Genomic DNA, 226,160 nt, shown 5'->3' on the forward strand with positions numbered 1-226,160 from the left:
GCCCAGGGCGTGGCCCGCAAGCCCGATGGCAAGGTCGTCTTCATCGACGGCGCTCTCACCTTCGAGATCGTCAGCGCCAACACCCACCGCAAGAAGAACAACTGGGAGCAGGCCAGCCTCACGGCCATCCACCGCGAATCGCCCCAGCGCGTACGCCCGGGCTGTCCGCACTTCGGCCTGCACGGCGGCGCCTGTGGCGGCTGCAAGATGCAGCATCTGCATGTGGGCGCGCAGGTCGCCGCCAAACAGCGCGTGCTGGAAGACAACCTCTGGCACCTGGGCAAGGTCAAGCCCGAGACGGTGATGCGCCCCATCGAAGGGCCGGCCTGGGGCTACCGCTACCGTGCCCGCCTGGCCGTGCGCCACGTCATCAAGAAGGGCACGGTGCTGGTGGGGTTCCACGAGCGCAAGAGTCGCTACATCGCCGACATGGGCGTGTGCCCCGTGCTGCCGCCGCATGTGAGCGCCATGCTCATGCCGCTGCGGGCCCTGATCGCGTCCATGGACGCGCGCGACACCTGCCCGCAGATCGAGCTGGCCTGCGGTGACGACGTCACGGCCCTGGTGCTGCGCCACCTGGAGCCGCTGTCGGACGGTGACCTTGCCAAGCTGCGCGCCTTTGCCGCGGAGCACGGCGTGCAATGGTGGCTGCAGGCCAAGGGGCCGGACACCGTGCGGCTTCTGGACGAAGGCGGCCCGCAGCTGTCTTACGCGCTGCCCGATTTCGGCATCGTCATGCCCTTCAAGCCGACCGACTTCACGCAGGTCAACCCGCACATCAACCGGGTACTGGTCAGCAAGGCGCTGCGCCTGCTGGGCGCCGGCAAGGACGAGCGCGTGATCGACTGGTTCTGCGGCCTGGGCAACTTCACGCTGCCCATCGCCACCCAGGCCCGCGAGGTGCTGGGCATCGAGGGCAGCGAGGCGCTGGTGGCCCGTTCACGTGAAAACTATGTGTCCAATCAGGCTCTGGCGCCCGCTGGTCAATCGCTTGCAGCTACATCTTTCGTAGCGCGCAACCTGTTCGAGATGACGCCCGAGATGCTGGTCGCCGACGGCGTGGCCGACAAGTGGCTGGTCGACCCGCCGCGCGAGGGCGCCTTCGCCCTGGCCAAGGCCCTCGCCGATATCCACCAGGCCCGCATCGGCGCCGAGGACGCGCCGCCCCTGCCGGCCGCAGCCGAGGGCTGGACGCCGCCCCAGCGTATCGTCTACGTCAGCTGCAACCCCGCCACGCTGGCGCGCGACGCCGGGCTGCTGGTGCACCAGGCCGGCTACCGCTGCGTGGCGGCGGGCGTGGTCAACATGTTCCCGCACACGGCGCACGTGGAAAGCATGGCGGTGTTCGAACGCGCCTGATCGGTTGACGCTCCTGCGCACCGCGCAAGCAAAAGCCACGCTCCAGGAGCGTGGCTTTTTTCATGGAGAGGGTCGTAGAGGAAAAAGGGCCTCGGGAGTTGCCCGAAAGCCATATAGGGATGAAATATGCCCCTGGCCCTTATTTAAAAAGCGCAGGCAGCTATCAATAAGTGAGCGTGTGCGCTGGGTGGCCGTCAGCTGCGGTTGCGGTCGGCGCCGGGCTCGCGGGTTTCGGTCTCGATCTCGTCGGAGCGGCGGGGGGCGGCCGGCTTCTCGACCTTGCCCAGGACGGACGGCGTGCCCTCGATCTTGTTCTCGCGCATGTACTGATCCATCTCCTTCCAGCCGGCGAAGACCTGGGCCTTGTTGGCCTTGGGGTTCAGCGTGAAGCAGTCCTCCAGCCCGCGCAGCGCGTGCCGGCAGGCGCCGCCCACGGCCTTGGCCTCGGCTTCGCGCTGGGTGACGCGCGGGTCGGGCCCGAGGCCGGGGATCTCGCAGCCGGCGAGCAGCAGCACGGCCAGCGAGGCCGCGGTCCAGCGCGAGGAGGGGAGGTGGAGAGAGGCGGGCATGTCTCCTGATTATCGGCACGCCCTGCCGGGGGTTGAGGAGCAAGTGCGGCCCCGGGCGCAAAAAAAGGCCTCCGGAGAGGCCTTTCGAAGAGCGGGTGGCTGCCGCGCGTCAGTCGCGCTCGCCGCCCATGATGCCCAGCAGCGCCAGCAGGCTCTGGAACACGTTGAAGATGTCCAGGTACAGGGCCAGCGTGGCACTGATGTAGTTGGTTTCGCCGCCGTCCAGGATCTGCTTCAGGTCGTACAGCATGTAGGCGCTGAAGATGCCGATGGCAGCCACCGAGATGGCCATCATGCCGGCGGACGAGCCCACGAACACGTTGATGATGGCGCCCACCATGAGCACCATCGCGCCCACGAACAGCCACTTGCCCATGCCCGACAGGTCACGCTTGATGACGCTGGCCAGGCTGGCCATCACGAAGAACACGCCTGCCGTGCCGGCGAAGGCCGTCATGATCAGGTCGGCGCCGTTCTTGAAGCCCAGCACCATGCCGATCAGGCGCGACAGCATCAGGCCCATGAAGAACGTGAAGGCCAGCAGCACCGGCACGCCGGCGGCGGAGTTCTTGGTCTTCTCGATCGCGAACATGAAACCGAACGCGCCGCCCAGGAATACGATCAGGCCCACGCCACCGCGCAGCGACTGCGTGATGCCCGTGGAAACGCCGATCCAGGCACCCAGCACCGTGGGCAGCAGGCTCAGCGCCAGAAGCCAGTAGGTGTTGCGCAGCACCTTGTGGCGTTGCTCCTGCGAAATGCCGTAGCCCGCGGAGCCATAGTTGGTGACTTCGGTGTTCATCTTGTATCTCTCCTTGGTTCGCCTGCACAGCGCAGACGATCAAATTCTAGGTGGTGGCCCCAAGGCCCCGTTGCAATACCCTCCCGCACTCCCGTACTTTTAGGATGCAATCTTTTGACCCGGCCGCCGGCCCACCGCCGGGTGGTTGCCAGTATGCTCGAAGCGCGCTTCCGCCGGGGCTCTGCGCCCCGTCCCGTCCGCCGGGGCATCACCCCCTTCTTTTCCTCTTCCCATCCGTTTCCACACCATGAAGACCAAGCCCGTAATCGAACTGTCCGACGTCAAGAAGATCGCCGCCGCCGCCGAAGCCGAAGCGCTGCAGAACCAGTGGGCGGTGACCATCGCCATCGTGGACGACGGCGGGCACCTGCTGTGGCTGCAGCGCCTGGACGGCGCGGCCGCCACGTCGGCCGGCATCGCCCCGGCCAAGGCCCACACGGCTGCGCTGGCCCGCCGCGAGAGCAAGGCCTTCGAGGACATCATCAACAACGGCCGCACGGCCTTCCTGACCGCCCCCGGCATCGAAGGCCTGCTCGAAGGCGGCGTGCCGATCATGAAGGACGGCCAATGCCTGGGCGCCGTGGGCGTCAGCGGCGTGAAGTCCACCGAAGACGCGCAGATCGCCCGCGCCGGCATCGCTGCTCTCGGTCTCTGATCTGCAGGCTCGCCAGCAGCCGCTGGCGGAGCCGCGCCCCGTTCTCGGTGATGGGGGGCGCAATAAAAAAACCGGCCTCGAGGGCCGGTTTTTTATGGGTGTTGTGACAGCGTGGAAAAAGCGCCTGGCTACGCGAGCATGCCCGTTGGCTGGCCAATACGACCCGTGTGGCTGGACGGAGCCAGCCAGGAGTCGCCCCACGATGAAACTCATTTGGTCAGGATCAGCTTTCCGAGCTTGGTCGCCTGCAGGCGGTAGACCGAGCCGTTGTGGAAGATGGATACGGTCTTCTGCCCCTGCAGCAACGACTTGCTGTCCACGGTGGCGGCAGGCGAGCCGTCCCGACCCTGGAGGCCTGCGGCTTGGCCGTCGAACGACGAGGCGCCCAGGAACGATGCGGAAGGGTTGGCGGTCAGTGTGGCTTGCATGAGAACTCTCCGTGCTTTGCGATTTGATTAATGATAACCATTCGCAATTGATCGTCAAGGAGGCGCTGGTCTTTTTTTGTAAGAACGATCTCACTGCGGATCGGTCACGAACCCGATCTTGCGCACGCCGGCGCGCTGCGCGGCCGACATGGCCTGTGCCACGCGCTCGTAGCGCACTTCCTTGTCGCCGCGGATGTGCAGATCCGGCTGCGGGTCCTTGACAGCTTCGGCCTTCAGGCGCGGTTCCAGTTCCTCGTCGGTGATGGTGGTCTCGTTCCAGTGGTACTTGCCATCGGCGGTGACCGACAGGCGGATGGTTTCCGGCTTGATGTCCTCGCGTTGGTTCGAAGCCTTGGGCAGGTCCACGGGCACGGCATGCTTCATCACGGGCACGGTGATGATGAAGATGATGAGCAGCACCAGCATGACGTCCACCAGGGGCGTCATGTTGATCTCGTTCATCACCTCATCGGCGTCGTCTTGCGTTCCGAATGCCATGGCGCATCAACCCTTCTTGATCGGCAGACCCTTGCTCTCGCCGGGCGCGCTCACGCGGGCACCGGTCACGAAATAGGCATGCAGGTCGTGCGCAAAGCTGTTGAGGTTGTTCAGAATGGACTTGTTGCCGCGCACCAGCGCGTTGTAGCCCAGCACGGCGGGGATGGCCACGGCCAGGCCCAGGGCCGTCATGATCAGCGCCTCGCCGATGGGGCCGGCCACCTTGTCGATGGTCGACTGGCCCGACGTGCCGATGGCCACCAGGGCGTGGTAGATGCCCCACACGGTGCCGAACAGGCCGATGAACGGGGCCGTCGAGCCTACCGAGGCCAGGATGGCCAGGCCGGATTGCAGGCGGGCCGTGAACTCGTCGATGGAGTTGCGCAGGCTGCGGGTCACCCAGTCGCTCACATCCAGGCTGTCGTGCAGGTGGGCCTTGGTGTTGCGGTGGTGGGCCGTGGCTTCCCGGCCTTCCAGTGCCAGATGGCGGAAGGGGTTCTGCGGATCCTGGCCGAGCTTGTTCATGCCGGCGGCGAAGTCTTCGCTGTGCCAGAAGTCACGCGCCGCACGGGCGTGCTTCTTGAACTTCACGATGTCCAGGGCCTTGATGAGGATGACGATCCACGACGCCAGCGACATGCCGAGCAGCAGCACGGCCACGGCCCGGGTCACAAAGTCGCCTTGAATCCAGACGTTGGCGATGCCGAAATGCGATTCCATGAAAACTCCTGAAAATTATTCGAGAACAAAATTGACGGGGACCAGGTTCCACATGGTCTCGGGGACACCGTTGCGCTTGCCGGGCACGAAGCGCCAGCGCATCACGGCGTCCTGCGCCTGGCGGTCCAGCCGTTCGAAGCCGCTGGACTTGTTGATTTCCACCTTCTGAGGCAGGCCGTCCGTGCCGATCAACACGCGCAGCACGACCTTGCCCTGCTCACCCAACCGCTTGCTGATGGCGGGGTACGTAGGCTTGGGGTTGTTCAGATAGGCGGCATCGCTCGAGGGCAATTCGATCTTGGGCGGCGCTGGCGGTGCCGGGGGGGCAGGCGCGGGCGCCGGGGGGGCTGCCGGGGCCTCGATGGGCGGCGCTGGCGGCTGGGGTTCTACGATGCCCGTCGGGGCATTCGGCGCAGGCGCGGGCGAGGGGACGGCCACCGGCATCGGCGCAGGGCGGGGCGCTGCCTTGGGGGGCGCGGGCTTCGGCGGCGGCGGGGGAGCCGGCTTGGGCGGGGGAGGGGCCGGCGGCGCGGGTGGCGCGATGAATTCGCTGAGCACCTCCGCCGGCACGATGACTTCGGCCGCACGGCGCAGCAGGCCCGACTGCAGCGCCCACAGCGCCGCCACATGCAGTACCACCACGGAGCCCGCGATCACGGCGTTGCGGCTCAAGCCCCCGGAGGAGCCATATCGATCAAACTGGGACATAAAAGTGATAGCTGCCGGCGCTGTATCCACAAGCGCCAGAGGCCAAAAAGAGCAATATTACTTACGGAGGATCCACCAGACGGATCCCACGACGAGGATCAGGCTGCCAGCGAGCGTTGAGAGCAATTCCATGCTTTGCTTTCCTGAATGGAGTTGGCAAGCTGGATCGTCTGCGTGGCGGCTTCCTTGTGCAGGGCCGCGACAGGGTGGGACGAACTGCACTGGGCCACGACGTCGCGTGCGCAGCTTTCGCAGCGCCCGCATTGGGTGGCCACGCCCAATTCGAACTGGATCTCGTCAAAGCTCATCCCCGCATGCGCGTGGCGTGCGATCTCGCGATCAGAAATCCGGCGGCATACACAGACGATCATGGGAGCGGGCAGTGGTGGCTGGCTGGTGAATGATATAGGAATTATAAATGCGAATTCATCGCATTATCAATCGTTCCATATCTCTGTGTAAGCAGGCGTTGATCGTGGTCAGCCGGAATCGGGGTAGCGGGGGGCATCAGCCCAAAAAAAAGCCGGCACACTGTGCCGGCTTTTGGGGGCCCGGAGGGCGCTCTATTACTTGACGTGCTTGCCGATCAGGCCAGCCATCTCGAACATCGAGACCTGGGGCTTGCCGAACACTTCCTTTAGCTTGGCGTCGGCATTGATCATGCGCTTGTTGGATGCGTCCTGCAGGTTGTTGGCCTTGATGTAGACCCACAGCTTGCTGATGATTTCAGTGCGTGGCAGAGGCGTGGAGCCGACCACGGCAGCCAGAGCGGGGCTGGGGGTCAGTGCCTTCATGAAGGCAGCGTTGGGCGTGCGCTTCTTTGCGGGTGCTGCTGCCTTGGCGTCAGCGGCCGGGGCCTTCTTTGCAGTTGCCATGTTGGGTTTTCCTTGTTGGGGAGTGAAATACGTCACCAGCGAAAACCTGCTTCTCCACTGGCTCCGGCGATGCTACTGGGAAAAAAACGCGTTTCCAAGGGAGAAAGGGGTTTTTTTGCCTCGATTTGTTGCGGCAGTGCCCCGCCCTTCTGCAGGGTGGACGGGGCTTTTGTGCTATCGAAGTCGTACCGCCCCGGCCGCGCCGGGCGCGGAAAACCAGGACGCAGACGCCAACGCCCGCCTCAGCGGCGGCCCCGCGCGAGCAGGATCAGCAACACGGCCGCCAGGATGACCGCGCACGCAAGCCATTCCCCGCGGGTGACCGATTCGCCCGCCAGGGCGCTGCCCAGCAGCAGCGCGATCAGCGGATTCACGAAGGCATAGCTGGAAGCCAGCGGTGCGCTGGCATGCGCCAGCAGGGACATATAGGCACTGAAAGCGACCAACGACCCCAGTACCACCAGATACAGCCAGGCTGCGATGGCGGCGGGCTGCGGCGGCCACTGCGGGCGCTCGCCAAGCGCGAAGGACACCACCATGAGCAGCGTGCCACCGCACAGCATCTCACTGGCGAAGCCGCTGGCGCCGGGCGCCAGCGCAAAGCGGGTGGTCGACAGCACCGATCCCAGGGACCAGGCCGCCGTTGCCGCAAGGATGCAGGCGACGCTTGCGGGCGATGCGGCGAAGCTGGCGCCGCGCATCAACAGCAGCACCCCGCCCAAGCCGAGCGCCATGCCGATCAACTCCCCCCGGGAAGGCCTGCGGCCCCACAGCAGGCCCCAGCCGCAGATCATCATCGGTACCACGGCAATGCAGGCCGCGATGAGTCCGGAACTGATGTGGATGCTAGCCGTGGCGGTCAGTCCCATCCCGACTCCGAGCATCAGGCCGCCGATCAGCAGCGCGTGCAGCCACTGCCGGCCGCTGGGCCAGGGCGGTAGCGTCCCTCGGCTGCCTGAAGCGCGACATCTGCGCCAGGCGACCCAGCCCATCAGCAGGCCACCCGCCACCAGGAAGCGGGTGCCCATCTGGAAGAAGGGCGGAAAGCTCGTCAGAGCGACGCGGATGGCCAGATAGGTGGAGCCCCAGACCACGTAACAGGCAAGCAGTGCCGCCCAGAGCATGGGAGCGAGGCGCGGAGCGCGCGCCGACAGCAAAAAGGAAGAGGAAGGCATGGGGCAGGATCCTATCGGCGGGCACCCCTTTGTTCCATGGCACAACCAAGGTAATGGGCCGGTTGTACCGTGGTTTTGATGGTCAAATAAGTTGATGGCAGAAATCTATGAAATGGATTCCCACGATGGCTGTATCTTGGCCGAACTGCAGGCAGATGGGCGTCTATCCATGGCAGAGCTGGGCCGTCGCGTGCACCTGAGCCAACCCGCGGTGACCGAGCGCGTGCGCAAGCTCGAAGCCGCCGGGGTGATCCAGGGCTATGGCGCGCGCGTGGATTACGCCCGGCTGGGCTACGGTATCCGGGCCATCATTCGGGTGGGGCGGGCCGAATACGCCCGGTTGGTGCACTTGATAGAGAACACGCCAGAGGTGGTCAATGCCTACAACGTGACCGGCGATGACAGCTGGGTGCTGGAGATCGTCGTGATCGACGTGAGCCACCTGGATGCGGTGGTGACGGGCTTCTGCCTGTTGGCGCAGACGTCGACCTGCATCGTGCTGAACGTCCCGCGCGAACACGCGGTGGTCCTGCCCGCCCGGCGTGACAGCATCCGTCCTCCTATCCGCAAGGTCACCGGCCGGTGAGCCAAGACCCGTCCGGCCGCGAAGGCTGGGCGATGCGGAAGTCAGCCTGGCCGCGCCGTCTTCCGCCCTACCCGCAGTGCGGCACGTGAAGGAAACGTGGCCAGCACGACGCTGGCCAGGGCGATGGCGAACGCCAGCAGCTGCATGGCCGTGAACCGCTCGCCCAGCACCAGCACTCCGACGAGTGCGGCACTCACCGGCAGTAGCACCGTGAACACGCCTCCTTGGGCCGCGGGGACGGCCTTTAGGCCGGTCATCCAAAGCCAGACAGTCCACATGCACGCTGCCAGCGCGTAGAACACCAGCAGCGCCCAGGTGCCGGGCGAGACGGCGGAGAAGTCGAAACTCCAGGCGAAGTACAGGCCCAGCGGCGTCGCGATGGCGAAGCCCCACAGATTGATCAGCGAGGTGATGCGCTTGGGGCCCAGCGTACCGGTGAGCTTCTTGCCGATGACGGAGTAGGCTGCCTCGCAAAGGGAGGCGGCCAGCAGCAGAAGGTGGCCCAGCCATTGCAGGTTCCCAGCGGCCGCAGTCTGTGTGCCGGCTGTGTGCGCCGCACTGCCAGTGTTCGACAGCGAAAACAGCGCGATGCCGATCGCGGCACAGCCCACGGCGACCCAGGTGCGGGGCGCCACGCGCTCGTGCAGGAACAGCCAGCTCATGACCGCCACGGCGGCGGGGATGGCCGCCATGATCACGCCGGCCGATGTAGCGCTGGTCAGGCTCACCCCATAGATCATGCAGACCGTGAACAGGAAGTTGCCCAGGAAGGAGTGCAGGAACAGCAGGGCCTGCGTGCGTGGAGTCAGAGGGGGCTCGTCGACCGGCTTGCGGAGCCAGTGCAGCATGGCGATTCCGCCGATGCCGAAGCGCAGCCACGCCAGAAGGAACACGGGGAAAGCCGCCGCCAGCGGCTTGGAGAGTGCGACGTAGCTGCCGACCAGCGACATGCTCAGAGCGAGGCACACATAGGCAACGGGGCGGCTGGGCGGGTTCACTAGACTGTGGGTGCTTGCAATGGAGCGTACATCATGCCCGAGGATTTCTCCGACAACGACCGCCGGGCAACGCCAGCGCGCTACGTTTTTGTATACGGCACGTTGCGGCGTGGCTGCAGCAACGACATCACCCGGCTGTCGCCACCCCCGCGGTGGGTGGGTGAGGCGGAATTGCCGGGCGTGCTTTACACCCTCGGCGCCTACCCTGGAATGCGGCTAGAGGGGCACGCAGCAGGTGACCGCCCCGTGCGGGGAGAGGTCTACGCCATCGACCCTGCGCTGGAGCATGTATTGGATGGAATCGAGGGACTGGTTCCCGGCGCCGCACCCCAGGATGACGATGAGTACTCTAAAAGAGAGGTGCGTGTGCGCGTTGCCGGGCAGATGCTGTCCTGTTTGATGTACGAGGTTCATCCGCGTTGTGCTTTACCGGCTGCGCGGCTGGATCACGGCAACTGGCGCGAATGCAAGTGAATCAATTTTGCTTTGTGAAAATTGAATTTCATATTGCGGATTTTTTGATTGATGCAATGCGAGAAAATTTCTTAGGATGAGATAAAAGATTTCTTTATGTGGCAATCGATGCGTAATGTATTGATTTTATTGGGTTAATTTTTATTCTTGTATAAGACATAAGAGGTTGCGCGGGTCTTATAGAAGACCTAAAGTTGATTCCAAGGACAAGGCATTGTCCCTTCCTTCTCAACTAGCCCATGGAGTTCCACATGCCCGAATCGCTCAATGCCCAGCTCAGCCGTGACCAACAGATTGCCGCCTTGGAGAACGACTGGGCCCACAACCCCCGCTGGAAGGGGCTCAAGCGCGGCTACTCCGCTGCCGACGTGGTGCGCCTGAGGGGCAGCCTGCAGCCGGAATACACGCTGGCCCGCCGTGGTGCGGAGAAGCTCTGGGACAAGATCAATGGCGGTGCCAAGAAAGGCTACGTGAATGCCTTTGGCGCCATCTCCGCTGGCCAAGCCATGCAGCAGGCCAAGGCTGGCTTGGAAGCGGTGTATCTGTCGGGTTGGCAGGTCGCAGCCGACGGCAATTCGTCCGAGACCATGTACCCCGACCAGTCGCTGTACGCCTATGACTCGGTGCCGACCATGGTTCGCCGCATCAACAACACCTTCAAGCGTGCCGACGAGATCCAGTGGGGCCGTGGCATCAATCCTGGCGACAAGGAATTCATCGACTATTTCCTGCCCATCGTCGCCGATGCGGAGGCCGGCTTCGGCGGCGTGCTGAATGCCTTCGAACTGATGAAGAACATGATCGCCGCGGGCGCTGCCGGCGTGCACTTCGAAGACCAACTGGCTGCCGTGAAGAAGTGCGGCCACATGGGCGGCAAGGTGCTGGTTCCCACCCATGAGGCTGTCGAGAAGCTGATCGCAGCCCGTTTTGCGGCGGACACCATGGGCGTGCCTACCATCATCCTGGCGCGTACCGACGCAGAGGCCGCCAACCTCATCACGTCCGACCACGATGCGAATGACAAGCCGTTCCTGACCGGCGAGCGGACCCAGGAAGGCTTCTACCGCGTGAAGAACGGCCTGGAGCAGGCCATCAGCCGCGGCGTTGCCTATGCGCCGTATGCCGATCTTGTGTGGTGCGAAACCGGTACGCCCGACCTGGGCTTTGCCCGCGAGTTCGCCGAGGCCGTGCATGCCGCATCCCCCGGCAAGTTGTTGTCGTACAACTGCTCGCCTTCCTTCAACTGGAAGAAGAACCTGGACGACAAGACCATCGCCCGCTTCCAGGATGAGCTGTCCGCACTGGGCTACAAGTACCAGTTCATCACGTTGGCGGGCATCCATATCAACTGGTACAACACCTTCCAGTTCGCCCATGCATACGCTCGCGGCGAAGGCATGAAGCACTACGTGGAGCAGGTGCAGCAGCCCGAGTTCGAGGCGCGCGAGAAGGGCTACACCTTCGTGTCGCACCAGCAGGAAGTGGGCGCAGGTTACTTCGACGACGTGACCACGGTGATCCAGGGCGGTTCCTCCAGCGTGAAGGCGCTGACGGGCTCCACCGAGGAAGAGCAGTTCCACTGATCCGCTTGCAGGGTTGATGCGCTGAAGCCCGGGCCGAGTGCCCGGGCTTTTTTATGGCCGTGCGCGAAAGCCGAGTGCGACAGTCCGGTGCGGTAAAATGCCTCCATCACTCACAAACAAGGGCGAGAAAGGCAATGCTGGTTATGACACCGCGAACTACGACGGAGATTTCCACCGGCCGCTGAGGCTGGATGTTCGCGCCTGCACGACACTTGCACCTTCCTTCCAAAAGCGCGGACCTCGTTCCGCGCTTTTTGCTTTTCGGGCATCGGGCGCATCGTTTACCGATTGATTGACGAACAGGATTTTTCGAATGATTCAGATCACGCTTCCGGACAACTCCCGCCGCGAATATCCAGGCCCTGTATCCGTGGCCGACGTGGCGCGCTCCATCGGTCCGGGGCTGGCCAAGATGACCGTGGCCGGCAAGGTCGACGGCAAGCTCGTGGATGCCAGCGACCTCATTGACCACGATGCCCGCCTGCAGATCATCACACCGCGCGATGCCGAGGGCGTGGAGATCATTCGCCACTCGTGCGCCCACTTGGTAGGCCATGCCGTGAAGCAGTTGTACCCCGGTGCCAAGATGGTCATCGGCCCGGTGATCGAAGAAGGCTTCTATTACGACATCGCGTTCGAACGCCCGTTCACGCCCGAGGACATCGCCGCTATCGAGCAGCGCATGAAGGAGCTGATCGCACAGGACTACGACGTCATCAAGAAGATGACGCCGCGCGCGGAGGTCATCGACGTGTTCAAGGCGCGTGGCGAAGAGTACAAGCTGCGCCTGATCGATGACATGCCGGACGAAACCGCCATGGGCCTGTACTACCACCAGGAATACGTCGACATGTGCCGGGGCCCGCACGTGCCGAACACCCGTTTCCTGAAGGCGTTCAAGCTCACGCGCGTGTCGGGAGCCTACTGGCGAGGCGATGCCAAGAACGAGCAGTTGCAGCGTGTGTACGGCACGGCCTGGGCCGACAAGAAGGATCTGGATGCGTATATCCAGCGCATTGAAGAAGCGGAAAAGCGCGACCACCGCAAGCTGGGCCGCGAGCTCGACCTGTTCCACATCGACGAGCACTCGCCCGGCACGGTGTTCTGGCACCCCAAGGGCTGGACGATCTGGCAAGGCGTGGAGCAGTACATGCGCCAGGTCTACCGCGACAACGGCTATCAGGAAGTGAAGGGTCCGCAGATCCTCGACAAGCACCTGTGGGAGAAGACGGGCCACTGGGACAAGTACCGCGAGAACATGTTCACGACGGAGAGCGAGAAGCACGACTACGCGCTCAAGCCCATGAACTGCCCTGGCCACATCCTGATCTTCAACCAGGGCGTGAAGAGCTACCGCGACCTGCCGCTGCGCTTCGGCGAGTTCGGCCAGTGCCACCGCAACGAGCCCACGGGTGGGCTGCACGGCATCATGCGCGTGCGCGCCTTCACGCAGGACGATGGCCACATCTTCTGCACCGAAGACCAGATCCAGCAGGAGTGCATCAACTTCACGACGCTGCTGCAGAAGGTCTACAAGGATTTCGGCTTCACCGACATCATCTACAAGGTGGCCACGCGGCCTGAAAAGCGCATCGGTTCCGAAGAAAGCTGGGACAAGGCCGAGAACGCGCTGATCGAAAGTCTGAAGGCCTCGGGCTGCGAATACCAGATCGCCGTGGGCGATGGCGCTTTCTACGGTCCCAAGCTGGAGTACACCTTGCGCGACGCGATCGGCCGTCACTGGCAGTGCGGCACGATCCAGGTCGATCCGTCGATGCCGGAGCGCCTGGGCGCAGAGTACGTGGGCGAAGACGGCGCGCGCCACCGTCCCATCGTGCTGCACCGCGCGATCGTGGGCAGCCTAGAGCGATTCATCGGTATCCTGATCGAGCAGCACGCCGGCGCGCTGCCGACATGGCTCGCGCCAGTGCAGGTGGCGGTGCTCAATATCACGGGCGCGCAGGACGACTACTGTCGCGAAATTGCTGCAAAGCTCCAAAAAGCGCTGCCGAATCAAGACCTTAGGGTGGTGACCGATCTGCGCAACGAAAAGATTACGTATAAAATACGCGAGCATTCGTTGCAAAAGCTGCCTTACATCCTCGTCGCAGGCGAGAAAGAAAAGGCTGCTGGTGCCGTCGCAGTGCGCGCCCGGGGCAATCGAGACCTCGGTGTGATGTCCTTCGAAGCGTTCGTCGCGCTCATCGCCCAGGACATCGCTTCTAAAGCTTGAACCGTGTCGGAAACTGCTTTAGCCCGCGTGGATTGTGCGGAGTCTGCTACTTTGTTTGTAGCTTTTTGTTGAAGGAATAGAGCCATCGCTACTGAATTTCGTGATCGTCGCCAGCGCGAGGAGCGCAAGCACCGCCTGAACCGTGAAATCATGGCCCCCGAGGTTCGCCTCTCCGGCCCTGACAACGAGCCTTTGGGCGTCGTAAGCCTCATGGAAGCCCTCCGCATGGCGGGCGAGCTGGATGTGGACCTGGTGGAGATTGCCGCCACGGCCAACCCTCCCGTGTGCCGCCTGATGGACTATGGCAAGTTCAAGTACCAGGAACAGAAGCGCGCGGCCGAGGCCAAGGCCAAGCAGACGGTCATCGAGATCAAGGAGGTCAAGTTCCGTCCCGGTACGGACGATGGCGACTACAACATCAAGATGCGCAATATCCGCCGCTTCCTGGCGGACGGTGACAAGTGCAAGATCACGCTGCGTTTCCGCGGCCGTGAAATCACTCACCAGCAGCTGGGCCTGGACCTGCTGAACCGCATTCGTGACGAGTTGGGTGACAGCATCCTGATCGAGCAGTTCCCCAAGCTGGAAGGGCGCCAGATGATCATGATGATCGCGCCCAGCCGCAAGAAGCCGGCGCCGGCCAAGCCGGCCGATGGCGGTGCTGCAGCCCCGGCTGCGGCTCCCGCCGGGCAGGCCAGCTGAGGCAAGAGGGTTTCAAGAGATGTGGGTTGCGCCGGCCTTCGGGCGGGCGTAACGCAACAGGTGGTGCTTTGCACTGCCGTACAGCCGGCGCGAGCTGGCTGAAAAAAGTGGCTCGGGGCCAACAAGTTTGCAGATCGGTCTGCAAACGCCTCACGAGCACAACGAAAAGGAGCATTCACATGCCCAAAATGAAGACCAAGAGCAGCGCGAAGAAACGTTTCCGCGTTCGTCCCGGTGGCACCGTCAAGCGCGGTCAAGCCTTCAAGCGTCACATCTTGACGAAGAAGACCACCAAGAACAAGCGCCATCTGCGTGGTGCGGTTGCTGTGCACGAGACCAACATGGGCTCGATCGCACAAATGCTGCCCGGCATGGGCGTTTAATTAACGACGAACAAGGAGTACTCACATGCCTCGCGTCAAACGTGGTGTAACGGCCCGTGCCCGTCACAAGAAAGTTCTGGCCCTCTCCAAGGGTTTCCGTGGTCGCCGCGGTAATGTCTTCCGCATCGCCAAACAGGCGGTAATGAAGGCTGGGCAATATGCCTACCGTGATCGCCGCACCAAGAAGCGCGTGTTCCGCCAACTGTGGATCGCCCGTATCAACGCCGCTGCACGTGAACTGGGCCTGACCTACAGCCAGTTCGCCAACGGCCTGAAGAAGGCTTCCATCGAGATCGACCGCAAGATGCTGGCCGACCTCGCGGTGCACGACAAGGCTGCTTTCGGCAGCATCGTGGAACAAGTCAAGGCCAAGCTGGCTGCTTGAGTTCACGGTCGGCGGCTATGAGTTTCATAGCTGCCAGCGCTTAAACAACAAGGGCTAGGGCTTGAAAAGGCGCTAGCCCTTGTTTATTTTCAAGAGTCGATATGAACGAGTTGGATGCTCTGGTCCAGAGCGCGCAGCAGCTGTTTGCGCAGACCGCCACCCCCGCTGATCTGGAAAACGCCAAGGCACAGTTCCTGGGCAAGTCGGGGCGCCTCACCGAGCTCATGAAGGGCATGGCGCAGCTGTCGGTGGAAGAGAAGAAGTCGCGCGGCGCTGCCATCAACGTGGCCAAGCAGGCGATCGAGGCGGCCCTCACGGCGCGCCGCCAGGCGCTGGCCGATGCCGAACTGCAGCTCCAGCTCAAGGCCGAGGCGCTCGACGTGACGCTGCCGGGCCGCCAGCGCGGGCAGGGCGGCCTGCATCCGGTGTCGCTGACACTGGAGCGCATCGAGTCCATCTTCGGCTCCATGGGTTTCGACGTGGCCGAGGGCCCCGAGATCGAGACCGACTGGTTCAACTTCACCGCGCTGAACACGCCGGAAGACCATCCCGCGCGCTCGATGCACGACACCTTCTATGTGGAAGGCGGCACGCCCGAGGCGCCCAACCTGCTGCGCACGCACACCAGCCCGATGCAGGTGCGCCATGCCGTGCAGCACGTCAAGAAATACCGCCATCTGCTGGACGCCGGCCAGTCCATGCCCGAGATCCGCGTGATCGCGCCCGGCCGCACCTACCGCGTGGACAGCGATGCCACCCATTCGCCGATGTTCCACCAGTGCGAAGGCCTGTGGATCGGTGAGAACGTGAGCTTCAAGGACCTGAAGGTCGTCTTCACCGACTTTTGCCGTACCTTCTTCGAAAGCGATGACCTGGTGCTGCGCTTCCGTCCGAGCTTCTTCCCGTTCACCGAGCCCAGCGCCGAAGTGGACATCCAGTTCCAGGCGGGCCCGCTGGCCGGCCGCTGGCTGGAAGTGGCCGGCTCCGGCCAGGTGCACCCGAACGTGGTGCGCAACATGGGCTTGGACCCCGAGAAGTACATCGGCTTCGCCTTCGGCATGGGGCCCGACCGCCTGACCATGCTGCGCTACGGCGTGAACGACCTGCGCCTGTTCTTCGACGGCGATATCCGCTTCCTGTCGCAGTTCCAGTAATCCCATAAAAAGTGAGCTGCCGGCGCTTGTCCAATAAGGAATTCAAAGTGTTTTCATATGGAAAACCAGCAATGACAAGCGCAGGTAGCTATCTTTTTTTTGTTTCTCCGTTCCGTCGGCCGGCGCCCGTGTCCGCACCGAAGAACGCCACCAAGACTGAGTGACCATGCAATTTCCTGAATCCTGGCTGCGCGAGTTCTGCAATCCGCCGCTCTCCACCGCCGAGCTGGCCGAAACGCTGACCATGGCCGGCCTCGAGGTCGAAGAACTGGAAGCCGTGGCCCCGCCGTTCACCAAGATCGTCGTCGGCGAGATCAAGGAAGCCGTTCAGCACCCGAATGCCGACCGCCTGCGCGTGTGCCAGGTCGATGCGGGGCAGGGCGCCTTGCTCAACATCGTCTGCGGCGCGCCAAACGCCCGCGTGGGCATCAAGGTGCCGTGCGCGCTGGTCGGTGCCGAGCTGCCGCCGGGCGAGGATGGCAAGCCTTTCCTGATCAAGGTCGGCAAGCTGCGCGGCGTGGAAAGCCAGGGCATGCTGTGCTCCGCGCGCGAGCTGAAGCTGTCCGAGGAAAACGCCGGCCTGCTGGAGCTGCCCCTGGATGCGCCCGTGGGCCAGGACATCCGCCAGTACCTGAACCTGGACGACACGCTGTTCACGCTCAAGCTCACGCCCAACCTGGCGCACTGCCTGAGCGTCTACGGCGTGGCGCGCGAAGTGGCGGCGCTGACCGGTGCGCCGCTGAAGGCGCCCAGCTTTCCCGCCGTGCCCGTGGTCCATGCGGACGTGCTGCCCGTGAAGGTGCTGGACAGCGACCTGTGCGGCCGCTTCTCCGGCCGCATCGTGCGCAACGTGAACACGCTGGCCAAGACCCCGCAGTGGATGGTCGACCGCCTGGCGCGCTGCGGGCAGCGCAGCGTGTCGCCGCTGGTGGACATCTCCAACTACGTGATGTTCGAGCTGGGCCGTCCGTCGCACATCTTCGATCTGGACAAGATCCACGGCGGGCTGGAAGTGCGCTGGGCGCGCGAGGGCGAGACGCTCAAGCTGCTCAGCGGCAGCACCGTCACGCTCGATGCCAAGGTGGGCGTGATCGCCGACGGGCAGGCCGTGGAATCGCTGGCCGGCATCATGGGCGGCGACGCCACGGCCGTGTCCGACGACACGCGCCACATCTACATCGAGGCCGCCTTCTGGTGGCCCAAGGCCGTGGCCGGCCGTTCGCGCCGCTACAACTTCTCCACCGACGCCGGCCACCGCTTCGAGCGCGGCGTGGACCCGCAACTGACCGTGGAGCACATTGAGCGCATCACGCAGCTGGTGCTGAACATCTGCGGCACGCCCGAGACGGTCTGCGGCCCCATAGACGACCAGCAGCCGGCGATGCCGGCGCCGGCACCCGTCACGCTGCGCGTCGCCCGTGCGGCCAAGGTCATCGGCATGCCGCTGACGCAGGCGCAGTGCACCGATGCGCTGGTGCGCCTGGGCCTGCCCGTCACGCAGGGCGAGGGCAGCGTCACCGTGGTGCCGCCGTCCTATCGTTTCGACCTGACCATCGAAGAGGACCTGATCGAGGAAGTCGCGCGCATGGTGGGCTACAACCAGCTGCCCACCACCAAGCCGCTGGCGCCGATCAGCCCGAAGCTGCGCGCCGAGAACCGCCGCAGCCCGTTCGCCGTGCGCCGTGCGCTGGCGGGCCTGGGCTATCAGGAGACCATCAACTTCAGCTTCGTCGAAGAGAGCTGGGAGCGCGAGCTGGCCGGCAACACTGACCCGATTCGCCTGCTGAATCCCATCGCCAGCCAGTTGAGCGTCATGCGCTCGTCGCTGATCGGTTCGCTGCTGCAGGTGGTGAAGTTCAACCTCGACCGCAAGGCGCCGCGCGTGCGCGTGTTCGAGCTGGGCCGCGTCTTCCTGCGCGACGCCGCCGTGCAGAACACGGACACCACCGTGCAGGGCTTCCATCAGCCGATGCGCGTGGCGGGCATCGCCTGCGGCAGTGCTGACGCGCTGCAGTGGGGCTGTAAGGACGCGGGCGTCGATTTCTTCGACGTCAAGGGCGATGTGGAGGCGCTGCTGGCGCCGCGCCGCGCCACGTTCGAGCCGGCTGCACACCCTGCGATGCATCCGGGCCGCTGCGCGCGGGTTCTGGTGGACGGCGCGCCGGTCGGCTTCGTCGGCGAACTGCATCCGCAGTGGCGCCAGGGCTGGGACCTGCCGCAGGTGCCGGTGCTCTTCGAGCTGGAGTTGGACGCCGTGCTGCAGCGCGATGTGCCGAACTTCCGCGCCGTGGGCAAGCAGCAAGCGGTAGAGCGCGACGTCGCCATCGTGGTGGCCGAGCGGGTGACGCATGCAGAGGTGCAGGCGGCCATTGCCGCCGCGGTGCCGGCCACGACTCTACGCTCCGCCGTGTTGTTCGATGTGTACCGTCCCAAGCCCGCGAAGGGCGGCGAGGCGGCTCCGACGGTCGGCCTGGCTGCGGGCGAGAAAAGCCTGGCGGTGCGCCTGACGTTGGCCCGCGACGATGCCCCACTCGCCGAGGGCGAAATCGACGCCGCCATGCAGGCCGTGGTGCAACAATTGGGCGAGCGCCTGGGCGCACGCCTGCGTTGAAGGGATGGCAATGTTGAACGAGGAACGCGAAATGGTGGAATTTGCGGTCGAAAGCCTGGAGACGCCTGCACTGACCAAGGCGCAGCTGGCCGATCTGCTGTTCGACCAGATCGGCCTGAACAAGCGCGAGTCCAAGGACATGATCGACGCGTTCTTCGACCTCATCTCGCAGAGCCTGGTCGAGGGCAAGGATGTGAAACTGTCGGGCTTCGGCAATTTCCAGATCCGCACCAAGGCGCCGCGGCCCGGGCGCAATCCGCGCACGGGCGAGGCGATTCCGATCGAGGCGCGCCGCGTCGTCACCTTCCACGCGAGCAGCAAGCTCAAGGAACAGATCCAGGGCGAGCCCAAGGCCTGATGTGCCTGCGCCTGCCCGCGTGCTCGCCTCGGGAGTACGTCCTGATGGCACGAGCCGGCCGGCTGCGTTAGGCTAGAAGGCTTCTTCGCCCCCACCCGCGTCCCAATGAACTCCCCGTTGCCCGCCATTCCAGCCAAGCGCTACTTCACCATCGGTGAGGTGGCGGAGCTGTGCGGCGTGAAGCCGCACGTCCTGCGCTACTGGGAGCAGGAGTTCACCCAGCTGCGGCCCATGAAAAGGCGCGGCAACCGGCGCTACTACCAGCACCACGAAGTGCTCATGATCCGGCGCATCCGCGACCTGCTGTACGACCAGGGGTTCACGATCAGCGGTGCGCGCAACCGCCTGCAGGAGCTCGCACACGCGGGCAAGGGACATGGCCTGGCCCTGGACGCCGAGTTGGAGGAAGAAGAGGGCGGCGATGGCCACATGCCTGCGACCGGCGATGAGGCGCTGCGTGTGATGGCGACCCCCGCAATGCTGGACGCGCAGGGCGTTCGCCGTGAATTGATCGAAATTCGCGAACTTCTTTCTTTGGGCTGATTTTTCGCTATATACTCTAAGTCTTGTCGGCGTGTAGCGCAGCCTGGTAGCGCACTTGCATGGGGTGCAAGGGGTCGCGAGTTCGAATCCCGCCACGCCGACCATCGATGTGAAAACCCAGCTTCTTCGGAGGCTGGGTTTTTTACTTTCCGGCCTGCTCTGGGCTCCGGGTTTACACGGACGACGGCAAGCAGGCATGGCTGTGTCCGGCTATAATCGGGGGCTTTCCCGCAAACAGTCGCCCGGCCGCACCCAAAGCAATCCCTCACAAGCAGCAGTCCTCAGGAAGTCGAGCCTTCCCGCGGGCTACCGGGCGACCCGTAACCATTCGGAGAACCCAGTGCTCTTGTCTCTACAGGGATCCTTCCCGCCCGCCATCCTGGCGCTCGCAGACGGCACGGTCTTTATCGGCAACTCGATCGGTGCCACCGGCACCACCGTCGGCGAAGTGGTGTTCAACACCGCCATCACCGGCTACCAGGAAATCCTCACCGACCCCAGCTACTGCCAGCAGATCGTCACCCTGACGTATCCGCACATCGGCAACTACGGGATCAACGCCGAGGACATCGAGGCCGACAAGGTCCACGCCGCCGGCCTCATCATCAAAGACCTGCCCCTGCTGGCCAGCAACTTCCGCAGCAGCGAGACGCTGTCGCAGTACCTCGTGCGCGAAAGCACGGTGGCCATCGCCAACATCGACACCCGCAAGCTGACGCGCCTGCTGCGCGACAAGGGTGCGCAGAACGGCGCCATCGTGGGTCTGGCCGCAGGCGAGCAGGTCACGCAGGCACGCGTCGATGAAGCCCTGGCGGCGGCCAAGGCTGCGCCGAGCATGAAGGGCCTGGACCTCGCCAAGGTCGTGAGCACGCCGACCTCCTACGTCTGGGACCAGACCGAGTGGAAGCTGGGCGAAGGCTACGGCCGGCAGACCGCGCCGCGCTTCCATGTGGTGGCGTACGACTACGGCGTGAAGAAGAACATCCTGCGCATGCTGGCCGAGCGTGGCTGCAAGCTCACCGTGGTGCCCGCGCAGACGCCGGCCGCCGAGGTGCTGGCCATGAACCCTGACGGGGTGTTCCTGTCCAACGGCCCCGGAGACCCGGCGCCCTGCGACTACGCGATCGAGGCCACGCGCCAGATCATCGACGCCGGCGTGCCCACCTTTGGTATCTGCCTGGGCCACCAGATCATGGCCCTGGCTAGCGGCGCCCAAACCTTCAAGATGGACAACAGCCACCACGGCGCCAACCATCCCGTGAAGGACCTGGACAACGGCCGCGTCAGCATCACCAGCCAAAACCACGGCTTTGCCGTGGAGGCCGAGACGCTGCCCGCCACGCTGCGCCCCACGCACACCAGCCTGTTCGACGGCACGCTGCAGGGCCTGGAGCGCACCGACCAGCCGGCCTTCTGCTTCCAGGGCCACCCGGAAGCCTCGCCCGGCCCGCATGACATCGCCTACCTGTTTGACCGCTTCACCGCGCTGATGGAGAAGAAGTAATGCCAAAGCGCACCGACCTCAAATCGATCCTCATCATCGGCGCTGGCCCGATCATCATCGGCCAGGCCTGCGAGTTCGACTACTCTGGCGTGCAGGCCTGCAAGGCCCTGCGCGAAGAGGGCTACAAGGTCATCCTGATCAACAGCAACCCTGCCACGATCATGACCGACCCGGCCACGGCCGACGTCACCTACATCGAGCCCATCACCTGGCAGACGGTCGAGAAGATCATCGCCAAGGAACGCCCCGACGCGATCCTGCCCACCATGGGCGGCCAGACCGCGCTGAACTGCGCGCTGGATCTGTGGCGCAACGGCGTGCTGCACAAGTACAAGGTGGAGCTGATCGGCGCGACGCCCGAAGCCATCGACAAGGCCGAAGACCGCCTGAAGTTCAAGGATGCGATGACCCGCATCGGCCTGGGCTCGGCGCGCTCCGGCATCGCCCACAGCATGGACGAAGCCTGGGCTGTGCAGAAGTCGGTCGGCTTCCCCACCGTCATCCGCCCGAGCTTCACGCTGGGCGGCACGGGCGGCGGCATCGCCTACAACCCCGAAGAGTTCGAGACCATCTGCAAGCGCGGCCTGGAAGCCTCGCCCACCAACGAGCTGCTGATCGAAGAATCGCTGCTCGGTTGGAAGGAGTACGAGATGGAAGTGGTCCGCGACAAGGCGGATAACTGCATCATCATCTGCTCCATCGAGAACCTGGACCCGATGGGCGTGCACACCGGCGACTCGATCACCGTGGCCCCGGCCCAGACGCTGACGGACAAGGAATACCAGGTCCTGCGCAATGCGTCGCTCGCCGTGCTGCGCGAGATCGGCGTGGACACGGGCGGCTCCAACGTGCAGTTCTCCATCAACCCGAAGGACGGCCGCATGGTCGTCATCGAGATGAACCCGCGCGTGTCGCGCTCGTCCGCTCTGGCCTCCAAGGCCACGGGCTTCCCGATCGCCAAGGTCGCGGCCAAGCTGGCCGTGGGCTACACGCTGGATGAACTCAAGAACGAGATCACCGGCGGTGCCACGCCGGCATCGTTCGAGCCGTCGATCGACTATGTGGTCACCAAGATCCCGCGTTTCGCGTTCGAGAAGTTCCCCACGGCCGACAGCCGCCTGACCACGCAGATGAAGTCGGTGGGCGAAGTCATGGCCATGGGCCGTACCTTCCAGGAGTCGTTCCAGAAAGCCCTGCGCGGCCTGGAAGTCGGCGTGGACGGCATGAACGAGAAGACCCAGGACCGCGAACTGCTTGAAAAGGAACTGGGCGAGCCCGGCCCCGAGCGCATCTGGTACGTGGGCGATGCCTTCGCCATGGGCCTGTCGGTGGACGAAGTCTTCGACCTGACCAAGATCGACAAGTGGTTCCTGGTACAGATCGAGCAGATCGTGAAGATCGAGCTCGAGATCGACAAGCTGGTCGCCGAGAAGGGCGAGGGCGCGCTGGCCGCCCTGGATGCGGGCACGCTGCTGACGCTCAAGCAAAAGGGTTTCTCCGACCGCCGCCTGGCGAAGCTGCTCAAGACCACCGAGAAGGCCGTGCGCGAAGCGCGCCGCGCGCTCAACGTGCGCCCCGTGTACAAGCGCGTGGACACCTGCGCGGCCGAGTTCGCCACCAACACGGCCTACCTGTATTCCACGTATGAAGCGGCGCCCTACGGCGGTGCTGCGGAGTGCGAGGCAGCGCCCACCGGCAACAAGAAGATCATGGTGCTGGGCGGTGGCCCGAACCGCATCGGCCAGGGCATCGAGTTCGACTACTGCTGCGTGCATGCCGCACTCGCCATGCGCGAGGACGGCTATGAAACCATCATGGTCAACTGCAACCCCGAGACCGTGTCCACCGACTACGACACCTCCGACCGCCTGTACTTCGAGCCCGTCACGCTCGAAGACGTGCTGGAGATCGTGGCCAAGGAAAAGCCGGTCGGCGTGATCGTGCAGTACGGCGGCCAGACGCCTTTGAAGCTCGCGCTGGGCCTCGAAGCCGAAGGCGTGCCGATCATCGGGACCACGCCCGACATGATCGATGCCGCCGAAGACCGCGAGCGCTTCCAGAAGCTGCTGGGCGACCTCGGCCTGCGCCAGCCGCCCAACGCCACGGCCCGTACCGAAGCCGAGGCGCTGGAAAAGGCCGCGGCCCTGGGCTACCCCCTGGTGGTGCGCCCGAGCTACGTGCTGGGCGGCCGCGCGATGGAAATCGTGCACGAGCAGCGCGACCTCGAGCGCTACATGCGCGAGGCCGTGAAGGTGAGCAACGACTCGCCCGTGCTGCTGGACCGCTTCCTGTCCAACGCCATCGAGTGCGACGTGGACTGCGTGCGCGACTCCGCCGGCGTGACCTTCATCGGCGGTGTGATGGAACACATCGAACAGGCCGGCGTGCACAGCGGCGACTCCGCCTGCTCGCTGCCGCCGTACTACCTGTCGCAGCCCACCATCGACGAGATCAAGCGCCAGACCGCCGCCATGGCGGCCGGCCTGAACGTGGTCGGCCTGATGAACGTGCAGTTCGCCATCCAGGAAGTGGACGGCAGGGACGTGATCTACGTGCTGGAAGTCAACCCCCGCGCCTCGCGCACGGTGCCTTTCGTCTCCAAGGCCACGGGCATCCAGCTGGCCAAGGTGGCGGCACGCTGCATGGCCGGCCAGACGCTGGCGTCGCAAGGCATCACCAAGGAGGTCACGCCGCCGTACTTCAGCGTGAAGGAAGCCGTGTTCCCGTTCGTCAAGTTCCCTGGTGTGGACACGATTCTCGGCCCCGAGATGAAGTCCACCGGCGAGGTGATGGGCGTGGGCAAGACCTTCGGCGAGGCCTTCGTGAAGAGCCAGCTCGGCGCGGGCACCAAGCTGCCGACGTCGGGCAAGGTGTTCCTCACCGTGAAGAATGCCGACAAGCCGCGTGCCGTCGACATCGCCCGCCAGCTCGTCGCCCTGGGCTTCGAACTGGTGGCGACCAAGGGGACGGCAGCGGCGATTGCCGAGGCCGGCGTGCCCGTGGGCGTGGTGAACAAGGTGACCGAGGGCCGCCCGCACATCGTGGACATGATCAAGAACAACGAGATCGTCATGGTGATCAACACCGTGGAAGAGCGTCGCAACGCGATCGCCGATTCGCGTGCGATCCGCACCAGCTCGCTGCTGGCCCGCGTGACCACGTTCACGACCATCTTCGGCGCAGAAGCGGCCGTGGAAGGCATGAAGCACCTCGACAACCTCGACGTGTACTCGGTGCAGGAACTGCACGCCCAACTGGCCGCGGCCTGAAGCTCCGGGCGGGGCCGGCTGTCCGAGTCGGGCAGCGGGTCTTCGCCGCAGAGCGCCGTGGCAAACGCGGCATAATCAGAACCGAATGAGACCGCCGCGCGGCAACGCGCGGCGGTTTGCTTTTGGGGCGTCGCCAAGGCTGTTTGCTTCAGGCAGGCCGGCGCGCAAAGGGAGGCCGCACCGCGGGTGCGGCACTGAATTGAACGTGGAGACTGATCAATGGCCACCATTCCGATTACCAAGCGCGGTGCTGAAAAGCTCAAGGAAGAGCTGCACCGCCTCAAGACCGTGGAGCGTCCCGCCGTGATCAATGCGATCGCGGAAGCGCGCGCGCAGGGCGATCTCAGCGAAAACGCCGAGTACGAGGCTGCCAAGGACCGCCAGGGCTTCATCGAAGGCCGCATCCAGGAAGTCGAAGGCAAGCTGTCGGCGGCGCAGGTCATCGACCCGGCGACGCTGGACGCGGGCGGCCGCGTGGTGTTCGGCGCCACCGTCGAGCTGGAAGACGAGGACAGCGGCGACACGGTCAAGTACCAGATCGTCGGCGAGGACGAGGCCGACCTCAAGCTCGGCCTGGTGAATGTATCGAGCCCCATCGCGCGCGCCCTGATCGGCAAGGAAGAGGGCGATACCGCCGAGGTGCAGGCGCCCGGCGGCGTGCGCCGCTACGAAGTGGTGGCCGTCAGCTACCTCTGAGCTGGTTCATGGACGCCCTGCGAGACCGCCTTCCCGCCCTGGCGGCTGCGCTGTGGTGGGGCAGCCTGTCGGCGATCGGCTTCGTGGCCGTGCCGCTGCTGTTCCGGCACCTGGCATCGCCAGCGGCGGCAGGGCAGATGGCGGCGCAGTTGTTCGAGGCGCAGACTTACATTTCGATAGCATGCTGCGCTTGCCTGTTCTTGCTTTCAAAGCGAAAACATAGCGAAAAGGAAGAACCATGGGCGCAAGCTGCTATGGTTTTCTTGATCGGCGGCCTGTTGGCGGCGCTGCTGCTGCAGTACGGCGCGGCGCCCCGCATCGTGGCGCGGCAGAACCTGGCGCTCTGGCACGGTGTCGGCAGCGTTCTGTATGCGGCGCAGTGGCTGTGCGCGCTGGCCGTGCTGTGGCGCACGGTGCGGCAATGACGCCTGGCTTGCGGCGGCACAGCGGCCTGCCATCGGCGGTGCGGCACAAGGTGCTCCCCGGCCCGATGTGACCCGACGCGCGCGTCTCAATGCGCGACGCACATCAAAAAAGCCCCGGCATGCCGGGGCTTTTTTCTTTCCATTACTCGTGCCAGTGGTCGGCCACCCAGGTGGCCGGTTCGATGTGGCGGAAGCGCCGGTTGCGGCGTCCGGCCAGGGCATCGGGCGGATTGCACTCGCCGTGGAAGATCACGACGCGAGCGCCTGGCGGCACCACGGGCGGCTTCCAGTAGTTGGTGGGCCAGGGCGGAATGCTGTGGTACTTGAAGCTCGGGCACCAATCGTCCGGCCAGTAGCCCAGCTTGCCCTGGCGGTGCAGAAAGTCCGAGAGGTAGGCCTGCTCGTTGCGGAAGCGGCCGCGGATCTCTTCGAAGTGCGTACGGAAATATTCCAGGACGTCTGGATGGGCGCCCAGCTCGAAGCGGTAGACCGATGAGTTGCCGGTGATGCGCCACGGCCGCTTGTAGTCGTGGATGATGAGGAACTCGCCCGGCCGGGTGAAGAAGTCGTCCAGGCTGCCGGTCACCACCACGTCCACGTCCAGGAACAGGGCCGTGCCGCGCAGCCCGTGCAGATCCGCGCTGAAGGTGGCCAGCTTGGTCCAGCCGCGTTCCGGAATGCCTGCGGGCAGGTCCAGGGGCGGAATGGGGAGGCAGCTCACTTCCTGGCGGATGCCTGTGGCGTCATCGGTCAGGCAGACGAAATGGAAATCGCCGCTCAGATGGCGGGCGCACCATGGCGTACAGCCGGTTGACGTATTCCGGGCCGTACTTCGTGCCCCACTTCATGCAGATCACATGGCGCGCGGGCGCGCTGGCGGTCGCCATCAGTCGGCCTGGCGCTTCTTGACGGACTTCTGCTTGGGCTTGGCGCGCTTGATCTGGCCGCCGGCGGTAAGCCGCTGGTTGCCCAGCACGCGCAGCTGCTTGACCTCGGGCCGCTGGCCGCCGCGCTTGCTGAATTTCAGGATCTTCACATCGCGCGGGCCGGGCATGCGGTCCTCATCCACGGCCTTGACCTTGGCCGGCTGGGGGCGCCACAGCACAAGCAGCTTGCCGATGTGCTGGATGGGGGCCGCGTTGAGCTGGTCTGCGAGCTGCTGGTACATCTGCTCGCGCGCGGCGCGGTCGTCGCCGAACACCCGCACCTTGATGAGGCCGTGCGCGTTGAGGGCGGCATCGATCTCCTTCTGCACGGCAGGGGTGAGACCGTCGCCGCCAATCAGGACGACGGGGTCCAGGTGGTGGGCATTGGCGCGGTGTTCCCGGCGCTCTGCGGGAGTCAATTGAATTTGGGGCATGGGCCGTATTATCTCAAGTGCCGGGGCCTGCCCGCTGGCGTGCCGTGGCGGCCTAAACACTGGGACAATCGGGCCCACATGAAAAGCAGCACTCAAAGCACCGCCCCCAAGGAAAAGAAGGGCAAGAAGGTCAACAAGGCGTGGCTGCACGAACACGTCAACGATCCGTACGTGAAGCAGGCGCAGAAGGATGGCTTCCGGGCCCGGGCGGCCTACAAGCTCAAGGAGATCGACGAGCAGCTCGGCCTGATCCGGCCCGGCCACATCGTGGTCGACCTGGGGTCCGCCCCGGGCGCGTGGAGCCAGTACGTGCGGCGCCGGCTGTCGCCCGACGGGGCGGCGGCGGGTGCACTCAACGGCACCATCATTTCACTGGACATCCTGCCGATGGAGCCCATAGAAGGCGTGGTATTCATCCAGGGAGACTTCCGAGAAGACAGCGTGCTCGCCCAGCTGCAGGAGACGGTGCAGGGCCGTCCGGTCGATGTGGTGGTCTCCGACATGGCTCCCAACCTGTCGGGCATCGCCTCGGCGGACGCCGCCCGCATCGCCCATTTGATCGAACTGGCCGTAGACTTTGCCCGCAACCACCTCAAGCCCGAAGGCGCTCTGGTGGTCAAGCTCTTCCATGGCAGCGGCTACGCGGAACTGGTGCAACTGTTCAAAGACACCTTCCGAGTGGTCAAGACCGTCAAGCCCAAAGCCTCGCGCGACAAATCAGCCGAGACCTTTCTGGTGGGCCTGGGGCTGAAATAAAGCCGTCATTTCCTGTCAGCCGGCGCCGCGTTCCTGCCGTTGACCATGGCCCTTGCTGGGGTAAATGGCAGCGTCGGCAGGGTTGAAACGCCTAAAATGTGCCTCAACTGCGGCAGAACGTCTCCATGACGCGTTCGTGGCCGTTGTCTCTTTCTGTTTCTGGAGTTCCGCTTGAACAATCAGTGGTTTTCAAAAATCGCCGTGTGGCTGGTCATCGCCATGGTGCTGTTTACGGTGTTCAAACAATTTGACACCCGAGCAGGCGCTGGCGCTGGCGCCGTGGGCTATTCGGAATTCTTGGAAGAAGTGCGCAGCAACCGCATCAAGAGCGCGACCATCCAGGAAGGGCAGGGCGGCACCGAGATCGTCGCGGTCACCAACGATGACCGCAAAATCCGCACGACCGCTACCTACCTGGACCGCGGCCTGGTGGGCGACCTGATCAACAACAACGTCAAGTTCGACGTCAAGCCGCGTGAAGAAGGCTCGCTGCTGATGACGCTGCTCGTCAGCTGGGGCCCGATGCTTCTGCTCATCGGGGTGTGGGTGTACTTCATGCGCCAGATGCAGGGTGGCGGCAAGGGCGGCGCCTTCAGCTTCGGCAAGAGCAAGGCGCGCCTGCTCGACGAGAACAGCAACAACGTCACCTTCGCGGATGTCGCAGGCTGTGACGAAGCCAAGGAAGAGGTCAAGGAAGTCGTGGACTTCCTGAAGGACCCGCAGAAATTCCAGAAGCTGGGTGGCCGCATCCCGCGTGGTCTGCTGCTGGTCGGCCCTCCGGGTACCGGTAAGACGCTTCTGGCGAAGTCCATCGCCGGCGAAGCCAAGGTGCCGTTCTTCAGCATCTCCGGCTCCGACTTCGTGGAAATGTTCGTTGGCGTGGGCGCATCCCGCGTCCGCGACATGTTCGAGAACGCCAAGAAGAACGCTCCCTGCATCATCTTCATCGATGAAATCGACGCCGTGGGCCGCCAGCGTGGCGCTGGCCTGGGCGGTGGCAACGACGAGCGCGAGCAGACCCTCAACCAGATGCTGGTGGAGATGGACGGCTTCGAGACCAATCTCGGCGTGATCGTGGTGGCTGCCACCAATCGGCCCGACATCCTGGACGCGGCCCTGCTGCGCCCCGGCCGTTTCGACCGCCAGGTCTACGTGACGCTGCCCGACATCCGTGGCCGCGAACAGATCCTGACGGTGCACATGCGCAAGATCCCGGTGGGCCAGGACGTGAACCCCAGCGTCATCGCCCGCGGCACGCCCGGCATGTCCGGTGCTGACCTGGCCAACCTGTGCAACGAGGCTGCCCTGATGGCTGCGCGCCGCAATGCGCGCACGGTCGAAATGCAGGACTTCGAGAAGGCCAAGGACAAGATCATCATGGGCCCCGAGCGCAAGAGCATGGTCATGCCCGAGGAAGAGCGCCGCAACACCGCGTACCACGAAGCCGGCCACGCCCTCATCGGCAAGCTGCTGCCCAAGTGCGATCCGGTGCACAAGGTCACCATCATCCCGCGTGGCCGTGCGCTGGGCGTGACGATGAGCCTGCCTGAGAAGGACCGGTACAGCTACGACCGCGAGTACATGCTGAACCAGATCAGCATGCTGTTCGGTGGCCGTATCGCCGAGGAAGTGTTCATGAACCAGATGACCACGGGTGCGTCGAACGACTTCGAGCGTGCGACCAACCTGGCGCGCGACATGGTAATGAAGTACGGCATGAGCGAGGCCCTGGGCCCCATGGTTTACGCCGAGAACGAAGGCGAAGTGTTCCTGGGCCGCTCGGTCACCAAGACCACCAACATGAGCGAGCAGACGATGCAGAAGGTGGACGACGAAGTGCGCCGCATCATCGACGAGCAGTACTCGCTGGCTCGCCGCCTTATCGAGGAAAACCAGGACAAGATGCACGCCATGGCGAAGGCCATGCTGGACTGGGAAACCATCGATGCCGAGCAACTGGACGACATCATGGCCGGCAAGCCGCCCCGTCCGCCCAAGGACTGGACGCCGCGCACACCTTCGTCGGGTGGTGACAATTCGGGCGGCGGCACGCCGGCGGTCGCGACGGATCCGGCCCCCACGGCCGCCTGAGGCGGTTTGATCCGCCACAAAAACGGAGCCCTGCGGCTCCGTTTTTTCATTGGGGCCGACGGCGCGGGCTTCTCCACGAAGGGGCCGGATGCCCATGGCCCTTGCTCCCATCCTTTTGTTTATCCGTTCACGCGCTGAAACCATGTTGTGGCAGACCTCCCGTTTCCAGATCGATCTCAGCCGCCCTGTGGTCATGGGCATCGTCAACGCCACGCCGGACTCGTTTTCCGATGGCGGAAGGCACGCCGATCCGGCAGCGGCGTTGGCGCACTGCGAGCGCCTGGTCGCCGAGGGGGCGGGGATTCTGGATATCGGCGGCGAGTCCACCCGCCCCGGTAGCCCGGCGGTCGGTCTGGAAGAGGAATTGGCGCGTGTCCTGCCGGTCGTGAAAGAAGCCGTCCGGCTCGGCGTTCCAGTGTCCGTGGATACCTATAAACCTGAGGTGATGCAGGCGGCGCTGGATGCCGGGGCGGACATCATCAACGACGTGTGGGCGCTGCGGCAGCCGGGCGCAGCCGACGTGGTGGCCGCCCATGCGCGCTGCGGGATCTGCCTGATGCACATGCACCGCGATCCACAGACCATGCAGACTGCGCCCATGGAGGGCGATGTGGTCGCTGAAGTGCTCACGTTCCTGAGGCGCGAGGCTGCGGGCCTGGAGGCGCGCGGCGTGCGTGCGGACCGGATCGTGCTGGATGCGGGCATCGGCTTCGGCAAGACGGTGGAGCAGAACTTCGCGCTGCTCGCACGCCAGGACGAACTGATGGCAGCGGGCGACCACGCTTGGCTGGCCGGATGGTCCCGCAAGTCGTCACTGGGTGCCGTGACCGGCCTGCCGGTGGATCAGCGCCTCGGCGCGAGCGTGGCAGCCGCCGTGCTGGCCGTTGAGCGCGGCGCGCGCATCGTGCGTGTGCACGACGTGCGGGACACCGTGGCGGCGCTGCAGGTCTGGGGCGCCGCGCAGTAGGCCCGTCCCGAGGCACAATCACCCTCAACATAACGATAGAGAGAGGACATAACGACATGGCACGCAAGTACTTTGGCACCGACGGAATCCGCGGCACCGTCGGGCAACCGCCCATCACCCCGGACTTCGTCCTGCGCTTGGCCCATGCCGTCGGTCGCGTGCTGCGCGAGAAGGAGCCCCGCCCCACGGTGCTGATCGGCAAAGACACGCGGATCTCGGGCTACATGCTCGAGAGTGCCCTGGAATCCGGGTTCAACTCCGCCGGCGTCGACGTCGTGCTGCTCGGCCCGCTGCCCACGCCTGGCGTGGCCTACCTGACGCGGGCGCAGCGGGCCAGCCTCGGCGTGGTCATCAGTGCCAGCCACAACGCCTATCCCGACAACGGGATCAAGTTCTTCAGTGCCAACGGCACCAAGCTGTCCGACGAATGGGAGCTGGCGGTCGAGGCCGCGCTCGACCAGCCGCCCGTGTGGGCGGACTCGGCCTCGCTGGGCAAGACGCGGCGCCTGGACGATGCTGCGGGCCGCTACATCGAGTTCTGCAAGAGCACCTTCGGCCAGGACCTGTCTCTGCGCGGCCTGCGCATCGTGGTGGATGCCGCGCACGGGGCGGCGTACCACATCGCGCCCAAGGTATTCCATGAACTGGGGGCCGAGGTGCTGGCCATCGGGTGCTCGCCCGACGGGCTCAACATCAACCACGAGGTGGGCGCCACGCACCCCGACGCGCTGGTGCGCGCCGTACGCGCCAACCATGCGCACTACGGTGTGGCACTGGACGGCGATGCGGACCGCCTGCAGATGGTGGATGCGGCCGGCCGCCTCTACAACGGCGACGAACTGCTGTATCTGCTGGCGGCCGACCGTCTGGCCCGGGGCGACATCGTCCCCGGCGTCGTGGGCACGCTCATGACCAACATGGCGGTGGAGCTGGCTCTGCAGGAGCGTGGCGTGCAGTTCGTGCGGGCCAAGGTGGGCGACCGCTATGTGCTGGAAGAACTGGCGCGCCATGGCTGGCTGCTGGGCGGCGAGGGTTCCGGCCACCTGCTGGCATTGGACCGCCACACCACCGGCGACGGCCTCATCAGCGCGCTGCAGGTGCTGCAGGCCTGCGTGCGCAGTGGCCGCACGCTGCCCGCCATGCTGGAGCCGATCCGCCTGTTTCCGCAGGTGCTGCTCAATGTGCGCCTGGCGCCGGGGCAGGACTGGAAGACCAACGCCGCGCTGGCGCAGGCCACGCAGGCCGTGGAGGCTGAACTGGCAGGCAGCGGCCGGGTCCTCATCCGTGCGAGCGGGACGGAGCCGCTGCTGCGCGTGATGGTGGAGGCGCGGGATGCCGACCAGGCCAACCGCTGCGCACAGCGCCTGGCCGACGCGGCAAAGGCAGGATGAGCGCCATGGTGGAAATACGTGTTGTCGACTACGCGAATCCGCGCGAGGCGCAGGCCCTGGCGGATCTGCTGGATGCCTACGCCCGCGACCCGGCAGGCGGTGGCGAGCCGCTGTCTCCAGACGTCAAGGCCGGCTTGGCGCAGGCCCTGGCGGGGCGTCAGGGCGCGTTCAGCGTGATCGCCTGGGTGCCGGCCGCGGAGGACGGCGGCGAGGCGCAGGCCGTAGGCCTCGTCAACTGCCTGGAAGGATTCTCGACCTTCGCCTGCCGTACGCTGATCAATGTGCACGATGTGGCGGTGCTGCCGGCATGGCGGGGCCGCCGCATCACGCAGCAGATGTTCGCGGCCGTGGAGCGCATCGCGCGTGAACGCGGTGCCTGCAAGCTCACGCTGGAGGTGCTGCAGGGCAATGCGCCGGCGGTGCGGGCTTACGAACGCGAGGGTTTCGCCGGCTACACCCTGGACCCGGCGATGGGGCAGGCCCAGCTGATGCAGAAATGGCTGGACTGATGGTACCCGCGCTGCAGGGCGATGTGCGAGTACGGATGTCGGAAAGCCGACCCGCCCGCTGCCTGACGCAGGCTATCTCTTCTTTTGCTATTAATTGAATAGCTGAAAGCCCAGGCGGGGAAAGCGTTTCTGCCTTTTTTGGTGTCTATGGACCGACCGCGTGCGCCAGCGATGCGCCAGCGGGCCGACGGGGCATATCACATCAGCGCAGTGCCTCCGGCGCACTGCTTCGCCGCAGCAGGAGCTCGATCTGGTCGGCCGATTGCGGCGGGCTGAAGTGGTAGCCCTGGGCTTCGCCGCAGCCTTGCTCGCGCAGGAACTGCAGCTGCGCTGCGGTCTCCACGCCTTCTGCGGTGGTCTGCAGCCCCAGCGCCTGGGCCATGCGGATGATGGCGCTGACGATGGCGCGGTCGTTGCTGTCGTGTTCCAGGTCCCGCACGAAGGACTGGTCGATCTTCAGCTTGTACAGGTGGAAGTGCTTGAGCTGGCTCAGTGACGAGTAGCCCGTGCCGAAGTCGTCCATCGACAGATGCACGCCCAGCGCCCGCAGCTGCTGCATGGTGGACATCGCCGCCCGCGGATCGGCCACGGCCACCCCTTCGGTAAGCTCCAGTTCCAGCGCGTCGGGCGGCAGCTGGGCCTCGGCCAGCAGGCGGTTGACCAGTTCCGGCAGCTGCGGCTGGTGGAACTGGATGGCCGACAGGTTCACAGCCACCTTCACATGCTGCAGGCCTTGCGCGCGCCAGGCCTGCAGCTGTGCCAGCGCCGTGCGCAGCACCCATTCGCCGATCTGCAGGATCTGCCCGCTGTCCTCGGCGATGGGAATGAATTCGGCCGGGGAGATGGTGCCCAGCTCGGGATGGTTCCAGCGCAGCAGGGCTTCCACGCTGCGAACGGCGCCCGTGGCGATCGTGACCTGCGGCTGGTAGTGCAGGTACAGCTGGTTGCGCTCCAGCGCGCGGCGCAGCGCATTTTCGAGCTGCAGCGCGCGCACGGACTGGGCTTGCATCTCGGGCGTGAAGAAGCGGAACGTATTGCGGCCATCGCGCTTTGCGCGGTACATGGCCGTGTCGGCCGACTGGGTCAGCGTTTCGAAGTCGACGCCATCCTGCGGAAAGAGCGCGATGCCCATCGAGGGCGCCATCGTCAGCTCGTGGTGGCCTATCTGGTGGGCACCCGCGCGGCTTCCTGCAGCTTGCCTGCCACGCGCGCAGCGCCGTGGGCGTTGGCTCCGGGCAGCAGCAGCACGAATTCGTCCCCACCCAGGCGCGACACGGTGTCACGCTCGCGCACGATGGCGCGCAGCCGCTGGGCGATCTGCACCAGCAGCTCATCGCCCACCCGGTGGCCCAGGGAGTCGTTCACATGCTTGAAGTGGTCCAGGTCGACGAACATCACGGCCAGCGGTGTATCGCTCTCCTGCGCCAGGCGGATGGCCTGCTGGCTGCGCTCGGCCAGCAGGCTGCGGTTGGGCAGGCCCGTCAGTGCGTCGTAGTGGGCCAGCCAGTAGATGCGTTCCTGGTCGTGCTTGCGGTCGTTGATCTCGCGGTGCAGGCTGTCCACGGTTTCCCGCAACTCGCGCGTGCGGTCGCGCACCTGCTGCTCAAGCTCCCCATGCACTTTCGCCAGCAGTGCCTGGGCGTGGCGCTGCGCGCTCACGTCCATGGCGATCCAGATCGATCCACCGTGGGCATTGGCCGCATCGATGGCCTTGCTGCGGATCTCGCAGACGATGGGTTGGCCCTGCTTGTTGCGCAGCGTGAGCTCGCCCTCGAAGACGCGGCCCTGCGCCAGCGGCGCATAGCAGCGGCGGCCGGCTTCCTCCCAGTCAGCATCGGTCATGTACCACTGCCGTGCGGGCATGCCGACCAGCTCGCCCGGCCCATAGCCCAGCATCTGCTCGAAGTGCCGGTTGCACCGGGTGAGGTGGCGCTCCTTCATGAACACGATGCCCACCATGGCGTGATCGAAGAGCACCTGCTTCTCATGCAGGGCGCGGTTGAGCTGGGCCTGGGCGTGCTTCTGCTCCTCGATGTCGTCGACGATCCAGATGGAGCCTTCGGAAGTGTCGGCCGGGTTGATCAGGCGGCCGGTGAGGTGCCCCCAGAACAGGCGCCCGTTGCAGCGCCGCATCTGCCGTTCTTCCCGGTACGTCTGTCCCTGTGACAGCACGGGGAACGCCGCCCGGCCCAGCGCACGGTAGTCCTCGCGGTCCGGGGTAGAGGCTGGCGCTGCTGCGGCCGACCGCATCCTCGGGGGAGCGGTAGCCGAAGATCTCCGCATAGCGCTGGTTGCAGCGCACCACCACCCGGTGGCGGATGAAGACGATGCCGACGCCTGCGCTGTCGAGCAGCGTCTGCTGTTCCCGCAGGATGCGCTCCAGGGTGTTCCCGGAGGATGTCTCGGGCTGCGGCAGCTCGAGCACACCGTTCAAAGGTGACATGGGTGGGGGTAGGGCAGGCCCGGGGCGAGGAATGCGGAGTGGGCCTATGTGTACCAAATTGTAGCAGTGGGTGTGGCTTGGCGCTGGTGGCGCCGCAGGTATCCAAGGCCATTCCCCTCATCGGGAGGGACCGATGGCCGAGAGGGCCCGGGCACGCAGCGAATGGCGCGTCATCGTCCGGTCATGGCACGGACATGGGCCGGTCATGGTGCACGCGCACAGTCACTGCAGCGGGAGCACCGCAAGCCGCCACATCCGGTGGCACGTTGCGGCCCGCGTAGTCCGCAGTCCTTTGCAAGGAGAGCCTGAATGAACGATCTGCCCAGCCCGACCATGCCGTTGAGCCCATCCCATCTGCCCAGGGGGTCACTTCACCGCCCTGGCAGCGCGGGTGGTGTGGAAGTCTCTGCGCAGGCGCGCGGCGGGGTGGACGTCGCGTGGGCGCGGCACCAGGACGAAATCCGCGAGGCACAGCGACTGAGGTACTCGGTCTTTGCCGCCGAGATGGGCGCCCGGCTGAACACGCCGGTGGCCGGCCACGACGTGGACCTGTTCGATGACTATTGTGAGCATCTGCTGGTCCGCGACTCAGACACCCGACAGGTCATTGGCACCTACCGGGTCCTGACGCCGGCCCAGGCCCGCCGCGTGGGCAGCACCTACAGCGACACCGAGTTCGATCTCACCCGCCTGCGCAGCCTGCGCGAGCGCATGGTGGAACTGGGCCGCAGCTGCGTTCACCCGGACCACCGCCATGGTGGCGTGATCCTGGCCCTGTGGGGCGCCCTGGCCGACTTCATGGTCCGCAACCAGTTGGACACCATGATCGGCTGCGCCAGCATCCCCATGCTGCACAACGGCATGGTCAGCGGCGATGCGGCGGCCAGCATCTGGCAGCAGCTGCGCCAGACCCATCTGGCACCGATCGACTACCACGTCCGTCCGCGGCTGCCGCTGCCCGTGGAGCAGCTCGACGGCTCCCTGCCCATCGAGCCGCCCGCCCTCATCAAGGGCTATCTGCGCCTGGGCGCCAAAGTGCTGGGCGCGCCGGCGTGGGACCCGGACTTCAATACCGCCGACCTGCCCATGCTGATGCGCCTGCACGATCTGCCGCTGCGCTACCGCAAGCACTTTCTGGGCAATTGAACGCGCCACGCGCCATCTGAAAGCAAAACGCTGTCCCGCGCGTGGTGGGCGAACCGTCCGGGCCGGCTTCACCTCCTGTGACGGAAACAAGTCGGTGTCATCAAGGTGTCATGTTGGGTGTCAATACTGAAACCGTCTCCGCTACCGCTACCGCTCCTGCGCCTCCCATGCCCGCGTTTTCCGCTGCCGAACCGGTCCCGCCGCTCCTGCTCGCCACCGACCCGCCGGAGCAGGGCCGTGGCCTGCTACATGCAGCCGCAGTAGCCCCGACCGTGCCCTTCCTGGACCGGGACCACAGCATCCTGGCGTTCAACGAGCGCGTGTTCGACTGGGCGGCGCGCACCGATGTGCCGCTGCTGGAGCGGCTGCGCTATCTGTGCATCGTCTCGTCCAACCTGGACGAGTTCTTCGAGGTGCGGGCCGCCGCGCACCTGACGGCTGCTCAGAGCGGTGATACCAAGGGCGTCTACAGCGTGGCCTCGTTCGAGGCGCTGGCCGCCAAGGCGCACGCGCTGGTGGCGCGGCAGTACGCGCTCTACAACGAATCGCTGGTGCCGGCCTTCGCGCAGCACGGCATCCGCATCGTCTCGCACGGCGAGCGCAACGGCGCGCAGCGCCGCTGGGTGCGCGACTACTTCCTGCGCGAGGTGCGCCCGCTGCTCATCCCGGTGGGGCTCGATCCGGCGCACCCGTTTCCGCAGGTGGCCAACAAGTCGCTCAACTTCATCGTGCGCCTGCGGGGCGACGGCGCCTTCGGCCGCGAGAACGAGATCGCCATCGTGAAGGTGCCGCGCATCCTGCCGCGCGTGTTGCGGCTGCCGGCGCAGGTGGCGCCCACGGGGGCGCAGTTCGTCAGCCTGTCGAGCATCGTGCGCGCCCACCTGGCCGACCTGTTCCCGGGGCGCGAGGTGTCCGAGTTCTCGCAGTTCCGCGTCACGCGCCATTCCGATCTGGCCGTGGACGAGGAAGACGTGCGCAACCTGCGCACCGCCCTGCGCCAGGGCCTGCAGCACCGCCATTACGGCCAGGCCGTGCGGCTGGAGGTGTCGGCGGGGTGCTCGCGCTTCCTGTCGGATTTTCTGCAGTCGCAGTTCGGCCTGCCGGCCGCCGCGCTGTACCGTGTGCATGGCCCCGTCAACCTGGTGCGGCTGTCGCAGCTGGTCGACCTGGTCAACGACCCGGCGCTGATGTTCCCGCCCCACCGGCCGGCCTGGCCGCTGCAGATGCCTGCCGGCGGTGGATCGATCCTGGCGCAGATGCGCCACCGCGACGTGCTGATCCACCAGCCGTTCGAGAGCTTCGACGGCGTGCTGGCTTTCCTGCGCGAGGCGGTGAACGACCCGCAGGTGCTGGTCATCAAGCAGACCATCTACCGCACCGGTTCCGACTCCGAGATGATGGAACTGCTGCGCGAGGCCGTGCGCCGCGGCAAGGAAGTCATGGCCGTGGTGGAACTCAAGGCCCGCTTCGACGAAGAGGCCAACATCAACTGGGCCGAAGCGCTGGAGTCCATCGGCGCGCAGGTCGTCTACGGCGTGGTGGGGCTCAAGACCCACGCCAAGATGCTGCTGGTGACGCGGCGCGAAGGCCGCACGCTGCGCCGCTATGGCCACCTGTCCACCGGCAACTACAACCCGCGCACGGCGCGCCTGTACACCGACCTGAGCTACCTCACCGCGGACGAGCGCGTCATGGCCGACATGGACGCGGTCTTCGACCACCTGGCCAGCCAGAACCAGCTGCCGCGGCTCAAGCGCCTGATCCTGGCACCCTTCCAATTGCAGCAGGCCATGATCGAGCGCATCGACGCGGTGGGCCTGGCCGCCGAGCGCGGCGAGGACGCGCGCATCGTCGCCAAGATGAACGCGCTGACCGACGAGGCCCTGATGCATGCGCTGGTGCGCGCCGGGCAGCGTGGCGCCCGCATCGACCTCATCGTGCGCGGCGCCTGCATGCTCCGCGCGCAGGTGCCGGGCGTGACGGACAACATCCGCGTGCGCTCGGTGATCGGGCGCTTTCTGGAGCACACGCGGGTCTTCTACTTTCGCAGCGGCGCGGCCGAAGACCTGTACCTGTCGAGCGCCGACTGGATGAACCGCAACATGCTGCGCCGCGTGGAGCTGGCCTGGCCGGTCACCGATCCCAAGCTGCGCCAGCGCATCATCGACGAATGCCTGGTCGCCTACCTGCACGACGATCGCGACGCCTGGACGTTGCAGCCCGATGGCCGCTACCAGCGCGCGCCGCGGCCCCTGGACGGCCTGGGCGCGCAGCAGGCGCTGTCGGCACGGTATGCGCCGGCGCCTCCATCGGGTTCTGCGCCTGCGGGCCGCAGCGGTCACCCCGTTGCCGGAGGCGCACACCAGGGCGGGCCGGCATGATGGACCTCATTTTGTGGCGCCACGCCGAAGCCGAAGACCCTGCCGACGGGGCCGAGGACCTGGAGCGCGCCCTGACCGGGCGGGGCGAGAAGCAGGCGGCGCGCATGGCCGCCTGGCTGGACCGGCAACTGCCCGACGGCCTGCGCGTGCTGGCCAGCCCGGCACGCCGCACCGAGCAGACCGCCCAGGCCCTGGGCCGCAAGTACAAGCTGCGCGCCGAGCTGCTGCCCGGCGGCACGCCGGCCGATCTGCTGGAACTGGCGCAGTGGCCCAAGGCGCGCGGCGCGGTCTTGGTGGTGGGCCACCAGCCCCTGCTCGGGCAGACCGTGGCCCAGCTGATGGGCCTGCAGGCGCCGGACTGCGCTATCCGCAAGGGGGCCGTGTGGTGGCTGCGCCAGCGCCAGCGGCAGGACGTCAGCGAGACCGTGCTGCTGACGGTGCAGTCGCCGGAACTGCTCTAGCCACTATCAAAACCAGAGCGCCTGGCGCTTGATGGGCAAGCGATCCAATGCTATAGGGCTTGGAAATCATTGCTCAGCAAGCGCAGGCAGCTCTCTTTTTTGATTACTTGCGCGGCGCCTTCGCGGACTTGGCGGCCTTGGCGGGCTGCGCCGCCTTGGCCGTCTTGGCGGCGGCAGCCGGTGCCGCGCTGGCGACGTCCGCCTTCGGGCGCCCCGTCTTGATGGACGGTACGGCTTGCAGCGCCTTCGCCAGGGCGCCATCGTCCAGGCTGGCCAGCAGCTTCAGGCCGGCGCGCAGCAGCTCGCTCTTCTTGGCCGTCTGGCCGATCTGGCCGGTGCGCTGCTTGAGCACCTCGATGGCTGCGTACTCGTCCTTCGGAATCGTGAAGCTGTCACGCACCAGCTTCGGCTTCTTGGCCTTGGCTTCCTTGGGGGCGGGCGCTGCAGCGGGGGCGGCGGCTTTGGCAGGCTTCGCAGCGGCGGCAACACCGGCCGGGGCGGGCTTGGCCGGGGTGGCTGCCTTGGCGGACACAGGCGATTTGCCCGATGCCTTGGCCGGTGCTTTGGTGGGCGCGGTGCGGACGGCAGGCTTTGAGGTTACGGCAGCGGCCGTCTTGGCCGGGGCCGCCGGAGCGGGCGCGGCGGCCGGGGCGGGTGCCGCAGCAGCCAACGGGGCGGTGGCGGGAGCGGCGGAGGAGGGCGTGGGCGAGTTGCGGGTAGCGGACATGGCGTGGTTGGAAGTAAACGGTATAAACAGTTTATACCGTTTGACTTCGCGCGTCACGGCAGCTCGGCCGCGAACTCCCAGGGCGTCTTCTGCCAGGCCACGCTCTCTTCGCGCAGCAGATGCGCCGACTGGGGGTAGCTGGCTGCCCAGCCGGGCCGCGTGCTGATGGTGCAGCGCTGGCCCTGCAGGCGCAGCTGCAGGCCTTCCACGTCCGGCGCGCGGCGCGCGTGGCACAGCGCCACGGCCACGCGAAAGCACATCAGCTGCAGGGCGAAGGTCGGGTCGTCCAGGCCGGCCTCGAGCTTGCGCACCTTGCCGCGGTGGCCCAGCACCAGTTGGCTCAGGCGGTGCAGTTCGGGCAGGGCGAAGCCGGCGGCGTCGGTGTGGTCGAGGATGTAGGCGCCGTGGCGGTGGTAATCGCTGTGGGATATGCGGCAGCCCACCTCGTGCAGGCGGGCCGCCCAGTCCAGCTTGCGCGACGCGCGTTCGCTGCCGGCCGGCGCGGCCTGCTCAAACAGCGCGCAGGCCAGGCGGGCGACGCGCTCGGCATGCTCCGTATCCACCGCAAAGCGCTGCATCAGGCCGCGCACTGTGGCTGAACGCAGATCGGTGCCGGGCCGCTCGCGGTCCAGCAGGTCGTACAGAGCGCCCTGGCGCAGGGCGCCCTGGGCGACCTGCATGCGGTCGATCTCCAGCAGGTCGAAGACGGCGCGCAGCACGCTCACGCCGCCGCCGATCACGGGGCGGCGGTCTTCCTTGAGGCCCTCCATGCGCACGCGGTCGGCACTGCGGGCGCGCAGCAGCATCTCGTGCAGCGCATCCAGGCCCTCGCGCGTGATCACGCCCGGCGGGCCGCCCAGCGCCTCCAGGATGTCGCCCACGGCGCCCGCGGTGCCGGAGGAGCCGTAGGCCACGTCCCAGGCGTCGCGGCGGTAGGTGCCCAGAGCTTCATCGAGCACCGCCTTGGCGGCGATCTCTGCGGCCTGGAAGGCCTGGGGCGTGAACAGCCCTTCGGCGAAATAGCGGCTCGACCAGGCCACGCTGCCCACGCGGAACGAGGCGACGGCGTGCGGCGTGAACTGCTGGCCGAGGATGATCTCGGTGGAGCGGCCGCCGATGTCCACCACCAGGCGGCGCTCGTCGGATTGCGGCAGCAGGTGGGCCACCCCTTGGTAGATCAGGCGGGCCTCTTCGGGGCCGGAGACGATGTCGATCGGATAGCCCAGGATCTCGCTGCCGCGCTGGGTGAACTCGTCGCGGTTGCGCGCCTCGCGCAGGGTCTGGGTAGCGACGGCACGCACGTGGCCGCGCGGAAAGCCGGCCAGCCGCTCCGCGAAGCGCGCCAGGCAGTCCCAGCCGCGCTGCATGGCGGCGGCGCTGAGGTTGCGGTTCTCGTCCAGGCCGGCGCCCTGGCGGACGGTTTCCTTCAGGTATTCGACGCGTTGGATGTGGCCGTGCTCGAAGCGGCCGATTTCCAGGCGGAAGCTGTTGGATCCCAGATCCACAGCCGCGAGCAGTGTTCCATCTTGCATTGTTGTGCGCGGTCGGGCGCGCTGGTTTTCTGGCGGGGCAGCATAGCATCTGCGCCGCGCTGCCGGCCGTGCGATGACGGCCTTAGAGCCTGTTGACGATCTCACAGGGGACCGCGTTGGAGCGCAATCGGAATGAGTGGATGCCTCGGATGCGCCGCATGGGCTTGTGCCCATGCAAGCAGCCGGGGCGTCAAGGCGTCTTTCCTGTGGCCCGATTTCGCTCCAACCCTTCGGGCCGCGGTCTTTGCGGGCGGTCTGCGGCGTTGCGACGCTGGTGGATAGCGGGGGCTATCCACTGCGCACCGCGCCTTGCATCCCCTCCCGCAAAGGCCGCTGCGCGACCCCTGGAAGATCGTGAACAGGCTCTTAGCCCACGATGCGGCCATGGGCGCTCAGCATGGTCTGCGTGACGGGCGGAGTGACCAGCCGGCCGTCCTGGTAGCCCACGCTGAACCCGCCCACCTGCACGGTGGGGCGCTGGCGCAGGGCCGCCAGCACGCTGGCGCGGGTGAGTGGGCCGCTTACGCCCGCCAGCACCTCGGCGGTGTAGCGCGCGGCGATGAAGCCGGCCAGGCCCAGCGGCGAGGGGGGCTCGTCATACAGCCGGGCCAGCGCATCGCGGTAGGCGCGCACCACCGGCAACCCGGCCGTGACCGCCGGCACGGCCTGGGTGGCGATCACCGAGACGCCGCGTGGCACGCCGCCCAGCTGCGCCAGCACCTGCAGGTTCACATCCGCCAGTGCGATGACGTAGCACTGCCCGCCGGCGGGCAGCTGCAGCTGCCGCACGAAGCCGTGCAGCTCGGGGGTGCCGCCGATGAACAGCAGCAGCGCGTCCGGCGGCGGGCGCCCTGCGGTCTGGCCCGGGGCAGAGCTGGGCTGCGCGATGGTTCGCACCTGCAGCCGGAGCGCCGCGGCCGCCTGCGCCACGGAGGGCTGGAGCTGCTGCGCCAGCCGGCTGTCTGCGAACAGCACGGACAGGCGCTGCACGCCGATGTTCGCCAGCGACTTCAGTGCATGCGCGATCTGCGCCTGGTAGTCCGGAAACACGCGGAACACGGTGTCGGTGCAGTCCGCGTACTGGCGCAGCAGCCAGGGCGCGATCTGGGCCAGCGGCGCGCCTGTGGACGGCAGGGCGGCAATGGCCGCGGCCGCATCGTCGGCCACGCAGCCCGACAGTGCCAGGCAGGCGCTGTCCGCCCCGGCCGCTTGGACGGCCGTGCGCAGGGTGGCTGGGCTGCCGTCGGTTTCGAACACCAGGTGCTGCACCGGGCGGCCCTTGATGCCGCCGCGGGCGTTCACCTCCTGCCACGCGGCGCGCGAGCCGGTGAGGAAATCGCGTCCCACGTCCTGGTGGGCGGCCGACATGTCCGCGATCTGGGCCACGGCCAGCGTGCGCGGGGCATCGCCCTGGGCCCCGGCCGGCAAAGCCGCCCCGGCGCCGAGCGCGCCGGCGCACCCCAACCATTGCCTGCGGCTGAGGCCGCGGACGGCCGGAGGGTGAGGGCGGCTGTCTGCCATCGGATGGGTCTTGGGGCGGTGGTAAGCGGCTTCTGCAGCAGTGGCTTACTTCTTAGGCGGCATCAGCACGCGGTCGATCACGTGCATTACGCCGTTGCTGGCGCGCAGGTCGGCCTGCTCCACCATGGCGTCTTCCACCGTCACGAAGGTGCCGGCGCGGGACACGGCCACATTGGCGCCCTGCAAGGTCTTCAGATTGCCGGCCTTCAGGTCGGCGGCGGCCAGGGCGCCGGGCACGATGTGGTAGCTCAGCACGGCCTTGAGCTGCGCCTTGTCGGCCTTGAGAGCGGCCAGGGTCTTGGCGGGCACCGCCTGGAAGGCCGCGTCCGAGGGGGCGAATACGGTGTAAGGGGCGGCGCCCTCCAACGTGCCGGCCAGGCCGGCTTCCGCGACCAGTTGCTGGAAGGTGCTCAGACCCTTGGTATCAGCGACCGTGCCGCTCAGGGTGCGGGAGGTCGGCGCGCTGGCGCAGGCGCCCAGCAGGGCGGCCGTGGCCAGGATGAGGACGGATTGAAGGGCATTGCGGCGGAACATGGACGAATCTCCCGAGGGGTTGTGATGGGCCGATCCCCGGCGGGCCGCGGATCGGTGGCGGGAATCTACGCAGCCTCTGCGACAGCCCTGTGACACTTTTGTGGCGCTGCACCGCGGGCGGCGCCTGTGACATGCCGGGATGACTGTCACGACGATGTCATAAACGCCACCTAGAGTCGCCCTCATTGATTTTTCCCAACCAAGAGGTCTCTTCATGAAACTGTCTGCGATTCGTGTCCTGGTGTCTGGTGTCGTCGCTGCGGGTGCCTTCTCCAGCGCCTGGGCGCAACAGGAAGCCACCGGCGCCGGCGCCAGCTTCCCGGCTCCCCTGTACTCCAAGTGGGCTGCCGACTACAACAAGGCCACGGGCGTGAAGATCAACTACCAGTCCGTGGGCTCCGGCGCCGGCCTGCGCCAGATCGAAGCCAAGACGGTGGACTTCGGCGCTTCCGACGCCCCCCTGAAGGACGACGAGCTGACCAAGAAGGGCCTGGTGCAGTTCCCCACCGTCATCGGCGGCATCGTGCCCGTGGTCAACATCAAGGGCATCGCTCCCGGTCAGATGAAGCTCAACGGCCAGGTGCTGGGCGACATCTACCTGGGCAAGATCACCAAGTGGAACGACGACGCCATCAAGGCGCTGAACCCTGGCGTGAACCTGCCCGACGCTGCCATCGCCCCGGTGCGCCGCGCCGACGGTTCGGGCACCACGTTCGGCTTCACCAACTACCTGAGCAAGGTGAATGCCGAGTGGAAGTCCAAGGTCGGCGAAGGCACGGCCGTGAACTGGCCCACCGGCGCGGGCGGCAAGGGCAACGAGGGCGTGGCCGCCTTCGTGGGCCGTCTGCCCAACTCCATCGGCTATGTCGAGTACGCCTACGTCAAGCAGAACAAGCTGACCTACACCCAGCTGCAAAACAGCGCCGGCAGCTTCGTGTCGCCTGACGATGGCACCTTCAAGGCGGCTGCCGCCGGCGCCGACTGGGCCAAGAGCTTCTACCAGATCCTGACCAACCAGCCCGGCAAGGATGCCTGGCCCATCACCTCGGCCACCTTCATCCTGATGCAGAAGTCGCAGGACAAGCCGGCGCAGGCCGCCACCGCCCTGAAGTTCTTCGAATGGGCCTACAAGTCGGGTGACAAGACCGCTGCCGATCTGGACTACGTGCCCATGCCCGACAGCGTCAAGAACGTGATCCTGAAGTCGTGGGACGACATCAGGGACACTTCGGGCAAGGCGATTGCCCTGAAGTAAAAACCGGGGGCGGCCCGCGCAGGCGGGCTGCCCCTTTCGCTCAACCATCGAAGGCCCACCGACGTGTCCTCAACGTTGCCCGTCCGCCCCGCGCCGTCCCTGGACGCCGCGCCGGGCATTCCCCGTACCACCCCTCCGCCACGCTCTCCCATGATTTCCGGTGTCATCGCTGACCGCATCTTCGGCTGGCTGGCGCGTGGCGCCGCGCTGCTGACGCTGGCGCTGCTGCTGGGCATCCTGGCCTCGCTGGTGGTCGGCGCCTGGCCTTCGATCACACAGTACGGCCTGGGCTTCCTGACGAGCAGCGTCTGGGACCCCGTCCAGAACGAGTACGGCGGCCTGGTGATGATCTACGGCACGCTGGCCACCTCCATCATCGCGCTGCTGATCGCCGTGCCGGTCAGTTTCGGCATCGCCCTGTTCCTGACCGAACTGTCGCCCGCGTGGCTCAAGCGCCCCCTGGGCACGGCCATCGAACTGCTGGCCGCCGTGCCTTCCATCGTGTACGGCATGTGGGGCCTGATGGTGTTCGGCCCCATCCTCGCCACCTACGTCCAGCAGCCGCTGCAGTCGCTCTTCGCGGGCGTGCCGGTGCTGGGCGCCTTCGTGTCCGGCCCGCCGGTCGGCATCGGCATTCTGGCGGCCGGCATCATCCTGGCCATCATGATCATTCCGTTCATCGCTGCGGTGATGCGCGATGTGTTCGAGGTCACGCCGGCCCTGCTCAAGGAGTCGGCCTACGGCCTGGGCTCCACCACCTGGGAGGTGGTCTGGAAGGTCGTGCTGCCCTACACCAAGACCGGCGTGCTCGGCGGTGTCATGCTCGGCCTGGGCCGTGCGCTGGGCGAGACCATGGCCGTCACCTTCGTCATCGGCAACATGAACCAGCTCAGCTCGCTGTCGATCTTCGACGCGGCCAACAGCATCACCTCGGCACTGGCCAACGAGTTCGCCGAAGCCGGCGAGGGCCTGCACCAGGCCTCGCTGATCTACCTGGGCCTGGTCCTGTTCTTCATCACCTTCGTGGTCCTGGCGCTGTCCAAGGTCCTGTTGTCGCGCCTCAAGAAGGGCGAGGGAGCCCGCGCATGAGCAGCACGTCGCAAAAACTCATCTCCGCGGCCGAACTGGCTCAGGTGCGCCAGGCGCGCTACGCGGGTCGCAAGCGGGTGAACCAGATCGCACTCACGCTGTCGCTGGCCGCCATGGCCTTCGGCGTGTTCTGGCTGATCTGGATCCTGTGGGAAACCGTCCGCCTGGGCGTGGGCGGACTGAGCCTGGCCCTGTTCACGGAGATGACACCGCCGCCCAACGAGGCGGGCGGCATCTCCAATGCTATCTACGGCTCCTTCGTGATGGTGCTGCTGGCCACTTTCGTCGGCACGCCCGTCGGCATCATGGCCGGCGTCTACCTGGCGGAATACGACCCCCGTGGCTGGCTGGCTTCCACCACCCGCTTCGTCAACGACATCCTGCTGTCGGCGCCCAGCATCGTCATCGGCCTGTTCGTGTACGCGGTGGTGGTGGCGCGCTTCAAGAGCTTCTCGGCCTACGCCGGCGTGCTGGCCCTGGCGCTGATCGTGATTCCGGTGGTGATCCGCACCACCGAGAACATGCTCACGCTGGTGCCCGCCAGCCTGCGCGAAGCGGCCTATGCCCTGGGCACGCCCAAGTGGAAGGTCATCACCCTGGTCACGCTGCGCGCTGCCCGCGCCGGTGTCATCACCGGGGTGCTGCTGGCCGTGGCCCGCATCGCCGGCGAGACCGCGCCGCTGCTGTTCACCGCGCTGAACAACCAGTTCTGGAACTCCGACCTGTCCAAGCCCATGGCCAGCCTGCCGGTCACGATCTTCAAGTTCGCCATGAGCCCGTATGAGAACTGGCAGCAGCTGGCCTGGGCCGGCGTGTTCCTCATCACCGTGGCGGTGCTCGGCCTCAACATCCTGGCCCGCGTGCTGACGCGCCAGAAGTAAGCTTTTCTCCAGGGAAACCACATGCCCCTTCACAAGACGACCTCGCCCGCCGCGTCCAAGATCACGGTGCGCGACCTGAACTTCTACTATGGCAAGTTCCACGCCCTCAAGGGCATCAACCTCGACATTCCCGAGAAGAAGGTCACCGCCTTCATCGGTCCGTCGGGCTGCGGCAAGTCGACGCTGCTGCGCACCTTCAACCGCATGTTCGAGCTGTACCCCGAGCAGCGCGCCGAAGGCCAGATCGTGCTGGACGGCGAGAACCTGCTGACCAGCAAGCAGGACGTGGCGCTCATCCGCGCCAAGGTCGGCATGGTGTTCCAGAAGCCCACGCCGTTCCCCATGTCCATCTACGACAACATCGCCTTCGGCGTGAAGCTGTTCGAGAGCCTGAGCGCGACCGACATGGACGACCGGGTGGAATGGGCCCTGCGCAAGGCCGCGCTGTGGAACGAGGTGAAGGACAAGCTCAACCAGAGCGGTTCCGGCCTCTCCGGCGGGCAGCAGCAACGGCTGTGCATCGCCCGCGGCATCGCCATCAAGCCCGAGGTGCTGCTGCTGGACGAGCCCTGCTCGGCGCTGGACCCGATCTCCACCGCCAAGGTGGAAGAGCTGATCGCCGAGCTGAAGAACGACTACACGGTGGTCATCGTCACCCACAACATGCAGCAGGCTGCGCGTTGCAGCGACTACACCGCCTACATGTACCTGGGCGATCTGGTCGAGTTCGGCGAGACCGAGCAGATGTTCTTCAAGCCGCAGCGCAAGGAAACCGAAGACTACATCACCGGCCGTTTCGGCTGACAGGAGACGCGGCAATGCCAGAAAAACACCTTTCCTCCCAGTTCGACAGCGAACTCAACAGCATCTCGGCCCGCGTGATGGAACTCGGCGGCCTCGTCGAGTCGCAGATCCGCCAGGCCATCTACGCGCTGTCGCAGTTCAGCGTCGAAGCGGCTGCCCAGGTCGAGGCCATCGAGCTGCGCGTGAACGCGATGGAAGTGGAGATCGACCACGAGCTGTCGTCCATCATCGCCCGGCGTCAGCCCACGGCACGCGACCTGCGCCTGCTCATCGCTTTCAGCAAGGCCACGGCCAACCTCGAGCGCATGGGCGACGAGGCTACCAAGATGGCGCGCATGGTCAAGTCCATCATCGAGAGCGGTTCGGCGCGCTCGCTGCCCACCAACGACCTGCGGGTGGCGGCCGATCTGGCCTCCGGCCTGCTGCGCAAGGCGCTGGACGCCTTCGCCCGGCTGGACACCAAGGGCGCTGTGTCCATCCTCAAGGAGGACGACCTGATCGACAAGGAGTTCGACGGTTTCGTGCGCAAGCTCATCACCTACATGATGGAAGACCCGCGTACCATCTCCTCCAGCCTGGACCTGCTCTTCCTGGCCAAGGCCATCGAGCGGATCGGCGACCATTCCAAGAACGTAGCCGAACTGATCATCTATCTCGTCAAGGGCAAGGATGTGCGGCATACGACGCTCGACGAGATCGAATCGGCCGTGCTCTGAAAGGCGGTGGACTGAATGAAGAAGCTACCCCGTGTGCTGATCGTCGAGGACGAGTCGGCGATTGCCGAACTCATCGCCGTCAATCTGCGCCACAACGGTTTCCAGCCGATCTGGTCCGAGGACGGCGAGTCGGCCCAGCGCGAGCTGGATGCCGTGCTGCCCGACGTGATCCTGCTCGACTGGATGCTGCCCGGCCAGAGCGGCCTGCAGCTGGCGCGCAAATGGCGTGCCGACAGCCGCACCAAGCCTATTCCCATCCTCATGCTCACCGCCCGCGGCGATGAGCCCGACAAGGTGGCGGGCCTGGACGCGGGCGCCGATGACTACATCACCAAGCCGTTCTCCACGCAGGAGCTGCTGGCGCGCATCCGCGCCGTGCTGCGCCGCCGCGCGCCCGAGCAGGTGAGCGACAGCGTCACCATCGGCGACCTGGTGCTGGATGCCGCCACGTACCGCGTGACCTTCCAGGGCCAGCAGCTCAAGGTCGGCCCGACCGAGTTCAAGCTGCTGCACTTTCTGATGAAGCATTCCGAGCGCGTGCACAGCCGCGCGCAGTTGCTGGACAAGGTGTGGGGCGACCACGTCTTCATCGAAGAGCGCACGGTGGACGTGCATGTGAAACGCCTGCGCGAAGCACTGGGCGTGGCCGGCGCCATGGTGGAAACCGTGCGCGGCGCGGGCTACCGGCTCACGGCGCAGCCGCAGGCGCTGATGCGCGCTTGAGCCGGCGCACAACCCCCTGAGCGGCTGCGCCGCTTCCCCCTTCTCTCGGCTTCGCCGGGAAGGGGGACGACGCCGGTGGCCGGGCAAAGCCCGTTCCACGGCGTCTGCTGGTCTGGCCTGCTCCGCGGCCTTTTGATGGGTGACGGGGTGCCTGTTCTGACTGCGGCGCCCCGGCGCAAAATGGGGGCTCGATCTTGGGATGACCACCCGCAAGATTGACGCTCCGTCTACCGTCTACCGTCTACCGTCTACCGTCTACCGTCTACCGTCTACCGTCTACCGTCTACCGATGACTCTTGCTGCAAGGCGTCAGGCCTTACTCCTCACATCACTGCATCCATGTTCTGGCGATTCGTTTTCTTTCTGGCCTGCCAACTGACGGGCGGTGTGCTGGGGTGGTGGCAGGGCGGGGCCTGGGGCGCCGCCATCGGTGCGGCGGTGGGCGCGTGGGTCTGTTTCGTGTGGGACCTGTGGCGCGGCGGCCGGGTGCTGGCGTGGCTGCGCCATGGGGAGCTGCAGCGCGCGCCGTCGCTACGCGGCATGTGGGGCGAGGCGGCCGACCGGGCGCGGCGTCTGCTGCGCCAGCGGGAGCTGGATCTGCAGCGCAGCGAACGCCGCCTGCAGGAGATCCTGGAGGCACTGCAGGCGTCGCCCAACGGCGTCGTGCTGCTGGACGGCGATGGCCGCATCGAGTGGTGCAACCAGGTGGCGGCCAGCCATTTCGGCATCGACACCGGGCGCGACCAGATGCAGTCCATCGGCAACCTGGTGCGCGACCCGGACTTCAGCGCCTACTACGCCGGCGGCGATTTCTCGCACGACGTGGTGCTCCAGGGGCGCGAGAGCAAGCTGTCGCGGCCCGTGCGCATTTCCGTGCACCTGCACCCGTATGGCGACGGCCGCAAGCTGCTGCTGTCGCGCGACGTGACGGCGCTGGAGCAGGCGGACGCCATGCGGCGCGATTTCGTGGCCAACGTCTCGCACGAAATCCGCACGCCGCTGACGGTGCTGGTCGGCTTCGTCGAGACGCTGCAGACGCTGCCCCTCACCAAGGACGAGCAGGACCGCTACCTGGGCATGATGTCGCAGCAGGCGGCGCGCATGCAGAACGTGGTGCAGGACCTGCTCACGCTGTCCCGGCTGGAGGGCAGCCCGCCGCCCGGCATGAACGAGTGGGTGCCGGTCGAGGCCTTGCTGCGCCGCTGCGAGGAAGAGGCGCGCGGCCTGTCGGCGATGCTGGTGCAGGACCCGGGGCGGCAGCACGACATCGCCTTCCCGCCGCCCGAGGCCCTGCGCGCGGCCGGCCAGGTGGCCGGGGTGGTGCCCGAACTGCAGAGCGTGCTGTCCAACCTGGTCAACAACGCCGTGCGCTACACGCCGCCCGGCGGCCGCATCACGGTGGAATGGCTGCCTCTGGAGGACGGCGGCGCGCGCTTTTCCGTGCGCGATACCGGGCCGGGCATCGAGGCGGTGCACATCCCGCGCCTGACGGAGCGCTTCTACCGCGTCGACCGCAGCCGCTCGCGCGAGACGGGCGGCACCGGGCTGGGCCTGGCGATCGTCAAGCACGCGGTGCAGCGCCACGGAGCCACGTTGCACATCACCAGCACGGTGGGCCGGGGCTCCGTCTTCTCGGTCATCTTTCCCGCACAGCGTGTGCAGCGGCCGGCAGCGATCCCGGCGCCCGCAGCGGTGGCCACCGCCGCCTGAAGCCGCCGAGCCACCGCTGGCGATGCGGCGGCGTGCGGTGCCGACCGGCCATCGCGGTGCTTTGGATTTGGAGTGTTTTAGGCCTCTAGCGCTTGCTGGATAAGCGCAATCAGCTATAGTATTGGTAGCTAATGTGTCGGCCCGGCGGCAGGCACAGGCCGGCGGCGCAACACCCGCAGCAGCATCCCGCTGAATGCCGCCGCCGTCACGGCCAGGGCGATTGCGCTGGCGGCCCAGAACGCGGCAGGCGAGCCGGTCGGCCCCCAGCCGGCCAGCCCGCGGTAGGCCAGCAGATAGCCGCCCGCCAGGCCGCCGCCCCACAGCAGCACGCAGTACACGACCAGCGGCGCCAGGGTGATGCCGTAGCTGCGCAGCACGAAGATGCACAGCGTCTGCAATGCGTCCGCCACGTGGTAGCCGGCCACCCACAGCAGCAGCGCCGCAGTCAGTGCCACTACCTCTGCGCTGCTCGAATACAGCCCCGCCAGCGGCGCGCGTCCCAGCAGCAGGAGCAGCGCCAGCGCCAGACCCAGCCCTGCCGCCAGGCGCAGGCCCATCCATGCCACGGCGCGCGCCTGGGCCTCGTCGCCCGCGCCGCGCCAGTAGCTCACGCGCGCGCTGGTCGCGATGGCCAGCGACAGCGGCACCATGTAGAGCACGGCCGTGAGGTTGGAGGCGATCTGGTGCGCAGCCGAGGCCAGCGTGCCCTGGCGGGCGATGAACAGCGCCATCAGCGTGAACGATGTCACCTCCACCAGAATCGACAGTGCGGCGGGCACGCCCAGCCGGGCGAAGCGCCCGATCTGCGCCGGATCGGGCCGCTCCAGGGGCCGCCACAGGTCCAGCGGCCGGTACATGGTTTGCGTGCGCAGCATGCCGATCGCCAGGGCCAGCAGGCTGGCATTCACGGCCAGGGTCGCCCAGGCGCAGCCCACCACACCCTGCGGCGCCAGTCCGGCGCCGCCGAAGGTGAACCAGATCGACAGCGGCACCTTGATGGCCAGCGAGCCCACCTGCAGCCAGGTCACCAGCTGCGGCCGGCCCAGCGCCTGGTTCAGCGTGCTGTAGATGCGGAACAGCAGCGCCGGTGGCAGCGCGAAGGCGACGATGGCCAGGTAGCGCTCCACATCGCCGCGCAGCGCCTGGGGCACCTCGGTCCAGCGCAGGATCGCCCCGGGCGACAGCAGCACCGCCATGCCTGCGACGGAAGCCAGCGCCCACAGGTACAGCGACTGGCGCACGCTGGCGCCGATGGCCGACTGCGCGCGCGCGCCGTGCTGCTCCGCCCACACGGGCAGCAGCGCCTGCAGCAGGCCCATCAGCGCCACATACACGCTGATGAAGATGGCCGCGCCGATCGAAAGGGCCGCCAACGCCTCTTCGGAGTGGCGGCCGGCGACGATGGTGTCTGCCACCCCGAACGCCATCACGGCAAGCTGGCCTGCCAGCACCGTCGCCCCGTGGCGCAGGACGATGGAGCGCTCCGACGTCGCGGTCACTGGGCGGGCGGCTTCGTGCGGCGCAGCACCAGCAGCCGGTCGTTCTTGTCGGTCGGCCGCAGGATGTCGGCCACCTGCTTCCATTCCTTGCGGGGCAGCACGGTGAACACCGGCGGCTGGACGGTCGCATCCGCCACCAGCCAGCGGCAGGCTTCCGATCTTTGGCCAGGGGCCACGTCCAGGCCCGCCTGGTACTGCAGCGCGGCGATCTGCGCGCGGCTCAGGCCGTAGGTGCCCACGCAGCCGGCATCCGGGCCGATCGTCTGCGCCACCATGCGCATCTGCGGGCCGTAGCTGCGGCCGTAGTCCAGCAGCGGCAGCCACAGCGTCATCAGCATCACCCAGCCCAGCACGGCGCCGCCGGCCGGCAGCACCAGGCTCTTCCAGATGGCGGCGCGGTTGCGCGACGCACGCCACCAGACCAGTGCGCACCAGGCCACGGTGGCGGCCAGGGCCACCACGAAGGCCAGCAGCGAGAACGACGGCACGAAGCCCGGCGCCAGCTTGGCCACGTTGGCAGCAGGCTTGGCCGGCACGCCCGTGTGCACCGAGAGCCAGATCACCCAGATGGTGATGGCCGACACGCTGAAGAACAGCAGCGTGAACCAGTCGATCAATGCCGAGATGCTGCGCCGCAGCGTGGGCAGCGCGAAGGCCGCAAGGATCGCCAGCGCCGGCAGTCCCAGCAGCAGCGCACGGTCGGCGGGCTGGGTGGTCAGCGTGGCGGTGACCGCGACCCCGGCAAACCACAGCGGCAGCAGCAGATGGCGATGCAATTCGCGGCTCACGATCTGGCGGCGCCAGCGCCAGAGCGTCCACAGCGCCAGCGGCCACGTGGGCCACGAGAACCACAGCAGCAGGCGCGCCAGGCTCTGCCATTCCTTGGCCCCTTCCGCATCCACGATGCGCCAGCGCCAGAGGTCCAGCTTCCACGCCAGCAGCGCCGACAGGAGCGTGAGCGCCACCAGCGCGGCAGCCCAGGGCGTGCGGTTGCGTGGGGTATCCGAGGCAGACCACTGCACCAGCGCCGCGCCGCCCAGGCCCAGCAGCACGGCCAGGGCCGGCGCGCAGCTCAGCACCATGCCGAACAGCCCGGCGGCGGCCGCAGCGATGGGCGCTGCCGTGCGGTAGGGCAGCGCCGCTGCCGCGAAGAAGACCAGGGTGCTGCAGGTCAACTGGGTCACGTAGCTCGTGATCTCGTGCGAGAACTGGGCCAGTCCCAGGCTGGCGATCAGGGCCAGCAGGCCCGCGTCGGCCATGGCGCGGGCATAGTCGGTGGGCCGCGCCTCGCCGCCGAAGGCAAACGCCACGGGCTGCGCGCCCGGGCTGCGGGCAAGGTAGTAGGCCGCATACCACGTGGCCACCAGCGTGATCACCAGCATGGCCATGAAGGGCAGGCGGCTGGCCATCTCGGGCGACAGCATCGGCGAGAAGACTTTCAGCGACCACGCGCCCAGCCAGTAGGGCAGCAGGCCTTCGGTGTCGGGCGGCTGGCCGCCCAGCAGCGGCGCCATCCACGGCGTGCGGCCCAGGGCCAGTTCCTGCATGTAGCCGAAGGCCGATACATCGGCGTTCTTCCAGGGGTCGCGGCCGACGAAGCCGGGAACGACATAGGCGATGCACAGCAGCAGCAGCGCCCAGCGCGGCAGCGTGCGCACGGCGCTCTGGGGCACGATGGCAGGGGTAGGGTGGATCACGACGGGTTCAGTTACCGGAACGAGGAGAGGCGGGCACGCGAGGCCCGCGCCCGAGGATAGCGGCAAAGCGCAAACAAAAAAGGCAGCGCGGGTAACCGGGCTGCCTTTTTGGAAAGCGGTGGAAATCTGCGCGGCGTGGCCGCTGCTGCGTAGCGCTGCAGGCGCGGGCCTGCGCAGATGCCAGGGCGCTTTCTTCGCGCTGCTTTACTTCGCTGCGGTCTTGCCGAAACGGTTGCGGAAGCGCTCCACGCGGCCACCCATGTTGTCCACGGACTTTTGCGTGCCCGTGTAGAAGGGGTGCGATTCGGAGGAGGTGTCCAGCTTGAACAGCGGGTATTCCTTGCCTTCGAAGGTTTCGGTTTCCTTCGTGTTCACGCACGAACGCGTCACAAACTTGAAGCCGTTGGACAGGTCCGCGAACAGCACTTCGCGGTAGTTGGGGTGAATGCCTTCTTTCATGATCTTCCTTAAGTTCAGCTGCGGGAGCCGCGCCAGCCAGTCTGGCGTACTTTCCGCAAGAAAAAGCCCGCCATTATCGCATGGCAGGCTGTCTTGGCAATAACTTCGGCAGGGCGGGTCAGCCGCCGCGGCGCATGGCCTCGAAGAAATCGTTGTTGGTCTTGGTCTCGCGCATCTTCTTGATCATGAGTTCCATCGACTCGATCTCGTCCATGTTGTACATGAACTGGCGCAGGATGCGGGTCTTCTGCAGGATCTCGGGCGCCAGCAGCAGTTCCTCGCGGCGCGTTCCGCTCTTGTTCAGCTCGATGGCCGGGAACACGCGCTTCTCATACAGGCGGCGGCTCAGGTGCACTTCGCAGTTGCCGGTGCCCTTGAACTCTTCGAAGATCACTTCGTCCATGCGGCTGCCGGTGTCGACCAGGGCCGTGGCGATGATCGTCAGCGAACCGCCTTCCTCGACCTTGCGTGCAGCGCCGAAGAAGCGCTTGGGGCGCTGCAGCGCGGCAGCGTCCACGCCGCCCGAGAGCACCTTGCCGCTGGAGGGCACGACGTTGTTGTACGCGCGGGCCAGGCGGGTGATCGAGTCCAGCAGGATCACCACGTCCTTCTTGAGTTCGACCAGACGCTTGGCGCGCTCGATGACCATCTCGGCCACGTGCACGTGGCGGGCGGCGGGCTCGTCGAAGGTGGAGGCGATGATTTCGCCCTTCACCGAGCGCTGCATTTCCGTCACTTCTTCAGGGCGCTCGTCCACCAGCAGCACCATCAGGTGCACGTCGGGGTTGTTGGCCGTGATGGCGTGGGCGATGTGCTGCATCATCACCGTCTTGCCGCTCTTGGGCGGTGCGACCACCAGGGCACGCTGGCCGCGGCCGATGGGCGAGACGATGTCGATGATGCGGCCGGTGATGTTCTCTTCGCCCTTGATGTCGCGCTCGAGCTTCATCTGCTCCTTCGGGAAGAGCGGCGTCAGGTTCTCGAACATGACCTTGTGCTTGTTCTGCTCCGGCGGGCCGCCGTTGACGGCGTCCAGCTTGGTCAGCGCAAAGTAGCGCTCGCCGTCCTTGGGCGTGCGCACTTCGCCTTCGATCATGTCGCCAGTGTGCAGGTTGAAGCGGCGGACCTGGCTGGGCGAGATGTAGATGTCGTCCGTGCTCGCGGTGTAGCTCGTGTCGGGGCTGCGCAGGAAGCCGAAGCCGTCGGGCAGGATTTCGAGCACGCCGTCGGCGAACACCTGTTCCCCGGCCTTGGCGCGCTTCTTGATGATCGCGAACATCAGCTCCTGCTTGCGCATGCGGCCCGTGTTTTCGATCTCAAGCTCTTCGGCCTGCTTGAGGACTTCAGACACGTGCAGTGCCTTGAGTTCGTTTAAGTGCATGGAGTGACTCCTTGACGGAGTGGAATTTGAAAATTCAGGGGGGAGGTTGCGTGCCGTGCGGTGCGTTGGGGTGCACACCTGGGCAGACCTGGATCTGAAACCAGCCGCCTATGCATGCGGGCTGGTGATCGACGCAGATTATGACAGGAAAAAAATCAGGAGCATCTAGCGCTGGTGCGGGCTGCGCAGCTCAAGCGTAGGAGCGGAGCGGGCCGGTGAAGCGGGGCGCAGGCGCACAAGGCGCACCAGAAACGAGGTGTGGAGCAGGGCGCGGACGGCTCCAGCCGCGCCATGCTCCCTCGCGGATCAGGCCAGTTGCTGGTCGATGAAGGCCGTGAGCTGGGCCTTGCTCATGGCGCCCACCTTGGTGGCGGCCAGTTCACCGTTCTTGAACAGCATCAGCGTGGGAATGCCGCGGATGCCATACTTGGCCGGGATCTCGCGGTTCTCGTCCACGTTCATCTTGGCTACCGTCAGCTTGCCTTCGTAGGTGCCTGCGACTTCGTCCAGGATGGGGGCGATCATCTTGCAAGGGCCGCACCACTCGGCCCAGTAATCCACCAGCACCGCGCTGCTGGACTGGAGCACATCGGCTTCAAAGCTGGCGTCGGAGAGATGTTTGATGAGTTCGCTTGCCATGGCGCTTTCCTTGGGTTGTGCAAGTGGGAAGGTGGGGTACGTGGGTACGTATAAAGTCCAGGGCATTGTGACAGAAACCGATTCCCCGCTTCCCGTTATGGATGCGCCCTGCGCCGCTATGACAGTCATAGCGAAAAATGATCATGTGGCGCAGGCTTGGCAGTCCGTGTTCCGGCGCGTGCGTGCCCATGCGGCGGCGCGGGGCGCGCATGCGGCGCGCACGGTCGTGCTGGTGCCCTATGCGCAGCTGATGGCCGAGGGCCGCCGCCAGTGGGCCCGGCAGTTTCCCGACGGCTTCATGCCGCGGTTCGAGACCACTCGCAACTGGGCGCGCCAGCTGGGCGCGCCCGAACCGGTGGGCGATGAGCTGGCGCACGACGTGGCCCGCGACGCCATCACCGCGCGCGGATTGCTGGACCAGGCCGGCCTGTCCGAGCAGCGCGAAGCCCTGGCCACGCCGCTGCTGGACATGGCCGCGCAGCTGGCCGCCGCGGCCGCCGCCGTGCCGCCGCTGGCCCGCGGCGCCTGGAGCGAGCGCGCGCGGGCCCTGCTGCCCGCCGGCGGCGATGGCGGCGCCCTGCGCCTGGAGGCCGCCGCGGCGCGCATCGCGCTGGAATGGGTGCTGGCCTCCGCGCATGCCACCGACGTGCTGTTCGATCCCGGCGTGCGGCCGACCGTCGATGCGCTGGTGGTGCTGCAGGGCTTTCAGCCCGACCCGTTGGCCCAGGCCCTGGTGGCCCATTGGGGCGACGCCGCCCTGGAGCTGGAACCCTGGCGCGAGGGCGACACCTCGGAAGCCCCCGCCACCCTGGCGGCGCTGCATGCCGCGAACGAAGGCGAGGACGAAGCCCAGCGCGCGGCAGCCTGCGTGCTGCGCCACCTGGAGACCGGCCACACGCCCATCGCCCTGGCTGCCACCGACCGCGCGCTCACCCGGCGCGTGACGGCATTGCTCGGTGGCCTGGGCGTGACGGTGCACGATGAAAACGGCTGGACGCTGTCCACTACGCGCGCCGCCGCGCAGCTGATGGCCACGCTGCGCGCCGCGGCCTGGAATGCGCCTGCCGATGCCGCGCTCGACTGGCTCAAGCAACTGCCGGCGGTGGATGGCCGGGCGCTGCGCCTGCTGGAGAAGTGGCTGCGCCGCGCCGGCCTGCGCCAGTGGAGCGCGGCGTCGGCCTTGGACCTGTCCCGCGACGCTGCCCTGGCACCCGCGGCCGCCCTCATCGCCCAGGCGCAGGCCTGGCGCGAGCCTCTGCGCGCCGCACGCCCCCTGGCCGAATGGCTGGCCGCGCTGCGTGGCGTGCTGCAGCAGACGCAGCTGTGGGAGGTGCTGGAGGCCGACCCGGCCGGCCAGCGTGTGCTGGACGAGCTGCGCCTGCGCGAGGGGCTGGAGGCCGACCTGCAAGGCCTGGCCGGCGCACCGCGCCGCATGGGCCAGGTGGATTTCACCCGCTGGGTGGACGATGTGCTGGAGGCCGGCCGCTACCGGCCCGACACGCCCATGGATGCCGCCGTGGTGGTGCTGCCGCTGTCCCAACTGCTGGCCCGTCCGTTCTGTGCCCTTGTGCTGCCCGGCTGCGATGAAAAGCGGCTGCAGGCCGCGCCCGAGCCGCCCGGCCCGTGGACGCAGGCGCAGCGCGAAGGGCTGGGCCTGCCCACGCGCGATGTGCTGGAGGCCGCGCAGCGCGCCGCCTGGCACAGCGCTCTGCACACGCCGCGCGTGGACGTGCTCTGGCGCGAGGGCGACGAAGGTGGGGAGCCGCTGCTGGCCAGCCCGCTGGTGCTGGCTTTGCGACTGGACGGCCAGGCCGCCGCCGGCGCGGATGCCCGCCTGGCCCGCACCGTGCCCGCCGCCCCCGTCGAACGGCCGCTGCCCGTGGGTGCCAGCCTGCCGGTGGCGCAGCTCTCGTCCAGCGCCTATGCCGATCTGCGGCATTGTCCCTACCGCTTCTTCGCCCTGCGCCAGCTGCAGCTGCAGGAGTCCGATGAGCTGGGTGCCGATGTGGACAAGCGCGACTTCGGCACCTGGCTGCACGCCGTGCTGCAGCACTTCCATGAGACGCTGGCCGACGCGCCGACGGACGATTTGGCCGCGCGCCGCGCGCTCATGGACGCCGCCGCCGAGGCCGCTACGCGGGAGCAGCGGCTCGACGCGGGCGAGTTCCTGCCCTTCGCCTCCGGCTGGCCGGCGCTGCGCGAAGGCTACCTGCAATGGCTGGCCGGGCACGAAGCCTCGGGGGCGTCCTTCCGCCAGGCCGAGGTGCGTGCCACACAGCCTTTGGGCCCGCTGCAGCTGGTGGGCATGCTGGACCGCGTCGATGCCGTGCACCCGCCCGGCGGCGGCGAGTCCATGGCGCTCGTCATCGACTACAAGACCGAGAACGACACCGCGACACGCAAGCGCCTGGCGATCGGGTCCGAAGACACGCAGCTCGCCTTCTACGCGGCGCTGCTGCAGGACGACGCGTTGCGTGCCGCCTATGTGAACGTGGGCGAGCGCGGCGAGACCCGCACCCATGAGCAGCCCGACGTGGTCGCCCTGCGCGACCAGCTCGTGGAAGGCATCCTGCACGACTTCACGCGCATCGCCGAGGGTGCGCCCTTGCCGGCGTTGGGCGAGGGCTCGGTGTGCGAATGGTGCGCTGCCCGCGGGCTGTGCAGGAAAGACTTCTGGAAGTGATTAAGAACACCCCCCTGAGGCGCTGCGCGCCTTCTCCCCGCTCTCGCTACGCTGCGCTTCGCGGGCAGGGAGACGACGCCAGCGCGGCGGGGCGGCCCTTGCGCGGCGTCTGCTGGGCTGGGCCGCGCCGGTCTCAAGTGCCGCTGCCTTTGGTGATGGCTGCAGTGATGAACGCCCATGAGGGAGGTGCGCATGCAAGCCGCCTATGAGCACAACGGCCGCCCCGTCACGCGGGAGGCTTTCTACGCCATCGCCTGCGACCCGGCGCGCAGTGTGGCGGTGGAGGCGTGCGCGGGGGCGGGCAAGACCTGGATGCTGGTCTCGCGCATGCTGCGGGCGCTGCTCGATGGCTGCGCGCCGCACGAGATCCTGGCCATCACCTTCACCAAGAAGGCCGCGGGCGAGATGCGCCAGCGGCTGCAGGAGTGGCTGCAGGAGTTCTCCGAATGCCCGCTGCCGCGCCTGGAACAGGAGCTGGTTTCCCGCGGAATCAGCCCGCAGCGCGCTCTGGAGCAGCGCGAGCAGCTACAAAAACTGTACCGCCGCATGCTGGATGCCGGCCGGCCGGTGCAGATCCGCACCTTCCACAGCTGGTTCGCCGCGCTGCTGGGCACGGCGCCGCTGGCCGTGCTGCAGGCGCAGGGCCTGCCCGCCAACTACGAGTTGCTGGAGGACGACGCCGAGGCCGTGCGCGAGGTGTGGCGCCCCTTCCTGCAAACGGTGGCGCAGGACGCCGCGCTGCGTGCCGATTACGAGGCCGCCGTGGCGTGCCACGGCCGCTCGCAGACGCACAAGGCGCTGGAGGGCGCGCTGTCCAAGCGGGTGGAGTTCACGCTGGCCGACGAGGCCGGCATCGTCGATGCGTCGGTACCCGCCTTCGGCGAGCGCTTTCCCGATCTGGCCGGCCTGCCGTCGCCCGCCCATGCGCTGGCCGCGCCCGCCGCGCAGCAGCGCTGGCACGGCTGGGCGCGCGCGCTGGGCGCCGAGGCGAACAAGACGCCGCAGAAGGCCGCCGATGCGGTGATCGACGCCTTCGCCTGCGGCGATCCGGAACAGGGCCTCGACCAACTGCGGCGCGCCTTCTTCGTCGCCAAGGAAGACCGCCTGAGCAAGAACCTGGAGAAGTTCGCCGCCGCGCAGGAGGCCGAGGCCGAGCTGCAGCGCCTGTGCACCGCACGGCGCCAGCACGAGGCCTGGCAGCACCAGCAGCGCATGGCACGGCTCACGCGCAGCCTGGTGGCGGCTTTCGCCCAGCTCAAGCGCGAGCGCCGCTGGGTGGACATGAACGATGTGGAGCGTACGGCGCTGGTGATGCTGTCCGACCCGGTGCTCTCGGGCTGGGTGCAGGAGCGGCTCGATGCCCGCGTGCGCCACCTGCTGGTCGACGAGTTCCAGGACACCAACCCGCTGCAGTGGCAGGCACTGCACGCCTGGCTGGCGGGCTACGCCGGATCGGGCGGCGGCGCGCAGGCGCCCAGCGTGTTCATCGTGGGCGACCCCAAGCAGAGCATCTACCGCTTCCGCCGCGCCGAACCGCAGGTGTTCCTGGCGGCGCAGGCCTTCGTGTGCGAGGGGCTGGGTGGCGACCTGCTGAGCTGCGACCACACGCGCCGCAACGCCACGGGCGTGATCGCGGCCGTCAACGCCGTGATGCAGGCCGCGCAGGCGGCCGGCGAATACGCCCACTTCCGCGACCACACGACAGAATCGCGCGACCCCGGCGCGCTGCTGCGCCTGCCGGCCATCCTTCCGCCGGATGCAGAGGAAGAGGATGGTGAAGGGGCCGGCACCGCGCCGCGCGACCCGCTGGCCTGGCGCGACAGCCTGACCCAGCCGCGCCACGAACCCGAGGAAACCCAGCGCATGCGCGAGTGCGCCCAGGCCGCGCAGTGGGTGGCCGCACAGATCGCCGCCGGTGTGCCGCCGCGCGAGATCATGGTGCTGGCCCGCAAGCGCGACCGCCTGGCTGCCATGCAGGACGCCCTGCGCGCGCTGCACCTGCCCTGCGTGCAGCCCGAGAAGGCCGAGCTGGGCGAGGCGCCCGAGGTGCAGGACATCGTCGCACTGCTCGATGCCCTGGTCTCGCCGGGGCATGACCTGTCGCTGGCGCGCGCGCTCAAATCGCCGCTGTTCGGCGTGGACGACGCGGCACTGGTGCAGCTGGCGCTGCTGCGCCGCCAGCCCGCGCATGCCGCGTGCAGTTGGTTCGATCTGCTTCAAAAAGAGGAGCTGCTTGCGCAGGAACTGCAAGCGCTGGGGCCGGTTTTGGCGCTGTATCGCGACTGGGCGGCCACGCTGCCGCCGCACGATGCGCTGCAGGCCATCTACCAGCACGGCGACGTGCTGGCGCGCTTTGCCGCCGCCGCTCCGTCCACGCAGCGCGCGGCGGTGCTGGCCAACCTGCGCGCCCTGCTGGCCGCCGCGCTGGAGCAGGACGGCGGCCGCTACCTCACGGCCTACGCCTTCGTGCGGGCCATGAAGCGCCCCGGCGCGCGCGCGCCCGGCCGGGTGGATGCCCAGGCCGTGCGCCTGCTCACGGTGCATGGCGCCAAGGGGCTGGAAGCGCACAGCGTGCTGCTGCTGGACACCGACACCCGCGGGCAGAAGACCGAGACCATGGGCGCGCTGGTCGACTGGCCGGGCGAGTCGCCCGTGCCGCGCTGCTTCGCCTTCCTGGCCAGCGAATCGAGCCCGCCGCCCTCGGCCGAGGCCGTGCTGGCCGCCGAACGGGCCGAGCGCCAGCGCGAGGAGCTCAACACCCTCTACGTGGCCATGACCCGCGCCAAGCACTGCCTGGCGCTGTCGTCCGTGCGGCCTGCGAGCGCGGCCCCCGGCAGCTGGTGGAACCGGCTGGAGCCCTTGCTGGCCGATGTGCCCGTGCCAGAGACCGGCGAGGCCGCGGACGCCTCGCCGGCCGCGGAAACGGTCACGCTGGCGGAGCTGCCCGCGCCCGCCGTGCCGCAGCAGCCCGCCGCCGCCGACAGTGCGGCGCGGGCCGCGGTCGCCTCCACGCCCCAGAGCCGCCAGGGCGAGGCCATGCACCAGTTGCTGGAACAGGCCGGCGTGGCGGGCGCGCCGCTGGCAGCGCTGCGCCGCGAAGGCTGGAGCGCCGCACGCCTGGCGCAGCTGGCGCGGGCCTTCGACATCGCCCCCGCTGCGGCCCGGGTAGCCGCCGCCCTGGCGCAGCGCATCCTGGCCGGGGAGGGCGCCTGGGCGTGGGAGCCGGACCAGATCGACCAGGCCGCCAACGAGGCGCCGCTGGCCTTCCGCGGCCAGAGCCTGCGCCTGGACCGCCTGGTGCGCCGCCGCGCTACGGCACAATCGCCCGCCCATTGGTGGGTGCTGGATTACAAGAGCGCGGCCCAGCCGGAACGCCAGCCCGAGCTGATCGCCCAGCTGCGGCTGTACCGCGAGGCCGTGCAGGCGCAGATGCCGGACGAGCCGGTGTCGGTGGCCTTCCTCACCGGCGACGGCCGGCTGGTCGTGGTCGATGGCGGCGGGGCGGAGGGCGATGCGCCTTTCTCCCCGGCATCCGCGGCCCCGGTCCCGCAGGCGCCATCCGCGCCAGCCCCGCTACCGCCATCCCCGTCTTCCGGCGGCGACGAGCCGTCGCCCCAGCGCTCCCTGTTCTGACCGGCCCCAGGCGCCGCTGCCCTGATCGAGACTTCCATGACCTCCGCTGCTTCCTCTTCCGATTCTTCTCCCATCGCCTGCGACGCCGCCATCATCGGCGGCGGGCCGGCCGGCCTCATGGCCGCCGAGGTGCTGGCCGCTGCCGGCGTGGCCGTGCACGTGTTCGACGCCATGCCCTCCGTGGGGCGCAAGTTCCTGCTGGCGGGCAAGGGCGGCCTGAACCTCACGCATTCCGAGCCGGCCGAACTGTTTTCTACCCGCTTCGGGGCCCGTGAGCCGGCGCTGGCGGCGCCCCTGGCGAGCTTCGGCGCGCAGGCGCTGCGCGACTGGGCGCAGGCCCTGGGCGTGGAGACCTTCGTGGGCACCTCCGGCCGCGTGTTCCCCACCGACATGAAGGCCGCGCCGCTGCTGCGCGCCTGGCTGCACCGGCTGCGCAGCCAGGGCGTGCAGCTGCACATGCGCCACCGCTGGCTGGGCTGGGCGGGCGAAGCCTCTGCCGAAGGCGGCGCTGATGCGGCGCAGACCGCGCAGGTGCTGCGCTTCGCCGCGCCCACGGGCGAGGTGCTGGTGCACGCGCGCGCCGTGGTGCTGGCGCTGGGGGGCGGCAGCTGGGCGCGGCTGGGCTCCGACGGCGCCTGGGTGCCGCTGCTGGCTGAGCGCGGCGTGCCCGTGGCGCCGCTGCGGCCTGCCAACTGCGGTTTCGACGTGCCGCGCCTGACCGAGCCCGGCGGCCCCATCGGCGCTACGCGGCGCGACTTCTTCAAGGAACTGCTGGGCCGCCAGAGCACGCCCACCGTGGGCTGGACGCCGTTCTTCACCGAGCGCTTCGCCGGCCAGCCGTTCAAGTCGGTGGCCATTGCCTTCACCGACAGCCAGGGCCGGCACTTCGCGCGGCGCGGCGAGTTCGTGGCCACGGTCACGGGCGTGGAGGGCAGCCTGGTCTATGCCGTCTCAGCCTTGCTGCGCGACGAGATCGAGGCCCACGGCCACGCCACCTTCACGCTGGACCTGCTGCCGGACCACACGCCCGAGCGCGTGCTGGCCGAGGTGCAGCACCCGCGCGGCTCGCGCAGCCTGACCAGCCACCTCAAAAGCCGCCTGGGGCTGGACGGCATCAAGGCCGCCATCCTGTACGAGCAGCTGGGCAAGGAGGGCATGAACGACCCCGCCGCGCTGGCCCAGGCCATCAAGGCGCTGCCCATCACGGTGGTGGCGCCGCGCCCGCTGGACGAAGCCATCAGCACCGCCGGCGGCGTGCCCTTCGAGTCGATGGACGGCCATTTGATGCTCGGCGCCGTGCCGGGCGTGTTCTGCGCGGGCGAGATGCTGGACTGGGAGGCGCCCACTGGGGGCTACCTGCTCACCGCCAGCTGCGCCACCGGGCGGGCCGCGGGCCGCGGGGCGCTGCAGTGGCTGCGCCGCTGAAGTGCGTCGCGGAAGGCGGAATGGCACGCCAGCCTGGGGTGTGTTTTTTGCTATGAAAGTAAGAGCGATTGGCGCTTGTCAGTCGGCCACTTCAGATGCAAATGCATTTGAAATCATGGTGTATCAAGCGCACCGTGCTACTTAATCAGTAGCGACCGCCATCACCACGCTCTTAGAACTTCGCGCGGTAGTACAGCATGGGCTTGCCGCGCTTGGCGCGCAGTACCAGCCGCGAGCCACTCTCCAGCTGCATGCCGATGGCGCCGAACTCCGGCATCAGGGCGCCCGTACGGGCGGACGACCACTGCATCTCCACCCGCGTGCCGTAGCTGGGCTGCTGCGCCAGCCAGATGAGCTGCATGGCGTCCGGGGCGGGTGCGTTCTGCGGTGCACGCGCCCAGGCGGCCACGTCCAGCTGCCGCCGCGTGTCCCACTGCGAGCGCCACCGCACGCCCATGTCCAGGCTGCGGGGCAAGGCCGCCGTTGCGCCGGGCTGCGCTGCTGCTGTCGGGCCGCTCAGCGTGCTCACCCCCAGGCTCACGCCCAGGCTGCGCGGCTGCTCGGGCGTCATCCAGCGGGTGATGCTGCTCGACTGCAGCGTGCCGCCCAGGGCGGGCGCCGGGCCCCCGGCAGCCTGCTGCGCGTCCAGGCTGGCGGCCGTGGGCAGTTGGGGATAGGTGGCGGTGTGGTATTCGAGGGCGGGAGCTGCCCGTCCCGGCAGCGACGCCATGGCCACGGCGTGCAGGCCTTCCGGCGTGTCTGCCGCCCAGCTGCCGGTGCAGGCGGCCATGCAGAGCGACAGGGGGGCGACGATGCGCAGGCCGGGCGCCCGCGCCGCCGTCAAGGCGCGCCACGTGCCTGCGGATGGGGCTGCGCTGCGGGCGACGGAGACCGGCATGGGGACGGACGGAGGCATGGCAGCACCTGGCGATGCAGTAGGAACGATGGCGGCAGTGTGCGCAGCAAAGTTCCCTGGCCGCCGGCCCCAAAAGCGCAAAACGGTGTCGGAATGCGCCGACACGGCGCAGCGATGCCGTGGGAGCTCGTCACCCGGTGACGACTGGCAGAAAGTGCGGGAAGGGGGAGAGAGGGCGCGGTGCCCGCAAGACGCGCTCGGTGCCGGCGCAGCGGCCATCGAGGACAAGAAAGAAAGTTGACGAGCCTTACCCCCGGCACTGGCTCCACAGTTAGGGCTGCTTGGTTCCCCACCTGACCCGGTTGGCTGCTTCACCATGCGGGGAGGCCCGTCACCGGCGATTGTAGCCAATGCGGGAGCCCTTTCCGGAAAAAGGCCATGCGATGAGCGCTGGTGGTTCTCCGAAGGGCGCCAGGAGCGGCCGCGCCCGCAGGCCCGATGCCAGCAGTGGTCGACGGGCGTCAGCCCGCGGCCGTCACGCGGAAGACGCCCACCAGCTCATCCAGCCGGGCCGCCTGGTGCCGCAGCGATTCGGCGGCCGAGGCCGCTTCTTCCACCAGGGCGGCGTTCTGCTGCGTGGCCTGGTCCATGTGCGTGACGGCCAGGTTCACCTGGTCGATGCCGGCGGCCTGTTCCTGGTTCGCCGAGGCGATGTCCTGGATCAGCCGCGTGACCTGCTGCACGCTGCCGACCACTTCCGTCATGGTCGTGCCCGCCTGCTCCACCAGGCGCGAGCTCTCGCCCACCTGCTGCACCGAGGCGTCGATCAACTGCTTGATCTCGTTGGCCGCCGAAGCTGAGCGCTGTGCCAGGCCGCGCACCTCCGACGCCACCACCGCGAAGCCGCGTCCCTGCTCGCCCGCCCGCGCCGCTTCCACGGCCGCATTCAGCGCCAGGATGTTGGTCTGGAAGGCGATGCCGTCGATCACGCCGATGATGTCCACGATCTTGCGCGAAGAGGCGTTGACTGCGCCCATGGTGCTAACCATCTGGCCCACGACCTCGCCGCCGCGCTGCGCAACTTCCGATGTGCTGGCCGCCAGCTCGGCCGCGTGCCGCGCGTTGTCGGCGTTCTGCCGCACGGTGCTGGTGAGTTCCTCCATCGATGCCGCCGTCTGCTGCAGGGCGCTGGCCTGCTGCTCGGTGCGGCTGGACAGGTCGTTGTTGCCCGCGGCGATCTCGGACGACGCATTGGTGATCGACTGCGTGCTGGCCCGCACCTCGCTCACGATGTGCGCGATGCTCTGGCGCATGCGCTCCAGGCCGTGCAGCACGCTGCTGCGGTCCCCGGGCTTGAGCACGACGGGGGTGGAAAGGTCGCCCTGGCCCATCACCTCGCTCACGCGGGTGGCGTAGCCGGGCTCGCCGCCCAGCTCGCGCAGCATGCCGCGGGCGATCAGCAGGCCCACGGCCAGCAGCACGCTCGCCAGCACCAGAGCGCCCAGGCCGAAGCGCAGGACGCGGTCCAGCACGGCAGCGTCCACGGTGTCCACGTACACCCCCGAGCCGATGACCCAGCTCCAGGGCGCGAAGCCTTTCACGTACGACACCTTCTGCACGGGCTCCGAGGCGCCGGGCTTGGGCCACAGGTAGGGCACGTAGCCGGCGCCCTGGGCTTTCACGGCGTCCACGAAGGCCACGAACAGGCGCTTGCCTGTCGGATCCTTGTTTTCCGACAGGTTCTTGCCCTCCAGCTCCGGACGGATGGGGTGCATGACCATCATCGGCACCATGTCGTTGATCCACAGGTATTCGTTGCCGCTGTAGCGCATGACGCGCAAGCCGTCCTTGGCCTGCTGCTGCGCCTGGGCTTCGGTGAGCTTGCCCTGCGAGGCGAGTGCGTGGTAGTGGGCCACCAGGCTGTGGGCCACCTCGACGGTCTGCCGCACGCTGGCTTGTCGTTCTTCCATGATGAGCCGGCGTTCGGAGGCCAGCAGGATGGCCGTGATGGCGGCGATGCCCAGCAGCGCGCAACCGATCAGGAGGCCCAGGCGCCGGGCAATGCCCATGGTGGCGCGCGATGTCTGCTTTGTGGTGCTCATGTCATTCCCTCTGACACGGTGGCCGCTCCGATGGGATGCGTCTCCACGGTGTGAGCAAATGTTAGGTGCTGCCTGGCCTTCCGGAGGGTCTGCCGACCCCCGTAGAATCCCGTGGATGTCCTACCTCGTCCTCGCCCGCAAATACCGTCCCAAGACCTTCTCGGAGATGGTGGGCCAGGAGCATGTGGTGCAGGCGCTGTCCAACGCCCTCACGCAGCAGCGGCTGCACCATGCCTACCTGTTCACGGGAACCCGCGGCGTGGGCAAGACGACCGTGTCGCGGATCCTGGCCAAGTCACTCAATTGCCAGGGGCCGGATGGGCAGGGCGGCATCACCGCCACCCCCTGCGGCGTGTGCCAGGCCTGCACCGACATCGACAGCGGCCGTTTCGTCGACTACACCGAGCTCGACGCAGCCTCCAACCGCGGCGTGGACGAAGTCCAGGGCCTGCTGGAGCAGGCGGTCTACAAGCCGGTTCAGGGACGCTTCAAGGTCTTCATGATCGACGAGGTGCACATGCTCACCAACACGGCCTTCAACGCTATGTTGAAGACGCTGGAAGAGCCGCCCGAGTACCTCAAGTTCGTGCTGGCCACGACTGATCCGCAGAAGGTGCCGGTCACGGTGCTCAGCCGCTGCCTGCAGTTCAACCTGCGCCCCATGGCCCCCGAGACGGTGCTGGAGCACCTCACCCGCGTGCTGGCCACCGAGAATGTGCCGGCCGAGCCCCAGGCGCTGCGCCTGCTTTCTCGAGCGGCGCGGGGCTCCATGCGCGATGCGCTGAGCCTGACCGATCAGGCCATCGCCTTCGGCAGCGGGCAGCTGCAGGAGGCCGGCGTGCGCCAGATGCTGGGCAGCGTGGACCGCAGCTATGTCTTCCGTCTGGTGGAAGCGCTGGCGCAGGGCGACGGCAAGACGGTGGTCGAGACCTCCGATGCGTTGCGCACCAACGGCCTGTCGGCCGCGTCCACGCTGGAAGACATGAGCACCGTGCTGCAGCGCATGGCCGTGCTGCAGGCTGTGCCCCAGATGGCGGGCGCGGCAGACGCCAACGATCCCGAAGCCGCCGAGATCGCACGCCTGGCTGCGATCATGCCGCCCGACGAGACGCAGCTGCTCTACAGCATCTGCCTGCATGGCCGCACCGAGCTGGGCCTGGCGCCCGACGAATACGCCGCGCTCACCATGGCCTTGCTGCGCCTGCTGGCGTTCAAGCCCGCACCCGGCGCGGGCTCGGCGGAAAAAAAAACTCTGAACGCGGCTGAAAGGGCGGCTGCGCCCACCTCGGCCGCGGCCCCCGCCGTGCCGTCCGCCGGCCCACCCGAGCGCGCCCCGTCGCCGCAGCCGTCTTACAGCCCACCTTCTGCAGCTGCTGCGATCGCCCAGGAGCCGGTGCAGTCCGCGCCGTGGGAAGAAGAAGAGGTGGCCGTGCTGCCCGAGCAGGCCGAACCGCAGATGCCTGCAGCGGAGCGGGAACCTGCCGCAAGCGCGGTGCGCGCCGCACCGCCCGCCGCCGAGGCCGTGCGCCTGTCCGTGCGCCCGCAGGAACACTTCGGCCGCCACTCCGCCACCTCATCCGGTGTGCCCGCCCCTGCATCGGCGACCGCGCCCGCGGCCGCTCCGCAGTCGAACGACTTCGTGGCCATCCCTGTGCGTGAGGCACCGGAGCCCGGCATCCGCCTGCAGCCGGCGGCGCCACGGGAGGGATTGCCCGCCTCGGCCCGCTACACCCCGACCGAAGAAGGCGATGTCTGGCATGCCACGGTCATGGCCATGGTGGCGGCCGAAGCCATCACCGCGCTGGTGCGCGAACTGGCCCTGCAGTCCCAGCTGGTGGCACGCGATGGCACGCACTGGCTGCTGCGCGTGGAGCGCGAGTCGCTCAACCAGCCCACGGCCCGCGAGCGTTTGCGCGCGGCGCTGGAGGCCGCCGGGCACGCCACGCAGATCACCGTCGAGGTGGGGCAGATCATCGACAGCCCGGCGCGGCGCAATGCGCACGCGGCGGCGGAGCGCCAGCGCGTGGCCGAGGAGATCGTGCACAACGATCCCTACGTGCAGACTCTGATGCGCGATTTCGGGGCGAAAATCGTGCCCGGGAGCATCAAGCCGGCATGAGCGACCAGGCCTGCGACCTGCAGGCAGGCCGCGTTGCCCCACCGGCGGCGGCCGCAACGCAACGCAACGGTTTTTCAGGGATCATCCCCTCCAACCCCTTCATTCATTCATTCATACCTACCAAGCAAAGGAAACACCCATGTTCAACAAGGGACAGCTCGCCGGCCTCATGAAGCAGGCCCAGGCCATGCAGGACAACCTCAAGAAGGCCCAGGATGAACTGGCGAACATCGAAGTGGAGGGCGAGTCCGGCGCCGGCCTCGTCAAGGTGCTCATGACCTGCAAGCACGACGTCAAGCGCGTCACCATCGACCCCAGCCTGCTGGCCGACGACAAGGACATGCTGGAAGACCTGGTGGCCGCCGCCTTCAACGCCGCCGTGCGCAAGGCCGAGGAGACCTCGCAGGAGAAGATGGGCAAGTTGACGTCGGGGATGCCGGGCCTCCCCGGCGGCATGAAATTCCCCTTCTGAGCGGAGCTACTGCGCGGGCGATCTGCGTCGTTGGGCGGTGCTCGGAATCCTCGCGTACTTCCAGTACGCTCCGGTTCCTGCGCTCCGGCCGCCTAGCATCTCATCCCGCTCGCTACGCCCGATGCGCCGTCTGGCCCACTTCACACGATGTCTGAACCCAACTCCCTTGAATTCTTGATCCAGGCGCTGCGGCGCCTGCCGGGCGTGGGCGTGAAGTCGGCGCAGCGCATGGCGTTCCATCTGCTGCAGCACGACCGGGAGGGCGCGCAGGTGCTGTCGCGCGCGCTACAGGAGGCGGCCGTGTCGGTGAGGCACTGCGAGCGCTGCCACACCTTCACCCAGGCGCCCATCTGCGATGTGTGCCTGGACCCGGAGCGCGACCCCTCCCGGCTGGCCGTGGTGGAGACGCCGGCCGATCAGGCGGCGCTGGAGCGCACGGCGGCGTTCAAGGGGCTGTACTTCGTGTTGATGGGACGGCTGTCGCCGCTCGACGGCGTGGGGCCGAAGGACATCGGGTTGAAGAAACTCATGGACCGGGCCAGCGACGGCGTCGTGCAGGAGGTGATCCTGGCCACCAGCTTCACGGCCGAGGGCGAGGCCACGGCCTATGCCATCAGCGAGGGGCTCAAGAGCCGCGGCGTGCATGTCACGCGCCTCGCACGGGGCGTGCCGGTGGGCAGCGAGCTGGAGTATGTGGATCTGGGCACGATCGCGCACGCCCTGGTGGACCGGCGCTGACGGCGGCTCTGCTGCACGCATGCGGCGTGCGGCTGTCCCGGGCGTGGCACGGCGGGCAGATCGTGTGATAAGCTCACTTATCCATAGCAATATGCGCAATGCTGACGGGCGCTGGCGCATGAAAATACCATGAACTCGACGATGCACATCGCACGTTTCACCGTGGCGTACTGGTGCGTGCTGATTGCCGCGGTGTTGCCCATCCTGTGCGCCATGCTGGCCAAACGGGGCAGTTTCCGCGCCCAGGACAACCACCATCCCCGGGCGTGGGCCGCCCGCCAGACCGATTGGCGGGCGCGCGCGTATGCGGCGCAGGCCAACAGCTTCGAGGCGCTTCCGTTCTTCATCGGCGCGGTGGTCATCGCCCACCAACTCGGAGCGGCGCAGACGGGTCTCGACCTGCTGGCCTTCGCCTTCGTGATGCTGCGCATCCTCTACATCCTCATGTACGTGGGCGACCTGCCCACGGCCCGCAGTGCGATGTGGACCGGGGCGTTCCTGGCCAACGTGGCGATCTTGTTCACGGGTTATCGCTGAACGGCGGCGGGTTGCGGCGGCCCCGAGGGTGCCGGCCGTGCCCGCGCTCTGAGGCCAGCGCGGCAGCGTCAGCGGTTCACGGCCCCGTGTCCGCGTCAGCCCGCAAAGCTACGTAGTTCTCCGCAGGGATTCTCCCAATGCGGCGGACTGTCTTGCGGGCACAATTGTTGCACTGCAGCATTTCGTCCCTTTCTCTTTTTCCATGCCATTCGCCCCCCTCCATCGCCGCCGCTTCAGCGTGCACGCCGTCCTTGCCGCCGCGTCCATCGCTGCGCCGGCCGTGCTGCGTGCGCAGGCCGGGGGGCGGGTGCGCATCGCGGTGGGCGGGCAGAGCGCCCTGTACTACCTGCCGCTCACCATCGCCGACCAGCTCGGGTTCTTCCGCAACGAGGGGCTGGAGGTCTCGCTGATCGACCATGCCGGGGGCGCCCTGGCCCTGCAGGCTGTGCAGGCGGGCAGCGCGGATGTGTGCTGCGGTGCGTACGAGCACACCATCCGCCAGCAGGTGGCCGGGGTGCCGTACCGCAGCCTGGTGCAACTCGGCCGCGCACCGCAGTTGGCGCTGGGCGCTTCCACACGGACGTGGCCGGTGCGCAGCGTGTCGGGCTTCAAAGGCATGCGGGTGGGGGTTTCCGCGCCGGGATCGTCCACGCACTTCGTCGCGGGCTACTGGCTCACCCAGGCTGGCACGCCACTGAATGGGGTTTCCTTCATCGGCGTGGGCACGGGGCAAAGCGCCCTGGCCGCGCTGCGCCAGGGTCGCGTGCATGCGCTGTGCCAGTCGGACCCGCTGCTCACCCTGCTGGAGCAGCGCGGCGAGGTGCGCCTGCTGGGCGACCTGCGCAGCCTGAAGGGCACGCAGGAAGTTTTCGGTGGTGCCATGCCCGGCGCCTGCCTGTACGCGCCTCAAGCCTTCCTGCAGCGCCAGCCCGCGCAGGCGCAGGCGCTGGTCCACGCCATGGTGCATGCGTTGAAATGGCTGCAGACGGCCGCCCCGGCGGACCTCATGCGGGCCGTACCCAGTGATTACCTGATGGGCAACCGCGTGGCCTACCTGGCGGCGTTCGACAAGGTGCGCGAAACGCTGTCGCCGGATGGCCTGATGCCGGTAGACGGCCCCGCCACGGCCTTGCGGGCCGTGGCGCGTTTGCAGCCCGAACTGGACCCGTCTTCGGTCGACCTGGGCCGCACCTACTCCAACGAGTGGGTCCGCCGCGCCAAGCTCAAGTTCAACCTCTGAACGATGGGGACCGGCCCCGCACCCGCTGCTGCTGCGGGGGTGCCGGGGCAGGGCAGGTGCGCGTCTGACACGCGGGCCCGCGTAACGCGGCTAGAGTGCGGGCAGTGGCGGGCCGGCAGGCCCTGAGCCACCCCGAAAGCCAAGGCCACCGAGGCCGGCGCCGCTTCGATTCCTGATGTCCTTACCGAGGAAATTCCATGTCGTTCCAACTCAGCATCGGCCCCCTGGTCTCCCTGATCGCCGGCATCCTGATTCTCATCATGCCCAAGCTGCTCAACGTGATCGTTGCGCTGTACCTGATCGTGATCGGCATTCTGGGACTGGTCGGCATGCACAACCTGCGCTTCTGAGCCTTGCCCAGGCCGCGGGGCGGGCAGGTGATGGGTCTGCCAGACCGTCTGTCCAGGCGCCGCCCTGCGGGCGCGCCCGGGCAGGTCAGCGCTTCTTGACCTTGGAAGGCGTGCCGCCCTTGCGCGCCGGCTGGGAGCTGGCGGCCGCGGTGCGCTTGACCGCCTTGGCGGGCGCGCGCGCAGACGATGAGGACGATGCGGCCGCAGCCATGCGCACCGGCAGGTAGACGGTCACCTGCTGGCCGGCCTTGAAGCTCGCGCTCGACTTCACATCGTTCCAGTTGGCCACGTCGGCCGCCAGCAGCTTGTACTTGCGCGCGATGGTGGCGACCGTGTCGCGCTTGCCGGCCCGCACCGAGGTGCGGCGCGTGACGATCTCGGGGGTGAAGGCCAGCTGGCCGTTGTCCGCGATCTGGCCTGGCACATCCTGCTGGGTCGTGGTGCTGCGCGGCACCATCAGCGCAGAGCCGGCCTTGATCATCATCCGGGGCGGAATGCCGTTGATCTTGCGCAGGTCCGCCTCGCTCATGCCCGCGCGCTGCGCTGCAGCGGACACCGTCATGTTGGAGGGCACGCTCCACACCGTCCAGCTGGCGTACTGGCCTTCCGTGTAGGCCTCCAGGTTCTTGCGGAAGACCTGCGCGTTGTCCCAGGGCAGGAGGATGCGCGGCATGCCGGCGGCCAGGATCACGGGGCGGTGCAGCGACGGATTGAGGGCGCGGAAGTCCTGCTCGCGCACGTCGGCCAGCTGGGCGACGAGCGACACGTCGATGTCCCGGGTGATTTCCACCGTCTGGAAGTAGGGGTGGTTCTCGATCAGTGGCAGCTCGGTATTGAACGCCTGTGGATTGGCCACGATGTTCTTCACGGCCTGCAGCTTGGGCACGTACATGCGCGTTTCCGCGGGCATGGTCAGTTCGGTGTAGCTGGTGCCCAGGCCGAGCTTCTGGTTCTTGGCGATGGCGCGGCCCACGCTGCCTTCGCCCCAGTTGTAGGCGGCCAGTGCCAGGTGCCAGTCGCCGAACATGCCGTACAGCTTCTGCAGGTAGTCCAGCGCGGCGCGGGTGGAGGCCAGCACGTCGCGGCGGTCGTCGCGGAACGCGTTCTGCTTCAGGTCAAAATAGGTGCCGGTGGCGGGCATGAACTGCCACATGCCCGCGGCCTTGGCGCTGGAGACGGCCTGCGGGTTGAACGCGCTCTCGATGTAGGGCAGCAGGGCCAGCTCGGTCGGCATGCCGCGCAGCTCCAGTTCCTCGACGATGTGGAAGAGGTACTTGCTGGAGCGCTCCGTCATGCGCTGGATGTAGTCGGGGCGCGTGGCATACCACTGCTCGCGGTCCTGCACCAGATCGCCCTGCAGGTCGGGCATGGCGAAGCCGCGGCGGATACGCTCCCACAGATCGGCAGGCGCCTGCGTGGCGGCCACGCCGTGGGCGCCCAGGCCGTTGACGGCGGTGATGGGCTTGAGCGGGCCGTTCGGGTAGACGGCTGCATCCGGCGTGGGGGATGAGGGAGAGGAGTTGGCCGACGAGGTGGGGGAGCCGGTGGTGGCGCAGCCTGTGAGCCAGAGCAGGCTGGCGAGGAGCAGGATATGCAGAGGTTTCATCGGAACTCGTTCTTCCATTGGCGCAGCGCCGCCAATACGGCCACTGCGTCGTTCGGGTCGACCTGCGCGTCGAAGCCGTGGGCCGCACGGGCCACTTCGGCAACGCGGGTGCGCAGGAATGGGTTGATGGCACGTTCCGTGTCCATGAGCGACGGCAACGTGGGACGTGCCTGCTGGCGCAGGGCCTCGCAGGCGCTGGAGTACTGGAGCAGCGCGGCGTTGCGAGGTTCCACGGCGCGCGCAAATTTCAGGTTGGACAGGGTGTATTCGTGGGCGCAGCATACCCGTGTGCCGCCAGGCAGGGCCGCCAGCGCGTCGAGCGAGGCCTGCATCTGCGCCGGCGTGCCTTCGAACAATCGCCCGCAGCCGCCCGAAAACAACGTGTCGCCGCAGAACAGCACCGGGGCGCCATCCACGTCGGGGCAGTAGTAGGCGATGTGGCCGCTGGTGTGGCCGGGCACATCGAGGACCTGCCACTGCAAACCCAAGGCGGTGACCGCGTCGCCCTGCGCCAGCCGGGTGAGGGGCTCGGGCATGCGCTCGTTCGCCGGGCCGTACACCTGCGCGCCGGTGGCCTCGCGCAGCGCCTGCACGCCGCCCACATGATCGCCGTGGTGGTGGGTGACTAGAATCGCCTGCAGTGGCAAACCCGTGCTGCGCAGCGCGTCCAGCACCGGGGCCGCTTCGCCCGGATCCACCACGAGGGCCTGTCGGCCGTCATGCAGCATCCAGATGTAGTTGTCAGTGAGGGCGGGTAGCGGCAGCAAGGTCATGAGCGACGAAATTATAGGTTTGCACCACTGGTTTGACTCGCCCCCGGGGCGCTACCTGCTCGCCTGGGAGCAGGAGCGCTATGACGAGCTGGTGGCCGACCTGTTCGGCTACCACGCGCTGCAGGTCGGCATGCCGGGGCTGCAGGGTCTGCGTGCCAACCGCATGCCGCACCGCTGGCTGGCCGTGGGCCCCGACCAGGCTCTGCTGATGACGGGGCAGGGCGCGCAGGCGTCGGCACAGACGCCTGCCGGCGCGGCCCCGGCGCTGATGGCCGACCCGGTCGCACTGCCCTTTGCCGACGCCAGCCTGGACCTGGTCCTGCTGCCCCATGCGCTGGAGCTGAGCGTGGACCCGCATGTCGCCTTGCGCGAGGTGGAGCGCGTGCTGGTGCCCGAGGGCAAGGTCGTGATCAGCGGCCTCAACCCCTTGAGCCTGTGGGGCTTGCGCCAGCGGCGCGAGCGCCTGTACCAGCGCGTGGGCGCCGGCGGCTCGCTGTACCTGCCGGATGTGGGCGAGTTCATCGCGCCCGGCCGCATGCGCGACTGGCTGCGGCTGCTGAGCTTCGAGGTGGAGACGGTGAGCTTCGGCTGCTACCGGCCTGCCGTGCGGCAGGCGCGCTGGCTCGAATCCTTTCAATGGATGGATGCGCTCGGTGCCCGCTGGTGGCCCATACTCGGGGCCGCCTACATGGTGGTCGCCGTCAAGCGCGTGCACGGCATGCGGCTGTTGACGCCGGCCTGGCGCAAAGCGCCCCACATGGCCGCCGCCCCGGTGCCGGTGGCGCGCCGCGATGCCGCGCCGCGCAAGCGCTGAGCCGCTCAGGCGCCGATTCCTTCTCTTATTTTTTGTTGTTGTTGTCGTGGCGACGTTTTCTGGGAGCGCTTTTTGAATCAGGTTGTGATCTATACCGATGGGGCTTGCAAGGGCAATCCGGGGCCTGGCGGTTGGGGGGTGGTGCTGCGCTCGGGCGCGCTGGAAAAGGAACTGTTCGGCGGTGAACTCGGTACCACCAACAACCGCATGGAGCTGCTGGCGGTGATCGAGGGCCTGGCCGCGCTCAAGCGCCCCTGCACGGTGACCCTGTTCCTGGACAGCCAGTACGTGCGCAAGGGCATTACCGAATGGATCCACAGCTGGAAGAAGAAGGGCTGGCGCACCGCCGCCGGCCAGCCGGTGAAGAACGTGGAGCTGTGGAAGCGGCTGGACGAACTGGTCACCACCTCGGGCCACGTGATCGACTGGCGCTGGGTGAAGGGCCATGCGGGCGACCCGGGCAACGAACGGGCAGACGCGCTGGCCAACAAGGGCGTGGACAAGGTGCTGGGCCGCGCCACGGCGTGAGAGAGCGGTCGCTTCGTGTGAGGCCCGCGCGGCTTGCCTGCTCGCGCCCACGGTGCACGGCAGGCAGGGGTCGCAGCGCTCGCTACGGGGCGGCCCTTGCTGGAGCTGCCTCTGACTTGGCAACGGGGCCCGACAGACGATGAGGATGTGCGAGCCCGCAGATCCGCAGGCCTGGCGCAGATTCAGGCTGCGGCCGTGATGCCCTGAACCGCCTCGTGGATGCTCTGCGCATCGCTCGGCCGCACGAGGCGCGCAACCTCTTTCCCTTCGCGCAGGAACACCAGCGTGGGCCAGAGCTTCACGCCATAGCTGCGCCCCAGTCGCTGGCCGGGACCGTCTTCCACCTTGACGTGCGCGACCTCGTCGCGGTCCTCCAGGGCCTGCTCGATCAGGGGCTGGGCGCGCTGGCAGAAACCGCACCACGGGGTGCCGAACTCCAGCACGGTTGCGCCCGGCAGGCGGTCGACCTCTTCGCGGGCCGGGGGCTGGGCGAGGTGGCGGGATGCGTAGGTCACGGGACTCTCCTGTCGGCTGCCAGCGTGCAGGGTGCTTCAAAAAGAAGAGCTGCTTGCGCTTGCTGGTAAAAGAACTTGAATGGTTTTTGCATTGAAACCATTGCTACGGAAGCGCATGCAGCTATTGAAAGAAGAGCATGCCGCGCTGCCGTTGGACCATCAGCTTACGGGGCCGTGCCGGCATGGCATTGTCAGACTGCGCCTTCAAACATCAGCACATCGACCGGCTCGCCCGCGGCCACGTCCCCGCGGCCGTGCGGCAGCACGATCAGTCCGTTGGCCTGCACCATGGAGCTGAGCATGCCGGAGCCCTGGTTGCCGGTGGTGCGCACCTGCAGCGTGCCGTCGGCCGCCGTGCTCACCCAGCCGCGCTGGTACTCCGTGCGGCCGGGGCGCTTGCGCAGCGGTGTGGCGCAGACGGCGCGCAGCAGCGGCGGCGGGCTCTGGCGGCTGCCCATCATGCGCAGCAGCGCGGGCCGCACGAAGGCGAGGAAAGTCACCATGACCGCGACGGGGTTGCCCGGCAGGCCGAACAGCACGGCGCTGCCGGCGTTGGTGCCCGTGCCAGCAGCCGGCTCCGACGCCGCACCCCGCGCGATACGGCCCACGGCCATAGGCCGGCCCGGGCGCATGGCGATGCGCCAGAAGGCGACGTCGCCCAGTTCCTGCATCATGCCGCGCGTGTGGTCGGCGTCGCCCATGCTGACGCCGCCGCTGGTGACGATGGCGTCCGCCTGTTGCGCCGCCGTGCGGAAGGCGGCCGACAGGGCCTGCGGGTCGTCGGGCACCACGCCCAGGTCCACCACCTCTACGCCCAGCCGCGTCAGCAGGCCGAAGAGGGTGTAGCGGTTGCTGTCGTACACGGCGCCTTCGCGCGGGGGCTCGCCCAGGCCCAGCAGCTCATCGCCGGTGGAGAAGTAGGCCACCCGCAGGCGCCGCACCACGGGCACGCGCGGCAGGCCCAGGCTGGCGAGCAATCCGAGCGCCGCGGGGGTGAGCGGCGTGCCCTGTGCCAGGGCGACGCGGCCCTGCATCAGGTCTTCGCCGCGCAGCCGGCGGTTGGCGCCGGGGCGCAGCGCGTCGGCGGCGACATGCACCGTGTCGCCCGCCACCGAGGTGTGTTCGATCGGCACCACCGTGTCCAGACCCTCGGGCATGACGGCGCCGGTCATGATGCGCACGCAGCTGCCGGCGGGCACGGCGCCGTGGCGCGACTGTCCGGCCAGCGCGGTGCCCACGCAGCGCAGCGCCAGCGGTTGCCCGGGCTGCAGCAGCGCGCCGTCGAAGGCGTAGCCGTCCATGGCGGAGTTGTCGTGCGGCGGCACGCTGACAGGCGAGACCACGTTCTGCGCCAGCACGCGGCCCAGGGCGGCCGCCAGGGCCAGGTCTTCGGTTTCGGCCAAAGGCTCGACCAGGCGTTCGAGGAAGGCGCCGACGGCGTCCGCGGGCAGGTCGCCCGGGTCGTAGCCCGGCAGGTCGGCGGCGATCTGGGCGGTGGTGGTCATGCAGGTGTTCATAGCGGAGAAGAGGGAAGCAGCCGCACCATGTGCAGCTTGTCATGGCCGGTGCCGGCCACCACGATGGCCCGCGGCAGCAGCCCGTAGGCACGGAAGCCCGCCTGCTCGTACAGCCGCACGGCAGGGGCATTGCCGGCCGTCACGGTGAGGGTGAGCTGTTCCAGCCCGGGCATCTCGGCGGCGCGGGCGATGCAGGCCTCCAGCAGCAGCCGGCCCACGCCGCAACGCTGCGCATGCGCGGCCACCATCATGGCCACAATCTGGGCCGTGTGGCGCTGCTGCAGGCGCTCTTCGCGCTCGCAGCCGAGGCTGCCCACCAGGTGCCCGTCGGCATCGAACGCACCCAGGAAGAAGCCGCGCGCTGCCGGTGCGCCCAGCCGCTCGGCGTAGGAGGCGGCGGGCCGCTGCACGGCCGTGGCGTAGTCGGATGTGAAGGCCTCGGGAAAGCGGCGCAGGGCCTCGTCGCGCAGCGGCTTGTAGGCCGGTGCGTCCGCGGCGGTGAGCACGGTGACGCGCACAGGCGGCTGCAGCGGGGCGGGGGCTTCGGGGGCGGGCGGGGTCATGCGGGGCGGGCGTGTTCCAGGGCCTGCAGCTCGGCCAGGGTGTTGGCGTTGGCGAAGGCCTGCGGATCGTCGCCGGGCCGGTCGAAGGCGGCCACCGCGCACGGATGGCGGGCCAGCCAGGCGCCGATCTTGCGGCCGCCGCTGTCCAGGTAGCCGGCCAGGTCGGCCTGCAGCGTGGCGCGCAGCAGGCAGAACACCGGCTGGCGCCGCAGCACGGTGGCGCCCGTGCCGGCATCGGATTCGGGCGCCGCGGCGATGGCCAGCGCGGTGCCCGCGGCCTGCGCGGCCTGGGCCAAGCGCTGGGCCAGGTCGGTCGGGAACAAGGGCGTGTCGCAAGGGACGGTCAACAGCCAGCCGGTGCTGCAGTGCTGCAAGCCTGCGAGGAAGCCGGCCAGCGGGCCGGCGAAATCCGCCACGCCGTCCGCCAGTACCGGGGCGCCCCAAACGGCGTAGTCCTTCGCGTTGCGATTGGCACTCAGCAGCACCGCGCCGACCTGCGGTTGCAGGCGGTGCAGTGCATGCCGTGCCAGGGGCGTGCCGCGGAAGGTCTGCAAGCCCTTGTCGACGCCGCCCATGCGGCTGCCCTGGCCGCCGGCCAGCACCAGGCCGGTGATGTCGTGCGGGGCGGAGGCGGCGGGGGCCGTTCGCCGCGCCGAGGCAGCGGGGTCAGCCACCGATGTAGCTCATCTCCACGCGGCGCTGGGCCGGCGTGCCGCGGTCGGGCGGCAGGCTGCTGCGCAGCTCGGAGTAGCGGTCGGTGCGGCCGTGCCAGATGCTGGCGATGGCCGCGGCCAGTTGCTCGTCGCCGGCGCCCTCGCGCAGCAGGGTGCGCAGGTCCCAGCCCTGGGTGGCGAAGAGGCACAGGTACAGGCGGCCCTCCATCGACAGGCGGGCGCGGTTGCAGTCCTGGCAGAAGGCCTGGGTCACGCTGCTGATCACGCCCACCTCGCCGAGCGCCGGGTCGTGCCGGCCGTCGGTACCTGCGTAGCCCCAGCGCTCGGCTGTTTCGCCGCGGGCCTGCGGGTCGAGCGGCACCAGGGGCAGATGTTCCTGCAGGCGCTCGATCAGCTGGGCGGACGGCAGCACTTCGTCCATGCGCCAGCCGTTGGTGGCGCCGACATCCATGTATTCGATGAAGCGCAGCGTGATGCCCGAGCCGCGGAAGTGCCGCGCCATGGCCACCACCTCGTGGTCGTTGGTGCCGCGCTTGACCACCATGTTGACCTTGATGCGCTGCAGGCCCACGGCCTGGGCGGCTTCGATCCCGGCCAGCACCTCGGCCACCGGAAAGTCCACGTCGTTCATGCGGCGGAACACTGCGTCGTCCAGGCTGTCCAGGCTGACCGTCACACGGTTCAGGCCGGCGTCCTTCAGGGCGCGGGCCTTGCGCGCCAGCAGCGAGCCATTGGTGGTCAGCGTCAGGTCGGGCACCTGGCCGTCCACGGTGCGCAGGGCGGCCAGTTGTTCCACCAGGTTTTCCAGGTGCTTGCGCAGCAGCGGTTCGCCGCCGGTGAGGCGGATCTTGCGCACGCCGTGCCGCAGGAACACCCGCGCCAGCCGCGTGATCTCCTCGAAGCTGAGCAGCGCGCTGTGGGGCAGGTAGCGGTAGTCCTTGTCGAACACTTCCTTGGGCATGCAGTACGCACAGCGGAAGTTGCAGCGGTCGGTGACGCTGATGCGCAGATCCCGCAGCGGCCTGCCCAGCGTGTCGGAGAGCCGACCCGTGGGCGCGGCAGCCGGCCCCCGGGCCAGGGCAGGGGAGAGCGCAGCAAGGCGCTGGTCCACAAGGGGGATGACACGTTCAGCCATGGCGCGATTTTGCCGTATGGCCCTGTGTAGGGTTATCGCGCTGCGGCGAAATTTGACGCGCGTCAACTTGGGCTGAATCACCCGCGCGTCCTCGCACCGCACCGTCGCCCGGCAATCAGCCAATGTCCCCTTGGCGGCAAGGTCAATTGAAATGAAAATAATTATCATTTAATGCCTCGGTACGCACGAACCTCCGGTTCCACGCAAAGGGCTGTGCACGCGCTCGGCAGGGCGGTGGTGCCGGCTGTGGACCGCGTCGCGCGAGCGGTGTGCACACCGGCCCGCTGCCCGATCCGCCAAGCGCGCCTTCCGTGTCCTGCCACCACAGAGAGTTTTTTGCCATGCCCTACACGCTCCCGACCCTGCCGTATGCCTACGACGCGCTCGAACCCCATATCGACGCGCAGACGATGGAGATCCACCACACCAAGCACCACCAGACCTACATCAACAACCTCAATGCCGCGCTGGAAGGCACGCCGCATGTGGGGCGGTCGGTAGAGGCCCTGGTCGCCGGAATCGACGCACTCCCCGCGACGCTGCAGGCGCCGGTGCGCAACAACGGCGGCGGGCATGCCAACCACAGCCTGTTCTGGACCGTGATGTCGCCCCAGGGCGGCGGTGCGCCGCAAGGAGCACTCGCGCGGGCCATCGATGCCGATCTGGGCGGGTTCGACGCTTTCAAGGAAGCCTTCACCAAGGCCGCGCTCACCCGCTTCGGCAGTGGCTGGGCGTGGCTCAGCGTGTCGCCGCAGGGCCGGCTCGTGGTGGAGAGCACCGGCAACCAGGACAGCCCGCTCATGCCCGGTATCGCTTCGGGCAACACCCCCATCCTCGGGCTGGATGTGTGGGAGCACGCCTACTACCTGAAGTACCAGAATCGTCGCCCCGAATACATCGCGGCCTTCTATAACGTGGTGGATTGGGTGGAAGTGGCCCGCCGCCATGACGCCGCCATCGCCTCGGCACGCCGCTGAGTTCGCGCTGCCTGCCGCCGCCCTTCATGCCTGAACACCGCGAGGATCCCGCGCCCATGCCATCCGAGTCCACCGCCACCCCCTCCCGCCCCGCCTGGGGCCTGCGTAAATGGCTGGGTGCAGGGATTGCGCTGCTCGGCGTGATCGTCCTGGGCCTGCAGTTCGCCCAGTTCCTGCAGGCGAACGAGAGGGTGGCGCAGGCCTGGCAGGCAGGGCTGGTGGCCGCATTCGCCACGGCCCTGGGCACCGTGCCGGTGATGTTCTCACAGCGCCTGTCCGACCGTGTTCAGGACACCCTGTTCGGCTTCGGCGCGGGCGTGATGCTCGCCGCCTGTTCGTTCTCCCTCGTGATTCCGGGGCTGACCACGGCCAAGGCCGCCGGGGCGGGACCGTGGGAGGCGGGGGGCACCATCGGTGCCGCGATTCTGCTGGGGGCGCTGGCCCTGCTGGTCATGGAACGGCTGCTGCCGCACGAGCACTTCATCAAGGGCGTGGAAGGGCAGTCCTCCCGTACGCTGCAGCGCACCTGGCTCTTTGTGTTCGCGATCGCCCTGCACAATTTGCCGGAAGGGCTGGCCATCGGCGTGGCCTATGCCGGAGCCGATCCCCTGCAGGCCGGCACCCTGACTGCGGGCATCGCCATCCAGGATGTGCCTGAAGGTCTGGTGGTGGCCGTGGCCCTGTTGGCGGCTGGCTACCGGCGGGCGATCGCGGTGGGGCTGGGGATGGCCTCCGGCCTGGTCGAGCCGCTGGGGGCCGTGCTGGGCGCTGCCGTGGTCAGCTATTCGGTGCATCTGCTGCCGTGGGGCCTGGGCTTCGCGGCCGGGGCCATGCTCTTCGTGATCAGCCACGAGATCATTCCCGAATCCCACCGCAAGGGCCACGAGGCGTGGGCTACGGGCGGGCTCATGATCGGCTTCGTCATCATGATGCTGCTGGATACGGCCCTCGGCTGAATCGGGCGGTTGCGGAGGGCGGCATGCGGCGACTGCGGGCCGGTTGATGCACATCAGCGGGCCATGCCGAAGGGCGCCACACAATGCCGCGCATGCCCTGCCTTCGACGTCTTCCCGGCGAGCCCGCCGCCCTGCCTTCTACGCTTTCCCCGCCAGAGGAGCTGCGCCGTGGACAGCGGCGCGCCGTAGTGCAGACGCTGGCTGGGGTGTTGCTGCTGTCCGCCTTGCCGATCTCAGCGCAGGCACGGGTGGCCATCGCCACGGCCATCAACCGCACGGCGCGTTTCCGGGCGCTCTCGCAGCGCATCGCCAAGGCGTATGCCCAGCTGCACCTGGGCGTGATGCCCGATCGCGCGCGCGAGGCGTTGGCTGCCGCTCGCACGCTGGTACAGGCAGGGTTCGACGACATGGGTGGGCAGACATGGCCGGCCGAGCTCGCCGCGCAGCTCGCAGAAACGCGCCAGCATGCCGAACGGCTCGACGCCCTGGTGTCCCGCCCGCCCAGCAAGGAGGGGGTGGCTTCCGTTTCCGCATGGGCCAATCGCATGCTCGTTGCGGCCGACGCGGCGACGCAGTCGCTGGAACGGCTCGCCCAGGCCGGAACCGCCAAACTGGTCAATACCGCCGGGCGCCAGCGCATGCTGTCGCAGCGATTGGCGAAGAACTACAACCTGGCAGCAGCAGGGTTCGACGGCAAGGAGTTGCAGGGCCAGATGGCTGCCGATGCCAGCGAATTCCGGCGCGCGCTTGCGGCATTGGGTGCCGCACCGATTTCGACACCAGCCATCCGTGCCGAGTTGGCCCAGGGCGAGGCTCAATGGCTCTTCTTTGACAACGCCCTGCAGCACGCGGCGGAGCCCCGCAGGCTGGAGGCTGTCGCGACGACGAGCGAGCGCCTGCTGGAGGTGACGGACCGCCTCACGGCGCTGTACGAGGCAGCCCTGAGGGATGTACTGGGCTGATCGAGTCGGGGGTCCACGCCGGCCTGCAAAGCGGAGGGGCTTGACCAGTTGCCGTGCTCACCAGAGCGGCGTAAAGATCGTGGAAGTTGTCCTACGCGGGCCCGCCCCCGGGCGCCGCACACTGCGTTGGTCGATCCCCCTCGACACTCCCTCTCTTGTGATCCTTATCGCAAGTTCAGCCCGCTCTGAGCGGGCTTTCTTTTGCGTGGTGCTGGGCGGGCCGCTGCCGCTGCGAGGGGAGTGAACTTCACGGAAGGTGATTCCCATGCCATACGCCACCCCACGCATCGGCCTGCAGGACGGGCTGTCCTGGGCATCCCGCCCTGGACTGGCACCGCTCTGGGAAGACTACTTCACCACTCCCGTTCGCGATCGCCGGGTGCTCACGCTCTCCGGTCGCACCAGTTTCAGTGACGGGCGCCACCGCGTGGAAAACGCGGTCGGCATGCTGGAACTGAGCGGTGGCCCGGCGGGCCCCTACCGCACCACCCTGCAAATCTGCTTCGCCGATGCGCTCACGCTGCCCCCGCCGTCCTTCATTCTGGGGGACGACTCGGCGGTGGGCACGCTGGCGCTGCACGCGCGCTACTTCGATGCGTATATCGAGGTGGCGAGCCGCCATGGCGCCTACTTCCGCATCGGGGGCGACGGCGCTCGCAATGCGCTGGCCGCGGATCTGGCGCAACTGGGCTGACCGCGCCTTACTGGTTCCGCACGGCCAAAGGGGCTCGGCGCGCTGATCTGCGCGCAAGCGGTTGGCGGCCCCGTGCACGGGGCCGCCTTAGAACGTGTTGACGATTTCGCTCCAACCCTTCGGGCAGTGGCGTTTGCGGGCGGTCTGCGGCGTTGCGGCGTTTGCCAATAGCCGAGCTATTGGCAGCGCACCGCGCCTTGCATCCCCTCCCGCAAACGCCATTGCACGGCCCCAGGGAGATCGTAAACACGTTCTTACGGCCTCAGGTGGATGAGCCCAGCAGCCCGCCCAAGGCGAAGACCGAGTTCGGCACGTTTCTCGCCGGCAACTGCGATTTGGCCGGGGTGCGGGCTTTCAGCGCCACGGAGGCGGCCGGCGCCGCGTCGCGCAGGGTCTGCGCATCCTGGCTGGCGATCAGATCCGCCACCGTGATGGACTGCAGGTAGTCCATCACGCGCGAGTGGAAGGAGGCCCACAGCTCGGCGGTCATTTCGCCGGAGGGCAGCGGATGCGGCTCGGCGCTGGCTTTGTCGGCCGGGCGGGTCATGTACTTTTCCGATGCAGTGACGATGTCGGCTACGGACAGCTCCTGGGGGTTGCGGGTGAGCGTGTAGCCGCCGCCCGGTCCGCGGATGCTGCTGACCAGCCCCGCGCGACGCAGCGCACCGAAGATGTCTTCCAGGTAGGACAGCGAAATGCCCTGGCGGGCGCTGATGGCCGGCAAGGCCACAGGGCCGCCGTGCGAGCGCAGGGCCAGGTCGGTTACGGCGGTGACGGCCATCTTGCCGCGGGTGGTCAGGCGCATGATTTACTCCTCGATCGTGGTGTGGGGGAGCCCTTGGCGGGCAAAGGGGGTGGTGCTTCTGGCGGTCGTCCGGGCGTCGTCGCACCCTTTCTGCAGCACGCGCAGCAGTAGTTGCATCCAGCTCACGTCGGCCCAGTCCCTGCTTTGCAGCACGGGGTGCAGGGGGCTGGCGTGGCCGGACGGCGGCGCCACCTGGACGCCGTAGGTCTTGCGGCCTCTGTCGTTGGAGATGTCGATGGCCGCGCCCATGAGCGGAATGTCCACCGACGGCACCGGCCCGCGCTCGCCGTCGACGTCGATGCGCAGCGTGCAGCCGGGCAGCAGCGTGTAGCTCCACTGGAATCCCGCGTGGGCCTGGCGGCCGACCTGGTTCATGGCGGCCAGCCGCTGGTGCTGGGTCATGCTGAACGGGTCGAGCACCGGGCTGTCCGCCTGGGGGTAGCCGTCGCTGCAGCCGGCGGACAGCAGGGCGGTCGCCAGTGCGGCGGGCAAGCCCAGCGCACGCGCAGAGGCGCGTGGCGCCTCAGGCAACAGGGAACGTAAAAAGGAGCCGCAGGGCTGCATGGCGCAAGGAACGACGTCAAGGGGCCGGAAGGAGGCCAACGTCGCTCGGCTGCGCTGAGGCGGTGCGAGCAGGCGCCCAGGAGCGCCGCGTTGGCCTGAAGGCTTGCGGCGGGCGCCCGTGAGCGGCCCGCGCGCGGTCAGGCGACCAGGCGCGCGGTGCGGGGGGGCTTGTGCGGCACGTCGGGTGCCGGAGAGGGGGAACGGGCGTCGTCCGGCCTCAAGGGCGGGTACAGCGCCACGCGGTCATGGTGCGGACGCACGCGGATGTTGAGGTCGTCAGGCAGGTCCTGCTGGTCATCGGCCAGCCCATGCTCGGGGGACGCCTCGGCCAGTGCTTCGGTCTCTTCGTCGGCCGCCACGGAGGCATCCAGCGCCGGGAGCGCGTCTTCCAGAATGCAAGAGGCGGCCGCATGCGGCCCCTGGAGCAGGGGCTCGAGCGAGGATGCCTTGCCGAAAGCGGACACCCCAACGCTCAGGAAGAAGTGGAGGGTGAAAACCGCAATGAACCACCGAAGCATGGTAGGGAAATTATAGCGGCCGCCCCTGACGGCACAGCGCGGGCGGCTCATGTACCGCCCCCCGGTGGGTCGATGACCAGCCGGTAGCCGACCCCGGTCTCGGTCAGCAGGTGGCGCGGCCGGGCGGGATCGGCCTCCAGCTTCTGGCGCAGATGGCCCATGTGGATGCGCAGGTAGTGGCTGCGGTCGACATGGCCGGGGCCCCAGACGTCGGTGAGCAGCTGGCGCTGCGTCATCACGCGGCCGGCGTTGCCCAGCAGCACCAGCAGCATGCGGTACTCGATCGGCGTCAGGTGCACTGGCTGACCCCCGCGCAGCACCGTGCGCGCGGCTCCGTCGATGTCCACGTCACCGAACTGCCAGCGCGCTTCGGCGCCGGCGGTTGCATCGCCGTGGCGGGGGCGCCGCATGTTGGCGCGCACGCGGGCCAGCAGTTCGCCGGTTCCGAAGGGCTTGGTGAGGTAGTCGTCGGCGCCGGCGTCGAGCGCGGCGATCTTGTCGGCCTCGTCGGTGCGGGCCGACAGCACGATGATGGCGGCGCTTGACCAGGCGCGCACTTCGCGGATCAGTTCCACGCCGTCGCCGTCCGGCAGGCCCAGGTCCAGCACCAGCAGATCGGGTTGGCGGGTGCCGGCGGCCGACAGGCCGTCGCGCAGCGTGGCCGCTTCATGCACCTGCCATTGCTCCGCCTCCAGCGCACCGCGGACAAAGCGGCGGATCTGGGGTTCGTCCTCGATCACGATCACGGTACGGGCAGAAGGCATGGAGTGCGCCGGCTTCACTTTGGCTCAGCAGTGGCTGGCATGGAGTCATCGAGTTCCGGCAGCGGCGGAGGTTCCCTCCGCGGCAGGGAAAGGCGGAATTCTGCACCGCCGCCCGCGGCCTGCTCCGCCGTGATGCTGCCGCCATGGGCCCGCACGATCGCCTTGCAGATGGCCAGGCCGAGCCCGACGCCGGCGATGGCGGATTCCGCGTGGCCGCGGGTGAACTTCTCGAACAGCAGATGCGCCGCGCCGCGGTGGCTTTCAGGCAGGCCCGGCCCGTGGTCGCGCACCGACAAGTGCAGCGCTTCAGCGCTGGCGCTGGCGGTGATCTCTACCGGCGCGCGGCCGTACTTGGCGGCGTTTTCCAGCAGGTTGACCAGCACCCGCTCCATCAGCACCGGATCGAATTCCACCAGCGGCAGATCGGCGGGCAGCCGGGTGCGCACCTCCATGCCGCCCAGCGCCGGCTCTGCGGCACGCAGGGCCGAGCCGACCACTTCCTCCACGGATTGCCAGCCGTGCCGCAGCGGATGGGTTCCCTGCGCGCCGGAGGACTCCAGCCGCGCCATCTCCAGCAGGTTCGTGACCAGGGTGTTGAGTGCGCGGGCCTGGGCGGCGATGGCCTGGGCCGCGTCCGCCTGCGGGCCGGGGGGCAGGCCGCGCAGCGATTCCGCCAGGCCCAGCAGTGCGGTGAGCGGGGTGCGGATATCGTGCGAGAGCGCGCCCAGCAGCGTGCCGCGCAGGCGTTCGGATTCCATCTCGACCACGGCCTGCTGGGCGATTTCCACGTAGTGCACGCGCTCCAGGGCAATGGCGATCTGGCGCGTCAGCGTGTCGAGCTGGCGCATCTGTTCCGGCGCCGCCAGCCACTGAGGGTCCGGCAAGGTCAGCGCCAGCACGCCGCGCACCCGCATGGGCGCCTTGAGCGGGACATAGCGCCAGGGCTGGGCCGAGAGCGTCGCCGTGCCCAGGCCGGCGGGTTCGCCATGGCGCAGCGCCCAGCCGGCCACCGTGGCGTCCAGCCCCGGGGGCGGCGGGTGCGGCACCACCAATTGGTCGTTGGCATCCGTGCGCAGCACGCAGGCCTGGCCGCCGAAGTAGCTGCGAATGGCCGCTTCCCCCAGCTCGGCCACCTGGCTGCTCTCCAACGCGCCGGAGAGGTCGCGCGTCAGGGCGAACAGCGAGCGGGTGCGCTGCTCGCGCTGGGCGGCCACCCCGGCCGTGAAGCGCAGGCCCGCCGTGAGCTGGCCGATCAGCAGGCCCACGCCCAGCATGACGGCAAAGGTCACCAGGTACTGCACATCGCTCACGGCGAAGGAGATGCGCGGCGGCACGAAGACGTAGTCGAAGGCCAGCACGTTGAGCAGCGCGGCCACGGCCGCGGGCGCCCGGCCCCAGCGCAGCGCCACGCCGACCACGCCGAGCAGGAACAGCATGACGATGTTGACCAGATCCAGCGTGTCGGCCATGGGGGCGGCCACCAGCGTGATGGCCAGGCTGACGCCCGCCGCCCACAGGTAGCCGGCCCGGCTGCTGCGGGGCGGAGATTGGGGGCCGGAGGCGGCATGGCCGGCCGGCAGCCGCCGGTGGTGCGGCGAAGGGGCCACCTCGACGATGTCCACGGATGGCAGCAGCGCCGCCAACCGCCCGCGCAGCGCGGGGCGTCCCACTGGCAACAGCCGGGCCCAAGCGGGGCCGTTGCTGGAGGGGCGGCCCAGTACCAGGGTGGCGCAGTTGAGCTGCAGCGCGTGCGCGGCGAGCGCGTCCGCTACCGAGGCGCCTTGCAGCAGGGCGGTCTCTGCACCCAGGCTTTCGGCCAATTGCAGGGTCGCCAGCGCTTTTTGGCCGGCGTCGGCGCGGCTGCGCTGCGGCGTCTGCACATGCACCGCGTGCCAGGGTACGTTGAGCTGGCCGGCCAGGCGCGCGGCGGTGCGCACGGTCTGGGCGGCCTCCTCGCCAGCGCCCACGGCGGCCAGCAGCGCGCCGGACGTGTTCCAGGTCTGTGCGGTGGCGGGGCTGCCGGAATGCTCCACGCGCCAGTCGCGCATGTCGTCCTCCACATGCTCCGCCGTGCGGCGCAGGGCGATCTCGCGCAATGCGATGAGGTTGCCTTTGCGGAAAAAACTGCGGGTGGCCTGCCGCGCCTGCTCGGGCACATACACCTTGCCGGCGGCCAGGCGCTGCAGCAGCTCGTCGGGCGTCACGTCGACCAGGATGACTTCGTGGGCGCCGTCCAGCACCGCGTCCGGCACCGTTTCGTGCACGCGGATGCCGGTGATGGAGCCCACCGTGCCGTTGAGGCTCTCCAGGTGCTGCACGTTGAGTGCTGTCCACACGTCGATGCCGGCGGCCAGCAATTCCTTCACGTCCTGCCAGCGCTTGGCATGGCGCGAGCCTGGCGCATTGGAGTGGGCCAGCTCGTCCACCAGCAGGACCTGCGGCCGCCGCTCCAGGGCGGCGTCGATGTCCAGCTCGCGCAGCACATGGCCGCGGTAGGGCACCTCGCGCAGCGGCAACACCTGCAGTCCGTCGAGCAGGGCGGCGGTCTCGGCGCGGCCGTGGGTCTCGACCACGCCGATGACCACGTCGCCCCCCGGCCCGGCGCTCGCGCTGCGCGGCCGACAGCATGGACCAGGTCTTGCCCACGCCGGCGTTGGCGCCGAAGTAGATGCGCAGGCGGCCGGGCCGCTGGGCGGGGTCTTCGGCACGCCACTGGGCGATCAGGGCGTCGGGGTCGGGGCGTTCGGGTTCGGACATCGGGTCGTCATCATGGCGCAAAACAGGGGACCAAAAGGGCCGGCGGCGTCAGCGGCGCAGGGGCGCCGCGGGCGTCCGGCACGCGGCCGGTCCAGGAGCCACCAGGCCAGGGCCAGCGGGATCGCCAGCACGGCAACGGCCAGCAGGAGGGCGGCGGCTTCCGCCCATTGCCACGGCATGGGCGAGGGCACCCTTTACGGCTGCGCCGGCCGCGCAGAGCCAGTGTCCAGCGCCAGATTGAGCGCCAGCACATTCACCCGGGGCTCGCCGAGCAGGCCCCACAGGGGCGCCTCGGTGTGCTGCTGCACCAGGGCCTGGACGGTGGCTTCGGGCAAACCGCGCACGCGCGCCACGCGCGGCGCCTGGTACATCGCTGCGGCGGGGGTGATGTGCGGATCGAGGCCGCTGGCGGATGCCGTGACCAGATCGGCCGGCACCGGCCGGCTGTTGCCCGGATCGGCCGCGCGCAGCGCCTGCACGCGGGCGGTGACGGCGTCGGTCAGCGCCGGGTTCAGCGGCCCCTGGTTGGAGCCGCCGGAGGCCGAGGCGTTGTAGGGCTGGGGCGCGGTGGCGGAGGGGCGGCCCCAGAAGTGGCCGGGGTCCGAGAAGGGCTGGCCGATGAGGGCCGAGCCCACGGTGCGGCCGCCGCGCTCGACCAGGCTGCCCTGGGCCTGCCAGGGGAACAGCGCCTGCGCGGCGCCGGTGACGGCAGCGGGGTACAGCAGGCCAGTGACGGCGCTCAGCAGCACCAGCAGCACCAGGGCGGGACGGAATATCGTGCGGATCATGGAAGAACCTCCTTGGGGTCAGACCAGGCCGGCTGCGGCCAGCAGCAGGTCGATGAGCTTGATGCCGATGAACGGCACGATGAGCCCGCCCAGCCCGTAGAGGGCCAGGTTGCGGCGCAGCAGCGTGGCGGCGCCCACCGGGCGGTAGCGCACGCCTTTCAGCGCCAGCGGGATCAGGAACACGATGACCAGCGCGTTGAACACCACGGCCGACAGGATGGCCGACGACGGGCTGGCCAGCTGCATGACGTTGAGCGCGCCCAGTTGCGGGTAGGTGGACACGAAGATCGCCGGGATGATGGCGAAGTACTTGGCCACGTCGTTGGCGATGGAGAACGTGGTGAGCGAGCCGCGCGTCATCAGCAGCGCCTTGCCCGTCTCCACCACTTCCAGCAGCTTGGTGGGGTTGGAGTCCAGGTCCACCATGTTGCCGGCCTCCTTGGCGGCCTGCGTGCCGCTGCCCATGGCCACGGCCACGTCGGCCTGGGCCAGGGCGGGAGCGTCGTTGGTGCCGTCGCCGGTCATGGCGACCAGGTGGCCCTCGGCCTGGTACTTGCGGATGAGGGCCAGCTTGTCCTCGGGCGTGGCCTCGGCCATGAAGTCGTCCACCCCGGCTTCGGCAGCGATGGCGGCGGCCGTCAGCCGGTTGTCGCCGGTGATCATCACCGTCTGGATGCCCATGCGGCGCAGCTCGGCGAAGCGCTCCTTGATGCCGGCCTTGACCACGTCCTTCAGCTCGACCACGCCCAGCACGCGCGCGCCCTCGGCCACGGCCAGCGGCGTGCTGCCGCGGCGCGACACCTCGTCGGCCGCCGCCGCCACCTCGGGGGGCAGCCGGCCGCCCAGGCCCTCCACATGGCGGCGCAGCGCTTCCACGGCGCCCTTGCGCAGCGGCACCGGGGCGGCGTCCAGGCTCAGCGCGGTGGGCGGCAGGTCCACGCCGCTCATGCGCGTCTGGGCCGTGAAGGGCACGAACTGCGCGCCGTCGGGGGCTTGCGCGGGGGCGCCCGCCAGGCCCTGGGTGCGTGCCAGTTCCACGATGCTGCGGCCCTCGGGCGTCTCGTCGGCCAGCGAGGCCAGCAGCGCGGCGCGCGCCAGCTGGTCGGCCGCCACGCCCGGCGCGGGCAGGAAGGCATGCGCCTGGCGGTTGCCATGGGTGATGGTGCCGGTCTTGTCCAGCAGCAGCACGTCCACGTCGCCGGCCGCCTCGACCGCGCGGCCCGAGGTGGCGATCACGTTGGCCTGCATCATGCGGCTCATGCCGGCCACGCCCACGGCCGACAGCAGCCCGCCGATGGTGGTGGGGATCAGGCACACCAGCAGCGCGATCAGCGCGGCCAGCGACACGGCCGTGCCCGCGCCCGCCGCCTGCACGCTGAACAGCGAATAGGGCAGCAGCGTGGCGGTCACCACCAGGAACACGATGGTCAGCGCCACCAGCAAAATGGTCAGCGCAATCTCGTTGGGCGTCTTCTGGCGGCGTGCGGCCTCCACCATGCCGATCATGCGGTCGAGGAAGGACTCGCCCGGGTTCACGCTGATGCGCACCACCAGCCAGTCGGACAGCACGCGGGTGCCGCCGGTCACGGCCGAGAAGTCGCCGCCCGATTCACGTACCACGGGGGCCGACTCGCCGGTGATGGCGCTCTCGTCCACCGAGGCCACGCCGTCCACCACCTCGCCGTCCAGCGGCACCACGTCGCAGGATTCCACCAGCACCACGTCGCCCTTGCGCAGGTTGTGTGCCTGTTCGGGCAGCCAGGCCGAGGTGGCGCCCGTGGCCGCGCCCTTGAGCTTCTTGGCCCAGGTGTCCTTGCGCAGGCCCTTGAGCGATGCGGCCTGGGCTTTGCTGCGGCCTTCCGCCAGCGCCTCGGCGAAGTTGGCGAACAGCACGGTGAACCACAGCCAGAGGGCGATGGCCAGGATGAAGCGGGGCTGCATGCCGCCGGCATCGCCGTTGCCGCCGCTCCAGGGCAGGGACTGCAGCCACAGCAACGTCGTCAGGATGCTGCCGACGTAGACCACGAACATCACCGGGTTGCGCCACTGCGCGGCCGGGTTGAGCTTGGTGAACGCGCCGCGCAGCGCGGGGGCGAGCAGGGCGCGGTCCATCAGGGACAGGGATTGACTGGTTTTCATGAGGGGATGACTCGGTTCACGGCTGCTTCCACAGCATCAGGTGCTCCACCACCGGGCCCAGGGCCAGCGAGGGCACGTAGTTCAGCAGGCCCACCAGCAACACCGTGGCCACCAGCAGCAGCACGAACAGCGGGCCGTGCGTGGGCAGGGTGCCGGCCGTGGCAGGCAGCTTCTGCTTGGCCGCCAGCGCGCCGGCAATCGCCAGCACGGGCACGATCACGCCGAAGCGGCCCAGCCACATCGCCAGGGCCAGCAGCGCGTTGTAGAAGGGCGTGTTGGCCGACAGGCCCGCGAAGGCGCTGCCGTTGTTGTTGGCGGCGGAGGTCAGCGCGTAGAGGATCTCGGAGAAGCCATGCGCCCCCGGGTTGGCCACGCCGGCGGTGCCGGCCGTGGTGCTCACGGCCACTGCCGTGCCCACCAGCACCAGCAGCGGCGTGACCAGGATGGCGATGGAGGTGAGCTTCATCTCGTGCACCTCGATCTTCTTGCCCAGGTACTCCGGCGTGCGGCCGATCATCAGCCCGGCGATGAACACCGCCAGGATGGCGAAGACCAGCATGCCGTACAGGCCCGAGCCCACGCCGCCGAAGACCACTTCGCCCAGCTGCATCAGCACCAGCGGCACCATGCCGCCCAGCGGGGTGAGCGAGTCGTGCATCAGGTTGACCGCGCCGCACGAGGCGGCCGTGGTCACCACGGCAAACAGCGCGGACGCATCGATGCCGAAGCGCACTTCCTTGCCTTCCATGTTGCCGCCGCTTTGCAGCGCGCTGGCGGCCTGGTCGGCGCCCAGCGGCGCCAGCAGCGGGTTGCCGGCCTGTTCCGCGCCGGTCAGCACCACCACGGCCACGACGAACATCAGCGCCATCGCGGCGAGCACGGCCACGCCCTGGCGCTGGTCGCCCACCACGCGGCCGAAGGCGAAGCACAGCGCGGCCGGGATGAGGAAGATCGCCAGCATCTGCACCAGGTTGCTCAGCGCCGTGGGGTTCTCGTACGGGTGGGCGGAGTTGGCGTTGAAGAAGCCGCCGCCGTTGGTTCCCAGCATCTTGATGGCCTCCTGCGAGGCGACCGGGCCCATGGCCAGCGTCTGCGTGGCGCTCTGCTGCGGCTGCAGCACGGGCGCGCCGCTCGCGTCCAGCACCGGCTGGCCGGCGGCGTCGAGCTTCGGTGCTTCGTAATGCACCGTCTCCAGCAGGTCCGAGGTAGCCGAGGCGCTGAAGTTCTGGATCACGCCCTGGCCCGCCAGCACGAGGGCGATGGCGAACGACAGCGGCAGCAGCACCCACAGGGTGATGCGCGTGATGTCGGCCCAGAAGTTGCCCACCCGGCCCGCTTCCTTCGGCTGGCCGGCGGCGCTCTGGCCTCGCGAGGCAAAGCCGCGTGCCAGCGCAAAGGCCACGGCGATGCCGGTCGCGGCGGACAGGAAGTTCTGCACCGTCAGGCCCAGCATCTGCGTGAGGTAGCTCATGGTGGACTCGCCCGCGTAGCCTTGCCAGTTGGTGTTGGCGACGAAGCTCACCGCCGTGTTGAAGGCCGAGTCGCCGGCCACGGCGCCCAGGCCCATCGGGTTGAGCGGCAGCACGGCCTGTGCCCGCTGCAGGCCGTAGAGCAAGAGCGCACCCAGCCCGTTGAAGGCCAGCAGGCCTAGCGCGTACCGGTGCCAGGGCATGGACTCGCCGGGGTCGATGCCGCACAGGCGGTAGACCGGCGCCTCGAAGCGGCGCATCCAGCGCGGCAGATCGCCGCGGCAGACGGCGGCCAGCGCCCGGCCCAGCGGCCAGGCCGCAGCGACCAACACGGTGAGGAAGAGGGCCAGCAGCCCCCAGGCGGAAGCGCCCATGTCAGAACTCCTCCGCGCAGATCAGCGCAAACACCAGATAGGCCAGCAGCAGCACGGCCACGATGGCCGCCAGGCCGTACAGCATGTGCAGCGCGATCATGGGCGCTGTTCCTTGCGCGGCCGGCCCAGCCGGTGCAGCCACAGGGCCAGTTCGGCGGCCGCCACCCACAGCGCCGCCAGGGCGCCGATCCATACCAGGTCCATCGTTCCTCCTCGGGGTTCAGACATGGCGGCGATTCTGGAAACGGGCGCGCAAAGACGGTGCACAGAGTGCGGGGGGCGGCATAAAGAAAGCGTAAAGACGCCGGGCGCCTGGCTGCTGCTCCTGAATCAGGAGCTGTATGCGCTTGTATTTCAAGCAATTTCAATACATTAGGTGCTGAGCGTGTTGCGTGATAAGCGCATCCAGCTATCAAATAAATAGCGATGCCGCGACAGCCCTGGGCGCGTCACCGGCGGGGCGGTCGGGGCTGGCCCGCGTCTTGCATTCCACCCGCCTTGTGCAGGCAGAGCGCACTGGCGTGGTGCAGGCTGCCCGTGATTTCGGGATGCGTGCGCGTTAACCCTGTATAGACAGGTATGGACGCGAGCGCATCATCGCGGCCGCGCGGCGTGCCGAGTCCTGCACGAAAGCCGTTTTTTCAACAGGAGCTGAAGATGAGCCGAACGATGGTGGTGAAGATGGCGTCGCTGGTGGCGACGGGCGCGCTGGTATTGGGAACCGCCACGGCGGTCCACGCGCAGGAGACGAAGATCGCGCTGGGCATGTCCGGCTGGACCGGCTTCGCCCCGCTCACGCTGGCCGACAAGGCCGGCATCTTCAAGAAGAACGGCCTGGACGTGGAACTCAAGATGATTCCGCAGAAGGACCGCCACCTGGCCCTGGCCTCCAAGGCCATCCAGTGCGCCGCCACCACGGTCGAGACGCACGTCGCGTGGAACACCAACGGCGTGCCCATCGTGCAGATCTTCCAGATGGACAAGTCCTACGGCGCCGACGGCATCGCCGTGCGCAACGACGTGAAGGGTTTTGCCGACCTCAAGGGCAAGACCATCGCCGTGAGCGCGCCCGGCACGGCGCCGTACTTCGGCCTGGCCTGGATGCTGTCCAAGAACGGCATGAGCCTCAAGGATGTGAAGACCGTCTCGCTGGAGCCCCAGCCGGCCGCGCAGGCCTTCGTCTCGGGCCAGAACGACGCGGCCATGACGTACGAGCCCTACCTGTCGACCGTGCGCGCCAACCCGCAGGCCGGCAAGATTCTGGCCACCACCATCGACTACCCGATGGTCATGGACACGGTGGGCTGCGCGCCCGACTGGCTCAAGGCCAACCCCCAGGCCGCACAGGCGCTCACGCAGTCGTACTTCGATGCGCTGGAGATGATCAAGACCGACCCGGCCAAGGCCAACGAGATCATGGGCACCGCCGTCAAGCAGACGGGCGAAGCCTTCGCGAAGTCGTCCGCCTACCTGCGCTGGCAGGACAAGGCCGCCAACCAGAAGTTCTTCGCGGGCGAGCTGCAGCAGTTCATGAAGGACGCCGCGGCCATCCTGCTGGAGGCCGGCGTGATCCGCAAGCTGCCGGACAACTACGCAGCCATGGTGGACGACCGCTTCATCAAGTAAGCGCGCCGCTCCCGCTGCCTGACTGCCGAACGAACCCGACGAACCTGCCTTCCTGAGGATCTGCCGTATGAGCCGAGCGATGGGCGCTGCGCCCACGACCCCCCCGACCCTGGACTCCGGCCACCCGGCGCGCCGGCGCCGCCTGGCGCCGCTGGAGCCCGTGAGCGCCGGCGCGCGCTGGCTGCTCGGGCTGGCGTTCTTCGTCCTGTTCTTTGCCGTGTGGGCCGTGGCCACGCTGGGCGGCTTCGTCTCGCCCACCTTCCTGGCCAGCCCCATCACCATGGTGCAGGAAGGCTGGCTGCTGTTCACGCAGTTCGGCTTTTTGCACGACATCGGCATGACGGTGTGGCGCGTGCTGGGCGGCTTCATCCTGGCCGCCATCGTGGCCGTGCCGCTGGGGATCGGCATGGGGGCGCACAAGGGCGTCGAGGCGTTCCTGGAGCCGTTCGTGTCGTTCTGCCGCTATCTGCCGGCCTCGGCCTTCATTCCGCTGCTCATTCTGTGGGCGGGCCTGGGCGAGATGCAGAAGCTGCTGGTGATCTTCATCGGCTCGGTGTTCCAGATCATCCTGATGGTGGCCGTCATCGTGGGCAACGCCCGCAAGGACCTGGTCGAGGCGGCCTACACGCTGGGCGCCACGCCCACGGGCATCGTGCGCCGCGTGCTCATTCCGGGCGCCGCGCCCGACATCGCCGAGACGCTGCGCCTGGTGCTGGGCTGGGCGTGGACGTACGTGATCGTGGCCGAGCTGATCGGCTCCTCGTCGGGCATCGGCCACATGATCACCGACAGCCAGGCGCTGCTGAACACCGGGCAGATCATCTTCGGCATCATCGTCATCGGCCTCATCGGGCTGGTGTCGGATGCACTTTTCAAACTCGCCAACCGCCGCCTGTTCGCTTGGAGTGCCCTGCGATGAGCCTGCTGTCCATTCGAGGTGTCTCGCGCACGTTCGTCAGCCCCAAGGGGCAGTCCACGCAGGCCCTGTTGCCGGTGGATTTCCAGGTGCAGGAGAACGACTTCGTCACCATCCTCGGCCCCTCGGGCTGCGGCAAGTCGACCATGCTGCGCATCGTGGCCGGGCTCGACTACCCCACCAGCGGCCGCGTGCTGCTGGACGGCCGCCCGGTTGAGGGCCCCGGCGCCGACCGCGGCATGGTGTTCCAGAGCTACACGCTGTTCCCCTGGCTCACCATCGAGCAGAACATCCGCTTCGGCCTGCGCGAGCGCGGCATGCCCGAGGCGCAGCAGAAAGAGCGCGCCGCGTACTTCATCGCCAAGGTGGGGCTGCGGGGCTTCGAGCAGCACTTTCCCAAGCAGCTGTCGGGCGGCATGCAGCAGCGCACCGCGATTGCGCGCGCGCTCGCCAATGACCCCAAGATCCTGCTGATGGACGAGCCCTTCGGCGCGCTCGACAACCAGACCCGCGTGCTCATGCAGGAGCTGCTGCTGGGCATCTGGGAGGCCGAGCGCAAGACGGTGCTGTTCGTCACGCACGACATCGACGAGGCCATTTTCATGGCCAACCGCGTGGCCGTGTTCAGCGCGCGGCCCGGCCGCATCAAGACCGAGATCGCCGTCGATCTGCCGCACCCGCGGCATTACACGATCAAGACCTCGCCCGAGTTCATGGAACTGAAGGCGCGGCTGACGGAAGAGATCCGCGCCGAGTCGATGGCGGCGGACGCGCACTGATGGCGCCCGTCTGCCGCCCCTGCTGCACGCGCTGATAGAGTCCCGCGCGATGACCGCAACCGACCGCAACCCCCGCCCGGCGCAGCAGCAGCAGAAGCCCGCGCGCGCCGAGCCCGCACTGGCCCTGTACCAGCAGGTCAAGGACCACATCGTGCGCAAGATCCAGGACGGATCGTGGCGCGCCGGTGACCGCCTGCCCTCCGAGAACGAGCTGGTGCTGCAGTTCGGCATGTCGCGCATGACCGTGAACCGCGCGCTGCGCGAACTGGTGGAGCAGGGCCGCATCGTGCGCGTGGCCGGCGTGGGCAGCTTTGTGGCGGAGGACAAGCCGCAGTCCACGCTGCTGCAGATCGCCAACCTGGCCAGCGAGATCCGCCAGCGCGGCCACGACTACCGCTGCGACGTGCTGTCGGTCGAACGCATCTCCGCCTCGATGGAGATCGCCGCGGCGCTGGACCTGCGCACCGGCGAATCGGTGTTCCATTGCGTGTGCGTGCACCGCGAAGACGGTGTCCCCGTGCAGTTGGAAGACCGCTACGTCAACCCGCGCGCTGTGCCGCACTTCGCCACGCAGGATTTCACCCAGCTGCAGCCCTCCGAGTTCCTGGTGCGCAATGTGCCGTTCGACCAGATGGAACACGTGGTGGATGCCGTGCTGCCCACCGCCGAACAGGCCCGCCTGCTCGACATGGCGGTGACCGACCCGTGCCTGCTGCTCACCCGCCGCACCTGGTCGCGAGGCATGCCGGTGACCATGGTGCGCTGCCTGCATCCGGGCTCGCGCTACCGGCTGGGCAGCCGCTTCCGCGCGGATGGCAACCCGCTGGTAGGCTGAAAAATGGTGTTCAACCTGTATATACAAGTTGATCGTGTCATGGTTCAATACGGGCGATCCGCTGCGGCCACGCCGCGCTAATTTTCTGGCATCAACTTGTATATACAGGATGACACAATGAACCCTTCGTCCTCTCTTGTGCTCCACCCCGGCCGCGTCACCCTGGCCGAACTGCGCCATATCGCCGCGGGCGGCGTAGTCCTGTCGCTCGACCCGGCTGCGCTCGCCGGCATGGCCGATTCCAAGGCCACGGTGGACCGCATCGTGGAAGAGGACCAGGTGGTCTACGGCATCAACACCGGCTTCGGCAAGCTGGCCAGCACGAAGATCGCCCACGACCGCCTGGCCGAGCTGCAGCGCAACCTGGTGTTGTCGCACAGCGTGGGCACGGGCGACCCGCTGCCCGACGACGTGGTGCGCATGGTGCTGGCCACCAAGGCCGTAAGCCTGGCACGGGGGCACTCGGGCGTGCGCACCGCGCTGGTCGAGGCGCTGCTGGCCCTGGCCAATGCCGATGTGCTGCCCGTCATCCCCGCCAAGGGTTCGGTGGGTGCCTCGGGCGACCTGGCTCCACTGGCGCATCTGGCCTGCGTGCTCATCGGTGAAGGCTTCGCCAAGGTGAACGGGCAGGTCGTCTCCGGCCGCGAGGCCATGGCCTCCATCGGGCTGGAGCCTTTCGTGCTCGGCCCCAAGGAGGGCCTGGCGCTGCTGAACGGCACGCAGGTCTCCACATCGCTTGCGCTGGCCGGGCTGTTCGGCGCCGAGAGCGTGTTCGCCGCCGGGCTGGTGGCGGGCTGCCTGACGCTGGAGGCCATCAAGGGCTCGGTGAAGCCGTTCGATGCGCGCATCCACGAAGCGCGCGGCCAGGCCGGGCAGATCGCCGTGGCGGCTGCCGTGCGTGCGCTGCTCGACGGCAGCGCCATCGACACCTCGCACCCGCACTGCGGGCGCGTGCAGGACCCGTATTCCATCCGCTGCGTGCCCCAGGTGATGGGCGCGTGCCTGGACAACCTGAACCACGCGGCCCGCGTGCTGCAGATCGAGGCCAATGCGGCGTCGGACAACCCGCTGGTCTTCACCGACACGGGCGAGGTGATCTCGGGCGGCAACTTCCACGCCGAGCCGGTGGCCTTTGCGGCCGACATCCTCGCGCTGGCGATTGCCGAGATCGGCGCCATCTCCGAGCGCCGCCTGGCGCTGCTGCTGGACACGGGCCTGTCGGGCCTGCCGGCCTTCCTCATCCAGGACAGCGGCGTGAACTCCGGCTTCATGATCGCCCAGGTCACCGCCGCCGCCCTGGCCACCGAGAACCAGTGCCTGGCCAACCCCAGCAGCGTGACCAGCCTGCCCACCTCGGCCAACCAGGAAGACCATGTCTCCATGGCCACCTACGCCGCGCGCCGCCTGCTGGACATGGTGCGCAACACGGGCGTGATCGTCGGCATCGAGGCCATGGCCGCAGCGCAAGGCATGGAATTCGACAGATCGATCAAGAGCTCCGTCCTCATCGAAGCCCAGTTCGCGGCCATTCGCACACGCGTGGCCTTCCTGGAGCAGGACCGCTACCTCGCCCCCGATATCGAAGCCGTACGCGTCTGGGCGCAAGAGGCTTCCTGGCCCGATCCGTTGACCGCCTGCCTGCCCAGCTTCCAGTGATCCCTTGCACTGCCCATTCGCACTGTCCATTCGTGAAGGAGTGACCCCATGAACGCCAACGACGCCATCCTGTCCGCCACGGCCGCCGATCCGCGCCACGACCCTACGCGCGTGATCCGCGCGCCGCGCGGCAGCGAACTGCACTGCAAGAACTGGCTGGCCGAGGCCGCCTTCCGCATGCTGCAGAACAACCTGGACCCGGACGTGGCCGAGAACCCGCAGTCGCTGGTGGTGTACGGCGGCATCGGCCGGGCCGCGCGCAACTGGGAGTGCTTCGACCAGATCCTGTCGTCGCTCAAAACGCTGGAAGCCGATGAATCCTTGCTCATCCAGTCCGGCAAGCCGGTGGGCGTGTTCAAGACGCACGAGAACGCGCCGCGCGTGCTGCTGGCCAACTCCAATCTGGTGCCCAAGTGGGGCACCTGGGAGCACTTCAACGAGCTGGACCGCAAGGGCCTGTTCATGTATGGCCAGATGACGGCCGGCAGCTGGATCTACATCGGCGCCCAGGGCATCGTGCAGGGCACGTTCGAGACTTTCGTCGAGGCCGGCCGCCAGCACTACAACAACGACCTGTCGGGCAAATGGATCCTCACGGCCGGCCTGGGCGGCATGGGGGGTGCCCAGCCGCTGGCGGGCGTGCTGGCCGGCGCCTGCGTGCTGGCCATCGAATGCCAGCAGAGCAGCATCGACTTTCGCCTGCGCACGCGCTATGTGGACAAGCAGGCTAAGGACCTGGACGATGCGCTGGCCCTCATCGCGCACCACACCGCACGCAAGGAGGCCGTCTCCATCGCGCTCTTGGGCAACGCGGCCGAGGTGCTGCCCGAACTGGTCAAGCGTGCCAAGGCCGGCGGCCCCAGGCCCGACATCGTGACCGACCAGACCTCGGCGCACGATCTCGTCAACGGCTATCTGCCCGTGGGCTGGACCGTGCCGCAATGGCGCGCCGCAGCGGCCGACCCCGGTCAGCACGCCACGCTCAAGGCGGCGGCGGCCAAGGGCTGCGCGGTGCACGTGCAGGCGATGCTCGACTTCCAGGCCATGGGCATCCCCACCGTGGACTACGGCAACAACATCCGCCAGGTCGCGTTCGACGAAGGCGTGAAGAACGCGTTCGACTTCCCCGGCTTCGTGCCTGCCTACATCCGCCCGCTGTTCTGCGAGGGCAAGGGCCCGTTCCGCTGGGTGGCGCTGTCAGGCGATCCGGAAGACATCTACAAGACGGATGCCAAGATCAAGGAACTGTTCCCCGAGAACAAGCACACGCACCGCTGGCTCGATATGGCGCGCGACCGCATCGCCTTCCAGGGCCTGCCGGCGCGCATCTGCTGGCTGGGCCTGGGCGAGCGCCACAAGGCCGCGCTGGCTTTCAATGAGATGGTGAAGAACGGCGAGCTGAAGGCGCCCATCGTGATCGGCCGCGACCACCTGGACACCGGCTCCGTTGCCAGCCCCAACCGCGAGACCGAGGCCATGAAGGACGGCACCGACGCCGTGAGCGATTGGCCGCTGCTGAACGCGCTGCTCAACACGGCCGGCGGCGCCACCTGGGTGAGCCTGCACCACGGCGGCGGCGTGGGCATGGGCTATTCGCAGCATGCGGGCGTGGTCATCGTGGCCGACGGCACCGACGAAGCCGCCGCCCGCTTGGGCCGCGTGCTGTGGAACGATCCGGCCACGGGCGTGATGCGCCACGCCGATGCAGGCTACGACATCGCCATCGCCACGGCCAAGAAGCACCAGCTGAATCTGCCCATGGTGAAGTAAAGGGCAAGCCGCCGGGCTGCGGCGGCGCGCCTTGCCGTCCGCGCACACTCACGTTTTGTCCACCAGGGTGCCCCACCATGCAACGCTTCGACTTGGCCACCATCCCTTCCACCCCATGGCGCAACGGCGGCGGCGCCACGCGCGAGCTGGCCTGCTGGCCGCCCGGTGCGGGCATGGAGGCCTTCGACTGGCGCGTGAGCGTGGCCACCGTCGTGCAGGCCGGGCCGTTCTCGGCCTTTCCGGGCATCGACCGCCACATCATGCTGCTGCAGGGCGGCGGCCTGCACCTGCAGGCGCGCGACGGATCGCTGCAGCACGCGCTGGACGAGCTGTGGCAACCTTTCTGCTTTGCGGGCGAGTTGGCGCTGGACTGCACGCTGGCCGGCGCGACCTCGCAGGACTTCAACCTGATGCTGCGCCGCGGCGCGTGGAAGGGCGGCATCGACATCGTGCGCGGCTCGGTGCAGCCGGGCGTGTCGCCCGCCGGGCTGTGCATGGTGCTGGAGGGCACCTGGGCCTCCGAGGACGCGCAGGGCGACGCCGTCTTCAAACCCGGCCAGGGGCTGTGGTGGAGCGCCAGCACACCCCACGCCAGCCTGGCGCCGCGCGGCACCGGCACGCTGGCCTGGCTGGCGCTGAACCCGGTCTGACGCGGTTTGAATGAAATAGGGCTGCAGCGCACATGCAATAAGCGCAAGCAGCTATTTAGTTGATAGCAAATGGCAGCCATGCAAGACCTTTCCCGTTCCGACTTCTTCAGCGCCGACGGCGTGTGGACCTGTCTGCGCCTGGCCGATGGGCTGGCGCAGCCCGATGTGCCCATTCCGCAAGGCGAGTGCGCCAGCCTGGTCGTGCAGCAGGGGCAGGTGCGTTGGGTGGGGCCGCAGGGCGGGGTGCCCGCCGAATGGGCCGCCGGGCCGCGCCACGCCGGCGGGGGGCGCCTGGTCACGCCGGGGCTGGTCGACTGCCATACGCACCTGGTCTACGGCGGTCAGCGCGCCAACGAATTCGCCATGCGCCTTGCCGGTGCCACCTACGAAGAGGTGGCCCGCGCGGGCGGCGGCATCGTCTCGTCGGTGAAGGCCACGCGCGAGGCCTCGGAGGACGAACTCTTCGCGCAGGCACTGCCGCGCCTGCAGGCCCTGCTGGACGAGGGCGTGTGCGCCATCGAGATCAAATCCGGCTACGGCCTGGCGCTGGCGCACGAACGCAAGCAACTGCGCGTGGCGCGCCGGCTGGGCGAGGCGCTGGGCGTGACGGTGCGCACCACCTTCCTGGGCGCGCACGCGCTGCCGCCCGAATACGCGGGCACAACGCAAGGCAGCCAGGACTACACCGACCTCGTCTGCCAGGAGATGCTGCCCGCGCTGGCCGCCGAAGGCCTGGTCGATGCGGTGGACGTGTTCTGCGAGCGCATCGCCTTCACGCTGGCAGAGACCGAGCAGGTCTTCCAGGCCGCGCAGGCGCTGGGCCTGCCGGTCAAGCTGCATGCCGAGCAGCTCAGCGACATGGGCGGAGCGGCGCTCGCGGCCCGCTACGGCGCGCTCTCGTGCGACCATATCGAGCATCTCTCGGCCGAGGGCATCGCCGCCATGCAGGCGGCCGGCACCGTGGCCGTGCTGCTGCCCGGCGCCTACTACACGCTGCGCGACACGCAGCTGCCGCCCATCCAGGCCCTGCGCGATGCGGGCGTGCCCCTGGCCGTGTCGACCGACCACAACCCGGGCACCTCGCCCGCCCTGAGCCTGCTGTTGATGGCCAACATGGCCTGCACGCTGTTCCGGTTGACGGTGCCCGAGGCGCTGGCCGGCATCACCACGCACGCCGCCCGGGCGCTGGGCCTGCAGGAGTCGCACGGCCTCATCGCCGCGGGCCGGCCCGCCAACTTCGTGCTCTGGTCCGTGCAGGAACCGGCCGAGCTGGCCTACTGGTTTGGCCACCGACCTGCGCACACCATCGTGCGGCAGGGCAGGGTGGTGAAGGGCGGCGCATGAGCACGTTCACGTTCATCGACGCCCTGGTGCAGGCGGTGGGAGCGGACGCGGTGCAGACCGGCGATGCGATTCCCCCGCGCCACCACACCGACTGGAGCGGCACCGCGCCCGTCGCGCCGCTGGCGCTGGTGCGCCCGCGCAGCACCGAACAGGTGGCCGCCGTGCTGGCCCTGTGCACCGCGCACCGCGTGCCCGTGGTGCCGCAGGGCGGGCTGACCGGCCTGGCAGGCGCGGCGGTGCCGTGCGCGCAGGGCATCGCGCTGTCGCTGGACCGCATGCACGCCATCGAGGCCGTGGACCCGCTGGCCGGCACCCTCACCTGCCAGGCCGGCGCCACGCTGCAGAGCGTGCAGGAAGCCGCTGCGGCCGCCGGCCTGCAGCTGGGCGTGGACTGGGGCGCCCGCGGCTCGGCGCAGATCGGCGGCGGCATCGCCACCAACGCGGGCGGCAATGGCGTGCTGCAGTTCGGCATGCTGCGCGAACAGGTGCTGGGGCTGGAGGTGGTGCTGGCAGACGGCAGCGTGCTGCCCATGCTGCGCCCCATGCTCAAGAACAACACCGGGTATGACCTCAAGCACTGGTTCATTGGCGCGGAAGGCACGCTGGGTGTGGTCACCCGCGCCGTGCTGCGGCTGCGCCCGGCGCCGGCCGCACGCGCCACGGCGCTGGTGGCGCTCCCGACCTTTGACGCGGCGCTGGCGCTGCTGTCGCGGCTGCATGCGCGCTTTCCAGGAGCCGTGTCGGCCTATGAACTCATGTGGCGCGACTTCGTCGCGGCCTCGCTGTCCTGGCAGCAACTGCGCGAGCCGTTCGATGCCGCACATCCCTTCGCCGCGCTGGTCGATGTGGGCGGATCGGAAGAGGGCGCCTTGCAGTCGGCGCTGGAGGCGGTGCTGGGCGAGGCCATGGAGGCCGGCCTGGCGCTGGACGCTGCCATCGCCCAGTCGCACGCCCAGGCGCGCGCGCTGTGGAAGATCCGCGAGGCCACGGCCGTGCTGCCCGAGCACATGCACCCGCCCATCAACTTCGACGTGAGCCTGCCGCTGGCGGACATCGGCCGCTTCGCCGACGCGTGCCGGGCGGCGCTCACCGCCCGCTGGCCCGCGCACCACACAGTGTTCTTCGGCCATGTGGGCGACGGCAATCTGCACCTGACGACGGACGCCAGTACGGTGAGCGGCGAAGAACACGCCGTCGAGGCGCTGGTGTACGAGCAGGTGGCCGCCTTCCACGGCAGCGTGTCGGCCGAGCACGGCATCGGCCTGCACAAGAAGCCGTATCTGGCGGTGAGCCGCACGCCGGCCGAGCTGGCCGCCATGCGCGCCGTCAAGCAGGCGCTGGACCCGCTCAACCTCATGAATCCTGGCAAGGTTTTCGACCTGTGAACGATCCGTCTTCCTCCCCATCGGGCGCCTTGTTCGCCGAAAATGCCTTGCTGCCCGCGGGCTGGGCGCGCGACGTGTTGCTGCAATGGAATGCCGCCGGCCTGCTCACCTCGGTGACGCCCGGCGCACAGCGCGGCGGTGCGCCGGTGGCGCCCGGCCCGGTGATTCCCGGCATGTCCAACCTGCACTCGCACGCGTTCCAGCGGGCCTTCGCCGGGCTGACGGAATACCGCGCCACCGGGCAGGACAGCTTCTGGAGCTGGCGCAACCTGATGTACCGCTTTGCTGCGCGCATCACGCCCGAGTCGCTGGAAGCCATCGCCACCTGGCTGTACGTGGAGATGCTGGAGGCGGGGTACACATCGGTCTGCGAGTTCCATTACGTGCACCACGACCAGGACGGCACGCCCTATGCCGACGACGCCACGCTGGCCCATGCGCTGCTGCGAGCCGCGCGCACGGCGGGCATCGGCCTCACGCTGCTGCCCGTGCTGTACCAGACCAGCGGCTTCGGCGGCAACGCGCCGCGTGAAACCCAAGCGCGCTTCATCCGCAGCACCGACAACATGCTCTCGTTATTGGAGCGCCTTTCTCCCGCCATACAAGCGCTGGGGGGTGTTTTGGGCCTGGCTCCGCATTCGCTGCGTGCCGTGCCGCCCGACAGCCTAGCCGCCGCGGTGGAAGGCCTCACGGCGTTGAGCCCGCAGGCGCCCATCCACATCCACATCGCCGAGCAGACGCAGGAGGTCGACGACTGCATCGCCTGGAGCGGCCGGCGCCCCGTCGAGTGGCTGCTGCAGCATGCGCCCGTGGACGCGCGCTGGTGCCTGGTGCACGCCACGCACATGACGCCCGCCGAATACGCAGCCGCCGCCCGCACCGGCGCCGTGGCCGGCATCTGCCCCACGACCGAGGCCAACCTGGGCGACGGCCTTTTCGACATGCCGCTGTGGCTGCAGCACGGCGGGCGCTGGGGCGTGGGCTCCGACAGCCATGCCTGTGTGAACGCGGCCGAGGAACTGCTGATGCTGGAATACGGCCAGCGCCTGGCGCGCCGCCAGCGCAACGTACTGGCCTCGGCCACGCAGCCGCAGGTGGCCACCGCCATGACCCTGCAGGCCGTGCAGGGCGGGGCGCAGGCGGCAGGCCGGCCCATTGCCGGCCTGGCCGTGGGCCAGCAGGCGGACCTGGTGGCGCTGGACGCCGGCCACGTCGCCCTGGCCGGCTTGCCGGCCGACAGCATGCTGGGCGCCCACGTGTTCGGCAGCCACCGCACGTCGGCCCTGCACAGCCTGTGGGTGGGCGGCACGCAGCGCGTGCACGCCGGCCGCCATGTGCTGCACGACAGCGCGGCAGCCGCCTTCGTGGCCGCCCGATCGGCCACCGTCGCCAACGCCTGACCGGGCCGCTTTCTCCCGATAATCCCAGCCCTCATGACAGATACCGCCCCCCCGCCTTTCCTCTTCCACCAGGGCACGGCGCCCCTGCTGATCTCCATGCCGCACGTCGGCACCTATGTGCCGCCAGCCCTGGCCGCCCGCTTCACCGATGAAGCCCGCCAGGTGCACGACACCGACTGGCACCTGGAGCGCCTCTACGGCTTTGCCAAGGAACTGGGCGCTTCCATCCTCGTCGCCACGCATTCGCGCTACGTGGTCGACCTGAACCGGCCGCCCGACGGCGCCAGCCTCTACCCCGGCCAGAGCGTGACCGGCCTGTGCCCGGTGGACACCTTCGACGACACGCCCATCTACGCGGCGGGCGACGTTCCGGGCGATGCGGAGGTCGCGGCGCGCCGCGACGCCGTCTGGGCGCCGTACCACGCGCAGTTGCGCGCGGAGCTGGACCGCATCCACGCCGCGCACGGCGTCGCCATGCTGTGGGACGCGCATTCCATCCGATCGGTGCTGCCGCGCTTCTTCGAGGGCAAGCTGCCCGACCTGAACCTGGGCACCGGCAACGGCACGTCGTGCGATCCGGCGCTGGCCGAGGAACTGCTGGCCATCGGTAAAGCCGCCACGGGCTATACCGCGGTGCTCAATGGCCGCTTCAAGGGCGGACACATCACGCGCCACTACGGCGATCCGGCGCGCAACATCCACGCCGTGCAGCTGGAGATGACGCAGAGCAGCTACATGCAGGAAGCCATGCCCTTCGACTACCTGCCCGAGGTGGCGGCCGGCATCGAGCCGCACCTGCGCCGCATGATCGAAGCCGCTCTGGCATTCGCCGAAAAACGACGCGCCTCCTGAAAGATCGCCCGCCGCGCCCGGGAAGCCCCCGCGAGCGTCGGGCAGCCGCTACCATGACCGCCATGGAAAACGTGTCAGCCGATGACCTCTTCGCAGTCGCCCAGGGCGTGGAGGTTGCGCCCGCCGCTCCCCCGCGCGAGCCCGTCTGGGGCTGGGGCGAACGCTTCCATATGCCGCTGTACAAGCCCGGCACCCGGGTGCGCATGGGAAAAGGGTGGGAGACGGTGAGCCATATCAGCCTCAAGCGCGACCAGCTGCGCATTCACCTGGTGGGCCACGAGAACACGGTGGACCCTTCCGCAGTGCAGCTGGAGCCCACGGTCTTCACTACGCTGCGCGTGCCTGAGGCGCGCTGAGGCCGCTTCTGCCGGCGCCGTCGGCCGCCGGCCCTGGCCGGGCCCATCCGCTTGGACATGCGCCGTTGCCGTTGCCGCTGACACATTCGCGCCGGCCTGGGCGCCATTCACAGTGCGATGGGGCTTGGAGGGGCAGGGCGCACAACCTGCAGGCGCCTTGAAACCAAGCCATGGCGTGCTATCTCAATGAGAGCTACATGCGCTGGATGCGATTGACCTTCAAGGCGATAACCATCGCAAGATCAAGCGGGTAAAGCGCTGGCAGCTATTTTTTTGATAGCGCCATGTCGGGCGGCAGCGCGCACCGCCCTCCTGCTTACATGCCGGGGCGCTGCCCCATCGCCTCACCCAGCCGCACGGCGCGTGCGGCATCCCAATCCGCCTGGAACTGCACAGCCCCTTCCGGAAACAGCAGCACGACGGTCGAGCCGAGCAGGAAACGGCCCATCTCTTCCCCCTGGCGCAGGGTGATGTCCTGGCCGCTGTAGTCCCAGCTGCGCAGCGTGCCGGTGCGGGGCGGGTTGACCTGCCCATGCCACACGGTCGCCATGCTGCCGACGATGGTCGCGCCCACCAGAACCAGCGCCATGGGGCCCATCGGCGTGTCGAACATGCACACCACGCGCTCGTTGCGCGCGAACAGCCCGGGCACGCCGCGGGCGGTGAGGGGGTTGACCGAGAACAGATCGCCCGGCACATGGACCATGCGCGTGAGGCGGCCGTCGCAGGGCATGTGGATGCGGTGGTAGTCGCGCGGGCTCAGGTAGATCGTGGCGAAGCTGCCGTTCTCGAACTGGGCCGCCAGCGCCGCGTCCCCGCCGAGCAGGGCCGTGGTCGAGTACCGGTGGCCCTTGGCCTGGAAGATCTGGTCGCGCTCGATGGGCCCGAGCTGGCTCACCGCCCCGTCCACCGGGCACACCACGGCCGCATCGGCCAGCGGGCGGGCACCGGGCCGCAGGGCCCGCGTGAAGAAGTCGTTGAAGGTCGCGTAGCTGCCGATGTCCGGATCGGCCGCCTCGCCCATGTCCACGCGGTAGCGCGCCACGAAGCGGCGGATCGCCGCCGTGGTCAGGCGGCCCGCCCTGGCGGAAGCGAAGCGGCCGGCAAGGGCGGTCAGCGCCTGTTTGGGCAAAAGGTATTGGGGAAGAACGGCGAGGCGGTCAGACACGTGGTGGGGCTCAGGGTCTTGTAAGGAGAGGCTGACGCGAGGCGTGGGCCCGGATCAATCGATTCTAGGGGGTGACTGCGGGCGGGCGTGCCCAGGGAAACGCCAGCACCGGCCAATTCGGCGCAGGCCGCACGCCCGCCCGCCGCCGGGAGCGGCAGGGCGGTGTCTGTGCCGGGCGGGCGGACGCGGCACAATCGCCGCTCTCGTCGTTGCCTCTGCCGCCGCTTGGCCTGTCCGTGCCCGCGCGGCCCCTGACCCATGCCCGATCCCTCGTCGCCCACGCCTTCCCGCCGTGCTGCCCTGGCACGGCATCTGCGCCCGTGGATGCTCCGCCTGCTGCCGGCCCCCATGCACATCAGCCGCCAGGAAGGCGCGCGCGTGGTGGCGGGCGCCGTGATCGGTGTGCTCATCGTGGCCTGGATCAGCCGGTGGATGGGGGGCGCCATGCCGGGCCCGTGGATGGTGGCTTCGCTCGGCGCCTCTGCCGTGCTGGTCCTGGGCATGCCCACCAGTCCCATGGCCCAGCCCTGGCCGGTGATCGCCGGCAGCACGCTGTCGGCCCTGGTGGGCACTGCCTGTTCCGCGCTGGTTACCGACGCTGCTGTGGCCGGGGCGCTTGCCGTGGGGCTGGCGATTGCCGCCATGCTGGCGCTGCGCTGCCTGCATCCGCCCGGTGCCTCGATGGCGCTGTACGTGGTGCTGACACAGAGCGATGGGCTGCGGCTGGCTGGGTTCCCTGTGCTGCTCGATGTGGTGGTGCTCGTCGCCGTGGCCATGGCTTTCCACCGCCTCACCGGACGGCGCTATCCCCATGCCCAGCACGCGCCGCCTGCCGGCGCGGGGCCGGCCGGGCGCTTCACGCAGGAGGATCTGGACATGGCCCTGCAGCACTACAACGCTGTGCTGGACATCGGGCGTGCCGATCTGGAAGGGCTGCTGCAGCTGGCCGGCAAGGCCGCATTCCAGCGCACGCTGGGCGAGCTGCGGTGTGCCGACATCATGTCGGCCCCCGTGCACTCCGTGACCAGCGAGTTGCCCCTCAAGGACGCGTGGGCGCTGATGCGCAAGGAGCAGATCAAGGCCGTGCCCGTCGTGGATGGCCGCGGGTGGGTGGTCGGGATCGTCACCGTGTCCGACTTCATGCGGCTGGCCCACCTGGAAGCGCACGAGGGCATCGGCCAGCGTCTGCGCGCGCTCGTCACCGGTCGCCCCCAACAGCCGCGGACGGTCTCGGCCCTGATGTCACAGCCCGTGCAGACGGCCAGGCAGGACCAGCCGGTGATGGATCTGGTGCCCCTCTTTTCCGAAGCAGGCCACCACCATCTACCCATCGTGAATGCGCAGAGCGAACTGGTGGGCATCATCACCCAGACCGGTCTGGTGCGCGCCCTGGCGCGGGCCGTGGTGCCCGCCTAGGCATGCGATCCCGCGCCGCGGTACAATAGGAAGGCTTTTGCACAGCGCTTCGCCTGTCCATCCAAGCCGTCTGCCCGGCCTCACTGCTTGCCTGCGCCCCGGGTGCAGCGACTCCCCTGCCTGCAATGCTCCGTTCCCAGGGCCCCCGAGGGCCCCGGTGGTCGGTGGACGGCCGCCGCACAGGAACGCGTGCATGCTCGCCACAGAATATTTGTTATTGATAGATTGACTGAACCATGGCCAAAGAAGAACTGATCGAGATGCAGGGCTCCGTGACGGAAGTGCTGCCGGACTCGCGCTTTCGCGTAACGCTGGACAATGGGCACCAACTCATCGCCTATACCGGCGGCAAGATGCGCAAGCACCACATCCGCATCTTGGCGGGCGACAAGGTGTCGCTGGAAATGTCGCCCTACGACCTGACCAAGGGCCGCATCACCTTCCGCCACCTGGCCGGCCGCGGCCCGGGTCCCTCTCCCCGTTGAGGCAGGGCGTTGCGTCGAACCCATCGAAATATGGCAAAAACATCCGTTTTTGCCCGGGGCGACCGCAACGGCACGGTAGAATGCCAGTTGTCGGAGCGTAGCGCAGCCTGGTAGCGCATCTGCTTTGGGAGCAGAGGGTCGCGAGTTCGAATCCCGCCGCTCCGACCATTGATATCAAGGGGTTAGGTTCACAAGACCTAACCCCTTTTGTCGTTCAGAGCGACTCAGCGAACCTGGAAGCCCGGGCACAGGGGTCTCAGGAGGTCCAGCGGTTTGCCGTCCGTCCCACAAGGCGCGCCGCGCGCTCCGAATAGCATGGGCTCTTCGCAGGAGGACCCATGGCCACACACGAAGAATTCATTGCTCCGGTAGAGGAAGTTCACCAGGGCTTCCAGATCTTGGCGACTCCGGTGGAGAGTGCCGGCGGGGAGTGGTCATGCAACTTCCTGGTCATTCCGCCCGATCCCAAGCACCAACGCCAGACCGGCCAGGTCCAGGGTCCCTTCGCAACCCAGAAGGCTGCGTACCACGCAGGCGTGGCGCAGGCCAGACGTGTCATCGACGGCTCGGCAGGGGGTGGCACGGCCTCGGAGTGATCGCAGGCAGCTTTTGTGCAGGACGGACTGGAATATTCCTGACACGGCGGCGCGGGACTGGTGTCTACCATTCCTGCACTACGCCAGGAGGCCGGAATGCACGCTGCAGGATTGGCGGATGCCGCGAAGGCTCCGTCTTATGAGGAGTATTGTGGTCACAGGATCATCGCGACGCCCGTGAGCGATGGGGCAGGGGGGTTCAACTGTGATTGCACCATCATGGTGTTCCCGGACCAACTCCCGCTTCTTCGCGCAGGAATCACCGGCTCGCATCCGACGCCCGAGGCCGCGTACGCGGTGGGACTGCGCAACGCCAAGTCGATCATCGACGTATTCGGCGTTCACTGACTGACGGACTGACGGGGCCGGCGTCGGTTTCGGCGCGACACAGCGCAATGGATATGTCGTTGGCTGTCTTTAGATCGTTGGACAGGCCGCACAACCTCGCGCTCAGCGTCTTGGCCCTGTTCATTCACGGGCTGCATCGGGCGCCAGGAGTCAGAAGCGGGTCAGAGTTGTACCGTCCATCACCTTCGTGCTGACCGTGTAACAATCCAAGCCTTGAGAAATGTGCGGGGACGCAATGGTTCGTTCGCCAATGGGAAGTGCTTCTTACTGGAACGAATGGTGCTCGTATGCGGATGAGCACATCGCCCACATGACGAAGCAGATTTCGGAGCCGGCAGGTGACCCGTCCTATCGGCCGCAGTATGTTTTCAACCTTGTGCGAAAGCACTATGAGCAAATGCTGCGGCGCTACTCCCGGGGCGACGCCATTACCGAACTGAGGTCGTATTTCCCGCCGTTGCTGGACGCCTGGGAAGAGTCCGAACGTCTGGGATACGCTGTTTGGACGGCGAAGCAACAGTACACGCGCCACGCATGGAAGGTGAATCTCGATCACTACATCGTTTGCTTCTGGCTGGTGGGCTTGGCGCTGGTGCTTGAAATACCGGATGACCAATGGCAGCGGCTGATCACCTTGGTGGGAAACGAAGGCGAGGATGCCTTGTTGGATCGCGTGATAGCGTCTCGGCAGTCGGGGCGCAAAATAGGCGCCGCGCTCTGCCATCCGAGGCCGTACGAGCGGCTGCTGGACGCCGTGAATGCGCCGAGGGCGGAACAGGCCCTGTTGCTATCGACGTTCCTGGAAAAATGGCATCTCGAACTCCACGGCCCTCCGGCAAGAGGCTTGGCCAAGACGACAGCGATGAAAAATGCCCGCCCCTATTGGCATCGGTATGGTGAGCAGAATTTCGAAGGCGGCGCGTATTTCGGGCGCTGGTGTGTGGAGGCGGTAGCCGCCGTCAAAGCCTTCGGCATGGATGACAGCCTGTGTCTGGGACATGCCGACTATCCAGGGGATCTGCTGCGCCCCGGGAAACTCACGACGCACCTTCCATCGCCACGACGCGAGCAGACTGCTGACTTCCCGTTGGATAGTGGCGTGGCAAAGCAGAGTCGGCCAGGATGGTTCGCCAGAATTTTCGGCGGGCTATAAGCACGCAATGTAGGCAGTGCCGCTTACGTCCTACAGCTTCGCGCCTGCAGCGGTTTCTAGGATGGTTCTCACCAAAAGGAACCTTCCATGTCCCGCGCTGACCCACGTCCTGAAGCTCCCGACCGCCCGCGCGGCCCGCCGCACCTGCCGGATCGGAAGAAGAGAAGCCGCGCAGCTCTGATCGTCTTGGGATGTGTGGCGATCGCGGCCGTGTTGCTCCTGGGCGGCACTTTCCTGTTCGCGCCCGACAAGGTCTACGACCCTGGCGAGAGCTTCGGTACGGAGCGGCCGGCGCACGTTCCGCCACCAGGTGGCGGGTCCCACTAGGCACCAGATCGCGCAAATGGACCGCACGGCCCTCTCAACGGTCAGCAAGACGGTCCTGCAGGCGACGGTGGAACGCCGTTTCCGACTTCCAGACGCTTCGCTTCGCCCGGTCCTGGCATACCTGTGCCTCCCAACGCTGCCCGCTACGATGTGGCCCATTCCGCTCTGCGCCGCGGCACCTCCATCCGTCCATCCCGTTGACGGCTTGGTGTAGGCTCGCCGTTTACCCCTGCCTGCTCCCATCTGTGGGAAGTCCGGCGCGCAAGAACGGAGAAACTGCATAGCCATGCGTTCGACAGATGACATGCAACCCCCCGCGGCTGCGCGGCCTGCAGCGGCGCGCCTGGATGCGGTGGACGCCCTACGCGGCGTGGCCATGGTGTGGATGACGGTGTTTCACTTCTGCTTCGATCTCAGCCACTTCGGGTACTGGCCCCAGGAGTTCCGCGCGGATCCGTTCTGGACCGTGCAGCGCACGATGATCGTGAGCCTGTTTCTGCTGTGTGCCGGCTTCGGGCAGGCCATTGCGTGGCAACAGGGCGTGGCATGGCCGCGCTTCTGGCGCCGCTGGGGGCAGATCGTGGCGTGCGCGCTGCTGGTCACGCTCGGATCTGCCTGGATGTTTCCCCGCAGCTTCATCTACTTCGGGGTGCTGCACGGCATGGCCGCGATGCTGCTGATCACCCGCCTGACGTCCGGAGCGGGTCCGTGGCTATGGCCGATGGGCCTGCTGGCCCTGGCGGCGCCCTGGGCCGCACAATGGCTGCTGGCCGGACCGTGGCATGCCTGGGCTTCCGTCTTCGACAGCCGCGCACTCAACTGGCTCGGGCTGGTGTCCCGCAAGCCCTTCACCGAGGACTATGTGCCGCTTTTCCCCTGGCTGGGCGTGATTTGGTGGGGCATGGCGGCGGGGCAGTGGATACTGGGCCTGCGGCCTGCTGTGCTCGCCGCGCCCCTGTCTGCACCGGGCCGCGCGCTGGCATGGCTGGGCCGCTGGAGCCTCAGCTACTACATGCTGCACCAGCCGGTGATGATCGGCGGTCTGATGGCTGTGGGGTGGTGGCTGGGCTGAGCGCCTGGGTTGCGCGGCAAGCGGGTAGGCCACACGCCAGCGGGCCGGCGCACGGCGGCACCCGTTAGTGGTTCCTCTACCGTCCCGCGAGCGGCAAATAAAAAAGCGGCCCACGGGCCGCTTTTTCTAAACAGGTCATTCGACCTAGCCGGATCACTCGACCTTGGCCTTGGTGCGCAGGTCTTCCTGGAACTTGGCCAGCTTCTGCTGCTGCAGTTGCTGGGCGATCTGCGGCTTCACTTCTTCCAGCTTGGGCAGCTGCGCTTCGCGCACGTCGTCCAGGCGGATGACATGCCAGCCGAACTGGCTCTTCACGGGGGTTTGCGTGGTCTTGCCCTTTTCGAGCTTCACCAGTGCTTCGGTGAACTCGGGGACGTAGCTGTTGGGGCTGGCCCAGTCCAGATCGCCACCGCGTGCGCCGGATCCGGGATCCTTGGACTGCTTCTTGGCGATGTCGGCGAACTTGGCGCCCTTCTTCAGGGAGGCGATGATGGCCTTGGCCTCGTCTTCCTTCTCGACCAGGATGTGGCTGGCCTTGTATTCCTTGCCGGAATTGGCCGCGGCGAACTTGTCGTACTCGGCCTGGATTTCAGCGTCAGTGACCGGGTTGTTCTTCTGGTAGTCCACGAACAACTCGCGGATCAGGATGGTCTGGCGGGCCAGTTCCATCTGGGCCTTGTAGTCGGCGGATCCTTCGAGGCCGCGCTTTTGCGCTTCCTGCATGAAGATCTCACGGGCGATCACTTCCTCTTTGATCTGGCCTTCGACTTCAGGGGTCACCGGGCGGCCGGAACGTTCCACTTGCTGCTTCAAGGCATCTGCGCGTTCCTTGGGAACGGCCTTGCCGTTGACGATGGCGATGTTCTGCGCAGACACGGGCAGCACTACGGTGCCCAGCATGGCAGCGGCCACCAGGCCGGACAAGAGCTTTTTCTTCATTGGAAATCCACAAAAAGGAAATTGATAGCAACCAACCTTGGCTGCAAGCCCGTCAGCTGAGGGCGAATCAGAGAACTTCAATGGCGATGGCGTGGGCGCCCTGGTCAATGAAAACCTGCAGCGCATCATACACAAGGCGATGCTGGGCCACGCGGGCCTTGCCGGTAAACAAAGGTGACGAGATCCGCACCCGGAAATGGGTACCGAAGCCCGTGCCATTGGCCCCGGCATGGCCTGCGTGGGCGGCGCTTTCGTCGATGACTTCCAGATGCGTGGGAGCCAGCCGCCCGGCCAGCCGGGCATGCATGGCCTCGGCGGTGATGGGCTGTCCGCTCATGGCTGCACGTCCGTGGGTTGCTTGTCTTCCTCCTCCTTGAGGTAGCGGCTCAGGTACAGGGCCTGCGCCACGACGAAGACGAGCATGAAGCCGAGGCCGCCGAACAGCTTGAAGTTGACCCAGGTATCGGTGTCGAAGGTGTAGGCCACCCACAGGTTGACCACGCCCATGATTGCGAAGAAGCCGGCCCAGCTCCAGTTCAGGGTGCGCCAGGCGTTGTCGGGCAGCGTCATCTGCGCCCCCATCAGCGAGCGGATGAGGTTCTTGCGGAACACCAGCTGCGCGATCAGCAGGGCGCCCCCCATCAGCCAGTACAGCACCGTGGGCTTCCACTTGATGAAGGTCTCGCTGTGGGCCAGCAACGTGGCGCCGCCGAAGACCACGATCACCCCCAGGCTGACCCACTGCATGGGCTCGACCTTGCCGTGGCGCACACGCAGGTAGGCGATCTGCAGCACGGTGGCGACGATGGCCACTGCGGTGGCGGTATAGATGCCCCAGACCTTGAACGCGGCGAAGAACAGGATGATGGGGAAGAAGTCGATCAGCAGTTTCATGGACGGTGCAGGGCGCGAAAGGCTCCAGGGGACGGTCAGGGCGCCTCGGACTCGAAGTCGAGCGAGGCGGAATTCATACAGTAACGCAGCCCGGTCGGGGCCGGGCCGTCTTCGAAGACGTGGCCCAGGTGGGCTCCGCATTGTGCACAAACGGTTTCTGTGCGGACCATGCCGTGGCTGCGGTCCACGATCTCCTTAATGGCGCCGGGAACAGCCTGCGAGAAGCTGGGCCAGCCGCAGCCGGCGTCGAACTTGGTGTCGGAATCGAACAGCTTGGCGCCGCAGCACACGCAGTGGTAGCTGCCGTCGGCCCAATGCGCCTCGTACTTACCGGTGAAAGGGCGTTCGGTGGCGGCGTGGCGCGTCACCTTCCAGGCGGCGGGCTCGGCGCCCTTTTCCTGGAGCAGGGCTTGCCATTCTGCGTCGGTCTTCTGGACGGGAAAGGTCATGATGAACAGCTGATTTCGATGGTGGACGCCCAGTCGGGCGGAAAGCCGGACCAGTGGGCATCCTGGTCCGCATGTTCGTCAAATGGGTGGGCGAGCAGCGTTTGCAAGGTGGCGAACACCGAGAAGTCACCCGACCGGGCCGCGCGGATGGCCTGTTCGCCCAGGTGGTTGCGGAGCACGAACTTGGGATTGGTTTTCAGCATCAAATCGGCCGCCAGCCCTTGATCCGATTGCGCAAGCTGCTCCTGATAGGTGAGCAACCAGCCATCCCAGCCGGGGCGGTTCACGAACAGATCGCGCACGGTTTCGTAGTCGCCGGTGGCGACCGCGTGCGACAGGCGGCGCCAGAAGATGGGGTAATCCACACCATCGCCCGCCAGCAGCTGCAGCAGGGCATCAACCAGGGCCGCATCGCCGTCACCCGACTGCCGCAGGCCCAGCTTGTCGCGCATGCGCTGCAGGAACTGCGCGGGGAACACGCTGCGGTAGGACTCCAGCGCGGCCTGGGCGATCTCGGTGTCGCCGATAAGCGGCATCAGCGCCTGGCCGAGGCAGAACAGGTTCCAGTAGGCGACGTTGGGCTGGCGGTTGAAGGCATAGCGGCCCTGGGTGTCGCTGTGGTTGCAGACATGCCCCGGCACGAACCCGTCGAGGAACTGGAAGGGGCCGTAGTCGATGGTCAGGCCCAGGATGCTCATGTTGTCCGTGTTCATCACACCGTGGCAGAAGCCGATGGCCTGCCACTGCGCCAGCAACGCAGCGGTGCGCTCGCTCACGGCCTGCAGCAGAGCAGCGTAAGGGTTGCGGCCGAGCGCCGCCGTGGTGCGGCAGTCCGGGTAGTAGCGGTCGATCACGTAGTCGGCCAGCTGGCGCAGTTCCGCCTCCTGGCCGCGCGCGGCGAAGTGCTCGAAATGGCCGAAGCGGATGAAGCTGGGCGCCAGCCGCGTCACCACGGCGGCGGTTTCGGCCTCTTCGCGGTACACCGGGGCGGTCGAGCCGGTGATGCACAGGGCCCGCGTGGTGGGGATGTCCAGCGCGTGCATGGCCTCGCTGCACAGGAACTCGCGGATGCTGGAGCGCAAGACGGCGCGGCCGTCGCCCATGCGCGAGTAGGGCGTGCGGCCGGCGCCCTTGAGCTGCACCTCGATGCCGCTATCGGTTTCGCCCAGCAGGATGGCGCGCCCGTCGCCGAGCTGGCCGGCCCACACGCCGAACTGGTGGCCGCTGTAGACGCTGGCCAGCGGGCGCGCGTCCGCCGGCATCGCGTTGCCGGTGAAGACCTGTAGGGCGGTGTCGGAAGCCAGCCATTCCCGGTCCACACCCAGCCACTCGGCAGCGCTGGCGCTGCTGCCGACCCAATGCGGCGCTGGCAGGGGCGTGGGTACCAGCTCGGTGAAGAAGGCCGGACCCAGCGCGGCAAAGCCGTTGTGCCAGGCCAGGCCGGAGCGCGGCGATGCGGCAGGCGTCGGGGTAGAAGACATCGGACGATTGTCCTGCACGGGCGGATGCCCCGTCGGGGGCAGGGCCTTGCGTCCTAGGGCGATCACCTGGTGCGGGGCGGCGGAGGGCAACGGCCAGGCGTGTCGTGCCCGTGACATGCGCCGCGCGCGTCGGCTTCGCTGCTGCTGCGGGGTGTGCCGGCGCCCGGTTAGGATGAGAATTCCGCCGCACACAACCTATACAGAGGAGCACAAACACATGCTGGGCCTGATGCAGAACCAACCGCTGCTGATCTCGTCGCTGATCGAGTTCGCGGAACGGCACCACGGTGATGCCGAGATTGTCTCGCGCCGGGTGGAGGGTGATATCCACCGCTATACGTACCGCGATCTGTCCCGGCGCGCCAAGCGCCTGGCCAACGCGCTGGACGGCCTGGGGCTGCAGTTCGGTGACCGCGTGGCCAGCCTGGCCTGGAACGGCTACCGGCACATGGAGATGTACTTCGGGGTGAGCGGTTCCGGCCGCGTGCTGCACACCATCAACCCGCGCCTGCACCCGGACCAGATCGCCTGGATCGCCAACCATGCGGAAGACCAGGTGCTGTGCTTCGACCTGACCTTCCTGCCCCTGGTGCAGGCCGTGCACGCCAAGTGCCCCACGGTGCGGCACTGGGTGGCGCTGTGCGACGCCGACAAGCTGCCGGCGGACTCCGGCGTACCGAATCTGGTGAGCTACGAGGCCCTGATCGGCGCGGCGCCGGAGGCCTACGACTGGCCGGTGTTCGATGAAAACACGGCGTCGGGCATGTGCTACACCAGCGGCACCACCGGCAACCCCAAGGCCGCGCTGTACAGCCACCGCTCCAGCACGCTGCATGCCTATGCGGCGGCACTGCCGGACGTGATGGGCTTGTCGGCGCGCGATTGCGTGCTGCCCGTGGTGCCCATGTTCCACGTCAACGCCTGGGGCCTGCCGTACTCGGCGCCGCTTACGGGCTGCAAGCTGGTGTTCCCCGGCCCTGCGCTGGATGGCAAGTCCGTCTACGAGCTGATCGAGGCCGAGGGGGTGACCTTTGCTGCGGGCGTGCCCACTGTGTGGCAGATGCTGCTCAACCACCTGCAGGCGGGTGGGCTGAAATTCAGCACCCTCAACCGCACGGTCATCGGCGGCTCGGCCTGCCCGCCGGCCATGATCCAGACCTTCCAGGACGTCTACGGGGTACGCGTACTGCATGCCTGGGGCATGACGGAGATGAGCCCGCTGGGCACGCTCGGTACGCTCAAGAACAAGCACCTCGCCTTGCCCAAGGACGAGCAGATGAAGATCCTGCAGAAGCAGGGCCGGGCCATTTACGGCGTGGACATGAAGATCGTGGATGGCGCAGGCAAGGAGCTGCCGTGGGACGGCAAGACCTACGGCGACCTGCTGGTCAAGGGGCCCTGGATCGTGGACAGCTACTACAAGGCCGAGGGAGGGCATCCGCTGGTCCAGGATGCACGCGGCATCGGCTGGTTTCCCACGGGTGACGTGGCCACCATCGACGCGGACGGCTTCATGCAGATCACCGACCGCAGCAAGGACGTGATCAAGTCGGGCGGCGAATGGATCAGCTCCATCGACATCGAGAACATCGCCATGGCCCACCCGGCCATCGCCATGGCCGCCTGCATCGGCATGCCGCATCCCAAGTGGGACGAGCGGCCCATCGTTGCAGTGGTCAAGCGCGCGGGCGCCGACGTCTCGCGCGAGGAACTTCTGCAGTTCTACGAGGGCAAGACGGCCAAATGGCAGATCCCCGATGACGTGGTGTTCGTGGACGCGATCCCCCTGGGCGCTACGGGCAAGATGCTGAAGACCCGCCTGCGCGAGCAGCTGAAGGACTACCGCCTGCCGGGGCTCTGAGCCGTGGCGCGACTGTCCCGGCGCCGCGCGCGCCGCAGGCAGTCGCATCGGCGATAGCCGGTAGGGGCATTCCCTGAGCGCTGCCCTGGGTCAACACGCTACGCTGCCCCGTGTTGATACCAAAACAGGAGACAGACCATGGGATTTGCTATCAAGGCAGTAGCTGCATCCGTCATATTGGTAAGCGCTGGCGGCGCATTTGCCCAAAAGGGTGAGACCGTCAAGATCGCATGGCTGGACCCGCTCTCGGGACTCATGGCAGCGGTGGGAACGAACCAACTCAAGAGCTTCCAGTTCATCGCCGAGGAGTTCAACAAGAAGAGCGCCTCGGGCGTGAAGTTCGAGATCATCGGTATCGACAACAAGCTCAGCCCGCAAGAGACCACGAGCGCGCTGCGCTCGGCCATGGACCAGGGCGCCCGCTATGTGGTGCAGGGCAATGGCTCCGGCCCCGCATTGGCCATCATCGACGCGCTGGAAAAGCACAACGCCCGCAATCCGGGCAAGGAAGTGCTGTTCCTGAACTACGCGGCCGTGGACCCCGATCTCACCAACAGCAAGTGCAGCTATTGGCACTTCCGGCTGGATGCGGACACCTCCATGAAGATGGAAGCGTTGACCACCTTCATCAAGGACGTGCCTGCGGTGAAGAAGGTCTACCTCATCAACCAGAACTACTCGCATGGTCACCAGGTCGCCAAGTACGCCAAGGAGAACCTGGCACGCAAACGGCCCGATGTGCAGATCGTCGGCGACGATCTGCACCCGCTGGCGCAGGTGCGTGACTTCGCGCCCTACATCGCCAAGATCAAGCAGTCGGGCGCCGACACGGTCATCACCGGCAACTGGGGCTCCGACCTGGCGCTGCTGATCAAGGCCGCCAACGACGCGGGCCTCAACAACGTCAACTTCTACACCTACTACGGCGGCGTGACCGGCAGCCCCACCGCCATGGGCGCGGCGGCGGCGGGGCGCGTGTACATGGCCTCGTACAACCATCTGAACCTGCCCGGTGAGATCGGCCGCATCGTCAAGGACTACAAGGCCAAGTTCAACGACGACATGTACACCGGCGCGGTGTACCACGCGTTCGCCATGCTCGATACGGCATTTACCAAGACCAAGTCGACGGAGCCGGTGAAGGTGGCGGCCGCGCTGGAGGGCCTGAAGTTCACCAGCTTCAATGGCGAGGTCGAGATGCGCAAGACCGACCACCAGCTACAGCAAGGCCTGTTCATCTCGAAGTGGGAAAAGGCCGGCGGCAAGTATCCTAACGACGCGGAGAACACCGGCTACACCTTCGTTCCGGTGAAATACTACGAGCCCTACGTGGCCAGCACGCCGACGTCCTGCCAGATGAAGCGGCCGTCATGAGCCTGCTGGCGGTCTCGCAGGGGATCGCATTGGAACCCAATCGGGATGAGTGGAGGCCTCGGGTGCGCCGCATGGGCTCGTGCCCATGCCAGCAGCCGGGGCCTCCAATCGCCCGATTTCGCTCCAACCCTTCGGGCAGCGGTCTTTGCGGGCGGTCTGCGGAGTTGCGGCGCTGGTGGATAGCCGTGCTATTGGCTGCACACCGCGCCTAGCATCCCGTCCCGCAAAGGCCGCTGTGCGACCCCTGGGAGACCGCCAGCAGACTCTATGCCGTGATGACCTTCGAGGCCCGACTCGCCCTCGGGCCTTTTTTTCAGCCGTACTGACAAGCCAATCCGATGAATCTTGAGTTTTTCGTGATCTCTCTGCTGAACGGCATCAGCTACGGGCTGCTGCTGTTCATGCTGAGCTCGGGGCTCACCCTGATCTTCAGCATGATGGGTGTGCTGAACTTCGCGCACACCAGCTTCTACATGCTGGGTGCCTACTTTGCATACACCATCTCGGGCGTGGTGGGCTTCTGGCCCGCGCTGGTGCTATCGCCGCTGCTCATAGGCATCCTGGGTGCGGCGTTCGAGCGTTACGCGCTGCGGCGCGTGCACAAGTTCGGCCATGTACCCGAGCTGCTGGTCACCTTCGGCCTGTCGTACCTGATCCTCGAAGTGGTGCAACTCGTGTGGGGTCGCTCCACCGTGCCCTACGGGCTGCCTACGCAACTGCAAGGACCCCTCTTTACGCTGTACGGCACGCAGTTCCCGAAGTCGCGCTCTTTCATCATGCTGGTCGCACTGCTGATGCTGCTGTCGGTATGGCTGCTGCTCACGCGCACCCGCATCGGGCTGGTGATCCAGGCGGCGCTCAAGTACCCGGACATGGTGGAGGCGCTGGGCCACAACGTGCCGCGTGTGTTCATGCTGGTGTTCGGCGGCGGGTGCGCGCTGGCGGGCCTGGCCGGCGTGATCGGTGGCAACACCTACGTCACGGAGCCGGCCATGGCGATGTCGGTAGGCTCCATCATCTTCGTGGTGGTGGTGGTCGGCGGCATGGGCTCGCTGGCCGGGGCCTTCCTCGCATCGCTGCTCATCGGGCTGGTGCAGACCTTCGCCGTCGCGCTGGATTATTCGCTGGTGCATGCCTTCGCCCGGTTGGGGGTGGTGGTCACCGAGCAGACCTTCGGCTGGCCGGTGCTGAAGCTCACCATCTCGCAGATCGCGCCGATTCTTCCGTACCTGTTCCTGGTGCTGATCCTGATCTTCCGGCCCAAGGGGCTGCTGGGCACGCGGGAGGGCTGAGACCATGCGCACGACGACCACGCCATCTTCTTCTGCCCCGCCCATGGACAGCACTGCTACGCGCTACTACCGCTTCAAGCCCCTCAACGTGGGCCGCGCCGTGGTCTGGGGGCTGTTCGCCATCGCGCTCATCGTCGCGCCGATGCTGTTCAAGAGCAGCCTGGCGCTGACCATGCTCTCGCAGATCGGCTACCTCATCATCATCTGCCTCTCGTACAACATGCTGCTGGGGCAGGGGGGCATGCTGAGCTTCGGCCATGCGGTGTACACGGGCCTGGGTTCCTTCATCGCCATCCATGCCATGAACCTGGCGGGCAAGGGCGCGCCGCCCATCCCGCTGGTGCTGATCCCCATCGTGGGGGGGCTGGCGGGCATGTTCTTCGCCATCCTGCTGGGCTATGTGACGACCAAGAAATCGGGCACCACGTTCGCCATGATCACGCTGGGGATCGGCGAACTGGTGGCTTCGATGGCGCTGATGTTCCCCGAGTTCTTCGGCGGGGAGGGCGGCATCACCACCGACCGCGTCTACGGCCAGTCGTTCTTCGGCATCAGCTTCGGGCCTGCCATCCAGGTGTACTACCTCATCGCGGCGTACTGCTTCATCTGCACGGCGCTGATGTTCGCCTTCACCGGAACGCCCCTGGGGCGCATGCTCAATGCGGTGCGCGACAACCCGGAGCGCGTGGAGTTCATCGGCTACAACCCGCAGCGCGTGCGCTACTACGCCTTCGTCATCGCCGGCTTCTTCGCAGGCGTGGGCGGCGGGCTGGCCACGATCAACTTCGAGATCGTCACCGGGGCCGACAGCGTGAGCGTGCTGCGCTCCGGCTCCTACCTGCTGTTCACCTTCCTCGGCGGAGCCACGTTCTTCTTCGGTCCGATCATCGGCGCGGTGCTGCTGGTGTTCGCGTCCGTGCTGCTGTCCGAACTCTCCAAGGCGTGGCTGCTGTACCTGGGACTGGTGTTCCTGTTCATGGTGATGTATGCGCCGGGCGGCATCGCCAGCCTGATCATGATGAACCTGCGCCTGGCCAAGTTCGGCAAGCTGCGGCAGCTGGGCGGCTCCTACCTGATGCTGGGCACCACGGCGCTGCTGGCCGTGCTGGGCGCGGCGGCGATGATCGAGATGCTCTACCACCTGCAGCTCAATGCGGCCCTGGGCTCGCAGCTCAAGTTCCTGGGCCTCACCCTGGACGCCAAGGCCACGGCCAGCTGGCTGGGAGCGGGCGCCTTGTTCGCCATCGGTCTCGCCGCGTTCGAAGTCTGCCGGCGCAGGTTCGTGCGGCAGTGGGGACGCATTCAGGAGGAGATAGAACACCAGATCAAGCGGGGAGGTGCGGCATGAGCAGCGTAGTGAATCCATCGTCCCCGGGCAACCCGGCAGGCTATGCGCTGGAACTGCGTGATCTGCGCAAGAGTTTCGGCCGCACGGAGATCATCCGCGGCGCCAACCTGGCCGTGGCTCCGGGCGAGCGCGTGGCGATCATCGGGCCCAACGGCGCGGGCAAGTCCACGCTGTTCAACCTGATCAGCGGACGCTTTGGCGCCAGCAGCGGCGAGGTGCTGCTCAATGGCCAGCGCATCGATGGCAAGGCGCCTTACGAGATCAATCGCATGGGCTTGTCGCGCAGCTTCCAGATCACCAACATCTTTCCCAAGCTGAGCGTGTTCGAGAACCTGCGCTGCGGCGTGCTGTGGAGCCTGGGCTACCGCTACACCTTCCTGCGCTTTCTCTCCAGCCTGCGGGACGCCAACGAGCGTGCCGAGCAGCTCATGGAGATGATCCACCTGGACAAGAAGCGCGACACGCTGGCCATGAACCTGACCTATGCGGAGCAGCGCGCGCTGGAGATCGGCATCACCATTGCCGGCGGCGCCAACGTCATCCTGCTGGACGAGCCCACCGCCGGTATGAGCAAGAGCGAAACGGCGCGGTTCATCCATCTCATCAAGGAAGTGACCGTAGGCCGCACCCTGCTCACCGTGGAGCACGACATGGGCGTGGTGTTCGGTCTGGCGGACAAGATCGCGGTGGTGGTGTACGGCGAGGTGATCGCCTTCGACGTACCGGAGGCCGTGCGCGCCAACCCGCGGGTGCAGGAGGCCTATCTGGGGTCGGTGATCGCCGCGCAACAGGAAGGGGCGCACTGACATGAAACGATACCCCCCTGTGGCCCTGTGGGCCTCCGTGCTGCCGCCAGAGGCGGCTGCCCTTCGGGCACGTCCAAGCCTGCGCATGCAGGTTCGGAGCCGCGGCCCTCAGCCCCCGCTCTCGCCTTGCTGCGCAAGGCGGGCAGGAGGACGCAGCCCTCGCTGCGGGGCGGCCCTTGCTCGGCTGCCCACGCAGGGGTGGCGCCGGTTCAACGCGACGCGGGCGGCGCACAGCGCTCTGGAAAACTGACATGCTTCATATTGACAATTTGCATGCCTATTACGGCAAGAGCCATGTGCTGCACGGCGTGGCCTTCGATGTGCAGCCGGGCGAGATCGTCGCGCTGCTTGGCCGCAACGGATCGGGGCGCTCCACCACTGCCAAGGCCATCATGGGGCTGGTGGATTGGGAGGGCAGCGTCGAATGGAAGGGGCAGAAGCTCGTGGGACGCAAGGCCTATGAGATCGCCCACCTGGGCATCGGCTACGTGCCGGAGAGCCGCGACATCTTTCCCAACCTCACGGTGCATCAGAACCTGCTGCTGGGTCAGAAGGGCAACGGCAAAGGCAGCCGATGGGGCTTCGATGACATGTACGCCATGTTCCCGCGCCTCAAGGAGCGCCAGCACACCGAGGCCGGCGTGATGTCGGGCGGCGAGCAGCAGATGCTGACGCTGTGCCGCACGCTCATGGGGGACCCCGACCTCATCATCATCGACGAGCCCACCGAAGGACTGGCACCCAAGATCGTGGAGCTGGTGGGCGAGTACCTCATGAAGATCAAGGCACGGGGTGTGTCGGTGCTGCTGATCGAGCAGAAGCTCACCATCGCGATGACCATCTCGGACCGCGCTCTGGTCATGGGGCACGGCAGCATCGTCTTCCAAGGCACGCCGGAGGAATTGCGCGCCAACCAGTATGTCCGCAAGGAGTGGCTGGAGGTCTGACTGCCGAGGCTTCCTGCGTGCAGCCGGGTGGCCGGTCCGCCAGCCCGGTCGCCTGGGCAAGCGGCGTACGCTGCAAGGCCAGGTGTGGGTGCGGACGCATGCATCACCGGCTCTAGGGCGCGTGCCGCCGACACGGTCTTGCCACAGCGTCGTCATAAAACGGAAATGTTCTGTCATTAACATTTTTTGACATTCATTTCCTGCGCCGCTGGCATGCCCGATTCCCGTGCGTATCTGACCGAGTTCCGTCCCCGCTTCCAGCCCCCCAGCGCCGCGGATTTGTGCACCCCTGTGCCTTGCATGACCACGGGCCAGACGAATGAAGAGGTGCTGGAGGTTTTCAGCCGCCACCGCGATCTGGTGGCCCTGCCGGTGGTCGAAGACGGCCGGCCCATCGGGCTGATCAACCGCAATATCTTCCTATCGCAGATGAGCAAGCAGTTCCGCATGGAGCTGTACGGCCGCAAGAGCTGCATTGCGTTCATGGACAAGGAGCCGCTCGTCGTCGATGCCGGCATGGACATCGACACCCTGACCGTTCGCACGGTGGAATGTGGAGAGAAGGCGCTTTCCGACGGCTTCATCATCACGCGCGAGGGCGCGTTCGCTGGCGTGGGGAACGGGCTGCAGTTGATGCGCGTGGTGGCAGATGTGCAGGCCTCGCGCCATCGGCAGATCATGCACAGCATCGAGTACGCCAGCGTGATCCAGCAGTCCACGCTCCGCACGTCCAGGGACGCACTCGCACGGGTGTGCCCTCATGCCCATCTGGTGTGGGAGCCCCGCGATGTGGTGGGCGGCGATTTCTACCAGTTCAGCCAGGGCGCAGGCGGATGGTTCGGGGCGGTGGCGGACTGCACGGGGCACGGCGTGCCCGGTGCCTTCATGACGCTGATCGCGTCCACCAGCCTGTCGCAGGCCGTCGAGCGCCAGGGCGCGCGGGATCCGGCGCAACTGCTGGGCACCGTCAACCGGGGCATCAAGCAGGTGCTGGGGCAGGTCGACGGCGGCGACGACACTCCCGGCTCGGACGACGGCATGGACGCGGCCTTCTTCTGGGTCGATACCGCCGCCCGGCAGCTCACGTTCGCGGGCGCGCGGCTGTCGCTCCACGTTCTGCGGCCCGAGGCCCAAGAAGTGGAGGTCATCGAAGGCCAGCGCCAGGGCGTGGGCTACGTGGACAGCGCCCCGGACTATGTCTGGCAGAACCAGACCGTCGCGCTGCCCAGCGGCAGCCTGGTTTTCATCACGACCGATGGGCTCACCGACCAGGTGGGCGGGCCGCGTGCCATCGCCCTCGGCAAGCGCCGCCTGCGTGAGTTGCTGCTGCAGCACCGCGCTGCAAGCCCCGCGGAAATCAACGGCGCCGTGCTGGAGGGCCTGCGCGCATGGCAGGGCGACCACAACCGGCGAGACGACGTGACCTTTCTGTGCTTTCGCATCTGACGGCGTCTTTCCCTTCCACGACTCACCCCCTCACGATGTCTTCCCCCCTGATTTCCGGCAAGTACGGTTCCTTCTTCAGCGTGGCCCGCGAACACCAGGTCATCTTCTACTACGTGGGCTACTTCTCGCAGCACATCGTGGCGGCCATGGCTGACGCCGTGAAGCTGCAACTGGAGGTGGCCGGCGTGGCCGGGCCGACGCGGCGCAAGCTGTTCTCGTCCTTCATCGAGATGGCGCAGAACATCATCCACTACTCGGCCGACGCGCTCACCCCGCCCAGCCAGCCCGACGGCGAGCTGCGCCACGGCTCGGTGTGCATCCGCCGGGAGGCCGATGGCCGCTTCCTGCTGCTGTGCGCCAACCCCATCGAAGCCGGAATGGCCGACGAACTGCGGCACAAGCTGGACCGCCTGCGCAGCATGACCCTCGATGAGATCAAGCAGGCCTACCGCCAGACGTTGCGCGACGACACCCCGCAGGGCAGCAAGGGCGCCGGCATGGGTTTTCTCACCGTGGCGCGCGACGCCAGCGCGCCGCTGGAATTCGACTTCGACCCCGCCCAGGGCGCGGCAGGCGCCCCCGTCTTCTACCTGAAGGCGGCGATCTGACCCGACGCACCGCGGACCCCGACCAGAGATCACGCATGGACCCTCTCTACATTGCTCCTACACCCAGTTCACCCGAGGTGGACTTCCAGTTCGATCAGCACACCCTTCGCCTGCGCGGCGAGTCCTATCCGGAAAATGCCGCGGCCTTCTTCGGCGACATCATCGGGCGGCTCAGGCAGTACCTGGCGCTGCAGAGCGGCCAGCGCATCGAAGTGCACATCGCGCTGGCGTACTTCAACAGCTCCAGCACCAAGATGCTGTTCAATCTCATCGACGCGCTCAACGATGCGGCCCAGGCGGGCAACACCGTGGCGCTGCACTGGTACCACGACGAAGAGGACGACACCATCCTGGAGTTCGGCCAGGAACTGGCTGACGATTTCCCCGGGCTCGCGTTCACCTGCCATCCGGTCGCCGCGTCCTGAGCGATGGAGCAGCTCCCGTCTCCCCCGGACCTCTTCGAGTCCGAACACCGCGCGCTGCAGGCCGCTCGATCGGCCTATGACACGCTCCCCTGCGTGCAGGCCGCAGCGCAGCAGGACGGATGCCGCCAGGCGCTGGGCGACCTGTTGGCGGCCTACGAGCGCCTGCTGCGCGAGACGCGGCGGCTGGTGCGCCGCAGCGACCGGGCCGAGCTGGAGATGAACCAGCTCAACCAGCGCCTGCAGGACCTCGCCGACCAGCTGCACTACCGTGCCACGCACGATCCGCTCACGGGCGTGCTCAACCGGGCGGCGATCATCGAGCGTGTCAACGGGCACTTCGAGGTCGGCAGCCTGGCACTCATCGTGCTGGACATCGATCACTTCAAGCGGGTGAACGACAGCTTCGGCCACCCGGTGGGCGATCGTGTGATCCGCGGCGTCGTCGAATGCCTGCAGGCGGTGGTACCGCCCTTGGCGCAGATCGGCCGTGTAGGAGGCGAAGAGTTCACCGTGCTGCTGCCCGGACCGGATGGGCGCGCCTGCGAGCGCGTGGCCGAGGCCGCGCGCCAGGCCATCGAAGCCTGCGACTTCGCGCTGCCGGACGGCAGCGCGATCACCGCCAGCTTCGGCGTGAGCTGGCTGCCCGGCGGCAACGGCTTCGACGAGGCGTATGGCCTGGCGGACGAGGCGCTGTACAGCGCCAAGCGCAGCGGCCGCAACCGCGTGGTGCGTGCGCGTGACACGGCCGAAGTACCCACTTCATGAGCATCCAGCTCGGGCATGACGGTCCTGCTGCGGGTGTCGCCTGCCCGCCGGGACCGGCGGACGGTGCGCATCGCCCCTCGTACGGCTCGCCCGGCTGGCGCGTGCTCGTTGCCGATCCCGATGCGCCAGTGCATGCCACGGTGCGCGCGCTGCTGGAAGGGCTGGAACTTGCCGGCCGTCCGGTTCACTGTCTTCACGCACAGAACGCCGAGGAGGCCCGCGCGGTGCTGCTCGGCGAAAGCGATGTGGCCGTGGTGCTGCTCGGCACCGCGTGGGAGCGGCCGGGCACGGCGCTGGAACTGCTGGACTTCATTCGCCACACCGCCGGCCTGCTCCATACCCGTATCGTGCTGCACACGGCGCGCACGGCGCAGGTGCCGGACCAGGAGCTGCTGCTGCAGTACGACATCAACGACCACCGGGACCATTCCGAGCTGACGCCGAGCCGGCTGCTGCCGGCCGTGATCACGGCCATCCGCTCCTACGACCAGCGCTGTGCCATCGAGAGCAGCCGCCGCAGCCTGGAACGCATCGTGCGTTCCAGCGCTGCGCTGCTGGAGGAGAACGATCTGCACGCTTTCGCCGCAGGCGTGGTCACGCAACTGGCTGCGCTCCTGGGCGTGCCCGCGCGCGGCATGGTGTGCCTGGTGCCCGGCCCGCCGCCCGCCCGCTGCGAGATCCTGGCGGCCACTGGCGCGTTCAGCGGCTTCGTCGGCCAGGCATTGGCCGAGCTGCCTGCGTCGCGCTGCCAGAGCCTGCTCGCCCGCGCCGCCCGCTTCGGCCACCACATCCATGGAGAGGAGGGCGGTGTGGCCCTGTACCTGGCCAGTGGCAGCGGCCGCAGCATGGCGGTCTGCGTGGACACTCCAGGCCCGCATGGAACGTTGGACCGCCCGCTGCTGGACGTTTTCACCGCCAACCTGCGCACCTTGCTGCACAACCGCGATCTGCTGGACCGGCTGCACCGATTCGCCTACTACGACCCCCTGGTGCAGTTGCCCAACCGGGCGCATTTCGTGGAGCAGGTGGACGCATGCGTGCGCGGCGGCAGCGCGCAGGGCCACCTGCTCGCACTCATCGATATCGACGATTTCAGCGCGGCCAACGACGTGATGGGCCATCGCTTCGGGGACCATCTGCTGCAGGCGGTGGCCCGCCGCCTGGCCGAAGCGCTCCCGCCGGGTGCGCTGCTGGCGCGCGTGGGCTCGGACACCTTCGGCGTGCTGGCCGAGGCACAGCGTGTGGCCCTGCCGCTGCTGCTGCAGTGCGTGCGTCCCCCGCCCACGGTGGATGGCGTGCCTCACAAGGTGTCGCTCACCTGCGGCTATGTGCATCTGCCGGCGCGGGCGCAGGCCGGGGCCGACCTGGTCAAGGATGCGACCATCGCGCTCAAGCGTGCCAAGCGCGGCCACCGGGGCCAGCACCTGCAGTACCTGGAGCACATGGGGGCCGAGGCGCGCCACCGGGCCGTGCTGCTGGCGCAGCTGCGCGCCGCGATCGACAACGCCGAACTGTTCCTCGTCTATCAGCCACAGCTGCATCTGGAGACCTCCGCGCTGGTGGGGCTGGAGGCGCTGCTGCGCTGGCGCACGCCGGACGGCCGCTTCGTATCGCCGGACGATTTCATTCCCATGGCCGAGCATTCGGGCCTGATCGTGCCCTTGGGGCAGTGGGTGCTGGCGGCGGCCTGCCAGACCATGCGGGCACTGCTCGACGCCGGACATGCGCCGTTGCGCATGGCGGTCAACGTGTCGGCCGCGCAGCTGCAGGACCCCGGCTTCCTCGATGCCGTGCGTGCGGCGTTGTCCGCCAGCGGGCTGGGCGGCACCCATCTGGAACTGGAGATCACCGAGTCCGTCGCCGTGGTGCCCACGCAGCTCTTGCAGTCCACCCTGGCCGCGCTGCGGCAGGATGGCGTGAGCATCGCCATCGACGACTTCGGCACGGGCTATTCGTCGCTGAGCTACCTGGAGCGCCTGCCCCTGGACCGCATCAAGATCGACCGCAGCTTCGTGCGCCAGCCCCGCGGCGAGCAAGGCGCGCGCATCGCCGAGATGATCGTGCAGCTGGGCCGCCAGCTGGGGTTGCAGGTGGTGGCCGAAGGCATCGAGGACGCGGCCAGCTGGGACGCGCTGCGCCGCATGGGGTGCGATGTCGGGCAGGGTTACCACATCGCGCCGCCGCTCGGGCTGGAGCAGTTGGGGCAATGGCTGAGGGGTCGCACGGCCTGAGGCCGCGGTCTGGCCGTCGCACCTGGCGTGGCGCGACGCCTCTACCGAAGGGTTAGGCAAAGCGGGGCGCCTGTCCGGTCAGGGACATCCCTGTCTTGGAGGGGTTTTCCGTGCCCCCTAGAATGGAAAAGCACGATCGTTCGCTTTGGGCCGCTGCGGGCCCGGAGCGCTGTTTTTTCCAACCCAAGGAACAAAGCGCATGACCGCTGAATACCAAGTCCACGGCGATGTGGCCGTGATCACCCTGGCCAACCCGCCCGTCAACGGACTGGGGCTTGCCACCCGCCAGGGCATCGTCGAGGGCCTCAACCGTGCCGCTGCGGAGGCGAGCGTGAAGGCCATCGTCATCACCGGCGCCGGCGGTGCGTTCTCCGGCGGGGCCGATATCAAGGAATTCGGGACCGACAAGGCCACGCAGGAGCCCAACCTGCACTCGGTCATCCTGGCCGTCGAGAATGCGCCCAAGCCCGTCGTGGCGGCCATCCATTCCGTGTGCATGGGCGGCGGCCTGGAACTGGCGCTGGGCTGCCACTACCGGGTGGCCGCGCCCGGCTGCAGCGTGGCGCTGCCCGAGGTGAAGCTGGGCATCCTGCCCGGCGCCGGGGGTACGCAGCGGCTGCCGCGCGTGATCGGCGTGGAGCCGGCCCTGAACATGATCGTGAGCGGCGAGCCGGTCAAGAGCGAGCTGATCGGCTCCATGCCCGGCCAGAAGCTGTTCGACAAGATGGCCGCGTCGCCCGAGGCGCTGGCTGAAGAGGCGCTGGCCTTCGCCCGCAGCGTGGCCGACGTGCGCCCGCTGCCGCTGGTGCGCAACCTGCCGTGCAAGCACCCTGAGGGCGATGCGTACTTCCAGTTCGCGCGCAACATGGTCAAGGGCATGGCCAAGAATCTGCCGGCCCCCGCCAAGTGCGTGGACGCGGTCGAGGCCGCCACCAAGCGCAAGTTCGCCGACGGGCTGGCCTATGAGCGCGAGCTGTTCATCAACCTGATGTGGACGCCCGAGTCCCGCGCGCTGCGCCACATCTTCTTCTCCGAGCGCGCGGCCAGCAAGATTCCGGACGTGCCCTCCGACACCCCGCAGCGCACGGTGAAGAAGGTCGGCGTGATCGGCGCCGGCACCATGGGCGGCGGCATCGCCATGAACTTCCTGAACGCGGGCATTCCCGTCACCATCCTGGAGACGAAGCAGGAGGCGCTGGACCGCGGCATCGGCACCATCCGGAAGAACTACGAGGCCCAGGTCAAGAAGGGCAAGCTCAAGGAGGACAAGTTCCAGCAGCGCATGGGCCTGCTGAGCACCACCCTCAGCTACGACGACCTGAAGGACGCCGACCTCATCATCGAGGCCGTGTTCGAAGAGCTGGGCGTGAAGGAGACCGTGTTCAAGCAGCTGGATGCGGTGGCCAAGCCCGGCGCCATCCTCGCGTCCAACACCTCCACGCTGGACGTGGACAAGATCGCCGGATTCACCCAGCGCCCGCAGGATGTGGTAGGCATGCACTTCTTCAGCCCCGCCAACGTGATGCGGCTGCTGGAAGTGGTGCGCGGCAAGGCCACGGCCAAGGACGTGCTGGCTACCGTGATGGCCATCGCCAAGAAGATCAAGAAGACGGCCGTGGTGTCCGGCGTGTGCGACGGCTTCATCGGTAACCGCATGATCGAGCGCTACAGCCAGCAGGCCGGCTTCTTGCTGGACGAAGGCGCCACGCCGCAGCAGGTGGACAAGGCCATCGAGAAGTTCGGCTTCGCCATGGGCCCGTTCCGCATGGGCGACCTGGCCGGCAACGACATCGGCTGGGCGATCCGCAAGCGCCGCTACATCGAAAAGCCCGACATGAAGTACAGCAAGACGGCGGATCTGCTGTGCGAGAAGGGCCGCTTCGGGCAGAAGACCGGCAAGGGCTGGTACGACTACGTGCCGGGCAAGCGCGATGCGATTCCCAGCCAGGAAGTGCTGGACATGATCGAGCAGCACCGCAAGGACGCAGGCATCACCCCGCGCAAGATCAGCGACGAAGAGATCGTCCAGCGCCTGGTGTTCTCCCTGGTGAACGAAGGCGCGCACATCCTGGAGGACGGCATCGCCTCCAAGTCCGGCGACATCGACATGGTCTACCTCACCGGCTACGGTTTCCCCATCCACCGCGGCGGCCCCATGCACTATGCGAGCGAGGTCGGCCTGTTCAACGTGGCGCAGACCATGCGCCGCTTTGCGCAGAACCCGCTGGACGACGCCCAGGCCTGGGAGCCCGCGCCGCTGCTGGCCCGCCTCGCCGCCGAAGGCAAGTCCTTCTCCTGAGTGCCCGCCTGCCGCAAGAAACAAGGAATCCGTTTATGACCTCCGCAGTGATCGTTTCCACCGCCCGCACGCCGCTCGCCAAGAGCTGGAAGGGCTCGTTCAACATGACGCACGGCGCCACGCTGGGCGGCCACGCCGTGCAGCATGCGGTGCAGCGCGCCGGCATCGACGGCGCGCACGTCGATGACGTCATCATGGGCTGCGCTACGCCGGAAGGTGCCACGGGCAGCAACATCGCGCGCCAGATCGCCATCAAGGCCGGCCTGCCCGTCACCACTTCCGGCATGACCATCAATCGCTTCTGCTCCTCGGGCCTGCAGACGATTGCCACCGCCGCGCAACGCATCATCGCGGGCGAGGGCGATGTCTACGTGGCCGGCGGTGTCGAGAGCATCTCCTGCGTGCAGCAGGAGATGAACCTGCACATGATCCAGGACCTGGCCCTGGCCAAGCAGAAGCCCGAGATCTACTGGAGCATGTTGCAGACGGCCGAGCAGGTCGCCAAGCGCTACGGCATCGGCCGCGACGCCATGGACGAGTACGGCGCCGCCAGCCAGCAGCGCGCGTGCGCGGCGCAGGCCGCCGGCCTGTTCGACGCCGAGATCGCGCCCATCACCGTCACCGCCGGCATCGCCGACAAGACGCTGGGCCTGATCACCAAGCAGGTGACCGTCAGCAAGGACGAAGGCACGCGCGAGGGCACGACCAAGGAAGGCATCAGCGGCATCAAGCCTGCGCTGCCCGGTGGCGTGATCGCGGCGGGCAACGCCAGCCAGTTCTCCGACGGCGCAGGCGCCTGCGTGGTGGTGAGCGAAGCCTATGCGGGCCAGCACGGCCTCAAGCCTCTGGGCCGTTTCCTCGGCTTTGCCGTGGCAGGCTGCGAGCCTGACGAAATGGGTATCGGCCCTGTCTTCGCCGTGCCCAAGGTGCTCAAGAAGCTGGGCCTCACGGTGCAGGACATCGACCTGTGGGAGCTGAACGAAGCCTTCGCCGTGCAGGTGCTCTACTGCCGCGACAAGCTGGGCATTCCGGCCGACCGCCTGAACGTGAACGGTGGCGCCATCGCCCTGGGCCACCCCTACGGCGTGAGCGGCCAGCGGCTGACCGGCCATGCCCTCATCGAAGGCAAGCGCCGCGGCGCCAAGCGCGTCTGCGTGACGATGTGCATCGGCGGCGGCATGGGCGCAGCCGGCGTGTTCGAAGTGCTGTAAGCGGCGGGCAGCCCTTTCGTCCCGCCTGAACCCCAACCCCGTGCCGGCGCTGTGCCTGCACGGGGTTTGCTATTTTTATAATAGCTGCATGCGCAGGTGGTGTAAGCCCTAGAGGCCTGAAAGGCTTGTATTTTCTCAGCGCTGGGTGGCCATGCGCACCCCCAGGCAGACCAGGGCGGCGCCCATCAATGCGTCCACAGGGCGGCGCAGGCGGGCGTAGGCCGCGCGCACGCGCCCGACCGAGAAGAACGCCGCCAGCAGGCCGAGCCACAGCGCGGTGATGGCGCCCACCAGCCCGACGACCGCGCCATACACCCAGGCGGGCGCCCCCACGGGCAGCAGCGTGACGAAGAGCGTGGCGAAGAAGGTGGCCGTCTTGGGGTTGGTCAGTCCCACCACGAAGCCTCGGCGCCAGGCGCCCGCGAGGCTCGCCGTGGCGGCGGCCCCATGCGTGGCGCCATCGGCTGCGGGGGCCCGCAGTGCGCCCCAGAGCATGCGGGCGCCCAGGTAGGTGAGGTAGGCCGCACCGGCCCAGCGGATGGCCTCGTACAGCCAGAACATTTCCTGGATCAGCAGGCCGAAGCCCAGGATGGCCAGCGTGGCCCACAGCGTCACCGCGCAGGCGATGCCCAGGCCCACAAAGATGCCGGCTCGGCGGTCGTGCAATGCCTGCGAGGTGACGGCGACGAAGTCCGGCCCTGGACTGGCGCACGCCAGCAGGATGATGGCGCAGAGCGTGGCGAGTTGCGGGAGGTAGTCCATGGGAGGCCGGGGAGGGTTGCGGGGTTCTATCTTCGCAAAGAGGGCGCCGATGCGCCAGCGAGGCAATGCCTGCGCGGAGGTGGGGGAGGGCGGTGCTCCGCAGGTCACGCACCAGACACATCGCTGCGCAGCGCGCTTCCATAATTTGCGCCATGACGACGCCTCTTCGCTCCACCCTCGACTTCCTGCTCTACGACTGGCTGCAAGCCGACGCGCTGCAGCAGCGCGAGCGCTTTGCCGACCATTCGCGCGAGACCTTCGATGCCGTCCTCGACACCTGCGCGCGCATCGCCCGCGAGAAGTACGCGCCCTTCAACCGGCTGGTCGACACCGAAGAGCCGCGCACTGAGACCCAGCCCGACGGCACGCTGCGCGTGGTGCTGCCCCAGGCCACCTACGACGCGCGCCGCGCCTACGCCGACTCGGGCCTGCTCAGCGCTGCGCAGGACTACGACGTGGGCGGCATGCAGCTGCCCTACACCGTGGAGGCGGCCGCCAACAGCTTCTTCGCGCTGGCGTCGATCAGCATCGGCTCCAACCTGCTCACCGCGGGCAATGCCAACCTGCTGATGGTGCACGGCACGCCCCTGCAGAAGGAGGTCTTTGCGCAGAACGAATTCAACGGCCGCTGGGCGGGCACCATGTGCCTGTCGGAGCCGCAGGCCGGCTCGTCGCTGTCCGACGTGGCCACCCGCGCCGTGCCCGACGGCGACGGTTCTGAGGCCGACCCGCTCGGCCCGCGCTACCGCCTGACCGGCAACAAGATGTGGATCAGCTCCGGCGACCACGAACTGACCGAGAACATCGTGCACTTGGTGCTGGCCAAGATTCCGGGGGCGGACGGCAAGCTGGTGCCCGGCGTCAAGGGCATCTCGCTGTTCATCGTGCCCAAGAAGCTGGTGGATGAGGCGGGCCAGTTGACGGGCGATCGCAACGACGTCGCACTGGCGGGCCTGAACCACAAGCTGGGCTGGCGCGGCACCACCAACACGCTGCTCAACTTCGGCGAGGGCACCTACCCCGTGCGGGGCGGCGCGGGGGCCATCGGCTACCGGGTCGGCCAGCCGGGCGAGGGCCTTAAATGCATGTTCCACATGATGAACGAGGCGCGCATCGGCATCGGCATGGCCGCCACCATGCTGGGGCTGGCGGGGTACTACGCCAGCCTGGATTACGCCAAGAACCGCCCCCAGGGCCGGCCGGTGGGCAAGGGCGGCAAGGACGCCGCCGCGCCCCAGGTGCGCCTGATCGAGCACGCCGACATCAAGCGCATGCTGCTGGCGCAAAAGAGCTACGGCGAGGGCGCGCTGGCGCTCAACCTGTACTGCGCGCGGCTGGTGGACGAGCAGCACACCGCACCCGCCGGCCAGGCCGACGAGGCGCGGCTGCTGCTGGAGGTGCTCACGCCCATCGCCAAGAGCTGGCCCAGCGAGTGGTGCCTGGAAGCCAATTCGCTTGCCATCCAGATCCACGGCGGCTACGGCTACACCCGCGACTTTCCCGTGGAGCAGTACTGGCGCGACAACCGCCTCAACATGATCCACGAGGGCACGCACGGCATCCAGGCCATGGACCTGCTGGGCCGCAAGGTGCTGATGGAAGGCGGCCGCGGGCTCACGCTCCTGGCCGGGCGCATCAACGACACGGTGCAGCGCGCCATCCAGCAGCCGGGCCTGGAGGCGCACGCCAATGCACTGGCCCAGGCGCTGGCCCAGGTGGGCGGTGCCACCAAGGCCGCCTGGGCCACCGACGAGCCCGCCGAGGCCCTGGCCAACGCCGTGCCCTACATGCAGGCCTTCGGCCACACCGTGCTGGCCTGGATGTGGCTGGAGCTGGCCCTGGCCACGCTGCGCGAAGATGCTACGCTTTCAAGAGCTGCCAGCGCAGGCAGGATGGGCGCTGCGACCTATTTCTATCACTATGAACTGCCGCGCATCGGCGCCTGGCTGAACGTGGTGCGCCAGCGCGACATGACCTGCGCGCAGCTGCCTGAAGACGCGTTCTGACGGCCGGGGGGAGGGCGCGGCAGCGCCTTGCGGTGCTGCCTTCGGTGGCGGCTATGGGCCTGCACCCCGCAATGGCATTGCAGGCGGCTCGCCCCGGCCGGCGCGGTGCGGGCGATGATGCCCACCGCGCGCGGGCGGACCGGCCCTGGCGGACCTTGCCGTAGCATCGGGCCGTAGTGCCGCACGCGTTCTGCGCCGTCGCGCCGCCTGTTTGCCTTCTTGCCCGTAGCCCATGCCGAATTCCTCTCCCGCCACCGACAACCCGACTCTCGCCCAGCTGCTGCAGCGCCGCTCCTGCTGGCCCCTGACCACACCGGCCCCGAGCGCCGACGAGCTGGGCCTGATCCTGGACGCGGCCGCCCGCGCCCCCGACCACGCCGGCCTTGTGCCGTGGCGCATGACGCTGCTGCAGGGCGATGCCCGCCATGCCCTGCTGCAGCGCGTGCTGAGCCACCCGCAGGCGCAGACCGAGGCCGTGCAGTCCATGCGCGGCAAGTACACATCCAAGCTCACCACCGCGCCCGTGGTGCTGGTGCTGCACGCCCACATCCAGGACCACCCCAAGGCGCCCGAGTTCGAGCAGCTGCTGGCTGCCGGCGGTGCGTATACCAACGTGCTCAATGCCGCCTTCGCGCTGGGTTACGGCGCGTTCTGGAGCAGCACGCCCGGCGCCCTGGGCCAGCTGCTGCACAGCGTGCTGGGGCTGGGCCCGAACGACCGCATGCTGGGCTTGCTGAACCTGGGCACGCGGGTGAACCCGCTGGTGGCCGCGCGGCGCGTGGCGCGCGACACGTATGTGAGCGAGTGGCGCGGGGACTGACGGCAGCCCTCTGAACGCGGATCTCCAGGCACGGAGTTCTGCGGTCCGCCGGTCTGCCCGTGCCGCGGGGCGCCCTCGCCAGGCCCGCCGGATCACGCAGGCGACACGCGCCCTGGCGGCGTCCCTCCACAATCGTTGTGCTGATTTTTCACAGCGATTGACGCAGATACAAGGCAGGAGACGACACCCATGGCACGCAAGGTCCAGCAACTCTTCGATCTCACCGGCAAGACGGCCCTCGTCACCGGCGGCTCACGCGGTCTCGGGCTGCAGCTCGCGCACGCGCTGGGCGAGGCCGGCGCCCGCATCATGCTCACTTCGCGCAAGGCCGCCGATCTGGAAGAGTCCGCCGCCGAGCTGCAGGCCGCCGGCATCGACGCGCGCTGGATCGCCGCCGACTGCGCCCGCGAGGAAGACATCGACCGCCTCGCCACCGAGACGCTTGAGCGCATGGGCGACGTGGACATCCTCGTCAACAACGCGGGCGCCAGCTGGGGCGCTCCGGCCGAAGACCACCCCGCTGCTGCGTGGGACAAGGTGATGAACCTGAACGTGCGCGGCTACTTCCTGCTGTCGCAGGCCATTGCCAAGCGCAGCATGATCGCCCGCAAGACCGGGCGCATCATCAACGTGGCCTCCGTCGCCGGCCTGGGCGGCAACCCCATCGCCATGAAGACCATCGCCTACAACACCTCCAAGGGCGCCGTGATCAACTTCACGCGTGCGCTGGCTGCGGAGTGGGGCGTGCACGGCATCACCGTCAATGCCATCTGCCCGGGCTTCTTCAAGACCAAGATGGCGAGCGTGCTCATCGAGACGCTGGGCGAACAGGAGATGGCCAACCACGCGCCGCTGCGCCGCCTGGGCGACGACGAAGACCTCAAGGGCCTGGCCCTGCTGTATGCCAGCGATGCGGGCAAGCACATCACCGGGCAGTGGATGGCGGTGGATGGCGGCGTGAGCGTCGTCGTCGGTGGATAGGGTAGGGTATCGGGTACAACCCCCTGAGCGGCTCTGCCGCTCCATGCTGCCGCCAGAGGCGGCTGCCCCTCAGGCGCGTCCAAGCCTGCGCAGGCAGGCTCGGAGCCGCGGCCTTCAGCCCCTTTTCTCGGCTGCGCCGGGAAGGGGGACACCGCCAGCGCGGCGGGGCGGCCCTTGCGCGGCGGTTGCTGGTAGGGGCCGCGCCCGTTTTCACCGTCTGTATCTAAAGGAAGTTGCTTTGCTGAGTTTTGGCGCCGAGATTCCGTTCGTGAACCACCTGGGCTTCACGCTGCACCACATGAAGGACGGTGCGTCCGAGATGCGCTATGAAGCGGCGCCGGAGCACATGAACTCGTTCGCCGTCACCCATGGCGGTGCCACCATGGCGCTGCTGGACGTGGTGATGGCCACGGCGGCGCGCAGCGACACGCCGGAGTTCGGCGTGGTCACCATCGAGATGAAGACCAGCTTCATGCAGCCGGCGCGCGGCCCGCTGGTGGCCAAGGGGCGGCTGATCCACCGCACCAGGTCCATGGCCTTCACCGAGGGCACCGTCTACGACGCCGAGGGCCGCGTGTGCAGCCATGCGACGGGCACGTTCAAGTACGTGCCCCGCGCCCGTTCGGAGCACGAGGGCAGCAGCGGTGCGCTGCCGACCGACTGAGCTCATTCTTTTAAGTTGAAATGGCCTCTAGCGCTTGCGTATCAAGCGCAGGCTGCTATCAAAACCGTATTTACAGGAGATGGACACCATGCCACGCAATCAGCAGATCCTGCTCGACAACCGTCCCCAGGGCGAAGCCACCACGGGCAACTTCAAGCTCGTCGCCACCGACACGCCGGCGCTGGCCGACGGCCAGGTGCTGGTGCGCCACCACTACCTGAGCCTGGACCCGTACATGCGCGGGCGCATGAACGAGAGCAAGAGCTACGCGGCCAGCCAGCCCCTGGGCGAGGTGATGATCGGCGGCACGGCGGGCGAAGTGGTGGAGAGCCGCAACGCCAAGTACGCCGTGGGCGACAAGGTCGTCGGCATGGGCGGCTGGCAGGAGTGGAGCGTGGTGGACGGCAACGCGCCGGGCATGCTGCGCAAGGTGGACACCGCGCACGTGCCGCTGTCGCACTACCTGGGCGCCGTGGGCATGCCCGGCGTGACGGCGTGGTACGGCCTGGTCAAGATCATCGCGCCCAAGGCCGGCGAGACGGTGGTGGTCAGCGCCGCCACGGGCGCTGTGGGCAGCGCCTTCGCCGCGCTGGCCAAGGCGCGCGGCTGCCGCGTGGTGGGCATTGCCGGCGGCAAGGAAAAGTGCCGCTACGCCACCGAGGAGCTGGGCTTCGACGTCTGCATCGACCACCGCGAGCATGGTGACCTGAAGGCCATGTCCAAGGCGCTCAAGGAAGCCTGCCCGGACGGCATCGACGGCTACTTCGAGAACGTGGGCGGCTACATCCTCGACGCCGTGCTGCTGCGCGCCAACGCCTTCGCGCGCGTGGCCGTCTGCGGAATGATCGCCGGCTACGACGGCCAGCCGCTGCCGCTGCAGAACCCGGCCCTCATCCTGGTCAACCGCATGAAGGTCGAAGGCTTCATCGTCAGCGAGCACATGGAGATCTGGCCCGAGGCGCTGAAGGAATTGGGCACGCTGGTCGGCACCGGCAAGCTGCGCCCGCGCGAGACCATCGCCCAGGGCCTGGCGGCGGCACCCGAGGCGTTCCTGGGCCTGCTCAAGGGCAAGAACTTCGGCAAGCAACTGGTCAAGCTGGTCGATTGAGCGCAGGAACGCAGCCGGCAGCCCGGCGGCAGGACAATGGCCGGCGGTGAAAGGCCTTGCGTCCGCCGCGGGCGGGCGGGCCGGCCCACGCTTCAACGACCCATGACAACCGTGACGAACGACCCCACGACTTCTCCGCAATCCGCATCCGGCGGCGCGGCTGCGCGCGCCTGGCACTGGACTTGGGCCCGCTTCGACGACCTGGGCGTGCACGCCCTGCATGACGCGCTGGCCTTGCGCTGCCGCGTCTTCATCCTGGAGCAGGGCCCTTACCAGGACCCGGACGATGCCGACAAGCACGCATGGCATTTGCTCGGGCGCGCCCAGCCGGACGGCCCGCTGCTGGCCGTGCTGCGCGTGGTGGACCCGGGCGTGAAGTACGCCGAGCCGTCCATGGGCCGCGTGGCCACCGCTGCGCAGGCGCGGGGCACCGGCCTGGGGCGTGCGCTCATCCATGAAGGCATGCAGCGCTGCCGCCAGGCCTGGCCGGGCCACGGCGTGCGCATCAGCGCGCAGGCCCATCTGCAGCGTTTCTATGCCGAGCAGGGATTCGTTACCGTCTCCGAGCCGTACCTGGAAGACGATATCCCGCATGTGGAAATGCTTTGGAGCCCGCCGCCGCCGCCGATGAAGGACGCGGCCGCAGCCTGAGCGCCTTCGCCGGTCCTTCCCATCACCATCGCGTCCGCCACGCCGATCGATCCCCATCCCAGGAGCTCCCGATGACCACTGAACTCATCCTGCACCATTACCCCTCGTCGCCCTTCGCGCAGAAGATCCGCTCGGTGCTCGGCTTCAAGCAGCTGGCCTGGAACTCGGTGGTGGTGCCCAGCATCATGCCCAAGCCGGACGTGGTGGCGCTTACCGGTGGCTACCGGCGCACGCCCTTCCTGCAGATCGGCGCCGACATCTACTGCGACACCGCCCTGATCTGCGATGTGCTGGAGCATGTGCAGCCCGAGCCGGTGCTGTACCCGCCGCACCTCAAGGGCGTGTCGCGCGTGTTCGCGCAGTGGGCCGACACGGCGCTGTTCCAGGCGTCCATGGCCTACAGCCTGCAGCCGCGTGGCGCGGCCGCGCTGTTTTCCAACCTGCCCGCCAGCGCGATCGAGGCCTTCTCCGCCGACCGCAAGGCCATGGGGGGCGGCGCCCCGCGCATTCGCCCGCCCGACGCTACCGCGGCCTACCGCTCCTACCTGCGCCGCATCGCGCACATGGTGGAAGAGCATCCCTTCCTGTTCGGTGCCGAGCCTTGCGTGGCCGACTTCGCGGCGTACCACCCGCTGTGGTTCACGCGCACCTGCGTGCCGGTGATGGCCGAGATCTTCCAGGCCACACCGGCGGTACTGGAATGGATGGACCGCATCGCCGCGCTGGGCCAGGGCCGCATGGCCAAGTTCACGGCGCAGGACGCCATCACCGTGGCCGCCAACGCCACGCCGCTGCCCTTGGCGGACGACGTGTTCCAGGACGAGCACGGCATTCCACTGGGCAGTGCAGTCACCATCGCGGCCGAGAGCTTCGGCACCGAGCCGACCGAAGGCACGCTGATCGCGGCCACGCGCACCCGCTACACGCTGCAGCGCACCGACCCGCGTGCCGGCCTGGTGCATGTGCACTTTCCTCGGATCGGGTATGCACTGAAGCCATCCCCCTGAGCGGCTGCGCCGCTTCACCCTTCTCTCATCGCTGCGCGATGGGAAGGGGGACGCCACCAGCGCGGCGGGGCGGCCCTTGCGCGGTGGCTGCTGGTCTGGGCCGCGCCTGTTTTCACCGAGTGACCCGATTCAAACAAGCAGGAGACAACGCATGATCGAGAACTTTGAAGGCAAGACCGCCGTGCTGACGGGCGCAGGCTCCGGCTTTGGGCTGGAGTGCGCGCGCATCGGGGCGCAGCGGGGCATGAACCTGGTGCTGGTCGATGTGCAGCAGGACGCGCTCGATGCAGCGGCGGCCGAGATGCAGGCTGCCGGCGCGCAGGTGCTGGCGCAGCGCGTGGATGTGTCCAACGCCCAGCAGATGGAGCAGCTGGCCGCGGCGGTGCAGGCGCGCTTCGGGGCGCCGCACTTCGTGTTCAACAACGCCGGCGTGGGCTCGGGCGGGCTGGTGTGGGAGAGCACCGTGGCCGACTGGGAGTGGGTGCTGGGCGTGAACCTGTGGGGCGTGATCCACGGCGTCCGGCTCTTCACGCCCATGATGCTGGCCGCGGCGGCGCAAGACCCGTCCTGGCGCGGCCACATCGTCAACACGGCCAGCATGGCCGGTTTGCTCAATCCGCCCAACATGGGCGTGTACAACGTGAGCAAGCACGCCGTGGTCAGCCTGACCGAGACGCTGTACCAGGACCTGTCGCTGGTGACCGACCAGGTGGGCGCCAGCGTGCTGTGCCCCTTCTTCGTGGCCACGGGCATCCACGCCAGCGAGCGCAACCGGCCCGAGGGCCTGGCGGCCGGCCGGGCCACCAAGAGCCAGCTCATCGGCCAGGCCATGACGGGCAAGGCCGTGACCAGCGGCAAGGTGACGGCGGCCGAAGTGGCCGCGAAGGTGTTCGACGCCATGGCCACCGGCCAGTTCTACATCTACAGCCACCCCAAGGCCATCGGCTCGGTGCAGACGCGGCTGGAGGATGTGCTGCAGGCGCGCAACCCGACCGACCCGTTTGCCGACAAGCCCGAGCTGGGCGCACAGCTGCGGGCTGCATTGCGGGCGGTGTGAGGGCGGCAGCGCGCATGGCCTACCGGATTCAAGCCATTTTGCCCTCTAGCGCTTGTGGGATAAGCGCATGCAGCTATTGATTGCATAGCGATGCAGGTGGCGGGCTACTGCGTGTTTGCCACGGCCCTCGGCGTCTGCGCGCTCGCGTGGGGCGCAGGCGGCATCGTGGCCGTGCAGCTGCCGGAGGACAGCGAGACCGCCACGCTGGAGCGCATGCTGCGGGGCCGCACGGTGGCGCCCGGCGCGGCGCAGGCGCCGCTGCCCGCTGACGTGCAGGCGGCGGTAGAGGGCATCCAGGCGCTGCTGGCCGGCGCGCCGCGCGACCTGCGCGAGGTGGCGCTGGACATGTCGGGCATCTCGCCTTTCCACCAGCGGGTCTACGCGATGGCCCGTGCCATTGCGCCGGGCCAGACGCTCACCTACGGCGAGGTGGCCGAGGCGCTGGGCGACAAGGCGCTGTCGCGCGCCGTGGGCCAGGCCCTGGGCGCCAACCCGTTCGCCCCGGTGGTGCCCTGCCATCGCGTGCTGGCCGCCGGCGGCCGCTTCGGCGGTTTCTCAGCCGGGGGCGGGGCGCTGACCAAGCTGCGCATGCTGGAGATCGAAGGCGCGGCGCTGGGCGGCACCCGCTCGCTTTTCGGGCCGGGCGCTGCTTAGAACGTGTTTACGATCTCGCAGGGGTCGCGTTGGAGCGCAATCGGGATGAGTGGACGCTTCGGATGCGCCGCATGGGCTTGTGCCCATGCAAGCATTCGAGGCGTTCAATCGCCCGATTTCGCTCCAACCCTTCGGGCAGTGGCGTTTGCCGGCGGTCTGCGGCGTTGCGGCACTTGCCAATAGCCGAGCTATTGGCAGCGCACCGCGCCTTGCATCCCCTCCCGCAAACGCCACTGCGCGGCCCCAGGGAGATCGTCAACACGTTCTTGGAACGGGTTGACGGTCTCAGGGGACGGGCGTTCCAACCCGGCCCCCCGGGAGATCGCCAGCACGTTGCAAGTGGCTGGGCGGGCCCGCAAGGCCTGGCATTTGTGCGGCCATGTCCTGCGTGCAGGTCGGCGCCCAGCGCGTAAGCTGCGGCCATGGCACTCCCTGCACACCTTCCGGCTCCCGCTCCCATTCCGCCTTGCCGCTCGTGCCGGGACGGGCAGGATCTGGGCTTCGAATTCACGATGGCGTTCCAGCCCATCGTCGATGTGCGAGAGCGCAGCGTGGTGGCCTATGAGGCCCTGGTGCGCGGCAAGGATGGCGCCGGTGCGGCCCACATCCTGCAGCAGGTGACGGCCGAGAACCGCTACACCTTCGACCAGGCCTGCCGGGTGAAGGCCATCGAGCTGGCCCAGCGGCTCGGCATCGCCTGCCGGCTGAACATCAACTTTCTGCCCAACGCCGTCTACCAGCCGGAGGCCTGCATCCGCGCCACGCTGGCCGCAGCCGAGCGCTCCGGTTTTCCGCTGCACCGCATCGCCTTCGAGGTGGCGGAGCAGGAACACGTGGTGGACAAACTGCACCTCAAGAACATCATGCGCTCGTACCGGCGCCATGGCTTCGGCACGGCGATCGACGACTTCGGCGCGGGCTACGCCGGGCTGGAGCTGCTGGCCGACTTCCAGCCCGACGTGATCAAGATCGACATGTCGCTGCTGCGCGGCATCGACACCGACGGCGTGCGCCAGGCCATCGTGCAGGGCGTGGTGGGTATCTGCGCCGCGCTGCAGATCGGTGTGGTGGCCGAGGGTGTGGAGACGGCGTCCGAACTGCAGACGCTGCAGGCCATGGGCGTGCACCTGTTCCAGGGCTACCTGTTCGCCCGGCCTGCGGTCGAAGCGCTGCCCGCCGTCCTCTGGCCCTGAGCTGCAGCCCTCGCCTATGGCGATGCGGGCGATGGCTCTTGCGGGCCGGCCGCGGGCTGGGGCCGCACCAGCCGCACGGGCAACTGCGTTCCCTTGCCCATGTTGCCCGTGGTCTCGCCGGTTTCCATGTCCACCGCCCAGCCTTTCTGCGCCGACATTCCGCTCTCTCCCTGTCCGCCGCGCTGCACATTGCCGTAGGCGTAGGGGTTCACCGTGGCGGTATTGATGCTGGCCGTGCCGGTCCAGTGCCATTCCATCGGGGTGGCCGGGAACAGCACCGGGTCCAGCGTCGGCGGCTGGACCGACCGGTTGACCAAGCGGCGCAGCTCGTTCACCCGGGGCAGGCGCCAGCGCACGTCCTCGGCCTTCCAGCGTTCCTTGGCCAGCGCCTGGGCCTGGGCGTAGGTGAATAGCTGTGCCGTGCCGGTGCAGGTCTTGCCGTTCCAGCTCATGCCTTCCACGCAGCGGGGCCAGGCCAGATGGGTGCGTGCGTCGATCACCAAGGTGCCGTCGGGCGACAGGGTGAAGGTGGAGGCCGGTGCGGAGGCGGGCGGTTTGGCGGGTGTGGCTGCCGTGCCCTGGCCCTGGGCTGCGCAGGGCAGTAGCAATGCGGCGAGGAGGGAAAGGGCGGCGGCCGCACCGCGGCGGGCCGTGGCGGCGTGACAGCGGTGCAGGGAGCGAAGAGAAAGCAAGGTCTGCATGGTGAGGGGCCTTCCAGGGCGTGCGTCTGGCGGGAGGGCCGGGGTGCCGGGCCTGCGGGCCCGGGGAGCGGGCCGTGGGTGCATTCTGCGGCAAGCCCCTGGCCCGCGGGCAGAATGTGGGCCCTTTGTTGATCCCGCTCGCCCGTGCGGGGACTGCCGGCCGGCCTGCGCGCGCACGATCCCGTCGATCGTCGCGGGCGGCCGCTGCCGGCGACCGGACGGACGAGCGGCCCTTGGCCCATGCACCCGCCTTCTCCCGTCGCTCCGCTGTCCTCCCCCGGCTCCGCCCTGGGCGGGCGCCTGCAGTCCATCGATGCCCTGCGCGGCCTAGTGATCCTGTTCATGCTGCTGGACCATGTGCGGGAGACCTTCTATCTTCACCACCAGGTCGGCGACCCGATGGATGTCGCGGCCACCGAGCCGGCCCTGTTCTTCAGCCGGCTGCTGGCCCATGTGTGTGCTCCGGTGTTCGTCTTCCTCACCGGGCTGTCGGCCTGCCTGTACGGCGCGAACAAGGTCGACCGCCGGGCCGCGGCCGCCACGTTCCTGGCCCAGCGCGGCCTGTTCCTGGTAGTGCTTGAGGTCACGCTGGTCAACTTTGCCTGGACCTTCCAGTTCCCGCCCCAGGTGCTGTACCTGCAGGTCATCTGGGTCATCGGCCTGAGCATGCTGGCGCTGTCGGCCCTGCTGTGGCTGCCCCGGCCGGTGCTGATCGTGCTGGGCCTGGCGCTGGTGGCCGGGCACAACCTGCTGGACGGGCTGCATTTCGATCCGGGCCACGCCATGCACATACCCTGGGCGGTGCTGCACGACCGCGGCTGGATCGCAGTGGGCGAGACGCTGCGGCTGCGCACCTCGTACCCGCTGCTGCCATGGATCGGCGTGATCGCTCTGGGGTATGCCGCGGGGCCCTGGTTTGCGGGCAGTGCGGCGCCGGCACTGCGGCAACGCCGGTTGCTGGCCTGGGGCGTGGCATTGCTGGTGGGCTTTGCCTTGCTACGGGCCTTGAACGGCTACGGCGAAGCGCCCTGGGCAGCCGGCGCCACGCCGCTGCGCACGGTGATGGGCTTTCTGAACGTCACCAAGTACCCGCCCTCGCTGCTGTTCCTGCTGCTGACGCTGGGCATCGGCCTGCTGGCGCTGTGGGTCTTCGAGCGGCGCCAGCCGGCGCGCTGGCTCGGCGTGCTGGCCGTTTTCGGGGCCGTGCCCATGTTCTTCTATCTGCTCCACCTGTACGTGCTGAAGCTGCTGTACCTGGCGGCAGCGGGTATCTGGGGCTTCAACCAGGGCCGCTACTTCGGCTTCGACGGCATGGGGGCCGTGTGGCTGTGCGCGGTGCTGCTGGCGTTGGCGCTGTATGGGCCGGTGCGTGCCTTCGGCCGCTTCAAGGCACGCCGCAAGGACATCGCCTGGCTCAAGTACCTGTGATGTGGAGGCAGCGCCGAGGGCCTCCGGACCGCCGCAGAGATCAACCCCACGGCGGCAGACGCGTGCGCCGTGCACCACAATGGGGCCAATGCAGTTGTCCCATTTTCTCCAGGCCGCGCTCGTGCTCGGCCTGCTTTCGGCCATTGGGCCCTTCGCCATCGACATGTACCTGCCGGCGCTGCCGGCCATCGGCGCCAGCCTGGGCGCCGACGTGGCCGCCGTGCAGTGGAGCCTGACGGCCTTTTTCCTCTCCCTGGGCGTGGGCCAGCTGTTCTACGGGCCCGTTTCCGACATGGTGGGCCGCAAGCCGCCGCTGTACTTCGGCCTGGCGTTGTTCACGCTGGCCAGCGTGGGCTGCGCGCTGGCTACGGATATCCACACCCTGGTGGCGCTGCGCTTCGTGCAGGGCCTGGGGGCGGCGGCCGGCATGGTGATTCCACGCGCCGTGGTGCGCGACATGCACACCGGCAACGAGGCCGCGCGTTTGATGTCGCTGCTCATGCTGGTGTTCAGCGTGTCGCCCCTGCTGGCGCCGCTGGCCGGCAGCGGGGTCATCGCGCTCACCGGCTGGCGCGGCGTGTTCTGGGCCGTGGCCGTGGCGGCGCTGGCCGGCCTGGTGCTGGTGCGCCAGGCGCTGCCCGAGACGCGCTTGCCCGCCGACCGGCTGGGCAGCGACCTGCGCAGTGCACTGGCCGGTTATGCCGTGCTGCTGCGCGATACGCACTTCCTGGGCCTGGTGTTCATCAGCGGCTGCTCGATCGGCGGCTTCTTTGTGTACCTGGCCAGCTCGCCCTTCGTGCTCATCAACCACTACGGCCTCACGCCGGTGCAGTACAGCCTGGCGTTCTCGGTGAACGCCGCAGCCTTCTTCGCCTCGGCCCAGTTCACGGCGCGGCTGGGGCGGCGTTTCGGGCTGGTGGCCGTGGTGAAGGCGGCCGTCAGCGCGGCGGCGGCCGTCATGCTGGCCCTGCTGGCGTATTACCTGTCGGGCGGCGACCGGCTGGCCGTGCTGCTGGGCCTGTATTTCGTGGCCAGCGGCTGCATGGGGCTGGTGATACCCACCACCTCCGTCCTGGCACTGGAAGAGCATGGCGCCATCGCCGGCACCGCCTCGGCGCTGCTGGGCACGCTGCAGATGCTGATCGGCGCGGTGGCCATGGGCCTGGTGGGCCTGTTCGCCACGGGCCAGCCGCTGCCCATGGTGGTGGGCATGGCCACCGGCGCGCTCATCGGCTTCGCCCTCACCTGGATCACCCTGGGCGGCGCCCGCGCGCACCGCGTGGCGGGGCCGCAGGCATGAGCGCCGCGGCCCCGCTGCCGGGCGCCCCGGCCGGCACCGGCGCGCCCGTGCTGCACGACGGCCTGCCGGTGCCCGCGCGCCACCGGGCCATGCTGGTCATCATCCTCGGCATCACCCTGGCCGTGCTGGACAGCAGCATCGTCAACCTGGCGCTGCCAGCGATCGGGCGCGAGCTGGGTGCCGGCGCGGCGCAGTCCATCTGGGTGGTCAATGCCTACCAGATCGCCACGCTGGTGCTGCTGCTGCCCCTGGCCGCGCTGGGCGACCGCTACGGCTATCGGCGCGTGTACCTGCTGGGCATGGTGCTGTTCGCGGCGGCCTCGGTGGCGGCCATGCTGGCGACCTCGCTGCCGGTACTGATCGCGGCGCGGGCGCTGCAGGGCATGGGCGCGGCGGGCCTCATGAGCGTGAACGCGGCGCTGGTGCGGCTCATCTACCCGCGGGCGGCGCTCGGGCGCGGCATGGCCATCAACTCGCTGGTGGTGGCCACCGCGTCGATGGCCGGGCCGTCGGTGGCGGCGGGCATCCTGTCGGTGGCGTCGTGGCACTGGCTGTTCGCCATCAACCTGCCGCTGGGGCTGCTCACGCTGTGGCTGGGCCGCCAGGCGTTGCCGGGCAATCCGGTCAAGGCGCACGACACGCCACGCTTCTCGTTCATCGACGTGGCGCTGAACATCGCCATGTTCACGCTGATCTTCATCGGTGGCGAGCAGCTCGGCGTGCGCGGCGATGCCGGGGCGCAAGGCGTGCCCACCACCCCCTGGCTGGGCTGGGCGCTGCTGGCGGCGGGGCTGGTGGTGGGTGCGGTGTACCTGCGTCGGCAGTGGCCGCTGGCGGCGCCGCTCTTCCCGGTGGATCTGCTGCGCATTCCCGTGTTCGCGCTGTCCATGGCCTCTTCGGTCAGCGCCTTCAGCGCGCAGATGCTGGCCTTCTTGGCGCTGCCCTTCCTGCTGCTGGAGGTGCACGGCCGCTCGCACCTGGAGGCGGGCCTGCTGATCACCGCCTGGCCGTTGGCTATCGTGATCGTGGCGCCCATCGCCGGGCGGCTCATCGGGCGCTTCCAGGACGGCTGGCTGGGCGGGGTGGGCATGGGCCTGTTCGCCTGCGGCCTGCTGGCGCTGGCCCTGATGCCCACGCAGGCCGCCACGGCGGACGTGGTGTGGCGCATGGCGCTGTGCGGCGTGGGCTTTGCGCTGTTCCAGTCGCCCAACAACCACACCATCGTGACCTCGGCGCCCCTGCACCGCAGCGGCGCGGCCAGCGGCATGCTGGGCACCGCGCGCCTGACCGGGCAGACGTTGGGCGCGGTGGTGCTGGCAGGCATCTTCGCCGTGTGGACGGAGCACGACGGCCGGGGCGAATCGATCGCGCTGATGCTGGCGGCCGGCTGCGCCGTGCTGGGCGGCGTGTGCAGCACGCTGCGCGTGCGCCAGCCGCACGGCTGAAAGAGCAAAGGGCGGCCGCGCAGGCCAGGTGGGCCTGCTGCGACGTCAATGCATCGCGCAGCGGCGGGCGTCGTCGAAGGGCATGGGGCGGCCCAGCAGGTAGCCCTGCAGATGATCGACGCCCAGGTCGCCCAGCGTGCGGGCCTCGTCCTCGGTTTCCACGCCTTCGGCGGTGATGCCGCTGCCGATGTCGTGCGCGAAGAGGATCAGGCCGCGCGCCAGTGCGCGGCGGCTGGGGTCGGCGTCGATGCCCCGGGTGATGCTCATGTCCAGCTTGATCACGTCCGGCTGCAGGTTCAGGATGTGCCGCATGCTGGCGTAGCCGGCGCCCGCATCGTCGATGGCCAGGCGCGCACCGCGGTCGCGCAGCGGCTGCAGCGTGGCCGCGAGGGTGGTGTAGTTGTCCACGGTGGCGTGTTCGGTGATCTCCACCACGATGCGCGACAGGTCGGCGAACTCCAGGGTGCGGGCCAGGCTGCCGTCGAGCACCGCCGCCGGCGAGCAGTTGATGCTGAGCGACAGGTGCGGTGCGAAGGCCGGCAGCATCTCCAGCGCCTTGTGCAGGGCATGCAACTCCAGCTCGGTGCCCAGCCCGGCCCCGGCCGCAGCGTCAAACCAGACGTTCGGCGGGCGCCGCGGCTCCAGGTCGAAGGTGGACAGGCATTCGAAGCCCTCCAGCCGCTGCGGGCGCAGCGCGTAGATGGGCTGGTAGACGATGCGCGGCGCCCCGCTGTCCATGGCGTGCCGGATGCGCGCGACCGTTTCCCTTTGCACGCGCTGAGCGGCGTGCTGCTCGTCGATGCGGTCGGCGATCACGTCGGCGAAGGCGCGCATCAGCTGCATGTCGCGCTCGCCCAGGCTGGGGTCGGGCTGGTGGCGAAAGCAGCATAGCGTGCCGTGGACCACGCCGGTGCTGAGCACGATGGGCACGCTCAGGTGCGCGCCGATGGGGATGGCCGCCGTGGCGGGGATGGCCTGCGCGGCCGGCAGGGCGGAGGTGTCCGGAATGCACTGCGGCAGCTCCCCGCGCACCACCTTCAGGCAGTAGCCCTCCTGCAGCGAAAGGCTGCCGCCGCGCTGGACGGGCGATGCAGGGTTGTCGGCATCCGCATGGTCGAACAGGCGGTCCTGCGCGCGGAAGCGGGAGATGAACGCCACGTCCATGCCCAGGTGCTTGCGCACCGTGTGCAGCATGCGGTCGATGCCGACCAGGCCCACGCTCTCGGCAATGACGGTGGACACGGGATTCGGACGGGCATCGAAGAGGCTGGGCGGGTGGCGCATGGAGGGGCTTTCCTGCAGGTGGAACAGCTCCGGTGTACTGGAAAAAGCAGCGCCGCGATAGCGGAGGCCAGCGCGTTTTGCTCGCCTGGATGCAGCGTTGTGGCGCGGGCTCTACGCACGTACCGTGGGCCTGTCGCAAGCCTTTAAAGCCAAAATGGCCGCAAGCGCTTGATAGATAAGCGCATATCGCTATCAATATAATAGCTATGGGCCGTTGCCCAGGCGTCCGGCGATCTCTTGCGCCAGGGTGCGTACGGTGAGCGGTGCGCAGCCTTCGGCGTGGTTGCTGATGGTCACGTACGCCCGCTGGCCCCGGCCGGTGATGCCGGCAATGGCCTGCGCCAGCGCCGCGTGCAGCGCGGGCTCGGGGTGGTGGATGCGGTCATAGGGGCCGTAGAGCTTCTCGGCTTCTTCATAACCATAGGGGCCGTGCACGGGATGCAGGTTCCAGCGGCACACCAGCGGACCCGGCCACAGAAGGCGCAGCAAGCGGAGCTGGTCGGCCAGGGGCGGCATCTTGGCATGCAGCCCGACGCAGTAGGTGGCGCCCGCCGAGCGCAGCACTTCGGCCAACCGCGGCATCACTGCCGGGGCCAGCCATTCGGGATCGCGCACTTCCACTGCGACAACGCCGTCCGGCGCGGTGGGCGCCAGCGCGGGCAGGGCCTGCAACATGGCGTGCAGCCGGTCGAGCACGGCATCGATACGCTGAAGCTGCGGCCAGGGCAGGGGACTGAGCTGGAACACCAGTGCTCCGGTCAGCGGGCCCAGGCCCTCCAGCGCCGGCTGCACGAACTCCTGCACCGCCAGCTGCGGGCTGAGGAACGCCGGATTGGGCTCGCGGCCCCGGCCGTCCTCGCTGCGCACCAGCGCATCGGTCACCAGGCTGGGCGCCTTGACCACGAAGCGGAAGTCCGGCGGCACCTGGGCCGCGTAGCGCAGGTAGTCGCTCACCGTGAGCGGGCGGTAGAAGCTGCGGTCGATGCTCACCGTGCGCAGCAACGGGTGCTGCGCATAGACGGGCAGGCCCTTCTTGGCCAGGGTCTGCTCGGAATGCGCGCCTTCCCAGACCAGCCCCTGCCAGCCGGGGTAGCTCCACGAGGAAGTTCCCAGTCGCAGCTGCGGAGGCAGGCGGGCCGCCAAGGCGTGCAGCTCCGCATCCCATGCGGCGGGGTGCACGCCGGTGCGCCGCGCGGGCGCCGCCGTGCCGGGCGGCGGAGCCAGGGCGGAATCGGGCGGTGGCGGTGGCGTGGGCGTATCGGGCGGGGCGCCGAACAGGTCGTCTTGCATGCCGGTGGCGGGGAGGGGGCGTTGCGAACAGCGAAAGAGAACCGGCACCATTATCCCGGCCCGGTGCGGCCATGAAGGGCCGGCTGGCCGACAGACTGCGGCGCCACGCGGCGCTCCGGCGCGTACCGGTGCGACGCGGCGGCAGCGCAGAGGCGGCAGAATCCGGTTCCCGATCGCTCACAGCCCGCCACCATGCCCCGCTCCCACCCACGCCTTCGATCCTTGACCTGGCCCACCGCCTCCACCGCCTGGCGCGCGCGGACCGCGGCGTGCGCGGCTGCGCTGCTGGTGGCGGCCTGCGGGGGCGGCAGCAGCGGCGCGGCGGAAGGCGTCGCCAAGACGGAGGAGGCCGGCGATGCGGCGGGCGTTGCTGCGGCGGCCCCCCTGGCGGGTGCCACCCCCGTGACGGCGGCCGCTACGGCTGCCGGCACCGTGGTGGCCCGGTTCACGCCGAGCGACGCGGACTGGCCGAACCCTGAGCGCGGCTTCTACCGCTGGTCATGGACGAAGCTCAACGCGCTCAGTGCCAGCGACATGCAGGACGCCTACGAGCAAGGCTACCGGCTGCTCTACACGCCGCTGGACCTGTCCTCCTACCGCTCGCGCGAACTGCCGGCCAGCTTGTTGACGCGGCTCGATACGTCCTTTGCCCGGGCGCGTGCGGCCGGGGTCAAGCTGATCGTGCGCGCGTCGTACAACTACCCCGAATCCGAGACGGAGTACCGCAACGTCAAGGACGCCCCGCTGTCCCGCGTGCTGGGCCATATCGCACAACTCAAGCCGGTTCTGCAGCGCAACGCCGATGTGATCGCCTTCGTGCAGGCCGGCTTCATCGGCGCCTGGGGGGAATGGCATACCTCGTCCAACCAGCTCACCACGCCCGCCAACCGCACCCAGGTGCGCGATGCGCTGCTGGACGCCGTGCCCGCCAGCCGCTTCGTGCAGCTGCGCACGCCCGCGTACGTGATGGACTGGGCGCCCACCCTGCCGACGCTCGCGGCGGTGCTGGGCGGCGCTTATCGCATGGGCGTGCACAACGACTGCTTCCTGGCCAGCACGACCGACGTGGGCACCTACGACGAGAACGCCGGCCGCCGCGCCACCCAGCGCGACTATGTGGACCGTCTGGGTGACCTCGCCCCCTTCGGTGGCGAGACCTGCGACCCGGCCGACGAGGACCAGCCGACGCCGCGCACCACCTGCCCGGACATCCTGGCCGAAGGCGCGCGCTACAACCTGACCTATCTGAATGACGAGTACTACCGCGACCTGTTCCACACGCAGTGGGAAAAGGGGGGCTGCATGGCCGAGGTGCGTCGACGCATGGGTTATCGGCTGGAGTGGGTGCAGGCCGAGCATGCCGACGCCGTCGGGCGCGGCGAAGTCTTAGCCGTGGCGCTGACGGTGCGCAACACGGGCTGGGCCCGCCTCTTCAATCCGCGCGCAATGCAATTGGTGCTGCGGGACGGAGCGGGAGCCGTGCACCGCCTGCCCGCCAGCGGTGCCGACCCGCGCACGTGGGCCGCCGGTTCCGAGACCGCAGAGACCGTGCGCAGCACCGTTCCGGCGGACTTGCCTGCGGGCACCTACGAGGTATTGCTGGCCTTGCCGGACGGCGATGCCCGCCTGGCCGCAGATGCACGCTTTGCCGTGCGCCCGGCCAACGCGGACGCCCCGGCCGCGGGCCAACGCTGGGATGCCGCGCTGGGCGCTTTCGCGCTGGGCACACGGGTGCTGGTGCGCTAACTGGTTTCGGCACGCATCGGGCGGCAACTGCGGGCGGTTGAAGGGAAGGGCTCTAACGCAAACACCCCGGAGATCGCCGTAGCGATCGCCGGGGTGTGACTATGCGGGCCGTCCGATGCCGCGGAGGCACACGGGAAGCAATAGCTACAGAGCCTCTCTAGGCTCCGCACCTGCACAGCGTGGTGCGGCCGGTGAGGGCCGCGCCGGGCATGGCTGCCTTAACGGAAGGACGAACCCCAGAGGTCCTTGGGCGAGTTCACGCCGGCCTGCTGGTCCTGGCGCCACAGGGTCAGGGCGCGCAAGCTGTCGTCCAGCCCCACGACCGGAGTGGTCAGCGTCAGACCGCTGGCAGACGACAGAGAGATCAGTTGGGATGGCGTACCCCAACCCGTTCCTGCCACGAAGGGGCGGGCCCACAGCTGGTAGCTGTTGTCTGCGCCGAGTGCGGCACGGTAGGACACCATGGCGTCGCCCTTGGTGTTGCACGCCACGGACGCTTGCGGAACGATGAAGGCTTGATCGTCCGCCGGCACACGTTCCGGAGCACCCCAGCCGGTGGCCACGTTGAATCGCTGTGCAGCCACTTGCCCCAGGTCGAACGGCAGCGTCAACATGACCGCATTGCCCGCGGCGTCGCTGCACAGGTCGGCCAGATAGCCGTCGCGGCCGAGGGCCGAGGCTGTGATGATGGTGGGCGTACTCCAGCCGCTGCTGGTGAGGCGGGCTGCGTAGATATCGGTGCGCGTACCGCCGGTGGTCGATGCCTCCCACACGGCCGTGGTGTCACCGTTGGCAGCGATGGCGATGCGTGCAGGGCCGTAGCTTCGCGCCAGATCACCGTCGACCGCGTGGCCGGCGGTCCAGCCAGAGCCGTCGCGGTATTCGCTCGCCAGGATGCGGTATTTGCTGGCGTTGTTATCGTATTGCTTCCACAGCGCCGTAGCCGTTGCGCCATTGGGCGCCGCCACCAGCGCGATCTCCTTGCCCTCCGAGCTGGCACCTGCCAGGAAGCGGGTGGTGGGGGTCCACGTGCCGTTGCGGTACTGCTTGTACCAGGCGCCGTCCGGCTCATCGAAGATGGTGCGGTTGGCGATGGCGTAGAAGGAGTTGCCGGCGTCGTCGAGCGTGACAGCGTGCGAATCCATGTCCACGTCATAAGCGCGCGGGATCTCGTTCACACCCAGAATATTGGTGGGGGCCGCGTCCCAGGTGCCGGTGGTGGCGCTGTAACGAACGGATGCAATATTGAAGTCGCGCGTGATGCCCTGCGTCGCGCTAATTTGCACCCAGACCAAGATCGCGTCGCCGTTGGAGTTGATGGCGATCTGGGGCTTGCCAGCACCATTCGTTCCGGTCACGTTATAGGCAGCAACCGCGCCCCAGCCAGTGTCCGGCGAATAGGCCCGGGCATGCACGCTGTACAGCGATTGCGTGCTGGTGGAACGGTCTTCCAGCCAGGCCGACACGGCCTTGCCATTCGGCGCGACGGCGAGCTTGTGCTGGGTGACGCCAGCGGTGTCGTTCTCCACCAGTTGCGGCGCACCCCAGCTGCCCGTGGCCGGAGCGGGGGAAGGCGACGGAGAGGGCGTGGGCGCGGGGGCTGGCGAAGGCGAAGGTGCTGGGGAGGGGGACGGTGATGGAGTCGGTGCCGGCGAGGGCGACGGGGTGGGAGAGGGCGAAGGAGAAGGTGAGGGCGATGGAGAGGGCGCAGGCGCGGGCGCGGGCTGCTCATCAAAAACCTGGTCGCCCCCGCCGCAGGCAGACAAAGACATGGCTGTGACGGCGGCCAGAGCGACGTAAGCAGCAGCCCGGCGCATGGGAAGAGAAGGTTGTGACATGGTTTGGATTTCGGGAAAAATGTCCTGCAGGCGCGGCACCCCATGTGCCGGACCTTGAACAGGTGAGCACCGTATTTCCCGCGCGCCGCTTAGAAAACCCGCCTGTGGTGGGGGGGGTGTAAGCAATAGATTGCTGACGGCCCTCCGGCCGACGCACCGCTGGCCCGCTGCAGTGCCTATGGCAAACTCCCACGCTTCGTCTTTCGTACCGCGCACAGTCAGCACATGCAGCAGATCATTCGGCAGTTGGCCGCAGAAATCCGGGTCAGTGAACAACAGGTACGCGCAGCGGTGGAGCTGCTGGATGGCGGCGCCACGGTGCCCTTCATCGCGCGCTACCGCAAAGAGGTGACGGGCGGGCTGGACGACATCCAGCTGCGTGAGCTCGAAGCCCGCCTGTCCTACCTGCGCGAGCTGGAAGACCGCCGCGCGGCCGTGCTCAAGGCCATCGATGAGCAGGGCAAGCTGACGGATGCCCTGCGCGCGGCCATCGCCGCCGTTCCCACCAAGCAGGAGCTGGAAGACATCTACCTGCCTTTCAAGCAAAAGCGCCGGACCAAGGGCCAGATCGCCAAGGAGTTCGGCATCGAGCCGCTGGCCGACAAGCTGTTTGCCGACCCCACGCTGGACCCGGCTGCCGAGGCCGCGGCCTTCACCCGCCCCCCCGAGGTGCTGGACGACGGCAAGCCCGGCGCCGACTTCTCCACCACGGCGGCCGTGCTGGACGGCGTGCGCGACATCCTGTCCGAACGCTGGGCTGAGGACGCCGCGCTGGTGCAGTCGCTGCGCGAATGGCTGTGGGCCGAGGGCCTGCTGCGCAGCAAGAAAGTCGATGGGAAGAACGAGACCGACCCCGAGGTCTCCAAATTCCGCGACTATTTCGAGTACGACGAGCCCATCGGCCGCGTGCCTTCGCACCGTGCGCTGGCCGTGTTCCGTGGCCGCGCGCTCGAAATTCTGGAAGCCAAGCTGGTGCTGCCCGTGGAGCCTGAGCCCGGCAAGCCGAGCCTGGCCGAAGGCAAGATCGCGCTGCACCTGGGCTGGAGCCACGCCGGCCGCCCGGCAGACGACCTGCTGCGCAAGTGCGTGGCCTGGACCTGGCGCGTGAAGCTCAGTCTCTCCACCGAGCGCGACCTGTTCGCCCGGCTGCGCGACGAGGCCGAGAAAGTCGCCATCAAGGTGTTTGCGGACAACCTGCGCGACCTGCTGCTGGCCGCGCCCGCCGGCCCGCGCGTGGTGATGGGGCTGGACCCTGGCATCCGCACCGGCGTGAAGGTGGCCGTGGTGGACGCTACCGGCAAGCTAGTGGAGACCGCGACCGTGTTCCCGCACGAGCCACGCCGCGACTGGGACGGCTCGCTGCACACGCTGGCCAAGCTGTGCGACAAGCATGGCGTGAACCTGATCGCCATCGGCAACGGCACGGCCAGCCGCGAGACCGACAAGCTGGCCGGCGAACTGATCAAGCTGGCCGCCAAGGCCGACCGTGCCATCGAGAAGGTGGTGGTGAGCGAGGCCGGCGCATCGGTCTATTCCGCCAGCGAATACGCCTCGCAGGAAATGCCCGACGTGGACGTGAGCCTGCGCGGCGCCGCCTCCATCGCGCGCCGGCTGCAGGACCCGCTGGCCGAGCTGGTGAAGATCGACCCCAAGAGCATCGGCGTGGGCCAGTACCAGCACGACGTGAACCAGAGCGAGCTGGCGCGCACGCTGGGCACCGTGGTCGAGGACTGCGTGAACTCGGTGGGCGTGGACCTGAACACGGCCAGCGTGCCGCTGCTGTCGCGCGTGTCCGGCCTGTCGGGCAGCGTGGCCAAGGCCGTGGTGCGCTGGCGCGAAGCCAACGGCGCGTTCAAGAGCCGCAGGCAGCTGATGGAGGTGAGCGGCCTGGGCGCCAAGACCTTCGAGCAGGCGGCGGGCTTCTTGCGCATCCGCGGGGGCGACAACCCGCTGGACGTGACGGGCGTGCACCCGGAGACCTATCCCGTGGTCGAGCAGATCCTCGCCCAGACAGGCAAGCCCGTGACCGACGTGATGGGCCGCGCCGACATGCTCAAGACCCTGAAGCCCGAGGTGTTCGCCAACGAGCGCTTTGGGGTCATCACCGTGCGCGACATCCTGGCCGAGCTGGAAAAGCCCGGCCGCGACCCGCGTCCCGACTTCAAGGTCGCGCGCTTCAACGAGGGCGTGGAAGACATCCGGGACCTGAAGGAAGGCATGGTGCTGGAGGGCACGGTCAGCAATGTGGCGCAGTTCGGCGCGTTCGTCGACCTGGGCGTGCACCAGGACGGCCTGGTCCACGTGAGCCAGCTGAGCCACAAGTTCGTCAACGATGCACGCGAGGTGGTCAAGACCGGCGACATCGTCAAGGTGAAGGTCATGGAAGTGGACGTCGAGCGCAAGCGCATCGGCCTGTCGATGAAGCTGGACGCCGCGCCCGCCCGCCGTGACGGCCCGCGCGACAACCGCTTCGAAGGTGCCGGCCGCGGCTACGCCCAGCCGCAGCGCCGCAACAGCGACCCGGCGCCGCAGTCGGCCATGGCATCGGCCTTCGCCAAGCTGCAACCCAAGCGCTGAGCCCGGCTGTGCCCGGAGCGCGCCATGCACGGTGTGCCGCTGGGACGCTTCGTTCGCGCTGCGCCAGGTGTCCGCTTTGCACACCGAGGTAAACCGGAGTGGTGGGCAGGGGCTGCGCGCGTCCGGCGGCGCGTGGATAATCCGGCCCACCACGCACATGCCGGTGCCGCGGCCCGGACGACCGGCTGACGCGGCGCAGGTGGACTGCGCCCCGTGCCGTTCCCCGACCTGCCTCTTCGCCCTGCCGCGCCGCCGTAACCACCCATGGACCTGAACGCTCTGCTGGCCGCTCCTGTCACGCTGCCCAGCCTGCCCAAGGCGGTGGCGTTGCTCGCGACCGAGCTGGCATTGCCGGAGCCCTCGCTGCGGCGCATCAACCTCTTTTTCGGTATGGACCCGGCGCTGGCGGCGCGCCTGCTGCAGGAAGCCAATGGCCCGGCCTTCCAGGCACCGCGCACGGTGTCGGGCATCTCCGAGGCGCTGGCCTTGCTCAGCATGACGCAACTGCGCACCCTGGTGACCACGGCGCCGCTCGGCACCACGTCGCGCTCGGTTCCCGGGGTGAATCTGCAGCAGTTCTGGCGCTACAGCCTGCACACCGCCAAGCTGGCGCGGTCCCTGGCGGGCATCGTGCGCCAGAACCAGATTGCCGCGTACACCGCCGGCCTGCTGCACGGGCTGGGCGAACTGGTGCTGCATCTGGCGGCGCCCGAGCGCATGCAGTCCATGGACGCGCTGGTCGCCCCACTGGATGCTCGCCGCGCCAAGCTGGAGCAGCGGCTGCTGGGCTTCAGCTACGCGCAGGTGACTGCCAGCCTGGCCTACCGCTGGCAGCTGCCCGGCGAGGTGGTGGATGCGCTGCAGCACCTGACCGCACCATTCGACAACCTGGCCTATGAGCCTTTGGCCGGCGTGCTGCACCTGGCGGCCTGGCGCGCCCGCGCCCGCGAGGCCGGCCTGTCCGAGCGCGAACTGGCCGTGAGCTTTCCCGCCGAGGTGGGCCTGGCGTTGGACTTGGACATCGACATGGTGCTGGAGCAGGATCCGATCGACTGGACGGTGCGGCCCGACGCCGGCGCCTTCGTATGAGCGGGCTGAAGGCGCTGCGCATCCATGCCGGCCCGGCGGCCCGGCGCCACATCGAACAGCAGGGGCTGCAGCCGGCGGATGTGGGCGTGATTCCGGCTGCGGCAGGCGGCCCCAAGGGCCTCATCCTCGGCCCCCTCGACCGCTTTCTCTTCGGCCACTGGCTGCCCCAGTCCCACCAGCCGGTGCACCTGGTGGGCGCATCCATCGGCGCGTGGCGCATGGCCACCGCCTGTCTGCCCGACAACATTGCGGGCTGGGCCCGGCTGGAGCACGACTACATCCACCAGCACTACGACGTGCCGCCGGGCGCGCGCCGGCCTTCTGCCGCGCATGTGAGCGAGCGCTTTGGGCAGACCTTGCAGGCGTTCTACGCCGGGCAGGTGCCCGACGTGCTGGCACACCCGCGCTACCGCCTGCACATCGTCACCTCGCGCGGGCGGCAACTGCTGGCGCGGGAGCACCGCTGGGCCACGCCGCTGGGCTACCTGGGCGCTTTCGCGTCCAACGCGGTGCACCGCCGTGCACTGGGCTGGTGGCTGGAGCGGGTGGTGTTCTCGTCGCCTGGTCCGGCCGCAGCGGGCGCCACAGCCGGCGGGGCGGCGCCGCTGCCGTTCGACGCGCGCGACCTGCCCACGCGGCAGGTGGCGCTGCATGAGGACAATTTTCTGCCCGCCCTGCAGGCCAGCTGCTCCATTCCGTTCGTGCTGCAGGCGGTACACGACATTCCCGGCGCGCCGCGCGGCGCCTACTGGGACGGCGGCATCACCGATTACCACCTGCACCTGCGCTATGGTTCTCAGGATGCTATCGATAGCATAGCTGCTTGCGCAATCAGGACGGGCGCTGGCGGCCAAAATGGCCTGAACCCCTCTGCGCCGCTGGTCCTCTACCCCCACTTCCAGCACCGCGTGGTGCCCGGCTGGCTGGACAAGGGCCTGCGCTGGCGCCACGGCAGCACGCCGGCGCTGGACCGCATGGTGGTGCTGTCGCCCAGCGCCGAATGGGTCGCCACGCTGCCGCGCGCCAAGCTGCCCGATCGCGACGACTTCATGCACTACGGCGCCGACACCACCGCGCGTGCGGCCGCATGGAAGGCCGCCACCGCTGCCAGCCAGCAACTGGCTGACGAGTGGGCGCAGTGGCTGCACCGGCCGGACCCGTCGCAGGTGCAGCCGCTGTGATGCGCTGGCGAGGCTGAACCGGCGGCCAGCCAGCCAACCTGCCTGCCTGCCAATCGTCCAACCGGCTCCCCACCGCGACAGTGCAGAGCACGGAAAGGCCGAGGATGGGGCGGGCAGGGCGGTCCCCCGTTCGGGCAGGCGTCCCGCGCAAACCTCGCGCAGCGCCGATGTGCCGACAGGTCAGCCCACTCGGTTTCAGCGCCCGGGCGCCGTCAATCCCGGTACGGCAGCGGCAGCTAGGGCGACCACTTCTGCCTTTGCTGCCATTGCTTATTTCTCTCCGCTTCAGGGGCAGGGCAGGACCGCCCCGTCGTCACATCGACGCCTGCAGCATGTCCCGGTAATCCTCCACGCTGGCTTCGCGTGGGTTGGTCTTGTGGCAATGGTCGGCCATGGCGCCGCGGATCACGTCGTCGAAAAGGTCCTCCGTCACGCCCATGGCCGCCAGGCCGGTCGGCAGGCCCAGCCGGGCGCTCATGTCGCGGATGGCCTCGGGAATGTCGCCTGCACTCGCCAGGCCCATGGCGTGCGCCATGCGCTCCAGGCGGCGGTTCTGGCGCACGGTCGGGTCCTGCGCGTTGAAGCGCACGACGGCCGGCAGGAACACTGCGTTGAGCGTGCCGTGGTGCAGGCGCGGGTTGACGCCGCCCAGGCTGTGGCTGAGCGAGTGCACGCAGCCCAGCCCCTTCTGGAAGGCCATGGCACCCTGCATGCTGGCGCTCATCATGTTCAGGCGCGCGTCCTGGTCGGCGCCGTTGCGAGTGGCCGGCTCGATGTGCTTCCAGCCGCGCTCCAGCCCGTCCAGCGCGATGCCGTCGGCCGGCGGGTTGAAGGCCGACGACATGAATGTTTCCATGCAGTGCGCGATCGCGTCCATGCCCGTGGCGGCGGTGAGCATGGGCGGCAGGCCCAGCGTCAGGCCCGGGTCGCAGATCGCAGTGCGCGGCACGATGTGCCATGAGTGGAAGCCCAGTTTGCGGTGGTCGTCCACGATGATGATGGCGCCGCGCGCCACCTCGCTGCCGGTGCCGCTGGTGGTGGGCACGGCGATCAGCGGCGCCACGCGCTCGGTGATCCTGGGCGAGCCGCCTTCGATGGTCGCGTAGGTCTTGAGCGGCCCCTCGTGCGTGGCCGCTATGGCGATGCCCTTGGCGCAGTCGATGGCCGAGCCGCCGCCCACCGCGATCAACCCGTCGCAGCCCTGGGCGCGGTACACCTCCACAGCGGCCCGCACCGCGGCCTCGGTCGGGTTGGACGGTGTCTGGTCGAACACCGCCACCGGAATGCCCTCCAGTGCGTCCAGCGCCTTCTGCAACACGCCTGCAGCCTTGACCCCCTGGTCGGTTACCACCAGCGGGCGGCTGATGCCCACGCGCTGGCATTCCTGCTTCAGAAGCTGGATGGCGCCGAATTCGAACTGGATCTGGGTGACGTAATTGATGAAAGCCATGGTGCGCGACGTCCGGAGTTGTGATGAGATCGCCATCCACCCTACAACCAGGAGCGCGTGATGACCATGAAGCAAACCCTCACGGCATGGGCCCTGGCCGTCGCCGGCGTGACAGCCGCGCACGCCGAATGCCTGTCCAGCGACCAGGTGGCCGAACTGGCCCGGCACTACGCCGCCCGCACGCCGGCGCCCAACTTCGCGCCGCTGTCGGACGCCGACGGGGCCTGCACGCGTGCGCGCTTCAATCAACTCCTCGCCCAGCAGATGGGCAAGGTCGTGGGCTACAAGGCCGGCCTGACCAACCCGGCCGTGCAAAAGCGCTTCAACACGGACAAGCCGGTGTGGGGCAAGCTGTACGAGGGTATGGTGCGGCCCAGCGGCCTGGTAGTGGAGGCAGCCTTCGGCGCCCGCCCGCTGTACGAGGCCGACATGCTGGTGCGCGTGAAGAGCGCCGCCATCAACCATGCGCGCACGCCCCTGGAAGTGCTCGACGGCATCGACCAGATCATCCCTTTCATCGAACTGCCTGACCTGCTGGTGCAGGCCCCTCCGCAGCTCAATGGCCCGGGCGTGGCCGCCATCAACGTGGGTGCCCGGCTGGGCGTTGCCGGCGAGCCCATCGCCATCCCGCAGACGCGCGGCGAGCGCCACGCCTTGCTGGACGCGCTGGAGCGCATGAGCGTGCAACTCACCAACGAGAAAGGCGAACTGTTGGCCCCGGCCGGCAAGGGCAGCGACATCCTCGGCCACCCGCTGCAGGCCGTGGTCTGGCTGGCCGAGGCGCTGCAAAAGGAAGAGATCACCCTGCAGCCGGGTGACCTGGTCAGCCTGGGCTCGTTCTCCCCGCTGCTGCCACCGCGGCCGGGCCTGGCGGTGACGGCCACCTACCAGGGGCTGCCGGGGGCCAGGCCCGTGATGGTGACGTTCAAATAGCATCGAGGCTTCGTCCATCCCAATTTTTTTCAGTCATTCATGCTTCTTGATGCATCCGCACCCCCGCCGCGTCTCACCTTGCCGATGCGCAGCGTGCTGGACCGCATGGCCCGCGCCGGCCGACCACCCCTCCACACCTTGCCAGCCGCTGAGGCCCGGGCCGCCTACGAAGCGGGCGCCGGCGTGCTTGAAACTCCCAAGGCCGCTCTGCCCCGGGTGGAGAACCTGCAGATCCCTGCCCGGGACGGCACTGCGCTGGCGGCGCGGCTGTATGCGCCGTCGTCCGATGCGGGCTTGCCGCTGTTGCTGTACCTGCATGGGGGCGGGTTCACCCTCGGCAGCATCGATACGCACGATGTACTGTGCCGCGAACTGGCGCGGCTGGCCGGGTGCATGGTGGTGTCGCTGGGCTACCGGTTGGCGCCCGAGCACCGGTTTCCCACGGCGAGCGACGATGCCTGGGATGCCTTGGTCTGGCTGGCCGCGCAGGCGCGCCAGCTGGGGGCGGACCCGGCGCGGCTGGCCGTGGGCGGGGACAGTGCCGGCGGCACGCTGGCGGCGGTGAATGCCATCCTGGCGCGCGATGCGGGCCTGCCGCTGGCGCTGCAGCTGCTGATCTACCCGGGCACGACGGCGCACCAGGACACGCCGTCGCACCAGACATTCGCGCACGGCCTGGTGCTGGAGGCGCCGGCCATTGCCTGGTTCTTCGACCAGTACGTGGGGCAGGGCCCTGAGCGGGAGGACTGGCGCTTTGCGCCGCTGCTCGCCCCCGATGTGGACGGCGTGGCCCCGGCCTGGCTGGGCCTGGCCGAGTGCGATCCGCTGGTGGACGAGGGTGTGCTGTACGCCGACAAGCTGCGGGCCGCCGGCGTGCCGGTGGACCTGGAGATCTACCGCGGGGTGACGCACGAATTCATCAAGATGGGCCGCGCGATTCCTGAGGCGCGCCAGGCGCACGCCGATGCGGCGCGCGCCCTGCGCAGCGCCTTCGGCCTGGAGGACGAGGCATGACCACACCGCCAAGTATCGCGTCCGCCGCCCCGGATGCGGCCGCCCCGGCGCCACGGCGCGCCCAGTTCCGCTGCCTGCACCGGCTGCGCGTGCGCTGGGCGGAGGTGGACATGCAGAAGATCGTCTTCAATGCCCACTACCTGATGTACGCAGATACGGCCATGGGCGAGTACTGGCGCGTCCTGGCCGTGCCCTACGAGTCCGGCATGGCGGCGCTGGGCGGCGAGCTGTACGTGAAGAAGGCGACGGTGGAATACCACGCGTCGGCGCGGCTGGACGACATCGTCGATGTGGGGCTGCGCTGCGTGCGCATCGGGCGCTCGTCGCTGCTGTTCGCCTTCGGCATCTTTGGGGGCGACCGGTTGCTGGTGTCAGGCGAGCTGGTCTATGTGTTTGCTGACCCTGCCACGCAGACCTCCAGTCCGGTACCCGCCACGCTGCGCGCCATGCTGGAGCAATTCGAGGCCGGGCACGCGATGGTGGAGACGCGGGTGGGCGATTGGGCCACCCTGGGCCGCGATGCCGGTGCGCTGCGCACGGCCGTGTTCGTGCAGGAACAGGGCATCGACGCCGCCATCGAGGCCGACGACCGGGACGGCACGGCCGTGCACGCCGTCGCGTTCAACCGCTTGGGCTTGCCGGTGGCGACCGGGCGGCTGCTGCGCGGCGCGCCGGCCCAGGCGCTGATCGGGCGCATGGCAGTGGACCGGGCCGTGCGCGGCCAGCGCTGGGGCCGCGAGGTGCTGGACGCCCTGGTGGCGCACGCCGAACGCCGCGGCGACCGGCGCGTGACGCTGCACGCCCAGGCAAACGCCGAGGCTTTCTACCGGCGGGCCGGGTTCGTGGCAGTGGGCGAGCCCTATGAAGAGGCGGGCCTGCCCCATGTCACCATGGAGCGCGTTCTGCTGGATGCTATGAAAAATGGAGCCGGTGGCGCTTGATCGACAAAAAATCTGGATACAAAGGCGCCTGAATTCCTTTGTGGATGAGCGCTGACCGCTTCTGATTCCATAGCGGGTCGGCCGCGCCCCACGCTCTGCGCTACTCCTCGTCTTTTCGGCCTGTTTGGTATTCCGGGGCGTTTGCCTGTCCTCGCGGCTCCCGGCCCCCGGGCCGACGGTGGAGGGATGAGGCATCACGCCGCCGGAAACCGCACCTGCATCTGCAGCCCCCGGTCGCCCGGGCTCGCCTGCATGTGCCAGCCGTGCGCACGGGCCACCTCCTGGCAGATCGACAGGCCCAGCCCGGCGCCTTCGTCGCGCCGGGCGGCGCCGCGCCAGAAGCGGTCGAACAGCCGGGGCAGGTCGGCTGGCGCCACGCCCGGGCCTTCGTCGGCCACGCTGAAGCCCTCGGCATCGATGGTCACGGTCACCACGCCTCCCTGCGGGCTGTGCTGGATGGCGTTTTCAAGCAGGTTCTTGAACAGGGTGAACAGGGCGCCCCGGTCCGCCTGCCAGCCGGCAGCCGCCGCCGCGGCGGCGTCCACGCGCTGCACGATGCGCACGCCGTTCTGGCGCGCCACGCGGTCCATGTAGTCGCAGACCTCGGCTACGGCGGCCTGCGGGTCCACGGCGGCCAGCTGGTAGTTGCGCGCCTCGCTGGCTTCGGCCAGGTGCAGCAGCTGTTGCACCTGGCGCGCCATGCGGTCCACGTCCTGCAGCAGGAAGGGGGTGCGCTGGTCGTTCGGCTCCAGCTCGATCTGCGCGCGGATCAGGGCCAGCGGCGTCTTCAGCTCATGGGCGGCGTTGGCCAGAAATTCCTGCTGCGTCCGAAAGCCGGTCTGCAGCCGGTCCAGCGCCTGGTTGAAAGCCTCGACCAGCGGTGACAGTTCCTTGGGCAGGCCTCCGGTGCGCAGCCGCGCGTCCAGCGTCTGCGGCGTGATGCGCAGGGCTTCCTGCGAGGCCGTGCGCAGCGGCTTGAGCATGCGCTGCAGCGTGATGTGCGTGGCGAGCAGGAACACCGCCAGAAAGGTGACGCCGATCACCAGCATGCCCTGGTGCAGCGCCGGAATGCCGAACGAGTCGCGCATCTGCAGCACCAGGCGGTCGCTGGCGGCGAACTGCACGTACCATGGCCGGCCCTGGTGCGCCACCTCGGCGGTGGCGGCGTGCATGGCCACGCCCTTGCGGGTGAGGGCGAAGGCCTGCGTCCGGGGCTCGAAGGGGCGGCCTTCGGGCGTCAGCGGAGTGAAGTCGCCAGCGGGCGCGAAGACGACGCGGCCCTGCGCATCGGCGATGCGCACGATCACCTCGTCGCCGAAGCCGGTGAGCACCCAGCGTTCGATCTTGGTCTCGTCGAATCCTGTGGGCGTGCCGTCGGCCGCGAAGACGGCGCGGCGGGCCAGCGCCTCGGCGAACTCGGTGGAGCCGCACTCCAGCATGTAGCGGTTGAACGGTGCGGCCAGCAGCATGACGGTGGTGCCCACGAGCAGTGCGCTGAACGTCATGCCCAGCGCATACACCACCAGCAGCCGGGAGCGCAGGCTACGCGGCCAGTGCAGCTTCTTGCAGCGCATAGCCGTGGCCTCGCAGGTTCGCGATCTGGTAGTGCGAGCCGGCAGCGGCCAGCTTGCGCCGCAGCCGGTGCAGGGCCACGTCGAGCGCATTGGGCGTGACCGTCTCCGACAGGCCCCAGGCGGCGGCCTCCAGCGCGGAGCGGCGCACGGTCTGCCCGGCCTTGCGGGCCAGGCACAGCATGATCTGCAGCTCGGCCGCGGACAGCGGCACGGTGGTGCCGGCGCAGGCCAGGGTGCTGTGCTCGGCGCTCACGGAGAGGTCGCCATAGCTCGGGTCGAGCGCCCGCACCGCGGCGGGGCGCCGCAGCAGGGCCCGCACGCGGGCGATGAGCTCTTCCATGGGAAAGGGTTTGGTCAGGTAGTCGTCCGCGCCGCTGTCCAGGCCTTCGAGCCGGTCGTGCAGGGCGTCGCGTGCGGTCAGCATCAGGCAGGGCGTGGCGCGCCCGGCCGCGCGCAGGCGCCGCACGAGCTGCAGGCCGTCGCCGTCGGGCAGGCCCCGGTCCACCACCAGCACGCCGTAGTCCATGGTCTCCAGCGCCAGCGAGGCGGAATGCAGGTCATGGAACACGTCGGTTTCGATGCCCGCCTGCGAAAGGGCCTGGCGCACCAGCGCGGCCAGGCGGCCGTGGTCTTCGATGAGGGCGATGCGGTTCATGCAGCGGTGGGGGCGGCGGTCAGTGGGGGGCCTGGGGAATGGGCGACGAAGCGTTGCGCGCGGGCACTGGCGGCAGAGGAGCGTCTGCGCAGGCATCGCACAGGGACAGCAGGTAGTCTCGCACCGAAACCACCGGCAGGGCGGGCGGGCTGCCCGGCGCCGGGCGGGGAGCGCCGGCGTCCACGCTGACTGAGGCACCGCCAGGTGCCTTGCGCGGCCCATCGCCCGGGTCGCGACCCGCCAGGCTGTCTGCGGTACGCCGCAGCCACAGGGCCTCTGCTGCGGCGCGGCACTGCTGGGCCAGATCGCCATCCACGGTATCGCTGGCGAAGGCCTCGGCCACGAAATCGCGCCAGATGGTTTCGTAGGGCGGCTGCATCAGCAGTTGCAGCGCCCGTGCCTGCCGCCGGTCGGGCCGCAGGGCGTGGTCGCACACGCTGCGCAGGTAGGCGCGCAGGCACCGGGCCGGCCCTGCCGGCTCGCCTTGCAGGGCGCGCAGCAGGTCGGCACGGAAAGCGCGGACCAGGCTTTCGAACAGCAGATCGAGCCGGGCCTCGCTCAGGGCCGAGCGCGGCGCCAGCCGGTGGGCGAGGGCGGGGCGCCGCAGCGGCGCGGGTGCCGGCGCAGCCGGCCAGGGCCGCTGCAGCGCCGTCGCTCGGGTGGGGGCGGTGCGTCCCATCGGCATCAGAAGCGGTAGAGGTAGCCGATGCTGGCGCGCGACACGCTGGAGCGGCCGACGATGGGGCTGTTCTTGATCCCGTCCGGCAGGCGGGTGGCGGACACGTCGAGGAAGATCGTCTGCCGGGGCTGGAGCTGGTAGTCGGCCCGCAGGCCGATGCTGAACGTGGTGGCGGCCTTGCCGGCGTAGGCCTCGCGGCCGGGCAGGGCTTCGCTGGACTTCACGCCGTAGTAATAGTCCACGTACTTCTTGTCCAGCCACTGCGCTTGCACGCGCGGCGTGAGCGCCATGCGGCCGAAGCCGAAGCGGCGGTCCGCCTGCAGCTGCAATTGCTGCCCCTTGCTGTGGCTGGAGACGTCGCCCGTCCATTCGGCGGAGAGCCGGGCAATGGAGGTGCTCCAGGTCACGGCACCGCCGGCCCAGAAACTCTCCTTGCGCTCGTCCATGCCCCGCAGGGCGGGCGAGTCGCTGGCCTCGTAGCCCAGGCCCTCGTACTTGAGGCGCGCCGCCAGCTCGACGGAGCCATAGCCGCTGTGCCAGTGGCCCAGCTTCAGGTCGGCGCTGGGGCCGACGATGCGCAGCCAGCGGTTTTCAACATAGAGCAACGGCAGGGCGCGCTTCTTGTTGTCGACCCCTTCGTAGGGCTGCTGGAAGACGCCGGCGGCCAGGCCCAGGCCCCACTGCGTGCCCTGGGCCGACTCGGCGGAAGACTCTGGGGCGGGTGCGTCTGTACGGGACTGGGCGGCGGCGGGTCCCATGAGCCCGGCAGTGCCGAGGGCGGTGAAGGCGGCGAAGGTGGCGAAGGTGGCGAGGCGCTGCAGGGCCGGCGTGGCGCGGGCAGGGCGGGAGGGGCTTTGTTGCATGGGAAGGGCGGTGGTGTGGAGACCCGCCGATGCTCCGGCAGGCCGCCTTACTGGCGACTTACCACGCGGACCGGAATGCCGATACCGCCCAGAGCACGTGGCCCGGACACGGGTGGGCCGGTCGCCGCCCTGATCAGGCGCCGCCGGCGGGCGCCACCACCGCGCCCTGGATGCCGTGCCGCTGCAGGGCCTGCGCGACAAAGCCCGATGCCTTGGCCTCTTCGACGAAATCCGCCAGCAGGCGCTGAGCGGCTTGGCTCCGCGGCCGGGGCAGGCCCATGGCCTGCTCGATGACCATGAAGCGGCCAGGCAGCAGACGCAAATCGGCCCGCTGGGCGGCATCGGCCTCCAGCTGCTGGCGCACGCCGGCCGCCACATCGGAGCCGGTGGCCAGGAAGGTTTCCACCACCGCCGGCGAGGAGGGCGCCCGGACGATCTGCGCATGCGCCAGCGTGCGGCTGAGGAAGAGGTCGTACGCGCTGCCCTGGCCCACCACGACGGTGCAGCCCGGCTGGTCCACCTGGGCGTTGTCGGTCAGCGGAGAGCCGGCCGCCACCAGGTAGCTGCCTTCGATGAGCACATAGGGCGCAGAGAAGGCAATGCCCGCGCCGCGCACCGGGTCGATGGCGAAGAAGCCGAAGTCGGCCTCTTCGCGCGTGACAGCCTCCACCGACTGGGCTGCGGTGTCGAACACCGCCAGCTCCAGGGGCAAACCCAGCCGCTCGGCGAAGCGGTGGGCCAGATCGACCGAGACCCCGGCGGGGCGGCCGTCGGCCTCGCGCCGCGCCAGGATGGGGTTGCCGGTGTTGATGGCGGCGCGGATGCGCCCCGTGGGCGCCAGGGTGGTCAGCAGGTCGGGCGTGACAGGCATGGCAAGGTGTCTCTAAGAAGGGTGGTGGGCGAAGGCGTTGAGGGCCAAGCGTGCCGGCTTTCGCATCCGCTGTAAACAGCACCGCTCAGGCGAGCGGGGCCCGCGGCGATGCAGCGCCCGGCCCATCGGATCCCTCGGTGCCAGGCACGATGCCCACGTAGCGGCCCCGTGGGCGGATCACCTGCGCCACCCCGAGTTGTTCCAGCCCGTGGGCCAGCAGGCCCACGCTGCGCGCGGTGGCGAACAGGGCGAAGGCGGCGTCCGTTGGCAGGCGGTAGTGCGCCACTAGCGCGGCCAGGGCGACGTCGATGTTGGGCTGCAGACCGGTGAGCGCGGTCACCTTTTCGATGAACCGGGCGATGAATTCCGGCGGCTCGAAGCGGGCCAGCAGGGCGGCAGCGCGGGGGTCGCCGTCCGGATAGATGTGGTGGCCGAAGCCCGCGAACGGCAGCCCTGCGGACAGGTAATGGCCCACCACCTGGTCCTCGCCCAGCCGCTCCACGTCGGCGAACAGGTTCTGCACCCGGCCCGAGGCGTCCCCGTGCAGCGGGCCCGAAAGGGTCGTCAGCCCGGCCAGCAGGCAGGCGGGCAGCGAGGCGTTGGTGGACGCGGCGATGCGCGTGGCGAAGGCGGAGCTGGTCAGCTCATGGTCCACCAGCAGCACGAGTGCGGTCCGCAGCAGCTCGGCCACCGGGGCCTTCTGCTTCCAGCCGTTGGCAAAGCGCTGGTGCAGCGGTCCGTCGCCGGGCTGCGCGCCAAAGGCCGTGGCGAGGCGGCCGACCAGGCCCTGCGCCTCGGCGTGCAGCACATGCACCATGCGCCCGCGCGTCGAATGCCCCGTGGCCGCCAGCTGCGCCAGGGCGGTGAAGGCCGCGGTGCGCCCGGCCGGGCCGTCGGCGACGGGCACGGGGCAGGCGAAGTCCACCGGCCGGTCAGCGGCCCAGAGCAGCCGGGCGGCCTCTTCCAGGGTGGACGTGGCGGCCAGCGCCACCGCATCCTGGCCACGGTAGTACAGGTGCCCCCGCGCGAAGGTCGAGAGGGCGGTGGGAATGCTGGGCTCCGCGCCGAACAGGGTGTTGTTGGCCAGGGTTTCGTGCTTGCGGCCGGCCTGCTTGCGCCGCGCCAGCACGGCTACGTCGTCGGCGCGGTAGAGGCTGCGGCGGCTGTCGGCCGGGTCGGCTGCCACCTCGATCTTCTTGCGGCTGACGTATGCGTACACGGTCTGGGGCTGCACCCCGAGCTGGGTGCAGACCTCTTCCATCGTGATCCAGGAGGCCATGGTCCGGAGGCTTTCACAAATATATATGTTGATTTTATAGATCAATATTGCTTGATTGGTCAACTGTTAATTAGGATGCGTCCATCGCTCCTGCTGACCTGTACCGCACGCCATGAAGCCTCGCATCCTCCAACTCAATCCCATCCTCATTCCCGCCGCCAACGATCAGTTGGCCGCGCTGTACGAGGTGCACAAGTACTTCGAGATCGCCGACCCAGAGGCGTGGCTGCGTGAGTACGGCAGCAGCATCGAGGCGGTGATCACGGGCGGGCATACCGGCATCTCGCGCCCCATGCTGGAGCAGCTGCCCGCGCTGAAGGTGGTGGCCGTGAATGGTGTCGGCACCGATGCCGTGGACCTGGCCTACTGCCGCACCCGCGGCCTGCCGGTCACGGCCACGCTGGGCGCGCTGACCGAGGACGTGGCCGACCTGGCCATCGGCCTGCTGATCGCCGCCTGCCGCAACCTCTGCGCAGGCGACCGCTTCGTGCGGGACGGCCAGTGGGAGCTGTACCCGCAGCCCAGCGCCATTCCGCTGGCGCGTCGCTTCAGCGGCATGCGCGTGGGCATCGTGGGCATGGGCCGGGTGGGGCGGGCCGTGGCGGTGCGCGCGGCCGCCTTCGGCTGCCCGATCCGCTACACCGATCTGCGCGCCATGGACGACATCGCCCATCCCTTCGTACCGACCCTGCTGGAGCTGGCCCAGGAGTCGGACGCGTTGGTGCTCTGCGCCGCTGCGGACCAGGCCGAGGGCATCGTGAATGCGGCGGTGCTCGATGCACTGGGGCCCAGCGGCTTCCTGGTGAACGTGGCCCGCGGCCGGCTGGTCAACGAGGCGGACCTGGCCGCTGCGGTCACGGCCGGGCGCATCGCCGGGGCCGGACTGGATGTGTTCGTGGACGAGCCGCGCGTGCCCCGGGCCCTGCGCCAGTCCGATGCCGTGACGCTGCAGGCCCACCGTGCCAGCGCCACCTGGGAGACCCGTGCGGCCATGGCCGACATGGTGCTCGCCAGCGTGGCCCAGGCCCTGGCGGGCGAACGCCCCGCGATGAGCCTGACGACCTGAGCGCGCGGCCTGGCGGCCGCGTGCCGCCCACCCTGCGCACAAGCCGGACACAGGTGCGGCGCAGGGGAGGGCACTGCTTGAACGAAGACCACACAACGACAACGGAGACAAGACATGACCCAACGACGTTCCATCCTCATCCGCGCGCTGGCTCTGGCCGCGGCCCTTGGCGCAGTCGCGCCGGTTTGGGCCCAGGCCTCGGCCCCGGCCCCGGCCTTTCCGTCCAAGCCGGTCACGCTCGTCGTGCCGTTCCCGCCTGGTGGGGGCACCGACACGGGTGCCCGGCTGCTGGCCGAGCAACTGGGCCGGCGTTGGGGCCAGACGGTGGTGGTGGACAACAAGGGCGGCGCCGCAGGACAGATCGGCGCCGACTATGTGGCCAAGGCCAAGCCGGACGGCTACACGCTGTTGCTGGGCAACATCGGCACGCAGGCCATCAACCCGTCGCTGTACCCCAAGCTGCCCTATGACGCCGACACGGCCTTCGCTCCCATCACCCTGCTGGCCGAACTGCCGCTGGCGATGATGGTCCACCCCAGCGTGCAGGCGCGCACGCCGGCCGAGTTCATCGCGCTGGCCAAGGCCCAGCCAGGCTCGCTCACCTACAGCAGCTCCGGCGCCGGCGGCGCGCCGCACCTGGCGGCCGAGCTGTTCAAGGACCAGAGCGGGACATTCATCCTCCACGTGCCCTACCGCGGCGGCGGCCCGGCCATCGCCGACCTGCTGGCCGGCCATGTGCAGCTGTCGTTCATGACGGTGCTGGAGGCCTCGGGCCACATCAAGGCCGGCAAGCTGCGGGCTCTGGCCGTCACCGGCGACAAGCGCGTGGCGGCCTTCCCCGACGTGCCCACGCTGGCGGAAGGCGCCTTGCCCGGCTTCAACGCCATCTCGTGGATCGGCGTGCTGGCGCCGGGCGGCACACCGCCGGAACTGGTGCAGAAGATCGCCGCCGACGTGCGCGCCGTGATGGCGGACGAGGCGGTGAAGGCGCGGTTCGCGGCGCTGGGCGGTGTGCCCCGCACGACGACACCCCCGGAATTCGCCAAGCTGATCAAGGACGACCGCGCGCGCTACGCGCAGATCATCCGCAGCCGCAAGATCACCGTCGACTGAGCCGCGCCCTGGGCCCGGTTCGCACCGCCTCCGTCCGTCCGTTCGTTCGTTCGTTCCGCACCCGCTTGCCGCAGGAGCTGTCTGCATGACGTCTTTCGCCATTCCCGTGCCCGCCCCCGTCACCCTGGCGGTGGCCGGCAGCAGCGCACGGTTTCCCGTGGGCCGGGTGTTCTGCATCGGCCGCAACTACGCCTGGAGCGCGGACGAGCCGCGCCCGGCCGAGATGCCCGCGTGGTTCATGAAGCCCGCCAGTGCCGTCGTGCCGGCCCAGGGGGCCTTGCACTGCCCGCCGCAGACCACCGAGTTCTGCCACGAGGTGGAGCTGGTGGTGGCCATCGGCCAGGGCGGGCGCGGCATCGATCCCGCACGGGCCGAGGCCGGCCACGTCTGGGGCTACGCCGTGGGGCTGGACATGACCCGGCGCGACCTGCAGCGGCAGGCCAAGGCAGCCGGCGGCCCCTGGGAGCCGGCCAAGGCCTTCGACCATTCCGCACCGTGTACCCCGCTGGTGCCGGCCGCACGCTGCGGCCACCCCCGCAGCGGCGCCATCTGGCTGACGGTCAACGGCGTGGAGCGGCAGCGGTCGGACGTGGCGCAGCTGCTATGGCCGGTGGCCGAGCTGATCGCCATGCTGTCCCGTTCGGTCACTCTCGCGCCGGGCGATCTGGTCTTCACGGGCACGCCGGCCGGCGTCGACGTGCTGCACCCCGGCGACAGCGTGCGGGCCGGTGTGGACGGCATCGGCGAACTGGCCATGGACGTCACCGCCACCTCTTCGTGATTCCCTTACTGGAGCCCTGTCTTGAACCTCTCTTCTCCATCCTCCTCCCGTCCGACACGCATCGCCCTCGTCACCGGTGCCGGCAGCGGTATCGGCCGGGCGGTCGCCCTGGGGCTGCTCGGCGACGGCTGGACCGTCGTGCTGGCCGGGCGCCGCCCCGAGCCGCTGGACCAATTGGTCGCCGAGGCCACCGCGCGCGGCCAGACGGCGATGGCCGTGCCGACCGACGTCACCGACCCGGAAAGCGTGCAGGCGCTGTTCGACGCGATCGAGCGGCGCTGGGGGCGGCTGGATCTGCTGTTCAACAACGCCGGTGTGAATGCACCCGCCGTGCCGATGGACGAGCTGCCGCTGGACAAATGGTTCAGCGTGATCAACACCAATGTGACCGGCGTGTTCCTGTGCGCCCGGGCTGCCTTCGGCCTGATGCGGCGCCAGCAGCCGCAGGGCGGGCGGATCATCAACAACGGGTCGATTTCTGCCCACGCGCCGCGGCCGTTCACGGCGCCGTACACGGCCAGCAAGCACGCGGTGACGGGGCTGACCAAGGCCATCGCGCTGGACGGCCGGGCCTACGGCATCGTGGCCAGCCAGATCGACATCGGCAATGCGCTGACCGAGCTGTCAGAGCGCATGACGCGCGGCGTGCTGCAGGCCAACGGCAGTGTGGCGCCCGAACCCATGATGGCCGCCAGCCATGTGGCCGACGCCGTGCGGCACATTGCCGCGCTTCCGCCCGAGGCCAATGTGCTGCAGATGACGGTGATGGCCAGCGCCATGCCGTTCGTCGGACGCGGCTGAACCCGGCCAGAGACATAAACCGCAGGAGACACCTGCATCCACCAGGAGACAAAGCATGAAATCCGTCGTTCTCTTCAAGACCCTTGCCCTGGGCGCTGCCTTGGCCGTCGCCCCCGCGCTCGCCTCAGCCCAGGCGGCGTATCCCAGCCGGGCCATCAAGATCATCGTGCCGGCCCCGCCGGGCGGCGCCATCGACACGCTGGCGCGTGTGGTGGGCGACAAGATGGCGGTGTCGATGGGACAGCCGGTGATCATCGAAAACAAGCCCGGCGCGTCCAACAACCTGGGCACCGATGTGCTCGCCAAGTCGCCGCCCGACGGCTACACCATCGGCGTGGTCGGGGGCAGCCACAACATCAACAAGTTCCTGTTCAAGAACCTGGGATGGGACCCTGAGAAGAGCTTCGAACCCATCGTCTACACGCACGAGGTGCCGCTGGTGTTCGCCGTGGCGCCGCAGGTGCCCGCCAAGACGCTGCCCGAGCTGATCACCTGGATGAAGGCCCATCCGGACGAGGCCAAGGTCGCCACCTCGGGCCGGGGCAGTGCGCAGGAGATGGCGGCGGAGATGTTCCGCCTCGCCAGCGGCGCCAACATCCTGCTGGTGCCCTACAAGGGCTCCTCCGCCGCCCACCCCGATCTGCTGGCCGGCCGCACGGCGCTCTACATCGACACCATCAGCGCCATCCAGGCCCATGTGAAGGCCGGGACGGTGAAGGCCGTGGCGGTCTCCACGCAGCAGCGGTCCAGGTCGTTGCCGGAGGTGCCCACGGCGGCCGAGCAGGGGCTGAAGGGCTACGACGCGAATACCAACGGCGGCTTCCTCGCGCCGGCCGGCACGCCCAAGGCCATCGTCAACCGGCTCAACGCCGAGATCAACGCCGCGTTGAAGCTGCCCGATGTCCGCAGCAAGCTCGAAGGCGCCGGCATCGAAGTGCAGGGCGGCACGCCGGCGGAGTACGCCGCAGTCATCAAGTCGGACCTGGCCAAGTGGGGCCGGGTCGTCAAGGAAGCCGGCATCCAGCCGGAATGACAGCGCCCGGGCGACCGGGCGGCCCGGCCGCGTGCCGGGTGGTACTCAGATGTCGTCGAGCAGCGCGTAGGGCAGGGGCAGCAACGCCAGCGCGGGTCCGTCGGCACGCACGGCGTTCAGGCGTGTGGCGTCTGCAGCGCTGATCTGCATGGACACCAGCAGGTCCACGCCGCCAGTGGGTGCCGGCGCGGTCTGAACGACGGTGCCCACGGGCTGCTCGGCATCGCCCTCGGCGAACACCTCGGCGCCGACGGGCATGTCCTCCACTGCATGGGCCAGGTAGGTGCGGCGCTTGAGGGTGCCGCGGAACTGGCTGCGGGCCACCACCTCCTGGCCGGGGTAGCAGCCCTTCTTGAAGTTCACGCCGCCGACGGACTCGTAGTTGAGCATCTGCGGCACGAAGGCCTCGACCAACGGCGCGGTCAGCGTGGCGACGCCGCTGCGCACCTCGCTCCAGCGCCAGGCTTCGAGCGGCAGCTCGGCGCCCTCCGGCGCCGGCGTGCCGGCCGGCGCCACCCACAGGGCACGCGCCTGGCCGTCGGCCGGGTAGAGCTGCACCACGCTGGCGGCGCCTGCGTCGGCCTTGCTCCAGGGCGCGCGCTCTGCCGGGGCCGCGCTGCCGGCCAGGCCGCGCAGGGTGAAATCGGCGCTGGCGTCGGTCAGTTTGGCCTTCGTGCGCAGCACGAACATGGACAGGCGCTTGAGCGTGGGCGCCAGCAGGTCGGCCGAGCACACCAGCAGCACCTCGGAGGCGCTGCGCTTGAAGCCGATGAAGCTGGCCTGCATGCGGCCCTTAGCCGAGAGAAAGCCCGCCAGGCGGGCCTGGTCCAGCCCCAGCAGGGCGAAGTCCTGGGTGAGCTGGCCGTGCAGGAATTTGGCGGCTTCTTCGCCTTCGACACGGATCACGCCCAGGTGCGTCAGAGGAGGGGTCACGCCGTCCAGCGGCACAGGCAGGGTGGTGGTCATGGCTGAATTATGATGCCCGGTTCCATTCACACAGGCAGCAGGGTTGTGCGTCGATTTCTCGCATTGGTATTGGTGATGGTGCTGACGGCAGGGGCCGTGGCCTTCTGGTGGCTGCACGAGCCCATGCCCGTGCGCCCGCGCGCCGGCGTGCCCGCCAACCAGCCGCTGGAGCTGGTTATCGACCCCGGAACCACGCCGCGCGGCGTGGCCCGTGCCGTGGTCGAGGCGGGCGTGGGTCTGGATGCGCGCGTGCTCTATGCCTGGTTCCGCTTCTCGGGGCAGGACCGGCTCATCAAGGCGGGCAACTACGAGATAGCGGTAGGCACCACCCCGCGCGGCCTGCTGCAGATGCTGGTGCGTGGCGAGGAAGCCCTGCGCGCCCTGACGTTGGTCGAAGGCTGGACCTTTCGCCAGGTACGCCAGGCCCTGGCGCGCGAAGACCAGCTCAAGCCCGAGACCCGCGACATGACCGAGGCCGCCCTCATGCAGGCGCTGGGCCGTCCGGGCGTCGCGGCGGAAGGTCGGTTCTTTCCGGATACCTACAACTACGCCAAGGGCACGAGCGACCTCGCCCTGCTGCGCCGCGCGCTGCATGCCATGGACAAGCGGCTGGAGGCCGCCTGGGCGCAGCGGGCCGCGGACACGCCGCTCAAGAATGCCGACGAGGCGCTGATCCTGGCCAGCATCGTCGAGAAGGAAACCGGCCGCGCCGCCGACCGCGCGCAGATCGCCGGGGTGTTCACCAACCGGCTGCGCATCGGCATGCTGCTGCAGACCGACCCGACGGTGATCTACGGCATGGGCGAGAAGTTCGACGGCAACCTGCGCCGGCGGGACCTGCAGACCGACACGCCCTGGAACACCTACACGCGGGGCGGCCTGCCGCCGACGCCTATCGCCCTGCCGGGCAAGGCCTCGCTGCTGGCAGCGGTGCAGCCGGAGCAGACCAAGGCGCTGTATTTCGTGTCGCGCGGCGATGGCACCAGCCATTTCAGCCCCACGCTGGACGAACACAACCGGGCCGTCAACCGCTACCAGCGCGGCGGCCCATGACGGGACGCGCGCAGACGGCGGCCCCTCTCTTTCATTCACCGGAACCCACAGGAACAGGAACGTCGATGGCATTGGAGCAAGCACCCGCCGAGCGCGGGCTGTTCATCACGTTCGAAGGCATCGACGGTGCGGGCAAGTCCTCGCACATCGACGGGCTGGCGCATGCCTTGCGGGCCGCGGGCCGCACCGTGGTCGTCACGCGCGAGCCCGGCGGAACGCCGCTGGCCGAAAAGCTGCGCACGCTGCTGCTGCACGACGCCATGGACCCGCTGACCGAGGCGCTGCTCATCTTCGCCGGCCGGCGCGACCACCTGCGCTGCGTGATCGAGCCGGCCCTGGCCCGTGGCGAGGTCGTGCTGTGCGACCGCTTCACCGACGCCACCTTCGCCTACCAGGGGGCCGGCCGGGGCTTCGACACCGTCGCGCTGCTGGACCTGGAGCGCATGGCCCAGACCGGCCTGGGCCCGCAGCCCAGCCCGATGCGCAACCCCGATCTCACCCTGTGGTTCGACCTGCCCCCGGCCGTGGCCGCGCAGCGGCTGGCGGGCGCGCGGGTGCCCGACCGCTTCGAGGCCCAGCCGGTGGCATTCTTCGCCCGTGTGGCGCAGGGCTATGCCGACCGCGCCGCCGTCGCGCCCCAGCGGTTCGCCCGGCTGGACGCCGCCCAGCCCCGGGAGGCCGTGTGGGCGCAACTGGCCGACGTGCTGGTACAGCGGGGCTGGCTGGTACCGGCTGCCGGGGCGCCGGCATGAGCGACGCTGCCGCATTGGCGGAGCAGCCCGTAGCGCCCTGGATCGCGGCGCAGCGCGACCAGCTGCTGGCCCAGCGAGGCCATGCCTGGCTGCTGCAGGGGCCTTCCGGATTGGGCCAGTACCGCCTGGCTCTGGAACTGGTGCGCGCCTGGCTGTGCGAGGCGCCCACGCCCCACGGCGCCTGCGGCCACTGCACCAGTTGCCACGCCATCGACGTGCGTGCCCATGCCGACCTGTGCGTGCTCATGCCCGAGACGCAGATGGTCGCGCTGGGCTGGCCGCTGCCCGAGAAGGCACAGGCCGAGATCGACGACAAGAAGCGCAAGCCCAGCCGCGAGATCCGGGTGGAGGCCATGCGCGATGCGGTGGAGTTCGCGCAGCGCACGTCGGCCCGCGGCCGCGGCAAGGCGGTGCTGGTCTATCCCGCCGAGCAGATGAACCACGTCACCGCCAACGCGCTGCTGAAGACGCTGGAGGAGCCGCCCGGCGACGTGCGCTTCGTGTTGGCGACCGAGGCGGCCCACCAGCTGCTGCCCACCATCCGCAGCCGTTGCCTGGGCCACACCATGGTCTGGCCGCAGCCCCCGGCCATGCATGCGTGGCTGGCGGGGCAGGGCGTGGCGCAGGATGCAGCGCAGGCCTTGCTGCGTGCAGCCGGCGGCCGGCCCGACGATGCGCTGGCCCTGGCGCGCGCGGGCCGCAGCCCGCAGGCCTGGGCCCAGCTGCCCAAGGCCGTTGCGCGCGGCGATGTCTCGGCCCTGGCCGATATGGCGCCTGCCGAGGCGGTCGACGCGCTGCAGAAGCTGTGCCACGATCTGCTGGCCCGCCGCGTGGGCGCGCCGCCGCGCTACTTCGCCGAGGCCGACCTGCCCGAACCGCCCGGCGTCGCCCCGCTCACACGCTGGGCCCGCGCGCTGGCCAAGGAGGCCCGCACCGCGGAGCATCCGTTCAATGCCGGCCTCATGCTGGAGTCGCTTGTGGCCCAGGCGCGAAACGCCCTACACTCGCGCCATTAGCCCTTTCGCAGACCCATGAGCAGTCCCTCCACAGCGCCCCGTCCCAGCGTCATGCAGCTGGCCATCAAGGAAAAGGCGGCCCTGTATGCGGCATACATTCCGTTCTTTGCCGAAGGCGGCATCTTCGTGCCCACGCCGCGCGAGTACAAACTGGGCGACGACGTCTACGTGCTGCTGACCTTGCCCGAAGACCCGCAGCGCTACCCCGTGGCCGGCCGTGTGGCCTGGGTCACCCCGGCCCGCGCGGCCGGCAACCGTACGCAGGGCGTGGGCATCCAGTTCCCCAAGGACGAGAAGTCCCGCCTGCTCAAGCACAAGATCGAAGAGATCCTGGGCGCTGCGCTGGCTTCCGAACGCCCCACCCAGACCATCTGACCGATCCCCGGTATTCTTGGGGGCTGGCCGATTTGCTGCCGAACGGTGATGCCGGTCGGCTTTTTCGTTTCTCAGAGGCCCTGGCGATACGGCTCGGACGTGGTTCAGCGCAGCTGGCCCTGGCCTGGGTCTGCAGCCCGTTGGCCGCCGATGTTTTTGTTGTCTTCCGAATACTTTCGCGCATGTTCACCGATTCCCACTGCCACCTTAACGATCCCAGCCTGCTGCCCCGACTGTCCGAGATCCGGGATGCGATGGCGGCCGCGCAGGTGGACCGGGCGCTGTGCATCTGCACGACGATGGAAGAGTTCGGCGCCGTGCAGGGTCTGGCCACGGCCCATGACAACTTCTGGGCCACGGTCGGCGTGCACCCGGACAACGAGGGGGTGACCGAGCCCTCCGTGCAGGATCTGCTGGACGGCGCAGCGCTGCCGCGCGTGGTGGCCATCGGCGAGACGGGGCTGGACTACTACGGCATGGAAGACCGCAAGGGGGGCCGCAGCATCGCCGACCTGGAGTGGCAGCGCGAGCGCTTCCGCACGCACATCCGCGCAGCGCGCACGGCCCGCAAGCCGCTGGTGATCCACACCCGCAGCGCCTCGGACGACACCTTGGCCATCCTGCGCGAAGAGGGCGAGGACGGCGCGGGCAACCGCGCCGGCGGCGTGTTCCATTGCTTCACCGAAACGGCCGAGGTGGCGCGGGCGGCACTCGACCTGGGCTACTACATCTCGTTCTCGGGCATCCTCACCTTCAAGAATGCGCAGGATCTGCGTGACGTCGCCGCCTTCGTGCCGCTGGACCGCATGCTCATCGAGACCGACAGCCCCTACCTTGCGCCCGTGCCCTACAGGGGCAAGACGAACACACCGGCATACGTGCCCTTCGTTGCGCAGCAAATTGCCACGGTGCGCGGCTTGTCGGTGGAGGCCATCGCCTCGGCCACCAGCCGCAACTTCGACGATCTGTTTCTGCAGGAAGGCAAGACGCCATGACGATGCAACGACGCCGGGCCCTGGCCTGGCTCGCCCTGGTGGGCGTAGAGGGCGGCACGACCGGCTGCGCCCACGCAGGCGCCTACGACGAATACTTCACGGCCATCGTGCGCGACCAGGGCGATGCCATCACGGCGCTGCTGCGCCGCGGTTTCGATCCCAACACCCGTGACGCCAAAGGCCAGGTGGGCCTGACGCTCGCACTCAGCCTGGAATCCATGTCGGCCTTCCAGGCCATCCTGCAGGCCCGCGGCGTGCAGGTGGAAGCGCGCAATGCACAGGACGAGAGCGCCCTCATGATGGCCGCCATCAAGGGCAACCTGCCCGCGGCGCGCGCCCTCATCGCCAAGGACGCCGACGTCAACAAGACCGGCTGGACGCCGCTGCACTACGCCGCGTCGTGCATCACGGACAACGCGCCGGCCATGATCACCTTGCTGCTGGAAAACCATGCCTACATCGACGCCGGCTCGCCCAATGGCACCACGCCGCTGATGATGGCCGTGCGCTACGGCACGGGCGACGCGGCCCGCCTGCTGGTGCGCGAGGGCGCCGATCCCACACTCAAGAACCAGCTGGGGCTGACGGCAGCCGACTTCGCGCGCCAGGCGCAGCGGCAGGACATGGTGGACCTGGTGACCGCCGCCGCCCGGCAGCGCCAGCCGGCCGCCCGCAGCACCTGGTGAGGGCAGGGTGCGCACCGCTTGCGCACCTCAATTGTAAAAAATTGATAGCAGCTTGCGCTTTCCAGAAGGGTGTTTGAGGCCTCTGGAAACCGCAAAAGCAGCCTGGACAAGCGCCGGCTGCTATGTTTTTCAGTGGACGTTGGAGCGCGCCTGCAGCCGGGCGTACAGCCCGCCGCTGGCCATCAGCTCGGCGTGCGAGCCCTGTTCGGCGATGCGACCCCGCTCCATCACCACCACGCGGTCGGCATGCTCGATGGTGGACAGGCGGTGGGCGATCACCAGCGTCGTGCGCCCGCGCATCAGCCGCTGCAGGGCTTCCTGCACCAGCCGCTCGGACTCGGTATCCAGCGCCGACGTGGCCTCGTCGAGAATGAGGATGGGCGCGTCCTTGTACAGCGCGCGGGCGATGGCCAGGCGCTGGCGCTGCCCGCCCGACAGCTGCGTCGCGTTGTGCCCCACCACCGTGTGCATGCCCTGCGGCAGCGACGCCACGTGCGCCGCCAGGTTGGCCGCATCCAGGCAGGCCTGGATCCGCGCTTCGTCGACGGGTGCGCCCAGGGCCACGTTGGCGGCGATGGTGTCGTTGAACATCACCACGTCCTGGCTGACCATGGCGAACTGCGCGCGCAGGCAGCCCAGGTCCCATTGTTCGATGGCCACGCCGTCGAGCAGAATCTCCCCCGACGTCGGCTGTAGGAAGCGGGGCAGCAGGTTGACCAGCGTGGTCTTGCCGGCGCCTGACGGCCCGACCAAGGCCACGATTTCGCCGGGGCGGATGTCCAGCCCGATGGCGTCCAGAGCCGGCGCCTGGTCGGCCTCGAAGGCCACCGTCACGCCGCGCAGGCTCAGGGCGCCCTCGGCACGCGCCACACGGTGGCTGCCGCTGTCTTCCGCTCGCGTATCGCCCAGCAGCGCTAGGCCGCGCTCCAGCGCCGCCACGCCGCGCGTGATGGGGTTGGCCACGTCCGCCAGGCGGCGGATGGGCGCCACCAGCATCAGCATGGCCGCGATGAAGGAGGCGAAGCCGCCGACCGTCACGTCCTTGGTGCCCGCGCCCTGGCTTTGCCACAGCGCGATGCAGATCACTGCCGACAGGGCGCCGGCCGCCAGCAGCTGCGTGAGCGGCGTCATGGCAGCCGAGGCGATGGTCGACTTGATAGCCAGGCGGCGCAGGCTGTGGCTGAGCTGGGCGAAGCGTTGGGCCTGGCCCTCCTGCGCCCCGTGCAGCCGCACCATGCGGTGGGCCAGCACGTTCTCTTCCACCACATAGGCGAGGTCGTCGGTGGCCTGCTGGCTGCTTTTCGTCAGTCCGTACAACCGGCGCGACAAGGTCTTCATGATCCAGCCCACGCCGGGCACCATCACGGCCACGATCAGCGTCAGCTGCCAGTTCAGGTACAGCAGATAGCCCAGCAGGGCGATCAGGGTGAAGCCATCGCGCGAGAGTCCGAGGAGCGCCTGCACCAGCGACTGGAACCCGGTTTGCACTTCGTACACCACGGTGTTGGACAGCGCGCTCGCAGACTGCTTGCCGAACAGATTCATCTCGGCCGCCAGCAGCCGCTGGAACAGCGCCTCGCGCAGCTTGAGCATGCCCTCGTTGGCGATGCGCGCCAGCGCGTACTGGCCGGAGAACTGCGCCAGCCCGCGCACGATGAACACACCGATGATGGCGAGCGGGACCATCCACAGCTTCAGGGAACCCTCGGTGAACCCCTGGTCGAGCAGGGGCTTTAGCAGGGCGGGGATCAGCGGTTCGGTGATCGCCGCGACCAGCGTGGCACACACGGCGATGGTCCAGGCCAACCGCTGGTGCCCGAAGTAAACGTGCAGGCGGCGAATGCGCTGCAGCAGGGAAAGAGATGCGGTGGAACCCGCCTGGGGGCTGCTGCGCAGCGCTATGATTCGGGGATTGCATGAGAGGCGGATTCTACGTTTCGGCTATTGCAGCTCAGCACAGTTTGTCACAGGCCGGCCTAGGCTATGTGTAACATGCAGGGCTCCTGTTACCGGCCTTTGTACGGTTATTCGATGGTTACCAATGACTATTGACCGAACTCCCTCATTTCCCTCTCTCTCCACCGTGCTTCCGCACCTGTCCCGACGGCACGCCGTCACGGCCCTTGCCGCCAGCTCCGCACTGCCTGCCTTGGCGCAGTTCCGCGTCGAGATCAAGGGTGTCGGCCTGACGCAGCTGCCGATCGCCATCGCGCCGTTCCGCGGCGAGGCGCAATCACCGCAGAAGATCTCCGCCATCGTGCAGGCCGACCTGGAGCGCAGCGGCCAGTTCGTCGGCGTGGACGCATCGGATGCGCAGCTCGACGAATCCTCCCGCCCCGACGTCGCCCTGTGGCGGCAGAAGAAGGCCGATTCGCTGGCCTCCGGCAGCGTCAGCCGCCTGGCGGACGGACGCTACGACGTCCGCTTTCGCCTGTGGGACGTCGTCAAGGGCCAGGACCTGGGAGGGCAGAGCTTCGTGGTCACCCAGGCCGACCTGCGCCTGGTGGCCCACCGCATCGCCGACTTCATCTACGAAAAGCTCACTGGCGAGCGCGGTGTGTTCTCCACCCGGATCGCCTATGTGACCAAGGCCGGCAGCCGCTACAGCCTGTGGGTGGCGGATGCCGACGGCGAGAACGCGCAGTCCGCGCTGTCCAGCCCCGAGCCCATCATCTCGCCCGCCTGGTCGCCTACGGGCGGCCAGCTGGCCTACGTGTCGTTCGAGTCCCGCAAGCCGGTCGTGTACGTGCACGACGTGTCCACGGGACGGCGCCGGCTGATCGCCAACTTCCGCGGCTCCAACAGCGCGCCCGCCTGGTCGCCCGACGGCCGCACGCTGGCCGTGACGCTCAGCCGCGACGGTGGCTCGCAGCTCTACACCATCGACGCCAACGGCGGCGAGCCCCGCCGCCTGATGCAGAGCGGAGGCATCGACACCGAGCCGGTGTTCTCCAGCGACGGCCGAAGCATCTACTTCGTCAGCGACCGCGGCGGCGCACCCCAAATCTACAAGGTCGGCACCAGCGGCGGCGGTGCCGAGCGCGTGACCTTCACCGGTTCCTACAACATCTCGCCCAGTATCAGCCCCGACGGCCAGTGGTTGGCCTACATCTCCCGGGTGGGCGGTGCCTTCAAGCTCCACGTAATGGACCTGAAGTCCGGCACGGTGACCGCCGTGACGGACACGACGCGTGATGAAAACCCCAGCTTCGCACCCAACAGCCGGCTGATCGTCTATGCCACCCAGCAGCAAGGCCGTGAGGCCCTCATGACCACCACGCTGGACGGCAAGATCAAGGCACGGCTGGCCGGTCAGAGTGGAGACATCCGGGAACCCGACTGGGGCCCGTTCCAGAAACAGCAGTGAGCCCAGAAACCTTTTTTGCTTTTTGAATACCAAGTCGACAGGAGAAGTTAAATGATGAATTCGAAGTTCAAGCGCGCGTCCCTCGCCCTCACCATGGTCGCCCTGATGGCCGGCTGCAGCTCCGGCGTCAAGCTGGAAGACACGCCCGTCGAGGACAAGGGTGCAACGTCCACCAATGCGGGCGCAAATGCCGGCGGCACCAGCCAAAGCGGCGTGGCTCCCGTGGACCTGAGCCAGTCGGCCCGCGACGGCCAAGGCCCCGTGGGCGTGGCGCGCATCGTGTACTTCGACTACGACAGCTACGTCATCAAGCCTGAAGCCCAGTCGGTCATCGACGCCCATGCCCGCTTCATCAAGGCCGTGCCCAGCCGCAAGGTCATGATCGAAGGCCACACCGACGACCGCGGTGGCCGCGAGTACAACCTGGCCCTGGGCCAGAAGCGTGCCGAGGCCGTGCGCCGCGCGCTGGGCCTGCTGGGCGTGCAGGACAGCCAGATGGAAGCCGTGAGCTTCGGCAAGGAAAAGCCGGCCGTGCAAGGCAGCTCGGAAGATGCCTACGCGCAAAACCGCCGCGCTGAACTGTCCTACCGTTGATGAGCGCTCGCATTCTCTCTCGCCACCATGCGATTGCCGCCCTGGCAGTCGCCGTGTTCGCCTGCTGGGCGCCTGCGAGCCAGGCCGCCTTGTTCGAGGATGACGAGGCACGCCGCGCCATCCTCGAGCTGCGCCAGCGCGTCGATGCCTTGCAGCAGTCGGGCCAGCGTTCCGGAGATGAGACCTCCCAGCTGCGCCGCAGCCTCCTCGACCTGCAAACGCAGATCGAGGCGCTGCGCGTGGAGCAGGCCAATCTCCGCGGACAGAACGAACAGCTGCGCAAGGATGTGAGCGACCTGCAGAGCCGCCAGAAGGACATCGCACAGGGTATGGACGAACGCCTGCGCCGGTTCGAACCCTTGAAGGTGAACGTGGATGGGCGCGAGTTCCAGGCGGACCCGGCCGAGAAGCGCGACTTCGAAGCCGCGTTGGCGGTCTTCCGCACGGGTGCTTTCGGCGACTCCGTGCCGCTGTTCACCAACTTCGTGCGGCAGTATCCGTCCAGCGGCTACGTGCCCTCGGCGCGGTTCTGGCTGGGCAATGCGCAGTACGCGACCCGCGACTACAAGGAAGCCATCAACAACTTCCGTTCCTTGCTGTCCGCGGCGCCCGACCACGCGCGCGCTCCCGAAGCGGCACTGTCGATCGCCAATTGCCAGATCGAGCTGAAGGACACCCGCGGCGCCCGCAAGACGCTGGAAGATCTGCTCAAGGCCTATCCGCAGTCCGAGGCCGCTGCCGCTGCCAAGGAGCGCCTGTCGCGTCTGAAGTGACAAGCACCTTACCCCCGGCCGATGCACAAGCCAGCGAATCCGCTGGCTTTTTCGATCCGGAGCGCCGCTTCGGTGGTCTGGCACGCCTGTATGGCGTGGAAGGCGCCGCGCGCATCCGTAGGGCCCATGTGGCCGTGATCGGAATCGGCGGCGTGGGCTCGTGGGCCGTGGAAGCGCTGGCCCGCAGTGGCGTGGAGCACCTCACGCTCATCGACATGGACCATGTCGCCGAGTCCAACGTCAACCGCCAGATCCACGCGACCACCGACACGCTCGGCCAAGCCAAGATCGACGCCATGCGTGACCGCATCCGCCTCATCAACCCGGATTGCGTGGTGCACTGCGTCGACGATTTCGTCACCGAGTCCAATTGGCCGGCCGTGCTGCCCCCGCCCGTGGACGCCGTCATCGACGCCTGCGACCAGGTGCGCGCCAAGGTCGCGATGGCAGCGTGGAGCCTCCGTACCAAGACGCCGTTCATCGCCGTAGGCGCCGCCGGCGGCAAGCGCTGGGCCCACAAGGTGGATATCGACGACCTGTCGCAGACCACGCATGACCCGCTGCTCGCTCAAGTTCGCTACCGGTTGCGCAAACAGCATGGTGCGCCCAAGGAAGGCAAGGCGATCAAAGTCGCTTGCGTTTTCAGCCGCGAGGCCGTCGCGGCGCCGCATGCCTCCTGCCAGATCGACGCGGGGGATGGCACGCTGAACTGTCATGGTTACGGCTCCGTCGTCTCGGTGACCGCCACTTTCGGCCAGTGTGCAGCGGGCTGGGTGTTCGATCGCTTGGCCGGAGCGCGGTAAAAGCACGCTATACTCACAGGCTTTGCTGCAGCACGAAAGTGCTGATGCAGTGGGACGTTAGCTCAGTTGGTAGAGCAGCGGACTTTTAATCCGTTGGTCACTGGTTCGACCCCAGTACGTCCTACCACTCTCTTCAAAAAGCCGCTTCTTCAAGCGGCTTTTTTCTTTTCCGCTGAGAAGATGCGTCCTGGGCCTGAAGCGGATGGGTTCGCCGGCAGCGACTCGGTGCGGGCGATGAGGTGTTTGCGGTACAGGTGCGCCAACCGCGCCTTTTTGCCCGATCATGCAGCCGTCGAGATAACGGAGGAGTGCAATGGACGAGGCGATTTATCTCAAGCTCAAAGGCATCGTGATCCGGGATTTGGTGGCGGACCCCCGTCGCGAGCACTTTCACGAAAAGGAACTGGCTACGGAGGGGCTGACAACCGAGTACCGGCGGGCGGTGGAGGAGGTGCTGGAAGAGCTTGCCGCCGCGCGGCGCGCGCGAAGTTGACGGCCTGAGGTATGGTGACGGTGTGGGGGACCACGCGGCTTGCGCTCGGCCCGTCTGCCATGCGCAGATGCTTGCGGTCTGCTACTTTCTCTGGCGGGAAAGGGTGACCCGCATTGTTCGCAGGCTGCTTCTTATGGTTGGAATTTCAGGCGGAAGCGGCTTCAGCAATCGTCCCGCTGCTCTCGATGGCCAGTCCGGCCTGGCGCCAAGCCTCCAGCCCTCCCTGCAGGGGTTGGACGACCTGGAAACCCGCGCGTTTCAGCTGGCTGGAAACAATCACGGCGGACGCTTCTGCTGGGCAGTCGCAGTAGACGATGATCTGCGTCGTGCGGTGGGGACTGTTCATCGCGGACGCCCACTGCGAGGCGTCGAATCGCTGTGCGCCTGGGATGCGTTCGCGCTCCCAGAGCGCTGGCTTGCGAACGTCCAGAACGATGTGGGGTTTCTTGGAGTCCAGTAGGTTTTGCAGTTCGGCCACCGCAATGCGGGGCACTAGCATCTGCCGCCTGATTGTCAGTCGCGACCAGAATTTGCGTGCGATGTAGACCGCCAAGCCCGCCAGGAGAAGTGCCACGCCCCACTTTCCGAGCGCTTGCAGCGTGTCCAACGCGGATTCCATCGCGGAGGAGAAGATCCAACCGAGGGCCAGGCCCACGCTTGCCCACAGTGCCGCACCGGCTGCGTCATAAGCCAGAAACGCTGCAGTCCGTACCCGCATCGTGCCCGCCATGGCGGTGGCGATCGATGCAAACCCGGGAATGAACTTCGCGACCAAAAGCGACTTCGCGCCCCAGCGGTCAAACAGGTTCTCGGTTTGGGCGACACAGGTATCCGGCGTCAGGGAGAGCTTGCACATCAGCCGCAGCACGCGGCTGCCGTACCGGCTGCCCGCCAGATACCACGCGTAGTCCGCGATGAGGCATGCGCCCACCGTCGATGCCAGAAGCAGGGGTGCGGACAGTTCGCCCTTGGCAGCCAGTGAACCGGCCACCATCAGGACCGGGAAGGCCGGAATCGGCACGCCCAACTGTTCCACCAGCACCCAGCCAAAAATGAGCAGAACGCCATAGCTGGCGAGCAGGGTGAAGAGGTAGTCCAAGATGTCTTCTCTCTCGGCCTGGTCTGATGCCGGCCGCTGTCGGTGCAGTGAGGGGGCAGTGGTGCTTCGCTAGAAGCCCAGCGCTGTGCAGTGTTTGTGCGGGGCTTTTGCTGAAGAAGTGCGTCGGATCATAAGTTGCCTTGGAAACCCTGGTGCGGCGTGGCAATGGGCGTCGTGCACAGCCGCTGCGGCGCTCTGCTTGGGCTTTCTGGTCTATCGCGGCCTTCTCCATTCGTCCCGAGTTCTGTCGAGAAGAGGGGGGCGGAAGAGTGCATCCTGAGGCCCGCGCCATGAAGCCGATGGATGGGCGCTGCTGCGCCCGGGCCGCGGGTTTGCAGAGGCCTCGCTGGAAGCCTTGCCGTGGACTACAGGCAGGCAAAGAAAAAGCCACCAGCGAAATCGCGGTGGCTTTGCTCTATGGGTCTGTTGGATCAACAATTCTCTTGTAAATCGTTGACCCCATAAAATTCTTGGCGGAGAGGGCGGGATTCGAACCCGCGGTGGGGATTAGCCCACACACGCTTTCCAGGCGTGCGACTTAAACCGCTCATCCACCTCTCCGGAAGCCCGCAATTGTAGCAGCGCTTTGGGGCGTTTTCTTGCTCCGACGCGCCGGGTCCGCAATTTAGTTCGCGCCGGGCCGTGCGGCGGCGCCACTGGTTTGCACCATCTTCATGGCGGAGCCGATGAGCGCGGAGACCTCGGTCATGTTGCTCGGCACGATCAGCGTCGTGGTCGCGTCGGAGGCGACTTGGCTATAAGCCTCGACGGCCTTCTCGGCCACCTTGAGTTGCACGGCCTGCTCGCCGCCGGGCTGGCGGATGGCAGCGGCCACGCGCTCGATGGCCTGGGCCGTCGCTTCGGCCACGGCAGTGATGGAGGCGGCCTCACCCTGTGCGTTGTTGATCTGGGCCTGCTTTTCGCCCTCAGAGCGGGCGATGAAGGCTTCGCGCTCGCCAGTGGCGATGTTGATCTGTTCCTGGCGGCGGCCTTCGGAGGCGGCGATCAGGGCGCGCTTCTCGCGCTCGGCGGTGATCTGTGCCTGCATGGCGCGCAGGATCTCGTTGGGCGGTGTCAGGTCCTTGATCTCGTAGCGCAGCACCTTCACGCCCCAGTTCAGCGCGGCCTCGTCGATGGCGGACACCACCTGCGCGTTGATCATGTCGCGTTCTTCGAAGGTCTTGTCCAGTTCGAGCTTGCCGATCACGCTGCGCAGCGAGGTCTGCGCCAGCTGCGTGACGGCCATGATGTAGTTGCTGGAGCCGTAGCTGGCGCGCATGGGATCGGTGACCTGGAAGTACAGGATGCCGTCCACCTGCAGTTGCGTGTTGTCGCGTGTGATGCAGACCTGGCTGGGCACATCCAGCGGGATTTCCTTGAGGCTGTGCTTGTACGCCACGCGGTCCACGAAGGGCACCAGGAAGTTCAGGCCGGGCGTCAGCGTGCCGGCGTACTTGCCCAGGCGCTCCTTCACCCAGGCGTTCTGCTGGGGCACGACCTTCACCGACCGGGCGATGAAGATGGCGGCGATCACGAAAAGAATGATGGCGATTTCCATGGTGTGTCTCGTCAATGGTTGAAGAACCGGGGAGGGCCGCCGCGCAGATGCAGACGGCCTGGAGTGAGTGGCTTGCGAGAGTCCCGATGCGCTCCGCAGAGCGCGCGGGCCGTTCGCGCCCTCTCAGAGTTTGTCGACCAGCAACCGGTTACCGATGACTTCCGCCACCCGGTGCAGGCCGGGCGATGGCGCATTGCCGGGGCGGTGGACCACGGTCCATTGCGCACCCCGGTAGCGCACCTGGGCCGTGCCGTCGGCGTTCCACGCGTCCACCTGCACGGACTCGCCCACGTCCAGGTTCACGTCGCGGTTGCTGGAAGCCGGCTGCGCGGCCGAACGGCGCCTGCGCAGCAGGTGCAGTCCGATGACCCCTGCGGAGCCCAGTACCGCTGCCGAGATCAATTGGACTGTGAGCTGCGCACCGGCATGTGCCGCCAGCGCGCCCGCTGCCAGGCCGATGGCCAGCATGAGCAGGTAGAACGTGCCCGTCAGCAGCTCTGCCACCACGATGCCCCCAGCCAGCAGCCACCAGATGGTGGATTCCTCCATAGCGCGACGCTCCTTTTTGTTGTGTGTAGTGCACCACATTCTGGGACAAAAAGGTGGGGGTTCAAAGGCGTGACAACGTTATTCCTTACACTTCGCGGCTGTTTGTTTTTTTGGCCGGTTTGCTCGGAGGCTGCGCATGAAATTTCGCTTTCCCATCGTCATCATCGACGAGGACTATCGTTCCGAGAACACTTCGGGCCTGGGCATCCGCGCTCTGGCGCAGGCTATCGAGTCGGAAGGCTTCGAAGTGCTCGGCGTCACCAGCTATGGCGACCTGACGCAGTTCGCGCAGCAGCAAAGCCGTGCCAGTGCCTTCATCCTGTCGATCGACGATGAGGAGTTCACGCTGGGTTCGGGCCTGGACCCGGTGGTGCTGAGCCTGCGCAAGTTCATTGCCGAGGTGCGCCGCAAGAACACCGATGTGCCGATCTACGTGCACGGCGAGACCAAGACCGCGCGCCACCTGCCCAACGACATCCTGCGCGAGCTGCACGGCTTCATCCACATGTTCGAGGACACGCCGGAGTTCGTGGCCAAGCACATCATCCGCGAGGCCAAGAGCTATCTGGAGGGTGTGCAGCCGCCGTTCTTCAAGGCGCTGCTGGACTACGCCGAAGACGGCTCCTACAGCTGGCACTGCCCGGGCCACTCCGGTGGGGTCGCCTTCCTCAAAAGCCCTGTGGGGCAGATGTTCCACCAGTTCTTCGGCGAGAACATGCTGCGCGCCGACGTGTGCAACGCCGTGGAGGAACTGGGCCAGCTGCTGGACCACAACGGCGCCATCGGCGAATCGGAGCGCAACGCGGCGCGCATCTTCAATGCCGACCATTGCTTCTTTGTGACCAACGGCACCAGCACTTCCAACAAGATGGTGTGGCACCACACGGTGGCGCCTGGCGATGTGGTGGTGGTGGACCGCAACTGCCACAAGTCCATCCTGCACTCGATCATCATGACCGGGGCGATTCCGGTGTTCCTGAAGCCGACGCGCAACCACTTCGGCATCATCGGGCCCATCCCGAAGAGCGAATTCGAGCGCGACGCCATCGAGGCCAAGATCCGCGCCAACCCGCTGCTCAAGGGGGTGGATGCCGCCACCGTGAAGCCGCGCGTGCTCACGATCACCCAGTCCACGTACGACGGCGTGCTCTACAACACCGAGACCATCAAGGGCATGCTCGACGGCTACGTCGACAACCTGCATTTCGACGAGGCCTGGCTGCCGCACGCGGCCTTCCACCCGTTCTATGGCAGCTACCATGCCATGGGCAAGAAGCGCGCGCGGCCGCAGCATTCGGTGGTGTACGCGACCCAGTCCATCCACAAGCTGTTGGCGGGCATCAGCCAGGCGAGCCACGTGCTGGTGCAGGACTCGCAGACCGTGAAGCTCGACCGCCCGCTGTTCAACGAGGCGTACCTGATGCACACCTCGACCAGCCCGCAGTACAGCATCATCGCCAGCTGCGACGTGGCCGCTGCCATGATGGAGCCGCCCGGCGGCACCGCGCTGGTGGAAGAGAGCCTGCTGGAAGCCCTGGACTTCCGCCGCGCCATGCGCAAGGTGGAGGAAGAGTTCGGCAAGGACGACTGGTGGTTCAAGGTCTGGGGCCCGGACAAGCTGGCCGACGAGGGCGTGGGCCGCGCGGAGGACTGGATCATCCGCGGCGACGGCAAGGGCAAGAAGAACGCGCCCAGCAAGTGGCACGGCTTCGGCGCGCTGGCCGACGGCTTCAACATGCTGGATCCGATCAAGTCGACCATCGTCACGCCGGGCCTGAATCTGGACGGCAAGTTCGACAAGACCGGCATTCCCGCGTCCATCGTGACCAAGTACCTGGCCGAGCATGGCGTGGTGGTGGAGAAGACGGGGCTCTACAGCTTCTTCATCATGTTCACCATCGGCATCACCAAGGGCCGCTGGAACACGCTGCTGGCGGCGCTGCAGCAGTTCAAAGACGACTACGAGCGCAACCAGCCCATGTGGCGCATCCTTCCCGAGTTCTGCCAGCAGCACAAGCGCTACGAGCGCATGGGCCTGAAGGACCTGTGCCAGCACGTGCACGAGCTGTACGCCAAGTACGACATCGCGCGCCTGACGACCGAGATGTACCTCTCGGACCTGACGCCCGCGATGAAGCCGAGCGACGCCTATGCCCACATCGCGCACCGCAAGACCGAGCGCGTGGAGATCGACCAGCTGGAAGGCCGCATCACCACCAGCCTGATCACGCCGTACCCACCGGGCATCCCGCTGCTGATTCCGGGCGAGGTCTTCAATAAGAAGATCGTCGACTACCTGAAGTTCGCACGCGAGTTCGCCAAGCTGTGCCCGGGCTTCGAGACCGACATCCACGGCCTAGTGGAGATCGAGGACGACAACGGCCACGTGCGCTACTACGCCGACTGCGTGGCGAACACCGTGCAGTCCAAGGCCGTGGCCGCCGGCAAGGGCCGCAAGAACGCGCCCAAGGCCGAAGACATCGTGCAGGTGGGCAGCGACGGCCCGTTTGGCCGCAAGGTGTGATCTGAGCGGCTGAGGAGAGGGCGAGCGAGCTCTCTGCGCAACCCATCCCACCGCAAAGCCCGGCATGCCCACAGGTGTGCCGGGCTTTGCTTTTGCTGGCCGCTCAGCGACCGCTCAGCGACCGCTCGGCGGCATGTCTTCGCGCACGCGCAGGTAGCTGGCGAAGCGCGGCAGGCCGCTGCCTTCATGGACGCCGCGGTAGCGGTAGGTGACCCAGGCGCCCACGGGAGGCGGGTTGCGCCGATCGGCATCGCTGAAACCGGTGCCCAGCCGGAAGCGCTGGCCCTGCGGCGTTTCCACCAGCAGTGCGCCCATCTGGCCGGCGTGGCGGCCCTGGCCGGGGAGGTGGTCGATGACGCGGGCCTCGGCGTCATCGTGCGTCTTGACCTTGAGGAGATCGTCGCTGCGCCCGCTGCGGTACGGCGCGCTGCCTCGGTGCAGCATCAGGCCTTCGCCGCCGGCCCGCACCGTGCGGCGCAGCAGCGCCTGCAGTTCTGCATCGGTGGCTACGCGGCGCTGCTCTACGGCCTGCACCCAGGGCTGACCGATGCGCTGGGCGGTGGCCTGCAAGGCCGGCAGGCGCTCGTCGAAGGTGCCGCCGTGCCCTGGTAGATCGAACACCATGAAGCGCATCTGGCGCCAGGCGGCGTCATCCGGTTGCTGCTGGCGTGCCGTGGACTGCGCGTGGCCGAAGCGGTTGCGGCCGGCCCAGAGTTCGCCGTCGAGCGGGATGCCGGGCCAGCCCTGTGTGAACCATGCCGGGGCCTGGATGGCTTCGCCGCCGCGGGTGCGCAGTTCTCGGCCATTCCAGAAGCCGCGCACGCCGTCGTACTTCTCGCTCACCCAGTAGTCGGCCAGCGGCACGCCGGGGCGGTAGACATTGGCCAGCCACACTGCAGGGGGCGGCGCGGGCGCCGCCGCCGGTGAAACGCCCGGCTGTGCGCTGGCCGGCCCGGACGCAAGAACGGCGCACGCTGCCTGGATCAGGAGGGTGCGCCGTTGCATGGTGCTCATCTATTGATAGCTGTATGCGCTTGCTGGATAAGCGCTAGAGGCCGATTCGACTCATATCTTTGTGAGGCGCCCACGGATGGTAGCGCAGGCGCAGCCTCGCCGTATCGTCGATCAGGCCAGGTTGGCGCTGTCGCGGCTGATGCCGCCGGTCTGGCTGAAGCCGCCGTCCACATACATGATCTCGGCCGTCACGCCGCTGGCCAGGTCGGACAGCAGGAAGGCGGCGGCATTGCCCACGTCCTCGATCGTCACGTTGCGGCGCAGGGGCGAGGCGTCGGCCACGGTGCCCAGCAGCTTGCCGAAGTCCTTGATGCCGCTGGCGGCCAGGGTCTTGATGGGGCCGGCGCTGATGCCGTTGGCGCGCATGCCCTTGGGGCCGAGCGATTCGGCCAGGTAGCGCACGCTGGCTTCGAGGCTGGCCTTGGCCAGGCCCATGGTGTTGTAGTTGGGCACCGTGCGCAGGGCACCCAGGTAGCTCAGCGTCAGCACGGCGGCCTTGTCGTTCAGGTAGGGCAGGGCCGCCTTGGCCATGGCCGGGAAGCTGTAGGCGCTGATGTCGTGGGCGATGCGGAACGACTCGCGCGACAGGCCTTCCAGGAAGTCGCCGGCGATGGCCTCGCGCGGCGCGAAGCCGATGCTGTGCACGAAACCGTCGAACTTCGGCCAGGTCTGGGACAGGTCGGCGAACATGCGTTCGATCTGCTCGTCGCTCGCCACATCGCAGTCGAAGACCAGCTTGGAGTCGAATTCGGCGGCGAAGTCGGTGATGCGGTCCTTGAAGCGCTCACCCACGTAGCTGAAGGCCAGCTCGGCCCCTTGTGCATGGCAGGCCTTGGCGATGCCGTACGCGATGGAGCGATTGGACAGCACGCCCGTGATGAGCAGCTTCTTGCCGGTCAGGAAACCCATTTGTTGTTCTCCAGTGAAATGCGGTAGGGATGGCGCCGGGCGCGGTGGCGGGAAATTCCCTGCCAGCGCTGGCATGCCGCCGCCGTGGTGCAGAATTGTCGCATGCGGTTCTGGACGATCTGTCTGCTGTGGGGGGGCTTGCTGGGAGCGGCGCCGGCTTGGGCCGCCCATGGCTATGCGCTCTGGGGGGACCTGAAGTACCCGCCCGGTTTTTCGCACTTCGATTACGTGAAGCCCGACGCGCCCAAGGGCGGCGAACTGCGCATGGTGAGCAACCTGCGCTACTCGACCTTCGACAAGTACAACCCCTTCACGATGAAGGGCTCGCCGCCGGCCTACCTGTCCGACCTGCTGTTCGAGAGCCTGCTGGCCGGCTCCATGGACGAGACCGCCTCCGGCTACGGCCTGCTCGCCGAGGACGTGGAGGTGCCCGCGGACCGGCTCAGCGCCACCTTCCGGCTGCGGGCCGAGGCGCGCTTTCATGACGGCAGCCCGGTCGAGGCCGCTGATGTGAAGTACACCTACGAGACGCTGGTCGGACCCTACGCCGCGCCCGGCTACGCCACGCTGCTGCAGGAAGTGGCCGGCGTCGATGTGATCGACCGGCGGACCGTGCGCTTTCGCTTCAAGCAGGCCAACCGCGAGCTGCCGCTCACGGTGGGCGGCCTGCCCATCTTCAGCCGCGCCTGGGGCCGGCAGGCGGACGGCAAGGCCAAGCGCTTCGACGAGATCGTGACCGATGTGCCCATCGGCAGCGGGCCGTACCGGATCGGCCCGGTGGCCTTCGGGCGCGACATCACCTATGTGCGCGACCCGGACTACTGGGGCCGCGACCTGAACGTGAACCGCGGCGCGTACAACTTCGACCGCATCACCGTCAAGCTGTACAAGGACAACACCGCCCGGCTGGAAGCCGTCAAGGCCGGCGAGTTCGATTTCATGACTGTGTACTCGGCCGGCGACTGGGCGCGCCGCATCGACGGCAAGCTGTTCAAGCAGGGCGTGCTGGTCAAGAAAGAACTGGCCCACCGCCTGCCCGCAGGGTTCCAGAGCTACGTGCTCAACACCCGCCGGCCCATGCTCCGGGACCCGCGGGTGCGCGAGGCGCTGGGGCTGGCCATCGACTATGAGTGGATGAACCGCCAGATGTTCTATGGCGGCTATCCGCGCGTCACGGACCTCTTCGGCAACACCGATTGCCAGGCCACGGGCACGCCCAGCCCGCAAGAGATGGCGCTGCTGGAGCCGTGGCGCGGCAAGGTGCCCGATGCGGTCTTCGGTCCCATGTACCAGCCGCCGGTTTCCGAAGGCGAGGGGCATTCCCTGCGCGACAACCTGCGCCGCGCGCGCCAGCTGCTCGCCGACGCGGGCTGGACCTACCGCGAAGGCGCCTTGCGCAACGCCCAGGGCCAGCCCATGGTGCTGGAATATCTGGACAGCAAGGAGGGCGGCACCCGCACCATCACACCGTGGATGCGCAACCTGGAGAAGCTGGGCATCACGCTGCGCTTCGCCGCCGTGGACTTCGCGCTGTACATGCAGCGCATGGACAAGTTCGACTTCGACATGATCACCCTCAACTACCCGGGGACGTACAACCCCGGCCAGGACATGCAGGAGCTGTTCGGCAGCAAACGGGTCGACGTGGAAGGCAGCAGCAACCATGCCGGGGTGAAGAGCCCGGCCGTGGATGCGTTGGTGAACGCGCTCACCCGCGCGAACTCCAAGGACGAGCTGGTCCCCGCCTGCCGCGCCCTGGACCGCGTGATCATGCACAGCCACTACCTCATTCCCCAGTGGCGGCTGTCGGCGCATCGCATCGTCTACAACCAGCAGCGCCTGGCCTACCATGCGCCCATGCCGCCGTATGCCAAGGCCGAGGAATGGACCATGGCCTATTGGTGGAGCCTGAAGTGAGACACCCGCCTGAAGCGCTGCGCGCTTTTCCCCCGCTCTCGCCGTGCTGTGCACTGCGGGCAGGGAGACGCCGCCGGTGGCCTGGCGAAGCCCGTTCCACGGCGTCTGCTGGCATGGCTTGCTCCGCAGCCATCGGACGGGTGATGCCGCGCCGGTTTCAGCGGGCGTGGGTGGCGCACGCCGCCGTGGGGTATCGCAGCCTGAAAGCTCCTGACTGACCCATGCTCGCCTACATCGCCAAACGCCTGCTGCTCATGCTGCCCACCCTGCTGGGTGTGCTGCTGCTGACCTTCGTGGTGATCCAGTTCGTGCCCGGCGGCCCGGTGGAGCAGTACCTGGCCGAGGCGCGTACCGCGGCGGGCAAGGGGGGCGGGGGCGGGTTGGAGTCCGGCGGCATGAGCTACCGGGGCGACCAGGGCGTGGACCCGAAGCGGCTTGCGCAGATCAAGGCGCTGTACGGCTTCGACAAGCCGGCGCACGAGCGCTTCTTCCAGATGCTGGCGCAGTTCGCGCGCTTCGACCTGGGCCAGAGCTTCTTCCAGAACAAGGCCGTGTGGGACCTGGTCAAGGAGAAGCTGCCGGTGTCCATCAGCCTGGGGCTGTGGACCTTCTTCATCAGCTATCTGGTGGCCGTGCCGCTGGGCGTGGCGAAGGCGGTGCGCGCCGGCACACGCTTCGACCTGGTGACCACGCTGATCATTCTGGTGGGCTATGCCATCCCGGGCTTCGTGCTGGGCGTGGCGCTGCTGGTGGTCTTCGGCGGGCAACTGCAGTGGTTCCCGCTGCGCGGCCTGGTCTCGTCCAACTGGGAGCAGCTCAGCTGGGGCGCGCGCATCGTCGACTACCTCTGGCACATCACGCTGCCGGTGACGGCGATGGTGGCGGGCAGCTTCGCCGTGACGGCCATGCTGACCAAGAACGCCTTCCTGGAAGAGATCCGCAAGCAGTACGTGCTGACGGCGCGGGCCAAGGGCTTGTCGGAGCGGCAGGTGCTGTGGAAGCATGTGTTCCGCAATGCGCTGATTCCCATCATCACGGGCTTTCCGGCGGCCTTCATCGGCGCGTTCTTCACGGGCTCGCTGCTGATCGAGACGCTGTTCTCGCTCGACGGCCTGGGTCTGCTCAGCTACGAGAGCGTGATCCGCCGCGACTATCCCGTGGTGTTGGGCACGCTCTACCTGTTCACGCTGATCGGTCTGGTCACCAAGCTCATCAGCGACCTCTGCTATGTGTGGGTCGATCCCCGCGTGAAGTTCGACTGAACGCATGAGTACCTCCTCCATCGAACTGTCCTCGCCAGCGGCCGTGCCTGCGCCCGCAGGCCCTGCAGCCGCAGGGGCACCCGTGTCGCTCTCGCCTTCGCGCCGCGCCTGGCTGCGCTTCAAGCGCAACCGCCTCGGCTTCTGGAGCCTGGTGATCTTCTGCGTGCTGGTGGTCATCAGCCTGGGGGCCGAGCTGGTGAGCAACGACCGGCCGCTCATCGTGCGCTACGAGGGGCAGACCTACTTTCCGCTGCTCAAGACCTACCCCGAGACGACCTTCGGCGGCGACTTCGACACGCCCACCGACTACCTGGACCCGTTCATCCAGGAGCGTCTGCGTGCGGGCAGCAACTGGGCGCTGTACACGTTCAACACGTACGGCCCCAACACGCTGAACTACTTCGCCAAGTCGCCCAACCCGTCCGCGCCCACATTGGACAACTGGCTGGGCACGGACGACCGGGGCCGTGACATGGTGGCGCAACTGCTCTACGGCTTTCGGGTGAGCGTGCTGTTCGGGCTGGCGCTGACCTTCACCGGCGTGCTGCTGGGGGTGATCACCGGCGCCATCCAGGGCTTCTTCGGGGGCCGGACCGACCTGGCCTTCCAGCGCTTCATCGAGATCTGGGGCTCCATGCCCGAGCTGTACCTGCTCATCATCTTCAGCGCGCTGTTCTCGCCCAGCCTGGCGCTGCTGCTCATCTTGCTGAGCCTGTTCGGCTGGATGGGGCTGTCGGACTACGTGCGGGCCGAGTTCCTGCGCAACCGGCAGCTCGACTACGTGAAGGCCGCGCGCGCCCTGGGGGTGCCCAACGGGCAGATCATCTGGCGCCACATCCTGCCCAACAGCATGACGCCGGTGGTCACCTTCCTGCCGTTCCGCATGAGCGCGGCCATCCTGTCGCTCACCTCGCTCGACTTTCTCGGCCTGGGCGTGCCACCCGGAACGCCCAGCCTGGGCGAACTGCTCAGCCAGGGCAAGAACAACATCGATGCGTGGTGGATCTCGCTGAGCACGTTTGCCGTGCTGGTCACCACGCTGCTGCTGCTCACCTTCATGGGTGACGCGCTGCGCGACGCGCTGGATCCGAGGAAGCAATGAGCGCCATTTGGAGTCGCCGCGCCCCGGCTGGTGCCGCGCCTTGCCGGTACGCAACGGGCCCCGCTTGCCCGCAGAAAACCATCCAGCCATGAGCATCGGACCTTCCTCTTCGCCCTCTGCTGCGCCGCTGCTGCGTGTCGAGGACCTGCGCGTGCGCTTCGGCTCCAAGGAGGTCGTCCACGGCGTGGGCTTCGAGATCGCCGCTGGCGAGAAGCTGGCGCTGGTCGGCGAGTCCGGCTCCGGCAAGACCATCACCGCACTGTCGCTGCTGCGGCTGGCGGGCGATGCCGAGCTGTCCGGCCGCGCCCTGATGGGGGGGCGGGATCTGCTGCAGCTGTCCGAGCGCGAACTGCGCGGCGTGCGCGGGGGCGACATCGCCATGGTCTTCCAGGAGCCCATGACGGCGCTCAATCCGCTGATGCCCGTGGGCAACCAGATTGCCGAGGTGTTGCAGCTGAAACAGGCGCTGACGCGCTCCCAGTCTGCGCAAGCAGCTATTGAATTGTTAGCAAAGACGGGCATTCCCGAGCCGGCGCGCCGGGCCCGCGCGTTTCCGCACCAGCTGTCGGGCGGACAGCGCCAGCGCGCTGTGATCGCCATGGCCCTGGCCAGCCGGCCGCGCCTGCTGCTGGCCGACGAACCCACGACGGCACTGGACGTGACCCTGCGCGGCCAGATCCTGGACCTGCTGTCCGACCTGCAGCGTGAAACGGGCATGGCCGTGCTGTTGATCACCCACGACCTGAACCTGGTGCGCCGCTTCGCCGACCGCGTGGCCGTGATGGAGCAGGGCGTGCTGGTGGAGCAGGGGCCCGTGGCGCAGGTGTTCGGTGCACCGCGCCATGCCTACACCCGGCGCCTGATCGGCAGCGTGCCGCGGCGCGACGTGGTCGAGGCGGATGCTGCGGCGTCGGGCGCGGTCGCCGAGCCCGTGGCCCGGGCGCAGAACCTGCGGGTGGCCTATGCCACGCCGCTGCCGGGCCTGCGCGGCTGGTTCCAGAAGGGCGAGTTCGTGGCGGTCAAGGGCGCGGACCTGTCCATTGCGCCTGCGCGCACGCTCGGCGTGGTGGGCGAGTCCGGCTCGGGCAAGTCCACGCTGGCGCAGGCGCTGCTGGGCTTGCTGCCGTCCACGGGCGGGCTGCAGATCGCGGGCCAGGCCTGGCAGACGCCGGCCACCCGCAACACTGCCGCCAACCAGGCGCTGCGCCGCCGCGTGCAGGTGGTGTTCCAGGACCCGTTCTCGTCGCTGTCGCCCCGGCTCACCGTGGAAGAGATCGTGGGCGAGGGCCTGCGGGTGCACGACCGCGGACTCGACGCCGCGCAGCGCCGCCAGCGCGTGGAAGCCGCGCTGGCCGACGTAGGGCTGGCCGAGGCGCAGTTCCCCGGTCTGCTGTCGCGGTATCCGCATGAGTTCTCGGGCGGGCAACGCCAGCGCCTGGCCATCGCGCGGGCCCTGATCGTCGAACCCCAGCTGCTGGTGCTGGACGAGCCCACCAGCGCGCTGGACGTCACCATCCAGCAGCAGGTGCTGGCATTGCTGCAGCGGCTGCAGAAAGAGCGCGCGCTGTCGTACCTGCTGATCACCCACGACGTGGCCGTGATCCGCGCCATGGCGCACGATGTCATCGTGATGAAGGATGGCGAGGTGCTGGAGGCTGGCACCGTGGTCCAGGTACTGGAGGCGCCGCAGCACCCCTATACCCAGCGGCTGGTGGCTGCCGCCGGGCTGCCCGAAGACGCCGCGGTCTGATCCGCTGGCGGCGGCGGTCAGACCGTACCGAGCGCGGTGGGTAATCCGCCCGGTCAGGCGTAGGTGTCTAGCTGCTGGCCCAGGCCGGCGCCGTCGCGGCCTTTTGCCGCAGGGACGGCGCCGTCAGCGGTTTCTGGCGTCTGCTGCTCCTGAGCCTTCGCCGCGCGCTCCGCTGCATGCTGTTCGCGGACCTCCTGAGCCTGGCGCTGCCGATCCACCTGCTCCTGCTGCTTTTGCTGCTGAATGGCCTGGATCTGCTGCTGGACCGCCTGGATCTGCTGCTGCAGCATCTTCGTCTTCTGCTCGCGCACCTTGGCGTCGAGGCTCTGGTCGGTCACCGTCTGCTTGAGCTCATCGGTCAGCTCGCGCAGGCGCTTTTGCAACGCGGCGGTGTCGCTGCTGCCGGCGGCACTGCCGCTCCCGAGGACCGAGGATGTGGAGGACGAAGAGGATGAGCGGGAGACTTGCATGCCTGCGTTATCGGCATCCGGCGGAAAAAATGAAGCGCCACGAATCCTGACCGCGTGCAGCGCCCGCGACCGGGCTCCCCCGCAGGTCGCGCAGGCCGCGCAGGTCGCCATCCAGGCTTCTTATGATCGGTATATGACGCACGCTTCCTCTTCCGCCGCTGGCGCGGCGCCCCTGTTCCCCGGTTTTGTCTCCCACCGCATTCCTGCGGCCGAAGGCGTGCACCTGCACGCGGTGGTGGGCGGTGAGGGGCCGCCGCTGCTGCTGGTCCACGGCCATCCGCAGACCCACGCCATTTGGCACAAAGTGGCCCCGGTGCTGGCCCGCCATTTCACCCTGGTGCTGGTCGATCTGCGCGGCTATGGCGATTCCGCGAAGCCGGCGGGCGAGGCCGACCATGCGAACTACAGCAAGCGCACGATGGCGGCGGACCTGGTCGCCGTGATGCGCCATCTGGGCCATGAGCGCTTTTCGGTGCTGGCGCATGACCGCGGTGCGCGGGTGGCGCACCGGCTGGGGCTGGACCACGCCGATGCCGTCGAGCGCATGGTGCTGCTGGACATCGCCCCGACCCTGGCGATGTACGAGCAGACCAGCGACGCCTTTGCCCGCGCCTACTGGCACTGGTTCTTCCTGATCCAGCCGGCTCCGCTGGCCGAGCGATTGATCGAGGCCGACCCCGCCGGTTATGTGCGCGATGTGATGGGGCGGCGCAGCGCGGGACTCGCGCCCTTCGATCCGCGCGCGCTGGCCGAGTACCAGCGCTGCCTGGCGCTGCCCGGCACGGCCCACGGCATCTGCGAGGACTACCGTGCCGCCGCCGGCATCGACCTGGTGCACGACCGGGCCGACCGCGACGCGGGCCGCCATCTGCGCGTGCCCCTGCTGGTGCTGTGGGGTGCGCAGGGCGTGGTGCACCAGTGCTTTGTGCCGCTGGCCGAGTGGCAGCGCGTGGCGACCGACGTACGCGGCCATCCGCTGCCCTGCGGCCATTACGTGGCCGAAGAAGCGCCGCAGGCGCTGCTGGATGCGGCGCTGCCGTTTCTGCGGGGGCAGGCCACCGCGCAGGGGTGAGGGCCGCGGCAGCGGCACGCCGCGCTGTCGGCGCGCCGCACGCTACAGCCAAGATTGAACGAAATGAGGCTCCAGCGCTTATCCTGTCAGCGCAGGCAGCTATATTATTGGTAGCGAGCGTCGCGTTTTTCGAGGAAGGCCGCGATGCCTTCGCCCGCATTCGGATGCTGCAGATTGCGCACGAACTGGTCGCGCTCCGCGGCCAACTGCTCGGTCAGCGTGCGGTAGGGCGCATCGCTCAGCAGCTCCTTAATGCTTGCCAGGGCGTTCGGCGCGCGGTCGTTGAGCCGCTGGGCCAGGGCCAGCGCGTCGCTCAGCGCGTGGCCGGGGTCGGCCACGCGGTTGACGATGCCGAGCGCGTGCAGGCGGGCCGGCTCCAGCCGCTCGCCGAACAGCAGGATCTCAGACGCCAGCTGCCGCGGCAGCGTGCGGCCCAGGTGCCAGGAGGCGCCGCCATCGGGCGACATGCCGATGTTGCTGTACGCCATCACGAAGACCGCGTTGCGCGCCGCCACCACCAGGTCGCAGGCCAATGCGAGCGAGAAGCCGGCCCCCGCCGCTGCGCCTTCCACCGCGGCGATCACGGGCTTGGGATAGGTGCGGATGGTTTCGATCCAGTTGTGCAGCGCTTCCACGCCCTGGGCCTGTGCCTCGGCGCCGTCCTGCCGGCGCGCCAGCAGGCTCTGCAGGTTGCCGCCCGCGCTGAAGGCGCCGTCCGCGCCGGTGATGACCACGCTGCGCACTTCGTCACTGCGCTCGGCCACGCTCAGCGCCTCGATGCCGGCCGCGTAGATCGCCGGGTCGAAGGCGTTGCGCGCCTCCGGGTGGCGGATGGTCAGGATCAGGGTCTTGCCCTGGCTGGTGCTCAAGAGTTCGGCAGGCATGGCGGCAAGAAGATGAAGAGGTGGGGCAAGGAAAAGAAGGGGGAGGGTGCCGCGCCCGGTGGACGGGGCGTGGGCGTGCGGCGCAATCGCGCGCCAGGCGCTGGCTTCAGTCTTCCACGTGCGTCAGGCTCAGGCCGATGGCTCCGCGGCGGCGCAGCCAGGGGCTGGGCCGGTAGCGCGTGTCGCCGTAGACGGTCTGCATGTTGAACAGCACTTCGAGGATGTTGGTCGGGCCCCAGCGGTCGCCCATGGCCAGGGGGCCCAGCGGATAGCCCAGGCCCAGGGTGACGGCCGTCTCCAGATCCTTCGGGCTGCAGATGCCCTGCTGGCAGATATCGCTGGCGATGTTGACGATGGTCGCCACCACGCGCTGGGTGACGAAGCCGCCGCTGTCGCGCACCACGCTCACCGCCTTGCCGTCGCGGGCGAAGAGGGCATGGGCCGCGTCGCGGATGTCGCGGCGTGTGGCCGGGTTGGTCGCCAGCACGCGGCGTTTGGTGGCCGCGTCGTCGATCAGCATGTCGATGCCGATGGTGCGCGCGGGGTCCAGCCGCTCAACCACGGCCACCGTGGTCACGTCGAAACCCAGCGGCGCCACCAGCGTGATGGCGTGCGGGGAGGGCGATTGCCCGGTTTCGATGGTGGCGCCCAGGTCCTTGAGCAACTGGTACAGCTCCGCCCGGCGGGAAGCGCGCGGCGACACCCAGACCGGCGGCATCTCGCTGACCTGCGGCACCGGCGGTTCCGGAGCTACCTGCGCAGCGCCGTCCACATAGCGGTAGAAGCCCTCGCCGACCTTCTTGCCGAGCATGCCGCCCGCCAGCCGCTGGGCCGTGATCACGCTGGGCCGGAAGCGCGGCTCCTCGTAGTACTGGTGGTAGATCGACTCCATGACGGGGTGCGACACGTCCAGCGCCGTCAGATCCATCAGCTCGAAGGGGCCGAGCTTGAAGCCGACCTGGTCGCGCAGGATGCGGTCCACCGTGGCGAAGTCCGCCACGCCCTCGCTGACGATGCGCAGCGCCTCGGTGCCGAAGCCGCGCCCCGCATGGTTGACGATGAAGCCCGGCGTGTCCTGCGCGGCCACGGGCGTGTGCCCCATCAGCCGTGCGAAGGCAGCCAGCCGGTCGCACACCTCGGGCGCTGTCTTGAGGCCGGCTATGACCTCCACGACCTTCATCAAGGGCACCGGATTGAAGAAGTGAAACCCCGCGAAACGCTCAGGTTTCTGTAGCGCTGCACCCACTGCCGTAATGGACAGGGACGAGGTATTGCTTGCCAATATGGCATTCGTCGTGACAATAGCTTCCAACTGCCGGAACAAGGTCTGCTTGGCCTCCAGCCGCTCGACGATGGCTTCGATCACCAGATCGCAGGGTGCCAGCGCATCGATGGAAGACACGGCAGACAGGCGCTCGCTCCAGGCAGCGACCTGCGCTGCGTCGATGCGGCCTTTGTCCGACAGACGCAGCCACTGTTGGTGAATATGGTGGCGTGCAGCTTCTGCTGCGCCTGGCTGATTGTCGAGAAGGAGAACCTGGCTGCCCGCCTGGGCTGCGATCTGGGCAATGCCCCGGCCCATGGCACCGGTGCCCACGATGCCGACAATGGTGAAAGGCTGATTCATGGGACGTCATTATGGCGGCGCCTTTAGGGAGGGACTTATGTGCCAGAATGAGGCGCGCAGAAATGAAACTATTGTGAAGATAAGTAACGCCATCGTGGGTGCGAGCCTGTCGGTCGCCGCCTGCAGCGCCGCCGCCCTGTCCCTGGGCAATAGCCGCGGCTCGGTGGTGTTGGGTGCGCCGATCGACCTGTCCTTCGAGGTGGGCACCGACCCCGGTTCCAACGTCGCCTCTTCCTGCGTGTCCGCCAAGCTGGTCTCCGGCGGCACTCCCATTCCCGACTCCAGAATCACGATCACCCCGGTCGACGGGGGCCGCTCGCCCACGGTGCGCGTGCGGTCAACCGTCCCGGCCGACGAACCCGTGCTGACGGCCACGCTGACGGCGGGCTGCAACGGTCCCGTCACCCGCACGTACACCTTTCTGGCCGATCTGCCGGGCACCCCGCCGGCCGCCAACCGCCCGGTCGACATCGCGCAACTGTCCCCTGCCAGCCCGGCCGGCACGGCCCGTTCCGGCCTGGCGGACCGAAACACCGGGGCGCCTTCGGGACCCACCCGGTCCACGCCGCGCGACGGGGCCGCCACCGCCGCAGTGGAGTCGCCTTCCGCGCCCGTCCGGGCTGCCCGTCCCCGCGCCGAGGCGGCCGGCACGGCGCCCCGGCCGCCGCGCCAACCGGCAAGCGCCCCGCGTGCCTCTGTCCCTGCCTTGGAACCCAAGCCGCGCCTGGTCATGGTGCCCCTGGAAGAGTGGCTCGACGCGCCGCTGCCCTTGCGCTCCACGGCCGAACTGCCTGCCGTGCCGGATCCGTCCGGCGGCACGCAGCGGGCCGAGGCGGCCGCGCTGTGGAAGGCCTTGAACGCGACACCGGAGGAAGCGCGCGATGCGGCGGCCCGGCTGGCCAAGCTGGAGGCCGACGGTGCCGCGCAGCGCTCGCGTGGCGCCCAAGACCGCGCCGCCGTGGCCGATCTGCAGCAGCGCCTGGATGCGGCGGAGTCGGAGCGCTTCCCCGCCCTGGTCGTGTACGGCCTGCTGGCGCTGCTGGTTCTGGCGCTCGGCCTGCTCGTGTGGGTTTGGAGCCGTGCGCGCCGCAGTGTAGAGCAGGCCTGGCAGCACTCCGTGGCCGTCACCGCCGAAGCCCACGCCCACGGCGGCATGGCCATGCACGGCCCGGACGACACGGACGATTTGCACACCAAGCCGCAGCCTGCCGATGCCTGGGCCCGCGATGCCTTCCCTGCCGTGGCGCCTGCGCTGGCGTCCGCCGTGGTGGCCCCGCCAACGCCCGTGCCCCGCCCGCCGGTGGCGGAGCCGCCCGCGCGCATTCCCGATGCGGTTCACCTGCCGGAACTGACGGAAGAGTTCGGCCACCTGGGCCATGCCCCCGTGGCCGCGGTCGCAGCGCCGGCGCCTGCAACCGCTGCTGCGCCCCGGCACATCGTGCACCCCGAGGAGCTGTTCGATATCCAGCAGCAGGCGGAATTCTTCGTGTCGGTGGGCGAGCACGACCAGGCGATCGAGGTACTGCGGCAGCACATCGCCGACCACGGCAGCACGTCGCCATTCGCCTACCTGGAGTTGCTGCGCCTGTTCCATACCCTCAGCCGCGCCGACAGCTTCCAGCAGCTGCGGGCGCAGTTCCAGCAGCATTTCAATGCCCGCGTTCCGGAGTTCGCGTCGTTCCATCGCACAGGCCGCACGCTGGAGGACTACCCCGAGGCGCTCGCCGCCGTCGAGGCGCAGTGGTCCGCGACCGATGTGATCGACATCATCGAGGGATTCATCTTCCGCAGGCCAGAGGGCGCGCCGGTCGAGCCTTTCGACATGGCCGCGTATGACGATCTGCTGCTGCTGCTGGCCATCGCGCAGACCACCCCCGCCAACCACCGCGGCCTGCCGCCGCCGCGCCCGCGCACAACGCCGTTGGGTGCCGGACCGTCGGCGGCTTTCGCCGGTGCCGCAGTGGCCCCTGTGGCGGCCGCTGCCGCAGCCGCCGTTGCGGGTAGCAGCGTGCGGGAAGCCGATCCGTTCGCGCCGCCGTCGCTGCTGGATACGGGCGACCTGGCCATGATGCCCTTCGACGATGCGGTGCCGATGGCACCCCCCGTGCGCGCGGGTACGGGCAAGCCCCTGCAGGCGCCCTCGCTGGATTCGCTGATGGGCGACCTCACGCTCGAATCGCTGCCGGGCGCACTATCGCAGCGTCCGGCTTTCTCGGAGTCTGCACTCGACCTGGATCTGTCCGACCCTCCACCGCTGACGCTGAGTGACCTTCCTCCGTTGCCGGTGACGGCTCCTCCCGCACCCGATGAGCCCCTGGGTTTCGGTTTGGACGACGACAAGCTCGAAGTGCGGCTGGAGATGGAAAAGCTCAACAAGCGCAACACCGACGGGCAGTGAGCGCGGCGCGCAGGCCGCGCCCGCGCAAGCCACCATGAAAGAAGGGCCCTCGGGCCCTTTTTTTGTTGTGGAGGCGGCGCAGCCGCCGGCAGTGCGTTGCTGCTGTGCCGCTCAGGTGGGGCGGCCGTGCCGCGTGTGCTGCGCCAGCGCCTGCATCAGCTCTTGCGCAGCCTCTTCGGGTTGTGCTGCGTTGACGATCGCTCGCACCACGGCGATGGAGCCCGCGCCGGAGGCCAGCACCTCCGGAAACTGCTCCCGTCCGATGCCGCCGATGGCCACCTGCGGGTAATGGCGCATCAGGCGCGCATAGGCCTTGAGCCGGGCCGTGCCCTGCGGGACCGTGGCCATCTTCTTGAGCGTGGTGGGGAACACAGCACCCATGGCGATGTAGCTCGGGCTGGCACGGTCGGCGCGCACCATCTCGGCATAGCCGTGCGTGCTCACGCCCAGGCGCAGGCCCGCATCGCGGATGGCAGCCAGTTCGTCAGGGCGCAAAGCGTCCAGGTCTTCCTGGCCCAGGTGCACGCCGTAGGCGCCAGCGGCGATGGCCTGTTGCCAATGGTCGTTGATGAACAACAGGGCGCTGGTGCCTTGCACTGCCTGCACGGCGGCGGCCACTTCGCGCTCCACGGCCTGCGCGTCGGTGGATTTGAAGCGCAGCTGCACCGTGGGGACGCCGGCGCGGGCCATGCGGCCGACCCACTCGGCATCGGGCAGCACGGCGTACATGCCCAGTGCGTCGGGGCATGCAGGAAACGGCTGCGCTGCGGGGCGAGGCTGCAGGCCGAAATCTTCGGGCGCATCAGGCCAGAGGGTGGGGTCGAAGCGGCCGCTGCGCCGGGTTTGCGCGGCCCAGGCATGGGCGAGCGTCTGCGCGTCGTGGGCAATGAAGCCCAGCGCGCTGCAGGCCTGCAGCGCGGCGCGGTAGACCGCATCGCCGCCTTGTGGCGCCGGGGCCGGCTGCGGCGGGAAGTCGGCATAGTCGCCGCCGTGCGCGTCCAGGATGGCCTGGGCCATGGCCTCGACGGAAGCGTCCGCTGGTGCGGCGTCGGAGCAGTGCGGCTCAGCCATGGCTGTGGTGCCAGAAAGGGGTGCCGAGCACGGGCGTGCTGGGCTGGGCCGTGTCCTGCGCGGCCATGGCACCTGCGGTGCGCGCGGCGCGGCCGGCGGCCACGGCGTCGGCGAACGCACCCGCCATGGCGACGGGATCGGTAGCCAGGGCCACGGCGGTGTTCAGCAGCACACCGTCATAACCCCATTCCATTACCTGGCACGCGTGCGAGGGCAGGCCCAGGCCGGCATCGACGAGCAGGGGCACATCGAGGCGGTCCCGCAGCAGTTGCAGCGCATACGGGTTGACGGGGCCGCGGCCGGTGCCGATGGGTGCGGCCCAGGGCATCACGGCCTGGCAGCCCACGTCCACCAGCCGCTGGCACAGCACCAGGTCTTCCGTGCAGTAGGGCAGCACCTGGAAGCCGTCGCGGATCAGCTGGGAGGCGGCGTCCACCAGGTTCAGCGTGTCGGGCTGCAGGGTGTAGTCGTCGCCGATGAGTTCGAGCTTGATCCACGGGGTGTTGAACACCTCGCGCGCCATCTGGGCCGTGGTGATGGCCTCCTGCACGCTGTGGCAACCGGCGGTGTTGGGCAGCACGGGCACGTTGAGCCGCTTGAGCAGTTCCCAGAAGCTGGCGCCGGTCTCGGCGGCATTGTGGCCCTGGCGGCGCAGCGAGGCCGTGACCATGGCAGGCCGGGCGCGCTGCACGGCGGCTTCGAGCACGCTGGGCGAGGGGTAGCGGGCCGTGCCCAGCAGCAGGCGGCTCTGGAAGGTCTGGCCGTAGAGCACCAGCGCGTCGCTGGCGGCGGGAGAGGGGGCAGTGGAGGACATGGAAGGGAAGGGGGGGCTTCAGCCGCCGGTGACCGGGGCGATGATTTCGATCCTGTCGCCGTCCTGCAGCGGGTGCACGGCGTACCGGGTGTTGGGGACGAACTGCAGGTTCACGGCCACGGCGAAGGGGGGCTTGGCACCCTGGTGCGCCACGGCGTCGGCCACGGTGGCACTGCCCTGCAGCTCGACGGGAGTCTGGTTGATGAAGATGTTCATGGACTGGTAGTTGCGGCCTCGGCTGCGCCTTGCAACTGCAATGCGAGGTCGAAGCGCGGCGCGAGGGGGGATTGTCCCGTGTTCAGGCATTGCATCACAACATCGAGCAGGGCCGGCGCGATCATGAAGCCATGGCGGTACAGGCCGTTCACCTCCAGCACGCGGTCGGTCACCTGGCGCACGGCAGGCAGGTTGTCGGGCAGCGTGGGGCGGCACTGCGTGGCGATCTCCAGGATGCGCGCCTCGGCAAAGCCGGTGTGCACCGCGTAGGCCGCGCTCAGCAGCTCGAGCGTGGAGCGCACGCTGGCGGGCGAGAGGTCATCGGATTCGATCTCGGTCGCGCCAATGACGAAGACGTGGTCCTGCTTGGGGGCGATGTAGATCGGGTAGCGCGGGTGCACCACGCGCGTGGGGCGCTGCAGCGTCACCTCGGGCGCATGCAGGCGCACAACCTCGCCGCGCACGCCGCGGAGCTGGGGCCACTGGCCGCGCGCCCCCAGGCCCCGGCAGTCGATCACCCAGTCGGGCTGGCCCGTGGTGCCGGGCGCGAAGTCTTCGGGGCTGCGGGCGCTGTGCCAATGCGCGCGCACCTTGAGCTGCGCCATGGTGCGTTCCAGCGCGGTGAGCAACTGGCGGTTGTCGAGCTGGCCTTCGCCCGGCAGGTACAGGCCCTGGTGAAAGCGGTTCGCGGCCGTGGGCTCCAGCGTGGCGACGCCGTCGCTGTCCAGCACCTGCAGCGCGGGCAGGTCGGGCACGACGGTCTGCGTGCGCTCCAGCGTGCCGCGCAGGCGGGCGGCGTCGCCCGCGTCCTGCCGGTGCCAGAGGATCAGGGTGCCGTTCTGCTGGAAGTACACCGGCTCCACCAGCTGCGCGAGCAGCTGGGGCCAGCGGTTGAGTGCGTACTGGCCCATGCGCACCACGCCGGGCTCGGTCACCGCGGATTCGGCCAGCGGCGCCAGCATGGCGGCGGCGATGCGGGCGGCGGCGCCCTGTGCGTCGGGGCCACCGGCTTCGTAGACGTCGACGGAATGGCCCGCGCGGGCCAGCTCGATGGCCAGCAGCCGGCCCATGAGGCCGGCACCCAGGATGGCGATGGAGGAGGGAGAAGAAGAAAGAAGAGGCATCGGGTCCGCCGTGTCTTGTCTGCAAGCCAACAAAGGGACAAAACGGGTGATGCCGATCCATGAAACTCCCCACGCCAGCATGACCTGGATCGGGTAGCGGGGCCGGGTGGAAGGTGTGCCTGCGCAGGCGGCAGGTGCCTTCCGGAAAGCCCCAGGGTATTTCTCAGTCGCCGGCCGGCAGCACCGTGGCTGCGGCGGGACACCCCTGTTTCGTCCGTGAGCGGGATTACAGCACAGGGCCCAAGACCCTGGTGTTGATCTGGTGCAGGGGTTGGGCGCAGGGCGCGCGACGCCGGCGGGCCGGCCGACATCCCGGATAATTTTTGCCATGACCGAAAACAACCAGCATTCGTCGCCGGCCCACCGGCGCTACGCCCGTGTGCTTTCCATCGCGGGCTCCGACAGCGGCGGCGGCGCGGGCATCCAGGCCGACCTCAAGACCTTCAGCGCGCTGGGCTGCTACGGCATGACGGCCATCACCGCCATCACGGCGCAGAACACGCAGGGCGTGAGCGGCATCCACGGCATTCCGCCGCAGATGCTGAAGGCCCAGATCGATGCGGTGGTGCAGGACATCGGCGTGGACGCCGTCAAAATCGGCATGCTGCACTCGCCCGCGGTGGTGCAGGTGGTGGCCGATGCCATCCGCGAATACAACCTGCCGCACGTGGTGCTCGACCCGGTGATGGTAGCCACCAGCGGCGACCGGCTGATCGCCGCCGAGACGGTGGGCACGCTGGTGCAGGAACTCTTTCCGCTGGCCACGCTGGTCACGCCCAACCTGGACGAGGCCGGCTGGCTGCTGGAGCGCCGCATCGACGGCGAGGCCGCGCTGGACGCGGCGGCAGAAGGCCTGCTGGCGCTGGGCGCGCGGGCCGTGCTGCTCAAGGGCGGCCACCTGCCCGGCGACTGGGTCATCGACGTGCTGGCGGATGGCAAGGGCCTGCGCCACCGTCTGCAGTCCGCCCGCATCGCCACGCACAACGGGCACGGCACGGGGTGCACGCTGTCGTCGGCCGTGGCTTCGTTCCTGGCGCTGGGGGAGCCGCTGCAGCAGGCGGTGGAAAAGGGCCGGGCCTACATCCTGGGCGCCATCGCGGCCGGCGCCGATGTGCGCACGGGCCGGGGGCACGGCCCGCTCAACCACGGCTATGCGCCCGTGGCCCAGCGGGTGTTCGGCTGACGGCTACTACATCCCTTCAAGCCGCCTCGGCCGGGGCGGCTGAAGGTGCTACCAACCCCAGGCCAGGCTGCGGGCGACCCAGCCCTTCTGGCCGCCCTCGCGCTGCACGTGGGCCCAGGTGCCCGACTTCTTCAGCGTGCGCACCACTTCGTGCTGCTGCAGTTTGCCCACCACCCGGTGGCTGGGGCCGGGGCCGGCCCGCAGATTGGCCGTGCGGGCGGTGACCACCATGTGCGGGGTCTTGCTGGTGAGCGGCGCATAGACCCAGCCGAGCGGCTCTTCATAATCGCGCACCTTGAGCCAGTTGCCCTTGCGCTGCGTCACGCGCAGCGGGTAGCCGTCGCTCAGTTCCCACAGCGTGGCCGAGCGCGTCGAAGGCGTCTCGCGCACGTTGACGGACGAGCCCTTGATGCTCACGTACTGCTGGGCCTGCGCGGCGCCGGCGGTCAGCAGCAGCAACAGGCTGGCCGCGATGCCTGCAGCGGCCGTGGTGAACGCGCGGCCGGCGCGTGGGAGGCGGGGGATCAAGGGCTGGGGGCGGGGAAGGGTGGCTGACACGCTGCGGGTACTCCTCTCGGTCGATGGAAAAAATGAGAGGGGTGGACGGCTGCGGGGGAGCGAAGTTCCGGCCAATGTGTCGGGGATGACCCGGGGCCTGCCCTGATCCACCCGGTGGTCGCGCCGGAATGCATCAAAAATATGAGCTGCCTGCGCTGGCTGCCAAAGGGATTCGGGCACAAATGACCTTGGAAGCCATTGTGGCCGAGCGCCTCCAGCTATTATTTTTAATATTGCAGCCGGCGACCGTCAGGCACGCCGCGAACGCGTGGCCCAGGCCAGCGCAAAGCAGAGGGCCAGCGTGGGCAGCGCCGAGCCGGCACCGGCCCACACGCGCGGCAGCAGGTGGTAGAACGCGATGCCCGACAGCCACAGCGCCACCGGCAGCCACTCCACGCGCGATGCGCGCTGCAGCAGGGCGGGGGCCGACACGCCGAACGCCAGCCGCCCCAGGATCACGCCGAACAGCGGCACGAACACCGAACTGAGCAGCAGCAGGAACGGCTCCAGGCTGTGCATGGGCAGCACCAGCGCCAGCGCCGTGCACACCGCCGCCACGGCCAGGCCCCATTGGCGGATGCTCCAGCGCGGCAGCAGGCTGTGGGCCGACACGGCGCCGGAATAGGTGTCGCCATAGGCGTTGTCCACCTCGTCGATGAGGATCAGCGACAGCGCGATCAGCCCGCCCTGCGCCAGCAGCAGCGCGGTCACCAGATCCTGGCTGGGCAGCGTCAGCGCCACCAGCACGCCCAGCGTGTAGCACCAGATATTGGCCAGCGCATAGCCCAGCCAGGTGCCGCGCAAGGCCGCGCCGCCGCTTCTGCCGTGGCGCGCGTAGTCGGCCACCAGCGGCAGCCACGAGATGGGCATGGCGATCACCAGATCCAGCGCGGGCATCACGCCCATGCCGCCGGCGCCCTGGCGCTGCCACAGCTGCGCAAAGCCCTGCGCATGCGCCAGCGACAGGAACTGCCAGCTCAGCCACAGCAGCGACAGCACGACGAGCGGCAGCGCCACGCGCGCGATCACCCGGCGCACCAGCTGCACCATCGAGCCGCTGATGAGCGCCATCACCACCGCGCCCCACAGCAGCGTGGCCGCCACGGGCCACCAGGCCGCGGCCATGGCGCCGGACTGGCGGCCGATGGCCACCGTCGCGTCGCGCATCACCACCAGCTCGAACGTGCCCCAGCCGATGAGCTGCACGATGTTGAGCACGATGGGCAGACTGGCGAAAGAGCGTCCGTAGACCGCATGCATCAGCCCGGCGCTGGCCAGGCCGCTGTCGCAGCCCAGCTTGGCCACCCAGCCCAGCAGGCCGGCGCCGACGAGCGAGCCGAACACGATGGCGGCGAGCGCCTCCTGCGTGCCCAACGCTGGCATGAGATAGGCCCCCACCTGCATGACCAGCAGGCCCACGCCCAGGCTGAACCACAGCGAGGCATGGTCGTGCCACTGGAACACGCGCCGCTCGGCGGGCACCGGTGCAAGCGCGTCGTTGGCGATGGGGGAGGAGGGGGACATGCGGGCTCCGTGGCAGAAACGACAGAGCAGGGGCCGCACGCGCCAGGCAGCGCCAGGGGAGTGGGCGGCGGCATGGCATGGTGGACAGCTTCCCTGCGCGAGGATGATCTCGGGCCCACGCGTATCGGAGCGTGGGAACAGGTTCGAAGGGTGTGATCTCAGCCCTGCATTTGCAGGACACCCCTAGCTTGTGCCGCCTTGCGGCAGCGGCGCGCATTGTGCCATGCACCTGCGGCAGCTTGGCGCCTATCAGTCCGCTGCGGTTTCAGGCAGCCTGGCGACGACCCTGATCCTGATCCTGAACTTAAAGCCGTACAGCCAGGTCTCGTCGATGCCGCTGCGGCGAGCATTTGCAGCGATGTCGGGGGCCAGCACGCGGGGATCGCGTGGGAGCCTGGAGATGTTGGTCTTTTAGGGCTGTAGCGCTTTGGGGTTGGGTGGAGGGCGGTTCGCTGTTTTGATGTTGCCGGGGTTTTGCTTTCCGGGGCCGGGGTGTGCGCCCGGCGGCGCACTCACTTTCTTTTGCTTCGCCAAAAGAAAGTAAGCAAAGAAAAGGCGACCCGAAGTCCGTGACCCCCATCGCCGTTGGCGACCGGGGCAACCTGCGATGCTCGCGCGGCGGGGGCCGCCGTGGAACTCACTGCGCTGCGTTGCAGCTCCGTTCAGACAGCCACGGCGAGTCAGAGCACGAAGCCTGCGTGTCCTGCGGCACGCAGGCGCCCCCGCCGCGCTGTGCTTCTCGGCACGGCCACACGGGCAGGGGACGACTCGGGCCGTCGCTGCGCTCGGCCCTGGATGGGGGAGTGCGGGCGCACTGCGCAGGCGCGCAGCGCCGCGAAGGCCGGGTCAAGCGAAGCAAAGACCCGTGTCGTTCCCTCGCCCTTCTGTATGCGCCGAGGAGCACAGGGCGCGGGGCGGGCGGGTGTGCCGCAGGACACGCCCGCTTCGTGATCTGACTCGCCGTGGTTGTCCGAGCGGAGCGCGCCAGCGCGCAGCGAGTTCCACGGCGCCGCCCCGTGACCGAGCACCGCAGGTTGCCCACAGCGCAGCGGAGGGACGCAGACAGCAGGGTCGCCTTTCTATTGGGTACTTTTCTTTGGCGAAGCAAAGAAAAGCACCTCGCCCGCCGGGGCGAGACCCGGCCCGGGGAAGCAGCGCCTCAGCAGCCGCTCAAAAGAAAAGAAAGACGGTGCATCTTTCAAAAGCACAAAAAAGAGGGCGCCAAAGGGGTGGCGGTCTTTCGCGCAAGCCCGGGCGACGGCAAGCATTTGCAGCGCCGATGGGAGCGTGCTTGAACGGGGTGGTCAGCGAGGCATGGGGGACGTCCCCTCCGCCCCAGGTCGTCAGTGCGTGGCGGGCGATGCCACGCCCAGCCGTTCGTGCAGGCGCGTGCTGGTGGTCGTGTACTGCAGCGCGACCGGCGCCTCCGCCACGCGCTCGGCGGCGGCGAAGGCGGCCAGCGTGGCCTCGTGGAAGCCGCACAGGATGAGCTTGCGCTTGCCCGGGTAGGTGTTGATGTCGCCCACGGCATAGATGCCGGGCACGCTGGTGGCGAAGGTGGCCGTGTCCACCACCAGTTGCTTGCGTTCGATGTCCAGGCCCCAGTCGGCCACGGGCCCCAGTCGCGGCGAGATGCCCAAATAGACGAAGAGCCGGTCGAGCGGAAGGCGCTGCGCAGCGCCTTCGGTGTCGGTCAGGTGCAGTGCCTGCAGCGGCCCGCCTGCGGGCGCATCCACCCCGGTGATCTGCGCGGCAATCACGCGGATGCGGCCTTCGTCGCGCAGGGGCTGCAGGCGTGCCAGCACCTCGGGTGCCGCCTGGAAGGCATCGCGGCGGTGCAGCAGCGACACGCTGGCGGGGGCGCCGTCACCCTGGCGCTCGGCACAGGCAATGGCGGCAGCCACGGCGGCTTCTTCGCCGCCGTGCACGACGACGTGCCGGCCTGCCACCACGGGGGCGCTGGCGGCGTCATCGATGGCGGGGTGGTAGAGCACCTGCGTGCCCACGAAGGCCTCGATGCCCTCCGCCTTGACGGTGCGCGGCACGAAGGCGCCCACGCCGGCGGCGATGAAGACGTTGCGCGCCAGCAGCGTGGTGCCGGTGGTGGTGCTCAGCAGCACGCGGCCATCACCCGGCTGCACGGCCAGGGTGCTGACCTGCTGGCCCAGGTGGCGCTGCGGCGCGAAGGGAAGGATCTGGCGCTCCAGGCGCTGCACCAGCTCGCGGCCGGTGCAGACGTCCACGCCGGGAATGTCGTAGATGGGCTTGTCGGGGTACAGCTCGGCGCACTGGCCGCCCACGTGGGGCAGGGCGTCGATGAGGTGCGCAGCCATGCCTTGCAGGCCCAGCTGGAACACCTGCCACAGGCCTACGGGCCCGGCGCCGATGACGACGGCGTCCGTCTCGATGGGATGATGCTGCGTGGAGGGAGTCACGGCAACGGACGCTGATGGCGCCATCAGGCCCGATGCAGGCAGCGGCGGCGCATGCCATCACCACAGCCCAGCCCCGCACACGCCGCGCAAGGGCCGCCCCGCCGCGCTGGCGTTGCCCCGCTTCCGGCCAGCGCAACGCCGCCAGAGAAGGGGAGAGCGGCGAAGCCGCTCGGGGGGCTGTTCTCCATCACGAGCGGATCAGGTCGGCCACCTTGCCGGGCTTGCCGTTCCACTCGTCGGCGTCAGGCAGCGCGGCCTTGCGCTTGGTGATGCTCTTGAACTGCGGCGACAGCTCGGCGTTGATCTTGATGAAAGCCACCTGGTCTGCGGGCAGGTCTTCCTCGGCGAAGATGGCATTGGCCGGGCACTCGGGAATGCACACGGCGCAGTCGATGCACTCGTCAGGGTCGATGACCAGGAAGTTGGGGCCTTCGCGGAAGCAGTCCACGGGGCACACGTCCACGCAATCCGTGTACTTGCACTTGATGCAGTTCTCTGAAACGACGTGAGTCATGAGATGAGGATGTCTTTGTAATCGGGGGTAACCTGCAATTTTAGGCCGTTTCGCAGAGGGGGCCGCCGGCCCGTCCCCTGCGGTGGCGTGGGATCGTGATTCGCGTCAATTCACCAGCACCGCACCGGCCGTCTTGTGGCTGGCCGTGTCCACCAGAATCAGCGAGCCCAGCACGCGGGCCTGCGTGAAAGGCGCCGCCGGCAGCGCTTCCTGCAGCACCAGTTCGACATGGCCGATGGCATTGGGATCGAGCTGCGTGGCGTCTTCCTCGGCCAGGGTGTTGATATCGAGGCGGTGCACGATGCGCTTGACCTTGGCCTTCACCCAGCGGTGGCCGTGCAGCGCCCAGTACACGCGGCCGGCCACAAGCGCCTCGTCGTCCATCCAGGCCACGGTGGTGCGCAGTTCGCGCTGGCCGGGCCAGGGCGCGACGGGCGCGGGCGTATCGAAGTCGTCTTCGGCCGTGGCCGACGGGGCACCCGGTGCTGCCAGGATCCAGTCGCCGCGCGATACGTCGACCTCGCGGTCCAGCACGATGCCGGCGCTGGTGCCGGCGGGCACGTCGCCCGGGCGGCGGGCGTGGTCCAGCACCTGGGCCACGGTGGCCAGCTGGCCGCTCGGGAAGACCTGCACGGCCGTGCCGGGCGCGAATTTGCCTGCGGCCACACGGCCCCAGAACACGCGGCGGCCTTGCGAGGTGTCGGCGGACGAAGAGAACTTCTCCACCCACTGCACCGGGAAGGCCACGGGCAGCGCCACATCGGCGGGCGTGTTGGGCAGCAGCTCCAGGATCTGCAGGAGGCTGGGGCCTTCGTAGCCGCACCAGCCGGGCGCCGCGTCCACCACGTTGAAGCCCTTGAGGGCCGACACGGGCACCGTGGCGCGCACGGCAATGCGGGCGGCGTGGGCGAACTTCTCCAGCGCCGCGCGGATGTGCGCGAAGGCCAGGGCCGGGTCTTCGACCGCGTCCAGCTTGTTCACGGCGAACACCAGCGAGGGCACACGCAGCAGGTTGACCAGCAACGAGTGGCGGCGTGTCTGCGGCAGCAGCGCGAGCTGCGGGTTCTTCCAGTCGAGCTTGGTGGCGTCGACCAGCACCACGGCGGCGTCGGCGCTGCTGGCGGCGGTGACCATGTTGCGCGTGTACTGCTCATGGCCCGGCGCGTCGCCGATGATGAACTTGCGCGTTTCGGTAGCGAAATAGCGATAGGCCACGTCGATGGTGATGCCTTGCTCGCGCTCGGCGCTGAGGCCGTCGGTCAGCAGGGCCAGGTCGGTCTCGCCACCGCGCTGCACGCCGGCCAGGTGGTCCTGCAGCACCGCACGGCTGTCCACCAGCAGGCGGCCGATCAGCGTGCTCTTGCCGTCATCCACCGAACCGCAGGTGATGAACTTCAGAGCCGATTGGTGGTCGTTTTGGCCTGCAGCGCTCGTGGTGCTTGCGCTGGTAGCTATTGAATTGGTAGTGGTTGTCATGGAACTCTCTCAGTCACCCGAAGGTGCGTTGAAACCGGCGCGGTCCAGGCGAGGACCGCCGTGCAAGGGCCGCCCCGCCGCACTGGCGGTGTCCCCCTTCCCGCGCTGCGCAGCAGCGCGAGAGAAGGGGGAAGGCGCGCAGCGCCACAGGGGGATGCACATCAAAAGTACCCGTCTTTCTTGCGCTTCTCCATGGAAGCATCCGATGTCTTGTCGTCCATGCGCGTGGCGCCGCGTTCGCTCACGTCGGCAGCCAGGGTCTCGATGACGATGTCGGCCGCCGTGGCCGCCGTGCTCTCCACGGGGGCCGTACAGGTGATGTCGCCCACGGTGCGAAAGCGCACGTCGCGCGTTTCTACCTGCTCGCCATCGCGCGGCGGGGTGAGCTCGGTCACCGGCATCAGCAGGCCCTTGCGTTCGACCACCTGGCGCTTGTGCGTGTAGTACAGCGAGGGCAGGCCGATTTGCTCGCGCTCGATGTACTGCCACACGTCCAACTCGGTCCAGTTGCTGATGGGGAACACGCGGAAGTGCTCGCCGGGCGCCAGGCGCGTGTTGAACAGCGTCCACAGCTCGGGCCGCTGGGCCTTGGGCTGCCATTGGCCGAAGCTGTCGCGGTGCGAAAAGATGCGCTCCTTGGCGCGGGCCTTTTCCTCGTCGCGGCGGGCGCCGCCGATGAGGGCGTCGAAGCGGAACTCCTCGATGGCTTCCAGCAGCGTGACCGACTGGTGCACGTTGCGCGATTCGCCGGGGTGCGCCAGGCGCACGGTGCCGCGGGCCATCGAATCCTCGACATTGCGTACGATGAGATCGGCGCCCAGCTCCTTCGCGCGGAAGTCACGGAAGTCCGTCACCTCGGGGAAGTTGTGGCCCGTGTCGATCATCAGCAGCGGGTAGGGAATGCGGCCCACGCCGAACGCCTTCTCGGCGCACTTGAGCATCACCAGTGAGTCCTTGCCGCCGGAAAACAGCAGGGTGGGCCGCTCGAAGGCGGCGGCGACCTCGCGCAGAATGAAGATGGTTTCTTCTTCCAGTGCGTCCAGGTGGCGGTTGCTGAGCTGGCTCAGCACATGGGGTTCGGTGCGGGCGTTCATGCGCGGTCTCGTGGTGATCTCGGGGGCGTTCTCGGTCAGGCAGCGTCGCGGAAGTGCGGCAGCGGGTGCGCCACGTCGCCCTGGTAGAACGCGTGGAAGCGATCGAACTGGCGCTGTGCGTCAGCTGCGTCCACGCCTTCGCGCAGCACGGCCACGTCGAAGCCGCAGCGGGCCATCTGCACCAGCTGGTCGATGAGCACGTCGCCCGTGGCGCGGATCTCGCCGGTGAACTTCAGGCGCTGGCGCAGCAGGCGCGCCTGGCTGTAGGCACGGCCATCGGTGAACTTGGGAAAGTGCAGGTCGATGCGCGTGACGCCGGTGAGGTCTTGCACCAGCGGATCGGCATCGTTGGCCAGTTCCAGAACGTTTTGGCCCTCTGCGCCCGTCGAATGGGCGCTGGCAGCTATTATTTTCATATTATTTCGGTGGCGTGGGTTCAGGCGGTGGCTTCGGCGGCAGGGTGGCGCGCGGCGTTGCCGGCGGCCTTGAAGGGCTCGATGCCCACGCGGCGCACGGTGTCGATGAAGTGCTCGTATTTCTGGCCCTGCGCGGCGCGTGCCGCGTCGGCGGGCAGCAGCTGGCGCTGGTCGCGGTAGGTGGCGAGCAGCGCCTCGATGACGCCGGGCACCTCGGCCGCGCTGAACGACGGGCCGATGATCTTGCCCGGCTGGGCGGGGCCCGACAGGTCGGTGCCGTCGGCGCCGCCCAGCGTGATCTGGTACCACTCCTTGCCGTCCTTGTCGACGCCGAGGATGCCGATGTGGCCGCTGTGGTGGTGGCCGCAGCTGTTGATGCAGCCGCTGATGTGCAGGTCGATCTCGCCCAGGTCCCACAGCTCGTCCAGGTCCTGGTAGCGCTCGGTGATGGCCTCGGCGATCGGCAGCGACCGCGCGTTGGCCAGCGAGCAGAAGTCGCCGCCGGGGCAGGCGATCATGTCGGTCAGCAGGCCGATGTTGGGCTGGGCCAGGCCCAGCGCCTTGGCGGCCTTGTACAGGGCGGGCAGCTGGTCGCGGCGCACCCAGGGCAGCACCAGGTTCTGCTCGTGCGTCACGCGCAGCTCGCTGGCGGAGAAACGGTCGGCCAGGTCGGCCGCGGCTTCCATCTGCTCGGCCGTGGCGTCGCCCGGCGCGTAGCCCAGGCGCTTGAACGACAGCACCACGGCGCGCAGTTGCGGCAGGCGGTGCGGCAGCACGTTGCGGGTCAGCCATCGGCCGAAATTCCGGTCTTCCTCCGAGGCCGCGCGCAGCAGGGCGAGCGTCTCGGCCTCGGCATCGGCCGGCGACAGGTCGAGCGCGGGCTCCTGGAAGTTGGCCGCCACGCGGTCGTATTCGGCCTGCGTGATGGTGTGCGGGCCGCCTTCCACCTCGACGATCTGGCGGAACTCCTCGTTCACCTGGTCCACGTAGGTCTGGCCTTCGGACTTCACGAGGATCTTGATGCGCGCCTTCCACAGGTTGTCGCGGCGGCCGTAGCGGTTGTAGACGCGGATCACGGCTTCCAGGTAGTTCATGACCTGGTTCCACGGCAGGAACTCGCGCAGCACGGGGCTGATGACCGGGGTGCGGCCCATGCCGCCGCCCACGCGCACCTGAAAGCCCAGTTCGCCCGCATCGTTCTTCACCAGCTGCAGGCCGACGTCGTACCAGCCGAGGGCGGCGCGGTCTTCACGGGCGCCGTTGAGCGACACCTTGAACTTGCGCGGCAGGAAGGCGAACTCGGGGTGCAGCGTGCTCCACTGGCGCAGGATCTCGGCGAAGGGGCGCGGGTCGGCGATCTCGTCGGCGGCGATGCCAGCCAGCGCATCGCTGGTGATGTTGCGGATGCAGTTGCCGCTGGTCTGGATGCCGTGCAGCTGCACGCTGGCCAGCAGGTCCATCACGTCGGCGCTCTTGTCGAGCGGGATCCAGTTGTACTGCACGTTGGTGCGCGTGGTGAAGTGGCCGTAGCCGTACTTCAGGTGCGTGTTGATGCGGCGGCCGTCGGCCAGCGGGATGTCGCCCAGCTTCTCCTGCGTGGCCTGCGCTTCGGCCAGCAGGGCCGCGTCGGGCTGGTCGTATTCGCGGGCCACCTTGGCCAGCACGCGCAGCTGCGTGCTCGACAGCTCGCCGTAGGGCACGGCGACGCGCAGCATGGGCGCGTAGCGCTGCACATACCAGCCATTCTGCAGGCGCAGGGGCTTGAACTCGTCGCCGGAGATCTTGCCGGCGTAGTAGCGTTCCAGCTGGTCGCGGTACTGGTCCGCCCGCAGGCGGATGAACTGTTTGTCGAACTCGGTGTATTGGTACATGGTGGGGCGGGGCGTTGTCGGGTGACGCGCGGTCGTCTCAGAAAGCGTGGGGTAGCAGGCCGGTGGCCGCGCGCCGGGGCGCGCAGAAGCCAGCGCGGATTGGACCAGAACGGCTGCGCTCGTGCGCGGAGCGGCCCTGCACGGCGCGGGCGGCGCGCAGCACCTGCCGCAGGCGGGTGCCGGAATGGTCGGAAGCGGCGTCGGACGCAATGGATCGCATGGGGTGCGACTGTAGAGGGCGTCCTTATGGAAGCAAACTATTGTTTTGTGCTTCCTTTATGCAAGTTGAGTTATTTGCATTCGCCTGGCCCGTGTGGGAAGAAGGGAGCGGATGTCGGCCCCGGCGTATCAGCGTTGCAGATACGCCGGGTGCGACCGGGCTGGCCGGGCGCGGCCAGCCGCTCTCAAGCCGGTACAGCGAAGCGTTCGGTGCCGAGGGCGCGCGCCAGCCGGGCGTCCAGCGGCAGGGGTTCGTCGTGCAGGCGGGCCGCCAGCAGCTCTCCGCACAGCAGCGCCAGCGTGAGCCCGCGCGCCCCCATGGCCGTGGAGACCCACAGGCCGGGCAGGGCGAGGGCGTCCACCGGGCCGGTGATCGGCAGCCGGTCGCTGGAGGCGCAGCGCACGGCGGCCCAGTCGCGCACAGCGGGTTCGTCGGCGCCGCCGATGCCCTCGATCGCCCGGTGGAAAGTGGGCGCCAGTTGCTCGGCCATGGCGGGCAGCAGCTTGTGCAGCTTGGCCAGGTTGTCCCCGTGCGAGGCGCGGACTTCTTCGGGCAGCAGCGGCAGCCGGCTCTGGCCTCGCTCGAAGGTGGAGCCGGCGTGCCAGGCGTGGCCGCCCGGCACAGGGATGTGCGGCACCAGGCTGCCGCTGCCATTGACGGGGAAGGGCGGCCAGCCCGCGCTATCTGCCGGCTGCAGTCCCCAGGACAACTGGCCGCGCAGAGGGCGCACTGTCCAGCGGTCGTCCAGTAGAGGCATGCTGCCCGGGCCGGCGGCCACGATGGCGTGCGAGGCGGTGGCCAGCACGGTGCCCTGGGCGTCGAGCGCCTGCCACAGGGGGGCGCCCGCGGCATCCGTGGTGCGACGCAGTGTGGCCACCCGGGCGCCTGGGTGCCAAGTGATGCGGGCCTGCGCCAAAAGCGACTGCACCAGCCGTGCCGGGCGCACCCAGCCAGCGCGCACGTGCCAGCAGGCCGCCGTGTCGGCCGGCAGGCCGGCGCACTGCAGCGTGTCGGCATCTGCGCTGCGGCTCCAGTCGTTCCCGGGGCCGCTGCGCCATTCAGACGGCAGGCCGGGGTCGCCGTCCACGCGGTGCTCCAGCACGCCGCAGGGGCTCCAGTCCTCCCCGGACTGCAGCGCCGCCAGGGCCTGCAGGGTGGTGCGCACACCGTTGCGTGACAGCCTGGACAGCACGCTGTCGTCGCGCGAGACATGCGGTGCGAACAGCCCGGCCGGCAGGCCCGAGGCGCCGGCTGCGGGCGCATTGCCCTGGTCCAGCACCTGCACCTGCCAGCCGCGGCGTGCCAGGCTGGCGGCCGCGGCGGCCCCGGCCAGCCCGGCGCCGATCACCAGGGCCTGCCCCGGCGCGGCAACGGCGACCGTGGGGGCCGCGTCGCGTGCGGTGCGGGGCTCCCAGCGCGGGTCGAAGATGGCCTGCAGGTTGTCGCGCTTGGGGGGCACCCCGGCCACTTTGCGCACCTCGAAGCCGCACTGCGCGAGGGCGTCCCGCACGGCGCGGGCGATGGTCCAGGTGGCCAGGCGCGTGCCGCGCCGGCAGCAGCGCGCGACGGCCTTGAGCGTCTGCGGCTCCCAGATCTCGGGATTGCGCTGCGGGCTGAAGCCGTCCAGGTAGATGGAGTCCGCGGTGGGTGTCTGCTGGCGCAGCATGGCCTGGGCATCGCCCACATACAGCGTGAGCAGCACGCGGCCCTCCTCGAACGACAGGCGGTGCACGCCCGGCAGCAGGCCCCAGAACTGGTCGTGGAGTTGCTGCGCCAGCGCCAGCAGATGCGGGTGGGCGTGCGCCGCACGCAGCAGATCGGCCGGGCTCACGGGCCAGGCTTCGCAGGACATGAAATGCAGGATCAGCGGGCGCTGCGGGTCGTGCCGCCAGGCGTCCCAGGTCACCAGGAAGTTCAGCCCGAAGCCGAATCCGGTCTCCAGAATGCGCCATTGCGACTGCCCGGCCCACGCCGCAGGCAGGCCGCAGCCTTGCAGAAAAGTGTCTTGCGCCTGTTGCAGGCCGCCGTTTTCGCTGTGGTAGCGGTCTTGGAAGCGCGGGCTGTAGGGCGTGCCGTCTGGCATCCAGTCGATGGGTTCGGACATAAGGCGCCGATTGTCCGCGCCCGCAGGAGGTGACCGGGCGAGCCGAACACGAAGGGTTGCGCGATGTCAGAGGGACTGCGCTACGCGTTGAGCGCGGCGCGAAAAACTGCGCGGCCCAGGCCAGCAGACGCCAAGCAAGGGCCGCCCCGCCGCGACGGCGTCGTCCCCCTTCCGCATCGCGCAGCGATGCCAGAGAAGGGGGAAGGCGCGCAGCGCCTCAGGGGGGTGCCGTGATCAAGCGCTCGGAGGCACGTAGCCCTGGGCGGCGTCGGCCCCATCGCCGAAGAAGTGCTGTTCCATCTGGCGTGCCAGGTACTGGCGGGCGCGGGCATCGGCCAGGTTCAGGCGGTTTTCGTTCACCAGCATCGTCTGGTGCTTGAGCCAGCCGGCCCAGGCTTCCTTGCTGACGCTTTCCCAGATGCGCTTGCCCAGTTCACCGGGGTAGGGGGGAAAGTCCAGGCCTTCGGCTTCCTTGCCGAGCTTGATGCATTGAACGGTACGTGCCATGAAAAGAACTTCCTGAATCGATGGGTTAGATGTTTTGGGTATTAAGAACTGAAATTTCAGTAGTTCCAGTTTTGAAGAGCGACTTTCAGAATGCGTTGCATCGGTGGATTGCACCGGTTCACATCGACACCAGAAAGCCTCTCATGAACGTTCGCCGTCACTTTATCAAGTTTCCCCTGGCTGCCGCCCTGATCAGCACCTTGGCCCTGACGGCACTGCCGTCGTTCGGCCAGACCAAGCAGTTCCTGAACGTGTCGTACGACCCGAC

Annotated in this window: 204 protein-coding genes, 4 tRNA genes, 1 other RNA gene and 4 pseudogenes (2 of these 213 only partly in view); 126 read left to right on the top strand and 87 right to left on the bottom strand. The window is 68.4% G+C overall.

Features of this window, described 5'->3' with window-relative positions; all coding sequences use genetic code 11:
* Positions 1 to 1,359 (top strand): annotated as a pseudogene (gene rlmD / locus QE399_RS13845) (23S rRNA (uracil(1939)-C(5))-methyltransferase RlmD); it begins 79 nt to the left of the window's first position.
* Positions 1,360 to 1,553: 194 nt separating this feature from the next.
* Here rlmD and QE399_RS13850 read toward each other — a convergent pair.
* Positions 1,554 to 1,928, bottom strand: a complete 375-nt coding sequence (locus QE399_RS13850; protein ID WP_309829388.1) for a hypothetical protein — start codon at positions 1,926 to 1,928, stop codon at positions 1,554 to 1,556.
* Positions 1,929 to 2,037: 109 nt separating this feature from the next.
* On the bottom strand, positions 2,038 to 2,730 hold the full coding sequence (locus QE399_RS13855; protein ID WP_309829390.1) for a Bax inhibitor-1/YccA family protein: 693 nt from the start codon (positions 2,728 to 2,730) through the stop codon (positions 2,038 to 2,040).
* 247 nt (positions 2,731 to 2,977) lie between these two features.
* Here QE399_RS13855 and QE399_RS13860 point away from each other — a divergent pair, with 247 nt between their 5' ends.
* Entirely contained in the window at positions 2,978 to 3,385 is a 408-nt protein-coding gene (locus QE399_RS13860; protein ID WP_309829392.1) for a GlcG/HbpS family heme-binding protein, read from the top strand.
* Between the two features lie 209 nt (positions 3,386 to 3,594).
* On the opposite strand, the gene hemP is transcribed toward QE399_RS13860, so the two are convergent.
* The 7 genes from hemP to QE399_RS13895 all read right to left on the bottom strand — a co-directional run bounded on the left by hemP (position 3,595) and on the right by QE399_RS13895 (position 7,789).
* Positions 3,595 to 3,813 carry a hemin uptake protein HemP gene (hemP, locus tag QE399_RS13865; RefSeq protein WP_309829394.1) on the bottom strand — a complete coding sequence of 73 codons (219 nt, stop codon included), beginning with the start codon at positions 3,811 to 3,813 and terminating at the stop codon, positions 3,595 to 3,597.
* 90 nt (positions 3,814 to 3,903) lie between these two features.
* Positions 3,904 to 4,311 carry an ExbD/TolR family protein gene (locus QE399_RS13870; RefSeq protein ID WP_309829396.1) on the bottom strand — a complete coding sequence of 136 codons (408 nt, stop codon included), beginning with the start codon at positions 4,309 to 4,311 and terminating at the stop codon, positions 3,904 to 3,906.
* 6 nt (positions 4,312 to 4,317) lie between these two features.
* Positions 4,318 to 5,031 (bottom strand): MotA/TolQ/ExbB proton channel family protein, encoded by a 714-nt coding sequence (locus QE399_RS13875; RefSeq protein ID WP_309829400.1) that lies wholly within the window; start codon positions 5,029 to 5,031, stop codon positions 4,318 to 4,320.
* A 15-nt stretch (positions 5,032 to 5,046) separates the two neighbouring features.
* A complete protein-coding gene (locus QE399_RS13880) occupies positions 5,047 to 5,739 on the bottom strand; it encodes an energy transducer TonB (RefSeq protein ID WP_309829402.1) in 693 nt (230 codons plus the stop codon).
* A gap of 98 nt (positions 5,740 to 5,837) precedes the next feature.
* Positions 5,838 to 6,110, bottom strand: coding sequence for a (2Fe-2S)-binding protein (locus QE399_RS13885; RefSeq protein ID WP_309829405.1), 273 nt, complete (start codon positions 6,108 to 6,110; stop codon positions 5,838 to 5,840).
* 195 nt (positions 6,111 to 6,305) lie between these two features.
* Positions 6,306 to 6,614 (bottom strand): SWIB/MDM2 domain-containing protein, encoded by a 309-nt coding sequence (locus QE399_RS13890; RefSeq protein WP_309829407.1) that lies wholly within the window; start codon positions 6,612 to 6,614, stop codon positions 6,306 to 6,308.
* 242 nt (positions 6,615 to 6,856) lie between these two features.
* Positions 6,857 to 7,789 (bottom strand): EamA family transporter, encoded by a 933-nt coding sequence (locus QE399_RS13895; protein WP_309829409.1) that lies wholly within the window; start codon positions 7,787 to 7,789, stop codon positions 6,857 to 6,859.
* 112 nt (positions 7,790 to 7,901) lie between these two features.
* On the opposite strand from QE399_RS13895, the gene QE399_RS13900 reads away from it, so the two are divergent.
* Positions 7,902 to 8,375 (top strand): Lrp/AsnC family transcriptional regulator, encoded by a 474-nt coding sequence (locus QE399_RS13900; RefSeq protein WP_309829411.1) that lies wholly within the window; start codon positions 7,902 to 7,904, stop codon positions 8,373 to 8,375.
* Positions 8,376 to 8,416: 41 nt separating this feature from the next.
* Here the strand turns inward: QE399_RS13900 and QE399_RS13905 are convergent, their stop codons facing one another.
* Complete coding sequence (locus tag QE399_RS13905; RefSeq protein ID WP_405044120.1) at positions 8,417 to 9,325, bottom strand: DMT family transporter; 909 nt, start codon at positions 9,323 to 9,325, stop codon at positions 8,417 to 8,419.
* Between the two features lie 81 nt (positions 9,326 to 9,406).
* Between QE399_RS13905 and QE399_RS13910 the strand changes: the two genes are divergently transcribed.
* From QE399_RS13910 to QE399_RS13980, 15 genes are all read left to right on the top strand, one after another.
* A complete protein-coding gene (locus tag QE399_RS13910) occupies positions 9,407 to 9,847 on the top strand; it encodes a gamma-glutamylcyclotransferase family protein (RefSeq protein ID WP_309829414.1) in 441 nt (146 codons plus the stop codon).
* 251 nt (positions 9,848 to 10,098) lie between these two features.
* Positions 10,099 to 11,430, top strand: a complete 1,332-nt coding sequence (aceA, locus tag QE399_RS13915) for an isocitrate lyase (RefSeq protein ID WP_309829416.1) — start codon at positions 10,099 to 10,101, stop codon at positions 11,428 to 11,430.
* Between the two features lie 313 nt (positions 11,431 to 11,743).
* Positions 11,744 to 13,663 carry a threonine--tRNA ligase gene (thrS, locus tag QE399_RS13920; RefSeq protein WP_309829419.1) on the top strand — a complete coding sequence of 640 codons (1,920 nt, stop codon included), beginning with the start codon at positions 11,744 to 11,746 and terminating at the stop codon, positions 13,661 to 13,663.
* Between the two features lie 84 nt (positions 13,664 to 13,747).
* Positions 13,748 to 14,365 (top strand): translation initiation factor IF-3, encoded by a 618-nt coding sequence (gene infC / locus QE399_RS13925; protein ID WP_309832109.1) that lies wholly within the window; start codon positions 13,748 to 13,750, stop codon positions 14,363 to 14,365.
* Positions 14,366 to 14,544: 179 nt separating this feature from the next.
* Entirely contained in the window at positions 14,545 to 14,748 is a 204-nt protein-coding gene (gene rpmI, locus QE399_RS13930; RefSeq protein WP_010465963.1) for a 50S ribosomal protein L35, read from the top strand.
* A gap of 25 nt (positions 14,749 to 14,773) precedes the next feature.
* Positions 14,774 to 15,133 carry a 50S ribosomal protein L20 gene (gene rplT, locus QE399_RS13935; protein WP_309829424.1) on the top strand — a complete coding sequence of 120 codons (360 nt, stop codon included), beginning with the start codon at positions 14,774 to 14,776 and terminating at the stop codon, positions 15,131 to 15,133.
* A 101-nt stretch (positions 15,134 to 15,234) separates the two neighbouring features.
* Positions 15,235 to 16,287, top strand: a complete 1,053-nt coding sequence (gene pheS, locus QE399_RS13940) for a phenylalanine--tRNA ligase subunit alpha (protein ID WP_309829426.1) — start codon at positions 15,235 to 15,237, stop codon at positions 16,285 to 16,287.
* A gap of 166 nt (positions 16,288 to 16,453) precedes the next feature.
* Positions 16,454 to 18,898, top strand: coding sequence for a phenylalanine--tRNA ligase subunit beta (gene pheT / locus QE399_RS13945; protein ID WP_309829428.1), 2,445 nt, complete (start codon positions 16,454 to 16,456; stop codon positions 18,896 to 18,898).
* Between the two features lie 31 nt (positions 18,899 to 18,929).
* The gene (locus QE399_RS13950) at positions 18,930 to 19,256 is read left to right on the top strand and encodes an integration host factor subunit alpha (RefSeq protein WP_309829430.1); all 327 of its coding nucleotides are present in this window, start codon (positions 18,930 to 18,932) and stop codon (positions 19,254 to 19,256) included.
* Between the two features lie 105 nt (positions 19,257 to 19,361).
* On the top strand, positions 19,362 to 19,799 hold the full coding sequence (locus QE399_RS13955) for a MerR family transcriptional regulator (protein WP_309829432.1): 438 nt from the start codon (positions 19,362 to 19,364) through the stop codon (positions 19,797 to 19,799).
* Positions 19,800 to 19,826: 27 nt separating this feature from the next.
* A tRNA-Pro gene (locus QE399_RS13960) sits at positions 19,827 to 19,903 on the top strand.
* Between the two features lie 236 nt (positions 19,904 to 20,139).
* The gene (carA, locus tag QE399_RS13965; protein ID WP_309829434.1) at positions 20,140 to 21,303 is read left to right on the top strand and encodes a glutamine-hydrolyzing carbamoyl-phosphate synthase small subunit; all 1,164 of its coding nucleotides are present in this window, start codon (positions 20,140 to 20,142) and stop codon (positions 21,301 to 21,303) included.
* Positions 21,303 to 24,572, top strand: a complete 3,270-nt coding sequence (carB, locus tag QE399_RS13970; protein WP_309829436.1) for a carbamoyl-phosphate synthase large subunit — start codon at positions 21,303 to 21,305, stop codon at positions 24,570 to 24,572. Before carA ends, carB begins: the two co-directional genes overlap by 1 nt.
* A 219-nt stretch (positions 24,573 to 24,791) precedes the next feature.
* Complete coding sequence (gene greA / locus QE399_RS13975) at positions 24,792 to 25,268, top strand: transcription elongation factor GreA (RefSeq protein ID WP_309829438.1); 477 nt, start codon at positions 24,792 to 24,794, stop codon at positions 25,266 to 25,268.
* Between the two features lie 17 nt (positions 25,269 to 25,285).
* On the top strand, positions 25,286 to 25,693 hold the full coding sequence (locus QE399_RS13980; RefSeq protein WP_309832111.1) for a DUF4149 domain-containing protein: 408 nt from the start codon (positions 25,286 to 25,288) through the stop codon (positions 25,691 to 25,693).
* A 142-nt stretch (positions 25,694 to 25,835) separates the two neighbouring features.
* Here the strand turns inward: QE399_RS13980 and QE399_RS13985 are convergent.
* Together QE399_RS13985 and QE399_RS13990 are read right to left on the bottom strand one after the other, a co-directional pair.
* Positions 25,836 to 26,580, bottom strand: a pseudogene (locus tag QE399_RS13985) (glycosyltransferase).
* Positions 26,580 to 27,053, bottom strand: a complete 474-nt coding sequence (locus tag QE399_RS13990) for a YhbY family RNA-binding protein (RefSeq protein WP_309829440.1) — start codon at positions 27,051 to 27,053, stop codon at positions 26,580 to 26,582. Before QE399_RS13990 ends, QE399_RS13985 begins: the two are co-directional and overlap by 1 nt.
* A gap of 78 nt (positions 27,054 to 27,131) precedes the next feature.
* Between QE399_RS13990 and QE399_RS13995 the strand changes: the two genes are divergently transcribed.
* The 5 genes from QE399_RS13995 (at position 27,132) to QE399_RS14015 (ending at position 32,767) form a co-directional block, all read left to right on the top strand.
* A complete protein-coding gene (locus tag QE399_RS13995) occupies positions 27,132 to 27,809 on the top strand; it encodes an RlmE family RNA methyltransferase (protein WP_309829442.1) in 678 nt (225 codons plus the stop codon).
* 171 nt (positions 27,810 to 27,980) lie between these two features.
* Positions 27,981 to 29,900 carry an ATP-dependent zinc metalloprotease FtsH gene (gene ftsH / locus QE399_RS14000; protein WP_309829444.1) on the top strand — a complete coding sequence of 640 codons (1,920 nt, stop codon included), beginning with the start codon at positions 27,981 to 27,983 and terminating at the stop codon, positions 29,898 to 29,900.
* A 142-nt stretch (positions 29,901 to 30,042) separates the two neighbouring features.
* On the top strand, positions 30,043 to 30,867 hold the full coding sequence (folP, locus tag QE399_RS14005) for a dihydropteroate synthase (protein ID WP_309832113.1): 825 nt from the start codon (positions 30,043 to 30,045) through the stop codon (positions 30,865 to 30,867).
* Between the two features lie 56 nt (positions 30,868 to 30,923).
* Entirely contained in the window at positions 30,924 to 32,258 is a 1,335-nt protein-coding gene (glmM, locus tag QE399_RS14010; RefSeq protein ID WP_309829446.1) for a phosphoglucosamine mutase, read from the top strand.
* Between the two features lie 5 nt (positions 32,259 to 32,263).
* Entirely contained in the window at positions 32,264 to 32,767 is a 504-nt protein-coding gene (locus tag QE399_RS14015) for a GNAT family N-acetyltransferase (protein ID WP_405043684.1), read from the top strand.
* 202 nt (positions 32,768 to 32,969) lie between these two features.
* On the opposite strand, the pseudogene QE399_RS14020 reads toward QE399_RS14015, so the two are convergent.
* Positions 32,970 to 35,210 (bottom strand): annotated as a pseudogene (locus tag QE399_RS14020) (sensor domain-containing protein).
* Between the two features lie 309 nt (positions 35,211 to 35,519).
* Between QE399_RS14020 and QE399_RS14025 the strand changes: the two are divergent.
* The 3 genes from QE399_RS14025 (at position 35,520) to QE399_RS14035 (ending at position 39,198) form a co-directional block, all read left to right on the top strand.
* Entirely contained in the window at positions 35,520 to 36,356 is an 837-nt protein-coding gene (locus tag QE399_RS14025) for a GNAT family N-acetyltransferase (protein ID WP_309829450.1), read from the top strand.
* A gap of 167 nt (positions 36,357 to 36,523) precedes the next feature.
* Positions 36,524 to 38,737 carry a polyphosphate kinase 1 gene (gene ppk1, locus QE399_RS14030; RefSeq protein ID WP_309829452.1) on the top strand — a complete coding sequence of 738 codons (2,214 nt, stop codon included), beginning with the start codon at positions 36,524 to 36,526 and terminating at the stop codon, positions 38,735 to 38,737.
* Positions 38,734 to 39,198, top strand: coding sequence for a SixA phosphatase family protein (locus tag QE399_RS14035; protein WP_309829454.1), 465 nt, complete (start codon positions 38,734 to 38,736; stop codon positions 39,196 to 39,198). The genes ppk1 and QE399_RS14035 overlap by 4 nt, the downstream gene beginning before the upstream one ends.
* Positions 39,199 to 39,301: 103 nt before the next feature.
* Here QE399_RS14035 and QE399_RS14040 read toward each other — a convergent pair whose 3' ends face one another.
* The 4 genes from QE399_RS14040 to QE399_RS14055 form a co-directional block, all read right to left on the bottom strand.
* Positions 39,302 to 39,925, bottom strand: a complete 624-nt coding sequence (locus tag QE399_RS14040; protein ID WP_309829455.1) for a hypothetical protein — start codon at positions 39,923 to 39,925, stop codon at positions 39,302 to 39,304.
* A gap of 53 nt (positions 39,926 to 39,978) precedes the next feature.
* Positions 39,979 to 41,457, bottom strand: coding sequence for a Ppx/GppA phosphatase family protein (locus QE399_RS14045; RefSeq protein WP_309829457.1), 1,479 nt, complete (start codon positions 41,455 to 41,457; stop codon positions 39,979 to 39,981).
* A 366-nt stretch (positions 41,458 to 41,823) separates the two neighbouring features.
* On the bottom strand, positions 41,824 to 42,978 hold the full coding sequence (locus QE399_RS14050; protein WP_309829458.1) for an ABC transporter substrate-binding protein: 1,155 nt from the start codon (positions 42,976 to 42,978) through the stop codon (positions 41,824 to 41,826).
* A gap of 45 nt (positions 42,979 to 43,023) precedes the next feature.
* Complete coding sequence (locus QE399_RS14055) at positions 43,024 to 43,512, bottom strand: fasciclin domain-containing protein (protein WP_309829460.1); 489 nt, start codon at positions 43,510 to 43,512, stop codon at positions 43,024 to 43,026.
* Between the two features lie 214 nt (positions 43,513 to 43,726).
* Between QE399_RS14055 and pstS the strand changes: the two genes are divergently transcribed.
* From pstS to phoR, 7 genes are all read left to right on the top strand, one after another.
* Positions 43,727 to 44,767 carry a phosphate ABC transporter substrate-binding protein PstS gene (gene pstS, locus QE399_RS14060; protein ID WP_309829462.1) on the top strand — a complete coding sequence of 347 codons (1,041 nt, stop codon included), beginning with the start codon at positions 43,727 to 43,729 and terminating at the stop codon, positions 44,765 to 44,767.
* 150 nt (positions 44,768 to 44,917) lie between these two features.
* Positions 44,918 to 45,856 (top strand): phosphate ABC transporter permease subunit PstC, encoded by a 939-nt coding sequence (gene pstC / locus QE399_RS14065; RefSeq protein WP_405043688.1) that lies wholly within the window; start codon positions 44,918 to 44,920, stop codon positions 45,854 to 45,856.
* Positions 45,853 to 46,737: a phosphate ABC transporter permease PstA gene (gene pstA / locus QE399_RS14070; protein WP_309829464.1), complete on the top strand. Its 885-nt coding sequence runs from the start codon at positions 45,853 to 45,855 to the stop codon at positions 46,735 to 46,737. Before pstC ends, pstA begins: the two co-directional genes overlap by 4 nt.
* A 21-nt stretch (positions 46,738 to 46,758) precedes the next feature.
* Positions 46,759 to 47,541: a phosphate ABC transporter ATP-binding protein PstB gene (gene pstB / locus QE399_RS14075; protein ID WP_309829467.1), complete on the top strand. Its 783-nt coding sequence runs from the start codon at positions 46,759 to 46,761 to the stop codon at positions 47,539 to 47,541.
* Positions 47,542 to 47,555: 14 nt separating this feature from the next.
* Entirely contained in the window at positions 47,556 to 48,257 is a 702-nt protein-coding gene (phoU, locus tag QE399_RS14080) for a phosphate signaling complex protein PhoU (RefSeq protein WP_309829469.1), read from the top strand.
* A gap of 15 nt (positions 48,258 to 48,272) precedes the next feature.
* The gene (gene phoB / locus QE399_RS14085) at positions 48,273 to 48,980 is read left to right on the top strand and encodes a phosphate regulon transcriptional regulator PhoB (RefSeq protein WP_309829471.1); all 708 of its coding nucleotides are present in this window, start codon (positions 48,273 to 48,275) and stop codon (positions 48,978 to 48,980) included.
* 339 nt (positions 48,981 to 49,319) lie between these two features.
* Positions 49,320 to 50,690 (top strand): phosphate regulon sensor histidine kinase PhoR, encoded by a 1,371-nt coding sequence (gene phoR / locus QE399_RS14090; protein WP_309829473.1) that lies wholly within the window; start codon positions 49,320 to 49,322, stop codon positions 50,688 to 50,690.
* A 128-nt stretch (positions 50,691 to 50,818) separates the two neighbouring features.
* On the opposite strand, the gene QE399_RS14095 is transcribed toward phoR, so the two are convergent.
* The 5 genes from QE399_RS14095 to trxA form a co-directional block, all read right to left on the bottom strand.
* The gene (locus tag QE399_RS14095) at positions 50,819 to 52,189 is read right to left on the bottom strand and encodes an MATE family efflux transporter (RefSeq protein ID WP_309829475.1); all 1,371 of its coding nucleotides are present in this window, start codon (positions 52,187 to 52,189) and stop codon (positions 50,819 to 50,821) included.
* Positions 52,186 to 53,886, bottom strand: a complete 1,701-nt coding sequence (locus tag QE399_RS14100) for a hypothetical protein (RefSeq protein WP_309829476.1) — start codon at positions 53,884 to 53,886, stop codon at positions 52,186 to 52,188. Before QE399_RS14100 ends, QE399_RS14095 begins: the two co-directional genes overlap by 4 nt.
* A gap of 204 nt (positions 53,887 to 54,090) precedes the next feature.
* The gene (locus QE399_RS14105) at positions 54,091 to 54,345 is read right to left on the bottom strand and encodes a type B 50S ribosomal protein L31 (RefSeq protein WP_309829479.1); all 255 of its coding nucleotides are present in this window, start codon (positions 54,343 to 54,345) and stop codon (positions 54,091 to 54,093) included.
* A 118-nt stretch (positions 54,346 to 54,463) separates the two neighbouring features.
* Positions 54,464 to 55,726, bottom strand: coding sequence for a transcription termination factor Rho (gene rho / locus QE399_RS14110; protein WP_309829481.1), 1,263 nt, complete (start codon positions 55,724 to 55,726; stop codon positions 54,464 to 54,466).
* 306 nt (positions 55,727 to 56,032) lie between these two features.
* Positions 56,033 to 56,365, bottom strand: coding sequence for a thioredoxin TrxA (trxA, locus tag QE399_RS14115; RefSeq protein ID WP_309829483.1), 333 nt, complete (start codon positions 56,363 to 56,365; stop codon positions 56,033 to 56,035).
* A 118-nt stretch (positions 56,366 to 56,483) separates the two neighbouring features.
* On the opposite strand from trxA, the gene QE399_RS14120 reads away from it, so the two are divergent.
* The 3 genes from QE399_RS14120 to QE399_RS14130 all read left to right on the top strand — a co-directional run bounded on the left by QE399_RS14120 (position 56,484) and on the right by QE399_RS14130 (position 64,106).
* Positions 56,484 to 59,048: a PD-(D/E)XK nuclease family protein gene (locus QE399_RS14120; protein WP_309829484.1), complete on the top strand. Its 2,565-nt coding sequence runs from the start codon at positions 56,484 to 56,486 to the stop codon at positions 59,046 to 59,048.
* Positions 59,049 to 59,225: 177 nt separating this feature from the next.
* Positions 59,226 to 62,681, top strand: coding sequence for a UvrD-helicase domain-containing protein (locus QE399_RS14125; protein ID WP_309829486.1), 3,456 nt, complete (start codon positions 59,226 to 59,228; stop codon positions 62,679 to 62,681).
* A gap of 36 nt (positions 62,682 to 62,717) precedes the next feature.
* Positions 62,718 to 64,106 carry a TIGR03862 family flavoprotein gene (locus QE399_RS14130; protein ID WP_309829488.1) on the top strand — a complete coding sequence of 463 codons (1,389 nt, stop codon included), beginning with the start codon at positions 62,718 to 62,720 and terminating at the stop codon, positions 64,104 to 64,106.
* 172 nt (positions 64,107 to 64,278) lie between these two features.
* Here QE399_RS14130 and QE399_RS14135 read toward each other — a convergent pair whose 3' ends face one another.
* The 3 genes from QE399_RS14135 to QE399_RS14145 all read right to left on the bottom strand — a co-directional run bounded on the left by QE399_RS14135 (position 64,279) and on the right by QE399_RS14145 (position 67,064).
* Positions 64,279 to 65,022 (bottom strand): hypothetical protein, encoded by a 744-nt coding sequence (locus QE399_RS14135; RefSeq protein ID WP_309829490.1) that lies wholly within the window; start codon positions 65,020 to 65,022, stop codon positions 64,279 to 64,281.
* Positions 65,023 to 65,258: 236 nt separating this feature from the next.
* Positions 65,259 to 65,355: signal recognition particle sRNA small type (gene ffs, locus QE399_RS14140), an RNA gene on the bottom strand.
* Between the two features lie 128 nt (positions 65,356 to 65,483).
* A complete protein-coding gene (locus QE399_RS14145) occupies positions 65,484 to 67,064 on the bottom strand; it encodes a methyl-accepting chemotaxis protein (protein WP_309829492.1) in 1,581 nt (526 codons plus the stop codon).
* A gap of 115 nt (positions 67,065 to 67,179) precedes the next feature.
* Between QE399_RS14145 and dnaX the strand changes: the two genes are divergently transcribed.
* The 6 genes from dnaX (at position 67,180) to QE399_RS14175 (ending at position 72,520) form a co-directional block, all read left to right on the top strand.
* Complete coding sequence (dnaX, locus tag QE399_RS14150) at positions 67,180 to 69,183, top strand: DNA polymerase III subunit gamma/tau (RefSeq protein ID WP_309829494.1); 2,004 nt, start codon at positions 67,180 to 67,182, stop codon at positions 69,181 to 69,183.
* A 139-nt stretch (positions 69,184 to 69,322) separates the two neighbouring features.
* On the top strand, positions 69,323 to 69,655 hold the full coding sequence (locus QE399_RS14155; RefSeq protein WP_309829496.1) for a YbaB/EbfC family nucleoid-associated protein: 333 nt from the start codon (positions 69,323 to 69,325) through the stop codon (positions 69,653 to 69,655).
* 147 nt (positions 69,656 to 69,802) lie between these two features.
* Positions 69,803 to 70,393: a recombination mediator RecR gene (recR, locus tag QE399_RS14160; RefSeq protein WP_309829498.1), complete on the top strand. Its 591-nt coding sequence runs from the start codon at positions 69,803 to 69,805 to the stop codon at positions 70,391 to 70,393.
* A 129-nt stretch (positions 70,394 to 70,522) separates the two neighbouring features.
* Entirely contained in the window at positions 70,523 to 70,930 is a 408-nt protein-coding gene (locus tag QE399_RS14165; RefSeq protein ID WP_309829500.1) for an MAPEG family protein, read from the top strand.
* A gap of 202 nt (positions 70,931 to 71,132) precedes the next feature.
* Positions 71,133 to 72,170, top strand: coding sequence for an ABC transporter substrate-binding protein (locus QE399_RS14170; RefSeq protein WP_309829502.1), 1,038 nt, complete (start codon positions 71,133 to 71,135; stop codon positions 72,168 to 72,170).
* A 197-nt stretch (positions 72,171 to 72,367) separates the two neighbouring features.
* Positions 72,368 to 72,520, top strand: a complete 153-nt coding sequence (locus QE399_RS14175; protein WP_309829504.1) for a DUF3096 domain-containing protein — start codon at positions 72,368 to 72,370, stop codon at positions 72,518 to 72,520.
* An 85-nt stretch (positions 72,521 to 72,605) separates the two neighbouring features.
* On the opposite strand, the gene QE399_RS14180 is transcribed toward QE399_RS14175, so the two are convergent.
* Together QE399_RS14180 and gloB are read right to left on the bottom strand one after the other, a co-directional pair.
* Positions 72,606 to 74,126, bottom strand: a complete 1,521-nt coding sequence (locus QE399_RS14180; protein WP_309829506.1) for a transglycosylase SLT domain-containing protein — start codon at positions 74,124 to 74,126, stop codon at positions 72,606 to 72,608.
* Positions 74,123 to 74,899, bottom strand: coding sequence for a hydroxyacylglutathione hydrolase (gene gloB, locus QE399_RS14185; RefSeq protein ID WP_309829508.1), 777 nt, complete (start codon positions 74,897 to 74,899; stop codon positions 74,123 to 74,125). The genes QE399_RS14180 and gloB overlap by 4 nt, the downstream gene beginning before the upstream one ends.
* Between gloB and QE399_RS14190 the strand changes: the two genes are divergently transcribed.
* On the top strand, positions 74,898 to 75,713 hold the full coding sequence (locus tag QE399_RS14190) for a class I SAM-dependent methyltransferase (protein ID WP_309829510.1): 816 nt from the start codon (positions 74,898 to 74,900) through the stop codon (positions 75,711 to 75,713). The genes gloB and QE399_RS14190 overlap by 2 nt on opposite strands.
* A gap of 72 nt (positions 75,714 to 75,785) precedes the next feature.
* Positions 75,786 to 76,241, top strand: a complete 456-nt coding sequence (rnhA, locus tag QE399_RS14195) for a ribonuclease HI (protein WP_309829512.1) — start codon at positions 75,786 to 75,788, stop codon at positions 76,239 to 76,241.
* A gap of 182 nt (positions 76,242 to 76,423) precedes the next feature.
* Here the strand turns inward: rnhA and QE399_RS14200 are convergent, their stop codons facing one another.
* The 5 genes from QE399_RS14200 to moaA form a co-directional block, all read right to left on the bottom strand.
* Positions 76,424 to 76,756, bottom strand: coding sequence for a thioredoxin family protein (locus tag QE399_RS14200; RefSeq protein ID WP_309829514.1), 333 nt, complete (start codon positions 76,754 to 76,756; stop codon positions 76,424 to 76,426).
* A gap of 191 nt (positions 76,757 to 76,947) precedes the next feature.
* Positions 76,948 to 78,261 (bottom strand): molybdopterin molybdotransferase MoeA, encoded by a 1,314-nt coding sequence (moeA, locus tag QE399_RS14205; protein WP_309829516.1) that lies wholly within the window; start codon positions 78,259 to 78,261, stop codon positions 76,948 to 76,950.
* Positions 78,262 to 78,269: 8 nt separating this feature from the next.
* On the bottom strand, positions 78,270 to 78,836 hold the full coding sequence (locus tag QE399_RS14210) for a GNAT family N-acetyltransferase (RefSeq protein WP_309829518.1): 567 nt from the start codon (positions 78,834 to 78,836) through the stop codon (positions 78,270 to 78,272).
* Positions 78,833 to 79,510: a molybdenum cofactor guanylyltransferase MobA gene (gene mobA / locus QE399_RS14215; protein ID WP_309829519.1), complete on the bottom strand. Its 678-nt coding sequence runs from the start codon at positions 79,508 to 79,510 to the stop codon at positions 78,833 to 78,835. The genes QE399_RS14210 and mobA overlap by 4 nt, the downstream gene beginning before the upstream one ends.
* A complete protein-coding gene (gene moaA, locus QE399_RS14220; RefSeq protein WP_309829521.1) occupies positions 79,503 to 80,645 on the bottom strand; it encodes a GTP 3',8-cyclase MoaA in 1,143 nt (380 codons plus the stop codon). Before moaA ends, mobA begins: the two co-directional genes overlap by 8 nt.
* A 341-nt stretch (positions 80,646 to 80,986) precedes the next feature.
* On the opposite strand from moaA, the gene QE399_RS14225 reads away from it, so the two are divergent.
* From QE399_RS14225 to QE399_RS14240, 4 genes are all read left to right on the top strand, one after another.
* On the top strand, positions 80,987 to 81,622 hold the full coding sequence (locus QE399_RS14225) for a superoxide dismutase (RefSeq protein ID WP_309829523.1): 636 nt from the start codon (positions 80,987 to 80,989) through the stop codon (positions 81,620 to 81,622).
* Positions 81,623 to 81,678: 56 nt separating this feature from the next.
* Positions 81,679 to 82,578 (top strand): ZIP family metal transporter, encoded by a 900-nt coding sequence (locus QE399_RS14230; RefSeq protein ID WP_309829525.1) that lies wholly within the window; start codon positions 81,679 to 81,681, stop codon positions 82,576 to 82,578.
* Between the two features lie 92 nt (positions 82,579 to 82,670).
* Positions 82,671 to 83,540: a type IV pili methyl-accepting chemotaxis transducer N-terminal domain-containing protein gene (locus tag QE399_RS14235; protein ID WP_309829528.1), complete on the top strand. Its 870-nt coding sequence runs from the start codon at positions 82,671 to 82,673 to the stop codon at positions 83,538 to 83,540.
* Positions 83,541 to 83,805: 265 nt separating this feature from the next.
* Positions 83,806 to 84,234, top strand: a complete 429-nt coding sequence (locus tag QE399_RS14240) for a hypothetical protein (RefSeq protein WP_309829530.1) — start codon at positions 83,806 to 83,808, stop codon at positions 84,232 to 84,234.
* 262 nt (positions 84,235 to 84,496) lie between these two features.
* On the opposite strand, the gene QE399_RS14245 is transcribed toward QE399_RS14240, so the two are convergent.
* The 10 genes and pseudogenes from QE399_RS14245 to QE399_RS14290 all read right to left on the bottom strand — a co-directional run bounded on the left by QE399_RS14245 (position 84,497) and on the right by QE399_RS14290 (position 94,640).
* Positions 84,497 to 85,039, bottom strand: a complete 543-nt coding sequence (locus tag QE399_RS14245; protein WP_309829532.1) for an Rrf2 family transcriptional regulator — start codon at positions 85,037 to 85,039, stop codon at positions 84,497 to 84,499.
* Between the two features lie 3 nt (positions 85,040 to 85,042).
* Positions 85,043 to 85,570 (bottom strand): hypothetical protein, encoded by a 528-nt coding sequence (locus tag QE399_RS14250; RefSeq protein WP_309829534.1) that lies wholly within the window; start codon positions 85,568 to 85,570, stop codon positions 85,043 to 85,045.
* Between the two features lie 170 nt (positions 85,571 to 85,740).
* The gene (locus tag QE399_RS14255) at positions 85,741 to 86,067 is read right to left on the bottom strand and encodes a hypothetical protein (RefSeq protein ID WP_309829536.1); all 327 of its coding nucleotides are present in this window, start codon (positions 86,065 to 86,067) and stop codon (positions 85,741 to 85,743) included.
* 101 nt (positions 86,068 to 86,168) lie between these two features.
* Entirely contained in the window at positions 86,169 to 86,885 is a 717-nt protein-coding gene (kdpE, locus tag QE399_RS14260; protein ID WP_309829538.1) for a two-component system response regulator KdpE, read from the bottom strand.
* A gap of 14 nt (positions 86,886 to 86,899) precedes the next feature.
* Positions 86,900 to 89,642, bottom strand: a pseudogene (locus tag QE399_RS14265) (DUF4118 domain-containing protein).
* A 194-nt stretch (positions 89,643 to 89,836) separates the two neighbouring features.
* Positions 89,837 to 90,430 carry a potassium-transporting ATPase subunit KdpC gene (gene kdpC, locus QE399_RS14270; RefSeq protein ID WP_405043698.1) on the bottom strand — a complete coding sequence of 198 codons (594 nt, stop codon included), beginning with the start codon at positions 90,428 to 90,430 and terminating at the stop codon, positions 89,837 to 89,839.
* Between the two features lie 18 nt (positions 90,431 to 90,448).
* Positions 90,449 to 92,569 (bottom strand): potassium-transporting ATPase subunit KdpB, encoded by a 2,121-nt coding sequence (gene kdpB, locus QE399_RS14275; RefSeq protein ID WP_309829540.1) that lies wholly within the window; start codon positions 92,567 to 92,569, stop codon positions 90,449 to 90,451.
* Between the two features lie 16 nt (positions 92,570 to 92,585).
* Positions 92,586 to 94,412, bottom strand: coding sequence for a potassium-transporting ATPase subunit KdpA (gene kdpA / locus QE399_RS14280; RefSeq protein ID WP_309829542.1), 1,827 nt, complete (start codon positions 94,410 to 94,412; stop codon positions 92,586 to 92,588).
* A 1-nt stretch (position 94,413) separates the two neighbouring features.
* The gene (locus QE399_RS14285) at positions 94,414 to 94,512 is read right to left on the bottom strand and encodes a potassium-transporting ATPase subunit F (protein ID WP_309829544.1); all 99 of its coding nucleotides are present in this window, start codon (positions 94,510 to 94,512) and stop codon (positions 94,414 to 94,416) included.
* Positions 94,509 to 94,640 carry a hypothetical protein gene (locus tag QE399_RS14290; protein ID WP_309829546.1) on the bottom strand — a complete coding sequence of 44 codons (132 nt, stop codon included), beginning with the start codon at positions 94,638 to 94,640 and terminating at the stop codon, positions 94,509 to 94,511. Before QE399_RS14290 ends, QE399_RS14285 begins: the two co-directional genes overlap by 4 nt.
* Positions 94,641 to 95,069: 429 nt before the next feature.
* Between QE399_RS14290 and QE399_RS14295 the strand changes: the two genes are divergently transcribed.
* From QE399_RS14295 to QE399_RS14350, 12 genes are all read left to right on the top strand, one after another.
* Positions 95,070 to 96,038 (top strand): ABC transporter substrate-binding protein, encoded by a 969-nt coding sequence (locus QE399_RS14295; protein WP_309829547.1) that lies wholly within the window; start codon positions 95,070 to 95,072, stop codon positions 96,036 to 96,038.
* A gap of 67 nt (positions 96,039 to 96,105) precedes the next feature.
* A complete protein-coding gene (locus QE399_RS14300; protein WP_405043700.1) occupies positions 96,106 to 96,957 on the top strand; it encodes an ABC transporter permease in 852 nt (283 codons plus the stop codon).
* Positions 96,954 to 97,733, top strand: a complete 780-nt coding sequence (locus QE399_RS14305; RefSeq protein WP_309829549.1) for an ABC transporter ATP-binding protein — start codon at positions 96,954 to 96,956, stop codon at positions 97,731 to 97,733. The genes QE399_RS14300 and QE399_RS14305 overlap by 4 nt, the downstream gene beginning before the upstream one ends.
* A 49-nt stretch (positions 97,734 to 97,782) precedes the next feature.
* On the top strand, positions 97,783 to 98,568 hold the full coding sequence (hutC, locus tag QE399_RS14310) for a histidine utilization repressor (protein WP_309829551.1): 786 nt from the start codon (positions 97,783 to 97,785) through the stop codon (positions 98,566 to 98,568).
* 117 nt (positions 98,569 to 98,685) lie between these two features.
* Entirely contained in the window at positions 98,686 to 100,224 is a 1,539-nt protein-coding gene (hutH, locus tag QE399_RS14315) for a histidine ammonia-lyase (protein ID WP_309829553.1), read from the top strand.
* A gap of 48 nt (positions 100,225 to 100,272) precedes the next feature.
* Positions 100,273 to 101,994 carry a urocanate hydratase gene (hutU, locus tag QE399_RS14320; RefSeq protein WP_309829554.1) on the top strand — a complete coding sequence of 574 codons (1,722 nt, stop codon included), beginning with the start codon at positions 100,273 to 100,275 and terminating at the stop codon, positions 101,992 to 101,994.
* Between the two features lie 77 nt (positions 101,995 to 102,071).
* The gene (locus tag QE399_RS14325; RefSeq protein WP_309829556.1) at positions 102,072 to 102,644 is read left to right on the top strand and encodes a HutD/Ves family protein; all 573 of its coding nucleotides are present in this window, start codon (positions 102,072 to 102,074) and stop codon (positions 102,642 to 102,644) included.
* A 78-nt stretch (positions 102,645 to 102,722) separates the two neighbouring features.
* A complete protein-coding gene (gene hutI, locus QE399_RS14330; protein ID WP_405043702.1) occupies positions 102,723 to 103,988 on the top strand; it encodes an imidazolonepropionase in 1,266 nt (421 codons plus the stop codon).
* Entirely contained in the window at positions 103,985 to 105,373 is a 1,389-nt protein-coding gene (locus QE399_RS14335; protein WP_309829560.1) for an FAD-binding oxidoreductase, read from the top strand. Before hutI ends, QE399_RS14335 begins: the two co-directional genes overlap by 4 nt.
* Positions 105,370 to 106,773 (top strand): formimidoylglutamate deiminase, encoded by a 1,404-nt coding sequence (locus tag QE399_RS14340; protein ID WP_309829562.1) that lies wholly within the window; start codon positions 105,370 to 105,372, stop codon positions 106,771 to 106,773. The genes QE399_RS14335 and QE399_RS14340 overlap by 4 nt, the downstream gene beginning before the upstream one ends.
* 33 nt (positions 106,774 to 106,806) lie before the next feature.
* Positions 106,807 to 107,625, top strand: a complete 819-nt coding sequence (gene hutG / locus QE399_RS14345) for an N-formylglutamate deformylase (protein WP_309829564.1) — start codon at positions 106,807 to 106,809, stop codon at positions 107,623 to 107,625.
* Between the two features lie 62 nt (positions 107,626 to 107,687).
* Positions 107,688 to 107,981, top strand: a complete 294-nt coding sequence (locus QE399_RS14350) for a hypothetical protein (RefSeq protein WP_309829566.1) — start codon at positions 107,688 to 107,690, stop codon at positions 107,979 to 107,981.
* Positions 107,982 to 108,297: 316 nt separating this feature from the next.
* Here the strand turns inward: QE399_RS14350 and asd are convergent, their stop codons facing one another.
* Positions 108,298 to 109,149, bottom strand: coding sequence for an archaetidylserine decarboxylase (gene asd, locus QE399_RS14355; RefSeq protein WP_309829568.1), 852 nt, complete (start codon positions 109,147 to 109,149; stop codon positions 108,298 to 108,300).
* A gap of 258 nt (positions 109,150 to 109,407) precedes the next feature.
* Here asd and QE399_RS14360 point away from each other — a divergent pair, with 258 nt between their 5' ends.
* From QE399_RS14360 to QE399_RS14390, 7 genes are all read left to right on the top strand, one after another.
* On the top strand, positions 109,408 to 110,565 hold the full coding sequence (locus tag QE399_RS14360; protein WP_309829570.1) for an HPP family protein: 1,158 nt from the start codon (positions 109,408 to 109,410) through the stop codon (positions 110,563 to 110,565).
* 236 nt (positions 110,566 to 110,801) lie between these two features.
* Positions 110,802 to 111,050 (top strand): translation initiation factor IF-1, encoded by a 249-nt coding sequence (infA, locus tag QE399_RS14365; protein ID WP_309829572.1) that lies wholly within the window; start codon positions 110,802 to 110,804, stop codon positions 111,048 to 111,050.
* Positions 111,051 to 111,141: 91 nt separating this feature from the next.
* Positions 111,142 to 111,218 (top strand) — tRNA-Pro (locus tag QE399_RS14370).
* A gap of 170 nt (positions 111,219 to 111,388) precedes the next feature.
* A complete protein-coding gene (locus tag QE399_RS14375; RefSeq protein WP_309829576.1) occupies positions 111,389 to 111,646 on the top strand; it encodes a hypothetical protein in 258 nt (85 codons plus the stop codon).
* A 96-nt stretch (positions 111,647 to 111,742) separates the two neighbouring features.
* Positions 111,743 to 111,994 carry a hypothetical protein gene (locus QE399_RS14380; RefSeq protein WP_309829578.1) on the top strand — a complete coding sequence of 84 codons (252 nt, stop codon included), beginning with the start codon at positions 111,743 to 111,745 and terminating at the stop codon, positions 111,992 to 111,994.
* Positions 111,995 to 112,244: 250 nt separating this feature from the next.
* A complete protein-coding gene (locus QE399_RS14385) occupies positions 112,245 to 113,147 on the top strand; it encodes a PoNi-like cognate immunity protein (protein WP_309829580.1) in 903 nt (300 codons plus the stop codon).
* A gap of 631 nt (positions 113,148 to 113,778) precedes the next feature.
* Positions 113,779 to 114,546: a heparan-alpha-glucosaminide N-acetyltransferase gene (locus tag QE399_RS14390; RefSeq protein WP_309829582.1), complete on the top strand. Its 768-nt coding sequence runs from the start codon at positions 113,779 to 113,781 to the stop codon at positions 114,544 to 114,546.
* Positions 114,547 to 114,699: 153 nt separating this feature from the next.
* On the opposite strand, the gene QE399_RS14395 is transcribed toward QE399_RS14390, so the two are convergent.
* The 5 genes from QE399_RS14395 to QE399_RS14415 all read right to left on the bottom strand — a co-directional run bounded on the left by QE399_RS14395 (position 114,700) and on the right by QE399_RS14415 (position 118,309).
* Complete coding sequence (locus tag QE399_RS14395) at positions 114,700 to 115,485, bottom strand: peptidylprolyl isomerase (protein WP_309829584.1); 786 nt, start codon at positions 115,483 to 115,485, stop codon at positions 114,700 to 114,702.
* Positions 115,486 to 115,552: 67 nt separating this feature from the next.
* Positions 115,553 to 115,822, bottom strand: a complete 270-nt coding sequence (locus QE399_RS14400; RefSeq protein ID WP_309829586.1) for a BolA family protein — start codon at positions 115,820 to 115,822, stop codon at positions 115,553 to 115,555.
* Entirely contained in the window at positions 115,819 to 116,379 is a 561-nt protein-coding gene (locus QE399_RS14405) for a septation protein A (RefSeq protein WP_309829587.1), read from the bottom strand. The genes QE399_RS14400 and QE399_RS14405 overlap by 4 nt, the downstream gene beginning before the upstream one ends.
* A 35-nt stretch (positions 116,380 to 116,414) precedes the next feature.
* Positions 116,415 to 116,828: a peptide-methionine (R)-S-oxide reductase MsrB gene (msrB, locus tag QE399_RS14410; protein WP_309829588.1), complete on the bottom strand. Its 414-nt coding sequence runs from the start codon at positions 116,826 to 116,828 to the stop codon at positions 116,415 to 116,417.
* Positions 116,825 to 118,309, bottom strand: coding sequence for a protein adenylyltransferase SelO (locus tag QE399_RS14415; protein WP_309829590.1), 1,485 nt, complete (start codon positions 118,307 to 118,309; stop codon positions 116,825 to 116,827). Before QE399_RS14415 ends, msrB begins: the two co-directional genes overlap by 4 nt.
* A 217-nt stretch (positions 118,310 to 118,526) precedes the next feature.
* On the opposite strand from QE399_RS14415, the gene QE399_RS14420 reads away from it, so the two are divergent.
* From QE399_RS14420 to QE399_RS14480, 13 genes are all read left to right on the top strand, one after another.
* Entirely contained in the window at positions 118,527 to 120,170 is a 1,644-nt protein-coding gene (locus QE399_RS14420) for a 3-(methylthio)propionyl-CoA ligase (RefSeq protein ID WP_309829592.1), read from the top strand.
* A 138-nt stretch (positions 120,171 to 120,308) separates the two neighbouring features.
* The gene (locus QE399_RS14425; protein WP_309829594.1) at positions 120,309 to 121,544 is read left to right on the top strand and encodes a branched-chain amino acid ABC transporter substrate-binding protein; all 1,236 of its coding nucleotides are present in this window, start codon (positions 120,309 to 120,311) and stop codon (positions 121,542 to 121,544) included.
* Positions 121,545 to 121,882: 338 nt separating this feature from the next.
* Positions 121,883 to 122,836, top strand: a complete 954-nt coding sequence (locus tag QE399_RS14430) for a branched-chain amino acid ABC transporter permease (RefSeq protein ID WP_309829595.1) — start codon at positions 121,883 to 121,885, stop codon at positions 122,834 to 122,836.
* Between the two features lie 4 nt (positions 122,837 to 122,840).
* Complete coding sequence (locus tag QE399_RS14435; protein WP_309829598.1) at positions 122,841 to 124,184, top strand: branched-chain amino acid ABC transporter permease; 1,344 nt, start codon at positions 122,841 to 122,843, stop codon at positions 124,182 to 124,184.
* Complete coding sequence (locus QE399_RS14440; RefSeq protein WP_309829599.1) at positions 124,181 to 124,990, top strand: ABC transporter ATP-binding protein; 810 nt, start codon at positions 124,181 to 124,183, stop codon at positions 124,988 to 124,990. Before QE399_RS14435 ends, QE399_RS14440 begins: the two co-directional genes overlap by 4 nt.
* Before the next feature lie 251 nt (positions 124,991 to 125,241).
* Entirely contained in the window at positions 125,242 to 125,937 is a 696-nt protein-coding gene (locus QE399_RS14445) for an ABC transporter ATP-binding protein (RefSeq protein WP_309829601.1), read from the top strand.
* 213 nt (positions 125,938 to 126,150) lie between these two features.
* Positions 126,151 to 127,383 (top strand): SpoIIE family protein phosphatase, encoded by a 1,233-nt coding sequence (locus tag QE399_RS14450; protein WP_309829604.1) that lies wholly within the window; start codon positions 126,151 to 126,153, stop codon positions 127,381 to 127,383.
* 35 nt (positions 127,384 to 127,418) lie between these two features.
* A complete protein-coding gene (locus QE399_RS14455; protein WP_309829607.1) occupies positions 127,419 to 127,991 on the top strand; it encodes a SiaB family protein kinase in 573 nt (190 codons plus the stop codon).
* A 35-nt stretch (positions 127,992 to 128,026) separates the two neighbouring features.
* Positions 128,027 to 128,416 carry a DUF1987 domain-containing protein gene (locus tag QE399_RS14460; protein ID WP_309829609.1) on the top strand — a complete coding sequence of 130 codons (390 nt, stop codon included), beginning with the start codon at positions 128,027 to 128,029 and terminating at the stop codon, positions 128,414 to 128,416.
* Positions 128,417 to 128,419: 3 nt separating this feature from the next.
* Entirely contained in the window at positions 128,420 to 129,181 is a 762-nt protein-coding gene (locus QE399_RS14465; RefSeq protein ID WP_309829611.1) for a GGDEF domain-containing protein, read from the top strand.
* Positions 129,178 to 131,412 carry a putative bifunctional diguanylate cyclase/phosphodiesterase gene (locus tag QE399_RS14470; RefSeq protein WP_309829613.1) on the top strand — a complete coding sequence of 745 codons (2,235 nt, stop codon included), beginning with the start codon at positions 129,178 to 129,180 and terminating at the stop codon, positions 131,410 to 131,412. Before QE399_RS14465 ends, QE399_RS14470 begins: the two co-directional genes overlap by 4 nt.
* A gap of 199 nt (positions 131,413 to 131,611) precedes the next feature.
* On the top strand, positions 131,612 to 133,711 hold the full coding sequence (locus tag QE399_RS14475; protein WP_309829615.1) for a 3-hydroxyacyl-CoA dehydrogenase NAD-binding domain-containing protein: 2,100 nt from the start codon (positions 131,612 to 131,614) through the stop codon (positions 133,709 to 133,711).
* 35 nt (positions 133,712 to 133,746) lie between these two features.
* Positions 133,747 to 134,922 (top strand): acetyl-CoA C-acyltransferase, encoded by a 1,176-nt coding sequence (locus tag QE399_RS14480; RefSeq protein WP_309829616.1) that lies wholly within the window; start codon positions 133,747 to 133,749, stop codon positions 134,920 to 134,922.
* Between the two features lie 135 nt (positions 134,923 to 135,057).
* Here QE399_RS14480 and QE399_RS14485 read toward each other — a convergent pair whose 3' ends face one another.
* Complete coding sequence (locus QE399_RS14485) at positions 135,058 to 135,684, bottom strand: LysE family translocator (protein WP_309829618.1); 627 nt, start codon at positions 135,682 to 135,684, stop codon at positions 135,058 to 135,060.
* Between the two features lie 152 nt (positions 135,685 to 135,836).
* Here QE399_RS14485 and QE399_RS14490 point away from each other — a divergent pair, with 152 nt between their 5' ends.
* The 10 genes from QE399_RS14490 to QE399_RS14535 all read left to right on the top strand — a co-directional run bounded on the left by QE399_RS14490 (position 135,837) and on the right by QE399_RS14535 (position 145,825).
* Positions 135,837 to 137,690, top strand: coding sequence for an acyl-CoA dehydrogenase (locus QE399_RS14490; protein ID WP_309829620.1), 1,854 nt, complete (start codon positions 135,837 to 135,839; stop codon positions 137,688 to 137,690).
* A 232-nt stretch (positions 137,691 to 137,922) separates the two neighbouring features.
* On the top strand, positions 137,923 to 138,510 hold the full coding sequence (locus QE399_RS14495) for a nitroreductase family protein (RefSeq protein WP_309829622.1): 588 nt from the start codon (positions 137,923 to 137,925) through the stop codon (positions 138,508 to 138,510).
* A gap of 189 nt (positions 138,511 to 138,699) precedes the next feature.
* Positions 138,700 to 139,491: an SDR family oxidoreductase gene (locus tag QE399_RS14500; RefSeq protein WP_309829624.1), complete on the top strand. Its 792-nt coding sequence runs from the start codon at positions 138,700 to 138,702 to the stop codon at positions 139,489 to 139,491.
* 238 nt (positions 139,492 to 139,729) lie between these two features.
* Positions 139,730 to 140,155 (top strand): PaaI family thioesterase, encoded by a 426-nt coding sequence (locus QE399_RS14505; RefSeq protein WP_309829625.1) that lies wholly within the window; start codon positions 139,730 to 139,732, stop codon positions 140,153 to 140,155.
* Between the two features lie 88 nt (positions 140,156 to 140,243).
* Entirely contained in the window at positions 140,244 to 141,263 is a 1,020-nt protein-coding gene (locus QE399_RS14510) for an NADP-dependent oxidoreductase (RefSeq protein WP_309829628.1), read from the top strand.
* A gap of 102 nt (positions 141,264 to 141,365) precedes the next feature.
* Complete coding sequence (locus QE399_RS14515) at positions 141,366 to 141,914, top strand: GNAT family N-acetyltransferase (protein WP_309829630.1); 549 nt, start codon at positions 141,366 to 141,368, stop codon at positions 141,912 to 141,914.
* A 71-nt stretch (positions 141,915 to 141,985) separates the two neighbouring features.
* Positions 141,986 to 142,921 carry a glutathione S-transferase family protein gene (locus tag QE399_RS14520; protein WP_309829632.1) on the top strand — a complete coding sequence of 312 codons (936 nt, stop codon included), beginning with the start codon at positions 141,986 to 141,988 and terminating at the stop codon, positions 142,919 to 142,921.
* Positions 142,922 to 143,072: 151 nt separating this feature from the next.
* On the top strand, positions 143,073 to 143,978 hold the full coding sequence (locus tag QE399_RS14525; RefSeq protein ID WP_309829634.1) for an SDR family oxidoreductase: 906 nt from the start codon (positions 143,073 to 143,075) through the stop codon (positions 143,976 to 143,978).
* A 90-nt stretch (positions 143,979 to 144,068) separates the two neighbouring features.
* Positions 144,069 to 144,632: a methylated-DNA--[protein]-cysteine S-methyltransferase gene (locus QE399_RS14530; protein ID WP_309829636.1), complete on the top strand. Its 564-nt coding sequence runs from the start codon at positions 144,069 to 144,071 to the stop codon at positions 144,630 to 144,632.
* 422 nt (positions 144,633 to 145,054) lie between these two features.
* Entirely contained in the window at positions 145,055 to 145,825 is a 771-nt protein-coding gene (locus tag QE399_RS14535; protein WP_309829638.1) for an EAL domain-containing protein, read from the top strand.
* A gap of 14 nt (positions 145,826 to 145,839) precedes the next feature.
* Here QE399_RS14535 and QE399_RS14540 read toward each other — a convergent pair whose 3' ends face one another.
* The gene (locus QE399_RS14540) at positions 145,840 to 146,526 is read right to left on the bottom strand and encodes an Lcl C-terminal domain-containing protein (RefSeq protein ID WP_309829640.1); all 687 of its coding nucleotides are present in this window, start codon (positions 146,524 to 146,526) and stop codon (positions 145,840 to 145,842) included.
* A 240-nt stretch (positions 146,527 to 146,766) separates the two neighbouring features.
* Between QE399_RS14540 and QE399_RS14545 the strand changes: the two genes are divergently transcribed.
* From QE399_RS14545 to QE399_RS14555, 3 genes are all read left to right on the top strand, one after another.
* The gene (locus tag QE399_RS14545) at positions 146,767 to 147,954 is read left to right on the top strand and encodes an acetyltransferase domain-containing protein (RefSeq protein ID WP_309829642.1); all 1,188 of its coding nucleotides are present in this window, start codon (positions 146,767 to 146,769) and stop codon (positions 147,952 to 147,954) included.
* Between the two features lie 88 nt (positions 147,955 to 148,042).
* Positions 148,043 to 149,254, top strand: a complete 1,212-nt coding sequence (locus QE399_RS14550; protein ID WP_309829644.1) for a multidrug effflux MFS transporter — start codon at positions 148,043 to 148,045, stop codon at positions 149,252 to 149,254.
* On the top strand, positions 149,251 to 150,699 hold the full coding sequence (locus QE399_RS14555) for an MFS transporter (protein WP_309829646.1): 1,449 nt from the start codon (positions 149,251 to 149,253) through the stop codon (positions 150,697 to 150,699). Before QE399_RS14550 ends, QE399_RS14555 begins: the two co-directional genes overlap by 4 nt.
* A gap of 45 nt (positions 150,700 to 150,744) precedes the next feature.
* On the opposite strand, the gene QE399_RS14560 is transcribed toward QE399_RS14555, so the two are convergent.
* Together QE399_RS14560 and QE399_RS14565 are read right to left on the bottom strand one after the other, a co-directional pair.
* Positions 150,745 to 151,983 carry a sensor domain-containing phosphodiesterase gene (locus QE399_RS14560; RefSeq protein ID WP_309829648.1) on the bottom strand — a complete coding sequence of 413 codons (1,239 nt, stop codon included), beginning with the start codon at positions 151,981 to 151,983 and terminating at the stop codon, positions 150,745 to 150,747.
* Between the two features lie 204 nt (positions 151,984 to 152,187).
* Entirely contained in the window at positions 152,188 to 153,273 is a 1,086-nt protein-coding gene (locus tag QE399_RS14565; RefSeq protein WP_309829650.1) for a DUF72 domain-containing protein, read from the bottom strand.
* A gap of 222 nt (positions 153,274 to 153,495) precedes the next feature.
* Between QE399_RS14565 and QE399_RS14570 the strand changes: the two genes are divergently transcribed.
* The gene (locus tag QE399_RS14570; protein ID WP_309829652.1) at positions 153,496 to 155,019 is read left to right on the top strand and encodes a DUF4832 domain-containing protein; all 1,524 of its coding nucleotides are present in this window, start codon (positions 153,496 to 153,498) and stop codon (positions 155,017 to 155,019) included.
* Between the two features lie 218 nt (positions 155,020 to 155,237).
* Here QE399_RS14570 and QE399_RS14575 read toward each other — a convergent pair whose 3' ends face one another.
* A complete protein-coding gene (locus tag QE399_RS14575) occupies positions 155,238 to 156,548 on the bottom strand; it encodes a hypothetical protein (protein WP_309829654.1) in 1,311 nt (436 codons plus the stop codon).
* Between the two features lie 534 nt (positions 156,549 to 157,082).
* On the opposite strand from QE399_RS14575, the gene QE399_RS14580 reads away from it, so the two are divergent.
* The 3 genes from QE399_RS14580 to QE399_RS14590 all read left to right on the top strand — a co-directional run bounded on the left by QE399_RS14580 (position 157,083) and on the right by QE399_RS14590 (position 161,704).
* Positions 157,083 to 159,434, top strand: a complete 2,352-nt coding sequence (locus QE399_RS14580; RefSeq protein ID WP_309829656.1) for a Tex family protein — start codon at positions 157,083 to 157,085, stop codon at positions 159,432 to 159,434.
* Between the two features lie 264 nt (positions 159,435 to 159,698).
* Positions 159,699 to 160,523: an HDOD domain-containing protein gene (locus QE399_RS14585; protein WP_309829658.1), complete on the top strand. Its 825-nt coding sequence runs from the start codon at positions 159,699 to 159,701 to the stop codon at positions 160,521 to 160,523.
* A 5-nt stretch (positions 160,524 to 160,528) separates the two neighbouring features.
* On the top strand, positions 160,529 to 161,704 hold the full coding sequence (locus QE399_RS14590; protein ID WP_309832121.1) for a phospholipase: 1,176 nt from the start codon (positions 160,529 to 160,531) through the stop codon (positions 161,702 to 161,704).
* Between the two features lie 313 nt (positions 161,705 to 162,017).
* Here the strand turns inward: QE399_RS14590 and QE399_RS14595 are convergent, their stop codons facing one another.
* The gene (locus tag QE399_RS14595) at positions 162,018 to 163,154 is read right to left on the bottom strand and encodes an iron-containing alcohol dehydrogenase (RefSeq protein WP_309829661.1); all 1,137 of its coding nucleotides are present in this window, start codon (positions 163,152 to 163,154) and stop codon (positions 162,018 to 162,020) included.
* Between the two features lie 60 nt (positions 163,155 to 163,214).
* On the opposite strand from QE399_RS14595, the gene QE399_RS14600 reads away from it, so the two are divergent.
* The 3 genes from QE399_RS14600 to QE399_RS14610 all read left to right on the top strand — a co-directional run bounded on the left by QE399_RS14600 (position 163,215) and on the right by QE399_RS14610 (position 166,042).
* Positions 163,215 to 164,087: a 2-keto-4-pentenoate hydratase gene (locus QE399_RS14600; protein ID WP_309829663.1), complete on the top strand. Its 873-nt coding sequence runs from the start codon at positions 163,215 to 163,217 to the stop codon at positions 164,085 to 164,087.
* Positions 164,088 to 164,171: 84 nt separating this feature from the next.
* A complete protein-coding gene (locus QE399_RS14605; protein ID WP_309832123.1) occupies positions 164,172 to 165,101 on the top strand; it encodes an alpha/beta hydrolase in 930 nt (309 codons plus the stop codon).
* On the top strand, positions 165,098 to 166,042 hold the full coding sequence (locus tag QE399_RS14610; RefSeq protein ID WP_309829665.1) for a YbgC/FadM family acyl-CoA thioesterase: 945 nt from the start codon (positions 165,098 to 165,100) through the stop codon (positions 166,040 to 166,042). The genes QE399_RS14605 and QE399_RS14610 overlap by 4 nt, the downstream gene beginning before the upstream one ends.
* Positions 166,043 to 166,236: 194 nt before the next feature.
* On the opposite strand, the gene QE399_RS14615 is transcribed toward QE399_RS14610, so the two are convergent.
* The 6 genes from QE399_RS14615 to QE399_RS14640 all read right to left on the bottom strand — a co-directional run bounded on the left by QE399_RS14615 (position 166,237) and on the right by QE399_RS14640 (position 171,963).
* A complete protein-coding gene (locus QE399_RS14615; RefSeq protein WP_309829667.1) occupies positions 166,237 to 167,616 on the bottom strand; it encodes an ATP-binding protein in 1,380 nt (459 codons plus the stop codon).
* A complete protein-coding gene (locus QE399_RS14620; RefSeq protein WP_309829670.1) occupies positions 167,585 to 168,271 on the bottom strand; it encodes a response regulator transcription factor in 687 nt (228 codons plus the stop codon). The genes QE399_RS14615 and QE399_RS14620 overlap by 32 nt, the downstream gene beginning before the upstream one ends.
* A gap of 19 nt (positions 168,272 to 168,290) precedes the next feature.
* Positions 168,291 to 168,950: a hypothetical protein gene (locus tag QE399_RS14625; RefSeq protein ID WP_309829672.1), complete on the bottom strand. Its 660-nt coding sequence runs from the start codon at positions 168,948 to 168,950 to the stop codon at positions 168,291 to 168,293.
* 5 nt (positions 168,951 to 168,955) lie between these two features.
* Complete coding sequence (locus QE399_RS14630) at positions 168,956 to 169,813, bottom strand: MipA/OmpV family protein (RefSeq protein WP_309829673.1); 858 nt, start codon at positions 169,811 to 169,813, stop codon at positions 168,956 to 168,958.
* A gap of 133 nt (positions 169,814 to 169,946) precedes the next feature.
* Positions 169,947 to 170,684 (bottom strand): ABC transporter substrate-binding protein, encoded by a 738-nt coding sequence (locus tag QE399_RS14635; protein ID WP_309829675.1) that lies wholly within the window; start codon positions 170,682 to 170,684, stop codon positions 169,947 to 169,949.
* Positions 170,685 to 170,769: 85 nt separating this feature from the next.
* On the bottom strand, positions 170,770 to 171,963 hold the full coding sequence (locus QE399_RS14640) for a citrate/2-methylcitrate synthase (RefSeq protein WP_309829677.1): 1,194 nt from the start codon (positions 171,961 to 171,963) through the stop codon (positions 170,770 to 170,772).
* A gap of 112 nt (positions 171,964 to 172,075) precedes the next feature.
* Between QE399_RS14640 and QE399_RS14645 the strand changes: the two genes are divergently transcribed.
* From QE399_RS14645 to QE399_RS14665, 5 genes are all read left to right on the top strand, one after another.
* A complete protein-coding gene (locus QE399_RS14645; protein ID WP_309829679.1) occupies positions 172,076 to 173,029 on the top strand; it encodes a 2-hydroxyacid dehydrogenase in 954 nt (317 codons plus the stop codon).
* Positions 173,030 to 173,143: 114 nt separating this feature from the next.
* Entirely contained in the window at positions 173,144 to 174,142 is a 999-nt protein-coding gene (locus QE399_RS14650; protein ID WP_309829681.1) for a Bug family tripartite tricarboxylate transporter substrate binding protein, read from the top strand.
* 85 nt (positions 174,143 to 174,227) lie between these two features.
* The gene (locus tag QE399_RS14655) at positions 174,228 to 174,923 is read left to right on the top strand and encodes a fumarylacetoacetate hydrolase family protein (protein WP_309829683.1); all 696 of its coding nucleotides are present in this window, start codon (positions 174,228 to 174,230) and stop codon (positions 174,921 to 174,923) included.
* A 21-nt stretch (positions 174,924 to 174,944) separates the two neighbouring features.
* Positions 174,945 to 175,724, top strand: a complete 780-nt coding sequence (locus QE399_RS14660; RefSeq protein WP_309829685.1) for an SDR family oxidoreductase — start codon at positions 174,945 to 174,947, stop codon at positions 175,722 to 175,724.
* Between the two features lie 55 nt (positions 175,725 to 175,779).
* Positions 175,780 to 176,757, top strand: a complete 978-nt coding sequence (locus tag QE399_RS14665; RefSeq protein ID WP_309829687.1) for a Bug family tripartite tricarboxylate transporter substrate binding protein — start codon at positions 175,780 to 175,782, stop codon at positions 176,755 to 176,757.
* Between the two features lie 45 nt (positions 176,758 to 176,802).
* Here the strand turns inward: QE399_RS14665 and ygfZ are convergent, their stop codons facing one another.
* On the bottom strand, positions 176,803 to 177,723 hold the full coding sequence (gene ygfZ / locus QE399_RS14670; protein WP_309829689.1) for a CAF17-like 4Fe-4S cluster assembly/insertion protein YgfZ: 921 nt from the start codon (positions 177,721 to 177,723) through the stop codon (positions 176,803 to 176,805).
* Positions 177,724 to 177,768: 45 nt separating this feature from the next.
* On the opposite strand from ygfZ, the gene mltG reads away from it, so the two are divergent.
* The 6 genes from mltG (at position 177,769) to QE399_RS14700 (ending at position 182,600) form a co-directional block, all read left to right on the top strand.
* Positions 177,769 to 178,776 carry an endolytic transglycosylase MltG gene (gene mltG, locus QE399_RS14675; protein ID WP_309829691.1) on the top strand — a complete coding sequence of 336 codons (1,008 nt, stop codon included), beginning with the start codon at positions 177,769 to 177,771 and terminating at the stop codon, positions 178,774 to 178,776.
* A gap of 65 nt (positions 178,777 to 178,841) precedes the next feature.
* Entirely contained in the window at positions 178,842 to 179,528 is a 687-nt protein-coding gene (gene tmk, locus QE399_RS14680) for a dTMP kinase (RefSeq protein ID WP_309829692.1), read from the top strand.
* The gene (locus QE399_RS14685) at positions 179,525 to 180,544 is read left to right on the top strand and encodes a DNA polymerase III subunit delta' (protein WP_309829694.1); all 1,020 of its coding nucleotides are present in this window, start codon (positions 179,525 to 179,527) and stop codon (positions 180,542 to 180,544) included. Before tmk ends, QE399_RS14685 begins: the two co-directional genes overlap by 4 nt.
* A gap of 15 nt (positions 180,545 to 180,559) precedes the next feature.
* Positions 180,560 to 180,919 carry a PilZ domain-containing protein gene (locus QE399_RS14690; RefSeq protein WP_309829696.1) on the top strand — a complete coding sequence of 120 codons (360 nt, stop codon included), beginning with the start codon at positions 180,560 to 180,562 and terminating at the stop codon, positions 180,917 to 180,919.
* 182 nt (positions 180,920 to 181,101) lie between these two features.
* The gene (locus tag QE399_RS14695; protein WP_309829698.1) at positions 181,102 to 181,914 is read left to right on the top strand and encodes a TatD family hydrolase; all 813 of its coding nucleotides are present in this window, start codon (positions 181,102 to 181,104) and stop codon (positions 181,912 to 181,914) included.
* On the top strand, positions 181,911 to 182,600 hold the full coding sequence (locus tag QE399_RS14700; RefSeq protein WP_309829700.1) for an ankyrin repeat domain-containing protein: 690 nt from the start codon (positions 181,911 to 181,913) through the stop codon (positions 182,598 to 182,600). Before QE399_RS14695 ends, QE399_RS14700 begins: the two co-directional genes overlap by 4 nt.
* 129 nt (positions 182,601 to 182,729) lie before the next feature.
* Here QE399_RS14700 and msbA read toward each other — a convergent pair whose 3' ends face one another.
* Positions 182,730 to 184,505, bottom strand: a complete 1,776-nt coding sequence (gene msbA / locus QE399_RS14705; protein WP_309832126.1) for a lipid A export permease/ATP-binding protein MsbA — start codon at positions 184,503 to 184,505, stop codon at positions 182,730 to 182,732.
* Between the two features lie 136 nt (positions 184,506 to 184,641).
* Here msbA and tolB point away from each other — a divergent pair, with 136 nt between their 5' ends.
* The 6 genes from tolB (at position 184,642) to QE399_RS14735 (ending at position 188,630) form a co-directional block, all read left to right on the top strand.
* On the top strand, positions 184,642 to 185,967 hold the full coding sequence (gene tolB / locus QE399_RS14710; RefSeq protein ID WP_309829702.1) for a Tol-Pal system beta propeller repeat protein TolB: 1,326 nt from the start codon (positions 184,642 to 184,644) through the stop codon (positions 185,965 to 185,967).
* Between the two features lie 51 nt (positions 185,968 to 186,018).
* On the top strand, positions 186,019 to 186,561 hold the full coding sequence (pal, locus tag QE399_RS14715; protein WP_309829703.1) for a peptidoglycan-associated lipoprotein Pal: 543 nt from the start codon (positions 186,019 to 186,021) through the stop codon (positions 186,559 to 186,561).
* Positions 186,561 to 187,334: a tol-pal system protein YbgF gene (gene ybgF, locus QE399_RS14720; protein WP_309829705.1), complete on the top strand. Its 774-nt coding sequence runs from the start codon at positions 186,561 to 186,563 to the stop codon at positions 187,332 to 187,334. The genes pal and ybgF overlap by 1 nt, the downstream gene beginning before the upstream one ends.
* Positions 187,331 to 188,137: a tRNA threonylcarbamoyladenosine dehydratase gene (locus QE399_RS14725; protein ID WP_309829706.1), complete on the top strand. Its 807-nt coding sequence runs from the start codon at positions 187,331 to 187,333 to the stop codon at positions 188,135 to 188,137. The genes ybgF and QE399_RS14725 overlap by 4 nt, the downstream gene beginning before the upstream one ends.
* A gap of 51 nt (positions 188,138 to 188,188) precedes the next feature.
* Positions 188,189 to 188,264, top strand: a tRNA-Lys gene (locus QE399_RS14730).
* A gap of 186 nt (positions 188,265 to 188,450) precedes the next feature.
* Complete coding sequence (locus tag QE399_RS14735; RefSeq protein ID WP_309829708.1) at positions 188,451 to 188,630, top strand: hypothetical protein; 180 nt, start codon at positions 188,451 to 188,453, stop codon at positions 188,628 to 188,630.
* A gap of 145 nt (positions 188,631 to 188,775) precedes the next feature.
* Here QE399_RS14735 and QE399_RS14740 read toward each other — a convergent pair whose 3' ends face one another.
* The 4 genes from QE399_RS14740 to QE399_RS14755 all read right to left on the bottom strand — a co-directional run bounded on the left by QE399_RS14740 (position 188,776) and on the right by QE399_RS14755 (position 191,836).
* Positions 188,776 to 189,729: a rhodanese-like domain-containing protein gene (locus tag QE399_RS14740; protein ID WP_309829710.1), complete on the bottom strand. Its 954-nt coding sequence runs from the start codon at positions 189,727 to 189,729 to the stop codon at positions 188,776 to 188,778.
* A 471-nt stretch (positions 189,730 to 190,200) separates the two neighbouring features.
* A tRNA-Ser gene (locus QE399_RS14745) sits at positions 190,201 to 190,290 on the bottom strand.
* Between the two features lie 64 nt (positions 190,291 to 190,354).
* Entirely contained in the window at positions 190,355 to 191,287 is a 933-nt protein-coding gene (locus QE399_RS14750) for an SPFH domain-containing protein (protein ID WP_309829712.1), read from the bottom strand.
* A 123-nt stretch (positions 191,288 to 191,410) separates the two neighbouring features.
* A complete protein-coding gene (locus tag QE399_RS14755) occupies positions 191,411 to 191,836 on the bottom strand; it encodes an NfeD family protein (protein WP_309829714.1) in 426 nt (141 codons plus the stop codon).
* 136 nt (positions 191,837 to 191,972) lie between these two features.
* Here QE399_RS14755 and QE399_RS14760 point away from each other — a divergent pair, with 136 nt between their 5' ends.
* Entirely contained in the window at positions 191,973 to 194,360 is a 2,388-nt protein-coding gene (locus QE399_RS14760) for an arginine/lysine/ornithine decarboxylase (protein ID WP_309829716.1), read from the top strand.
* 114 nt (positions 194,361 to 194,474) lie between these two features.
* Here the strand turns inward: QE399_RS14760 and QE399_RS14765 are convergent, their stop codons facing one another.
* Positions 194,475 to 195,365, bottom strand: a complete 891-nt coding sequence (locus tag QE399_RS14765) for a DNA ligase (RefSeq protein WP_309829718.1) — start codon at positions 195,363 to 195,365, stop codon at positions 194,475 to 194,477.
* A 120-nt stretch (positions 195,366 to 195,485) separates the two neighbouring features.
* Positions 195,486 to 196,283, bottom strand: a complete 798-nt coding sequence (gene fabI / locus QE399_RS14770) for an enoyl-ACP reductase FabI (protein ID WP_309829720.1) — start codon at positions 196,281 to 196,283, stop codon at positions 195,486 to 195,488.
* Between the two features lie 102 nt (positions 196,284 to 196,385).
* On the opposite strand from fabI, the gene QE399_RS14775 reads away from it, so the two are divergent.
* From QE399_RS14775 to QE399_RS14790, 4 genes are all read left to right on the top strand, one after another.
* Positions 196,386 to 198,200 (top strand): extracellular solute-binding protein, encoded by a 1,815-nt coding sequence (locus QE399_RS14775; protein WP_309829722.1) that lies wholly within the window; start codon positions 196,386 to 196,388, stop codon positions 198,198 to 198,200.
* 221 nt (positions 198,201 to 198,421) lie between these two features.
* A complete protein-coding gene (locus tag QE399_RS14780; protein ID WP_309829724.1) occupies positions 198,422 to 199,462 on the top strand; it encodes a microcin C ABC transporter permease YejB in 1,041 nt (346 codons plus the stop codon).
* A gap of 4 nt (positions 199,463 to 199,466) precedes the next feature.
* On the top strand, positions 199,467 to 200,564 hold the full coding sequence (locus QE399_RS14785; protein ID WP_309829727.1) for an ABC transporter permease: 1,098 nt from the start codon (positions 199,467 to 199,469) through the stop codon (positions 200,562 to 200,564).
* Between the two features lie 88 nt (positions 200,565 to 200,652).
* Complete coding sequence (locus tag QE399_RS14790; protein ID WP_309829728.1) at positions 200,653 to 202,314, top strand: ABC transporter ATP-binding protein; 1,662 nt, start codon at positions 200,653 to 200,655, stop codon at positions 202,312 to 202,314.
* Positions 202,315 to 202,367: 53 nt separating this feature from the next.
* Here QE399_RS14790 and QE399_RS14795 read toward each other — a convergent pair whose 3' ends face one another.
* Entirely contained in the window at positions 202,368 to 202,895 is a 528-nt protein-coding gene (locus QE399_RS14795) for a FlxA-like family protein (RefSeq protein ID WP_309829731.1), read from the bottom strand.
* A 22-nt stretch (positions 202,896 to 202,917) separates the two neighbouring features.
* Here QE399_RS14795 and QE399_RS14800 point away from each other — a divergent pair, with 22 nt between their 5' ends.
* Positions 202,918 to 203,856, top strand: a complete 939-nt coding sequence (locus tag QE399_RS14800) for an alpha/beta fold hydrolase (protein WP_309829733.1) — start codon at positions 202,918 to 202,920, stop codon at positions 203,854 to 203,856.
* Between the two features lie 104 nt (positions 203,857 to 203,960).
* Here the strand turns inward: QE399_RS14800 and QE399_RS14805 are convergent, their stop codons facing one another.
* Positions 203,961 to 204,740, bottom strand: coding sequence for an oxepin-CoA hydrolase, alternative type (locus tag QE399_RS14805; protein ID WP_309829735.1), 780 nt, complete (start codon positions 204,738 to 204,740; stop codon positions 203,961 to 203,963).
* 106 nt (positions 204,741 to 204,846) lie between these two features.
* The gene (locus tag QE399_RS14810; protein WP_309829737.1) at positions 204,847 to 206,367 is read right to left on the bottom strand and encodes a 3-hydroxyacyl-CoA dehydrogenase; all 1,521 of its coding nucleotides are present in this window, start codon (positions 206,365 to 206,367) and stop codon (positions 204,847 to 204,849) included.
* Positions 206,368 to 206,440: 73 nt separating this feature from the next.
* Here QE399_RS14810 and QE399_RS14815 point away from each other — a divergent pair, with 73 nt between their 5' ends.
* On the top strand, positions 206,441 to 208,765 hold the full coding sequence (locus tag QE399_RS14815) for a hypothetical protein (protein WP_309829738.1): 2,325 nt from the start codon (positions 206,441 to 206,443) through the stop codon (positions 208,763 to 208,765).
* Positions 208,766 to 208,876: 111 nt separating this feature from the next.
* On the opposite strand, the gene QE399_RS14820 is transcribed toward QE399_RS14815, so the two are convergent.
* From QE399_RS14820 to QE399_RS14835, 4 genes are read right to left on the bottom strand one after another with little or no spacing between them, the layout of a single operon-like run.
* On the bottom strand, positions 208,877 to 209,836 hold the full coding sequence (locus tag QE399_RS14820) for a thiamine phosphate synthase (RefSeq protein ID WP_405043726.1): 960 nt from the start codon (positions 209,834 to 209,836) through the stop codon (positions 208,877 to 208,879).
* Positions 209,829 to 210,650, bottom strand: a complete 822-nt coding sequence (locus QE399_RS14825) for a thiazole synthase (protein ID WP_309829740.1) — start codon at positions 210,648 to 210,650, stop codon at positions 209,829 to 209,831. Before QE399_RS14825 ends, QE399_RS14820 begins: the two co-directional genes overlap by 8 nt.
* A gap of 18 nt (positions 210,651 to 210,668) precedes the next feature.
* A complete protein-coding gene (gene thiS / locus QE399_RS14830) occupies positions 210,669 to 210,866 on the bottom strand; it encodes a sulfur carrier protein ThiS (protein WP_309829742.1) in 198 nt (65 codons plus the stop codon).
* Positions 210,863 to 211,990: an FAD-dependent oxidoreductase gene (locus QE399_RS14835; protein ID WP_309829744.1), complete on the bottom strand. Its 1,128-nt coding sequence runs from the start codon at positions 211,988 to 211,990 to the stop codon at positions 210,863 to 210,865. Before QE399_RS14835 ends, thiS begins: the two co-directional genes overlap by 4 nt.
* Positions 211,991 to 212,318: 328 nt before the next feature.
* Between QE399_RS14835 and thiD the strand changes: the two genes are divergently transcribed.
* Positions 212,319 to 213,173, top strand: a complete 855-nt coding sequence (thiD, locus tag QE399_RS14840) for a bifunctional hydroxymethylpyrimidine kinase/phosphomethylpyrimidine kinase (protein WP_309829746.1) — start codon at positions 212,319 to 212,321, stop codon at positions 213,171 to 213,173.
* Positions 213,174 to 213,221: 48 nt separating this feature from the next.
* Here thiD and QE399_RS14845 read toward each other — a convergent pair whose 3' ends face one another.
* The 12 genes from QE399_RS14845 to QE399_RS14900 all read right to left on the bottom strand — a co-directional run bounded on the left by QE399_RS14845 (position 213,222) and on the right by QE399_RS14900 (position 225,892).
* Positions 213,222 to 213,698 (bottom strand): SH3 domain-containing protein, encoded by a 477-nt coding sequence (locus tag QE399_RS14845; RefSeq protein WP_405044126.1) that lies wholly within the window; start codon positions 213,696 to 213,698, stop codon positions 213,222 to 213,224.
* Positions 213,699 to 213,980: 282 nt separating this feature from the next.
* A complete protein-coding gene (locus tag QE399_RS14850) occupies positions 213,981 to 215,255 on the bottom strand; it encodes a purine-cytosine permease family protein (protein WP_309829747.1) in 1,275 nt (424 codons plus the stop codon).
* Between the two features lie 249 nt (positions 215,256 to 215,504).
* Positions 215,505 to 215,630: a hypothetical protein gene (locus tag QE399_RS14855; protein ID WP_309829750.1), complete on the bottom strand. Its 126-nt coding sequence runs from the start codon at positions 215,628 to 215,630 to the stop codon at positions 215,505 to 215,507.
* Between the two features lie 968 nt (positions 215,631 to 216,598).
* The gene (locus QE399_RS14860; RefSeq protein ID WP_309829752.1) at positions 216,599 to 217,714 is read right to left on the bottom strand and encodes an NAD(P)/FAD-dependent oxidoreductase; all 1,116 of its coding nucleotides are present in this window, start codon (positions 217,712 to 217,714) and stop codon (positions 216,599 to 216,601) included.
* Between the two features lie 163 nt (positions 217,715 to 217,877).
* A complete protein-coding gene (gene fdxA / locus QE399_RS14865) occupies positions 217,878 to 218,204 on the bottom strand; it encodes a ferredoxin FdxA (RefSeq protein ID WP_309829754.1) in 327 nt (108 codons plus the stop codon).
* A 105-nt stretch (positions 218,205 to 218,309) separates the two neighbouring features.
* Positions 218,310 to 219,680, bottom strand: coding sequence for a sulfate adenylyltransferase subunit 1 (locus QE399_RS14870; protein ID WP_309829756.1), 1,371 nt, complete (start codon positions 219,678 to 219,680; stop codon positions 218,310 to 218,312).
* A 161-nt stretch (positions 219,681 to 219,841) separates the two neighbouring features.
* Positions 219,842 to 220,774: a sulfate adenylyltransferase subunit CysD gene (gene cysD, locus QE399_RS14875; protein WP_309829758.1), complete on the bottom strand. Its 933-nt coding sequence runs from the start codon at positions 220,772 to 220,774 to the stop codon at positions 219,842 to 219,844.
* A 35-nt stretch (positions 220,775 to 220,809) separates the two neighbouring features.
* Complete coding sequence (locus tag QE399_RS14880; protein WP_309829760.1) at positions 220,810 to 221,190, bottom strand: DUF934 domain-containing protein; 381 nt, start codon at positions 221,188 to 221,190, stop codon at positions 220,810 to 220,812.
* Between the two features lie 20 nt (positions 221,191 to 221,210).
* Positions 221,211 to 223,061: a nitrite/sulfite reductase gene (locus tag QE399_RS14885; protein ID WP_309829762.1), complete on the bottom strand. Its 1,851-nt coding sequence runs from the start codon at positions 223,059 to 223,061 to the stop codon at positions 221,211 to 221,213.
* Positions 223,062 to 223,098: 37 nt separating this feature from the next.
* The gene (locus QE399_RS14890; protein WP_309829764.1) at positions 223,099 to 223,281 is read right to left on the bottom strand and encodes a hypothetical protein; all 183 of its coding nucleotides are present in this window, start codon (positions 223,279 to 223,281) and stop codon (positions 223,099 to 223,101) included.
* A 184-nt stretch (positions 223,282 to 223,465) separates the two neighbouring features.
* Positions 223,466 to 225,385 carry a bifunctional tRNA (5-methylaminomethyl-2-thiouridine)(34)-methyltransferase MnmC2/FAD-dependent 5-carboxymethylaminomethyl-2-thiouridine(34) oxidoreductase MnmC1 gene (gene mnmC, locus QE399_RS14895; RefSeq protein WP_309829766.1) on the bottom strand — a complete coding sequence of 640 codons (1,920 nt, stop codon included), beginning with the start codon at positions 225,383 to 225,385 and terminating at the stop codon, positions 223,466 to 223,468.
* Positions 225,386 to 225,619: 234 nt separating this feature from the next.
* The gene (locus tag QE399_RS14900) at positions 225,620 to 225,892 is read right to left on the bottom strand and encodes an oxidative damage protection protein (RefSeq protein WP_309829768.1); all 273 of its coding nucleotides are present in this window, start codon (positions 225,890 to 225,892) and stop codon (positions 225,620 to 225,622) included.
* 143 nt (positions 225,893 to 226,035) lie between these two features.
* Between QE399_RS14900 and QE399_RS14905 the strand changes: the two genes are divergently transcribed.
* On the top strand, positions 226,036 to 226,160 hold the beginning of the coding sequence (locus QE399_RS14905; RefSeq protein WP_309829769.1) for a sulfate ABC transporter substrate-binding protein. It continues 895 nt past the right edge of the window; only the first 125 of its 1,020 coding nucleotides appear in the window; the start codon lies at positions 226,036 to 226,038; its stop codon lies off the right edge, out of view.

This window comes from Paracidovorax wautersii, from assembly GCF_031453675.1.
In the GTDB taxonomy this organism is placed as follows: domain Bacteria; phylum Pseudomonadota; class Gammaproteobacteria; order Burkholderiales; family Burkholderiaceae_C; genus Paracidovorax.

Bases quoted from the DNA above. Each gene is read 5' to 3' on its own strand.
- QE399_RS13890 (WP_309829407.1), bottom strand. From the start codon at position 6,614: ATGGCAACTGCAAAGAAGGCCCCGGCCGCTGACGCCAAGGCAGCAGCA.
- QE399_RS14555 (WP_309829646.1), top strand. From the start codon at position 149,251: ATGAGCGCCGCGGCCCCGCTGCCGGGCGCCCCGGCCGGCACCGGCGCG.
- QE399_RS14615 (WP_309829667.1), bottom strand. From the start codon at position 167,616: ATGCGCTGCAAGAAGCTGCACTGGCCGCGTAGCCTGCGCTCCCGGCTG.
- QE399_RS13995 (WP_309829442.1), top strand. From the start codon at position 27,132: ATGAAAAGCAGCACTCAAAGCACCGCCCCCAAGGAAAAGAAGGGCAAG.
- glmM (WP_309829446.1), top strand. From the start codon at position 30,924: ATGGCACGCAAGTACTTTGGCACCGACGGAATCCGCGGCACCGTCGGG.
- QE399_RS13895 (WP_309829409.1), bottom strand. From the start codon at position 7,789: ATGCCTTCCTCTTCCTTTTTGCTGTCGGCGCGCGCTCCGCGCCTCGCT.
- QE399_RS14165 (WP_309829500.1), top strand. From the start codon at position 70,523: ATGAACTCGACGATGCACATCGCACGTTTCACCGTGGCGTACTGGTGC.
- QE399_RS14035 (WP_309829454.1), top strand. From the start codon at position 38,734: ATGATGGACCTCATTTTGTGGCGCCACGCCGAAGCCGAAGACCCTGCC.
- QE399_RS14470 (WP_309829613.1), top strand. From the start codon at position 129,178: ATGAGCATCCAGCTCGGGCATGACGGTCCTGCTGCGGGTGTCGCCTGC.
- QE399_RS14230 (WP_309829525.1), top strand. From the start codon at position 81,679: ATGCCATCCGAGTCCACCGCCACCCCCTCCCGCCCCGCCTGGGGCCTG.
- QE399_RS14640 (WP_309829677.1), bottom strand. From the start codon at position 171,963: ATGGCCTCCTGGATCACGATGGAAGAGGTCTGCACCCAGCTCGGGGTG.
- QE399_RS14520 (WP_309829632.1), top strand. From the start codon at position 141,986: ATGACCACTGAACTCATCCTGCACCATTACCCCTCGTCGCCCTTCGCG.
- QE399_RS14525 (WP_309829634.1), top strand. From the start codon at position 143,073: ATGATCGAGAACTTTGAAGGCAAGACCGCCGTGCTGACGGGCGCAGGC.
- QE399_RS14565 (WP_309829650.1), bottom strand. From the start codon at position 153,273: ATGCAAGACGACCTGTTCGGCGCCCCGCCCGATACGCCCACGCCACCG.
- QE399_RS14595 (WP_309829661.1), bottom strand. From the start codon at position 163,154: ATGGCTTTCATCAATTACGTCACCCAGATCCAGTTCGAATTCGGCGCC.
- QE399_RS14130 (WP_309829488.1), top strand. From the start codon at position 62,718: ATGACCTCCGCTGCTTCCTCTTCCGATTCTTCTCCCATCGCCTGCGAC.
- hutI (WP_405043702.1), top strand. From the start codon at position 102,723: ATGCAAGACCTTTCCCGTTCCGACTTCTTCAGCGCCGACGGCGTGTGG.
- QE399_RS14430 (WP_309829595.1), top strand. From the start codon at position 121,883: ATGAATCTTGAGTTTTTCGTGATCTCTCTGCTGAACGGCATCAGCTAC.
- QE399_RS13990 (WP_309829440.1), bottom strand. From the start codon at position 27,053: ATGCCCCAAATTCAATTGACTCCCGCAGAGCGCCGGGAACACCGCGCC.
- moaA (WP_309829521.1), bottom strand. From the start codon at position 80,645: ATGGCTGAACGTGTCATCCCCCTTGTGGACCAGCGCCTTGCTGCGCTC.
- kdpA (WP_309829542.1), bottom strand. From the start codon at position 94,412: ATGGGCGCTTCCGCCTGGGGGCTGCTGGCCCTCTTCCTCACCGTGTTG.
- trxA (WP_309829483.1), bottom strand. From the start codon at position 56,365: ATGGCAAGCGAACTCATCAAACATCTCTCCGACGCCAGCTTTGAAGCC.
- thrS (WP_309829419.1), top strand. From the start codon at position 11,744: ATGATTCAGATCACGCTTCCGGACAACTCCCGCCGCGAATATCCAGGC.
- QE399_RS14635 (WP_309829675.1), bottom strand. From the start codon at position 170,684: ATGCCTGTCACGCCCGACCTGCTGACCACCCTGGCGCCCACGGGGCGC.
- QE399_RS14695 (WP_309829698.1), top strand. From the start codon at position 181,102: ATGTTCACCGATTCCCACTGCCACCTTAACGATCCCAGCCTGCTGCCC.
- QE399_RS14790 (WP_309829728.1), top strand. From the start codon at position 200,653: ATGAGCATCGGACCTTCCTCTTCGCCCTCTGCTGCGCCGCTGCTGCGT.
- QE399_RS14495 (WP_309829622.1), top strand. From the start codon at position 137,923: ATGCCGAATTCCTCTCCCGCCACCGACAACCCGACTCTCGCCCAGCTG.
- QE399_RS14400 (WP_309829586.1), bottom strand. From the start codon at position 115,822: ATGAGCGGACAGCCCATCACCGCCGAGGCCATGCATGCCCGGCTGGCC.
- QE399_RS14750 (WP_309829712.1), bottom strand. From the start codon at position 191,287: ATGGAAATCGCCATCATTCTTTTCGTGATCGCCGCCATCTTCATCGCC.
- mnmC (WP_309829766.1), bottom strand. From the start codon at position 225,385: ATGTCCGAACCCATCGACTGGATGCCAGACGGCACGCCCTACAGCCCG.
- phoU (WP_309829469.1), top strand. From the start codon at position 47,556: ATGCCAGAAAAACACCTTTCCTCCCAGTTCGACAGCGAACTCAACAGC.
- aceA (WP_309829416.1), top strand. From the start codon at position 10,099: ATGCCCGAATCGCTCAATGCCCAGCTCAGCCGTGACCAACAGATTGCC.
- QE399_RS14225 (WP_309829523.1), top strand. From the start codon at position 80,987: ATGCCCTACACGCTCCCGACCCTGCCGTATGCCTACGACGCGCTCGAA.
- fdxA (WP_309829754.1), bottom strand. From the start codon at position 218,204: ATGACTCACGTCGTTTCAGAGAACTGCATCAAGTGCAAGTACACGGAT.
- QE399_RS13910 (WP_309829414.1), top strand. From the start codon at position 9,407: ATGCCCGAGGATTTCTCCGACAACGACCGCCGGGCAACGCCAGCGCGC.
- QE399_RS13900 (WP_309829411.1), top strand. From the start codon at position 7,902: ATGGATTCCCACGATGGCTGTATCTTGGCCGAACTGCAGGCAGATGGG.
- QE399_RS14600 (WP_309829663.1), top strand. From the start codon at position 163,215: ATGACCATGAAGCAAACCCTCACGGCATGGGCCCTGGCCGTCGCCGGC.
- QE399_RS14535 (WP_309829638.1), top strand. From the start codon at position 145,055: ATGGCACTCCCTGCACACCTTCCGGCTCCCGCTCCCATTCCGCCTTGC.
- folP (WP_309832113.1), top strand. From the start codon at position 30,043: ATGTTGTGGCAGACCTCCCGTTTCCAGATCGATCTCAGCCGCCCTGTG.
- QE399_RS14645 (WP_309829679.1), top strand. From the start codon at position 172,076: ATGAAGCCTCGCATCCTCCAACTCAATCCCATCCTCATTCCCGCCGCC.
- pstA (WP_309829464.1), top strand. From the start codon at position 45,853: ATGAGCAGCACGTCGCAAAAACTCATCTCCGCGGCCGAACTGGCTCAG.
- QE399_RS14415 (WP_309829590.1), bottom strand. From the start codon at position 118,309: ATGTCTTCTACCCCGACGCCTGCCGCATCGCCGCGCTCCGGCCTGGCC.
- QE399_RS13875 (WP_309829400.1), bottom strand. From the start codon at position 5,031: ATGGAATCGCATTTCGGCATCGCCAACGTCTGGATTCAAGGCGACTTT.
- QE399_RS14510 (WP_309829628.1), top strand. From the start codon at position 140,244: ATGCCACGCAATCAGCAGATCCTGCTCGACAACCGTCCCCAGGGCGAA.
- QE399_RS14500 (WP_309829624.1), top strand. From the start codon at position 138,700: ATGGCACGCAAGGTCCAGCAACTCTTCGATCTCACCGGCAAGACGGCC.
- QE399_RS14685 (WP_309829694.1), top strand. From the start codon at position 179,525: ATGAGCGACGCTGCCGCATTGGCGGAGCAGCCCGTAGCGCCCTGGATC.
- QE399_RS14630 (WP_309829673.1), bottom strand. From the start codon at position 169,813: ATGCAACAAAGCCCCTCCCGCCCTGCCCGCGCCACGCCGGCCCTGCAG.
- QE399_RS14480 (WP_309829616.1), top strand. From the start codon at position 133,747: ATGACCTCCGCAGTGATCGTTTCCACCGCCCGCACGCCGCTCGCCAAG.
- hemP (WP_309829394.1), bottom strand. From the start codon at position 3,813: ATGCAAGCCACACTGACCGCCAACCCTTCCGCATCGTTCCTGGGCGCC.
- QE399_RS14145 (WP_309829492.1), bottom strand. From the start codon at position 67,064: ATGAGCACCACAAAGCAGACATCGCGCGCCACCATGGGCATTGCCCGG.
- QE399_RS14850 (WP_309829747.1), bottom strand. From the start codon at position 215,255: ATGTCCCCCTCCTCCCCCATCGCCAACGACGCGCTTGCACCGGTGCCC.
- QE399_RS14025 (WP_309829450.1), top strand. From the start codon at position 35,520: ATGAACGATCTGCCCAGCCCGACCATGCCGTTGAGCCCATCCCATCTG.
- QE399_RS14810 (WP_309829737.1), bottom strand. From the start codon at position 206,367: ATGAATCAGCCTTTCACCATTGTCGGCATCGTGGGCACCGGTGCCATG.
- kdpB (WP_309829540.1), bottom strand. From the start codon at position 92,569: ATGAAAACCAGTCAATCCCTGTCCCTGATGGACCGCGCCCTGCTCGCC.
- QE399_RS14585 (WP_309829658.1), top strand. From the start codon at position 159,699: ATGGACCTGAACGCTCTGCTGGCCGCTCCTGTCACGCTGCCCAGCCTG.
- QE399_RS13880 (WP_309829402.1), bottom strand. From the start codon at position 5,739: ATGTCCCAGTTTGATCGATATGGCTCCTCCGGGGGCTTGAGCCGCAAC.
- QE399_RS14015 (WP_405043684.1), top strand. From the start codon at position 32,264: ATGGTGGAAATACGTGTTGTCGACTACGCGAATCCGCGCGAGGCGCAG.
- QE399_RS14540 (WP_309829640.1), bottom strand. From the start codon at position 146,526: ATGCAGACCTTGCTTTCTCTTCGCTCCCTGCACCGCTGTCACGCCGCC.
- QE399_RS14290 (WP_309829546.1), bottom strand. From the start codon at position 94,640: ATGTCTGAACCCCGAGGAGGAACGATGGACCTGGTATGGATCGGCGCC.
- QE399_RS14180 (WP_309829506.1), bottom strand. From the start codon at position 74,126: ATGAAACCTCTGCATATCCTGCTCCTCGCCAGCCTGCTCTGGCTCACA.
- pheT (WP_309829428.1), top strand. From the start codon at position 16,454: ATGCAATTTCCTGAATCCTGGCTGCGCGAGTTCTGCAATCCGCCGCTC.
- QE399_RS14700 (WP_309829700.1), top strand. From the start codon at position 181,911: ATGACGATGCAACGACGCCGGGCCCTGGCCTGGCTCGCCCTGGTGGGC.
- QE399_RS14885 (WP_309829762.1), bottom strand. From the start codon at position 223,061: ATGTACCAATACACCGAGTTCGACAAACAGTTCATCCGCCTGCGGGCG.
- QE399_RS14890 (WP_309829764.1), bottom strand. From the start codon at position 223,281: ATGCGATCCATTGCGTCCGACGCCGCTTCCGACCATTCCGGCACCCGC.
- QE399_RS14405 (WP_309829587.1), bottom strand. From the start codon at position 116,379: ATGAAACTGCTGATCGACTTCTTCCCCATCATCCTGTTCTTCGCCGCG.
- kdpE (WP_309829538.1), bottom strand. From the start codon at position 86,885: ATGCCTTCTGCCCGTACCGTGATCGTGATCGAGGACGAACCCCAGATC.
- QE399_RS14460 (WP_309829609.1), top strand. From the start codon at position 128,027: ATGGACCCTCTCTACATTGCTCCTACACCCAGTTCACCCGAGGTGGAC.
- QE399_RS14880 (WP_309829760.1), bottom strand. From the start codon at position 221,190: ATGAAAATAATAGCTGCCAGCGCCCATTCGACGGGCGCAGAGGGCCAA.
- kdpC (WP_405043698.1), bottom strand. From the start codon at position 90,430: ATGATCCGCACGATATTCCGTCCCGCCCTGGTGCTGCTGGTGCTGCTG.
- QE399_RS14425 (WP_309829594.1), top strand. From the start codon at position 120,309: ATGGGATTTGCTATCAAGGCAGTAGCTGCATCCGTCATATTGGTAAGC.
- carB (WP_309829436.1), top strand. From the start codon at position 21,303: ATGCCAAAGCGCACCGACCTCAAATCGATCCTCATCATCGGCGCTGGC.
- QE399_RS14775 (WP_309829722.1), top strand. From the start codon at position 196,386: ATGCGGTTCTGGACGATCTGTCTGCTGTGGGGGGGCTTGCTGGGAGCG.
- QE399_RS14765 (WP_309829718.1), bottom strand. From the start codon at position 195,365: ATGCAACGGCGCACCCTCCTGATCCAGGCAGCGTGCGCCGTTCTTGCG.
- pheS (WP_309829426.1), top strand. From the start codon at position 15,235: ATGAACGAGTTGGATGCTCTGGTCCAGAGCGCGCAGCAGCTGTTTGCG.
- QE399_RS14305 (WP_309829549.1), top strand. From the start codon at position 96,954: ATGAGCCTGCTGTCCATTCGAGGTGTCTCGCGCACGTTCGTCAGCCCC.
- QE399_RS14490 (WP_309829620.1), top strand. From the start codon at position 135,837: ATGACGACGCCTCTTCGCTCCACCCTCGACTTCCTGCTCTACGACTGG.
- QE399_RS14245 (WP_309829532.1), bottom strand. From the start codon at position 85,039: ATGCGCCTGACCACCCGCGGCAAGATGGCCGTCACCGCCGTAACCGAC.
- phoB (WP_309829471.1), top strand. From the start codon at position 48,273: ATGAAGAAGCTACCCCGTGTGCTGATCGTCGAGGACGAGTCGGCGATT.
- QE399_RS13870 (WP_309829396.1), bottom strand. From the start codon at position 4,311: ATGGCATTCGGAACGCAAGACGACGCCGATGAGGTGATGAACGAGATC.
- recR (WP_309829498.1), top strand. From the start codon at position 69,803: ATGTCTGAACCCAACTCCCTTGAATTCTTGATCCAGGCGCTGCGGCGC.
- hutG (WP_309829564.1), top strand. From the start codon at position 106,807: ATGACAGATACCGCCCCCCCGCCTTTCCTCTTCCACCAGGGCACGGCG.
- QE399_RS13905 (WP_405044120.1), bottom strand. From the start codon at position 9,325: ATGTCGCTGGTCGGCAGCTACGTCGCACTCTCCAAGCCGCTGGCGGCG.
- QE399_RS14445 (WP_309829601.1), top strand. From the start codon at position 125,242: ATGCTTCATATTGACAATTTGCATGCCTATTACGGCAAGAGCCATGTG.
- QE399_RS14515 (WP_309829630.1), top strand. From the start codon at position 141,366: ATGACAACCGTGACGAACGACCCCACGACTTCTCCGCAATCCGCATCC.
- QE399_RS14175 (WP_309829504.1), top strand. From the start codon at position 72,368: ATGTCGTTCCAACTCAGCATCGGCCCCCTGGTCTCCCTGATCGCCGGC.
- QE399_RS14870 (WP_309829756.1), bottom strand. From the start codon at position 219,680: ATGACAACCACTACCAATTCAATAGCTACCAGCGCAAGCACCACGAGC.
- QE399_RS14900 (WP_309829768.1), bottom strand. From the start codon at position 225,892: ATGGCACGTACCGTTCAATGCATCAAGCTCGGCAAGGAAGCCGAAGGC.
- QE399_RS14300 (WP_405043700.1), top strand. From the start codon at position 96,106: ATGAGCCGAGCGATGGGCGCTGCGCCCACGACCCCCCCGACCCTGGAC.
- QE399_RS14155 (WP_309829496.1), top strand. From the start codon at position 69,323: ATGTTCAACAAGGGACAGCTCGCCGGCCTCATGAAGCAGGCCCAGGCC.
- QE399_RS14805 (WP_309829735.1), bottom strand. From the start codon at position 204,740: ATGCCTGCCGAACTCTTGAGCACCAGCCAGGGCAAGACCCTGATCCTG.
- QE399_RS14560 (WP_309829648.1), bottom strand. From the start codon at position 151,983: ATGCGCCACCCGCCCAGCCTCTTCGATGCCCGTCCGAATCCCGTGTCC.
- cysD (WP_309829758.1), bottom strand. From the start codon at position 220,774: ATGAACGCCCGCACCGAACCCCATGTGCTGAGCCAGCTCAGCAACCGC.
- QE399_RS14450 (WP_309829604.1), top strand. From the start codon at position 126,151: ATGCCCGATTCCCGTGCGTATCTGACCGAGTTCCGTCCCCGCTTCCAG.
- QE399_RS14780 (WP_309829724.1), top strand. From the start codon at position 198,422: ATGCTCGCCTACATCGCCAAACGCCTGCTGCTCATGCTGCCCACCCTG.
- phoR (WP_309829473.1), top strand. From the start codon at position 49,320: ATGTTCTGGCGATTCGTTTTCTTTCTGGCCTGCCAACTGACGGGCGGT.
- QE399_RS14325 (WP_309829556.1), top strand. From the start codon at position 102,072: ATGCAACGCTTCGACTTGGCCACCATCCCTTCCACCCCATGGCGCAAC.
- gloB (WP_309829508.1), bottom strand. From the start codon at position 74,899: ATGACCTTGCTGCCGCTACCCGCCCTCACTGACAACTACATCTGGATG.
- QE399_RS14655 (WP_309829683.1), top strand. From the start codon at position 174,228: ATGACGTCTTTCGCCATTCCCGTGCCCGCCCCCGTCACCCTGGCGGTG.
- QE399_RS14335 (WP_309829560.1), top strand. From the start codon at position 103,985: ATGAGCACGTTCACGTTCATCGACGCCCTGGTGCAGGCGGTGGGAGCG.
- hutH (WP_309829553.1), top strand. From the start codon at position 98,686: ATGAACCCTTCGTCCTCTCTTGTGCTCCACCCCGGCCGCGTCACCCTG.
- QE399_RS14800 (WP_309829733.1), top strand. From the start codon at position 202,918: ATGACGCACGCTTCCTCTTCCGCCGCTGGCGCGGCGCCCCTGTTCCCC.
- msrB (WP_309829588.1), bottom strand. From the start codon at position 116,828: ATGACCTTTCCCGTCCAGAAGACCGACGCAGAATGGCAAGCCCTGCTC.
- QE399_RS14650 (WP_309829681.1), top strand. From the start codon at position 173,144: ATGACCCAACGACGTTCCATCCTCATCCGCGCGCTGGCTCTGGCCGCG.
- QE399_RS14235 (WP_309829528.1), top strand. From the start codon at position 82,671: ATGCCCTGCCTTCGACGTCTTCCCGGCGAGCCCGCCGCCCTGCCTTCT.
- pal (WP_309829703.1), top strand. From the start codon at position 186,019: ATGATGAATTCGAAGTTCAAGCGCGCGTCCCTCGCCCTCACCATGGTC.
- QE399_RS14240 (WP_309829530.1), top strand. From the start codon at position 83,806: ATGCCATACGCCACCCCACGCATCGGCCTGCAGGACGGGCTGTCCTGG.
- QE399_RS14120 (WP_309829484.1), top strand. From the start codon at position 56,484: ATGACAGTCATAGCGAAAAATGATCATGTGGCGCAGGCTTGGCAGTCC.
- ygfZ (WP_309829689.1), bottom strand. From the start codon at position 177,723: ATGACCACCACCCTGCCTGTGCCGCTGGACGGCGTGACCCCTCCTCTG.
- QE399_RS14580 (WP_309829656.1), top strand. From the start codon at position 157,083: ATGCAGCAGATCATTCGGCAGTTGGCCGCAGAAATCCGGGTCAGTGAA.
- QE399_RS14475 (WP_309829615.1), top strand. From the start codon at position 131,612: ATGACCGCTGAATACCAAGTCCACGGCGATGTGGCCGTGATCACCCTG.
- moeA (WP_309829516.1), bottom strand. From the start codon at position 78,261: ATGACCACCACCGCCCAGATCGCCGCCGACCTGCCGGGCTACGACCCG.
- QE399_RS13855 (WP_309829390.1), bottom strand. From the start codon at position 2,730: ATGAACACCGAAGTCACCAACTATGGCTCCGCGGGCTACGGCATTTCG.
- QE399_RS14135 (WP_309829490.1), bottom strand. From the start codon at position 65,022: ATGCCTCCGTCCGTCCCCATGCCGGTCTCCGTCGCCCGCAGCGCAGCC.
- QE399_RS14760 (WP_309829716.1), top strand. From the start codon at position 191,973: ATGAAATTTCGCTTTCCCATCGTCATCATCGACGAGGACTATCGTTCC.
- rpmI (WP_010465963.1), top strand. From the start codon at position 14,545: ATGCCCAAAATGAAGACCAAGAGCAGCGCGAAGAAACGTTTCCGCGTT.
- QE399_RS14285 (WP_309829544.1), bottom strand. From the start codon at position 94,512: ATGATCGCGCTGCACATGCTGTACGGCCTGGCGGCCATCGTGGCCGTG.
- QE399_RS14820 (WP_405043726.1), bottom strand. From the start codon at position 209,836: ATGGCTGAGCCGCACTGCTCCGACGCCGCACCAGCGGACGCTTCCGTC.
- hutU (WP_309829554.1), top strand. From the start codon at position 100,273: ATGAACGCCAACGACGCCATCCTGTCCGCCACGGCCGCCGATCCGCGC.
- QE399_RS14690 (WP_309829696.1), top strand. From the start codon at position 180,560: ATGAGCAGTCCCTCCACAGCGCCCCGTCCCAGCGTCATGCAGCTGGCC.
- QE399_RS14390 (WP_309829582.1), top strand. From the start codon at position 113,779: ATGCAACCCCCCGCGGCTGCGCGGCCTGCAGCGGCGCGCCTGGATGCG.
- QE399_RS14530 (WP_309829636.1), top strand. From the start codon at position 144,069: ATGCAGGTGGCGGGCTACTGCGTGTTTGCCACGGCCCTCGGCGTCTGC.
- tmk (WP_309829692.1), top strand. From the start codon at position 178,842: ATGGCATTGGAGCAAGCACCCGCCGAGCGCGGGCTGTTCATCACGTTC.
- hutC (WP_309829551.1), top strand. From the start codon at position 97,783: ATGACCGCAACCGACCGCAACCCCCGCCCGGCGCAGCAGCAGCAGAAG.
- QE399_RS13860 (WP_309829392.1), top strand. From the start codon at position 2,978: ATGAAGACCAAGCCCGTAATCGAACTGTCCGACGTCAAGAAGATCGCC.
- QE399_RS14785 (WP_309829727.1), top strand. From the start codon at position 199,467: ATGAGTACCTCCTCCATCGAACTGTCCTCGCCAGCGGCCGTGCCTGCG.
- QE399_RS14835 (WP_309829744.1), bottom strand. From the start codon at position 211,990: ATGCCTCTTCTTTCTTCTTCTCCCTCCTCCATCGCCATCCTGGGTGCC.
- QE399_RS14380 (WP_309829578.1), top strand. From the start codon at position 111,743: ATGCACGCTGCAGGATTGGCGGATGCCGCGAAGGCTCCGTCTTATGAG.
- QE399_RS14545 (WP_309829642.1), top strand. From the start codon at position 146,767: ATGCACCCGCCTTCTCCCGTCGCTCCGCTGTCCTCCCCCGGCTCCGCC.
- QE399_RS14375 (WP_309829576.1), top strand. From the start codon at position 111,389: ATGGCCACACACGAAGAATTCATTGCTCCGGTAGAGGAAGTTCACCAG.
- QE399_RS14360 (WP_309829570.1), top strand. From the start codon at position 109,408: ATGCCCGATCCCTCGTCGCCCACGCCTTCCCGCCGTGCTGCCCTGGCA.
- QE399_RS14485 (WP_309829618.1), bottom strand. From the start codon at position 135,684: ATGGACTACCTCCCGCAACTCGCCACGCTCTGCGCCATCATCCTGCTG.
- QE399_RS14465 (WP_309829611.1), top strand. From the start codon at position 128,420: ATGGAGCAGCTCCCGTCTCCCCCGGACCTCTTCGAGTCCGAACACCGC.
- QE399_RS14755 (WP_309829714.1), bottom strand. From the start codon at position 191,836: ATGGAGGAATCCACCATCTGGTGGCTGCTGGCTGGGGGCATCGTGGTG.
- QE399_RS14105 (WP_309829479.1), bottom strand. From the start codon at position 54,345: ATGAAAGAAGGCATTCACCCCAACTACCGCGAAGTGCTGTTCGCGGAC.
- pstB (WP_309829467.1), top strand. From the start codon at position 46,759: ATGCCCCTTCACAAGACGACCTCGCCCGCCGCGTCCAAGATCACGGTG.
- QE399_RS14050 (WP_309829458.1), bottom strand. From the start codon at position 42,978: ATGGCAGACAGCCGCCCTCACCCTCCGGCCGTCCGCGGCCTCAGCCGC.
- QE399_RS14170 (WP_309829502.1), top strand. From the start codon at position 71,133: ATGCCATTCGCCCCCCTCCATCGCCGCCGCTTCAGCGTGCACGCCGTC.
- QE399_RS14045 (WP_309829457.1), bottom strand. From the start codon at position 41,457: ATGCAAGATGGAACACTGCTCGCGGCTGTGGATCTGGGATCCAACAGC.
- QE399_RS14125 (WP_309829486.1), top strand. From the start codon at position 59,226: ATGAGGGAGGTGCGCATGCAAGCCGCCTATGAGCACAACGGCCGCCCC.
- QE399_RS14795 (WP_309829731.1), bottom strand. From the start codon at position 202,895: ATGGCGACCTGCGCGGCCTGCGCGACCTGCGGGGGAGCCCGGTCGCGG.
- QE399_RS14055 (WP_309829460.1), bottom strand. From the start codon at position 43,512: ATGTTCCGCCGCAATGCCCTTCAATCCGTCCTCATCCTGGCCACGGCC.
- greA (WP_309829438.1), top strand. From the start codon at position 24,792: ATGGCCACCATTCCGATTACCAAGCGCGGTGCTGAAAAGCTCAAGGAA.
- ppk1 (WP_309829452.1), top strand. From the start codon at position 36,524: ATGCCCGCGTTTTCCGCTGCCGAACCGGTCCCGCCGCTCCTGCTCGCC.
- QE399_RS14435 (WP_309829598.1), top strand. From the start codon at position 122,841: ATGCGCACGACGACCACGCCATCTTCTTCTGCCCCGCCCATGGACAGC.
- QE399_RS13950 (WP_309829430.1), top strand. From the start codon at position 18,930: ATGGTGGAATTTGCGGTCGAAAGCCTGGAGACGCCTGCACTGACCAAG.
- ybgF (WP_309829705.1), top strand. From the start codon at position 186,561: ATGAGCGCTCGCATTCTCTCTCGCCACCATGCGATTGCCGCCCTGGCA.
- QE399_RS14860 (WP_309829752.1), bottom strand. From the start codon at position 217,714: ATGGCGCCATCAGCGTCCGTTGCCGTGACTCCCTCCACGCAGCATCAT.
- rplT (WP_309829424.1), top strand. From the start codon at position 14,774: ATGCCTCGCGTCAAACGTGGTGTAACGGCCCGTGCCCGTCACAAGAAA.
- fabI (WP_309829720.1), bottom strand. From the start codon at position 196,283: ATGGGTTTCCTGACCGGCAAGAAGCTGCTCATCACGGGCGTGCTGTCC.
- QE399_RS14295 (WP_309829547.1), top strand. From the start codon at position 95,070: ATGAGCCGAACGATGGTGGTGAAGATGGCGTCGCTGGTGGCGACGGGC.
- QE399_RS14395 (WP_309829584.1), bottom strand. From the start codon at position 115,485: ATGAAGAAAAAGCTCTTGTCCGGCCTGGTGGCCGCTGCCATGCTGGGC.
- QE399_RS14455 (WP_309829607.1), top strand. From the start codon at position 127,419: ATGTCTTCCCCCCTGATTTCCGGCAAGTACGGTTCCTTCTTCAGCGTG.
- tolB (WP_309829702.1), top strand. From the start codon at position 184,642: ATGACTATTGACCGAACTCCCTCATTTCCCTCTCTCTCCACCGTGCTT.
- QE399_RS14610 (WP_309829665.1), top strand. From the start codon at position 165,098: ATGACCACACCGCCAAGTATCGCGTCCGCCGCCCCGGATGCGGCCGCC.
- infA (WP_309829572.1), top strand. From the start codon at position 110,802: ATGGCCAAAGAAGAACTGATCGAGATGCAGGGCTCCGTGACGGAAGTG.
- dnaX (WP_309829494.1), top strand. From the start codon at position 67,180: ATGTCCTACCTCGTCCTCGCCCGCAAATACCGTCCCAAGACCTTCTCG.
- QE399_RS14550 (WP_309829644.1), top strand. From the start codon at position 148,043: ATGCAGTTGTCCCATTTTCTCCAGGCCGCGCTCGTGCTCGGCCTGCTT.
- QE399_RS14385 (WP_309829580.1), top strand. From the start codon at position 112,245: ATGGGAAGTGCTTCTTACTGGAACGAATGGTGCTCGTATGCGGATGAG.
- QE399_RS13850 (WP_309829388.1), bottom strand. From the start codon at position 1,928: ATGCCCGCCTCTCTCCACCTCCCCTCCTCGCGCTGGACCGCGGCCTCG.
- QE399_RS14625 (WP_309829672.1), bottom strand. From the start codon at position 168,950: ATGGGACGCACCGCCCCCACCCGAGCGACGGCGCTGCAGCGGCCCTGG.
- thiS (WP_309829742.1), bottom strand. From the start codon at position 210,866: ATGAACATCTTCATCAACCAGACTCCCGTCGAGCTGCAGGGCAGTGCC.
- QE399_RS14190 (WP_309829510.1), top strand. From the start codon at position 74,898: ATGAGCGACGAAATTATAGGTTTGCACCACTGGTTTGACTCGCCCCCG.
- QE399_RS14735 (WP_309829708.1), top strand. From the start codon at position 188,451: ATGGACGAGGCGATTTATCTCAAGCTCAAAGGCATCGTGATCCGGGAT.
- QE399_RS14440 (WP_309829599.1), top strand. From the start codon at position 124,181: ATGAGCAGCGTAGTGAATCCATCGTCCCCGGGCAACCCGGCAGGCTAT.
- pstS (WP_309829462.1), top strand. From the start codon at position 43,727: ATGAAACTGTCTGCGATTCGTGTCCTGGTGTCTGGTGTCGTCGCTGCG.
- QE399_RS14040 (WP_309829455.1), bottom strand. From the start codon at position 39,925: ATGTCCGCTACCCGCAACTCGCCCACGCCCTCCTCCGCCGCTCCCGCC.
- QE399_RS14605 (WP_309832123.1), top strand. From the start codon at position 164,172: ATGCGCAGCGTGCTGGACCGCATGGCCCGCGCCGGCCGACCACCCCTC.
- QE399_RS14350 (WP_309829566.1), top strand. From the start codon at position 107,688: ATGGAAAACGTGTCAGCCGATGACCTCTTCGCAGTCGCCCAGGGCGTG.
- QE399_RS14825 (WP_309829740.1), bottom strand. From the start codon at position 210,650: ATGTCCTCCACTGCCCCCTCTCCCGCCGCCAGCGACGCGCTGGTGCTC.
- QE399_RS14665 (WP_309829687.1), top strand. From the start codon at position 175,780: ATGAAATCCGTCGTTCTCTTCAAGACCCTTGCCCTGGGCGCTGCCTTG.
- QE399_RS13885 (WP_309829405.1), bottom strand. From the start codon at position 6,110: ATGATCGTCTGTGTATGCCGCCGGATTTCTGATCGCGAGATCGCACGC.
- QE399_RS14620 (WP_309829670.1), bottom strand. From the start codon at position 168,271: ATGAACCGCATCGCCCTCATCGAAGACCACGGCCGCCTGGCCGCGCTG.
- thiD (WP_309829746.1), top strand. From the start codon at position 212,319: ATGACCGAAAACAACCAGCATTCGTCGCCGGCCCACCGGCGCTACGCC.
- QE399_RS14420 (WP_309829592.1), top strand. From the start codon at position 118,527: ATGCTGGGCCTGATGCAGAACCAACCGCTGCTGATCTCGTCGCTGATC.
- QE399_RS13955 (WP_309829432.1), top strand. From the start codon at position 19,362: ATGAACTCCCCGTTGCCCGCCATTCCAGCCAAGCGCTACTTCACCATC.
- pstC (WP_405043688.1), top strand. From the start codon at position 44,918: ATGATTTCCGGTGTCATCGCTGACCGCATCTTCGGCTGGCTGGCGCGT.
- rho (WP_309829481.1), bottom strand. From the start codon at position 55,726: ATGCACTTAAACGAACTCAAGGCACTGCACGTGTCTGAAGTCCTCAAG.
- QE399_RS14210 (WP_309829518.1), bottom strand. From the start codon at position 78,836: ATGACCCCGCCCGCCCCCGAAGCCCCCGCCCCGCTGCAGCCGCCTGTG.